Annotated in this window: 200 protein-coding genes, 3 tRNA genes and 1 pseudogene (2 of these 204 running past the window's edge); 99 read left to right on the top strand and 105 right to left on the bottom strand. The window is 66.6% G+C overall.

All coding sequences use genetic code 11. The features are described from left to right. Together ACZK0Z_RS20315 and ACZK0Z_RS20320 are read right to left on the bottom strand one after the other, a co-directional pair. Positions 1-1174 carry the 5' portion of a class I SAM-dependent methyltransferase family protein gene (locus ACZK0Z_RS20315; RefSeq protein WP_197633159.1) on the bottom strand. Its footprint begins 578 nt before the window's first position, so only the first 1174 of its 1752 coding nucleotides appear in the window; its start codon is at positions 1172-1174; its stop codon lies beyond the left edge, outside the window. A 39-nt stretch (positions 1175-1213) separates the two neighbouring features. After that, the gene (locus ACZK0Z_RS20320; RefSeq protein ID WP_049428985.1) at positions 1214-1834 is read right to left on the bottom strand and encodes a CDP-alcohol phosphatidyltransferase family protein; all 621 of its coding nucleotides are present in this window, start codon (positions 1832-1834) and stop codon (positions 1214-1216) included. Between the two features lie 223 nt (positions 1835-2057). On the opposite strand from ACZK0Z_RS20320, the gene purH reads away from it, so the two are divergent. The 3 genes from purH to purD are packed head-to-tail and all read left to right on the top strand — an operon-like array spanning position 2058 to position 5878. Beyond that, on the top strand, positions 2058-3641 hold the full coding sequence (gene purH, locus ACZK0Z_RS20325; protein WP_049428986.1) for a bifunctional phosphoribosylaminoimidazolecarboxamide formyltransferase/IMP cyclohydrolase: 1584 nt from the start codon (positions 2058-2060) through the stop codon (positions 3639-3641). A gap of 16 nt (positions 3642-3657) precedes the next feature. Then, complete coding sequence (locus tag ACZK0Z_RS20330) at positions 3658-4536, top strand: hypothetical protein (protein ID WP_049428987.1); 879 nt, start codon at positions 3658-3660, stop codon at positions 4534-4536. A 58-nt stretch (positions 4537-4594) separates the two neighbouring features. After that, positions 4595-5878: a phosphoribosylamine--glycine ligase gene (gene purD / locus ACZK0Z_RS20335; RefSeq protein WP_049428988.1), complete on the top strand. Its 1284-nt coding sequence runs from the start codon at positions 4595-4597 to the stop codon at positions 5876-5878. Positions 5879-6037: 159 nt separating this feature from the next. Here the strand turns inward: purD and ACZK0Z_RS20340 are convergent, their stop codons facing one another. The 8 genes from ACZK0Z_RS20340 to rhlB form a co-directional block, all read right to left on the bottom strand. Then, a complete protein-coding gene (locus ACZK0Z_RS20340) occupies positions 6038-6370 on the bottom strand; it encodes a helix-turn-helix domain-containing protein (protein ID WP_100443706.1) in 333 nt (110 codons plus the stop codon). Continuing rightward, positions 6354-6737: a type II toxin-antitoxin system RelE/ParE family toxin gene (locus tag ACZK0Z_RS20345; protein ID WP_049429009.1), complete on the bottom strand. Its 384-nt coding sequence runs from the start codon at positions 6735-6737 to the stop codon at positions 6354-6356. The genes ACZK0Z_RS20340 and ACZK0Z_RS20345 overlap by 17 nt, the downstream gene beginning before the upstream one ends. A 176-nt stretch (positions 6738-6913) precedes the next feature. Then, positions 6914-7789, bottom strand: a complete 876-nt coding sequence (gene rpoH / locus ACZK0Z_RS20350; RefSeq protein ID WP_049428989.1) for an RNA polymerase sigma factor RpoH — start codon at positions 7787-7789, stop codon at positions 6914-6916. A gap of 278 nt (positions 7790-8067) precedes the next feature. Beyond that, positions 8068-8781: a uracil-DNA glycosylase gene (ung, locus tag ACZK0Z_RS20355; protein WP_049428990.1), complete on the bottom strand. Its 714-nt coding sequence runs from the start codon at positions 8779-8781 to the stop codon at positions 8068-8070. Further along, positions 8778-9620, bottom strand: a complete 843-nt coding sequence (locus ACZK0Z_RS20360; protein ID WP_049428991.1) for a response regulator — start codon at positions 9618-9620, stop codon at positions 8778-8780. The genes ung and ACZK0Z_RS20360 overlap by 4 nt, the downstream gene beginning before the upstream one ends. 7 nt (positions 9621-9627) lie before the next feature. Next, positions 9628-10575 (bottom strand): permease-like cell division protein FtsX, encoded by a 948-nt coding sequence (gene ftsX, locus ACZK0Z_RS20365; RefSeq protein ID WP_049428992.1) that lies wholly within the window; start codon positions 10573-10575, stop codon positions 9628-9630. Between the two features lie 3 nt (positions 10576-10578). Beyond that, positions 10579-11265: a cell division ATP-binding protein FtsE gene (gene ftsE, locus ACZK0Z_RS20370; RefSeq protein ID WP_049428993.1), complete on the bottom strand. Its 687-nt coding sequence runs from the start codon at positions 11263-11265 to the stop codon at positions 10579-10581. Between the two features lie 169 nt (positions 11266-11434). After that, a complete protein-coding gene (gene rhlB, locus ACZK0Z_RS20375) occupies positions 11435-13159 on the bottom strand; it encodes an ATP-dependent RNA helicase RhlB (protein WP_049428994.1) in 1725 nt (574 codons plus the stop codon). 511 nt (positions 13160-13670) lie between these two features. Here rhlB and trxA point away from each other — a divergent pair. From trxA to ACZK0Z_RS20390, 3 genes are all read left to right on the top strand, one after another. Continuing rightward, the gene (trxA, locus tag ACZK0Z_RS20380; protein WP_005411275.1) at positions 13671-14000 is read left to right on the top strand and encodes a thioredoxin; all 330 of its coding nucleotides are present in this window, start codon (positions 13671-13673) and stop codon (positions 13998-14000) included. A gap of 228 nt (positions 14001-14228) precedes the next feature. Beyond that, positions 14229-15974: a transcription termination factor Rho gene (rho, locus tag ACZK0Z_RS20385; RefSeq protein WP_049428995.1), complete on the top strand. Its 1746-nt coding sequence runs from the start codon at positions 14229-14231 to the stop codon at positions 15972-15974. A 209-nt stretch (positions 15975-16183) separates the two neighbouring features. Beyond that, positions 16184-17758: a sensor domain-containing diguanylate cyclase gene (locus ACZK0Z_RS20390; protein ID WP_049428996.1), complete on the top strand. Its 1575-nt coding sequence runs from the start codon at positions 16184-16186 to the stop codon at positions 17756-17758. Between the two features lie 34 nt (positions 17759-17792). Here the strand turns inward: ACZK0Z_RS20390 and ACZK0Z_RS20395 are convergent, their stop codons facing one another. Both ACZK0Z_RS20395 and aceK read right to left on the bottom strand, forming a co-directional pair. After that, positions 17793-18680, bottom strand: coding sequence for an energy transducer TonB (locus ACZK0Z_RS20395; RefSeq protein ID WP_106551112.1), 888 nt, complete (start codon positions 18678-18680; stop codon positions 17793-17795). Positions 18681-18746: 66 nt separating this feature from the next. Beyond that, positions 18747-20477 (bottom strand): bifunctional isocitrate dehydrogenase kinase/phosphatase, encoded by a 1731-nt coding sequence (aceK, locus tag ACZK0Z_RS20400; protein ID WP_197633160.1) that lies wholly within the window; start codon positions 20475-20477, stop codon positions 18747-18749. Positions 20478-20718: 241 nt separating this feature from the next. On the opposite strand from aceK, the gene ACZK0Z_RS20405 reads away from it, so the two are divergent. Then, entirely contained in the window at positions 20719-21456 is a 738-nt protein-coding gene (locus ACZK0Z_RS20405; RefSeq protein ID WP_336339777.1) for a KilA-N domain-containing protein, read from the top strand. A 117-nt stretch (positions 21457-21573) separates the two neighbouring features. Here ACZK0Z_RS20405 and ACZK0Z_RS20410 read toward each other — a convergent pair whose 3' ends face one another. The 8 genes from ACZK0Z_RS20410 to queF all read right to left on the bottom strand — a co-directional run bounded on the left by ACZK0Z_RS20410 (position 21574) and on the right by queF (position 28666). Beyond that, positions 21574-21933 carry a hypothetical protein gene (locus tag ACZK0Z_RS20410; RefSeq protein ID WP_049424080.1) on the bottom strand — a complete coding sequence of 120 codons (360 nt, stop codon included), beginning with the start codon at positions 21931-21933 and terminating at the stop codon, positions 21574-21576. Positions 21934-21986: 53 nt separating this feature from the next. Then, positions 21987-22403, bottom strand: coding sequence for a roadblock/LC7 domain-containing protein (locus tag ACZK0Z_RS20415; protein ID WP_049429000.1), 417 nt, complete (start codon positions 22401-22403; stop codon positions 21987-21989). Beyond that, complete coding sequence (locus tag ACZK0Z_RS20420) at positions 22396-22944, bottom strand: GTP-binding protein (protein ID WP_049429001.1); 549 nt, start codon at positions 22942-22944, stop codon at positions 22396-22398. Before ACZK0Z_RS20420 ends, ACZK0Z_RS20415 begins: the two co-directional genes overlap by 8 nt. Continuing rightward, positions 22937-23899, bottom strand: coding sequence for a hypothetical protein (locus tag ACZK0Z_RS20425; protein WP_049429002.1), 963 nt, complete (start codon positions 23897-23899; stop codon positions 22937-22939). The genes ACZK0Z_RS20420 and ACZK0Z_RS20425 overlap by 8 nt, the downstream gene beginning before the upstream one ends. A gap of 362 nt (positions 23900-24261) precedes the next feature. After that, positions 24262-26484, bottom strand: coding sequence for an NADP-dependent isocitrate dehydrogenase (locus ACZK0Z_RS20430; protein ID WP_197633162.1), 2223 nt, complete (start codon positions 26482-26484; stop codon positions 24262-24264). A gap of 337 nt (positions 26485-26821) precedes the next feature. Beyond that, positions 26822-27334: a hypothetical protein gene (locus ACZK0Z_RS20435; RefSeq protein ID WP_099555121.1), complete on the bottom strand. Its 513-nt coding sequence runs from the start codon at positions 27332-27334 to the stop codon at positions 26822-26824. Between the two features lie 45 nt (positions 27335-27379). After that, complete coding sequence (locus ACZK0Z_RS20440) at positions 27380-27673, bottom strand: LysM peptidoglycan-binding domain-containing protein (protein ID WP_005411287.1); 294 nt, start codon at positions 27671-27673, stop codon at positions 27380-27382. A 174-nt stretch (positions 27674-27847) separates the two neighbouring features. Further along, positions 27848-28666, bottom strand: coding sequence for an NADPH-dependent 7-cyano-7-deazaguanine reductase QueF (queF, locus tag ACZK0Z_RS20445; RefSeq protein WP_049429005.1), 819 nt, complete (start codon positions 28664-28666; stop codon positions 27848-27850). A gap of 483 nt (positions 28667-29149) precedes the next feature. On the opposite strand from queF, the gene ACZK0Z_RS20450 reads away from it, so the two are divergent. Both ACZK0Z_RS20450 and ACZK0Z_RS20455 read left to right on the top strand, forming a co-directional pair. Next, positions 29150-29443 carry a transposase gene (locus tag ACZK0Z_RS20450; RefSeq protein WP_019338990.1) on the top strand — a complete coding sequence of 98 codons (294 nt, stop codon included), beginning with the start codon at positions 29150-29152 and terminating at the stop codon, positions 29441-29443. After that, positions 29440-30273, top strand: coding sequence for an IS3 family transposase (locus tag ACZK0Z_RS20455; RefSeq protein WP_404830271.1), 834 nt, complete (start codon positions 29440-29442; stop codon positions 30271-30273). The genes ACZK0Z_RS20450 and ACZK0Z_RS20455 overlap by 4 nt, the downstream gene beginning before the upstream one ends. A gap of 151 nt (positions 30274-30424) precedes the next feature. On the opposite strand, the gene ACZK0Z_RS20460 is transcribed toward ACZK0Z_RS20455, so the two are convergent. Then, complete coding sequence (locus ACZK0Z_RS20460) at positions 30425-31744, bottom strand: M20 family metallopeptidase (RefSeq protein ID WP_197633756.1); 1320 nt, start codon at positions 31742-31744, stop codon at positions 30425-30427. A 187-nt stretch (positions 31745-31931) separates the two neighbouring features. Between ACZK0Z_RS20460 and ACZK0Z_RS20465 the strand changes: the two genes are divergently transcribed. The 9 genes from ACZK0Z_RS20465 to ACZK0Z_RS20505 all read left to right on the top strand — a co-directional run bounded on the left by ACZK0Z_RS20465 (position 31932) and on the right by ACZK0Z_RS20505 (position 46196). Further along, positions 31932-33176, top strand: a complete 1245-nt coding sequence (locus ACZK0Z_RS20465; RefSeq protein ID WP_049427327.1) for an efflux RND transporter periplasmic adaptor subunit — start codon at positions 31932-31934, stop codon at positions 33174-33176. 74 nt (positions 33177-33250) lie between these two features. Next, a complete protein-coding gene (locus ACZK0Z_RS20470; RefSeq protein WP_197633757.1) occupies positions 33251-36484 on the top strand; it encodes an efflux RND transporter permease subunit in 3234 nt (1077 codons plus the stop codon). 31 nt (positions 36485-36515) lie between these two features. Next, positions 36516-39638 (top strand): efflux RND transporter permease subunit, encoded by a 3123-nt coding sequence (locus ACZK0Z_RS20475; RefSeq protein ID WP_197633758.1) that lies wholly within the window; start codon positions 36516-36518, stop codon positions 39636-39638. A 152-nt stretch (positions 39639-39790) separates the two neighbouring features. Beyond that, positions 39791-41968, top strand: coding sequence for a YccS family putative transporter (yccS, locus tag ACZK0Z_RS20480; RefSeq protein ID WP_049427333.1), 2178 nt, complete (start codon positions 39791-39793; stop codon positions 41966-41968). A gap of 155 nt (positions 41969-42123) precedes the next feature. After that, the gene (locus ACZK0Z_RS20485) at positions 42124-42918 is read left to right on the top strand and encodes an SDR family NAD(P)-dependent oxidoreductase (protein WP_197620076.1); all 795 of its coding nucleotides are present in this window, start codon (positions 42124-42126) and stop codon (positions 42916-42918) included. Positions 42919-43055: 137 nt separating this feature from the next. Further along, positions 43056-44945, top strand: a complete 1890-nt coding sequence (locus ACZK0Z_RS20490) for an MFS transporter (RefSeq protein ID WP_197633771.1) — start codon at positions 43056-43058, stop codon at positions 44943-44945. A gap of 181 nt (positions 44946-45126) precedes the next feature. Further along, the gene (locus ACZK0Z_RS20495; RefSeq protein ID WP_197633772.1) at positions 45127-45414 is read left to right on the top strand and encodes a CD225/dispanin family protein; all 288 of its coding nucleotides are present in this window, start codon (positions 45127-45129) and stop codon (positions 45412-45414) included. A 34-nt stretch (positions 45415-45448) separates the two neighbouring features. Then, the gene (locus ACZK0Z_RS20500) at positions 45449-45727 is read left to right on the top strand and encodes a CD225/dispanin family protein (RefSeq protein WP_005411298.1); all 279 of its coding nucleotides are present in this window, start codon (positions 45449-45451) and stop codon (positions 45725-45727) included. Positions 45728-45770: 43 nt separating this feature from the next. Then, complete coding sequence (locus ACZK0Z_RS20505; RefSeq protein WP_049427336.1) at positions 45771-46196, top strand: DUF2752 domain-containing protein; 426 nt, start codon at positions 45771-45773, stop codon at positions 46194-46196. A 460-nt stretch (positions 46197-46656) separates the two neighbouring features. On the opposite strand, the gene ampE is transcribed toward ACZK0Z_RS20505, so the two are convergent. The 5 genes from ampE to ACZK0Z_RS20530 all read right to left on the bottom strand — a co-directional run bounded on the left by ampE (position 46657) and on the right by ACZK0Z_RS20530 (position 50340). Then, positions 46657-47544 carry a regulatory signaling modulator protein AmpE gene (gene ampE, locus ACZK0Z_RS20510; protein WP_049426892.1) on the bottom strand — a complete coding sequence of 296 codons (888 nt, stop codon included), beginning with the start codon at positions 47542-47544 and terminating at the stop codon, positions 46657-46659. 134 nt (positions 47545-47678) lie between these two features. Then, positions 47679-48584 carry an NAD(+) diphosphatase gene (gene nudC / locus ACZK0Z_RS20515; RefSeq protein ID WP_197620078.1) on the bottom strand — a complete coding sequence of 302 codons (906 nt, stop codon included), beginning with the start codon at positions 48582-48584 and terminating at the stop codon, positions 47679-47681. A gap of 119 nt (positions 48585-48703) precedes the next feature. Continuing rightward, complete coding sequence (gene erpA, locus ACZK0Z_RS20520) at positions 48704-49096, bottom strand: iron-sulfur cluster insertion protein ErpA (protein WP_005411302.1); 393 nt, start codon at positions 49094-49096, stop codon at positions 48704-48706. A 31-nt stretch (positions 49097-49127) separates the two neighbouring features. Beyond that, a complete protein-coding gene (locus ACZK0Z_RS20525) occupies positions 49128-49592 on the bottom strand; it encodes a bactofilin family protein (protein ID WP_049426888.1) in 465 nt (154 codons plus the stop codon). 4 nt (positions 49593-49596) lie between these two features. After that, entirely contained in the window at positions 49597-50340 is a 744-nt protein-coding gene (locus tag ACZK0Z_RS20530) for a DUF6776 family protein (protein ID WP_005411304.1), read from the bottom strand. A 179-nt stretch (positions 50341-50519) separates the two neighbouring features. Here ACZK0Z_RS20530 and ACZK0Z_RS20535 point away from each other — a divergent pair, with 179 nt between their 5' ends. The 3 genes from ACZK0Z_RS20535 to ACZK0Z_RS20545 are packed head-to-tail and all read left to right on the top strand — an operon-like array spanning position 50520 to position 55304. Then, entirely contained in the window at positions 50520-51137 is a 618-nt protein-coding gene (locus ACZK0Z_RS20535; RefSeq protein WP_111113248.1) for a DUF4126 domain-containing protein, read from the top strand. Between the two features lie 44 nt (positions 51138-51181). Next, a complete protein-coding gene (locus ACZK0Z_RS20540; protein ID WP_049426884.1) occupies positions 51182-53068 on the top strand; it encodes an EAL domain-containing protein in 1887 nt (628 codons plus the stop codon). Position 53069: 1 nt separating this feature from the next. Beyond that, positions 53070-55304 carry a hybrid sensor histidine kinase/response regulator gene (locus ACZK0Z_RS20545; protein WP_049426882.1) on the top strand — a complete coding sequence of 745 codons (2235 nt, stop codon included), beginning with the start codon at positions 53070-53072 and terminating at the stop codon, positions 55302-55304. Between the two features lies 1 nt (position 55305). Here ACZK0Z_RS20545 and bfr read toward each other — a convergent pair whose 3' ends face one another. The 3 genes from bfr to ACZK0Z_RS20560 form a co-directional block, all read right to left on the bottom strand. Further along, positions 55306-55776 carry a bacterioferritin gene (gene bfr / locus ACZK0Z_RS20550; protein ID WP_005419804.1) on the bottom strand — a complete coding sequence of 157 codons (471 nt, stop codon included), beginning with the start codon at positions 55774-55776 and terminating at the stop codon, positions 55306-55308. A gap of 142 nt (positions 55777-55918) precedes the next feature. Next, the gene (locus ACZK0Z_RS20555) at positions 55919-56128 is read right to left on the bottom strand and encodes a (2Fe-2S)-binding protein (protein WP_049426881.1); all 210 of its coding nucleotides are present in this window, start codon (positions 56126-56128) and stop codon (positions 55919-55921) included. A 108-nt stretch (positions 56129-56236) separates the two neighbouring features. Further along, complete coding sequence (locus ACZK0Z_RS20560; RefSeq protein ID WP_180869031.1) at positions 56237-56857, bottom strand: RNA pyrophosphohydrolase; 621 nt, start codon at positions 56855-56857, stop codon at positions 56237-56239. Between the two features lie 121 nt (positions 56858-56978). Between ACZK0Z_RS20560 and ACZK0Z_RS20565 the strand changes: the two genes are divergently transcribed. Then, a tRNA-Met gene (locus tag ACZK0Z_RS20565) sits at positions 56979-57055 on the top strand. A gap of 55 nt (positions 57056-57110) precedes the next feature. After that, positions 57111-57185: transfer RNA gene (locus tag ACZK0Z_RS20570), tRNA-Gln, on the top strand. A gap of 255 nt (positions 57186-57440) precedes the next feature. Here ACZK0Z_RS20570 and rpsI read toward each other — a convergent pair. Next, positions 57441-57833 (bottom strand): 30S ribosomal protein S9, encoded by a 393-nt coding sequence (gene rpsI, locus ACZK0Z_RS20575; protein WP_005411311.1) that lies wholly within the window; start codon positions 57831-57833, stop codon positions 57441-57443. A 2-nt stretch (positions 57834-57835) separates the two neighbouring features. Further along, on the bottom strand, positions 57836-58264 hold the full coding sequence (gene rplM / locus ACZK0Z_RS20580; RefSeq protein WP_005414692.1) for a 50S ribosomal protein L13: 429 nt from the start codon (positions 58262-58264) through the stop codon (positions 57836-57838). 198 nt (positions 58265-58462) lie between these two features. Between rplM and coq7 the strand changes: the two genes are divergently transcribed. Further along, positions 58463-59107 (top strand): 2-polyprenyl-3-methyl-6-methoxy-1,4-benzoquinone monooxygenase, encoded by a 645-nt coding sequence (coq7, locus tag ACZK0Z_RS20585; RefSeq protein WP_197632804.1) that lies wholly within the window; start codon positions 58463-58465, stop codon positions 59105-59107. Positions 59108-59225: 118 nt separating this feature from the next. Here coq7 and ACZK0Z_RS20590 read toward each other — a convergent pair whose 3' ends face one another. Both ACZK0Z_RS20590 and speD read right to left on the bottom strand, forming a co-directional pair. Further along, complete coding sequence (locus tag ACZK0Z_RS20590; protein ID WP_049426876.1) at positions 59226-59546, bottom strand: DMT family transporter; 321 nt, start codon at positions 59544-59546, stop codon at positions 59226-59228. Between the two features lie 168 nt (positions 59547-59714). Then, positions 59715-60509, bottom strand: a complete 795-nt coding sequence (gene speD / locus ACZK0Z_RS20595; RefSeq protein WP_005411315.1) for an adenosylmethionine decarboxylase — start codon at positions 60507-60509, stop codon at positions 59715-59717. A 149-nt stretch (positions 60510-60658) separates the two neighbouring features. On the opposite strand from speD, the gene crp reads away from it, so the two are divergent. Beyond that, the gene (crp, locus tag ACZK0Z_RS20600; RefSeq protein WP_012481435.1) at positions 60659-61348 is read left to right on the top strand and encodes a cAMP-activated global transcriptional regulator CRP; all 690 of its coding nucleotides are present in this window, start codon (positions 60659-60661) and stop codon (positions 61346-61348) included. A gap of 62 nt (positions 61349-61410) precedes the next feature. After that, positions 61411-62172, top strand: coding sequence for a TSUP family transporter (locus tag ACZK0Z_RS20605; protein WP_197632802.1), 762 nt, complete (start codon positions 61411-61413; stop codon positions 62170-62172). 97 nt (positions 62173-62269) lie between these two features. On the opposite strand, the gene ACZK0Z_RS20610 is transcribed toward ACZK0Z_RS20605, so the two are convergent. From ACZK0Z_RS20610 to ACZK0Z_RS20660, 11 genes are all read right to left on the bottom strand, one after another. Next, positions 62270-62986: a haloacid dehalogenase-like hydrolase gene (locus ACZK0Z_RS20610; protein ID WP_197632800.1), complete on the bottom strand. Its 717-nt coding sequence runs from the start codon at positions 62984-62986 to the stop codon at positions 62270-62272. After that, positions 62983-63777, bottom strand: coding sequence for an indole-3-glycerol phosphate synthase TrpC (gene trpC, locus ACZK0Z_RS20615; protein WP_049426871.1), 795 nt, complete (start codon positions 63775-63777; stop codon positions 62983-62985). Before trpC ends, ACZK0Z_RS20610 begins: the two co-directional genes overlap by 4 nt. Positions 63778-63851: 74 nt before the next feature. Next, the gene (trpD, locus tag ACZK0Z_RS20620) at positions 63852-64883 is read right to left on the bottom strand and encodes an anthranilate phosphoribosyltransferase (RefSeq protein WP_197632799.1); all 1032 of its coding nucleotides are present in this window, start codon (positions 64881-64883) and stop codon (positions 63852-63854) included. Between the two features lie 20 nt (positions 64884-64903). After that, positions 64904-65251: a hypothetical protein gene (locus tag ACZK0Z_RS20625; protein ID WP_197632797.1), complete on the bottom strand. Its 348-nt coding sequence runs from the start codon at positions 65249-65251 to the stop codon at positions 64904-64906. Beyond that, positions 65248-65832: a glutamine amidotransferase-related protein gene (locus ACZK0Z_RS20630; protein ID WP_197632795.1), complete on the bottom strand. Its 585-nt coding sequence runs from the start codon at positions 65830-65832 to the stop codon at positions 65248-65250. The genes ACZK0Z_RS20625 and ACZK0Z_RS20630 overlap by 4 nt, the downstream gene beginning before the upstream one ends. Positions 65833-65834: 2 nt before the next feature. Next, a complete protein-coding gene (locus tag ACZK0Z_RS20635; protein WP_049426867.1) occupies positions 65835-66614 on the bottom strand; it encodes an SIMPL domain-containing protein in 780 nt (259 codons plus the stop codon). A gap of 67 nt (positions 66615-66681) precedes the next feature. Continuing rightward, complete coding sequence (gene trpE, locus ACZK0Z_RS20640) at positions 66682-68157, bottom strand: anthranilate synthase component I (RefSeq protein WP_049426866.1); 1476 nt, start codon at positions 68155-68157, stop codon at positions 66682-66684. Between the two features lie 290 nt (positions 68158-68447). Further along, the gene (yegS, locus tag ACZK0Z_RS20645) at positions 68448-69398 is read right to left on the bottom strand and encodes a lipid kinase YegS (protein WP_049426865.1); all 951 of its coding nucleotides are present in this window, start codon (positions 69396-69398) and stop codon (positions 68448-68450) included. A 328-nt stretch (positions 69399-69726) separates the two neighbouring features. Further along, positions 69727-70209, bottom strand: coding sequence for a GNAT family N-acetyltransferase (locus ACZK0Z_RS20650; RefSeq protein WP_132863895.1), 483 nt, complete (start codon positions 70207-70209; stop codon positions 69727-69729). A gap of 12 nt (positions 70210-70221) precedes the next feature. Beyond that, positions 70222-70899, bottom strand: coding sequence for a ribulose-phosphate 3-epimerase (rpe, locus tag ACZK0Z_RS20655; protein ID WP_006474082.1), 678 nt, complete (start codon positions 70897-70899; stop codon positions 70222-70224). A gap of 57 nt (positions 70900-70956) precedes the next feature. Then, complete coding sequence (locus tag ACZK0Z_RS20660; RefSeq protein WP_005411327.1) at positions 70957-71286, bottom strand: J domain-containing protein; 330 nt, start codon at positions 71284-71286, stop codon at positions 70957-70959. Between the two features lie 141 nt (positions 71287-71427). Here ACZK0Z_RS20660 and ACZK0Z_RS20665 point away from each other — a divergent pair, with 141 nt between their 5' ends. The 8 genes from ACZK0Z_RS20665 (at position 71428) to ACZK0Z_RS20700 (ending at position 79473) form a co-directional block, all read left to right on the top strand. Then, positions 71428-72354 (top strand): phosphoribosylaminoimidazolesuccinocarboxamide synthase, encoded by a 927-nt coding sequence (locus tag ACZK0Z_RS20665; RefSeq protein ID WP_029379835.1) that lies wholly within the window; start codon positions 71428-71430, stop codon positions 72352-72354. Between the two features lie 374 nt (positions 72355-72728). Next, positions 72729-73214, top strand: a complete 486-nt coding sequence (locus ACZK0Z_RS20670; RefSeq protein ID WP_021202665.1) for an Mpo1 family 2-hydroxy fatty acid dioxygenase — start codon at positions 72729-72731, stop codon at positions 73212-73214. A gap of 333 nt (positions 73215-73547) precedes the next feature. Continuing rightward, positions 73548-76379, top strand: a complete 2832-nt coding sequence (locus ACZK0Z_RS20675; RefSeq protein WP_100443708.1) for a monovalent cation/H+ antiporter subunit A — start codon at positions 73548-73550, stop codon at positions 76377-76379. Beyond that, positions 76379-76771 (top strand): Na+/H+ antiporter subunit C, encoded by a 393-nt coding sequence (locus ACZK0Z_RS20680; RefSeq protein ID WP_049428077.1) that lies wholly within the window; start codon positions 76379-76381, stop codon positions 76769-76771. The genes ACZK0Z_RS20675 and ACZK0Z_RS20680 overlap by 1 nt, the downstream gene beginning before the upstream one ends. Then, positions 76768-78303, top strand: a complete 1536-nt coding sequence (locus ACZK0Z_RS20685) for a monovalent cation/H+ antiporter subunit D (RefSeq protein ID WP_049428076.1) — start codon at positions 76768-76770, stop codon at positions 78301-78303. The genes ACZK0Z_RS20680 and ACZK0Z_RS20685 overlap by 4 nt, the downstream gene beginning before the upstream one ends. Next, positions 78300-78806, top strand: coding sequence for a Na+/H+ antiporter subunit E (locus ACZK0Z_RS20690; protein WP_049428075.1), 507 nt, complete (start codon positions 78300-78302; stop codon positions 78804-78806). The genes ACZK0Z_RS20685 and ACZK0Z_RS20690 overlap by 4 nt, the downstream gene beginning before the upstream one ends. Further along, a complete protein-coding gene (locus ACZK0Z_RS20695) occupies positions 78803-79087 on the top strand; it encodes a K+/H+ antiporter subunit F (RefSeq protein WP_005411334.1) in 285 nt (94 codons plus the stop codon). Before ACZK0Z_RS20690 ends, ACZK0Z_RS20695 begins: the two co-directional genes overlap by 4 nt. Next, entirely contained in the window at positions 79084-79473 is a 390-nt protein-coding gene (locus ACZK0Z_RS20700) for a Na+/H+ antiporter subunit G (protein WP_049428073.1), read from the top strand. The genes ACZK0Z_RS20695 and ACZK0Z_RS20700 overlap by 4 nt, the downstream gene beginning before the upstream one ends. Positions 79474-79607: 134 nt before the next feature. Here the strand turns inward: ACZK0Z_RS20700 and ACZK0Z_RS20705 are convergent, their stop codons facing one another. Both ACZK0Z_RS20705 and ACZK0Z_RS20710 read right to left on the bottom strand, forming a co-directional pair. After that, entirely contained in the window at positions 79608-80573 is a 966-nt protein-coding gene (locus ACZK0Z_RS20705) for a sodium:calcium antiporter (protein ID WP_197620082.1), read from the bottom strand. Positions 80574-80646: 73 nt separating this feature from the next. After that, the gene (locus tag ACZK0Z_RS20710; RefSeq protein WP_197632794.1) at positions 80647-81279 is read right to left on the bottom strand and encodes a hypothetical protein; all 633 of its coding nucleotides are present in this window, start codon (positions 81277-81279) and stop codon (positions 80647-80649) included. A 125-nt stretch (positions 81280-81404) separates the two neighbouring features. Between ACZK0Z_RS20710 and ACZK0Z_RS20715 the strand changes: the two genes are divergently transcribed. Further along, a complete protein-coding gene (locus ACZK0Z_RS20715) occupies positions 81405-81941 on the top strand; it encodes a hypothetical protein (protein ID WP_197632792.1) in 537 nt (178 codons plus the stop codon). Between the two features lie 125 nt (positions 81942-82066). Here the strand turns inward: ACZK0Z_RS20715 and hmgA are convergent, their stop codons facing one another. Both hmgA and hppD read right to left on the bottom strand, forming a co-directional pair. Continuing rightward, positions 82067-83374 carry a homogentisate 1,2-dioxygenase gene (gene hmgA, locus ACZK0Z_RS20720; protein ID WP_197632790.1) on the bottom strand — a complete coding sequence of 436 codons (1308 nt, stop codon included), beginning with the start codon at positions 83372-83374 and terminating at the stop codon, positions 82067-82069. A gap of 102 nt (positions 83375-83476) precedes the next feature. After that, complete coding sequence (gene hppD, locus ACZK0Z_RS20725; protein ID WP_180849114.1) at positions 83477-84589, bottom strand: 4-hydroxyphenylpyruvate dioxygenase; 1113 nt, start codon at positions 84587-84589, stop codon at positions 83477-83479. Between the two features lie 129 nt (positions 84590-84718). Here hppD and ACZK0Z_RS20730 point away from each other — a divergent pair, with 129 nt between their 5' ends. Beyond that, positions 84719-85213 (top strand): MarR family winged helix-turn-helix transcriptional regulator, encoded by a 495-nt coding sequence (locus ACZK0Z_RS20730; protein ID WP_010482680.1) that lies wholly within the window; start codon positions 84719-84721, stop codon positions 85211-85213. Positions 85214-85332: 119 nt separating this feature from the next. Here ACZK0Z_RS20730 and ACZK0Z_RS20735 read toward each other — a convergent pair whose 3' ends face one another. The 4 genes from ACZK0Z_RS20735 to ACZK0Z_RS20750 form a co-directional block, all read right to left on the bottom strand. Further along, on the bottom strand, positions 85333-86472 hold the full coding sequence (locus ACZK0Z_RS20735) for a hypothetical protein (RefSeq protein ID WP_197632788.1): 1140 nt from the start codon (positions 86470-86472) through the stop codon (positions 85333-85335). Between the two features lie 180 nt (positions 86473-86652). Beyond that, positions 86653-87252 (bottom strand): thioredoxin family protein, encoded by a 600-nt coding sequence (locus ACZK0Z_RS20740; protein ID WP_049428064.1) that lies wholly within the window; start codon positions 87250-87252, stop codon positions 86653-86655. Positions 87253-87271: 19 nt separating this feature from the next. Further along, complete coding sequence (locus ACZK0Z_RS20745; protein WP_049428063.1) at positions 87272-88771, bottom strand: peptide MFS transporter; 1500 nt, start codon at positions 88769-88771, stop codon at positions 87272-87274. 181 nt (positions 88772-88952) lie between these two features. Continuing rightward, positions 88953-89828, bottom strand: a complete 876-nt coding sequence (locus ACZK0Z_RS20750) for a tryptophan 2,3-dioxygenase family protein (protein WP_197632785.1) — start codon at positions 89826-89828, stop codon at positions 88953-88955. Positions 89829-90163: 335 nt separating this feature from the next. Here ACZK0Z_RS20750 and pdhA point away from each other — a divergent pair, with 335 nt between their 5' ends. The 4 genes from pdhA to ACZK0Z_RS20770 are packed head-to-tail and all read left to right on the top strand — an operon-like array spanning position 90164 to position 94055. Then, complete coding sequence (gene pdhA, locus ACZK0Z_RS20755) at positions 90164-91246, top strand: pyruvate dehydrogenase (acetyl-transferring) E1 component subunit alpha (RefSeq protein WP_197632783.1); 1083 nt, start codon at positions 90164-90166, stop codon at positions 91244-91246. Continuing rightward, the gene (locus ACZK0Z_RS20760; protein ID WP_019338598.1) at positions 91239-92306 is read left to right on the top strand and encodes an alpha-ketoacid dehydrogenase subunit beta; all 1068 of its coding nucleotides are present in this window, start codon (positions 91239-91241) and stop codon (positions 92304-92306) included. Before pdhA ends, ACZK0Z_RS20760 begins: the two co-directional genes overlap by 8 nt. Before the next feature lies 1 nt (position 92307). Next, positions 92308-92661, top strand: a complete 354-nt coding sequence (locus ACZK0Z_RS20765; protein ID WP_197632781.1) for an SH3 domain-containing protein — start codon at positions 92308-92310, stop codon at positions 92659-92661. Continuing rightward, positions 92658-94055, top strand: coding sequence for a 2-oxo acid dehydrogenase subunit E2 (locus ACZK0Z_RS20770; protein ID WP_197632779.1), 1398 nt, complete (start codon positions 92658-92660; stop codon positions 94053-94055). The genes ACZK0Z_RS20765 and ACZK0Z_RS20770 overlap by 4 nt, the downstream gene beginning before the upstream one ends. 120 nt (positions 94056-94175) lie before the next feature. On the opposite strand, the gene ACZK0Z_RS20775 is transcribed toward ACZK0Z_RS20770, so the two are convergent. From ACZK0Z_RS20775 to ACZK0Z_RS20785, 3 genes are all read right to left on the bottom strand, one after another. Continuing rightward, positions 94176-94562 (bottom strand): VOC family protein, encoded by a 387-nt coding sequence (locus ACZK0Z_RS20775; RefSeq protein WP_197632778.1) that lies wholly within the window; start codon positions 94560-94562, stop codon positions 94176-94178. Between the two features lie 217 nt (positions 94563-94779). Then, positions 94780-95487 carry a WYL domain-containing protein gene (locus ACZK0Z_RS20780; RefSeq protein WP_197632777.1) on the bottom strand — a complete coding sequence of 236 codons (708 nt, stop codon included), beginning with the start codon at positions 95485-95487 and terminating at the stop codon, positions 94780-94782. Continuing rightward, on the bottom strand, positions 95487-96122 hold the full coding sequence (locus ACZK0Z_RS20785) for a Rossmann-fold NAD(P)-binding domain-containing protein (protein ID WP_197632776.1): 636 nt from the start codon (positions 96120-96122) through the stop codon (positions 95487-95489). The genes ACZK0Z_RS20780 and ACZK0Z_RS20785 overlap by 1 nt, the downstream gene beginning before the upstream one ends. Positions 96123-96227: 105 nt before the next feature. On the opposite strand from ACZK0Z_RS20785, the gene ACZK0Z_RS20790 reads away from it, so the two are divergent. Beyond that, on the top strand, positions 96228-97766 hold the full coding sequence (locus ACZK0Z_RS20790) for a diguanylate cyclase domain-containing protein (protein WP_197632775.1): 1539 nt from the start codon (positions 96228-96230) through the stop codon (positions 97764-97766). A gap of 95 nt (positions 97767-97861) precedes the next feature. Here ACZK0Z_RS20790 and ACZK0Z_RS20795 read toward each other — a convergent pair whose 3' ends face one another. After that, positions 97862-98788 (bottom strand): DUF808 domain-containing protein, encoded by a 927-nt coding sequence (locus ACZK0Z_RS20795; RefSeq protein ID WP_049428046.1) that lies wholly within the window; start codon positions 98786-98788, stop codon positions 97862-97864. A gap of 165 nt (positions 98789-98953) precedes the next feature. Here ACZK0Z_RS20795 and ACZK0Z_RS20800 point away from each other — a divergent pair, with 165 nt between their 5' ends. Together ACZK0Z_RS20800 and ACZK0Z_RS20805 are read left to right on the top strand one after the other, a co-directional pair. Continuing rightward, positions 98954-100645 (top strand): ABC1 kinase family protein, encoded by a 1692-nt coding sequence (locus tag ACZK0Z_RS20800; protein WP_049428045.1) that lies wholly within the window; start codon positions 98954-98956, stop codon positions 100643-100645. Positions 100646-100889: 244 nt separating this feature from the next. Then, positions 100890-102995 carry a phosphoglycerol transferase I gene (locus ACZK0Z_RS20805; RefSeq protein ID WP_197632774.1) on the top strand — a complete coding sequence of 702 codons (2106 nt, stop codon included), beginning with the start codon at positions 100890-100892 and terminating at the stop codon, positions 102993-102995. 531 nt (positions 102996-103526) lie between these two features. On the opposite strand, the gene ACZK0Z_RS20810 is transcribed toward ACZK0Z_RS20805, so the two are convergent. Continuing rightward, the gene (locus ACZK0Z_RS20810) at positions 103527-105956 is read right to left on the bottom strand and encodes a DUF3772 domain-containing protein (protein ID WP_197633356.1); all 2430 of its coding nucleotides are present in this window, start codon (positions 105954-105956) and stop codon (positions 103527-103529) included. A 372-nt stretch (positions 105957-106328) separates the two neighbouring features. Next, positions 106329-106577 (bottom strand): hypothetical protein, encoded by a 249-nt coding sequence (locus ACZK0Z_RS20815; protein ID WP_005414723.1) that lies wholly within the window; start codon positions 106575-106577, stop codon positions 106329-106331. 182 nt (positions 106578-106759) lie between these two features. On the opposite strand from ACZK0Z_RS20815, the gene ACZK0Z_RS20820 reads away from it, so the two are divergent. The 3 genes from ACZK0Z_RS20820 to ACZK0Z_RS20830 all read left to right on the top strand — a co-directional run bounded on the left by ACZK0Z_RS20820 (position 106760) and on the right by ACZK0Z_RS20830 (position 109085). Then, positions 106760-107254 (top strand): lipocalin family protein, encoded by a 495-nt coding sequence (locus ACZK0Z_RS20820; protein ID WP_197633354.1) that lies wholly within the window; start codon positions 106760-106762, stop codon positions 107252-107254. A 13-nt stretch (positions 107255-107267) separates the two neighbouring features. Continuing rightward, on the top strand, positions 107268-108476 hold the full coding sequence (locus ACZK0Z_RS20825; RefSeq protein WP_197633353.1) for an FAD-dependent oxidoreductase: 1209 nt from the start codon (positions 107268-107270) through the stop codon (positions 108474-108476). A 126-nt stretch (positions 108477-108602) separates the two neighbouring features. Continuing rightward, positions 108603-109085 carry a hypothetical protein gene (locus ACZK0Z_RS20830; protein WP_005411364.1) on the top strand — a complete coding sequence of 161 codons (483 nt, stop codon included), beginning with the start codon at positions 108603-108605 and terminating at the stop codon, positions 109083-109085. Positions 109086-109168: 83 nt separating this feature from the next. Here the strand turns inward: ACZK0Z_RS20830 and ACZK0Z_RS20835 are convergent, their stop codons facing one another. Next, a complete protein-coding gene (locus ACZK0Z_RS20835; RefSeq protein WP_043034271.1) occupies positions 109169-109603 on the bottom strand; it encodes a PepSY domain-containing protein in 435 nt (144 codons plus the stop codon). A gap of 151 nt (positions 109604-109754) precedes the next feature. Between ACZK0Z_RS20835 and ACZK0Z_RS20840 the strand changes: the two genes are divergently transcribed. The 3 genes from ACZK0Z_RS20840 to ACZK0Z_RS20850 are packed head-to-tail and all read left to right on the top strand — an operon-like array spanning position 109755 to position 112020. Continuing rightward, positions 109755-110045 carry a PepSY domain-containing protein gene (locus ACZK0Z_RS20840; RefSeq protein ID WP_049432022.1) on the top strand — a complete coding sequence of 97 codons (291 nt, stop codon included), beginning with the start codon at positions 109755-109757 and terminating at the stop codon, positions 110043-110045. Beyond that, positions 110045-110704, top strand: coding sequence for a response regulator transcription factor (locus tag ACZK0Z_RS20845; protein ID WP_049432019.1), 660 nt, complete (start codon positions 110045-110047; stop codon positions 110702-110704). The genes ACZK0Z_RS20840 and ACZK0Z_RS20845 overlap by 1 nt, the downstream gene beginning before the upstream one ends. Next, on the top strand, positions 110701-112020 hold the full coding sequence (locus ACZK0Z_RS20850; RefSeq protein ID WP_197633773.1) for an ATP-binding protein: 1320 nt from the start codon (positions 110701-110703) through the stop codon (positions 112018-112020). The genes ACZK0Z_RS20845 and ACZK0Z_RS20850 overlap by 4 nt, the downstream gene beginning before the upstream one ends. 142 nt (positions 112021-112162) lie before the next feature. Here ACZK0Z_RS20850 and ACZK0Z_RS20855 read toward each other — a convergent pair whose 3' ends face one another. Together ACZK0Z_RS20855 and speA are read right to left on the bottom strand one after the other, a co-directional pair. Beyond that, positions 112163-112483 carry a DUF6122 family protein gene (locus ACZK0Z_RS20855; protein WP_049432014.1) on the bottom strand — a complete coding sequence of 107 codons (321 nt, stop codon included), beginning with the start codon at positions 112481-112483 and terminating at the stop codon, positions 112163-112165. A 43-nt stretch (positions 112484-112526) separates the two neighbouring features. After that, complete coding sequence (gene speA, locus ACZK0Z_RS20860; protein ID WP_197633774.1) at positions 112527-114416, bottom strand: arginine decarboxylase; 1890 nt, start codon at positions 114414-114416, stop codon at positions 112527-112529. 191 nt (positions 114417-114607) lie between these two features. Here speA and speE point away from each other — a divergent pair, with 191 nt between their 5' ends. Next, a complete protein-coding gene (gene speE, locus ACZK0Z_RS20865) occupies positions 114608-115459 on the top strand; it encodes a polyamine aminopropyltransferase (RefSeq protein ID WP_005414731.1) in 852 nt (283 codons plus the stop codon). Between the two features lie 141 nt (positions 115460-115600). On the opposite strand, the gene ACZK0Z_RS20870 is transcribed toward speE, so the two are convergent. After that, positions 115601-116509 (bottom strand): aspartyl/asparaginyl beta-hydroxylase domain-containing protein, encoded by a 909-nt coding sequence (locus ACZK0Z_RS20870; RefSeq protein WP_049432008.1) that lies wholly within the window; start codon positions 116507-116509, stop codon positions 115601-115603. 434 nt (positions 116510-116943) lie between these two features. Here ACZK0Z_RS20870 and ACZK0Z_RS20875 point away from each other — a divergent pair, with 434 nt between their 5' ends. Further along, the gene (locus tag ACZK0Z_RS20875) at positions 116944-117603 is read left to right on the top strand and encodes an RIO1 family regulatory kinase/ATPase domain-containing protein (protein WP_197632397.1); all 660 of its coding nucleotides are present in this window, start codon (positions 116944-116946) and stop codon (positions 117601-117603) included. Positions 117604-117868: 265 nt separating this feature from the next. Here the strand turns inward: ACZK0Z_RS20875 and ACZK0Z_RS20880 are convergent, their stop codons facing one another. Continuing rightward, entirely contained in the window at positions 117869-118207 is a 339-nt protein-coding gene (locus tag ACZK0Z_RS20880; protein ID WP_005411374.1) for a P-II family nitrogen regulator, read from the bottom strand. 155 nt (positions 118208-118362) lie between these two features. Here ACZK0Z_RS20880 and ubiK point away from each other — a divergent pair, with 155 nt between their 5' ends. The 3 genes from ubiK (at position 118363) to ACZK0Z_RS20895 (ending at position 120149) form a co-directional block, all read left to right on the top strand. Beyond that, on the top strand, positions 118363-118614 hold the full coding sequence (ubiK, locus tag ACZK0Z_RS20885) for a ubiquinone biosynthesis accessory factor UbiK (protein ID WP_197620762.1): 252 nt from the start codon (positions 118363-118365) through the stop codon (positions 118612-118614). Between the two features lie 126 nt (positions 118615-118740). Next, entirely contained in the window at positions 118741-119175 is a 435-nt protein-coding gene (arr, locus tag ACZK0Z_RS20890; protein WP_197632396.1) for an NAD(+)--rifampin ADP-ribosyltransferase, read from the top strand. 320 nt (positions 119176-119495) lie between these two features. Continuing rightward, positions 119496-120149, top strand: coding sequence for a hypothetical protein (locus tag ACZK0Z_RS20895; protein ID WP_197632395.1), 654 nt, complete (start codon positions 119496-119498; stop codon positions 120147-120149). Between the two features lie 632 nt (positions 120150-120781). On the opposite strand, the gene ACZK0Z_RS20900 is transcribed toward ACZK0Z_RS20895, so the two are convergent. Further along, complete coding sequence (locus ACZK0Z_RS20900) at positions 120782-121384, bottom strand: DUF998 domain-containing protein (protein ID WP_197632394.1); 603 nt, start codon at positions 121382-121384, stop codon at positions 120782-120784. 647 nt (positions 121385-122031) lie between these two features. On the opposite strand from ACZK0Z_RS20900, the gene ACZK0Z_RS20905 reads away from it, so the two are divergent. From ACZK0Z_RS20905 to ACZK0Z_RS20925, 5 genes and pseudogenes are all read left to right on the top strand, one after another. Next, positions 122032-122388, top strand: coding sequence for a hypothetical protein (locus ACZK0Z_RS20905; protein ID WP_197632393.1), 357 nt, complete (start codon positions 122032-122034; stop codon positions 122386-122388). A 46-nt stretch (positions 122389-122434) separates the two neighbouring features. After that, positions 122435-123031, top strand: a complete 597-nt coding sequence (locus ACZK0Z_RS20910) for a cold-shock protein (RefSeq protein ID WP_197632392.1) — start codon at positions 122435-122437, stop codon at positions 123029-123031. A gap of 100 nt (positions 123032-123131) precedes the next feature. Next, positions 123132-123794, top strand: coding sequence for an imm11 family protein (locus tag ACZK0Z_RS20915; RefSeq protein WP_197632391.1), 663 nt, complete (start codon positions 123132-123134; stop codon positions 123792-123794). 41 nt (positions 123795-123835) lie between these two features. Beyond that, positions 123836-126535 (top strand): XVIPCD domain-containing protein, encoded by a 2700-nt coding sequence (locus ACZK0Z_RS20920; RefSeq protein ID WP_197620746.1) that lies wholly within the window; start codon positions 123836-123838, stop codon positions 126533-126535. Between the two features lie 206 nt (positions 126536-126741). Continuing rightward, positions 126742-127140, top strand: a pseudogene (locus ACZK0Z_RS20925) (magnesium chelatase domain-containing protein); the annotation flags it as partial. Between the two features lie 195 nt (positions 127141-127335). Here the strand turns inward: ACZK0Z_RS20925 and ACZK0Z_RS20930 are convergent. The 3 genes from ACZK0Z_RS20930 to ACZK0Z_RS20940 are packed head-to-tail and all read right to left on the bottom strand — an operon-like array spanning position 127336 to position 134846. After that, positions 127336-128154: a hypothetical protein gene (locus tag ACZK0Z_RS20930; RefSeq protein WP_152906612.1), complete on the bottom strand. Its 819-nt coding sequence runs from the start codon at positions 128152-128154 to the stop codon at positions 127336-127338. A 12-nt stretch (positions 128155-128166) separates the two neighbouring features. Continuing rightward, entirely contained in the window at positions 128167-132183 is a 4017-nt protein-coding gene (locus tag ACZK0Z_RS20935; protein ID WP_459004601.1) for an RHS repeat domain-containing protein, read from the bottom strand. Between the two features lie 14 nt (positions 132184-132197). Then, on the bottom strand, positions 132198-134846 hold the full coding sequence (locus tag ACZK0Z_RS20940) for an RHS repeat domain-containing protein (RefSeq protein ID WP_197632390.1): 2649 nt from the start codon (positions 134844-134846) through the stop codon (positions 132198-132200). 414 nt (positions 134847-135260) lie between these two features. Between ACZK0Z_RS20940 and ACZK0Z_RS20945 the strand changes: the two genes are divergently transcribed. After that, positions 135261-136760 (top strand): YifB family Mg chelatase-like AAA ATPase, encoded by a 1500-nt coding sequence (locus tag ACZK0Z_RS20945; RefSeq protein ID WP_049431972.1) that lies wholly within the window; start codon positions 135261-135263, stop codon positions 136758-136760. A gap of 229 nt (positions 136761-136989) precedes the next feature. Here ACZK0Z_RS20945 and ACZK0Z_RS20950 read toward each other — a convergent pair whose 3' ends face one another. The 3 genes from ACZK0Z_RS20950 to yidA all read right to left on the bottom strand — a co-directional run bounded on the left by ACZK0Z_RS20950 (position 136990) and on the right by yidA (position 141050). Beyond that, positions 136990-137376, bottom strand: a complete 387-nt coding sequence (locus ACZK0Z_RS20950; RefSeq protein ID WP_049431970.1) for a hypothetical protein — start codon at positions 137374-137376, stop codon at positions 136990-136992. Between the two features lie 100 nt (positions 137377-137476). Continuing rightward, positions 137477-139795: a TonB-dependent receptor gene (locus ACZK0Z_RS20955; protein ID WP_049431968.1), complete on the bottom strand. Its 2319-nt coding sequence runs from the start codon at positions 139793-139795 to the stop codon at positions 137477-137479. 421 nt (positions 139796-140216) lie between these two features. Beyond that, entirely contained in the window at positions 140217-141050 is an 834-nt protein-coding gene (gene yidA, locus ACZK0Z_RS20960; RefSeq protein ID WP_197619487.1) for a sugar-phosphatase, read from the bottom strand. 149 nt (positions 141051-141199) lie between these two features. On the opposite strand from yidA, the gene ACZK0Z_RS20965 reads away from it, so the two are divergent. Further along, positions 141200-141862 carry an exopolysaccharide biosynthesis protein gene (locus ACZK0Z_RS20965; protein WP_049431964.1) on the top strand — a complete coding sequence of 221 codons (663 nt, stop codon included), beginning with the start codon at positions 141200-141202 and terminating at the stop codon, positions 141860-141862. Positions 141863-141952: 90 nt separating this feature from the next. Here ACZK0Z_RS20965 and ACZK0Z_RS20970 read toward each other — a convergent pair whose 3' ends face one another. Both ACZK0Z_RS20970 and ACZK0Z_RS20975 read right to left on the bottom strand, forming a co-directional pair. After that, positions 141953-143263 (bottom strand): PQQ-dependent sugar dehydrogenase, encoded by a 1311-nt coding sequence (locus ACZK0Z_RS20970; RefSeq protein ID WP_049431963.1) that lies wholly within the window; start codon positions 143261-143263, stop codon positions 141953-141955. Continuing rightward, positions 143256-143696, bottom strand: a complete 441-nt coding sequence (locus ACZK0Z_RS20975) for a DUF2231 domain-containing protein (protein ID WP_049431961.1) — start codon at positions 143694-143696, stop codon at positions 143256-143258. Before ACZK0Z_RS20975 ends, ACZK0Z_RS20970 begins: the two co-directional genes overlap by 8 nt. Positions 143697-144035: 339 nt before the next feature. Between ACZK0Z_RS20975 and ACZK0Z_RS20980 the strand changes: the two genes are divergently transcribed. Both ACZK0Z_RS20980 and ACZK0Z_RS20985 read left to right on the top strand, forming a co-directional pair. Further along, the gene (locus ACZK0Z_RS20980; protein WP_197632388.1) at positions 144036-145802 is read left to right on the top strand and encodes a S8 family serine peptidase; all 1767 of its coding nucleotides are present in this window, start codon (positions 144036-144038) and stop codon (positions 145800-145802) included. Beyond that, positions 145802-146395, top strand: a complete 594-nt coding sequence (locus ACZK0Z_RS20985) for a S8 family serine peptidase (RefSeq protein ID WP_049431953.1) — start codon at positions 145802-145804, stop codon at positions 146393-146395. Before ACZK0Z_RS20980 ends, ACZK0Z_RS20985 begins: the two co-directional genes overlap by 1 nt. Before the next feature lie 212 nt (positions 146396-146607). Here the strand turns inward: ACZK0Z_RS20985 and ACZK0Z_RS20990 are convergent, their stop codons facing one another. From ACZK0Z_RS20990 to cyoA, 5 genes are all read right to left on the bottom strand, one after another. Continuing rightward, the gene (locus ACZK0Z_RS20990) at positions 146608-147306 is read right to left on the bottom strand and encodes an SCO family protein (protein WP_336339856.1); all 699 of its coding nucleotides are present in this window, start codon (positions 147304-147306) and stop codon (positions 146608-146610) included. Between the two features lie 117 nt (positions 147307-147423). Beyond that, positions 147424-147756, bottom strand: a complete 333-nt coding sequence (cyoD, locus tag ACZK0Z_RS20995) for a cytochrome o ubiquinol oxidase subunit IV (protein ID WP_005411473.1) — start codon at positions 147754-147756, stop codon at positions 147424-147426. A 1-nt stretch (position 147757) separates the two neighbouring features. Next, positions 147758-148393: a cytochrome o ubiquinol oxidase subunit III gene (gene cyoC, locus ACZK0Z_RS21000; RefSeq protein ID WP_197619477.1), complete on the bottom strand. Its 636-nt coding sequence runs from the start codon at positions 148391-148393 to the stop codon at positions 147758-147760. After that, positions 148390-150366, bottom strand: a complete 1977-nt coding sequence (gene cyoB / locus ACZK0Z_RS21005; protein ID WP_197632387.1) for a cytochrome o ubiquinol oxidase subunit I — start codon at positions 150364-150366, stop codon at positions 148390-148392. The genes cyoC and cyoB overlap by 4 nt, the downstream gene beginning before the upstream one ends. A gap of 5 nt (positions 150367-150371) precedes the next feature. Next, positions 150372-151277, bottom strand: coding sequence for a ubiquinol oxidase subunit II (gene cyoA, locus ACZK0Z_RS21010; protein WP_010482114.1), 906 nt, complete (start codon positions 151275-151277; stop codon positions 150372-150374). Between the two features lie 183 nt (positions 151278-151460). Here cyoA and ACZK0Z_RS21015 point away from each other — a divergent pair, with 183 nt between their 5' ends. The 4 genes from ACZK0Z_RS21015 to ACZK0Z_RS21030 are packed head-to-tail and all read left to right on the top strand — an operon-like array spanning position 151461 to position 155333. Then, positions 151461-152876, top strand: a complete 1416-nt coding sequence (locus ACZK0Z_RS21015; protein WP_197632386.1) for an aminotransferase class I/II-fold pyridoxal phosphate-dependent enzyme — start codon at positions 151461-151463, stop codon at positions 152874-152876. Between the two features lie 55 nt (positions 152877-152931). After that, positions 152932-153210 carry a hypothetical protein gene (locus ACZK0Z_RS21020; RefSeq protein WP_238378652.1) on the top strand — a complete coding sequence of 93 codons (279 nt, stop codon included), beginning with the start codon at positions 152932-152934 and terminating at the stop codon, positions 153208-153210. Then, positions 153210-153809 (top strand): DUF6436 domain-containing protein, encoded by a 600-nt coding sequence (locus ACZK0Z_RS21025; RefSeq protein ID WP_049431947.1) that lies wholly within the window; start codon positions 153210-153212, stop codon positions 153807-153809. Before ACZK0Z_RS21020 ends, ACZK0Z_RS21025 begins: the two co-directional genes overlap by 1 nt. A gap of 9 nt (positions 153810-153818) precedes the next feature. Then, a complete protein-coding gene (locus ACZK0Z_RS21030; RefSeq protein ID WP_197632385.1) occupies positions 153819-155333 on the top strand; it encodes an aminotransferase class I/II-fold pyridoxal phosphate-dependent enzyme in 1515 nt (504 codons plus the stop codon). 83 nt (positions 155334-155416) lie between these two features. Here ACZK0Z_RS21030 and ACZK0Z_RS21035 read toward each other — a convergent pair whose 3' ends face one another. The 3 genes from ACZK0Z_RS21035 to ACZK0Z_RS21045 all read right to left on the bottom strand — a co-directional run bounded on the left by ACZK0Z_RS21035 (position 155417) and on the right by ACZK0Z_RS21045 (position 159982). Beyond that, positions 155417-156718, bottom strand: coding sequence for an aminotransferase class V-fold PLP-dependent enzyme (locus ACZK0Z_RS21035; RefSeq protein WP_197632384.1), 1302 nt, complete (start codon positions 156716-156718; stop codon positions 155417-155419). Beyond that, positions 156718-159120, bottom strand: coding sequence for a TonB-dependent receptor plug domain-containing protein (locus ACZK0Z_RS21040; protein ID WP_329860290.1), 2403 nt, complete (start codon positions 159118-159120; stop codon positions 156718-156720). The genes ACZK0Z_RS21035 and ACZK0Z_RS21040 overlap by 1 nt, the downstream gene beginning before the upstream one ends. A gap of 256 nt (positions 159121-159376) precedes the next feature. Beyond that, the gene (locus ACZK0Z_RS21045) at positions 159377-159982 is read right to left on the bottom strand and encodes a hypothetical protein (protein WP_238378653.1); all 606 of its coding nucleotides are present in this window, start codon (positions 159980-159982) and stop codon (positions 159377-159379) included. Between ACZK0Z_RS21045 and ACZK0Z_RS21050 the strand changes: the two genes are divergently transcribed. The 3 genes from ACZK0Z_RS21050 to ACZK0Z_RS21060 are packed head-to-tail and all read left to right on the top strand — an operon-like array spanning position 159951 to position 162597. Beyond that, positions 159951-160778 (top strand): AraC family transcriptional regulator, encoded by an 828-nt coding sequence (locus ACZK0Z_RS21050; RefSeq protein WP_049431936.1) that lies wholly within the window; start codon positions 159951-159953, stop codon positions 160776-160778. The genes ACZK0Z_RS21045 and ACZK0Z_RS21050 overlap by 32 nt on opposite strands. 13 nt (positions 160779-160791) lie before the next feature. Beyond that, a complete protein-coding gene (locus tag ACZK0Z_RS21055) occupies positions 160792-161871 on the top strand; it encodes an alpha/beta hydrolase family protein (RefSeq protein ID WP_197632382.1) in 1080 nt (359 codons plus the stop codon). 54 nt (positions 161872-161925) lie between these two features. Next, positions 161926-162597, top strand: a complete 672-nt coding sequence (locus tag ACZK0Z_RS21060; RefSeq protein WP_049431932.1) for a VOC family protein — start codon at positions 161926-161928, stop codon at positions 162595-162597. Between the two features lies 1 nt (position 162598). On the opposite strand, the gene ACZK0Z_RS21065 is transcribed toward ACZK0Z_RS21060, so the two are convergent. The 3 genes from ACZK0Z_RS21065 to ACZK0Z_RS21075 all read right to left on the bottom strand — a co-directional run bounded on the left by ACZK0Z_RS21065 (position 162599) and on the right by ACZK0Z_RS21075 (position 166423). Next, entirely contained in the window at positions 162599-163999 is a 1401-nt protein-coding gene (locus ACZK0Z_RS21065) for a TPM domain-containing protein (RefSeq protein ID WP_197632398.1), read from the bottom strand. Positions 164000-164001: 2 nt separating this feature from the next. Further along, the gene (locus ACZK0Z_RS21070; RefSeq protein ID WP_197632381.1) at positions 164002-165837 is read right to left on the bottom strand and encodes a M3 family metallopeptidase; all 1836 of its coding nucleotides are present in this window, start codon (positions 165835-165837) and stop codon (positions 164002-164004) included. Between the two features lie 73 nt (positions 165838-165910). Then, positions 165911-166423 carry a hypothetical protein gene (locus ACZK0Z_RS21075; RefSeq protein ID WP_111108649.1) on the bottom strand — a complete coding sequence of 171 codons (513 nt, stop codon included), beginning with the start codon at positions 166421-166423 and terminating at the stop codon, positions 165911-165913. 81 nt (positions 166424-166504) lie between these two features. Here ACZK0Z_RS21075 and ACZK0Z_RS21080 point away from each other — a divergent pair, with 81 nt between their 5' ends. After that, positions 166505-167131 carry a YiiX/YebB-like N1pC/P60 family cysteine hydrolase gene (locus tag ACZK0Z_RS21080; protein WP_111108650.1) on the top strand — a complete coding sequence of 209 codons (627 nt, stop codon included), beginning with the start codon at positions 166505-166507 and terminating at the stop codon, positions 167129-167131. 54 nt (positions 167132-167185) lie between these two features. On the opposite strand, the gene ACZK0Z_RS21085 is transcribed toward ACZK0Z_RS21080, so the two are convergent. The 3 genes from ACZK0Z_RS21085 to ubiA form a co-directional block, all read right to left on the bottom strand. Next, the gene (locus tag ACZK0Z_RS21085) at positions 167186-167344 is read right to left on the bottom strand and encodes a hypothetical protein (RefSeq protein ID WP_014038817.1); all 159 of its coding nucleotides are present in this window, start codon (positions 167342-167344) and stop codon (positions 167186-167188) included. Between the two features lie 274 nt (positions 167345-167618). After that, on the bottom strand, positions 167619-169043 hold the full coding sequence (locus ACZK0Z_RS21090) for a TIGR00366 family protein (protein ID WP_197632380.1): 1425 nt from the start codon (positions 169041-169043) through the stop codon (positions 167619-167621). Between the two features lie 176 nt (positions 169044-169219). After that, the gene (gene ubiA / locus ACZK0Z_RS21095) at positions 169220-170113 is read right to left on the bottom strand and encodes a 4-hydroxybenzoate octaprenyltransferase (RefSeq protein ID WP_197632379.1); all 894 of its coding nucleotides are present in this window, start codon (positions 170111-170113) and stop codon (positions 169220-169222) included. Between the two features lie 149 nt (positions 170114-170262). Here ubiA and ACZK0Z_RS21100 point away from each other — a divergent pair. Both ACZK0Z_RS21100 and ACZK0Z_RS21105 read left to right on the top strand, forming a co-directional pair. Then, positions 170263-170339: transfer RNA gene (locus ACZK0Z_RS21100), tRNA-Arg, on the top strand. A 450-nt stretch (positions 170340-170789) separates the two neighbouring features. Further along, positions 170790-172499 carry a DUF4434 domain-containing protein gene (locus tag ACZK0Z_RS21105; protein WP_049404399.1) on the top strand — a complete coding sequence of 570 codons (1710 nt, stop codon included), beginning with the start codon at positions 170790-170792 and terminating at the stop codon, positions 172497-172499. A gap of 110 nt (positions 172500-172609) precedes the next feature. Here ACZK0Z_RS21105 and ACZK0Z_RS21110 read toward each other — a convergent pair whose 3' ends face one another. From ACZK0Z_RS21110 to ACZK0Z_RS21120, 3 genes are all read right to left on the bottom strand, one after another. Further along, the gene (locus ACZK0Z_RS21110; protein WP_197632378.1) at positions 172610-173965 is read right to left on the bottom strand and encodes a Gfo/Idh/MocA family oxidoreductase; all 1356 of its coding nucleotides are present in this window, start codon (positions 173963-173965) and stop codon (positions 172610-172612) included. Between the two features lie 65 nt (positions 173966-174030). Continuing rightward, positions 174031-177006 (bottom strand): TonB-dependent receptor, encoded by a 2976-nt coding sequence (locus ACZK0Z_RS21115; protein ID WP_005414779.1) that lies wholly within the window; start codon positions 177004-177006, stop codon positions 174031-174033. Positions 177007-177139: 133 nt separating this feature from the next. After that, a complete protein-coding gene (locus tag ACZK0Z_RS21120) occupies positions 177140-180499 on the bottom strand; it encodes a TIM-barrel domain-containing protein (RefSeq protein WP_049431908.1) in 3360 nt (1119 codons plus the stop codon). 322 nt (positions 180500-180821) lie between these two features. On the opposite strand from ACZK0Z_RS21120, the gene ACZK0Z_RS21125 reads away from it, so the two are divergent. The 6 genes from ACZK0Z_RS21125 (at position 180822) to ACZK0Z_RS21150 (ending at position 188165) form a co-directional block, all read left to right on the top strand. Continuing rightward, the gene (locus ACZK0Z_RS21125; protein ID WP_049431904.1) at positions 180822-181988 is read left to right on the top strand and encodes an SIS domain-containing protein; all 1167 of its coding nucleotides are present in this window, start codon (positions 180822-180824) and stop codon (positions 181986-181988) included. Then, positions 181981-182919, top strand: coding sequence for an ROK family protein (locus ACZK0Z_RS21130; protein WP_049431901.1), 939 nt, complete (start codon positions 181981-181983; stop codon positions 182917-182919). The genes ACZK0Z_RS21125 and ACZK0Z_RS21130 overlap by 8 nt, the downstream gene beginning before the upstream one ends. A 17-nt stretch (positions 182920-182936) precedes the next feature. After that, on the top strand, positions 182937-184271 hold the full coding sequence (locus ACZK0Z_RS21135; RefSeq protein ID WP_049431898.1) for a D-tagatose-bisphosphate aldolase, class II, non-catalytic subunit: 1335 nt from the start codon (positions 182937-182939) through the stop codon (positions 184269-184271). A gap of 33 nt (positions 184272-184304) precedes the next feature. After that, positions 184305-185081: a DeoR family transcriptional regulator gene (locus ACZK0Z_RS21140; RefSeq protein ID WP_049432038.1), complete on the top strand. Its 777-nt coding sequence runs from the start codon at positions 184305-184307 to the stop codon at positions 185079-185081. Further along, positions 185078-186193 carry an N-acetylglucosamine-6-phosphate deacetylase gene (gene nagA, locus ACZK0Z_RS21145; RefSeq protein WP_197619449.1) on the top strand — a complete coding sequence of 372 codons (1116 nt, stop codon included), beginning with the start codon at positions 185078-185080 and terminating at the stop codon, positions 186191-186193. Before ACZK0Z_RS21140 ends, nagA begins: the two co-directional genes overlap by 4 nt. Positions 186194-186362: 169 nt before the next feature. Continuing rightward, positions 186363-188165, top strand: coding sequence for an MFS transporter (locus ACZK0Z_RS21150; protein WP_197632377.1), 1803 nt, complete (start codon positions 186363-186365; stop codon positions 188163-188165). Positions 188166-188216: 51 nt separating this feature from the next. Here the strand turns inward: ACZK0Z_RS21150 and ACZK0Z_RS21155 are convergent, their stop codons facing one another. The 5 genes from ACZK0Z_RS21155 to ACZK0Z_RS21175 all read right to left on the bottom strand — a co-directional run bounded on the left by ACZK0Z_RS21155 (position 188217) and on the right by ACZK0Z_RS21175 (position 192812). Continuing rightward, entirely contained in the window at positions 188217-188687 is a 471-nt protein-coding gene (locus ACZK0Z_RS21155; RefSeq protein ID WP_197632376.1) for a SecDF P1 head subdomain-containing protein, read from the bottom strand. Further along, positions 188684-189235 (bottom strand): HdeD family acid-resistance protein, encoded by a 552-nt coding sequence (locus ACZK0Z_RS21160; RefSeq protein ID WP_049431885.1) that lies wholly within the window; start codon positions 189233-189235, stop codon positions 188684-188686. Before ACZK0Z_RS21160 ends, ACZK0Z_RS21155 begins: the two co-directional genes overlap by 4 nt. A gap of 58 nt (positions 189236-189293) precedes the next feature. Further along, a complete protein-coding gene (locus ACZK0Z_RS21165; RefSeq protein WP_197619443.1) occupies positions 189294-189983 on the bottom strand; it encodes a double zinc ribbon domain-containing protein in 690 nt (229 codons plus the stop codon). An 88-nt stretch (positions 189984-190071) separates the two neighbouring features. After that, entirely contained in the window at positions 190072-191241 is a 1170-nt protein-coding gene (locus tag ACZK0Z_RS21170) for an L-dopachrome tautomerase-related protein (protein WP_197632375.1), read from the bottom strand. 227 nt (positions 191242-191468) lie between these two features. Then, positions 191469-192812, bottom strand: a complete 1344-nt coding sequence (locus tag ACZK0Z_RS21175) for a chloride channel protein (RefSeq protein WP_197632374.1) — start codon at positions 192810-192812, stop codon at positions 191469-191471. Between the two features lie 203 nt (positions 192813-193015). On the opposite strand from ACZK0Z_RS21175, the gene bioB reads away from it, so the two are divergent. The 5 genes from bioB (at position 193016) to bioC (ending at position 197853) form a co-directional block, all read left to right on the top strand. Next, on the top strand, positions 193016-194059 hold the full coding sequence (gene bioB / locus ACZK0Z_RS21180) for a biotin synthase BioB (RefSeq protein WP_049431874.1): 1044 nt from the start codon (positions 193016-193018) through the stop codon (positions 194057-194059). A gap of 67 nt (positions 194060-194126) precedes the next feature. Further along, positions 194127-195350: an 8-amino-7-oxononanoate synthase gene (bioF, locus tag ACZK0Z_RS21185; protein WP_197632373.1), complete on the top strand. Its 1224-nt coding sequence runs from the start codon at positions 194127-194129 to the stop codon at positions 195348-195350. Positions 195351-195367: 17 nt separating this feature from the next. Then, positions 195368-196147, top strand: a complete 780-nt coding sequence (bioH, locus tag ACZK0Z_RS21190; RefSeq protein WP_197632372.1) for a pimeloyl-ACP methyl ester esterase BioH — start codon at positions 195368-195370, stop codon at positions 196145-196147. 29 nt (positions 196148-196176) lie between these two features. Next, positions 196177-196956: an SDR family oxidoreductase gene (locus ACZK0Z_RS21195; protein WP_049431869.1), complete on the top strand. Its 780-nt coding sequence runs from the start codon at positions 196177-196179 to the stop codon at positions 196954-196956. Positions 196957-196968: 12 nt separating this feature from the next. Then, positions 196969-197853, top strand: a complete 885-nt coding sequence (gene bioC / locus ACZK0Z_RS21200; RefSeq protein WP_197632371.1) for a malonyl-ACP O-methyltransferase BioC — start codon at positions 196969-196971, stop codon at positions 197851-197853. Positions 197854-198019: 166 nt separating this feature from the next. On the opposite strand, the gene ACZK0Z_RS21205 is transcribed toward bioC, so the two are convergent. Then, entirely contained in the window at positions 198020-198664 is a 645-nt protein-coding gene (locus tag ACZK0Z_RS21205; RefSeq protein WP_049432036.1) for a YdcF family protein, read from the bottom strand. Next, positions 198649-199611 carry a pyridoxal-phosphate dependent enzyme gene (locus tag ACZK0Z_RS21210; protein WP_197619435.1) on the bottom strand — a complete coding sequence of 321 codons (963 nt, stop codon included), beginning with the start codon at positions 199609-199611 and terminating at the stop codon, positions 198649-198651. Before ACZK0Z_RS21210 ends, ACZK0Z_RS21205 begins: the two co-directional genes overlap by 16 nt. Positions 199612-199770: 159 nt before the next feature. On the opposite strand from ACZK0Z_RS21210, the gene ACZK0Z_RS21215 reads away from it, so the two are divergent. Further along, entirely contained in the window at positions 199771-200262 is a 492-nt protein-coding gene (locus ACZK0Z_RS21215; RefSeq protein ID WP_100443712.1) for a hypothetical protein, read from the top strand. Between the two features lie 553 nt (positions 200263-200815). After that, entirely contained in the window at positions 200816-202705 is a 1890-nt protein-coding gene (mnmG, locus tag ACZK0Z_RS21220) for a tRNA uridine-5-carboxymethylaminomethyl(34) synthesis enzyme MnmG (protein WP_197632370.1), read from the top strand. A gap of 155 nt (positions 202706-202860) precedes the next feature. Here the strand turns inward: mnmG and smeC are convergent, their stop codons facing one another. The 3 genes from smeC to smeA are packed head-to-tail and all read right to left on the bottom strand — an operon-like array spanning position 202861 to position 208631. Continuing rightward, entirely contained in the window at positions 202861-204276 is a 1416-nt protein-coding gene (smeC, locus tag ACZK0Z_RS21225; protein ID WP_197632369.1) for a multidrug efflux transporter outer membrane subunit SmeC, read from the bottom strand. Then, positions 204273-207422 (bottom strand): multidrug efflux RND transporter permease subunit SmeB, encoded by a 3150-nt coding sequence (gene smeB / locus ACZK0Z_RS21230; protein WP_197632368.1) that lies wholly within the window; start codon positions 207420-207422, stop codon positions 204273-204275. Before smeB ends, smeC begins: the two co-directional genes overlap by 4 nt. Positions 207423-207434: 12 nt before the next feature. Further along, positions 207435-208631 carry a multidrug efflux RND transporter periplasmic adaptor subunit SmeA gene (smeA, locus tag ACZK0Z_RS21235; RefSeq protein WP_197632367.1) on the bottom strand — a complete coding sequence of 399 codons (1197 nt, stop codon included), beginning with the start codon at positions 208629-208631 and terminating at the stop codon, positions 207435-207437. Positions 208632-208748: 117 nt separating this feature from the next. Between smeA and baeS the strand changes: the two genes are divergently transcribed. From baeS to ACZK0Z_RS21285, 10 genes are all read left to right on the top strand, one after another. Next, the gene (gene baeS, locus ACZK0Z_RS21240; RefSeq protein ID WP_197619426.1) at positions 208749-210152 is read left to right on the top strand and encodes a sensor histidine kinase efflux regulator BaeS; all 1404 of its coding nucleotides are present in this window, start codon (positions 208749-208751) and stop codon (positions 210150-210152) included. Continuing rightward, the gene (locus ACZK0Z_RS21245; RefSeq protein WP_049428943.1) at positions 210149-210838 is read left to right on the top strand and encodes a response regulator; all 690 of its coding nucleotides are present in this window, start codon (positions 210149-210151) and stop codon (positions 210836-210838) included. The genes baeS and ACZK0Z_RS21245 overlap by 4 nt, the downstream gene beginning before the upstream one ends. Before the next feature lie 88 nt (positions 210839-210926). Then, the gene (locus tag ACZK0Z_RS21250) at positions 210927-211748 is read left to right on the top strand and encodes a DNA polymerase beta superfamily protein (RefSeq protein WP_197632366.1); all 822 of its coding nucleotides are present in this window, start codon (positions 210927-210929) and stop codon (positions 211746-211748) included. Between the two features lie 140 nt (positions 211749-211888). Continuing rightward, a complete protein-coding gene (locus ACZK0Z_RS21255; protein WP_197632365.1) occupies positions 211889-212419 on the top strand; it encodes a gamma carbonic anhydrase family protein in 531 nt (176 codons plus the stop codon). Between the two features lie 122 nt (positions 212420-212541). Then, positions 212542-213231, top strand: coding sequence for an RDD family protein (locus tag ACZK0Z_RS21260; protein WP_049428951.1), 690 nt, complete (start codon positions 212542-212544; stop codon positions 213229-213231). Continuing rightward, entirely contained in the window at positions 213228-214220 is a 993-nt protein-coding gene (locus ACZK0Z_RS21265; protein ID WP_197632364.1) for a stage II sporulation protein M, read from the top strand. Before ACZK0Z_RS21260 ends, ACZK0Z_RS21265 begins: the two co-directional genes overlap by 4 nt. Further along, a complete protein-coding gene (locus ACZK0Z_RS21270; RefSeq protein WP_197632363.1) occupies positions 214210-215832 on the top strand; it encodes a DUF4129 domain-containing protein in 1623 nt (540 codons plus the stop codon). Before ACZK0Z_RS21265 ends, ACZK0Z_RS21270 begins: the two co-directional genes overlap by 11 nt. Beyond that, positions 215829-217013, top strand: a complete 1185-nt coding sequence (locus ACZK0Z_RS21275; RefSeq protein WP_197632362.1) for a DUF4350 domain-containing protein — start codon at positions 215829-215831, stop codon at positions 217011-217013. The genes ACZK0Z_RS21270 and ACZK0Z_RS21275 overlap by 4 nt, the downstream gene beginning before the upstream one ends. After that, positions 217010-217996, top strand: coding sequence for an AAA family ATPase (locus tag ACZK0Z_RS21280; protein ID WP_049428946.1), 987 nt, complete (start codon positions 217010-217012; stop codon positions 217994-217996). The genes ACZK0Z_RS21275 and ACZK0Z_RS21280 overlap by 4 nt, the downstream gene beginning before the upstream one ends. Beyond that, entirely contained in the window at positions 217993-219291 is a 1299-nt protein-coding gene (locus tag ACZK0Z_RS21285) for a DUF58 domain-containing protein (protein ID WP_197632361.1), read from the top strand. Before ACZK0Z_RS21280 ends, ACZK0Z_RS21285 begins: the two co-directional genes overlap by 4 nt. A gap of 123 nt (positions 219292-219414) precedes the next feature. On the opposite strand, the gene ACZK0Z_RS21290 is transcribed toward ACZK0Z_RS21285, so the two are convergent. The 3 genes from ACZK0Z_RS21290 to ACZK0Z_RS21300 all read right to left on the bottom strand — a co-directional run bounded on the left by ACZK0Z_RS21290 (position 219415) and on the right by ACZK0Z_RS21300 (position 221793). Beyond that, entirely contained in the window at positions 219415-219738 is a 324-nt protein-coding gene (locus tag ACZK0Z_RS21290) for a hypothetical protein (protein WP_308306918.1), read from the bottom strand. Positions 219739-220034: 296 nt separating this feature from the next. Then, a complete protein-coding gene (locus ACZK0Z_RS21295) occupies positions 220035-221213 on the bottom strand; it encodes a glutathionylspermidine synthase family protein (protein WP_049428949.1) in 1179 nt (392 codons plus the stop codon). Between the two features lie 7 nt (positions 221214-221220). After that, on the bottom strand, positions 221221-221793 hold the full coding sequence (locus ACZK0Z_RS21300) for a DUF1190 domain-containing protein (RefSeq protein WP_005420172.1): 573 nt from the start codon (positions 221791-221793) through the stop codon (positions 221221-221223). Between the two features lie 461 nt (positions 221794-222254). Between ACZK0Z_RS21300 and ilvD the strand changes: the two genes are divergently transcribed. Both ilvD and ACZK0Z_RS21310 read left to right on the top strand, forming a co-directional pair. Continuing rightward, positions 222255-224093 (top strand): dihydroxy-acid dehydratase, encoded by a 1839-nt coding sequence (gene ilvD / locus ACZK0Z_RS21305; RefSeq protein ID WP_197633793.1) that lies wholly within the window; start codon positions 222255-222257, stop codon positions 224091-224093. Positions 224094-224154: 61 nt separating this feature from the next. Further along, on the top strand, positions 224155-224757 hold the full coding sequence (locus ACZK0Z_RS21310) for a hypothetical protein (RefSeq protein ID WP_414489353.1): 603 nt from the start codon (positions 224155-224157) through the stop codon (positions 224755-224757). 69 nt (positions 224758-224826) lie between these two features. Here ACZK0Z_RS21310 and dinG read toward each other — a convergent pair whose 3' ends face one another. From dinG to aroE, 3 genes are all read right to left on the bottom strand, one after another. Further along, a complete protein-coding gene (dinG, locus tag ACZK0Z_RS21315) occupies positions 224827-226929 on the bottom strand; it encodes an ATP-dependent DNA helicase DinG (RefSeq protein ID WP_197632955.1) in 2103 nt (700 codons plus the stop codon). A 167-nt stretch (positions 226930-227096) separates the two neighbouring features. Next, a complete protein-coding gene (locus ACZK0Z_RS21320) occupies positions 227097-227450 on the bottom strand; it encodes a hypothetical protein (RefSeq protein ID WP_049428559.1) in 354 nt (117 codons plus the stop codon). Between the two features lie 3 nt (positions 227451-227453). Beyond that, on the bottom strand, positions 227454-228299 hold the full coding sequence (aroE, locus tag ACZK0Z_RS21325) for a shikimate dehydrogenase (RefSeq protein WP_049428561.1): 846 nt from the start codon (positions 228297-228299) through the stop codon (positions 227454-227456). A gap of 48 nt (positions 228300-228347) precedes the next feature. Between aroE and ACZK0Z_RS21330 the strand changes: the two genes are divergently transcribed. Further along, positions 228348-228490: the 5' portion of a TolB family protein gene (locus ACZK0Z_RS21330; RefSeq protein ID WP_100443714.1), read on the top strand. The gene runs 721 nt beyond the window's last position; only the first 143 of its 864 coding nucleotides appear in the window; it begins with the start codon at positions 228348-228350; its stop codon lies beyond the right edge, outside the window.

Here is a 228490-nt window from a genome sequence, read left to right on the forward strand (position 1 = left end):
GTTCCTGCAGGTGCTGGCCACGGATGCGGATGCCACGCCAGCCGATCGCATCCAGATAGTTGCGGTCGACCATGCGGCCGAACGGACCCTTGCCGCGCGCTTCGTCGCGATAGATGTAGTCCAGCGTGCTGCCGGAATCAAAACCGGTCTGCAGGCCCAGCGCGATGCCTTCGGACAACGTGCCGCCAAAACGCAGGCCGCCACGCACCACGCGCCAGCGCAGGTCCGCGAGGCTGTTGCGTTCCGGCGGCCAGGCCAGGATCTCCGATTCCTCGAAGGTCGGCCCGTGCCGGTGCGCATCGCGCCGTGACAGCTCACGCAGCGGCTCGGCGAAACGTGCCTGGATGAAACTGCGGATGCGCGCCAGCGCCGGTGCGCGGTCGCGCTCGCCCAGCGTGTCGTGGAAGAAGCCCGGCAGGTGCACGCGCTCCTTGACCGGGCTGGACAGGCGCTCGTAGAAGCGGTCCTGCGGGCCACGATGCACGACGAAGTCGGATCCGGACACCAGCAGCTGCACCGGCACGCTGATTGCCTGCGCATCGGCCACGATACGGTCGGCGGCCTCGTACAGGCCCAGCAGTACGCGCACCGAGATCGGGCGGGTGATCAGCGGATCGGTGCGGTAGCTCTCCACGCGCGCCGGGTCATGGGTCAGCCACTGCGGCTTGACGTAGCTGTTGACGAAGAAGTTGCCACGCAGCTTCTGCATCAATGCCAAGCCCGGGCGTGCGAACGGCACGTACAGCTTCACCTTGAACGCCGGCGAGGCCATCACCAGCGCACGCAGGCGCGGTGCGTAATCGTGCACCCACGTGGCAGCAACCACGGCGCCCACGCTCTGCGCGATCACCACCATGTTCTCCACCGCGATGCCGTGTTCGGCGCCGATGTGGGCGATGAAACTGTCCAGGTCACGCACCAGCGCCGGGAAGCCCGGTGCATCGCCACGTGCGCCTGGCGAACGGCCGTTGCCACGCGCATCCCAGGCGAAGAAGGCGGTGTCGGGCAGGTCCAGCTCGTCGACCAGGTGAGTGACGCGGCCGGAGTGCTCGTGGCCGCGGTGCAGCAGCACGATGGCCTTGCTGGCCGGGGCTGCGGTGGTGCCCGGCCAGTACCGGTAGAACAGCGGTACCTGATCGAAGCTGTGGAATTCCCGTTCCTGCGCCTGACGCATGCAATCTCCTGATTGATGTGGCGTGTTGTCTTGGTGTGTCTATCGCCGCGGCGTCGCCGCGGATTCCTTCAGCCCGTGCCGTACGCGATTGATCATCGTCAGCATGCACAGCACTGCCATGGCTGCGGCCACGCCGCTGACCGTCATCGCACCACCCCAGCCGAACGCCAGCAGCAGGCCCAGCACGCCGATCAGGAAGGCGCGGTCGCTCTTCCCCATCGGGCCGTCATAGCGACGGCTGGCCCCGACCATCAGCCCCAGCACGCCGGCGTATTCGCTCAGTGCCGCGGTCCAGGCCAGCAGCCACAGCGCCTCCGGGCGCACGCCGGGTACGCTGAGCAGGCTCAGGTACAGCGCCGCATCGGCGATCACATCGCACACTTCGTTCAGATAGGCGCCCAGCCGCGATTGCTGGCCGAATTCGCGCGCCAGCATGCCGTCCACGGCGTTGAGCGCCATGCGCAGCAGCATCCACAACGGGAGCAGCAGGTACAGCAGGGGCTGGGCAGGCGCGCAGCACCACACGGCCGCGGCCACCAGCAGCGAGACCACGGCGGCGGCCACAGTCACCGTGTTGGCGGTGATGCCGAGGCGGTAGAGCCCGCGCACGGCCGGACGCAACAGGTCCTGGAAACGTCCTTTCAATGCATAGATCGACATGATCCGTACCCGCTGATCCTTGGCAGTGCGGGCACAGCCTACCCCATCGTCGACTGATTCCGACAACCCGTCGCCGGTCCGGGGCTCAGCCCCCTGATCGGGCCGGATCAATGTGCCCAACCCGGTCCTGGGCCGATTGCTGCGGCAAATTACCCCTTCCGGCACCCGCCACCGGCCCCCACCGCCTACAATATCGGCCCCGCTCCGCTGCCGATTCTGTCCCATGACTGCTGATCTGTTGCCCGTCCGCCGGGCCCTCCTCTCCGTTTCCGACAAGACCGGTCTGGTCGAGCTGGCCACTGCGCTGGCGGCACGCGGCGTGGAGCTGCTGTCCACCGGCGGCACTGCCAAGGCGATCCGCGATGCGGGCCTGGCCGTGAAGGACGTGGCCGAGGTCACCGGTTTTCCGGAAATGATGGACGGCCGGGTCAAGACCCTGCACCCGATGGTGCACGGCGGCCTGCTGGGCCGCTCCGGCCTGGATGACGCAGTGATGGCCGAGCACGGCATCGGTGCCATCGACCTGCTGGTGCTGAACCTGTATCCGTTCGAATCGGTCACCGCCAAGGCCGACTGCACCCTGGCCGACGCGGTCGAGAACATCGACATCGGCGGCCCGGCCATGCTGCGTTCGGCAGCCAAGAACTTCGCCCGCGTGGCAGTGGCAACCGATCCGTCGCAGTACGCCGAACTGCTGGCCTCGCTGGACGCCAACGGCGGCCAGCTGACGGCTGCCACCCGCTTCGCGTTCTCGGTGGCCGCGTTCAACCGCGTCGCCCAGTACGATGCGGCGATCAGCAACTACCTGTCGGCGGTCACCGCCACCGACGCCGCCGTGCCGGCACGCGCCGAGTACCCGGCGCAGATGAATTCCACCTTCGTGAAGGTGATGGACCTGCGCTACGGCGAGAACCCGCACCAGAGCGGCGCGTTCTACCGCGACCTGTACCCGGTGCCGGGCACCCTGGCCACCTTCCAGCAGCTGCAGGGCAAGGAACTGAGCTACAACAACCTGGCCGATGCCGATGCGGCGTGGGAATGCGTGCGCCAGTTCGATGCGCCGGCCTGCGTCATCGTCAAGCACGCCAACCCGTGCGGCGTGGCCGTGGGTGCCGGCAACGGCGATGCCTACGAGCTGGCCTACGCCACCGACCCGACCAGCGCCTTCGGCGGCATCATCGCCTTCAACAAGCCGCTGGACGCCGCCACCGCCAAGGTCATCCTGGACCGCCAGTTCGTGGAAGTACTGATCGCCCCGGACTACGAGCCGGCCGCGCTGGAATACGCACAGAAGAAGGCCAACGTGCGCGTGCTGCGCATCCCGCATGGTGATGGCCTGAACAACTTCGACAGCAAGCGCGTGGGCTCGGGCCTGCTGCTGCAGTCGTCGGACAACCGCGGCATGACCCGCGACGAACTGAAGGTGGTCAGCAAGCTGGCACCGACCGACAAGCAGTTCACCGACCTGCTGTTCGCGTGGAAGGTGGCCAAGTTCGTGAAGTCCAACGCGATCGTCTACGCCAAGGACAACCGCACCATCGGTGTCGGCGCCGGCCAGATGAGCCGCGTGTACTCGGCCCGCATCGCCGGCATCAAGGCCGCCGATGCGAACCTGGTGGTCGAGGGTTCGGTGATGGCCTCCGATGCGTTCTTCCCGTTCCGCGACGGCATCGACGCCGCTGCTGCCGCCGGCATCAAGGCGGTGATCCAGCCGGGCGGTTCGATGCGCGATGCCGAAGTGATCGCCGCCGCCGACGAACATGGCCTGGCCATGGTGTTCACCGGCGTGCGCCACTTCCGCCACTGATGCTGGAGCGACACGGATGTCCACAGCTTCAATGAAATCGCTGGCCGTGCTCGCCCTCGCAGGCACGGCCACGCTGGCCGGCTGCAAGCCCGCAGTGGCCCCCCCGCCTGCGCCGGCGTCGGAGGCCGCCACGTCGGCCCCTGCCGAGCCGACGGCGCACGTGAGCCGCACCGCACGACTGCGGGCATTCCTGGTCCAGCGCTATGGCAAGAAGGCCAGGCTCTCCGGTGAATGGCACGGCAGCTGGAACGACGACGGCGAGACCCGCCCGATGGACTGGCACGTCTGCGCCGAGCAACCGGTGGTGAGCGGTGACAGCTGGCAGCAGTTGCTGGCGGTCTGCGGCGCACTGTCCGAAGGCGCACACATCGATGCGGGAATGATCGACTTCTTCGTGCTGCGCCCGAAGGGCGATGGCTTCGAAGTGGCCAGCGAACTGACCGGCGAACGCTTCGGCAGCGGCGGCCAGCCCGGCACGGTCAGCGTCATCCGCGCCGGCAGCGACTTCCATGGCTTCCGTGTCGAGGACGGCTGGTTCGGGCAGGGCTTCTCGCTGCTCTCGCAGTCGCTGATCCTGCCAGGCCCGAACGGCCTGGTCGCCACCGGCAGCGTCCGCAGCCATATCGACAATGACGCCCAGTACGAGTGCGACAACCTGGGTCCCGGCACCGACCCGGACACCGCCGAAGACTGCCGCACCCGCCGCTTCAGCATCGATTTCGCACTGCGTTTCGACGACAGCGATCGCAGCGCGCGCATCTGGCCGCTGCTGATCGAGGAAACCGGCACCACCTGTGGCGGCAAGCAGGTCCGGCAGGAACACCGCTTTACCCTGGACCCGAAGACCTGGGCCTATTCCTTCCCCGAATCGCTGCGACGCGAAGGCTGCGAATGAAGCACCTGCGCCGACGGGGACATCGACCTTCCCTTCCCACGCAATCTGGAATCTCGTGATGAACGTACTTGTCATCGGCTCTGGCGGCCGCGAACACGCCCTGGCATGGAAGCTGGCCCAGTCCTCCCGTGTCACCGAAGTGATCGTGGCGCCCGGCAATGCCGGCACCGCCAGCGAAGACAAGTGCCGCAACGTGGCGGTGAAGGTCACCGACATCGACGGCCTGCTGGCGCTGGCCCAGGCCGAAGGCGTGGCGCTGACCGTGGTCGGCCCGGAAGTACCGCTGGTGGCCGGCGTGGTCGACCGCTTCCGCGCCGCTGGCCTGCGCGTCTTCGGGCCGACCGCCGCAGCCGCGCAGCTGGAGGGCAGCAAGGCCTACGCCAAGGATTTCCTGGCCCGCCACAACATCCCCACCGCGTTCTATGCCGTGCACACCGAGGTGGATGCGGCGTTGGCCTACATTCGCGACAAGGGCGCGCCGATCGTGGTCAAGGCCGATGGCCTGGCCGCCGGCAAGGGCGTGATCGTGGCGATGACCCTGGCCGAAGCCGAGGACGCCGTGCGTGACATGCTGTCGGGCAACGCCTTCGGCGACGCCGGTGCGCGCGTGGTGATCGAGGAATTCCTCGATGGCGAGGAAGCCAGCTTCATTTCGATGGTGGACGGCGTGCATGCGCTGCCGATGGCCACCTCGCAGGACCACAAGCGCGTCGGCGATGGCGACACCGGTCCGAACACCGGCGGCATGGGCGCATACTCGCCGGCCCCGGTGGTCACCCCGGAAGTGCATGCCCGCGTGATGCGCGAGGTGGTGAACCCGACCGTGCAGGGCATGATCGCCGACGGGATCCCGTTCACCGGCTTCCTCTATGCCGGCCTGATGATCGATGCCAACGGCGCGCCGAAGGTGATCGAGTTCAACGTACGCTTCGGCGATCCGGAAACCCAGCCGGTGATGCTGCGCCTGCAGTCGGACCTGGTCGAGCTGGTGGAAGCGGCCATCGACGGCCGTCTGGACCAGGTGCAGGCGCAGTGGGACGCACGGCCGTCGCTGGGCGTGGTGATGGCGGCGAAGCCGTACCCGGAAGCGCCGATCACCGGTGACGTGATTTCCGGCCTGGATGAAGTGCCGGCCACTGCCAAGGTATTCCACGCCGGTACGGCATTGGATGCACAGGGCCAGGTGGTCAGCGCCGGCGGCCGCGTGCTGTGCGTGGCCGCGCTGGGCGACAGCGTGGGTGATGCGCAGGCCAATGCCTACGCCGGCGTGGCCAAGGTGACGTGGGCCAACGAGTTCCACCGCAACGACATCGGCTGGCGCGCGATCGCACGCGAGGGCTGAGGCCGACGCGGCATCAGGGCATCCATGCATCGCGTGGATCCACTGGATCTTGCCGCATCCATGCATGGCGTCGATCATGCGGGGCTTGGGGTAGATCCACGCCATGCGTGGATTGAACACCATGGAAAAGCGAAGGCCCGGCAGAACCGGGCCTTTGCTTTACAGGACTGCTTCGAGGCCCTTCCGTTCAATCAGGTTAAGCAACTTCAGTGACGGTCCGCTGGGCTTCTTTTCGCCCTGCTCCCAGCTGCGTACGGTGGAAACGCTGGTATTGAGAACTCCCGCAAATACCGGCTGACTGAGCTGCAATGACGTACGCAGGGCACGGATCTGGGCACTGCTGTATTCAGGGACCGGCTCAAGGCAAAGCGCTTCGTAGCTGCTCAACCGACGTTTATCAATGAAACCATGCGCGTGCAGACTCACAGCCGCATCATGCACCGCTTCAAGAAGCGCACTTTTCGCACGCCGTCGCTCAGGGGGCTTCGTCATGGCCGATCTCCTGTAGATCCCCGTATTCCACGGCACGATTCAGCTGCGCCGTACTCATTTTCAGGAACTCCGATGCGTACAACTGCAGCGCATCCCGTTCCGCATTCGTGATCGCAGTACGTTCATTCTTCTCGTAGCCGAAAAGGAAGAACCAATGCCCGCCTCGCTGCGTAGCGACGATGATTCGAACGCTCCCACGCTTTCCTCGCCCCGGCAACGCAACGCGCTTCTTGAAGATTCCGCCGCCAAGATCAGCATCCACCAGACCCGCTTCCATTTCACGTACCGACCGGTACAGCGCAGCGTCGGACAGGGTGGTCCTGCGCATGCTGCGATTGAAACTTCGTGTGCGGAAGATGCGTGGCATGATCATACCGTGCCACTGCGTGGTACGGCGTGAACATCAGCATCCAGCACATGACCCGGTCGGCGCAATCACCGCCCTGGCGTCAGAGTAGAGCCACGCCATGCGTGGCCAAGCCCCACAAATGAAGAAGGCCCGGCACTGCTGCCGGGCCTTTCACAATTCCAACGCCCTCCCGCTTACGCGGTGAACAGCGCCTTCATCTTCTTCAGCGCGTTCGCTTCCACCTGGCGGATGCGCTCGGCCGACACGCCGTACTCGTCGGCCAGCTCCTGCAGCGTCACCTTGCTGTCGGCATCCAGCCAGCGGCGGCGGATGATGTCGCGCGAACGGGCATCCAGCTCGGCCAGGCCTTCGCGCAGCAGCTGCATCTGGTTGTCTTCGCTATCGGCACGTTCGTAGGCCATCGACGGATCTTCGTCGTTGGCGACCAGGAACGCGGCCGGCGACGGCGGCGCGTGTTCGTTGTCCTCGTCGGTCGGCGCATCGAAACCGATATCGCGACCGGACAGGCGCGATTCCATTTCCATGACCTCGCGCTCGGACACGTTCAGGTCCTTGGCGACGGCACTGACTTCAGCCGCGTTCATCCAGCCCAGGCGCGTCTTCGACTTGCGCAGGTTGAAGAACAGCTTGCGCTGCGCCTTGGTGGTGGCGACCTTCACGATGCGCCAGTTCTTCAGGATGAACTCGTGCATCTCGGCACGGATCCAGTGCACGGCGAAGGAGACCAGGCGCACACCCATTTCGGGGTCGAAGCGCTTGACCGCCTTCATCAGGCCGATGTTGCCTTCCTGGATCAGGTCACCCAGGGCAAGGCCATAGCCGTTGTAGCCGCGGGCCACGTGCACCACGAAGCGCAGGTGCGAATGCACCAGCTCGCGGGCGGCGTCCAGATCGTTGCCGTCGCGGAAGCGACGGGCCAGGTCCTGTTCGTCATCGACCGACAGCACCGGTATCTGGTGCACGGCACCGATGTAGGCGTCCAGCGAACCGAGCGCACTGGGAATCGGGAGATTGTTTGCCACAAGGGCAGTAGAGGTGTTCTGGCTCATAGGCACCCATCTTAGCAGTCCGGGATTTGGACTGCTAAAGGAGGAAAAAGTTCCAGCATCCTATTGATGCAACACTGGTCCCAAACAGAGCCCTACCGTAGCGCGATTTGATGACAGTGGCGAGCATGCTTTTCGGGATTCACAATCCCTTGGAATTCAAGCAATTACCTACCGGAAACCGGCCGATTCCGGTCAAGCTTAGCTGAACAGGCCGTCCCGGACGCCCATTCAGGGCCGGCAACGTTGCCCGGCGTTCAGCCCCGGACCGGCACCGCCGCTCAGAGCGCCGAACGCGGCGGCAGCGACCAGTCGACCGGGGCCTGGCCGCGGCGCTGCAGGTACTCGTTGGCCATCGAGAAATGCCGGCAACCCAGGAAGCCACGGTGGGCCGACAACGGCGACGGATGCGGCGACTTCAGCACGCGGTGGCGGCGGGTATCGATGACCTTGCCCTTCTGCTGCGCATAGGCGCCCCAGAGCATGAACACCAGGCCTTCGCGTTCGCGGTTGAGCACATCCACCACGTGATCGGTGAAGCCTTCCCAGCCACGGCCCTGGTGGGCGCCGGCCTTGCCCTCTTCCACGGTCAGCACCGCGTTGAGCAGCAGCACGCCACGCTGCGCCCACGGAATCAGGCAGCCATGGTCCGGGCGCGGGAGGCCGAGATCGCTCTCGATCTCCTTGTAGATGTTCAGCAGCGACGGCGGCACCGGTACGCCAGGCGCCACCGAGAAGCTCAGGCCATGGGCCTGGCCTCGGCCGTGGTACGGGTCCTGGCCGAGGATGACCACCTTTACCTGCTCAAACGGCGTGGCGTCGAACGCAGCAAAGATCTGCGGGCCAGGCGGGAACACTGCCGCACCAGCGGCCTTGCGCTGGCGCAGGAAGCTGGACAGCTCGCGCATCTGCGGCTGCAGGAGGTAATCGCCGACATGCTGCTTCCAGCTCGGTTCCAGCTGGATCGTCGGGGTGTCGGCTACTTCATCCATCATCGAATCAGGGGTCCATCGTTCAATCGGGCCAGCCGCAGCTGGAACAACACCTTGGTGACAAGCAGCCGTTCTTCGATCGGCTTGAGCACCAGGTCGTTGGCACCGGACTGCAGCAGCCCGGTCTGGTTGTGCGGGTTGCCGTCGCCGGTCATCACCAGCACCGGCAGGCGGCGCTTGCCGTAGCCAAAGTCCACGCGCACGCGCTGCACCACATCGCGGCCGCTCAGTTCGCCCTTCAGGGTGACGTCGGTCAGCACCAGGTCGATGCGGTGGCGGCTGCGGCCCAGCGACTCGGCAGTGAGCAGCGTGAACGCCTCTTCGGCACTGACCACGTGCAGCACGTTCAACTGCTGACGTTCCAGCATGCGCTTGGTCGCTTCGGCCACCACGCGGCTGTCCTCGATGTAGAGGATGGTGGCGCCGGGAATGGTCTGCGGCTGCACATAGCCGCGGATGAAGGTCGCCAGCGCTTCATGGCCGAGAGACTTGTCGAAATAGTCGGTGACGTACTCGGTAAAGCGGCGCTGCTCCAGGTGCTGCTGGGCGTCGCCGGACACCACGATCACCGGCACATAGGCCTGGCCGGCGGCTTCGCGGACCATCCGCGCCAGGGCCAGTCCGTCGCCGTCACGCAGCGTCAGCGAGGTGGTCACCAGGTCCACCGGGCCCTGCGCCAGCGCCTGCTGCGCGTCCTCGATGCTGTCGCAGCCGATCACGTCCACGCCGGGCAGGTCGCGCTTCAGCACGTCGGCGATCAGCTTGCGCACCAGCTTCGAGCCATCGACCACCATCACCCGCGTCGCGGGCCCTTCAAGGTGCTTCAGCGCTTGCGGTTGCATGCCGGTCTCAGGTGTCGGTCGGGCGCGTCTGGCGCAGGAAGTGGCCGGTCACCAGCCACGCACCCAGCCAGCCCAGCAGCAGCGTGCCGAGCAGGACCAGGCCGCCATGCAGCAGGTCCAGGCCGTGCAGCACGAACGGACTGCCGTAGCTGCGCGAAAGTTCGGCCAGCGGCACGCGCAGCGCGGCACCGGCGGCGCCGATCAAGGCCAGCGCCACTGCACCGGCACCCAGGCCATACCACGCGCCCAGGTACAGGAACGGGCGGCGGATGAAGCCATCACTGGCACCGAGCAGCTGCAGCACGCCGATCTCTTCGCGGCGGGCCTGGATGTCCAGGCGCACGGTGTTGCCGACCACCAGCGCGGCGCCGACGCCGAGCAGCACCGACAGCACCTGCACCAGCCGTGCACCGAACGCCAGCCAGGCATCCAGGCGCTGGCGCCACAGTGCATCGTGCTGCACCAGGTCGGCCTCGGGCAGGCTCTCCAGCGCACGTGCCAGGCGTGCGTCGTCCTTGCCCTGGCCGGGGGTGATCACCAGCAGCGAGGGCAGCGGATTGTCATTGAGTGCGTCGATCGCCTCGCCGAGGCCGGCATCGCGCAGTTCCTGCAGGCCCTGCTCGGGCGTGCGCACGTTCACTTCGGCCACGTCGTCGCGGTCGCGCAGCTGGCCGGCCAGGCGCAGCGCACCGGGGCCATCGACGTTGCCCTTCAGGAACACGTTGATGTCGCGCGACTGCTGCACGCTGCCGGCGAACTGCTTGAGGTTGTCCAGCGCGATCGACAGGCCCAGCGGCAGGGCCAGCGCCAGCGCCATGACCATCACCGTCAGCAGGGTCGCCCACGGCTTGCGGAAGGCACGGCCGAGGCTGAACACCACGCTGTGCGCGTGGTGCTGGAACCAGACGCCCACCCGAGAGGGAGCGGCGGTTTCGCTGTTTTCGTTCTTCGCCATGCGTTACTCCGCCAGGTCCTGCGGCGAGATGTCATCCACCAGCCGGCCATGGTCGAGGATCAGCACGCGCTTGCGCATGCGGCGCAGCAGCGGCAGGTCGTGGCTGACCACCAGCACGCTGGTGCCGCGCGAGGGCAGCTCGGCGAACAGGGCCATGATCTCCGCCGCCAGGGTCGGGTCGAGGTTGCCGGTAGGCTCGTCGGCCACCAGCAGCTTGGGTTCACCGACAATGGCGCGGGCGATGCCGACGCGCTGCTGCTCGCCGGCCGACAGCTGCGAGGGCAGTGCCTTCTCGCGATGGCCCAGGCCCATCCGCTCCAGCACCGAGCGCACGCGCTTGCCGATGTCGCCGCGGCGGGTGCCGCGCAGGATCAGTGGCAGCGCCACGTTCTCGGCGATGGAGCGGTCCATCAGCAGGCGATGGTCCTGATAGACCGCACCGACCGCGCGACGGTGGCGGGGCACGTCGCCGCCGCGCACCTTCAGCAGGTTGCGCTCGTCAAACACGACGGCACCGCGGCTGGGCCGCTCGTCCAGGTGGATCAACTTGAGCAGGGTGCTTTTGCCCGCACCGGAATGGCCGGTGACGAACAGCATCTCGCCCGGCGCAACCTCGAAGCTGACATCGATCAGCGCCTCGTGGCCACCGGCGTACTGTTTGCTGACATTGTCGAAGCGCAGGACACTCATGCCCCGATTATGCAGGAGCGGCGCGACGGCGTGGAGATGGTGGGGCGATTGGTGGCAGCCGCGAGAGCAGCCGAGCGTAGGCTCGGCTCTACAGGGCGGCATGGGGGCTGTAGAGCCGAGCCCATGCTCGGCTCAGTGCGGACCAAGGTCCGCACCCACCCCCGGCCGATCAGCTGCCCGACAGCATCCGGCGGATCTTGCGGCCGATGCGGGTCAGGAACGAATCGCCGGTATCAGCGGCCGTGCGCACCGGCTTGGCCACCACCTGCACCGGGGTGACCGGGCTGGCGCTGTTGCCGGTATTGGCCTGCACGCCCTCGGCACCCTCGACCGGACGGCCGTGGCGACGACGACGGCGCTTGCGCGGCTTGTGCTCGCCGTCCACCGCACCTTCCGGTGCGCCTTCGGCACGCGGCGGGCGCGGCGGACGCGGAGCCTGGGCGGTGGCGCCATCGGCACCGGCGGCCGGCGCGGCAGCGCCCTGCTCGCCTTCCACGCGTGGCTTGCGCGGGCCACGCGAACGGCGTTCGCCGCTGCGCTCACCGTCACGGCCACCACGGCCACCACCGCCGCCGGAACGGCCGCCACTGCGGCCACCGCCTCGACGCTCTTCCTCGGCGGCGCGGGCTTCGCGCGCTTCGCGGAAGATCTGGCCGACGCTTTCGTTGTCCTCGCCTTCCTCGCCTGCCGCCGGGGCCGGGCGTTCCGGGCGCGGCAGCGGCGTCAGCAGTTCCTTGGTGACCGGCTCGGACGGAATCTTCTGCTCGATGTAGGCCTCGATGTCCGGCAGGCCCATGGCGTAGCGCTCGCAGGCGAAGCTGATCGCGTCGCCCTCTTCCCCCAGGCGCGCGGTGCGGCCGATGCGGTGCACGTAGTCTTCGGCATCGAACGGCAGGTCGTAGTTGTAGACGTACTTGATGCCGTCGATGTGCAGGCCGCGGGCGGCCACGTCGGTGGCCACGAGGATTTCCAGCTGGCCCTTCTGGAAGCGGTTGAGCAGGCTCTCACGCTTCTTCTGCGGCACGTCGCCGGACAGCACGCCCACGCGGTAACCGGCCTTTTCCAGCGAACGCGCCACGCGCTCGACGAACACCTTGGTGTTGACGAAGACCATGGTGCGCGCGCCTTCGCTGCGCGACAGCAGGCCCAGCAGCAGCGGGATCTTCTCGTCGTCGGCCGGGAAGTAGATGCGCTGGCGCACGCGGGCGGCGGTGATGGTCTCGGCTTCGACCACCAGCTTCTGCGGCTCGTTCATGTGCTCGTAGGCCAGCTCCAGCACGCGATGGCTGAGGGTGGCGCTGAACAGCAGGGTCTGGCGGGTGGTGCGCTCGGGCATGCGGCGCAGCAGGAAGCGGATGTCCTTGATGAAACCCAGATCGAACATGCGGTCGGCTTCGTCCAGCACGCAGATCTCGCAGGCGTGCAGCGAGACCACCTTGTGCTGCTTGACGTAGTCGATCAGGCGGCCCGGGGTGGCGATGATCACGTCCACGCCCTGCTGCAGCAGTTCGCGCTGCTTGTCGTAATCCACGCCGCCGTAGACCAGGGCGAAGCGCAGGCCCAGGTCGGAACCGAACTTCACCGCATCCTTGTGGATCTGGATGGCCAGTTCGCGGGTCGGGGCGAGGATCAGCGCGCGCGGATCTTCCGGCTTGCGGTCGGCCAGCGCCGGACGCGTCAGCAGGCGGTTCACGACAGCGACCAGGAAGGCCAGGGTCTTGCCGGTGCCGGTCTGGGCCTGGCCGGCAACATCACCGCCGGGCAGCGCGACCGGCAGGGTCAGCGCCTGGATCGGGGTGCAGCGGGTGAATCCGGCTCCTTCAAGGCCGGCCTGCAGGGCCGGATGCAGCTCGAAGGAGGAAAAGGTCAAATCGGTCAGCGGTTTGTCGCTCATGAGTCCGTCTTGGTATGGCCGCCGGCCCGTGGGGCGGCTGGCACTTCATCGTCTAGGGGCACCGTCGCAAACTGCGGCCCCTGCGGCGGGTTGGCAGGCTGGGACCGCTCGGTCCGAACGCCGCACAATGGCCCAGTTTAACGCACTCGGGCCGGCAAACCGGAATGCCCTGTCTCACGAACCGAAGAGACGACCAGTCTTCATCCAGCCACACCGGACTTGAACGACCTGGCCGGGCCCGCTGGTGTCGCCCGCTGCCACCCCCATCTTCGGGAAGACAGTGAAATCCGACACATACCGAGCTTCGAAGCGATCACGATACGCTGGGTTCCAGCCGGCGCCTGTCCCCGCCCTGCGATAGGGGTACACTGCCGGCCGTGAGCGTCCAGGCATCCCGCCGAACGCACCGCGGCAGTGCGCCGCGAGGCAACGACGAGGGTCGCGCCACCGGGCATGGCCCAGTTCACCCACCTCCGGCATGGCCGGGTGCAATCCAAGACGAGAAACCAAGATGAGTGACAAGGTTGTACATGTCGGCGACGCCGACTTTGATAGCGCAGTGCTGAATTCCAAGGAACCGGTGCTGGTCGATTTCTGGGCCGAATGGTGTGGCCCGTGCAAGATGATCGCCCCGGCGCTGGACGAACTGGCCGATGCCTACCAGGGCCGTGCCAAGATCGCCAAGGTCAACGTCGACCACAACCGTGCGCTGGCCGCCAAGTACCACGTGCGTTCGATCCCGTACCTGGTCGTGTTCAAGGACGGCGAGAAGGTCGGCGAGCAGATCGGTGCGGTGGGCAAGGCCCAGCTGGCCGGCCTGCTGGACAAGGCCCTGGCCTGATCCTGCTGTTCCCCGGCAGCCGCCGACCGCGGCTGCCGGCGGGCGCACCGCGCCCATGATGAATGCTGTTCCCGGCAGCCCTTGCATGGCGCCGCAGGCCGATGATAGTGTCGGCACATCCGGCCGCGTTCGCGTGCCGCACCCTCTGGACGCAGTTTCTTCCAGACCCATTCCCAACGTTCGCCGCCCCAGCCGGGCGCTCGCACCTTCAAGCGAGGAATAACGCTCTTGTCCGATAACACTTCCGAAACCGGCAGCGCTGATGCGCCCGCCGAAAAGCGCGTGCGCAAGCCCCGCGTGAGCAAGGCCGCCGCCCCGGCAGCCGCCGAAACCAGCGCCGCTCCGGCGCAGCCGACCCTGCCGCTGGCCGCCGCGCCCGAGGCACCGGCCCCCGCCTCCGCACCGAGCGCACCCGCCGCCGAGGCCCCTGCCAGCAGTGGCGGTGGCGAAGGCGGTGAGGGTCGCGAATCCGGCCAGCCGCGGCAGCAGAACCACCAGGGGGGTGGCCAGAACCAGGGCCAGAACCCGTACAACCAGAACGGCCAGCAGGGCCAGGGGCAAGGCCAGGGCAACCGCCGTGACCGTTTCCGCAACCGCCGCGACCGTGACCGCAACAACAACCGCTTCCGCGACGACGGCCTGCCCAACGACGGCGGCGAGCAGCAGCCCTTCGTGCCGCGCCCGCATGCGAACGTGCCGGAAGGCTTCCCGGTTTATTCGCTGAGCGACCTCAAGCGCATGCCGGCACAGAAGCTGCTGGAAATCGCCGAGCAGCTGCAGATCTCCGAAGGCGTGGCCCGCGCCCGCAAGCAGGACGTGATCTTCGCCCTGCTGAAGGTGCTGACCCGCCATGGTGACGGCGTCGCCGCCGACGGCGTGCTGGAAATCCTGCCGGACGGCTTCGGCTTCCTGCGCGCGGCCGAAGCCAGCTACCTGGCCGGCCCGGACGATACCTACATCTCGCCCAGCCAGATCCGCCGCTTCAACCTGCGCACCGGCGACCACATCTCTGGCCGCATCCGCTTCCCGAAGGACGGCGAGCGCTACTTCGCGCTGAACATCGTCGACACCATCAACGGCGAGCCGATCGAAGCGTCGAAGAACAAGGTGCTGTTCGAGAACCTGACCGCACTGTTCCCGCGCCGCCGCTTCACCCTGGAGCGTGGCAACGGTTCGTCGGAAGACATCACCGGCCGCATCCTCGACCTGATGGCACCGCAGGGCAAGGGCCAGCGCTCGCTCATCGTGTCCCAGCCGAAGGCGGGCAAGACGATGATGATGCAGCAGGTCGCCACCGCCATCACCACCAACCATCCGGACGTGCACCTGATCGTGCTGCTGATCGACGAGCGCCCGGAAGAAGTGACCGAAATGCAGCGCACCGTGCGCGGCGAGGTCATCAGCTCGACCTTCGACGAGCCGGCCGCGCGCCACGTGCAGGTGGCCGAAATGGTCATCGAGCGTGCCAAGCGCCTGGTCGAGCACAAGAAGGACGTGGTGATCCTGCTGGACTCGATCACCCGCCTGGCCCGCGCCTACAACAACGTGGTGCCGAGCTCGGGCAAGGTGCTGACCGGTGGTGTGGACGCCAACGCCCTGCACCGCCCGAAGCGCTTCTTCGGTGCCGCGCGCAACGTGGAAGAAGGCGGCAGCCTGACCATCATCGCCACCGCGCTGGTCGACACCGGCTCGAAGATGGACGAAGTGATCTACGAAGAGTTCAAGGGCACCGGCAACAGCGAAGTGCACCTGAGCCGTCGTATCGCTGAAAAGCGTGTGTTCCCGGCCATCGACATCAACCGTTCGGGCACCCGCCGCGAAGACCTGCTGATCGAACCGGAACTGCTGCAGAAGATCTGGATCCTGCGCAAGCTGCTGCATCCGATGGATGAAATGGCCGCGATGGAATTCCTGCTCGACAAGATGAAGAACACCAAGTCCAACGACGAGTTCTTCGGTTCGATGAAGCGCTGATCCACGGCATTGCATCGAAAAGAACCTGCCGCTCGCTGCGGCAGGTTTTTTTTTGCCTGCAGGGCGACCCACTTCACTTCACCGCCGCCCGGTTTTGGCGATAATCCGCCCGATGCCCTGCCCGGCCCCGAGGGCCTGGCCACCGATTCCCGCTGTCGCCCCTTCCGGAGAACCGGTCGGGTCCAGCCTCCTGCCGGATCCGTCGACGCATGCGAACGCTGTCTCCCCGCCTCAACCTGGGCAAGCTGATCCTCGCCCTGGCCCTGCTCAGTGCCATCATCGCGCTGGCCAACACCCTGCTGGCCAGCTACCGGGTGCAGCGCGACCAGCTGGTCGGCAATACCTTGGAAGCCAACCGCGTCTACGCCACCAAGCTGGCCGAGACCACCCAGAACTTCCTGCTGGCTGCCCAGCAGGAACTGGCCTACGCCGCCACCCGGCTCGGCCAGGGCAATCTCGATCCGGCGCAGGCCCAGGACGAAGCCAGCCGCCTGCAGCTGCAGACCAACAGCTTCAACTCTTCGCTGGTGGTGGATGCCGACGGCCTGGTGATCGCCACCTCGCCGCAGACCCTGCAGCTGCAGGGCGAAGTGCTGCACAGCGTCGGCAACAACGCCGCACTGGCCGCGCGCCAGCCGATGATCAGCGACCCGTACCAGTCGGCCACCGGCAAGCTGCTGGTTTCGCTGTCACACCCGATCTTCGACCGCCAGGGCCGCTATCGCGGCTACGTCAGCGGCACCCTGTACCTGCGCCAGCGCAGCGCGCTGCACACGCTTCTGGGCAAGCACTACTACCGTGATGGTTCCTACCTGTACGTGGTCGACCGTCATGGTCGCCTGCTGTACCACGCCGATGGCAAACGGGTGGGCGACTACGTGGTCGGCAACCCCGCGGTGAAGGCCGTGGTGCGTGGCGAGCGCGGCGCGCAGCAGGTGCGTAACAACCTGGGCGTGTCGATGCTGGCCGGCTACGCGCCGGTGGCGGCCACCGGCTGGGGCATCATCGCCCAGCGCCCGACCGAGGCCACGCTGCAGCCGCTGTCGCGGTTGATGACCGCAGTGATCTGGAACGCGATTCCGCTGGGCCTGCTGTCGCTGCTGATCACCTGGTGGTTCGCCCGTCGCATCTCGATGCCGCTGTGGCAGCTCGCACGCAACGTGCAGGGTGGCGAAGACACCGGCAACGCGATCAACCACGTCAGCGGCATCCGCGCGTGGTACTTCGAGGTCGCCCAGCTGAAGCAGGCGGTACTGCACAGCTTCAATGCGCTGCAGGACCGCATCGGCACGCTCAACCGCGCCAGCCGCACCGATCCACTGACCGGCCTGCTCAACCGCCGTGGCCTGCAGCAGGCGCTGGATGCCCTGCAGGTACAGGGCATCCCGTTCGCGATCCTGGCACTGGACATCGATCGCTTCAAATCGATCAACGACAACCACGGCCATGATGTCGGCGACGCCGCCATCGTCCATATCGCCGACCAGATGCGCCGCTACTCGCGCGACAGCGACATCCTCTGCCGCGCCGGAGGCGAGGAGTTCCTGCTGCTGTTGCCGGGCATCAGCGCCGAGTCAGCGCGACAGGCTGGCGAGCGTCTGCGCCAGCACATTGCCGACCATCCGTTTGAACCGGTCGGCACCATCACCGTCTCGCTGGGCGTGGCCCATTTCCCAAGCTTCCACATCGACGCCGAGCAAGCCCTGCGGCTGGCCGACAAGGCGCTGTACCTGGCCAAGGAGCAGGGCCGCAACCGGGTGGTGGTCTACCCCTACGCCGATTGACGCGGAGCCGGTCTGGCCGGCTCCGCAGTGATCGTCAGCCCTGCTCCAGCGGAGTCAGCAGGCGCAGGCCGCGCTTGGCGCCGTCCACCATGTAGATGCCGCCCTCGGGCAGCAGATCGCCGCCGGCCTGCTCGATCGGGTCCGCCTTGCGCCACGGCACGGTCTGCCGCGGGCCCGGGATGAAGGCACGCCAGCGGCCATAGCGCTCCGCTCCATTGGGATCATCGTTCAGGCCGAAATTCACCGGTATGCGTACCGTCCAGCTGTCGCGGGTGCTGGCTTCGCCGGTGGTCGGCGGGTTGAACGTCCACTTGCGGGCACTGCTGACGGCGGCCCTGGCCAGGATCTCGCGCATCTTGGCAAGGGTGCGCTCGCGTCCGACCACGGTCATGTTCACCTGCTCGGCAACGACATCGGCCACCGTGCCGTCACGCGCGATCCTGACCACCAGCAGCACTTCACCCTGCCCACCGCTCCGATAGACCTCTTCCGGATAACGCGGGGGTGTCATGCGCCCTTGGGTCACCGAATCGGTGGCCTTCTCATCGTACTCGCTGAAATTGACGCTGGTCATGCTGACTTCGTAGCCACCATCGGCCATCGCCTTGCCCCGCAGGCGCACCCGCAATGGCGCACGCGCCGCCACCGCCTTGCCATCGCGCAGGGTGGGTTCGAAGCGCCAGCCTCCGATGGTGCCCTCCACGAAGGACGCGATGCTCGGAGACAGCATCGACTTCTGGTCCAGTACCAGCGAGCTGACCGCGCCCTCGGGCGTGACCTCGATCTGGCCAGAGAGCACCATGCTCATCTCCGCGGTGGCACGCACCGCGCGCGTGGTCTGTGCGCTGGCATCGCCAGCAAGCAGGGGAGCGCCGGCACCGATGGCCAACGCGAGAGCGAGGAACAGGGGGGGACGCATCATTGCCGGATCCTTGGTGATGAGTGCCGAGCGTAGCGCAGTCTTCACATCCGCGACAGTTCGGCCTGGCTACGCCAACCGGTGCGCGCCAGCATAGGGCGGTGTATCCGGATAGTCACCGCGGGCGAAGCGCTCCTGCAGGCCCTGCCACCACGCCGGATCGAACAGATCCCGGTAGTGCTCGCGGACCGCGGCCAGTTCACCCGCCGGCAGGCCCATGAACGGGCCGAAGCGTTCGGGGAACACATCGCGCGACCCCACATGGAACCAGGGTTCGTCAGCCAGTGCTTCCTCCGGTGTGCGCGGCTGTGGCCAGGCGCGGAACACGCAGTCGCTGACCAGGCACAGTTCGTCGTAGTCGTAGAACACGGCCCGGCCGTGCCGCGACACACCGAAGTTCTTCGGCAGCATGTCACCGGGGAAGATGTTGTTGCGTGCCATGTCGGTGATCGCCTGCGCGTAGTCGAGCACCGCTGCACGTACCGCCTCCCCGCCCTGCTCGCGCAGGTACAGGTTCAATGGACGGAAACGGCGCTGCACGTAGCACAGTGCGATCTCCACCTCGTCGCCATCGACGCGCACGCTCTGTGCACACTGCTGCAGCAGTTCGTCCAGCAGTGCAGGAGCGAAGCGGTCGCGCGGGAAGCGCAGGTGGCGATAGGGCTGTGCGTCGAGCAGGCGGCCGACGCGATCGAGGTTGAACACCAGCGCGTACTTCTCTTCCACCTGCTGCCGCGACATCGCCTTGGGCCATGCGAAACGGTCGCGGATCAGCTTGAACACCAGCGGATAGCTGGGCAGGGTGAACACCGCCATCACCATGCCCGGCGTGCCTTCGGCATGCACCAGCCGCTCCTGCAGATGCTCGTTGAAGTGGCGGAAGAAGGTGCGGTAGCGCTCGGTCTTGCCCTGCTTGGCTCGGCCCAGCACGGTGTAGATCTCATCAATGGGCTTGCCCGGCAGCAGGCTGCGCAGGAACACCACTGCATCACCTACCGTGGCCAGGTTGGCCTGGAAATAGCTGCGCGATACGCCGAACAGGTGGGCCACGTCCCGGCGCCGGGTCAGCACCGCATCGGCGCGCAGGCCACGTTCGTCGTTGACCAGCGCGATCACGCACGGCGAGAACCGATGCTCGCCGAACACGCGGCCGACCAGGTAGGCGCGGCGCTCGCGATAGAACACGGTATCGAGCAGCTCGATGCTGCGCACCGGTGTATCACCCCAATGGGCAAGGTCATCCTGCAGGCGCACCGCAATCGCCGCCGCACAGCGCAGCTGATGTACGTAGGGAATATCGAACCGGTAGTCGGCCAGCACCCGCTGCAGCGCCTCCACCGGCCGTGTCGGCGAAACCGCGTAGGTATGCCGCGCGACCGGATGGGTGATGGCATCGGAGGGCTCCACATCGAATGCGATGAACTCCAGCGCCGGATCCACGCCGCGGGTGGCGAACATGCGTCGCGACAACGTGTTGTAGAAGGTCTTGTACAGCTCGGCGTCGATCAGCCCCTGCAGCAGCGCGCTGTACTGCGCATGCACCTGCAGCCATAGCGCACGTTCGCCGATCGCCTCGCCGGCAAGGCGGCGCAGTGCATCCATCTGCTCGGCGACGCACAGGTCGTACAGCGCAATGCGCTCGACCGCATCCTGCCGGGCACCGGCCCAGTCGCGCTGCTCGAAGCGCTGCCGCGCGCGGGCGGTCACGCCTGCGAATCGAGCGTGGTAATCCTCGAAGCCATCGCGGATGGCCACCGCGATGCGCGGTGCCAGCTCGGCAGCAATGTGAGGCTCGGACATGCAGGACTCACCAGGTAGGACCGGCTTCACCATACGCTGGCGTGGGGTGGCTTGTGTAGAGCCGGGCCCATGCCCGGCCCGGTTCACCGCAATCTACCCGAAGCACAGCCGAGCGTCGGCCCGGCTCTGCAGGGGCAGGCCCATTGCGTCCCACGAAAACGCAACGATTCCTACAGACCCCGGTCCACCGCGTTGCCTACCCTTCCAGGCTCACAACGGCACGAGGTGACGCATGCAGCAAATGACCCTGATCCCACGCATGGAGGAAGGCAACGTAATCCCGCAGCGGGTGCGAGACGGCTACATCAGCGCCACCGCGCTGTGCCAGTCCGTGAACAAGCGCTGGTCCGACTACCGGGCACTGAAATCGACGGAGGAGTTCCTGCAGGAGCTCACCCTCCAGACCGGGCTGGCCGAGCACGAACTCATCCACGTGGTCTCCGGCGGAATCCCGACCATGCAGGGCACCTGGATCCATCCCTATCTGGCCATCAACCTGGGCCAGTGGCTGTCCCGCAAGTTCGCGGTGAAGGTGGCGCAGTGGGTGGTGGAATGGCAGCAGGGTCGCGCCAACGCGGTGATGCCCGCGCATATCGAGCGCTACATGCAGAACCGGGCCAGGGTGCCGTACACCCACTTCTCTATGCTCAACGAGCTGACGTTGAACCTGATTGCACCGCTTGAACAGGCTGGCTACACCCTGCCGCAGGCGCTGGTGCCGGACATTTCCGAAGGGCGCCTGTTCTGCAAGTGGCTGAGGGACCAACGGGGTGTCGACACCGATGCACTGCCGACGTATGACCACACCTACCCGGATGGGCGCACGGTGCCGGCCAAGCTGTACCCCAACGAGTTCTACGAGGACTTCCGCCGCCACTTCAATGAAGTATGGCTCCCCGAGAAAGCACCGGCGTACTTTGCAGCGCGCGACAGCAAGGCGCTTTCGTTCGTGGCCGCGCTGCTGCTTCCGGCGAAGTGACTGCGGCTGAAAGCAGCCGAGCATGGCCCGGCTCTACACATGCGAAGCGCAGCCGAGCATGACGTTTCGCTCTCCTGTGGAGCCGAGCCCATGCTCGGCTCCACAGAAGCCGGCGCTTCAGATCGCCAGATCGGCCTCCACGTCCTGCACCTTGCGCCGGGCCAGGGCCAGGTTGGACTTGGTACGGTCGAGCACGATGTAGAAGAACAGCCCCTTCTTCTTCGCCACCGGGCGCATGATGTGGTACGCCTTGCCCAGCGAGATCAGGATGTCCTCGATGCTGTCGTTGAGATTCAGCGATGCGGCGGTCTTCATCTTTGCGCGGATCACTTCGGTGTTGCCGGCGGCGGCCACTTCCATGTCCATGCCGGCACCGGCCTCGCCCAGCAACATGCCGCTTTCGTAGTCGACCAGCGCCACTGCCTGCGCGCCGTCAATGCCCATCAGTGCGTTCAACGATTCATTCAATCCAGCCACGTCGCACCCCTTGTCGATGTTGGTTCGAGCCCCTCGTTCCCCTGCGGCCGGGCTCACGATCCGCCGAGTTCAGCCAGGATCGCCTGGCCACATTCCCTGCTCTGCCACAGCACCTGGCCGATCACGCTGCGCTGGTCGCAGGCCGCCATCAGCAGCAGCGGTGCACGCCCTTCGGCCTGGATCGCCAGCATCAGTACCTTTCCGCCCGCGGCCTCCAGCATCAGTGTCTGCAGATCGCCCAGCACCAGTTCGCGCCCCACCGCTGCGGCCAGCGCCAGCATCGCGCTGGTCATCGCTGCCAGGCGTTCACCACGCCCTTCGGCACCGGCACTGACCAGGGCGAAGCCATCGACACTGGCCAGCACCACCGTGCGTACGCCTTCCACCCGCTGCCGCAGGTCCTGCAGCAGCGGCTGCAGGCGCTCACGCTGGCCGGCATCGGGCAGTACCGCCACCTGCCCGTCAGCCATGCGCGGCCACCAGTGCGTGCGCTTCCATCTCGCCCATCAATACATCCATCAGCAGCAATCCCTGTTCGCGGTCGCGGGCATCCACTGCCAGCAAGGGCAGCGGTTGATCATCGAGGCTGGCGCGTGCAGCCCAGTCATCCAGCGCGGCGTGCGGCGCCTGGTCGAGATGGGTGACGGCCACCACCAGTGCCAATGACGATGCGAACGGCCGCAGCACCTGCAGGTAATCCTCCAGTTCGGCAACCACGCCCGCGCGCCGCGCGTCCAGAAGCAGCACGGCGCCGCGGGCGCCCTGCAGCAGGATCGGCCAGAGGAAATCGAAGCGCTGCTGGCCCGGCGTGCCGTACAGGCGCAGACGCTCGCCATTGGGCAGGTCGATATCGGCATAGTCCAGGGCGACGGTGGTGGACGCCTTGTCGGCACCGACGCGGTCACTGTTGGCCACATCGGTATCGATCACCGCCCCGGCCGCGATGCTGCGCACCAGGGTCGATTTGCCACTGCCCATGCCACCGAGCACCACCACCTTGTGCTCACGCATTGCGCTCGCTCCCGCGCAGGTGCCGCCACAGGCGGGCGAGCAGGCCGTTGTCGGTGCCGGCAGCACCTGCCGACAGCGCTACCGCCGGCGCTGCCTGCAGCTGCGCATAGCCGCACAGGTAGGCGGCATGGATGAAGTCGCGCACGGCAGCGGCTGGCAGCTCGAGCAGCATCGCGCACTCGTCCACCGTGCACGCGCGCTTGAGCAGCAGCGAGCACAGCCGGAAGCCATCGTGGTCATGGCCCAGCACACGGAAGTCGGGCCAGCGCAGCAGCTTCACCGAAGCACCACGCAAGCGCTCGTCCAGCGCCTGCCAATGGCGGCTGCGCTGTGCCCACTGCCACAGCAGGGGCCGCAGCGGCTGCCGCGGCCGATCAGCGGCCAGGGCCTGCAGGCGCGCTGGCGTGAGCGCATCCAGCTGCAGGCGTTCGAAGGCATCGGCCAGGCGTTCGACCAGCGCAGCGGCAGGCTCCTGCAGCAGCACCGCCTGGTCGTGCTCCAGGTCCATCAGCAGTATCGGCTCGCCGGCATCGCAGAGCAGGGCCTGGCCCTGGCGCAACGGCAGCCGCTCGCGCAGGAGGCGGGTGATGGCGTGTGCACCATCGGCCAGGCGGATCGGTGCGGGTGCCTGCATGGCCAGAGGCTCCACTGCCAACTGCATCCCGCGCAGCGCGCGGCCGATGGCTCCGTCATCAAGTACGTCCTGGTGGCCATCGCCGTCGCGCAGCTGGCCCCCCAGATCCTCGATCCAGCACTGCAGTCGCGGTCGTTGCTGGCGCATGCGCAGGGCTGCATTGCGCAGCGCCGGTGTATCGCGGATGACCAGCAGGTCGCAGTCGTCCAGGTCCTGGCTGCGACGGATCTGGCCATCAGGCAGGGCCGAGGCCAGTCGCAGCCGCTGCAGCAGGGCTTGCTCGCCCTGGATGTCGGTTCCCACTACCAGCACGCGTGCCATCGGTGTTCCCCGTGCGACCACCTCCCCGGTGGTCTCGCGTCGCCAAGGCTAGGGCATCGCTGGAGGCAACCGTCGTGATCGATTGCTCAGATTGAAGGCGGCTGCAGAACCGTGCCGATCCATTCTGCGACCGCCATCGTGGGCAAGTTTCATGCCCTCTTGACGGCATTACGCCGGTTGACGGATTTCACGGTTCTGGTCGCTGGGGGATGGGGTCGGAGCCCTCTGCGGGCAGAGGGATCCGACCCCCAAAGCAGATTGGGGTCAGATCCCTTTTGCGCGCAGAAGGGATCTGACCCCGGAGGCAAAAAGAAACCCGCGCCGAGGCGCGGGTTCCGGTGTCACGACCAAGCGGCGATGTATCAGCCGCGCAGCTGCTCCAGCGCGGCGTTGAAGGTCGCGCTCGGGCGCATCGCCTTGCCGGCCTTGGCCACGTCCGGGCGGTAGTAGCCGCCGATGTCCACGGCCTTGCCCTGCACAGCGATCAGCTCTTCAACAATCTTCTGCTCGTTGTCGGTCAGCGCCTTGGCCAGCGGTGCGAAGCGTGCCTTCAGCGCAGCATCTTCGTCCTGCGCGGCCAGCGCCTGGGCCCAGTACAACGCGATGTAGAAATGGCTGCCACGGTTGTCGATGCCACCCAGCTTGCGCGACGGCGACTTGTCGTTGTCCAGGAACTGGCCGTTGGCTTCGTCCAGCGCCTTGGCCAGCACACGGGCGGCAGCGTTGTCGTAGCGGTTGCCCAGGTGTTCCAGCGACGCGGCCAGGGCCAGGAACTCACCCAGCGAATCCCAGCGCAGGTAGTCCTCTTCGACGAACTGCTGCACATGCTTCGGGGCCGAACCACCGGCGCCGGTCTCGAACAGGCCGCCACCGGCCATCAGCGGCACGATCGACAGCATCTTGGCGCTGGTGCCCAGTTCCATGATCGGGAACAGGTCGGTCAGGTAGTCGCGCAGCACGTTGCCGGTCACCGAAATGGTGTCCTCACCCTTGCGGATGCGGTCCAGCGAGAACGCGGTCGCTTCCACCGGCGGCAGGATGCGGATGTCCAGGCCGTTGGTGTCGTGGTCCTTCAGGTACTGCTCGACCTTGGCGATGACCTGTGCGTCGTGGGCACGGGCGGCATCCAGCCAGAACACGGCCGGGGTGCTGCTAAGGCGGGCGCGTTCGACGGCCAGCTTCACCCAGTCCTGGATCGGCGCGTCCTTGGTCTGGCACATGCGCCAGATGTCACCGGCTTCCACGGCGTGTTCGAACACCACGTTGCCGGCATCGTCGGTGACCTTGACCACGCCGTCGGCGGCGATCTGGAAGGTCTTGTCGTGCGAACCGTATTCTTCGGCCTTCTGCGCCATCAGGCCGACGTTCGGCACCGAGCCCATGGTGGCCGGGTCGAAGGCGCCGTGCGCCTTGCAGTCGTCGATGACGGCCTGGTACACGCCAGCGTAGCAGCGGTCCGGAATGACCGCCTTGGTGTCCTGCAGCTTGCCTTCGGCGTTCCACATCTTGCCGGAGTCGCGGATCATCGCCGGCATCGAGGCGTCGACGATCACATCGCTCGGCACGTGCAGGTTGGTGATGCCCTTGTCCGAATTGACCATGGCCACGCCTGGACGCTGTGCGTACTCGGCGGCCAGGTCGGCTTCGATCGCGGCGCGGGTGGCTTCCGGCAGCGACGACAGGCGCGCGGCCAGGTCACCGATGCCGTTGTTGGCGTCGAAACCGGCCTGCTTGAGCACGTCGGCGTGCTTGGCCAGCACGTCCTTGTAGAACTCGTTGACCGCCACGCCGAACATGATCGGGTCGGAGACCTTCATCATGGTCGCCTTCAGGTGCAGCGAGAACAGCACGCCCTGGGCCTTGGCATCGGCGATCTGCTCACCGATGAACGCGGCCAGTGCCTTGCGGCTCATCACCGCGGCATCGACGATCTCGCCGGCCTTGACCGCGGTCTTTTCCTTCAGCACGACGGCGCTGCCGTCCTTGCCGTGGAAGGTGATCTTCAGCGAACCGGCATTGGCCAGGGTGGCCGACTTCTCGCTGCCGTAGAAATCGCCGGCGGCCATGTGCGCGACATGCGACTTCGAATCCGACGCCCAGGCGCCCATGCGATGCGGGTGCTTGCGCGCGTAGTTCTTCACCGACAGCGGTGCGCGGCGGTCGGAGTTGCCTTCACGCAGCACCGGGTTCACTGCACTGCCCTTGACCTTGTCGTAGCGCGCCTTGTAGTCGCGCTGCTGGTCGTCAGCCGGGGTTTCCGGGTAATCCGGCAGCGGGTAACCCTGGTCCTGCAGTTCCTTGATGGCCGCCTTCAGCTGCGGCACCGAAGCGGAGATGTTCGGCAGCTTGATGATGTTGGCGTCCGGGGTGGTCGCCAGCTGGCCCAGCTCGGCCAGGTCGTCGCTGACCTTCTGTGCATCGGACAGCAGTTCCGGGAACTGCGACAGGATGCGGCCGGACAGCGAGATGTCACGGGTTTCCACCACGATGCCGGCAGTGGCGGTGTAGGCGTCGACGATCGGCAGCAGCGACTGGGTGGCCAGGAACGGGGCTTCGTCGGTCAGCGTATAGAGGATCTTGGACATGGGGGACTTGGACTCTGTAGCAATGCTCAGGGGAAGGCCGGCGCCAGCGCCGGGCCACGTGCAACCGTGTCGCTTTCCCCCGTCGCCGTCAGGGTGGGCGCGCGGCGGGGAAACCCCTGCATTGTCGCGTTTTCAGCCGCGCGGGGCAAAGCCGCGCCATACGCGGCGGTACTGCACGGCGGCAACGGTGTGATCCATCCACGCGTGGATGAAACCCAGCCCCAGCATCGGTAGATCCACGCCATGCGTGGATGAAGCCAACCGTCGCCCAATAAAAAAGGACGCAGCCTCGCGGCTGCGTCCATCGTGAGTCCTGCCGGGAGAGAGTCGGCAGGACTTACTTGACCTCGAACTCCTGCGGCGTTCCGGCCGCCTTGCCATCGACCATGACCTCGGCGCGGTACTTGCCGGCCGGCCAGCCCTTTGCATTCTTGAACGTGACGTTGGTGGTCTCCGCGCCGCTGGCATTCAGGGTCGCGGTCTGTTCGCCGGCCACCTGGCCGTCCTGGAAGGTCAGCTTGGCGCCGACATTGACGTTGTTGGCAGCGCCATCGGTCTTGACCGAGACGATGACGTCATCCTTCGGCGAGAACAGTGCAGCTGGGGCGACCGACTTGTCGGCGGCAGCGGTCTTGCCCACGGTGACTGTGGAAACGCTGACCGCAGCAGCTTCCGCCATCGGCGGCGGTGCACCGGTCATCGGCGCCGGCGCTGCCGGCTCGGCTGGAGCCGTGGCAGCCGGAGCGGCGTTGGTGTCGGTCGACTCTTCCTTCTTCTTGCAACCGACCAGGGCGACACTGCCCAGCAGGGCGGCGATCAGGGCGGTCTGGAGCGGGGTGGTCTTGATCATTCGGGGTTCCTCCCAGGGATTGTCGGACGGCGTTCGAACGCCGGCTTACTTCGGCGGCAGCTTCAGGGTCTGGCCCGGGAAAATCTTGTCCGGGTCGTCAAGCACATCTCGGTTGGCTTCGAAGATCTTCTTCCAGGCGTTGGCGTCGCCCAGATGCTGCTTGGCGATCTTCGACAGCGAGTCGCCCTTCTGCACGGTGTAGGTGCCGCCGCTGACGATCTCGGCGGTGCTGTCCACCGAAGCGCTGACGCCGGAGAAGTCCGCCTTCGGCACCTGCTCGGCGGTACTGTCGACGCTGGCGCTGACGCCGGAGAAATCGGCTTTCTTCTCGGTACTCATCCACAACTCCCGTCTGCATGACTACGTGGCTCGCACGTTGCCATGGCGGTTGTTAAACGGGGATGGTGCAGATGTGAAGCCGCCCCGGGGGGCGGCTGAACAATCGAGGCGGAAGGTGGCCGCTGCGCTCGCCGGGCGTGGCCCGGCGCTACCCGTAACCGCCTGCGGCGGCGGTTACTGGCGCAGTTCGCGGTAGGTCGCTGCCGGGGCGACGATGCCGGGGCTGGCGCGCCACGGGTTGATGTCCAGGCCGCCACGGCGGGTGTAGCGGGCTTCCACTTCCAGCCATTGCGGCTGGCAGCGCGCGGACACCTCGCTGAAGATCCGCTCAACGCACTGCTCGTGGAACTCGGCGTGTTCGCGGTAGCTGACCAGATAGCGCAGCAGGCCGGCACGGTCGATCCTCGGCCCGCGGTAACGCAGGCTGACCGTGGCCCAGTCCGGCTGGCCGGTGACCGGGCAGTTGGACTTCAGAAGCGCCGAGACCAGGGTCTCTTCCACCACTTCACCGGCATCGGCCGAGAGGAAGTCGGCCTGCGGCGGGCCGTAGCAGTCGATCTCCAGTTCCAGCCCGTCGATGGATTCACCGAGTGGCGTCTCGCGCAGGCCCGGCAGGCCGAACTCGACCTGGACCGGCGCACCGGCGCAATCCGACAGATCCGCCACGATGCGCGCACGCAGTGCCTCGGCGCTGTCGATGCGGGTGCTGTTGAGGGAATTGAGGTACAGCTTGAACGACTTCGATTCGATCAGCCGTGGCGAGGTGCACGGCACCTGCACGGTGGCCACGGCCACCTGCGGCTTGCCGCGCGGGTCGAGCCAGCTCAGCTCGAAGGCATGCCAGCGGTCGTGGCCGACGAACGGCAGCGCGGCGTCATCGAGACCGATCTCGGCGCGGGCGCCGCTGCGGGGGATGGGAAACAGCAGGCCGGGATCGTACTGCGACGGGTAACTGACCTCGCGACCGAGGCTGGAATCCTGTGGGGTGTTCATGGCGGGCATTGTATCGCGCGGAGGGCGGGCCTTCGGCCGGGCCGGCCAACGGCGGAGCCCCTCCGTGGTGGTTGTGTTGCCGGATGCCGGGGTTGGTCGGGAGGGTGGCTTGGCTGGGGGACGCCGTGAATCCGTCCATGGAGGCTCGGTCGCCGCATCCATGCGGCTCACGCCCCCAGCCAACCCACCCTCCCGGCCACGGACAATTTCCCGCGCCACCACGGGAAAGATCAGAAAATCAAAATCAAAATCAAAAGCCGATCCTTCAGACGTTCATGACGTCCGCCGTGTCGACCAAGGTCGACACCCACCAAAGCAGGATGTCGTTCCGGCAGCCCGCGGGAAACTGTCGAAGGCGGGGTGGGTCCGGTTGAGGGGGTGTCCGCGGCATGGATGCCGCGGCCAAGCCCCCAAGGACGGGTTGTGGTGGTCTAATCAACTTGGACACTCGATAGGATCAATTTCGAGCATCGAGGTAGACCCATGGCAAAACAGATCACTCAGGGCATGAGGGATGAGGCGGTTCGCCTTGTCGTTGTGGAGGGGCAGACAGTCAGGGACGTCTGCCAGCTGATGGATGTCGGCCCGACGGCGCTGAGGCGCTGGATCGAGCAATGGCGGCGAAAGCATGACCCTCAGGCCGAGGCACCGCCGGTGGATGCCCAGGTCAGAATCGCCGAGCTGGAGGCCCAGAATCGCAGGCTCAAGGAGGAGCGCGACCTGCTAAAAAAATCCATCGCCTTCTTCATTCGGGACAGCGATCACCGGAACAGGTGATCCAGGAATTGGGGAAGGTCGCTCCGATCCGGTTGGTGTGTCAGTTGATGGACTATCCCCGTAGCAGCTACTACGCCTGGCTGCACCGGGAGCCCCGGATTGACCGGGCGCTGCTGGCCCAGGTTGATCTGGTTCGTCGCATTCATCAGTCCCATCGGGGGAGCTGTGGCTCTCGCAAGATGGCCAGGGAGCTGACCAACTGCGGCCTACCCATGGGGCGCTACCGCGCCCGGACGCTGATGCGCCGAGCCGGTGTCAGGGCGCGACAGCACCGGCGGCACAAGTACCACAGCCTTGGGCCGCAGGCACTGACGGCGCCCAACGTGTTGGAACGCCAATTCAACCCGGCGGCCCCCAACCAGGTCTGGGCAGGGGATATCACCTACATCCCGACCCAGCAAGGCTGGCTCTATCTGGCCATCGTGGTGGATCTGTTTGCCCGCCGGATCGTGGGCTGGGCTCACTCTCACGAAGGGGATGCCTGGCTGGCCGTCAGAGCCCTGCGCGGGGCGCTGAAACAGCGTCGTCCCAACGGGCGACTACTTTTCCACTCGGATCAAGGTCGGCAGTACACCAGCCATGCCATGGCCGAAATCCTGCGTGACAACGGCATCACCCAGAGCATGAGCCGGAAGGGCAACTGCTGGGACAACGCGGTGGTGGAACGGGTTTTCGCCACCCTCAAAGGGGAATGGCTTTACTCCAAATACCCCACTCGACAGGAGGCGGCAGCAGACATCGAGCAGTTCGTGGACTGGTACAACCACCGTCGGCTACACAGTGCCAACGGCCTTGTGCCACCTGCGCTTTGTGAAGAGCAGGTGGCCTGAACTCCCTTTGGGAGTGTCCAAAAATACTGGACCACCACAGGTTTACGGCGTCCCCCTCAACCGGACCCACCCCGCCATCCCACGGAATGCCCGCTTTTGACGTTGACGTTGATTTAGGCGGGTGCAGGGCTGCAAGCCCTGCCGGCCCCCCTCACCCCGCAGGAGTGCCGGCACCGTGCAGGTAATCCAGGCTCACCTGCAGCAACGCCCGCAGTCCCACATCCAGTGCCTTCTCATCCAGCAGGAACTTCGGCGAATGGTTCGCCGGCGCCGTCGCCGGGTCGATGCCCACGCTGGTCGAACCCACGAAGAAGAACATGCCCGGCACTTCCTTCGCGTACAGCGAGAAATCCTCCGCGCCCATCTGCAGCGGCGGCTCGTACACATTGTCCTTGCCCACCACCGCCTGCAGGCTCGGCAGCATCTTCGCGGTCAGCGCCGGGTCGTTCACCGTGGCCGGGTTGCCTTCCGACTCGTAGATGTCGGTTACCGCCTTGGCACCGTGCGCGGCGGCCGTGTGCTCGGCCACGTTGCGCAGGTCAGCGAAGATCTGCTGGCGCATACCCTCGTCGAAGGTACGAATGGTGCCGACCATTTCCACTTCATCGGGAATGATGTTGTAGCGGATGCCACCGTTGATCGCGCCGAAGGTCAGCACCGCCGGCTGCTTGGACAGGTTGGCGCGGCGGCTGACGATGGTCTGCGCGGTGCCGACCAGATCGGCGGTGGTCACGATCGGGTCAACGCCGTTCCACGGCGCCGACCCGTGCGTCTGGCGACCGATCACCTTGATCCCGAAGCGGTCCGAGGCGGCCATCAGCGGGCCACCGCGCACCGCGATCTGCCCGGCCTGGACACTGGAGAACACGTGCAGCCCGAACACCGCCTCCGGCTTGAAGTCGGCGAACAGGCCTTCCTTCAGCATCAGTGCGGCACCGCCCTCTTCCGGCGGCGGCGCGCCTTCCTCGGCCGGCTGGAAGATGAGCATCACCTGGCCCGGCAGGTCCTTCTTCATCGACACAAGCGCTTCGGCCACGCCCAGCAAGGTGGCGGTGTGTGCGTCATGGCCGCAGGCATGCATCACGCCTACGGTCTGGCCGCGGTACTGGTCGGTGGCCTTGGAGGCGAACGGCAAGCCCGTCTGCTCGGTCACCGGCAGCGCGTCCATGTCCGCACGCAGGGCGATCTTCGGGCCGGGCCTGCCGCCCTCGATGATCGCCACCACGCCGTGGTGGGCAATGCCGGTCTTCGGCTTCAGGCCCATCGCACGCAGGCGCTTGGCGACCTCGGCCGAGGTGCGCGCCTCGCGGTTGGACAACTCCGGATGCTGATGGAAGTCCCGGCGCCATTCGACCACCTTGGCCTGCAGCCGCTGCGCAGCGGCAGTCACTTCCGGGCGCTGCCCGTCCTGGGCGTGAGCAAGGGCCGGCAGGGCCAGCAGCAGGGCGGACAGCAGCAGCGAACGGCGCATCGCAATCTCCACAGCAAGAAGGTTCCAGCTGAATGTAGGGCAACACCGGCGCCACGGGAACCTCCCGCGGGGGATCCGGTCTTAGCGCCCGTCCCATCCGTCATGCAGGAAACGTGATGTGGCACAGGTATGCTTTGCGCATTGCCGCCGGCGTCCCGCCCGGTCCAGCCCTCTCGGAGTCCTCGTAATGTCACGTGTTTGGAAGATCGTGCTGCTGGTCGTGGCGGTTCTGGTGCTGGCCGTGGTTGGCCTGCGCGTCATCGGTGGGGGCAAGGACAAGGCTGGAAAGCCAGCGGCGGGCGCGCGCCAGGGTGGCGAAGACCCGGATGCCGGCCCGGTGCCGGTCACCGTGGTCGAGGCCACGCGCCAGGACGTACCGGTGTATGCCAGCGCGCTGGGCACGGTTACGGCAATGAACACCGTCACCGTCAGCCCGCAGGTCGGTGGCCAGTTGATGAGCCTGAACTTCCGCGAAGGCCAGGAAGTGAAGAAGGGCGACGTGCTGGCAGTGATCGATCCACGCACCGCCCAGGCCAGCTACGACCAGGCGGCGGCGGCCAAGCGCCAGAACGAGGCGCTGCTGGCCACCGCGCGCTCCAACTACCAGCGCTCGAATGCGCCGGAGTATCGCCAGTTCGTCGCCAAGACCGATCTGGATACACAACGAAACCAAGTGGCACAGTACGAGAGCGCAGTCGCGGCGAACGAGGCCAGCATGCGCTCGGCGCAGGTGCAGCTGCAGTACACCAAGGTCACCGCACCGATCACCGGCATCGCCGGCATCCGCGCAGTCGACGCCGGCAACGTGGTCAATGCCGGTACCGCCCTGGTCACGCTGACCCAGGTCCACCCGATCCATGTGCTGTTCAACCTGCCCGAACGCCAGCTCGGCGACGTGCGCCAGGCGCAGGCCGCCGGTGCGGTGCCGGTGGCAGCGCTGGACCGGGCCGATTCGCACGTGCTGTCCGGTGACGGCAAGCTGGACGTGGTCGACAACCTGATCAGTGCCGACAGCGGCACGTTCAAGGCGCGCGCGCTGTTCGACAACACCGACAACGGCCTGTGGCCGGGCCAGTTCGTCAACGTGCGCATGCAGCTGCGCACCATCGGCGGTGGCGTGGTCATTCCGACCCAGGCCGTGCTGCGTGGGCCGGACGGCGAGTACGTCTACGTCGTGCAGGGCGACAACACGGTGAAGATGCAGACCGTGCGCAGTGGCGTGGAAGTGGGCGACAGCCAGGTGCAGATTGCCGAAGGCCTGAAGGGCGGCGAGCGGGTGGTCAGCGAAGGCCAGTTCCGCCTGAAGCCGGGCAGCAAGGTCACCGCGCTGAAGCCGGGCGAAACCCCGGCCGCACCGACCGAGGCCGAGCTGAAAGCGGCCGAGCAGAAGAACGGTGGCGGCGGTGGCCGTCGCGGTGGTGGTCCGCGCTGAGCGCAGGCCACGGTTCTCCCTCGCGCCGGCGGACCTGCCGGCGCCGACATTGAAGTGCCAGCAAGGATCAGTCCGTGGGCTTTTCGACGATCTTCATCCGCCGCCCGATCGCTACCTCGCTGTTGATGGCGGGCCTGTTGCTGCTGGGCATCCTCGGTTACCGCAAGCTGCCGGTGTCGGCGCTGCCGGAAATCGATGCGCCCAGCCTGGTGGTCACCACCCAGTACCCCGGCGCCAACGCCACCACCATGGCCTCGCTGGTCACCACGCCACTGGAGCGCCAGTTCGGACAGATCTCCGGGCTGGAACTGATGACGTCGGACTCGTCGGCCGGGTTGTCGACGATCATCCTGCAGTTCTCGATGGACCGCGACATCGACATCGCCGCGCAGGACGTGCAGGCGGCGATCCGCCAGGCCACCCTGCCCTCGTCGCTGCCCTACCAGCCGGTCTACAACCGGGTGAATCCGGCCGACGCGGCCATCGTCACCCTGAAGCTGACCTCCGACACGCGCCCGCTGCGTGACGTCAACAATTACGCCGACTCGATCCTGGCCCAGCGCCTGTCGCAGGTGCAGGGCGTGGGCCTGGTCTCGATTGCCGGCAACGTACGCCCGGCCGTGCGCATCCAGGTCAATCCGGCGCAGCTGTCGAACATGGGCCTGACCCTGGAGCAGCTGCGCAGCGCGCTCACCCAGGCCAACGTCAATGCGCCGAAGGGCTCGTTGAACGGCAAGACCCAGTCCTACAGCATCGGCACCAACGACCAGCTGGCCAGCGCTGCCGAGTACCGCGACACCATCATCAGCTACAAGAACGGCCGCCCGGTGCGGTTGTCCGACGTGGCCGAGGTGGTCGATGGCGTGGAGAACGACCAGCTGGCGGCCTGGGCCGATGGCAAGCCGGCGGTGCTGCTGGAAGTGCGTCGCCAGCCGGGCGCCAACATCGTGCAGACCGTCGAGCGCATCCGCGCGATCCTGCCGCAGCTGCAGGGCGTGCTGCCGGCCGACGTGCACCTGGAGATCTTCAACGACCGCACCGAGACCATCCGCGCCTCGGTGCATGAAGTGCAGTTCACCCTGATCCTTACCATCGGCCTGGTGGTGGCGGTGATCTTCGTGTTCCTGCGCCGGCTGTGGGCCACGATCATTCCCTCGGTGGCGGTGCCGCTGTCGCTGGCCGGCACCTTCGCGGTGATGGCTTTTGCCGGCATGTCGCTGGACAACCTCTCGCTGATGGCGCTGGTGGTGGCCACAGGCTTCGTGGTCGACGATGCGATCGTGATGATCGAGAACATCGTGCGTTACATCGAGCAGGGCAAGAGTGGCAAGGAAGCGGCCGAGATCGGCGCACGCCAGATCGGCTTCACCGTGCTGTCGCTGACCGTCTCGCTGGTCGCCGTGTTCCTGCCGCTGCTGCTGATGCCCGGCGTCACCGGCCGCCTGTTCCACGAATTCGCCTGGGTGCTGAGCATCGCGGTGGTGCTGTCGATGCTGATCTCGCTGACGCTCACCCCGATGATGTGCGCCTACCTGCTCAAGCCCGACGCCCTGCCCGAGGGCGAGGACGCGCACGAACGCGCAGCGGCGGCCGGCAAGCAGAACCTGTGGACGCGCACGGTCGGCCTGTACGAGCACAGCCTGGACTGGGTGCTGGGCCACCAGCGCCTGACCCTGGCCGTGGCGGGCGGTGCGCTGGTACTGACCGTGCTGCTGTACGTGCTGATTCCCAAGGGGCTGCTGCCCGAACAGGACACCGGCCTGATCACCGGCGTGGTGCAGGCCGACCAGAACATCGCCTTCCCGCAGATGGAACAGCGCACCAAGCAGGTGGCCGAAGCGCTGCGCCAGGACCCGGACGTGACCGGCGTATCGGCCTTCATCGGCGCGGGCAGCATGAACCCCACGCTCAACCAGGGCCAGCTGTCGATCGTGCTGAAGGAGCGCAGCCAGCGCGATGGCCTGGAGGAGATCCTGCCGCGCCTGCAGAAGGCAGTGGCCGGCATTCCGGGCGTGGCCCTGTACCTCAAGCCGGTGCAGGACGTGACCCTGGATACCCGCGTGGCCGCCACCGAGTACCAGTACTCGCTGTCGGACGTGGACAGCGCCGAAGTGGCCAAGCAGGCCACGCGCCTGACCGAGGCGCTGCGCAAGCGCCCGGAGCTTGCCGACGTCGACAACAACCTGTCCAACCAGGGCCGTGCGCTTGAGCTGAACATCGACCGCGACAAGGCAAGCGTGCTGGGCGTGCCGATGCAGACCATCGATGACACGCTCTACGATGCGTTTGGACAGCGCCAGATCTCGACCATCTTCACCGAGCTCAACCAGTACCGCGTGGTGCTGGAAGTGGCACCGGAGTTCCGCACCAGCACGGCGCTGATGGAACAGCTGGCGGTCGCCTCCAACGGTGCCGGCGCACTGACCGGCACCAACGCCACCAGCTTCGGCCAGGTCACCTCGTCGAACTCGTCGACCGCCACCGGCATCGGCGCGCAGAACACCGGCATCACGGTAGGCGCCGGCAACATCATCCCGCTGTCGGCACTGGCCGAAGGCAAGGTCAGCAGTGCGCCGCTGGTGGTCAGCCACCAGCAGCAGCTGCCGGCGGTGACGGTCTCGTTCAACGTGGCGCCGGGGTATTCGCTGTCCGAAGCGGTGCGTGCAATCCAGGAGACCAAGGACAGCCTGGACATGCCGACCCACCTGCATGCCGAGTTCATCGGCAAGGCCGCCGAATTCACCGGCAGCCAGACCGATGTGGTGTGGCTGCTGCTGGCCTCGCTGGTGGTGATCTACATCGTGCTGGGCGTGCTCTACGAGAGCTACATCCACCCGATCACGATCATCTCCACGCTGCCACCGGCCGGTGTCGGCGCGCTGCTGGCGCTGATGCTGTGCGGGCTGAGCCTGTCGGTGGACGGCATCGTGGGCATCGTGCTGCTGATCGGCATCGTCAAGAAGAACGGCATCATGATGGTGGACTTCGCCATCGAGGCGCGACGCGCCGGAGCCAACGCGCACGAGGCGATCCGCCGTGCCTGCCTGCTGCGCTTCCGCCCGATCATGATGACCACCGCTGCGGCCATGCTCGGTGCGCTGCCGCTGGCGCTGGGCACCGGCATCGGCTCGGAACTGCGCCGCCCGCTCGGCATCGCCATCGTCGGCGGCCTGCTGCTGTCCCAGCTGGTCACGCTGTACACCACGCCGGTGATCTACCTGTACATGGAGCGCTTCTCCGAATGGCTTGCCCGCCGCCGCGAACAGCGCGCGCTGCGCAACGGTTCGCTGCAGGAGCCGCAGGCATGATCCTCGCCCCGCTGCTGCGGGGGACCGCACGATGAACCTGTCCGGCCCCTTCATCCGCCGCCCGATCGGCACCGCGCTGCTGGCCATCGGCCTGTTCATGGTCGGCCTGATCTGCTACCTGCGCCTGGGCGTGTCGGCGCTGCCGAACATCGAGATCCCGGTGATCTTCGTGCACGCCAGCCAGTCCGGCGCCGATGCGGCGACCATGGCCTCCACGGTCACCGCGCCGCTGGAACGCCACCTTGGCCAGCTGCCGGGCATCGACCGCATGCGCTCGTCGAGCTCGGAAGGCAGCTCGCTGGTGTTCATGATCTTCCAGAGCGGCCACAACATCGATTCGGCCGCGCTGGACGTACAGACCGCGATCAACTCGGCACAGGCCGACCTGCCCTCGGGCATGGGCTCGCCGATGTACCAGAAGGCGAACCCGAACGACGACCCGGTGATTGCGATCGCGCTGACCTCGCAGACGCAGTCGGCCGACGAGCTGTACAACGTGGCCGATTCGCTGCTGGCGCAGCGCATCCGCCAGATCAGCGGCGTTGCTTCGGTCGACATCGCCGGTGCCTCGACGCCAGCGGTACGCGTGGACGTCAACCTGCGCCTGATGAACGCGCTGGGCCTGACCGCCGATGACCTGCGCAACGCCGTGCGCGCGGCCAACGTGACCTCGCCCACCGGCTTCCTCAGCGATGGCAACACCACCACCGCGATCATTGCCAACGACTCGGTGGCGCGCGCCGCCGACTTCGCCGACCTGGTGGTCAAGACGCAGGGCGATGGCCGGGTGATCCGTCTCAAGGACGTCGCCAATGTCTACGACGGCCAGCAGGACGCCTACCAGGCCGCGTGGTTCGACCACAAACCGGCGGTGGTGATGTACGTGTTCACCCGTGCCGGCGCCAACATCGTGGAGACCGTGGACCGGGTCAAGGCACAGATCCCGACCCTGCGCGACTACCTGCAGCCGGGCACCACGATGACGCCGTACTTCGACCGTACGCCGACCATCCGTTCGTCGCTGCATGAAGTGCAGATCACCCTGCTGATCAGCCTGGCGATGGTGGTGCTGACCATGGCGCTGTTCCTGCGCCGGCTGGCACCGACGCTGATCGCCGCGGTGACCGTGCCGCTGTCGCTGGCCGGTGCCGCGCTGGTGATGTACGTGATGGGCTTCACCCTGAACAACCTGAGCCTGCTGGCGCTGGTGATCGCGATCGGCTTCGTTGTCGACGACGCAATCGTGGTGATCGAGAACATCATGCGCCACCTCGACGAGGGCATGCCGCGCATGCAGGCGGCGCTGACCGGTGCACGCGAGATCGGCTTCACCATCGTCTCGATCACCGCCTCTCTGGTGGCGGTATTCATCCCGCTGCTGTTCGCCAGCGGCATGATGGGCGCGTTCTTCCGCGAGTTCACCGTCACTCTGGTGGCGGCGATCGTGGTTTCGATGATCGTCTCGCTTACGCTCACCCCGGCGCTGTGCAGCCGCTTCCTCAGCGCCCACGATCACGCTGCGCCGCCGTCGCGCTTCGGCCGCTGGCTCGATGCCGGCCACGAACGCATGCTGCGCGTCTACACCGTGTTCCTCGACTTCTCGCTGCGCCACGCGCTGCTGCTGTCGCTGACCCCGCTGATCCTGATCGGCGTCACCGTCTTCCTGTTCGGCGCGGTGAAGAAGGGCGCGTTCCCGCCGCAGGACACCGGCCTGATCTGGGGCCGTGCCAACTCCAGTGCCACCGTGTCCTTCGAGGACATGGTGGCCCGCCAGCGCCGCATCACCGACATGCTGATGGCCGACCCCGCGGTGAAGACCGTGGGCGTGCGCCTGGGCAGTGGCCGCCAGGGCTCCAGCGCACAGTTCAACATCGAGCTGAAGTCGCGCAGCGACGGCCGCCGCGAAACCACCGCGCATGCGCTGGCACGGTTGAGCGCCAAGGCCGACCGTTACCCCGACCTGCAGCTGCGCCTGCGCGCGATCCAGGATCTTCCCAGCAACGATGGCGGCGGTTCCAGCCAGGGCGCGCAGTACCGCATCTCGCTGCAGGGCAACGACCTGGCATCGCTTCAGGAATGGCTGCCAAAGCTGCAGGCGGAATTGAAGAAGAACCCGAAGCTGCGCGACGTCGGCACCGACGTGGACAACGCCGGCCTGCGCCAGAACATCGAGATCGACCGCGCCAAGGCCGCGCGCCTGGGCATCACCGTCGGCGCCATCGATGGCGCGCTGTACGGTGCGTTCGGCCAGCGCCAGATCTCCACCATCTACTCCGACATCAACCAGTACAGCGTGGTGGTCAACGCCCTGCCCTCGCAGACGGCCACACCGGCGGCGCTGGACGAGGTGTACGTGCGTGCGCGCAACGGCGACATGGTGCCGATCACCGCGGTGGCGACCCAGGTACCGGGGCTGGCGCCGTCGCAGATCACCCATGAAAACCAGTACACGACGATGGACCTGAGCTACAACCTGGCGCCGGACGTGAGCATGGGGGAGGCCAAGGCGATCATCGATGCCACGGTGGCCGGCATGCGCATGCCCGGCGACATCCGCCTGGCCGATGACGCCGGTTTCGGCTTCAACTCCGACCCCAGCGACATGCTGATCCTGGTGTTTGCCGCGATCCTGACCGTGTACCTGGTGCTGGGCATGCTCTACGAGAGCCTGATCCACCCGGTCACCATCCTGTCCACGCTGCCGGCGGCGGGCGTGGGTGCGCTGCTGGCGTTGTTCGGCACCAACACCGAGTTGTCGGTGATCTCGATGATCGCGCTGGTGCTGCTGATCGGCATCGTCAAGAAGAACGCGATCATGATGATCGACTTCGCGCTGGTGGCGCAGCGCGAGCATGGGCTGGCGCCGCGCGATGCCGCGCGCGAGGCCAGCATCGTGCGCTTCCGCCCGATCATGATGACCACGATGGTGGCGATCCTGGCGGCGGTGCCGCTGGCGATCGGCCTGGGCGAAGGGTCCGAGCTGCGGCGTCCGCTGGGCATCGCGATGATCGGCGGCCTGCTGTTCTCGCAGAGCCTGACCCTGCTCAGCACGCCGGCGCTGTACGTGATCTTCTCCTGCCTGGCCGAACGCTGGCGGGCACGTCGTGCACGCAAGCGCGAAGCGAAGCTGCTCAAGCGCGCGCAGCGGGCGTAGAAGGGCCCATCCTCGCATGGCGCGGATCGACTGAAACGGTAGCGCCGGGCCATGCCCGGCGGATGCGGATGGTGGGTGCGGACCGACGGTCCGCACTCCATATTTCACGCGCACCCCGCAATAATGGAGCTCGATCCTTCCACCGAGCCTGCATGTCCGCCCGCCAATCCCGCCTCAGCCGCTTGTGGGCCCACGAGAAGGCCAGTTATGGCCTGCGGGTGTTCATCGCCCTGACGGCGGCGCTTGCCGTGTGCTGGCATCTGGACGCGCTCACGGCGCTGCCGGGCGTGTTCCTCGGCATCATCGCCAGTGCCATCGCCGAAACCGACGACAACTGGTGGGGCCGGACAAAGGCGGTACTGCTGTCGCTGCTGTGTTTCTGTATCGCTGCAGCCTCGGTGATCTGGCTGTTCCCGTGGCCGTGGATCTTCATCGGCGCGCTGGCACTGTCCACCTTCTGCCTGACCCTGCTCGGCGCACTCGGCGAGCGCTACGCATCCATCGCCCAAGCCACGGTAACGCTGGCGATCTACACCATGATCGGCCTGGAGCAGCATGGCGCTACCGATCTGCACAGCGCGCTGGACGCCGTCAGCCACCTGCTGGCGGGTGCCGTCTGGTACGGACTGCTGTCGATCCTGTGGACCACGCTGTTCGCCAACCGCCCGGTGCGCGAGCGCGTGGCGCGGCTCTACATCGAACTGGGCCGCTACCTGCAGCTGAAGGCCGCCCTGTTCGAGCCGGTGCGCGAGGCCGACCTGCAACGCCGCCAGCTCGATCTGGCCGAGCAGAACCGGCGCGTGGTCGGCGCGTTGAACGAGGCCAAGACGGCGATCCTGGCCCGCTTCGGCCGCTCCGGCCGGCCCGGGGTGAACTCCGGCCTGTACCTGCGCCTGTACTACATGGCGCAGGATTTCCACGAGCGCGCCAGCTCCTCGCACTACCCGTATGGCGCGCTGGTCGACGCCTTCTTCCACAGCGACGTGCTGTACCGCTGCCAGCGCCTGCTCGACCTGCAGGGCCAGGCCTGCGCGCGGCTGGGCGAGGCGATCCGCCTGCGCCGTCCGTTCGTGTATGGCGAAAGCAACCAGCAGGCCGGGCGCGATCTGGCCGATGCGCTGGCCTACCTGCGCGACCAGCAGCGCCCGCAGTGGCAGCGCCTGCTGGGCTCGCTGGACCTGCTGGTGCACAACCTGCGCAGCATCGAGCGCCGCCTGCTGGACGCCGAACGCTCCGAGGCCAGCCTCGACAATGTCGATACGCGCCTGCGCGACAGCAATCCGCACACCCTGCGCGAGATGGGCGTGCGCCTGCGCCAGCAGCTCACGCCCGGCTCGGTGCTGTTCCGCCATGGCTTGCGCATGGCGCTGGCACTGATCGCCGGTTTCGCGGCCATCCGGCTGTTCAACGCACAGAACGGTTCTTGGGTACTGCTGACCATCGTATTCGTGTGCCGACCCAACTTCGGTGCCACCCGCCAGCGCCTGGCGCAGCGCATCGTCGGCACCGTGGCCGGCCTCGTGCTCACCTGGGCATTGCTGCAGCTGTTCCCGCAGCTGCACGTACAGCTGCTGATCGCGCTGCTGTCGGCGCTGCTGTTCTTCTTCACCCGTACCGATCGCTACCTGGTGGCATCGGCGGCGATCACCGTGATGGCCCTGACCTGCTTCAACCTGATCGGCGATGGCTTCGTGCTGATCGTGCCGCGCATGGTCGATACGCTGCTGGGCTGCGCGATCGCCGCCGCCGCCGCGTTCCTGATCCTGCCCGACTGGCAGGGCCGCCAGCTGCATCGGGTGCTGGCGCGGGTGCTGGATACCGCCGCGCGCTACCTCGATTCGGTGCTGGGCCAGTACCGCAGCGGCATGCGCGATGACCTGGCCTATCGCATCGCCCGCCGCGACATGCACAACGCCGATGCCGCGCTGTCCACCGCGCTGTCGAACATGCTGCGTGAGCCCGGCCACGTGCGCCGCAACCTGGATGCCGGCTTCCACTTCCTGGCCCTGTCCAACACCCTGCTGGGCCACCTCTCGGCGCTTGGCGCGCACCGCGACCAGGTGGACAGCTACGCCAGTGATCCGCTGGCATTGGCGGCCGGTGATCGCGTGCGCAAGGCGCTGCAGCAGCTGGCCACCGCCCTGGCCGCACGCCAGCCAGTCGCCGAAGATGACAACGATGCCGATCGCGCGGTGGCCGCCGAGCTGGAACAGATCGATGAGGCGATGCCGCCGAAGCTGCAGCTGATACGCACGCAGATGGCGCTGGTGCTGCGGTTGCTGCCGAAAGTGCGGGCGGCGGCGAATGAGGCAGTGCGTACGCTCACCTGACAACGTGCCGCCGGGTATGCCCGGCGCTACCGGTGCTGCTTCCACGCGTGGCGTGGATCTACTGTGCCGTGCGCAACAGCGCGTTGCGCCTGGCGCTGCATCCCGATCACGTTCCCGCGCGGATACTGGGTGCTCCCCTGCTCCTGGACGCCCCCATGAAGATCGAACTCGCCGGCCGCACCGCGCTGGTCACCGCATCCACCGCCGGCATCGGCCTGGCGATCGCCCAGGGTCTTGCCGCAGCGGGTGCGCGGGTCATTCTCAATGGCCGCAGCACCGACAGCGTCGAACGCGCCCGCCAGCGCGTGCTCGCCGCCGTTCCGGGTGCCGAGGTGACCGGCGTCGCCGCCGACCTCTCCGATGCAGCCGGCGTCGATACCCTGCTGGCCGGCCTGCCCAAGGTCGACATCCTGGTCAACAACGCCGGCATCTTCGGCCCCGAGGACTTCTTCGAGACCGAAGACGCCACCTGGGAGCGCTACTGGCAGACCAACGTGATGTCCGGCGTGCGCCTGTCGCGGGCGCTGCTGCCGGCGATGGTCGACGCCGGCTGGGGCCGCGTGCTGTTCATCTCCTCCGAATCGGCACGCAACATTCCCGCCGACATGATCCATTACGGGGTCAGCAAGACCGCGCAGCTGTCGCTGTCGCGCGGCCTGGCCAAGCGCGTGGCCGGCAGTGGTGTCACCGTCAATGCGGTGCTGCCCGGCCCGACCCTGTCCGATGGCTTCGCGGCAATGTTCGAAGATGAACGCCAGCGCAGTGGCAAGCCGCTGGAGCAGATCGGCCGCGAATTCGTCATGGCACACCGGCCGTCTTCGGTGATCCAGCGCACTGCCACGGTCGAGGAAGTGGCCAACATGGTGGTGTACCTCGCGTCCCCGCAGGCTTCGGCCACATCCGGTGCGGCACTGCGCGTGGATGGCGGCGTGGTCGACGATATCGTCTGAAGTTCTGCAGGCGTGCGGGCCAACGGTCCGCACCCACCGACATGGGGTCTGGGTAGATCCACGCCATGCGTGGATCTACCCACCGCAGTCCCGACGCACGGGCAGGAATGCTAGGCTGCGCCGGTCAAGGAGGTTCCATGTCCGGTCACAACCAGTTCGCCCTGCTGCGCCAGCGCCGTTTCCTGCCGTTCTTCGTCGTCCAGGCGCTGGGTGCGTTCAACGACAACGTGTACCGGCAGGCGATCATCAGCATGTTGCTGTTCATGGCCGTGCCGGAGGAAGAACTGGGGTTGTACGCCACGCTGGCACCGGCCATCTTCATCCTGCCGTACTTCCTGTTCTCGGCACTGGCCGGGCAGATCGCCGACAAGCTGGAAAAATCGCGGCTGATCGTGATCACCACCACCATGGAGATCGTGATCATGTCGCTGGCTGCTACCGGCTTCCTCACCCAGAGCCTGCCGGTGCTGCTGGTCGCCCTGTTCTGCACTGGCATGCAATCGACCCTGTTCGGCCCGGTGAAGTATTCGGTGCTGCCGTCGGTGCTCAAACCCGAGGAACTGACCGGTGGCAACGGCCTGGTCGAGATGGGCACCTCGATGTCGATCCTGTCCGGCATGATCGTCGGCGGCCTGGTGTTCACCGTAGCCGGCAGTCATGGCACGGTGGTGGCCGCGTGCGCGATCATCGCGCTGGCGATCTGCGGCAACATCGCCGCACGGCTGATTCCCAAGGTCGATGCCGGCGATCCCGACCTGAAGATCAACTGGAACCCCCTGCCGGAATCGCTGGCAGTGCTGCGCATGGCGCGCCAGCAGAAAGCCGTGCGCAACTCGATCCTCGGCGTGTCCTGGTTCTGGTTCGTCGGCACCGTGCTGACCTCGCAGCTGCCGGCCTATGCGGTGACCAACCTCGGCGGCGAGCCGACCCTGTACATCTTCGCGCTGGCCCTGTTCTCGATCGGCACCGGCGTCGGCTCGCTGCTGTGCGAGAAGCTGTCGGCACGCACGGTGGAAATCGGCCTGGTGCCGCTGGGTGCGTTCGGCATGACCGCCTTCCTGCTCGACCTGTACTTCGCCCGCAGCGGCGAGGCGACCGCGCATGGGCTAACCGTCAGCACGTTCCTGCAGCAGCCCGGCAGCATCCGCATCGTCATCGACCTGGTCGGCATCGGCCTGTTCACCGGCATCTTCGTGGTGCCGCTGTTCGCGCTGATCCAGAGCCGCACACCGAAGGCGCAGATGTCGCGCGTGTTCGCCGCGCTGAACATCCAGAATTCCGGCTTCATCGTGGGCGCGGCCCTGCTGTCGCTGGCCGCGCACAAGCTGCTGCACTGGACCATCCCGCAGCAGTTCCTGGCGCTGGCCATCGCCAACGCGCTGGTGGCGATCTACATCTTCACCATCGTCCCCGAATTCCTGATGCGCTTCCTCAGCTGGCTGATGGTGCGCACCCTGTACCGGCTGCGCCCGCACGGCATCGAGGCCAACGTGCCCGACGAAGGCGCCGCGCTGCTGGTCTGCAACCATGTCAGCTACATGGACGCACTGATCCTGTCGGCGACGATCCCGCGCCCGGTGCGCTTCGTCATGTACTACAGGATCTTCAACATTCCGGTGATGCGCTGGATCTTCCGCACCGCCAAGGCGATCCCGATTGCCGGTGCACGCGAGGACCCGGCGCTGATGCAGCGCGCGTTCGATGAGATCGACGCCGCGCTGGCCGAAGGTGAGCTGGTCTGCATCTTCCCGGAAGGCGCACTGACCAAGGATGGCGCGATGGCCCCGTTCAAATCCGGCGTCGAGAAGATCCTCGAACGGCGTCCGGTGCCGGTGGTGCCGATGGCCCTGCGCGGCATGTGGTCGAGCATGTGGAGCCGGCGCGACAGCCGCCTGGGCCGCATGCGGGTGCCGCGCCGTTTCCGCGCCACCGTCGAAGTGGTGGCGGCACCGGCCGTGGATGGCCACACCGCCAACGCCCAAGCGCTGGAGGGCCAGGTGCGGGCCCTGCGCGGCGATCACGCCTGACGGAATCGGCCAGCCTGGCGGGTGGAGTGACCTCTCCACATACGCCAGCGTCCAGTGGCGAACACGGCATGCCGTGCGTGTAAACGCATACATGCAACGCCGGTTGCGGTAGATTACGCACCCACAGGGGGGAGGTTCGGCCGATTCACCAAGGCCGGCCACCAAGGAATGGAGTCTCGCTTTGAATCAACCACCACCGCTCAGCCGTCCGGTCTACATCCCCAACCATCTGGTCTGGGCGATCCTGACGACGCTGTTCTGCTGCCTGCCGTTGGGCGTGGTGTCGATCGTCTATGCCTCCCAGGTCGATGGCCGCCGCGCGGCCGGCGACCTGCCGGGGGCCTACAACGCGTCGCGCAAGGCGGGCTGGTGGGCAGTGGCTTCGGCCGTGGCCCTGCCGGTCCTGTTGCTGTTGTGGTTCGGGCTGTTCGGCGGCTTGGCCGTACTGGGCGCTCTTTCCGACCAATGATTCACCACCACCACCCATCAAGGAGCTTGAACCCATGAATACCGCTACTCCGCAGGTCCCGAACAACCTGGTCTGGGCGATCCTGACCACCCTGTTCTGCTGCCTGCCGGCCGGCATCGTGTCGATCGTCTACGCCGCACAGGTCAACGGCAAGCTGGCCGCTGGCGACATCGCCGGCGCCCAGGACTCCGCCGCCAAGGCCAAGAAGTGGGCCATCTGGTCGGCCATCGCCTGGGCCGTGCTGGTCGTGCTGTACGTGCTGTTCTTCGTTGTGCTCGGCGGCATGGGCGCGATGAGCAACAGCGGCTACTGATACGCCTGGACGGATCCGGCGCCTGCGCCGGATCCGTTGTTGCATGTCCGCGCTTCCCATCCGTTCCCGACTCGCCCGCTGGGCGCCGCTGCTGGTTTCCGCCGGCCTGGCCGCAGGTGCCACGGTGGTGCTGCGCAACGTCAACCCGTATGTCGCCGGCAATCCGCTGCCGAGCTGCCCGCTGTACGCGCTGACCGGCCTGTACTGCCCGGGCTGTGGCAGCACGCGCTGCCTGTATTCCCTGGTCCACTTCGACCTGCCCGGCGCGATGGCGATGAACCCGTTGCTGGTCATCAGCCTGCCGTTCCTGTTGTTGATGCTGCTGAACATCGCCGGCATCCGCCCACGCGTGCTCGACCCGCTGATGCGGGTACTGGCCAATCCCACGTTCTGGCTCTGGGTGCTGCCCGGGTATGCGCTGCTGCGCAACCTGCCGTGGGCACCGTTTACCGCGCTGGCACCGATCTAGGATTCCAGCCAACGGCGCAGCCCCTCGTGGTGGGCGGCGTTTGTCGATCATGGGATTGGCCGGGCGGGATGGGTTTGCGGGGGACGCCGTGAATCCGTCCGTGGAGGCTTGGCCGCGGCATCCATGCCGCGGACACCCCCGCAAACCCATCCCGCCCGGCCACGGACAGTTTCCGTGTGCGCCCACCACGGAAAAGAAAAAGAAGTTCAAAAGCGGATCGCTTCGCTGCGCTCGCTCGGAGCCGAGCATGGCTCGGCTCTACAGAACGTCAGTGCACGGAAAACTGTCGAAGGCGGGGTGGGTCGGATGGCGGGGGTGTGAGCCGCATGGATGCGGCGACCAAGCCTCCATGGACGGATTCACGGCGTCCCCCGCCATCCGACCCACCCCGCCATCCCGCGGTAATCCGGCTGTTGCTCTTGCTTCTGCAGGTGCAGGGCTGCAAGCCCTGCCAAAACACCTACGTCACCCAGCCTGCAATCACCAGCAAGGCAAGGATCGCCAGCCACAGCAGCAGCATCCGCCACACCAAGCTCATCGCATCGCGCAGGTCCGGCAACCGCTGCCACACCGGCAACAGCCCTGCCTCGGTGTAATCGTGCGCGTCTTCGCGCAGTTCGGCATTGACGCTGGCCCGCGCCACCGCACCCAGGAAGCCGATGTTGCCTGCCAGGCGCTCACCGTGCGCCTGGCGCCAGGCCTTCCACGCCGTATCGAAATTGCCCACCAGCGCCATCGAGAACGCCATCAGCTGCGCCACCGGCCACTCGATCCAGCCCAGCAGGCGCTGCGCCAGCGCCAGCGGCTCCACCGGCACGCGTGCGCGCATCGGGCTCTCCGCCATCAGCGCCAGCAGCCGGTAACCCAACGCGCCGGCCGGGCCCAGCAGCAGGAACCAGAACAACACCGCGAACCAGCGCCGCAGTGCGTTGAGCACCGTCGCCTCGACCAGCGACGGAATGTCTTCGCGCAGGCTGCCGCCGGCCGACTGCAGGTTGCGCACTGCGGCCTGTCGCGTCGCTGCATCGTCGGCATCGATGATGGCCTCGATATCGCGGTCCAGGTCACGCGGGCCCCAGCACCAGGCCAGCACCGCCACGCCCAGCAACAGCGACGGCAGGCCGAACAGTACCCCGCGCAGCAGCCAGGCCAGCAGGCCCAGCAGCAGCAGCGGCGGCAGCAGTGCCAGGGCAACGCCCGCCGGCCCCTGCCAGGCCTTTCCACCATGCGCGTCCAGCCAGCCCAACCAGCGCCGGAAGCCGTCGAAACGGCGCAGCGAGGCAGCAGCAGCCGGAGCGACATGGCCCAGGGCCAGTGCGACCAGCACGGCGGCCAGAGTGGTGAACATGGCGGGTCTCCCTACGAAACAGATCGCTCGGCGTCGCTACCTTACCTGCCGCAGCGGCACCCTCAGCGGTGAACCGGACTGTAACCCGTGCCGTGTTCAGGTGGCGGCAATACAGGCGCCCCCACCGGCCTGGCTCAGCCCTTCTGCTGCCGGTACCAGTGCTCGATCAGCCCTCGCGAAATCGAGATCGGCGGTGACAGGCGGATACCCTCGCCATCGTCCTGGTCATCACGTGCCAGCGCGGCACCGACCTCCTCGGCACTGAACCAGCGCGCGTCCTCCAGTTCACCATCCACGATCGGCAGATCGGCGTGCGCCTGCGCGCGGAAGCCAACCATCAGCGCTCCCGGAAATGGCCAGGGTTGCGAACCGAGGTACTGGCAGGCGGTCACCCGCACCTTGCTCTCCTCGTGGACTTCGCGCACCACGGTCTGCTCGAAGGTTTCGCCCGGTTCGACAAAGCCGGCCAGCACCGAGTAGCGACGTGGCGCCCAGTTCGACTGGCGGCCAAGCAGCAGGCGGCCCTGGTTTTCAACCGCCACGATCACAGCGGGGTCGACACGCGGGTAGTGCTCGGTGGAACACTGCGCGCAACGCCCCACGAAGCCGCCGCGGGCAAACGCCACGGCACCACCGCATACACCGCAGAAACGGGTGCGCGAGTGCCAGTAGGACATGCCACGGGCGTAGCTGAAAGCGGTCGCATCAGCCACCGACCACAGCAGGGCGGCCTGGCGCAGGTCGAGGCGACGTGGTGCGGTGACGGTGACGCTGGCGGCTTCAACCGAGAACCACGCTTGTTCCCCGCGCAGGCCGAGGAAGATCGCGGAGCCGGGACCGCCGCCGATGTCGGCGCCGGTCAGTGCCAGCGGCTGGTCGTCATCGCCGGTGAAGGCGCTGCCGTCCTGATCGAGCACCAGAATGCGCGCACCCGGCCACAGGCGCGCCAGTGCATCGGCATCTTCGCGCAGGGCATCGGCGCGCTCCAGCGGTTCGCCCACGAAGGCGAAACCGGAAAGCGGCGAAGGAGTATTGGGCATCCGGCAAGCGTGCCGCCAATCGATGCAGGTGGCAAGCCGCAGGCTTTGCCGAAACCGTCTGCAGGTGTGGAGCTTGCTCCACACACCTTGTCGCGCGGGACGCAGGCCCCGCGCCCTGCCTACATGCTGAAGCTGCTGCCGCAGCCGCAGGTGGTCTTGGCGTTCGGGTTGCGGATCACGAACTGCGCACCGGTCAGGCTCTCGGTGTAGTCCACTTCGGCGCCCATCAGGTACTGCAGGCTCAGCGGGTCGACCAGCAGGGTCACCCCGCTGGTCTGCACCGCCAGGTCGTCCTCGGCACGGTTCTCGTCGAACTCGAACCCGTACTGGAAACCGGAACAGCCGCCGCCTTCGATATACACGCGCAATGCCAGGTCGGGGTTGCCCTCTTCCTGGATCAGGGATTTGACCTTGGCGGCCGCCGACTCGGTGAAGTTCAGCGGGCGCTCCAGCGACTGGTAATCGGGCGCGGCGGCCGGGGTGGCGCCGGGCAGGGAGACTAGCGTGCTCATGGCGTCAGCATGGGGGCGCCGACGATGGCTTTCAAGCCATCGCCTCGGCCAGCTTGCGGCGTGCGGCAGTGTCACCCTTGCCACCATTGGCGTCGTCGCCTTCCGGGGCCGGCAGGGCCGCCATCGGCGCGTTGGCATGGATCAGGCGGCCGTTCAGCTGGGCGCCCGCATTCATCTCCACCACCTGGTAATGAACGTTGCCGTTGACCCGCGCGCTCGGGGTCAGCTCGACCTTCTCGGTGGCATGCACGTCGCCGTCCAGGCGGCCACTGATGACCACCACCTGGGCGCGGATCTCGCCCTCGATCACGCCATGCTCGGCGACCGTCAGGGTCGCGCCGCTGGCGCCTTCGGCGGCGATCACCTTGCCGTGGATGCGGCCTTCCACGTACAGGCCACCACTGAATTCCACATCGCCGCGGATCACCACCTGGTTGCCGATCAGGGCATCCACCACCAGCTGGCCTTCACGGTTGGATTTGCTGCTTCCGAACATCTGCCTACTCCCCTTTGCTGGCCGGCGCACCGGCCTGTTTCCAGTCGAATACCTGGGTGGTACCCCCCGTACCACTCCCCAATGTCACCCGCACGCGTTGCGGGGTGAAGTCAGCCGGCAGCATCACGCTGCCGGTGAGCTGCTGGAAGTACCGGAACGAGTAATCCTGTCCCGGCACCTTGCTGCGCTGGTGCAGATCATCCCAGCTGATCGTGGCCAGCTTGCCGTTCTTCACGCCTTCCACGGTGAAACGCATCTGCCCCTGGCTGATGGCACCACGGTTGAGGTTCTGGGTCAGCACCGCGGTGTACTGCCAGGTGCCGGCCGCTTCCGGGCTGAACTCGATCGAATGGGTGTTCAGGCCCTTGCGCTGGCTGGTCGAACCGACCAGGCGCTCATAGAAGGCGACGTCGGCACGCAGGCCGGCGATTTCCTCATCGCGCTCGGCCAGCGAGGACTGCACCTCGGTATTGGCGGCGCGGCTGATTCGGTCGGAGGCTTCCAGCGTGGCCTGCTTCTGGCGCAGTTCGGTCAGCTGTGCCTGCAGCGTCTCGGCACGCTTCTCGGCGGCCTGCAGGCGCTGGCCCTGCGCATCGCGCGGGGTGGCCATCCAGCAGCCGCCGAGCACCGCCAGCACCAGGCTGAGCAGCCAGATGCCGCCGATCACCAGCAGGCGGCGGCGGTCGGCCGGCGGTTGCGGCGCGCCGGGCAGGCGGACCTGCACGCGCATGGGAGGACGGTTGGTCATGGGTGGATTCCGGGGCATCGCGAGGGCGACGCCGGTACGGCCCCTGTGGCAAACGACGGGCTAGTGTATGACAGGACGGGTGGGTTTCCTGCGCAGCACCCGACCGTGGTCTGTGGCGTTCAGGCACGCCATCGCCGATAGTGTGGCCCCCTGCACAGTTCCGTCACCGGAGCACCGCCATGACCGAAGCCCACCTGTTCGTGATCGGCATCCTGCTGGCCTGGCTGGCCGGCATCCGCGTCTACCTCACCGTGTTCGGCGTCGGCCTGGCCGGCCTGCTCGGCTGGGTCGACCTGCCCCCCGCCCTGCAGGCCACCGAATCGTGGTGGGTGCTGGGCACCTCGGCGGCACTGGCGGTGACCGAATTCTTCGCCGACAAGATCCCCGGCGTGGACTCGGCCTGGGACCTGGTGCAGACCCTGGCACGCGTGCCTGCAGGTGCTTTCCTCGCCGCAGCCACACTGTCGCCGGACGGCCAGCTCGGCACCGGTGCACTCGCCGCCGGTGCCGGTGTTGCGCTGGCCAGCCATGGCTTGAAAGCCGGCACCCGTGCCCTGCTCAACACCTCGCCGGAACCGGCCAGCAACTGGGTCGCCTCCGCCGCCGAGGACACCGTGGTGATCGGTGGCCTGGCCCTGGCCCTGGCACACCCGTGGATCGCGCTGATCGTGGTGCTGGCCTGCAGCCTGGCCGGCGCACTGCTGGTGTGGCTGGTCTGGCGCGCCCTGTGGAAGGGCGTGCGCTGGCTGGCGCGCAGTGCGTCGCCCGACAGTCCACGCCAGCCCGGCACCGGTTGATCGCCGGGCTTGTCGCATAATGGACGCGAACACCAGGAGCACCGATGGCCGCAAACGAATCCCCCGCGGGCGCCCGCCCGGGACGCGCTGAAACCCCTCCGGCCGATCATTGGCAACGCTGGGCGCCAGGCCCGGCGGCCGCGGTCACGGCAGCACCGGCGTCAGCCGCACCGCTGGCGGCCGTCGATACACCCCCTGGGATTGGCAGCGCACCGCCACCGCTGCCCGGCCCATCCCTGCTGGCAGAGGCCGGCAGCAATGACCCCGCACCGCTGCATTCCGATTCGCCCTACCGCGTGCTGATCGTCGAGGATGATCGTGCCCAGGCGCTGTTCGCACAGAGCGTGCTGCACGGCGCCGGCATGCAGGCGATCGTGCACAGCGATGCCGATGACGCGCTGCAGGCGATCAAGGAACATCGCCCCGACCTGATCCTGATGGACCTGCACCTGCCCGGCCTGGACGGAATGCGCCTGACCGCGCTGATCCGCCAGCAGCCCGGCCTGCAGCTGCTGCCCATCGTGTTCCTCAGCGGCGACCCGGACCCGGAACGCCAGTTCGAGGTGCTCGACAGTGGCGCCGACGACTACCTGAGCAAGCCGATCCGCCCGCGCCACCTGATCGCCGCCGTGGCCAACCGCATCCGCCGCGCGCGGGCGCAGGCCGCAACCCTGCCCGGCGTATCCGGCACCCCGGCCACCAGCAATCCGGAAACCGGGCTGCCGACGCGGCATCACGTGCTGCAGCAGCTCAACGCCGCGCTCGCCCACCGCGACCAGGGCGGCGTGCTGTTCGTCGAGATATCCAGCGCACTGGGCCTGCGCGAGCGCTATGGCTATGCCGCCTTCGAGCGCCTGATGGTGCAGGCCGGGCAACGCCTGGCAGAAGCCGGGCACCCGCACTTGCTGGCGCGCCTGAACGACAACAGCTTCCTGCTGCTTGCGCGCAATGTCAGCGAGGACAGCCTGGAAGGCATTGCCGCTGCGCTGCGCGAGCAGTTGTCGGCGCGGGCCTTCGTGATCCGCGATGACGAATCCGTGCACCTGCGCGGCGTGGTCGGCTATGCACCGCTGTCGCCGGGCTTCGACGATGCCAACAGCGCGCTGGAAGCGGTCGAGCGCACCACCCTGCAGGCACGCCTGCTCAGCGCCGGCGTGGCCGGCCACGTGCACCGCGACGTGATCAGCGAGCAGGAACACCTGGCACTGCTGGAAGGCCAGCTTGAACTGGCCTACCAGCCGATCGTCGCCGTCGCCGGCGGCAATACCGCGCAATACCAGCTGCTGCTGCGCCTTCGCCAGGCCGACGGTACGCTGCTGGCGGCAGGCCAGGTGATTCCGGCCGCGGAAGCCGCGGGGCGCATCGCCGATCTCGACCAGCAGGTGATGGACCATGCACTGGGGCTGCTCGACCTGTACCGGCACGCGACGCAACCGCTGAACCTGTTCGTCTCACAGTCACTGCGCACCCTGCAGCGCGATGCCTTCGCCGACTGGCTGCTGGAATCACTGCAGCAGCGCGGCCTGCCCGGCAGTGCGCTGGTGATCGACGTGCGCCTGCCGGATGCGCTGATCCACACCGTGCCGCTGCAGCAGTTCTGCGAACGCATGGCAGGGGCCGGCGTGCGTTTCTGCCTGAGCCAGTTCGAGCCCGGGGGCGAAGCCGATGCGCTGCTGACCCAGCTGCCGTTGTCGTTCGTGCGCATGGCCGCGCGCTTCTCCAGCAGCCATTCCAATCCGGCCACGCGCGAAGAGCTGCGCCGGGCAATCGAGCGGGCACACGCCGCCGGGCAGCAGATCATCGGCCAGCAGATCGAAGATCCACAGGCTGCCGCCGCGATGTGGGTGGGCGGTGTCGACTACATCCAGGGCAACATGGTGCAGTCTGCCGGCAGCGATCTGAACTTCGACTTCCACAACGCGGTGCTCTGACGTGCCGATGTGGGTCGCGCTGCTGGTTGCCCTTGCCGCGGCCTCCATCACGGCGCTGCTGTTGGGCCTGCGCCTGCGCGCGCGCAACCATGCACTGGCCCTCCTGCAGCGTGAGCGCAGCGCGTTGGCCAGCGAACGTGACCAGCTGCGCCGCACCACCGAACGCCAGGGGCAGCTGGAACAGCAGCTGCTGCAGGCCAAGCAGGCCGCAGAGGCGGCCGTGCTGGCCAAGGGTGAGTTCCTGGCCACGATGAGCCACGAGATCCGTACGCCGCTCAACGGCATCCTGCCGATGCTGGAGCTGATCGCACGCGGCCCGCTGGGCGAGGACCAGCGGCAGATGCTGGCCACCGCCTCGGCCAGCTCGCAGCAGCTGCTGCGCATCGTCGACGACATCCTCGACTACTCGCGGCTGGAAGCGCAGGCACTGGAACTGGAGATCACCAGTTTCAACCTGCGTGACCTGCTGGATGGCGTGGTGCAGCTCATGCAGCGCGCCGCCGACGCCAAGGGCCTGTCGCTGGGGCTGCAGCTGGACCCGTCGGTGCGCCTGCCGGTGCGTGGCGACCCGGTACGACTGCGCCAGGTGTTGAGCAACCTGCTGGCCAACGCGATCAAGTTCACCGCACGCGGCCAGGTGCAGCTGCGCGTGCAGCGCCTGGGCGAAGGTGCGGCACAGCACCAGCTGCGCTTTGAGGTCATCGACACCGGCATCGGCATCGACGAGGCACTGCAGGCGCGCCTCTTCCAGTCCTTCAGCCAGGCCGATGCCTCAACGACCCGCATCTACGGTGGCACCGGCCTGGGCCTGGCGATCTGCAAGCGCATCATCGACCTGATGCACGGGCGCATCGGCGTGCAGTCCACGCCCGGCCAGGGCGCCACGTTCTGGTTCGAGATCCCGTTGCTGAAGGTGCCCGGCGACCTGCCGGCCATGGCGCGCACGCCAGACTCGCTGCTGCTGTTCAGCAGCGATGCGATCCTGCAGGCACGCATCGAGCGCATCGCGGCCCATCATGGACTGCCGGTGCACGCCATGGCGCAGTTCGATGCCGTGGTCGAGCGCCTGCGCGCGATACCGAGGCCGGGGCAACCGGCACCAGCCTGGCTGCTGGTCGATGCACGCGCCCGCCGCATCGGTGAAGCGACGCTGCAACAGGCGTTGGCCGAGCGTGGCGAGGACGACGCCCTGCAGGTGCTGTGGCTGCAGGACGATGCCCTTCCAGCGCGCCCGCGCCAGCGGCAGCTACCCGCGCATTTCGACGACGCTGCGCTGCACGCACTGCTGGCGGCACCGGTCGCGCATGCACGCCCTGCCGCGCTGCTGGCCAATGCCGAACCGGGGCAGCCCACGCCCATGCTGCCGCCGTTGCACCTGCGCGTGCTGCTGGTGGAGGACAACACGGTCAACCGCATGGTGGCCGAGCAGCTGCTAGGCGTGTTCCAGTGCGTGGTGCGCAACGCCGCCGATGGCGAGCAGGCATTGGTCGCCCTTCGCGAAGGGGGCGTGGATGTCGTGCTGATGGACTGCCAGATGCCGGTTCTGGACGGCTATGCCGCCACCCGCCGCTGGCGCGCCGAGGAAGTGGAGAACGGGCGCCCACGCCTGCCGATCATCGCGATGACCGCCAATGCCATGGCTGGTGACCGCGAGCGCTGCCTGCAGGCCGGCATGGACGACTACCTGTCCAAGCCGATCGCACGTGCCACCCTGCATGCGCTGCTGCAGCGCTGGGGGGGCGGGAAAGCTGCATCACCGGGACAGCCTTCGGTAGAGCCGAGCCATGCTCGGCTGATGGCCAATAGCAGTCGCGCTCCATCAGCCGAGCATGGCTCGGCTCTACAAGACGATGACAGCCGAGTCGGCTCCAAGCCACAGCCGGTGCTGGACCGCGACGTGCTGGACGAGCTGCACGCGGTGATCGGCGATACCGCCATCCAGATCATCTCGGTATTCCTGGAGGATACGCCGACGATGGTGCAGCAGCTGCAGCAGGCCGCGCAGGCCGGCGACGAGCCCCGCCTGCAGGCCGTCGCGCACAGCCTGAAATCATCCAGCGCGAACGTGGGGGCTTTGTCGCTGTCGGCGGTGGCGCAGCGGATCGAACACGAAGCCCGCAGTGGCAGCCTGCAGCGCCCCGCGGTGGCAGTGGCGCTGCTGGTTGCCGAATTCGCCCGTGCGCGCGTGGCACTGACGGGCTACCTGGCACAGCATCGCGCCGGCCAGGCCGGTTGAGTCACTCTTCCAGCTTGCTCAGCAGGTACTTCGGCTCGCCGATGCGCTCGATCAGGTCGAGCTGGGTCTCCAGCCAGTCGATGTGCTCTTCTTCCGAGTCGAGGATCTTCACGAACAGCTGGCGGCTGACGTAGTCACCCACCGAATCGGAATAGGCCACGGCCTCGCGCAGGGTGACCACGCCGTCGCGTTCCAGCGACAGGTCGCACTGCAGGATCTCGGTCGGGTTCTCGCCGATGCGCAGCTTACCCAGCGCCTGGAAGTTCGGCAGGCCTTCAAGGAACAGGATGCGGTCGGCGAGCATGTCGGCATGCTTCATCTCGTCGATCGATTCCTTGTACTCATGTTCGGCCAGTTCCTTGATGCCCCAGTTCTTCAGCATCTTGGCGTGCAGGAAGTACTGGTTGATCGCGGTCAGCTCGTTGTAGAGGACCTTGTTGAGGAATTCGATGACCTTGGTGTCGCCCTTCATGGGGATGCTCCTGCACGCTGAAAACGCAGGCACTTTAACGCCTTGCGTGCGGTCGTGAAGGAACGCGAATCGTGCGCATTGGCCTGTGCGGCCACGCGTGAAGGATGCGAAAGCGCGGCGTCAATGCGCCGCGAAGAAGCGATCAGGCGACCTGGGCCAGGCCCAATACCGGCAGCGGCAGATCGTGGGTGGCACGCGCCTTGGCCAGCAGGTCGCCGGCCATGTCCAGGCAGGAACCACAGGTAGCGCCGCAACCGGTACGCATGGTCAGTTCGGCCACCGAGGTGACGCCATTGCTGGCGGCTTCGCGGATCTGGTGGTCGGTGACTCCGTTGCAGATGCAGACGTACACAGGCGTGGACCGGGCTGACAGGCCAGAAGCGGCCTGTTGGCTATTCCAATGGAAACGAGAATGGTTGTCAATCAAGGACCTGAACCATTCTCGATACCGTTCAGCCGATCAGCTGACCGGACCGTCGCCTGTGGCCTTTTTCGGCCAGTAGCCCCGTGTCCTCGGGCGCTTGCGTGGGCGGTCATGGCCGGCGGTGTGGCCCGGCATCCAGGCCTCGGCCGCGCTCTTGGGCATGGCGGTGACGCCCTGCCCGGCCACCCCACGCGCCAGTGGCGCCAGATGTCGCAATGCACGTGCATAGACGCCGCGCTTGAACATCACCACATGCTCCACCGGGTACCAGAAGTCCACCCACCGCCAGTGGTCGAACTCGGGCGAGTCGGTGTGGTCCAGCTTCACGTGGGATTCGTCGCCGGTCAGGCGCAGCAGGAACCAGACCTGCTTCTGGCCGATGCAGACCTGCCGCTCGTTGCGGCGGATGGCCCGTGCCGGCAGCTTGTAGCGCAGCCAGCCGGGCGTTGCCCCGAGCACTTCCACATGCTCAGGCAGCAGGCCGGTCTCTTCCTGCAGTTCACGATACATGGCCTCGACAGGCGTCTCGTCGGTATTCATGCCACCCTGCGGGAACTGCCAACCGTCCCGGCGCACGCGTCGTGCCCAGAACACCTGGCCGTCCTGCCGCATCAGCACGATGCCGACGTTCGGTCGATAGCCGTCCGGATCGATCACGATGCGGACTCCTAAGAAAATCTACTGGTCGGGACTATCCCATGCCCTCTGTCGGCCCACAAGCACGACACAAAAGTGTTGACAGGGTCGATACACATCCGCAGAATAGCGGGCTCACCAAGGCTATGTAGCTCAGCCGGTTAGAGCACAGCACTCATAATGCTGGGGTCGGTGGTTCGAGTCCACCCATAGCCACCACACTGAAAATCAAGTTGTTTTTCAGCGTGAAAAGTGAGAAAATAGTTGCACGTTTTGCCCCGTCGCCAAGCGGTAAGGCACCTGACTCTGACTCAGGCATTCGGTGGTTCGAATCCATCCGGGGCAGCCAAATTAAAAGCAAAAGGCCAGATCGAAAGATCTGGCCTTTTGCTTTTAATTTGGTCGCGCATCCCACCGACCAGGAGCAGCCGAGCATCGGCTCGGCTCTACAGAGACACAGGGTCGGATCCTTTTCCGCAGGAAAAGGCCCTGACCCCACCCCCTCCAATGCACACTCCCCCGAAACGACAAAAGCCCGGCTTCGGCCGGGCTTTTGCTTTTCCATCCAGCGGGCTCCCGAAGGAGCCCAGCCAGGCGCGGTAAATCAGCGCTTGGAGAACTGGGTGGCGCGACGGGCCTTGTGCAGACCGACCTTCTTACGCTCGACTTCACGGGCGTCACGGGTCATGAAGCCAGCCTTGCGCAGCTCGGACTTCAGGGTTTCGTCGTACTCGACCAGCGCACGGGCGATGCCCAGACGGATCGCACCGGCCTGGCCGGTGGTGCCGCCGCCAGCGGCGGTGACCAGGATGTCGAAGCTTTCGGTGTTCTTGGTCAGCTCGAGCGGCTGGCGCACGATCATGCGCGCAGTCTCACGACCGAAGAACTCGTCCAGCGGACGGCCATTGACGGTGATGTTGCCCGAACCCTTGCGCAGGAACACGCGAGCGGTGGAGGACTTGCGGCGGCCAGTGCCGTAGTTTTGAGTGATAGCCATGATTAGATATCCAGAACCTGCGGCTGCTGTGCGGCGTGCGGATGCTCAGTGCCAGCGTAGACCTTGAGCTTGCGGTACATCTGGCGACCCAGCGGGCCCTTCGGCAGCATGCCCTTCACGGCGATCTCGATCACGCGCTCCGGGTGACGCTCCAGCGCCTGGGCCAGGGACTCGGTCTTCAGGTTGCCGATGTAGCCGGTGAAACGGTGATACATCTTGTCCTGCAGCTTCTTGCCGGTGACGGCAATCTTTTCTGCATTGATGACGACCAGGTAGTCGCCGGTATCAACGTGGGGGGTGTAGACCGGCTTGTGCTTGCCGCGCAGACGGCGGGCCAGCTCGGTGGCGAGACGGCCCAGGGTCTTGCCCTCGGCGTCGACGAGGTACCAGTCGCGCTGGACGGTCTCGTTCTTGGCAGTGAAAGTGCTCATGAAGAACTCTAGGTTAGGTCGGGCTCATTGCGGCGAAAGGCTCGCCGGAACTCTGCCACGCGTTGTGAAAAGGTGAAGCGTAAGAGGCGGGATTGTACTCATCTTGCCGGGGGCGCGCAACCCGCCCCCTGGGCCGGGTTGGCAGGGGCGCGGGGCCGGGCGAGAATCGAGGGGTCTTCCGCCCCACCCCGTACTGCCATGACCGTGCTCCGCCAGACCACCCCGCTGGACCACCTGCTGACCGAGGCGCAGCGCGCCCTGGACACAGTGTTCGGCAATCCGCCGGCGGCCCGCCCCTACCCGGCCGCGGACACCGACGAGCCCGGCATGGACAGCGCCGAGCGGCGCCACGCCGCGGGCCTGATGCGGATCAACCACGTCGGCGAGGTCTGCGCGCAGGGCCTGTATTTCGGCCAGGCCGCCGTGGCCCGCGACCCGGCCACGCGCGAACACCTGCTGGAAGCGGCGCAGGAAGAAACCGACCACCTGGCCTGGTGCGCCACCCGGCTGGGCGAGCTGGACAGCCGTCCGAGCCTGTTCAACCCGCTGTGGTACGCCGGCAGCTACACCATCGGCACCCTGGCCGGGCTGCGCGGCGACGGCTGGAACCTGGGCTTCGTGGTCGAGACCGAGCGCCAGGTGGAGGCCCATCTGGACGAGCATCTGGTCGACCTGCCGGCCGGCGACCTGCGCAGCCGCGCGGTCATCGCGGTGATGAAGGACGACGAGGCCCGCCATGCGGTCCACGCCGAGCAGGCCGGCGCACGCCGCCTGCCGTTCCCGATTCCGGGGGTGATGGCGGTGGCCTCCAAGGTCATGAAGACCATCGCCTACCGGCTGTAGGGAACCCGCCGGGGTCGGATCCCTTTCCCATCGGGAAAGGGCTCTGCCCCCTTACGGTCCGTGATCCATGATGGGGTCAGAGCCCTTTTCCCGCGGAAAAGGGATCCGACCCCGTCAATCAATTGGGCGAGACCAGCTTCAGGCCGATCACACCGGCCACGATCAGGCCCACGCAGGCCAGGCGGGCCGGTGAGGCGCTGTCGTTGAACAGGTAGATACCCAGCACCGCCACGCCCAGGGCGCCGATGCCGGTCCAGATCGCATAGGCCGTACCGACCGGGATGCTCTTCATCGCCTGGCTCATCAGGTACAGGCTGATCAATGCGGACACCACCGTGGCAACGGTAGGCAGGGGTTTGCTGAAGCCTTCGGAGTACTTCATTCCAAGTGCGAAACCGATCTCGAACAGACCGGCCAGCAACAGATGGATCCAGGGCATGGGTGGGGGCTCCTTACCTTTTTTGAGAAAAACGAAACGGCCCGGTGTTTTCACACCGGGCCGTGGGTCGGTACATCACCGTGGAACTGTAACGCGTGCGGGGCACTGGTTCCACGGGGCGGGTCGTCCCGCCTGGGTGGCGATGCCTGCGGGCATCGCGCATGGGGCTTACTCGGACAGGTTGCGGCCGTGGAACAGCTCTTCGATCTCGCGCTTGAGCAGCGCTTCGATCTTCATGCGTTCCTTGAACGACAGGTTCTTGGCCTTCTCCTCGAACAGGTACTGGTCCAGGTCGAAGTCCTTCAGGTGCATCTTCGTGTGGAAGATGTTTTCCTGGTAGACGTTGACGTCGAACATCTCGTAACGCGACTTGATGTTCTTGGCCAGGAAGTTCTGGATCGAGTTGATCTTGTGGTCGATGAAGTGCTTCTTGCCCTTCACATCGCGGGTGAAGCCACGGACGCGGTAGTCCATGATCACGATGTCCGACTCAAGGCTCTCGATCAGGTAGTTCAGGGCCTTCAGCGGGGAAATGACGCCACAGGTGGCCACGTCGATATCCGCGCGGAACGTCGCGATACCTTCCTGCGGATGGGTTTCCGGGTAGGTGTGGACAGTGATGTGGCTCTTGTCCATGTGCGCGACCACGGCGTCGGAGATCAGCTCCTTGCCGGCCAGCTTCTTGTCGATCACCGGCTCTTCGGAGATCAGGATGGTCACCGAGGCACCCTGCGGGTCGTAGTCCTGGCGGGCCACGTTCAGGATGTTGGCGCCGATGATCTCGGCGACATCGGTCAAGATTTGAGTCAGCCTGTCGGCGTTGTACTCTTCATCGATGTATTCAATGTAACGCTGACGCTCCTCTTCGGTGCGCGCGTAACACACGTCATAGATGTTGAAGCTCAGCGCCTTGGTGAGGTTGTTGAAACCCTGCAGCCTCAGGCGAGGCAACGGCTTGACCACGGCGGTCGATTCCTGTGTAAGAAGGGAAAGGGGGAATTATGGGGCAAACTGCCCCCGGGGGGAACGTGAAGACGCAAGAGTTCTGGCACACTGTTTGCCCTTAACAATTGCGCTGGTTAAGCTCCGCTATCGACCCCGTGAATCCGTTCATGCGCAGAGGGAGCGCCCCTATCGTGTCAACCGTGCGCCTAGCTAGCAGTCCACTGGCCTTGGATATCGCCACCATCGATCGTTTCCTGGCGCACAGCCACCGGCGGCGATATCCCACCCGTACCGACGTCTTCCGACCCGGTGACCCGGCGGGAACCCTGTATTACGTTGTCAGCGGCTCGGTTTCGATCATGGCCGAGGAAGATGATGATCGCGAGCTTGTGCTGGGCTACTTCGGTGCCGGCGAGTTCGTTGGCGAAATGGGCCTGTTCGTCGAATCGGACCGCCGCGAGGTGATCCTGCGGACCCGTACCGCCTGCGAACTGGCCGAAATCAGCTACGAGCGCCTGCACCAGCTGTTCCTCGGCCCGCTGTCCGCCGACGCCCCGCGCCTGCTGTACGCGCTGGGCCAGCAGATCTCCAAGCGCCTGCTCGATACCAGCCGCAAAGCCAGCCGCCTGGCATTCCTTGACGTTACCGATCGAATCGTGCGCACACTGCACGATCTGGCGCAGGAACCGGAAGCGATGAGCCATCCGCAGGGCAGCCAGCTGCGCGTGTCGCGCCAGGAACTGGCCCGCCTGGTCGGCTGCTCGCGCGAAATGGCCGGCCGCGTGCTGAAGAAGCTGCAGACCGACGGCCTGCTGCATGCACGCGGCAAGACCGTGGTGCTGTACGGCACCCGTTGACCGTTGAGCACCCGGTGGGTGCGGACCTTGGTCCGCACTCCTTCGCGCGCTAGGCTCGGTGCATGGGACTGAGCAGCGAATTCTGGTGGTTCATCCTCATCGGCCTCGGCGCACAGCTGGTCGACGGTGCGCTGGGCATGGCCTTCGGCCTGGTGTCCTCGTCGGTGATGCTGAGCATGGGCCTGCCACCGGCGCAGGTCAGCGCCAGCATCCACACCGCGGAAGTGTTCACCACCGGCGCCTCGGGTGTGTCGCACCTCGCCGCCGGGAATGTCGATAAACGCCTGTTCCTGCGCCTGGCCCTGCCCGGCGCGGTGGGCGGCGCGGTGGGCGCCTACGTGCTCACCCAGATCCCGGGCGAGATCATCCGGCCACTGATCTACCTGTACCTGCTGGTGCTGGCGATCATCATCCTGGCTCGCGCGGCCGGACGCTGGATGCCCAAGGGCGAAATCCGCCGGGTACCGGTGCTGGGCTTCTTCGCGGGCCTGCTCGACGCCAGCGGCGGTGGCGGCTGGGGGCCGATCGCCACGTCCACCCTGCTCGCTCGTGGTGGCCAGGCGCGCACCACCATCGGTACGGTCAATGCGGCGGAGTTCGTGGTCACGCTGACGGTGTCGGCGACCTTCCTGCTGTCGATGGGGGTGCAGCACCTGCAGATCGTCGCCGGCCTGCTGATCGGCGGCATGATGGCCGCGCCGGTGGCGGCGATCCTGGTCAAGCGGGTGAAGGAGCGCTGGGTGCTGGTGGCCGTTGGCGTGCTGGTGCTGGGCATCAGCCTGTTCCAGATCGGCCACGCGGTGTACGGGCACCTGTATCGCTGAGGCATTCCCTGTAGAGCCGGGCCATGCTCGGCTGATCGCGCACGGATACCGCAACGAAGAGCAGCCGAGCATGGCTCGGCTCTACAACAGGCTCGGATCAGGCCTTGTCGCCACCACGGTCCACGCAGCCCCAGTTGAGGATGCGGGTGCCGGCCGGCAGCACGCGGCGGAAGAAGTCCACCCGGCCCGGCTTCGGGTTCACCACCACCGGCGCCTTGGCGGCCAGCAGCAGCGGCAGGTCGGCGGTACTGTCGGAGTAGGCGATATCGATATCGCCGTAACCGCGCTCGCGCAGCATGCGCATCTTCTCTTCGTTGTGGCAGTGACGGGTCGGGCCGACGCCACCCAGCCGTGGGCCAACCTCGGTGCCGATCACCGGCACGTCCTGGTGGGCCACGAAGGCCAGGATCGCGCGGGCCAGTTCCGGCGGCGCACCGGTGGCGACCACCACGCGGTCCCCCTTGGCGCGATGCGCCGCAAAGACGTCCAGCGCCTGCGGCAGCAGCTTGGCGCGCATCTGCGCCTCGTTGCGCAGCACGTACGCGTCGATCACCTTGTTGAAATCACGCGCCCGGTGCAGGCCGAAACTGCCGATCCACACGTAAACCGAAATACCCGCTCGACGGGTCGGCAGCATCGCCACCAGCGGCCCGGCGATCGGCGTGACCAGCAGTGCGGCCAGCATGCGCAGCGGGTTGCGCTTGATCAGCGAGGCGAACAGGTGGGTGCCCGAATCGCCGTCGTAGAGGGTGTGGTCGAAGTCGAAGACCACCAGCGGCGCATCCTCGCGCGGCGTTGGATAGTGCGTTGTCATGCCGCGAAGAATAGCTGACGCAGGCCCTCGCCCGGCTCTTCCACGCGCATGAAGGCCTCGCCGACCAGGAACGCGTGGATGCCGGCGTCGCGCATCAGGGCCACGTCCTGCGGGCCGAGGATGCCGCTTTCGGTGACCAGCAGGCGATCACGCGGCACCGCCTTCTGCATGTCCAGGGTGGTCTGCAGCGACACCTCGAAGGTGCGCAGATTGCGGTTGTTGATGCCGATCATCGGCGCCGGCACCTGCAGCGCGCGCTCCAGCTCATCGATGTCATGCACTTCCACCAGCACGTCCATGCCCAGCGAAAGCGCCAGTTCGGACAGGGTGGCCAGCTGGGTGTCGTCCAGCGCGGCGACGATCAGCAGGATGCAGTCGGCGCCAAGCACGCGCGCTTCGTACACCTGGTAGGCGTCGATCACGAAGTCCTTGCGCAGCACCGGCAGCGTGCAGGCCTCGCGGGCCTGCTGCAGGTAGGCGTCGGCGCCCTGGAAGAAATCGACGTCGGTCAGCACCGACAGGCAGCTGGCACCGCCGAATTCGTAGCTGACGGCAATGTCGGCCGGGCGGAAATCCGGGCGGATCACGCCCTTGGACGGGCTGGCCTTCTTCACCTCGGCGATCACCGCCGGGTCGCCGTTGGCCACCGCCGCCTGCAGCGCGCGCACGAAGCCACGGACCGGCGGGGCGCTGGCCAAGGCGGCCTGCAGCTCCTCGAGCGGGCGCTGGGCGCGGCGCTGGGCCACTTCTTCGGCCTTGCGGGCCAGGATCGTCTGCAGGATGTCGCTCATCGTCTTCGGTTCGGTGCGGGGGCGGTGAGGACGGCCATTATCGGCCATCAAGGGGGTCAGGCTGAACCGCGCGCTCAGGCAACCAGCGCGCGGGTGGTCTCGACATACTGCTGCAGGCGCTGGCGGGCGCTGCCGTTGGCAATGGCGGCACGGGCGCGGGCCAGGCCATCACCGATGTCGCTGGCCACGCCGGCAACGTACAGCGCGGCGCCGGCATTCAGCGCGACGATGTCCAGCGCCGGGCCGGGCTCGTTGTCCAGCACGGCGCGCAGCATCTGGATGGACTGCTCCGGGCCGTCCACGCGCAGGTTGCGGCTGGCCGACATGGCGATGCCGAAGTCTTCCGGGTGGATCTCGTACTCGCGCACCTTGCCGTCGCGCAGTTCGCCGACCAGGGTGCCGGCGCCCAGCGAGATCTCGTCCATGTTGTCGCGGCCCCAGACCACCATCGCACGCTCGGTGCCCAGCTCGCGCAGCACGCGCGCCTGGATGCCCACCAGATCGGGATGGAACACGCCCATCAGCACCGATGGCGCGCTGGCCGGGTTGGTCAGCGGGCCGAGGATGTTGAAGATGGTGCGCACGCCCATTTCGCGGCGCACCGGCGCGACAACCTTCATCGACGGATGGTGGATCGGCGCGAACATGAAGCCGATGCCGGTCCGCTCGATGGCCGCGGCCACCTGGTCAGGCTGCAGTTCGATCACCGCGCCCAGCGCTTCCAGCGCATCGGCACTGCCGGACTTGGACGACACGCTGCGGTTGCCATGCTTGGCCACGCGTGCGCCGGCGGCGGCGGCGACGAACATCGAACAGGTGGAGATGTTGAAGGTGTGCGAGCCATCGCCACCGGTGCCGACGATATCAACCAGGTTGGAGGTATCGGCCACCGGCACTGGCCGGGCGAATTCACGCATCACGGTGGCCGCCGCGGCGATTTCGTCCACGGTCTCCTTCTTCACGCGCAGCCCGGTGAGGATCGCGGCGGTCATCATCGGCGAGACATCGCCGCGCATGATCTGCCGCATCAGGTCGACCATTTCGTCGAAGAAGATTTCGCGGTGCTCGATGGTGCGATGCAGGGCTTCCTGGGGGGAGAAGGTCATGCGTAGGTCTCCTTGCTGAATCAAAGACGAGCGATCTCGAGAATTTCCTGCCCCATCAGCACACACCCTCCACCGGAGCGGTAGTACTCCAGACGCATGCGATAGCTTCCCCTGTAGACATAGCCCCACACTTCCAGCACGTCGAAGCGTTGTTTGGAATCGGCGGGATTGACGATGGACGGCAGAGGCAGCGCCGGCCCCTCCACCTCTGCGCGCTCATCTCCATCGGTATGGAAGGCCAGCAACCGCTTGGCCTGCGCTACCGCCTGTGGGGAGCACTGCGTGCTGGAGGGCGTGGTCCCGGCCCAAGCAACATTGGCCAGCAGGCCCAGGCCAGCCAGCAGAAGCACTCTGGTGATCTTCTTCATATCGCTCTCTCCAGGAAGTTCTTCAGCAGGGCGTGGCCGTGTTCGGTGAGGATGGATTCGGGATGGAACTGCACGCCTTCCACCGGGAACTGGCGGTGGCGCAGGCCCATGATCTCTTCGATCGAGCCGTCGTCGTTCTCGGTCCAGGCGGTCACTTCCAGCACATCGGGCAGGCTGTTCTTGTCCACCACCAGCGAGTGGTAGCGGGTGGCCTGATAGCGGTCCGGCAGGCCGGCGAACACGCCCTTGCCTTCATGGCGGATCGGCGAGGTCTTGCCGTGCATGATGTTGCCGGCACGGATCACCGTGCCGCCGTAGACCTGGCCGATGCCCTGGTGGCCCAGGCAGACGCCGAGAATCGGCGTGGTCGGGCCCAGCCGCTGGATCAGTTCCAGCGACACGCCCGCTTCGTTGGGCGTGCACGGGCCGGGCGAGATGACGATGCGCTCGGGCTTCTGCGCGGCGATCTCGTCCACGCTCATCGCATCGTTGCGCACCACCTTGACCTCGGCGCCCAGCGTCTGCAGGTACTGCACGAGGTTGTAGGTGAAGCTGTCGTAGTTGTCGATCATCCACAACATGGTCAGGTTCCGTCGCTTATCAGGAAAATGGCGTATACGTTTTCGGTGTAGGTGATGGGGCCGGCTTCCACCGACTCGCGCAGGCGGGAGCCCGTGCTCTCGATGCTGTTCATCGGTGCCTCGGGCGCGGGCGGCGAAGGCGGCGTCACCAGTTCCCCGCTGCTGGGCCAACTGCCCGCCTGGATGCCATAGGCGAAGTTCGGCGCCACGTCGGAAATGCTGTACAGACCGCGCAGCTGGGTGCCGTAGGCCTTGGCCAGGCCCTGCGCGGACTGGCGGGTCTGGGCCGCCGCCTCGCCCTTGAGTTCGCGACGCAGCGCCACTTCACCCGAATACGTCGGAGCCACGCTGCTGACCTGCACGTTCTCATTGGCCTTCAGCGCCCCCAGCACGTCCTGCATCTGCTGGACGCTGGCGAAGCTGGCGCGCAGTTGGCGTGACACGCGGGTGCCGATGAAGACCTGCCGGTTCTGCTCATAGCGCGTTGCAGGACCAATCCGCAGGTTGTCCGCGCGCACGCTGCCGTCCACCGCCTTGTGCTGCTTGAACAGTGCCAGCACGCGGGCAACGTTGTCCTGCACGCGGCGGCGCGCGGCGTCGGCGTCCATGTCGGTCTCTTCGATGTTCAACTGCAGGCCGAACCGGTCCGGCATCACCACGCGGCGCGCCTCGCCCTTCACCAGCAGGTGCGGCTGCGAGGGAATGGTATTGGCCTGTGCCCACGCAGACGGGGCCACCGTGGCCAGCAGTGACGACCACAGCAATGCGCTCAGCAGCTTCATGCGGTACTCCTTGTCTTGAATGGGAACAGCAGGAGGTGCCGCGGCGCAGGCCACGGCACGGAAAGGCTCACAGGCCCTTGGCGGCCTGGGCGACGGCGCGGAACAGCGCGCGGCCCTTGTTCATCGTCTCGTCCCATTCCTTGTCCGGGTCCGAGTCGTAGACGATGCCGGCACCGGCCTGCACGTACAGGCGGCCATCCTTGATCACCGCGGTGCGGATCGCGATCGCGGTATCGGCATCGCCGTGCCAGCCGATGTAGCCGATGCTGCCTGCGTACACATTGCGCTTGATCGGTTCCAGTTCGCGGATCACTTCCAGCGCGCGGATCTTCGGCGCACCGCTGACCGTACCGGCCGGGAAGGTGGCGCGCAGCACGTCGGCGTAGCTCAGGCCCGGCTGCAGCTGCCCGGTCACTTCGCTGACGATGTGCATGACGTGGCTGTAGCGTTCGATCACGAACTGCTCGCCCACTTCCACGGTGCCGGCCTTCGAGACGCGACCGGCATCGTTGCGGCCGAGGTCGATCAGCATCAGGTGCTCAGCGCGCTCCTTCGGATCGGCCAGCAGCTCGGCTTCCAGCGCCAGGTCCTGCTCGACCGTGGTACCGCGCGGGCGGGTGCCGGCGATCGGGCGCACGGTGACTTCCCCATCCTGCAGGCGCACCAGGATTTCCGGCGAAGAACCGACCACCTGCAGGTCGCCAACATCGAGGAAGTACATATACGGCGACGGATTCAATGCGCGCAGCGCACGGTACACATCCACCGGGCGCGCCTTGAACGGCACGCTCAGGCGCTGGCTCAGCACCACCTGGAAGATGTCACCGGCGCGGATGTATTCCTTGCTGCGCTGGACCGCATCGACGAAGCCTTCGCGGGTGAAACCGGAGACGAAATCGGACTCGTCCAGCACGTCGCTGTTGAGCGGTGCCGGATAGCCCGCACCCGGCGCCCGCAGCTTGGCTGTCAGCGCATCCAGGCGCGCCTGCGCCTGTTCGAAGGCACCGTCGATACGCGGGTCTGCGTGCACGATCAGGTACAGGCGGCCCTTGAGATTGTCGAACACCGCCAGCTCGTTGGAGTCCAGCAGCAGGATGTCCGGGGTGCCCAGCTCATCGCGACCGGCCGGCGATGCCAGGCGCGGTTCGATGTAGCCGATGCACTCGAAACCGAACCAGCCGACCAGACCGCCAGTGAAGCCCGGCAGGCCTTCCAGCTTGGGCACCGAGTGGGCGCTGCGCAGCGCCTCGACTTCGGCGAACGGGTCGGCCACCTCGCGGGTGTCCACCACCTGCCCGTCCTCGCGCACGGTCAGCGTGTGGCCGTGGAAGGCGTACACGCGGCGCGCCGGCAGGCCGATGATCGAGTAACGACCAAAGCGCTCGCCGCCTTCGACGGATTCAAACAGGTAGGTATTGGGGCCGTCGGCGAGCTTCAGATAGACCGAAAGCGGCGTGTCCAGGTCGGACAGCACTTCGCGGACAACGGGAATATGGGTGTGGCCTTCAGCGGCCTGCAGCTGAAACTGAGCGTGCGAGTTCAAGACGACTTTCCTTCCGGGACACAGCGTTATGGGGGCGGACGACGGCAACGGGCCACCATCGCCACCAACGGCGTGCGGAAGAAAGGGTATGCGGGGTCGTCAGGCTGGACACCCCTTGACTGTATCGCAGGATAGGCGGGAGGGGAACCCTGGGAAACTGAACCACGGCAAGCACGGGGCCGGTGATGGGGGCTGTGGCGGCTACCGGCGCGGGAACCAGTAGAGTCGACTGTTAGTCGACTTGCGCGCGAAGCGCGGGGTTTTACGTCGTCGGAACGAAAAGCAGTCGACTAACAGTCGACTCTACCCCCCTGCCCGGCCAGCAACGGGCAACCGGCGGGCAGATGCATGCGCACCCGGCCCGCCACGCAGTCGATGCGGAACCGCTGGGCCTGCACCGGCTCGCCATCCAGATTGAGAGTCAACGAGCGCTGCGATTCGATCTGCAGCCACGGCAGCCGCGCGCGCGTGGCCAGCTGTTCCAGCGCCGCCTGGGTGCCGGACTTCAGCATCTGGCCAAGGGTGGCGGTGACTTCGCCTTCCAGCTCCGGAAGCACCGTCACATCCAGCAGCCCATCATCGATCAGTGCCTGCGGGCACAGCTGCTGGCCGCCACCGGCCTGGCGACCGTTGCCGATGCCCAGGGCGATGAAGTCGCCTTCCCAAGCGAAGTCCGGCCCCGACAGGCGTGCGTTGATCGACTCGATGCGGCCGAGCTTGGCGATGCCGGTGATCACATAGGCCAGCCCGCCCAGCATCTTTTTCAGGCCGGCGTCGGTCTCCACGGTGACCTGCGTGCCGAAGCCACCGCTGGCGAGATTGGCGCACCACCACGGCGTGCCATCGGCGTCCACGCGCAGCAGATCGATGGCACGCGGCGCGGTCTGCCCGATCAACGCGAAGGCCTCCTTCGGTTCGGTGGGAATGCCGGCGGCGGTGGCGAAATCGTTGGCGGTGCCCATCGGGATCAGGGCCAGCGAGGGCAGCGCATCGGCCGGTTCCTCGCGATGCGCCAGTGTTTCCGCGACCGCGCTGAGCGTGCCATCGCCACCAGCAGCAACGATCACATCCACGCCGTGATCAATCGCCTCGGCCACATAGCGTTCGGCGTCGCCGTCCTCCCAGGTCACCCGTACTTCCAGCTGCACACCCTGCCCGCGCCAGTGGCCAACGGCCTCACGCAGGTCATCGTTGCCCGCGGATTTACCGTTGAGGATCAGGCGCCAGCGCGGGGTGGTCATGCGATGCTTCCAGAGTGGGGCCGCACAGGCTATCAATCACGCGTTCGCGGCCAGTGAACGCCACCGCCTGGAAGCAGTAGATCCACGCCAGGCGTGGATGATGGTGAAAGGGAGCCGACGCGGTGCCACAACCGCCATGTCATGCAGATGTCATTGCCGGCCCGGAGAATGGAAGGCCATAGCAGGGACGACGGATGGAGGCAGGATCAGCCTCCCACGCATGCAGCGAGGCCACGCCAGTGATTGGCGTGGCTTTTTTTTCGAGGTCCGCAGGGAGTGCGAACCAAGGTTCGCACCCACCGGGTTAGGTTGGCCCCAACCACACACCTCACCCGTTGGCGAAATCGTGCAGCGCCTGGCCCTGCAACCGGTACACGGTCCACTCGTCCTGCGGCTTCGCACCGGCGGCGGTGTAGAACTCGATGGCCGGGGTATTCCAGTCCAGCACCGACCATTCAAAGCGACCGCAGCCCTCGGCCACGGCCTGGCGCGCGATGTACTTCAGCAGTGCCTTGCCGGCACCAGCGCCGCGCTTTTCCTGGCTGACGTAGAGGTCTTCCAGGTAGATGCCCTTGCGGCCCAGCCAGGTGGAGTAGTTGTAGAAATACACGGCATAGCCGATGGCCTCGCCGTCGGCTTCGCAGATCAACGCGCGTGCGGTCGCATCGGCGCCGAACAGGCTTTCGGCAATACCGATCTCGTCGGTCTGCACCGAATGCTCGGCCTTCTCGTAGATGGCCAGCTCGCGGATGAAATGCAGGATCAGGCCAGCGTCGGCCGCGGTGGCCGGACGGATGTTCAACACGGCCACCGTGCTCATGGTTCAGCCCCTTGCCGCAGCGACGTTCGCGCGCATCTGCGCGATCACGTCCTGGTAGCTGGTCCTGGCGTTGAAGATGGCCGAACCGGCAACGAAGGTGTCGGCGCCGGCGGCAGCGATCTCGCCGATGTTGTCGGCCTTCACGCCGCCGTCGATCTCCAGGCGGATGTCCTTGCCGCTGGCGTCGATCATCTTGCGCACCACGCGCAGCTTGTCCAGCGCCGAGGGGATGAAGGCCTGGCCGCCGAAGCCCGGGTTGACCGACATCAGCAGCACCAGGTCCAGGTCATCCAGCACCCAGTCGAGGATGTCCACCGGCGTGGCCGGATTGAGCACGATGCCCGGCTTGCAGCCCAGCGAGCGGATCAGCTGGATGGTGCGGTGCACGTGGCGGCTCGCCTCCGGGTGGAAGCTGATGTAGGTGGCACCGGCCTCGGCGAAATCCGGGATGATGCGGTCCACCGGCTCGACCATCAGGTGCACGTCGATCGGCGCGGTGACGCCGTGCTTGCGCAGGGCCTGGCAGACCATCGGGCCGATGGTCAGGTTCGGCACGTAGTGGTTGTCCATCACGTCGAAGTGGACCCAGTCGGCGCCGGCGGCGAGGACGTTGTCGACTTCCTCGCCGAGGCGGGCGAAGTTGGCGGACAGGATGGACGGGGCGATGAGGCAGTTGGACATGGCCGGGGCCTTCGGAACGGGGAAAAGGTTCTCCCACCCGCAGGCGGGACTCTGGAATCAGCGCTTGCGCAGGGTCTTGATGCGGTCGTAGGCGGCGTTGATGCGCCGCGACTTCTGCTCGGCCTGCTGCTGCAGCTCGGGGGCGGCGCCGCCCAGTTTGTCGGGGTGGTACTGGGAAATCAGCTTGCGGTAGGCGCGCTCGACCTCGGCATCAGTGGCCTCGGAGGTCAGCCCCAGCTCCCGGTACGGGTTCTCCTTGTTCAGGCGGAACCAGTCCGAGTCAAAGGCGTGGCCGATCAACAGGCCAACCACCGCGCCAAACAGCGGATTGGGCCGGAACAGCAGGGCGCCGGCGATGAATCCGAGCAGTTTTCCGTACCAGCGCATGGCGCTCCGGGGGCGGCCGACGAAATGGATGCTCATTTTACGTCACAGCGGGCCCGGACGGCTTTACACTAGGCCGCCCGCTGGTCAGCGGGCCCGCCGGGTCCGTTGGGCAGCCGTATCGACAACGCCCCAGGAGTGCCCGTGCCAACCACGCTGTTGCAATCCGATCTCCCCGGCCTGCCCTTGCGCCATCGCGGCAAGGTGCGTGATGTGTTCGATATCCCGCGCGAGCGGCTGCCCGCAGGGACCCCGCCGGGCGACTACCTGTTGATGGTCGCCACCGATCGCCTGTCGGCGTTCGACGTGGTGCTGCCCGACCCGATTCCGGGCAAGGGCGAGATGCTCTGCCAGGTGTCCAACTTCTGGTTCGCCAAGACCGCGCACCTGATGCCCAACCACCTGACCGGCATCGACGTGGCCAGCGTTCTGCCCGAAGGCGTGGACCCGGCCCTGTACGCCAAGCGTGCGGTGGTCACCCGCAAGCTGAAGCCGGTGCCGGTGGAAGCGATCGCCCGCGGCTACCTGATCGGCAGCGGCTGGAAGGACTACCAGCGCACCGGCAAGGTCAGCGGTATCGACCTGCCCGACGGCCTGCGCCAGGCCGAGCAGCTGCCGGAGCCGATCTTCACCCCCTCGACCAAGGCCGCCGTCGGCGACCATGACGAGAACATCGATTTCGATGCGATGGTGAAGCAAGTCGGTGCCGACCTGGCCGAGCGCGTGCGCGACGCCACCCTGCGCATCTACAAGTTCGCCGCCGACTACGCGCGCGAGCGCGGCATCATCCTGGCCGATACCAAGTTCGAGTTCGGTACCGACGCCGATGGCCGCCTGTACATCATGGACGAGATGCTGACGCCGGATTCCTCGCGTTACTGGCCGGCCGACGAGTACGAAGTGGGCACCAGCCCGCCGAGCTACGACAAGCAGTTCGTGCGCGATTACCTGGAGACGCTGGACTGGGGCAAGACCGCCCCGGGCCCGACCATCCCGGCCGAGATCATCGAGCGCACCCGCGCCAAGTACGCCGAGGCGCTGCAGCGCCTGGCCGGGATCAGCGTCGACTGATCCGCCTGCGCCCCCGGCCGGAAAGGCTGGGGGCGTTCTGAAGGCGCGGCCGCCGACGGGGTGCATCGGCTGGGATGCGTTCGACTGGGATGAAATCGGCCGCGATACGGTCGACTGGGTAGAGTCGACTGTTAGTCGACTGGGTAGAGTCGACTGTTAGTCGACTATCGCGCGCAGCGCGGGGATTTTCGCCGTCGAAACGAAGAGCAGTCGACTAACAGTCGACTCTACCCGGTCGGTCCCGCCCCATCGGCCCCGCCCGGTCGGCCCCACCCATCGGCCCCACCCCGTCGGTTCGACTCGGTGCGCCCCACCCCGTCGCTCACCATTCGCCGCCCCTCACCGCCTGGCCCCGGCGGGAGTATGCTGGCCGCATGCAGACCTCCACCGAGCTTGCGCGGCCGATCGACCGCTATTTCGCCAGCTACTCCGACGACCACCGCAATGTGATCAACCAGCGCATCCATGTGGTGGCAGTACCGGCGATCCTGTGGTCGGTGGTGGCCCTGCTGTGGTGCCTGCCGCCGCTGATCACCTGGTTCCAGTACGGCATCTGGTCGGCGTTCGCGATGTTCAGCGCCTGGTGCTTCTACAACAAGCTGTCGCGCCCGCTGGGCATCGGCATGCTCATCCAGTTCTTCGTGTTCGGTTGCCTGTGCCGCCTGCTGGAAGCAGAAATCGGCCTGCAGGCCCTGCGCTGGCTGGCGGTAGGCGTGTTCGTGGTGGCCTGGATCGCACAGTTCATCGGCCACAAGTTCGAGGGCCGCAAGCCCAGCTTCCTGACCGACCTGACCTACCTGCTGATCGGCCCGGCGTGGGTGATGGCCAAGTTCTACCGCAAGCTCGACTGGCGCTACTGACACGCCGGCAGCCGACAACGACCGTCGTTTCCTGAACGGGCAGATCCCGTCACCCTCACTCCACGGCGGCCCTGCCAGCCTGCGCCGGTGACCCGCTCCCCACTTCCCGCCCGTCGACGGCAGCCCCTGTGCGACAGGGCCTGCCGTCTCCCTGCGTGGGCGTAGGGTGATCCCCGAGGGCAGCCAGCGAGGGACCGCAGGAACGTGATGCTGCGCCGCAGAAAAAATGAATCAGCGGACGTTACATGCAATTGATCGCTGTTCGATGGGTTTCGGCGACATTTCGCAGCCTGTTATCCTCCCTGACCTGCTCGTGAATCATGGATTCCCTGCATGCTCCCCAGCCTGCCCCTGCTGCTGGCCCTGCCGTTCCTGATGGCAGCGGCTGTTGCGGCCTTCCCCCGTAGTTCGCGCTCGACTGCTGCCTGGCTGGCGGCGCTGGCGCCGTTGGGCGGGCTGGCCATCCTCGGCTGGCTGACCCCGTCCGTACTCGATGACCAGGTGGTCCGCACCCTGGTGCCCTGGCTGCCACAGATCGGCCTGGACTTCACCCTGCGCCTGGACGGGCTGGCCTGGATGTTCGCCGGGCTGGTGCTGGGCATCGGCGCACTGGTGGTGCTGTATGCGCGCTACTACCTGAGCCAGCAGGACAACGCGCACCGCTTCTACTGCTACCTGCTGCTGTTCATGGGCGCCATGCTGGGCATGGTGCTGTCGGGCAACCTGCTGTTGCTGATGATCTTCTGGGAAATGACCAGCATCAGCTCGTTCCTGCTGATCGGCTTCTGGTCGCACCGCCAGGACGCCCGCGAAGGCGCGCGCATGGCGCTGGTGATCACCGGCGGTGGCGGCCTGGCCCTGCTCGGTGGCGTGCTGCTGATCGGCCGCATCGTCGGCAGCTTCGACCTGGACGTGGTGCTGGCCGCCGGCGAGCAGATCCGCGCCAGCGCGCTGTATCCGTATGCCCTGTTCCTGGTGCTGGCCGGCATCTTCACCAAGAGCGCGCAGTTCCCGTTCCACTTCTGGCTGCCGCACGCGATGGCCGCGCCGACTCCGGTCTCGGCCTATCTGCATTCGGCCACCATGGTGAAGGCCGGCGTGTTCCTGCTGGCGCGCCTGCATCCGGCGCTGGCCGGCAGCGACCTGTTCTTCTACACGGTCAGCGGCATCGGCGCGCTGACCCTGTTGATCGGCGCCTGGAACGCGATCTTCCAGCACGACCTGAAGGGCCTGCTGGCCTATTCGACGATCTCGCACCTGGGCCTGATCACCCTGCTGTTCGGCCTGTCCACGCCGATGGCGGTGGTGGCCGGCGTGTTCCACATCCTCAACCACGCCACCTTCAAGGCCTCGCTGTTCATGGCCGCCGGCATCATCGACCACGAGACCGGCACCCGCGACATGCGCAAGCTGGGCGGCCTGCGCAAGCTGATGCCGTTCACCAGCGCGCTGGCGATCATCGCCTCGCTGGCGATGGCCGGCATTCCGCTGCTCAACGGCTTCCTGTCCAAGGAAATGCTGTTCGCCGAGGCGCTGACCGCCGGTGGCGGCCCGGGCGCGATGCGCACCGCGGTGTCGATCGCCGCGCTGCTGGCCGGCGTGTTCGGCGTGGCCTACAGCCTGCGCTTCGTGCACGACACCTTCTTCGGCCCTGGCCCGCACGACCTGGACCGCGTGCCGCACGAGCCGCCGCGCTGGATGAAGGTGCCGGTGGAACTGCTGGTGGTGATCTGCGTGGCGGTAGGCATCGCCCCGGCACTGACCGTGGCGCCGGTGCTGCATGCCGCCGCGGCGTCGATCCTCGGCAATGCCATGCCCGAGTACAGCCTGGCGGTGTGGCACGGCTTCAACCTGCCGCTGGCGATGAGCGCGATCGGCGTGGTCGGCGGCGTGGCGCTGTACTTCGGCCTGCGCAAGCTGATCAACCTGCACGGCGTGGAAACCCGCACCACCGGCCGCAACGTGTTCCATGCGCAGCTGGATGCGATTTCCGCGCTGGCCATGCGCCTGACCAACGGCATCGCCAATGGCAGCCTGCAGCGCATGCTGCTGGGACTGGTGCTGGTGGCGATCGTGGTCGCTGCCGCACCGTTCGTGGCCAACCCGGCCTCGCCGAACTGGACCGCGCCGCAGCCGATCCCGCTGCTGGGCTGGGCGCTGTGGCTGGTGATGATGGCCTGTGCAGTCGCCACCCTGCGCGTCTACAAGCAGCGCCTGCTGGCGGTGCTGCTGGTCGGCGGCGTCGGCCTGATGGTGGCACTGACCTTCGTGTTCCTGTCAGCGCCGGACCTGGCGCTGACCCAGCTGCTGGTGGAGATGGTCACCCTCGTGCTGATGCTGCTGGGCATGAACTACCTGCCCGCGCAGTCCGGGCCGGAGCGACCGCGCTGGCGCAAGCGGCGCGACGCGGTGATCGCGATCATCGCCGGCGCCGGCCTCGGCGCACTGGCCTATTCGGCGATGACCCTGCCGCCGAACACCATGGCCGGCGAACTGCTCGCCCGTGCCCTGCCCGAGGCGTACGGCCAGAACGTGGTCAACGTAATCCTGGTCGACTTCCGCGGCTTCGATACCTTCGGCGAGATCACCGTGTTCGGCATCGCCGCGCTGGTGGTGCACGCGCTGCTGCGACGCACGCGGATGGCCCCGGAGCAGATCATGCCTGGCCCGCCGATCAAGCTGCCGGTACCGGCCGATCTGGCGCAGATCATGTTCCCGCTGACGCTGACCGTGTCGATCTTCCTGTTCCTGCGCGGCCACAACGCGCCCGGTGGTGGATTCATCGCCGGCCTGGTACTGGCGGTGCCGCTGCTGATCCAGTACGTGATCCAGGGCACTGCGTCGGTGGAATCGCGCTTCGGCTTCGACTACATCCGCTGCATCGGCATGGGCCTGCTGATCGCCCTGCTCAGCGGCAGCGCCTCGATGCTGTTCGGCGTACCGTTCCTGACCAGTGGCCACCTGGACCTGCACCTGCCGCTGATCGGTGACGTGCCGCTGGCCAGCGCGATTGGTTTCGACATCGGCGTCTACCTGGTGGTGTTCGGCGGCGCCATGCTGATGCTGTCGATGATGGGCACGATCAAGCCCTCGCGTACCCGTACCGCCCGCAAGGGTGAGATCGACCTGCAACGCCGTTCGGCCCGCACCGGGGAGATGCACTGATGGAACTGGCCCTGGCTACCGCGATCGGCGTGCTGACCGCCATCGGCATCTACCTGCTGCTGCGTGCGCGCAGCTTCGATGTGATCCTCGGCATGACCTTCCTGTCCTACGCCACCAACCTGCTGATCTTTGCCGGTGGCCGCGTGGTGCTGGGCAAGGCGCCGGTGCTGCAGGAAGGCGTGGACAGCCACCTCGGCAACTACACCGACCCGCTGCCGCAGGCGCTGGTGCTGACCGCGATCGTGATCGCGTTTGCGATGACCGCGGTGAGCATCGTGCTGGCCATGCGCAGCCGCAGCGACAACCACAGCGACCACGTGGACGCCCACGAGCCCGACGACGACCTGCAGGATGAGAGCGTGCCGCCGCGCCAGGGCGAGGACCGCGCATGAACCATCTGGTGATCCTGCCGATCCTGATTCCGCTGCTGGGTGCTGCGCTGTCCCTGTTCGTCGAACACCGTCGCTACGGCCCCAGGGTGCAGCGCGCGGTGGCCTGGACTGCGCTGTCGGCGCTGGCGCTGGCGGTGGGCCTGCTGTTTGCCAGCACGGCCAGCGGTGACATCAACGTCTACCTGCTGGGTGACTGGCCGTCGCGGCTGGGCATCGCGCTGGTGGCCGACCGGCTGTCGGCGTGGATGCTGCTGACCACCCTGCTGCTGGCCATTCCCTGCCTGCTGCATGCCTGCTCAGGCTGGGACCGCCGCGCGCCGCACTTCCATGCGCTGTTCCAGTTCCAGCTGGTGGGCCTCAATGGCGCGTTCCTCACCGGCGATATCTTCAACCTGTTCGTGTTCTTCGAGGTGATGCTGATCGCCTCCTACGGCCTGCTGCTCAGCGGTGGCCGCGGCCTGCGCATGCGCATCGGCCTGCACTACGTGGTGTTCAACGTCACCGCCTCGACCCTGTTCCTGATCGCGCTGGGCCTGCTGTACGCCTCGCTGGGCTCGCTGAACATGGCCGAGCTGTCGCAGCGCATCGCCGAGGTGCCGCCGGCGCAGCTGACCCTGGTGAAGGCGACGATGGGCCTGTTGCTGCTGGTGTTCTGCGCCAAGGCTGCGCTGATGCCGCTGTACCTGTGGCTGCCGGAAGCCTATTCGCGCGCACCGGCGGCGGTGGCCGCGCTGTTCGCGATCATGACCAAGGTCGGCCTGTACTCGGTGCTGCGCATCCAGATGCTGTGGTTCGGCGATGACGCGGGCGCGATGGCCGGCTACGGCCGCGACTGGCTGCTGTGGGCCGGCGTGGCAACGCTGGTGCTCGGCGGCCTCGGTGCCTTGGCTGCGACCCGCCTGCGCGTGCTGATCTCGTACCTGGTGATCGTCTCGGCGGCCACGCTGTTCATCGCCTTCTCGGTCGGCACCCCGCAGGTGCTGTCAGCCGGCCTGTATTACCTGCCGCACAGCAGCTTCGTGGCCGCTGCGCTGTTCCTCATTGCCGATCTGATCCGCCGCCGCCGTGGTGGCGCCAGCGATCGCAAGGAGGTGGTGGCACCGATGCCGGGCAAGGAAACGCCGGCGGTGCTGTTCCTGATCGGTGCGGTATCGGTGGCCGGCCTGCCGCCGCTCTCCGGCTTCCTGGCCAAGGCCGCGCTGCTGGCCGGCATGCCGGCGCAGTACACCGGCCCGGTCTGGACCGCGGTGCTGGTCAGCAGCCTGCTGGTGATCATGGGCCTGACCCGCGGCGGTATCCGCCTGTTCTGGCGCGTGCCGCCGGTCGATCCGGAGGCACCGAAGCCGCGCAAGGCACGCCTGCGCCGGGTCGAGTTGTACGCCGCCTGCATCCTGCTGGGCTACGGCATCGGCATGACCCTGGCCGCCGCCCCGCTGATGCGCTACACCGACGCCACCGCTGCACAGCTGCTGCACCCCAGCGAGTACGTGCAGCAGCTGCGCGCGACCACGCCGGAGATCCGCCAGCCATGACCGCCCAGCGCTCCCTGTTCCGCCGCGTCATTCCCTCGCCGATGCTCAGCATCATGGTGGTGGCGTTCTGGCTGCTGATGTCCGACAGCTTCACCCTCGGCCAGATCGTGCTGGGGCTGATATTGGGCGTGGTGGTGCCGCTGTTCGCCGCACGCCTGGACCGCGAGTTCGCCCGCATCGGCACGCTGCGCCCGCTGCCCAAACTGCTGTGCGTGACCCTGTGGGACATCCTGATGTCCAACATCCGCGTCGCCCTGCAGGTGCTCGGCCCGGAGAAGAACATCCATCCGGGCTTCATCTGGCTGCCGCTGGACATCGCCAACATCCACGGCATCGCCGCGCTGACCAGCATGATCACGCTGACCCCGGGCACGGTCTCGGCCGCGCTCAGTGACGACCGCAAGTTCCTGCTGGTGCATGTGCTGCACCTGGAGGACCCACAGGACCTGATCGATACGATCAAGCGCCGTTACGAGGCGCCGTTGATGGAGATCTTCCCATGACCGGTTTTGAAGTCATCCAGACCACCCTGGTGGTGTGCATGCACGTGGTCGGCCTGGCCATGCTGCTGGCCACCTGGCGCCTGCTGCGCGGGCCGACCGTGCCCGACCGCATCCTCGCGCTGGACACCCTGTCGGTGACCGCGATCGCCGAGCTGATGCTGTTCGGCATGTACCTCAACTCGCCGATCTACTTCGAGGCGGCGCTGATCATCGCCATGCTCGGCTTCGGCAGCACCGTGGTGCTGAGCAAGTTCGTGCTGCGCCGGGACATTGTCGAATGATCACCTTCATCCAGATCGCCCTGTCGGTGCTGCTGCTGTTCGGCTGCTTCTTCATCCTGGTCGGCGCACTGGGGCTGGTGAAACTGTCGACGTTCTTCAAGCGCCTGCATGCGCCCACCAAGGCCAGCACGCTGGGCGTGGGCTGCGTGCTGGTGTGTTCGGTCTGCTACCACATCTTCCTCGGCCAGGACCCGCAGCCGCGCGAGCTGCTGATCACCGTGTTCCTGTTCATCACCGCGCCGATCAGCGCACACATGATGGCCAAGGCCGCGCTGTCGCTGCTGATGGAAACCCGCCCCAGCCTGCCCGGCAACGAGCCGGCTGCTGAAGAGCAGCTGCCGCCGCCGGAGCCGGTGCGCGAGGAAGAAGGTTCACAGAGCCGGTAAATCCGGTAGAGGCCGACCTTGGTCGGCGCAGTGTTTTGGCGAGTGCCAACCAAGGTTGGCACCCACCGGATGATCGGTGGTAGGTGCCGACCTTGGTCGGCACGGCACCAACCGCATCCACGCATGGCGTGGATCTACATGGCCGGGGCGCCCACCAGCAGCAGCTCCAGCACGAACCAGCCGACGAAGGCGACCAGCAGGATTGCGCCTTCGCCGCGGCTGACCTTCAGGTCACCGCGCAGCATCGGGTACAGCACCAGCGCGAACGCAAGCAACGCGGGCAGTTCCAGGCGTACGAACGAGGCCGGCAGTGCGAGCGGCTGCAGCACCGCCATCGCGCCGATCACCAGCAGCAGGTTGACAGCGCTGGAACCCAGTACGTGGCCCAGCACCATGTCGCCATGCCCGCGGCGCGCGGCGGCGATGGCGGTGGCCACTTCCGGCAGCGCGGTGCCGATCGCCACCGGCAGCAGGCCGACCAGCAGCGGCGTCCAGCCCAGCGCAGCACCGAAGTCGGCGGCAGCCCCCACCACCAGGCGCGCACCCCAGTACAGCGCCAGCGCCGCGATCAACACCCTCAACACGTTCAACGGCAGGCTGGTGCGGCTCAGCGCGGACTCGGCGATGACCGCCTGCACCTCGGCGTTCTCGCTGCGACCACGGCGCAGCAGCACGACCTGCATGACGATGAAGCCGGCCACCAGCACGCCACCTTCCCAACGCGCCAGGCGGCCATCCAGGCCGAACAGGATCAGCAGCATGCCGGCCGCCAGCAGCGACCACCACAGCACCGTCTGCAGGCGTGCGCGCAGCAGCAGCGGCGCGGCAAGCGCCGCCATGGCCAGGGTCAGGCCGAGGTTGGCGATGCTGCTGCCCACCGCATTGCCCAGCGCCAGTTCCGGCTGGCCCACCGCCAGTGCCCGCGCGTTGACCGCCAGTTCCGGCAACGAGGTGGCTACCCCGAGCAGCAGCAGGCCCGCAGTGAAGGGCGTGGCCCCGAAGCGTTGGGCCAGGCCGGACACGGCCTTGACGATGGAGTCCCCGCCCAGCGCCAGCAGCAGCAGGCCAAGCAGGAACCAGGCAATGGCAATGGCGATCATCGAGCACTCCCCCAGCGGTCGTGGCGCGATTCTACGCTGGGCCCGCGCGCAGGGCTGGGCCGTGGATCAAGGATCAGCCGCAGCCTTCCGCATAATCGACCTGGGGGGTCTTCCCGACCCGCCAGGTACCCACCCGGCCATCGGCACCGAGCGCGAAGTCGATCACCGCCCCGCCCTCCTGCGCCGGGCGAACGCGCAGGTGCTGGGCCTTCTCGTCGTACTTGTCAGGGCCGACATCGGCCCGCTCCGGGTACAGCACCTGCAGCTCACCCAGGGTCATGCCGACCTTGCCGCCGCCTGGTGCGGTGATGGCGGCGCTGCGCACGTCGTAGCGCACCAGCTTGCGGCCTTCGATCATCAGGCGCGGGTCCTCGGCATCCTGCGGGCGCAGGAAGTAACAGCCATCGTTGCCATCGTCAGCCAGCAGCGGTTTGCCGGCGGCATCGGTGCCCAGCCCTTGCAGGGGCTTGCCGAAACCGCTGCGGACTTCGGCAATGCCAGCGCCCAGCTTTACGCCGGCGAAACCATCCAGCCGCGCCGGGCTGTCGGTGCGAGGATCGGCCGGCGACCGGGTCGCCAGATCGGCATCAGCTGTGGCAGCAGCCGGCGTAGCGCCCTTGGCCGGAGCATCAGCAGGTGTCTCAGGCGTGCGGTTGCAAGCGGCAAGTGACAGCAACAACAGACCGGCAATCGGAAGGTGCTTCATCGGTGCGGTTCCCTGGCACGAAGGTAGCTGCACGCTAGCGCAGCACACGTGCAGATGCTGCATTGTCATCGCGGTTTCATCGCCTTCGTTCAGGCTTGGCGAGCACCGACCTGGCCGTCCCTTCCATGCAACCGCGCAAGACCGATCTCGCCCGAACCGCGCTGCAGGCCCACCGCGCGCCGCTGGACATGCGCCAGCGCCGGCTGCTGATCCTGTGCGACGGCCAGCGCACCGTTGCCGACCTGACCGGTCTGCTCGGCCATGAAGCACCGGCGATGGTCATCCAGCTGGTACAGGCGGGGTACCTGAGCACCGGCACGGGCGCCACGACCCCGGCACCGTCGACCGCAGCCGCGGCAACGCCGGTGCCCACGCCGCCGGCAGCCACACCTGCTGCCCCCGCGATCGAACGTCGCCGCTCGCTGGTGGCCGCGCGCATCTACGTGCTGGGCATATTGGAGATGCAGCGCCACCCGCAGGCGGCAGCACTGTTCCGTGACCTGCAGCAGGCGCGTGCGGAAGAAGAGGTGCTGCAGCGGCTGCAGTCAGCGATGCAGATGCTGCCCGGGCTGACCTCGGAGGGCTATTGCCAACGCGTGCGACAGCGCCTGCTGGAGGCGTTGCCGCTGGAGCATTGCGAGGCGTTCGCCGAAGTGGCGTAAGCGCAGGTTCCTGCCCATCCGGGCCGACCAGCGGTCGGCCCCGACCGAAGGCCGCGTTCGGTAGATCCATGCCACGCGTGGATGCGGCCAGGATCCGTGCCAACCAACGGTCGGCACCTACCCACCTAGCGGGACGACCGGAAATTGTTGCGCAGGCCGTTCCAGCACTGCTGGTAATCGCCCTGGCGATGGCCGGCGGCCAGCGCCTGCGCGGTCGGGCGGATCACCCCGCGGGTCTCGAACATGAAGGCCATCGTGTCCTTGATCACATCGGCCTTGGACAGGTCGGCATTGGACGCCTTGTCGAAGGTCGGTGCATCCGGACCGTGGCCGCTCATGCAGTTGTGCAGCGACGCGCCGCCCGGCACGAAGCCTTCGGCTTTGGCGTCGTAGGCACCGTGCACCAAGCCCATGAACTCGCTGGCGATGTTGCGGTGGAACCACGGCGGGCGGAACGTGTTCTGCGCCACCAGCCAGCGCGGCGGGAAGATCGCGAAGTCCATGTTGCTGGTGCCCGGCGTGTCGCTGGGCGAATGCAGCACCAGGAAGATCGACGGGTCCGGGTGGTCGTAGCTGATCGAGCCGATGGTGTTGAAGCGACGCAGGTCGTAGCGGTACGGCGCGTAATTGCCGTGCCAGGCCACCACGTCCAGCGGCGAATGGTCGATCGGCGCACGCCACAGGCGGCCTTCGAACTTGGCGATCAGTTCGAAATCGCCATCCACATCCTCGAACGCCGCATGCGGGGTCTCGAAGTCGCGCGGATTGGCCAGGCCGTTGGAGCCGATCGGGCCCAGGTCGGGCAGCTTCAGCAGCGCGCCGTAGTTCTCGCAGATGTAGCCACGGCTCGGGCCATCGGGCAGCTCCACGCGGAAGCGCACGCCACGCGGAATCACCGCGATCTGCTGCGGTTCGATCTCGATCACGCCCAGCTCGGTCAGCAGGCGCAGCGCGCCCAGCTGCGGCACGATCAGCAGCTCGCCATCGGCGTTGTAAAAGTAGCGGCCGACCATGTCGCGGTTGGCGGCGTAGAGGTGGATGCCAACACCCGCGTGTGCATCGGGCGAGCCGTTGCCGCCCATCGTGTACAGGCCCTCGACGAAGTCGGTCGGCAGTTCCGGCAGCGGCAGCGGGCTCCAGCGCAGCTGGTTCGGCGAGGCCGGCTGTGCGCCGAAATCACACTGCAGCTGCGACTGCGCGAACGGGGTGAACTCGCCATGGGTCACCGCCGGGCGGATCCGGTACAGCCAGCTGCGGCGGTTGCTGCCGCGCGGCGCGGTGAAGGCGGTGCCGGTCAGCTGTTCGGCGTACAGGCCGTGGGCCACCTTCTGCGGTGAGTTCTGCCCGACCGGCAGCGCGCCGGCAATGGCCTCGGTGGCGAATTCGTTGCCGAAGCCGGACTGGTAGCCGCGGGCGGTGATGGCGCTGGACATGGGGGCTCCTGGATACGGCAAAACCGGAACGGAAAGCAGCCGAGCATGGCTCGGCTCTACAGATGGACAGGCGCCGGGACTGGCCCGGCGCTGCTGATGACCTTACAGCACGCCGCGGCGGATCTGGTCGCGCTCGATGCTCTCGAACAGCGCGGTGAAGTTGCCTTCGCCGAAGCCTTCATTGCCCTTGCGCTGGATGATCTCGAAGAAGATCGGGCCGATGCAGTTCTGGGTGAATATCTGCAGCAGCTTGCGCTGGTGGGTTTCCGGATCGGCATCGATCAGGATCTTGTTCTTCGCCAGGCGCGGCACGTCTTCACCGTGGTTCGGCACGCGCTGGTCGATCACGTCGAAGTAGGTCTCCGGCGTGTCGAGGAAATCCACGCCCTGCGCGCGCATGGCTTCGACGGTCTCGTAGATGTTGTCGGTGAAGCAGGCGATGTGCTGGATGCCCTCGCCCTTGTACGCATCCAGGTACTCGTTGATCTGGCTCTTCGGGTCCGACGATTCGTTCAGCGGGATGCGCACGATGCCGTCCGGCGCGGTCATCGCCTTGGACACCAGGCCGGTCTTCAGGCCCTTGATGTCGAAGTAGCGGATCTCGCGGAAGTTGAACAGGCGCTCGTAGTAATCCGACCACTGCTGCATGTTGCCGAAGTACAGGTTGTGGGTCAGGTGGTCGATGAAGGTCAGGCCGAAGCCCACCGGGTGCAGGTCGGCACCGGCGATCGGCTCGTAGTCGCCGTCGTAGATGCTGCCGGCCGCACCGTAGCGGTCGACCAGGTACAGCATGCAATCGCCGATGCCCTTGATGACCGGGGCGCTGACCGCCTTGCTGTCCGGCTTGAAGGCGATGGCTTCGGCGCCGTTGCCCAGCGCGGTCTGGTAGACCTCCTGGCCCGGCTTCTTGAAGCGGATGGCGAAGCCGCAGGCGCATGGACCGTGCTTCTCGGCGAAGTCGGCGGCGAACGAATCGGGGTCTTCATTGACCAGGAAGTTGACGTCGCCCTGGCGATAGACGGTAATCGGACGCTGCTTGTGCTTGAGCACCGCGCTGAAGCCCATCTTCCGGAAGTAGTCGTGCAGCTCCTGGCCACGGCCGGCCGGGGCGGCGAATTCGACGAACTCGAAACCGTCGATGCCCATCGGGTTCTCGAAGGTGGTGACCTGCATGCCGGGGTTGGGGTGCGAGGCGGTCGGGACTGCGGTATTCATGGTGTGGCTCCGAATCGGTACCGCATCGGTACAAACCAGGTGCGGGCAGGTAGGGACCCGGCGAGAATGCAGGGTCTGGACCTACCCCTTATAGTTACACTTGAAACCACCAGCAAGGTGCACCGCAACATGAGCCCCGCCGATCCTGCCTCGACCCGCCTGCGTGCCTCGCACGTCCTGCTCGACCTGGAACAGTTCCTGCCGTACCGGCTGAGCGTGCTGTCCAACCGGGTCAGCGGCAACATCGCCAAGCTGTACGGTGATCGTTACGGTCTGGCGATTCCCGAATGGCGGGTCATCACCATCCTGGCGCTGTACCCCGGCTCCTCGGCCAGCGAGGTCTCCGACCGCACGGCGATGGACAAGGTGGCGGTCAGCCGCGCCGTGGCCCGCCTGCTGGAGCGCGGCTTCATCAAGCGCGAGACCCACGGCGACGATCGCCGCCGCTCGGTGCTGGCGCTGTCGGCGGCTGGCTTCGAGGTGTACGAGACCATCGCACCGATGGTGATCGAGATCACCCGCAAGCTGATGTCGGTGCTGAGCGAGGAGGAGGAGCAGCTGCTGGAGAAGCTGATCCTGCGCCTGGCTGGTGATGGCCTGGAGCGGATGGGCGAAGGGGTGTAACCACGCCGAGCGCGGCGATTGGTAGATCCGCGCCCTGCATGGATGGCGATACGCCGGTGCGGCTTGGGTGGGGTCAGAGCCCTTTCCTACGGAAAGGGATCCGACCCAGGGGCGCGGGGTCAGCTCAGATGCTTGCGCCGTGCGTGGATCCACGGCACGGCCAGCGCCGCGATGGCGCCACCGGCGAAGCCGAGCGAGGCGGCAACTGTGGCCGCTTCGACCGCCCCCGGCAACGCCAGCGCCGCAGCCACCAACAGCAGCGACGGCAGGCCAACGAAGGTGCCCAGGAAGAAGTGCCAGCGCGGCGACCAGGTGTTGAGCTGCAGCAGGCTGACCGGCTGCCAGGCTTCGGAGGCGGCGTCCTCGGCGATCTTCGCCACCGCCTTGGCCAGATCCACTTCGGGCAGCGCGCGCCCCAGGCGTGCGCTGGCCAGCAGTTCGGCCACGGGGTCCACCGGGGGGAAGCTGGGCGGCCACGCCACCGGTGCCGGCACGCCGTAGGCGGTCAGCAGCGGCACGCTCAGCCAGGGCGCCACCAGCGGGCGCATGCGGCGGCGGCCATGCACGCACCAGATCTGTTGCTGGCCATGCGCGGTAACGCTGTACAGCGCCAGCTCGTTGGCAGGCGGATAGCCCAGCATGGTCACCCGCGCTGCCAGGCTGTCCTGGCCCATCGCACGCAGGAAGCCCAGGCGGCTGCGCCCTTCCTGCATCCACGCCAGGCCCAGTGCCCCCACCAGGTAGGCTTCTGCCACGTCCTTGCTGCCAGCGGTGGCGCGCTCATCACTGGCCAGGTACCAGGCCAGCGATTTCGGTTCGGACACATCGTCCAGGCCCCAACGGCTGTCGTCCCCCAACACATGGCGCACCGGCAGGCGCGCGGGCGCGGTCTCACCACGCTCGCCCGGTTGCAGGAACGGCAGCACGCCCTGGATGAAGGTGGACAGCTCGATCGCACGCACGCCGTGGCCCTGCCATTCCGGCGGCAGCAGCCCGGCCAGCTGGCCGTCGGCGGCCAGCGCGTCCAGTCGCGATTTCTGATCGACCAGCTTCTGCACTGCGCCCTTCAGCACCACGTTGTCGGGCAACGCGATCTGCGGCAGGCGGTGGCGTGGCGGCGCCAGTTCAACGGTGTCCGCGCCGGTGCCGGCGTCATCCAGCAGCGCTTCCTGCGGCGGCAGCGTCACGCCCTCGCCTGCTCCGGCCTCGGCCAGCTCACTGGCGGGTTCGGGCAATCGTTCGGCATGGTCGCTGTGCATGGGCGTTCCGGTAAGGGGCATCGACGGGATGTCGACTGAAGTCCTTGCCGGTAGCGGCGAGCGCGTAGCGAAATTGAGATGCTGATTCCGGGAATGTGACCGCACCCACAGTAGATCCACGCCATGCGTGGATGCGACCCGGTATCAGTGCCGAACAACCCTGCCGGCCAGCGGCCGGCACTACCGGTCAGGCGCCCATTGCTTCAGGAAGGCGCTCACCCGCGCAGGCTGGAATGCCTCGCCCCGGCGCAGCTCACCGGTGGCCTGCGAGACCAGCAGGCTTCCATCGGCATCGAGCACCAGCAGGCGTGGATAGTCGCGCTCCATCTCGGGGAACTGGGCGAAGAAGGCGGTGTTGGGCTGCTCGTCACTGGCGTTGACCTTTACCCACACGTAGTGGGCATCGCGGAAGCGGCGCAGGTCGCCGTTGCCTTCCACGATCTCATCCAGCGCATGGCAGCGGTCGCAGGCGGCATTGCCGACCTCCAGCAGGATGCGCTTCTTGCCGCGCTGGGCTTCCACCTTGGCGGTGGCCAGGTCATCGGCGGGGTCGCGGGCCGGGTCGAACTGCGCGCCGAGCCCGGCGATGGCGGCGATGTCCGCCGCCACCGGGGTGTTGCCCGAGGCCACCGGTTCGCTGGGGTCAGCGACCGGTGGCTCGGTGGGTCGGGTATCCAGGGGCTGCGTGGGCTCGGCGGCGGCAGGCGGTTGCGGTTGGGAACAGGCGCCGATCAGCGCCGCACAGACCACCACCACTGCTCCACCGAGCTTCATGCGCATGCCTTCTACCCTCTCATCGTTACTTGACGCCGTGCATCAGCTTGTTGATCAGCGGGGCGATCAGGAACAGCACCACGCCGGAGCCGATCAGGGCCCAGAACCCGAAGGTATACCCCTTCAGGGCCGACTCGACCGTCATGCCGCCTTCACCACTGACCACGCCGGCGAAGATGCCCGACAGGTTGTTGCCGATGCCGGTGGACAGGAACCAGCCGCCCATGCCGAAGCCGACCAGGCGTACCGGGGCCAGCTTGGTCACCATCGACAGGCCGATCGGCGACAGGCACAGCTCACCGACCGACTGGATGACGTAGACCATGAACAGGGTCCAGAACGGGATCTTGCCGTCCACGACCATCTGCGACAGGGCGAACATCAGCAGCGCGAAGGCGGCGCCGTTGAACAGCAGGCCCAGGCCGAACTTGCGCGGGATGGACGGATTGGCGCGGCCCATGGCCACCCAGATCCAGGCGATGATCGGCGCCAGGGTGATGATGGCCACCGAGTTGACCGACTGGAACCACGCGGTCGGGAAGGTCCAGTCACCGAACTGGCGGTTGACGATGTTCTCGGCCAGGAAGGTGAAGGAGCTGCCGGCTTGTTCGAAGAACATCCAGAACATCACGTTGAAGGCGAAGATGATCAGCATGGCGATCACGCGGTCGCGCTGCACCTTGCCCTCGCGGATGCCCTCCACGAGCAGCACCACGGCCAGCGCGGTGAACATCGCGCCCAGGATCCAGGCCAGCGCGGTAGCGCCGGTGGCCAGCAGGAAGTAGGCGATCGGAATGGCGACCACGGCACCGATCAGCACCATGATGATACGGCCGAAACCTTCAGCGCCGGCCGGCGGTGCACCGATGCCCTTCAGGCCGGCACGGCCGATGTAGAACCACACCAGCGAGATCAGCATGCCCACGCCCGAGGCGATGAACACGACCTTGTACGACGGCATTTCCGAGGTACCGAAGACCTTGCGGGCCAGGTACTCGGTCAGCACCGGGGCGATCATCGCGCCGATGTTGATGCCCATGTAGAAGATGGTGAAGCCCGAATCGCGGCGCTCGTCCTTCAGGCCGTACAGCTTGCCGACCATGGTCGAGATGTTCGGCTTGAACATGCCGTTGCCGACGATGATCGTGGCCAGGCCGAGCTTGAAGATGTGCTCCTGCGGCAGCGAGATCATGAACAGGCCGGCGGCCATGATGACCGCGCCGGTCAGGATCGAACGCTGGTAGCCCAGCACCCGGTCGGCCACGTAGCCACCGAAGATCGCCGCGGCGTACACCAGCGCCAGGTAGGCACCGTAGATGCGGCTGGCGTCGCCTTCACCGGCGGCGTTGCCGTTGTAGAACTGGGCGACGATGTACAGCACCAAGGCCCAGCGGATGCCGTAGAACGCAAAGCGCTCCCAGAACTCGGTCATGAACAGCATCCACAGTGGGCGCGGATGGCCCAGCGTGGTCTTGAAGTCCGGCAGGGCCGGCTCTGGGGTGTTCGCAGTGGCGTTTACGCTCATGCGGGTTTCCTGGTTCGGTGGATGACGAGCACGTCCGCTGTGCAGTTGGAGCAACGCGCGAGGATCACCGACTTCTGGCGTTCACGTCAAATACACGCCGTTTGAGGCAGGTGCCGGCCTGCTCGCTGAACTTGCATCTGAAACGATCCAGCCAATGGCCGCGGTCCAAGCTGAATACGGATCAGCCCTGCGCTGACGGGGGCCCGGCCTGCAGGCTGGTGCGCACCTGGAACAGCTCAGGGAAGAAGGTCAGTTCCAGCGCCTTGGCCAGGAAGCCCACCCCGGACGAGCCGCCGGTGCCGCGCTTGAAGCCGATCACCCGCATCACCGTGCGCATGTGGCGGAAGCGCCAGAGCTGGAAGGCGGTCTCCAGGTCCACCAGGTCCTCGCACAGCGAATACTCGCGCCAGTAGCGGTCGGTGTCCTGGTAGATGCGCTCGAAGACCGGCTGCAGTGCGTCGTCGGCCACGTGCGGCTGGGTCCAGTCGTGGTTTTCATACACAGCCGGTACGGCGTGGCCGAAGCGGGCCAGGTACTTCAGGAACTCCTCGTACAGGCTGGGCGCTTCCAGCACGGTGCGCAGCTGCGCCTGGCCCGCGGCGTCGTGCTCGAACACCTGCAGCATCTGCGCGTTCTTGTTGCCCAGCAGGAACTCGATGTAGCGGTACTGCAGCGACTGGAAACCCGACGAAGGGCCCAGCACGTCGCGGAAGCCCATGTACTCGGACGGGGTCAGCGTTTCCAGCACCGACCATTGCTCGGTGAGCTGGCGCAGCACCTGCTTGCTGCGCGCCAGCACCTTGCGGCACTGCCAGACTTCATCGCGCTGCAGGAAGCCGATTGCGGCACGCAGCTCGTGGCCCAGCAGCTTCAGCCACAGCTCCGAGGTCTGGTGCTGGATGATGAAGAGCATCTCGTCGTGGTGCGGCGGGTTGGACAGCGGCAGCTGCGCGCTGAGCAGCTGGTCCAGCCGCAGGTAGCCGCCGTACGTCAGGCGCCCCTGCAGGTCGGTGTGGATGCCGGCTTCGAGATCGCGTTGGTTGTTGTCGACGGACATGGGTGCGGCCAGATCGGGGGCGGCAAGGGTAGCGCGTTGCCGCCATGCTGGCAGCCGCCACGTCCATACCGGGGCGTCCGGTTGGCCGTGGAGCATCGGCCGATGCCGGGCCTGCGCGTGGAACCCCACATGCCGTTGTACTGGCGGTCAGCCAGAGGCGTATTCTGATGCTTTGCAGCAACGACTGAATACGTTGTTGTTATTGGCCCCCCACCCGCCGGCAGGGGTAAAAAGGGGAATCGCCGTGTTGCGGCGCAGGAAGGCTATTCCGTACGCGTTCCTTAACATGGCGATTCATATCATTTGTAACTTCTCTGTCGAAGGTGCAGTACGCAATGACGGTTGCCGCTGAATTCAAGATCGAATACCTGCAGTACCTGGACACGGACGGCAAGCTCGTCCGCGATGACCTGCCCGCGTCGCTGCGCGACCCCAAGGTCCTGGTACCGCTGTTCAAGCAGATGCTGTACGTACGCACGTTCGACAGCAAATCCATCGCGCTGCAGCGCACCGGCAAGCTCGGCACCTATGCCGCCTGCCTGGGCCATGAAGCCGCACACGTGGGCATCGGCGCTGCGATGCAGAAGGACGATGTGTTCGCACCGTCCTACCGCGAGTACGGCGCGATGTTCATGCGTGGCGTGCGACCGCACGACGTGCTGATGTACTGGGGCGGCGACGAGCGCGGCAACGACTACGGCGGCAATGCGGCCAAGGACTTCCCGTTCTGCGTGCCGATCTCCACCCAGTGCCTGCATGCCGCAGGCGCCGCGCTGAAGTTCAAGCTCAACAAGGAACCGCAGATCGCCGTGGCGGTGTGCGGCGACGGCGGCAGCTCCAAGACCGACTTCTACGCAGCACTGAATTCGGCCGGCGCCTACAAGCTGCCGCTGATCCTGTGCATCGTCAACAACGGCTGGGCCATCTCGGTTCCGCGTTCGGCCCAGACCGGTGCCGAGACGCTGGCGCAGAAGGGGCTGGCCGGCGGCCTGCATTGCCTGCAGGTGGACGGCAACGACCTGATCGCGGTGCTGGCCGCCATGGAGCAGGCGCGCGAACGTGCGCTGGCCGGCGACGGGGGCACCGTGCTGGAACTGATGACCTACCGCCTGTCCGACCACACCACCGCCGATGACGCGCGTCGCTACCGCGACGACGCCGAAGTGAAGGATGCCTGGCAGCGCGAGCCGATGCTGCGCCTGCGCAAGTACCTGACCGCCGCCGGCGTGTGGAGCGAAGAAGAAGAAACCGCCTGGATCGCCGAGTGCGGCACGCGCGTGGACGAGGAAGTGAACCTGTACCTCAACACCCCGGTGCAGCCGGTCGAGGCGATGTTCGACTTCCTGTATGCCGATCCGCCGCCGGACCTGCTGGCCCAGCGTGCCCAGGCGATCGCCCTGGAGAAGCGCCATGGATGAGATCAAGAACGGCGCGCCCGGCGCGCACACCAACGCCGCCGACAGCGCTGCTGTCGCGCGCGGAGAAGAGAGCATGACCACCACGCCGATCACCCTCATCGAAGCCATCACCCAGGCGCTGGCCTGGGAGCTGGAGCACGACCCGTCGGTGCTGGTGCTGGGCGAGGACGTGGGCGTCAACGGCGGCGTGTTCCGCGCCACCGCCGGCCTGCAGCAGCGCTTCGGCTCCGAGCGCATCCTCGATACCCCGCTGGATGAAACCACCATCGCCGGCCTGACCATTGGCCTGGCCGCGCAGGGCATGAAGCCGGTGGCCGAAGCCCAGTTCGATGGCTTCATGTACCCGATGGTCGACCATATCGTCTGCCACGCCGCACGCCTGCGTTACCGCACCCGTGGCCGCCTGCACTGCCCGATGGTGCTGCGCGTGCCGTGGGGCGGCGGCATCCGCGCGCCGGAACACCACAGCGAAGCCAACGAGGCGATCTTCACCAACGTGCCGGGCCTGCGCGTGGTGCTGCCGTCCTCGCCGCAGCGTGCGTACGGCCTGCTGCTGGCCGCGATCCGCGAGCCGGATCCGGTGATCTACATGGAGCCCAAGCGCATCTACCGCCAGTACAAGGAGGTGGTCGTCAACGACGGCGAGGCCTTGCCGCTGGACGTCTGCTTCGTGCTGCGCGACGGTACCGACGTGACCCTGGTGACCTGGGGCGCGCAGGTGAAGGAAGCGCTGGAAGCGGCTGACAAGCTGGCCGGCGAAGGCATCAGTGCCGAAGTCATCGACGTGGCCACGCTGCGTCCGCTGGACTTCGCCACCATCGCCGAATCGGTGGCCAAGACCGGCCGCTGCGTGATCGTGCAGGAGGCCCCGAAGACCGCGGGCTTCGGCGCCGAGATCGCCGCGCGCCTGGCCGAGGAATCGATCTACGACCTGCTGGCCCCGGTCGAGCGCGTTACTGGCTACGACACCCACATTCCGCTGTTCCGCCTGGAAATGAAGTACCTGCCGAGCGTTGAGCGGATCGTGGCGGCAGCCAAGCGCGCGGTGGCGGCCGGCTGACATGCGGGCCCGCCTTCTGGGGGCTTACCGCAGCCAGTATCCCAACCCGCTCCGGTTCCACGCCGGCCAGATCGTCGAAGTAGGTGTCCGTGACGAGGAATGGCCGGCGTTTGCCTGGGTACGCACCAACGATGGGCGCGCTGGATGGGCGCCCATCGCCTGGTTGCAGCTGCTGGACGAGGGTCGCGCCGAAGCACTGTGCGACTACGACGCCCGCGAGCTGGATGTGGAAAGCGGCGAGATGGTGAAGCTTCATCACGAACACGGTGGGTGGTGGTGGTCCGAGCGCGCCAATGGCGCGACGGGCTGGCTGCCGGCCCGCGAACTGGAACTGCTGGAAGAGAACTGCAAATGAGCCAGACCAAGAACTTCAACCTGCCCGACCTGGGCGAAGGCCTGCCGGACGCGACCATCGTCGAGTGGTTCGTCAAGGAAGGCGATGTGATCAAGCTGGACGAGCCGCTGGTCTCGATGGAGACCGCCAAGGCCGTGGTGGAAGTGCCTTCGCCGTTCTCCGGCAAGGTGCTGAAGCTGTCCGGCGGTGCCGGCGACATCATCCCGACCGGCTCGGTGCTGGCCAGCTTCGAACTGGACCCGAACCTGCCGCAGCGCGCCGATGGCCAGGACACCGGCCACAGCCATGGTCACGCCGCACCGGCGGGGCCGGCCGCTGCACCGACGCCGCCGCCGCTTCCCGCTGCCGCCGCACCGGTGGCCGCAGAAGAAGCCAAGCCCGCCGCAGCCGAGCGTGATGACGCCGGTACCGTGGTCGGTGCGATGCAGAGCTCCAATGCCGTGCACGCCGAACAGGCGCTGGCCGTCGGTGGCGTCAAGGCCGTGCCGGCGGTGCGTGCGATGGCGCGCAAGCTGGGCGTGGACCTGAGCCGCGTGCCAGCCACCGGCACCGATGGCGCGGTGACCATGGCCGACGTCAAGCAGGCCGCCGCCAATGGCACCGCCAAGCTCGGCGCCGCCCCGGCACCGGTCGCCGCCGCCGCGTATGCCGCACCGGCCCCGGCGCAGGTGTCTGCCCCGGTGCAGAGCGAAGCCCGCACCCCGCTGTCTGCCGCTGGCAAGCCGATGCGCACCCAGCCGCCAGGCGTGGTCGCCAAGGGCCAGCCGGAACCGCTGAAGGGCGTGCGCCGCAACATGGCCCGCGTGATGGCCGACGCGCACAGCAAGGTCGTGCCGACCACGCTGAACGACGACGCCGACATCCACGCCTGGCTGCCGGGCAACGACGTCACCGCGCGCCTGGTGCGTTCGATCGTGGTGGCCGCGCAGAAGGTGCCGGCGATGAACGCCTGGTTCGATGGCGAAGCGCTGACCCGCACCCTGCACGCCCAGGTCGACATCGGCATCGCCGTGGACACCGACGACGGCCTGTTCGTGCCGGCCCTGCGCAATGCCGACATGCTCGACGCACGCGGCATCCGTGAAGGCGTCAATCGCCTGCGCGAGCAGGTCGAATCGCGTTCGATCGCCGCCTCGGAACTGAGCGGCTACACCATCTCGCTGTCCAACTTCGGCATGTTCGCCGGCCGCTACGCGACCCCTGTCGTGGTACCGCCGTGCGTGGCCATCGTCGGTGCCGGCCGTGCCCGCCACCAGATGACTCCGGTGATGGGCGGCGTGGAAGCGCACAAGGTCATCCCGCTGTCGGTCACCTTCGACCACCGTGCAGCCACGGGTGGTGAAGCCGCACGCTTCCTGCGCGCGATGATGGACGACCTGGCGCTGGCCAGCTGATCCAGCTGATCGGTGGGTGCCAACCTTGGTTGGCACATGAGTTGGAGAAACGCCGGGCACTGCCCGGCGTTTTTTTGTGCCGGCATCCATGCATGGCGTGGATCTACCAAATGCCTGCGATCAATCGCGAGCGATCATGCCCTCGGCGCGGCTGTAGACACGCAGGCGGTGCCCGTCAGGATCTGCTCCGACGAAAGTATGGCCGAACTCCAGCGTCACCGGCGCCTGCAGGATCTGCACGCCGAGTGCGTGCCACGCATCGTGCATCTGCTGCACGGCGTCGGGGTTGGCGACGACCATCGCCAGTTCGGCGGCACCGGCCTGCGTGGACACCGGCGGTTGCACGTCGTCGCGCTGCCACAGGCCCAGGGCAGCGCCATCGCCGAGCAGGAACAGGGCAAAGCCGGGCGACTGCTCGACCGGCGGTTTGCCGAGAATGCCGCTGTAGAAAGTGGCGCTGGCGGCGACGTCGCGCACGTACTGCAGCAGGGTGCTGGGCTTGAACATGGGGAAGCTCCGTTGTTGGGAGCGATCATGGTGGTATGGGCCTGCTGACAGATTCTGTCAGCAGATTCGACTGTCGGTGGATTCGTCTGTCGGTAGAGTCGACTGTCAGTCGACTGCTCTTCCTTCAGCGTGCTTGAAACCCCGCGCTGCGCGCGATAGTCGACTAACAGTCGACTCTATCCCGCCGCCCGCTCCCCGCTTCCCGCTGTTGCTGTGGTTATGAGCGATCCAGCCAGTCCGGTGCGATGCCCTGCGCTTTCTGCCAGCGTCGCAGCAGGGTGGCGCGTGGCACCAGGTAGTGATCCTCCAGCACGCGCACCTGACGGATGCGGTCGAGCCTGAAATGCCGGAAGTCCTCGCGACCTTCGCACCATGCCGCCAGCATCGGCACTTCATCGAAGTAACCCAGCGCGAACGGCCAGACGGTGCGCTCGGTACGCTGGCCCTGCGCGTCCTCGTAGCCGAACTTCAGGCGCTGCTGCGAACCGACAGCCTCTCGCACGGCCTGCAGACGAGCCGCGGAAACCTTGGCCGCGGCGCGCGACGGGCCCACGCGCAGACCACTGTCACGCAACGCTTCGCGGCGCGCCGCAGGCAACACATGGGCGATACGCGCCAGGGCGTCACGGGCAGCCTCGGCCAGCGCAGGCTCGGTGCGCGCGGCGACCCAGCGCAGGCCCAGCACCAGCGCGTCGATCTCGGCCGGTGGCAGGGTCATGGGAGGCAAGGTATCGCTCGGCGCCAGCAGGTAGCCGACGCCGGCCTCGCCACGCAGGTCAGCGCCCTGCTCGCGCAGGGTCTCGATATCGCGGTACAGCGTGCGCAGGCTGATCCCCAGCGCGTCGGCGAGGGCCTGCCCGGCCACCGGACGTCGATGACGGCGCAGCAGCTGCAGCAACTGGGTCAGGCGCAGCGCACGTGACATCAGCCGACCAGCGCGCTCGATGCCACCACGTGCTCGCCCGGCTGCGGGGCCAACGCGGCCTCGACCAGCACCTTGGCGATTTTGGTAGCCGGATTGATCCGCCACGCCCGCGGCAACACCGGCCCCAGCGCGCCCAGCACCGTCAGCGCGAAACGCTCACCACGGCGCACCTCGTTGCGCTCGCCCCCGATCAGCCCTGGGCGGACCAGGGTCAACGAATTGAAGCCCAGCGCGCGCAGGTCACGCTCCAGCTCGCCCTTCACCCGGCTGTAGAAGATCGACGACTGCGGATCGGCACCGGCTGCGGAATTCAGCACATAGGCCTGCGCACCCTGCGCCTGCGCCAGGCGGGCGAACGCCAGTGGGTAGTCATGGTCGATGCGATGGAAGGCCTCGCGGCTGCCGGCCTGGGCAATGGTGCTGCCCAGCGCGCAGATGACCGCGTCCACGCGCGCCCACCCCGGTGCAGCCGGCAGCGCGTCGAAGGCCAGCACCGGGTTCTCCAGCTTCCCGTGGGTCAACGCCAGCGGGCGGCGGGTGGGTGCCACCACGGCGCTGCAGCGTGGGTCGTCCAGCAGCCTGGGAAAGGTCAGCCCGCCGACCAGGCCGGTCGCCCCCAGCAACATCACGCGCATCACCACCTCCACTGCGGCATCCTGTCGCCCATCGTAGCCGTTCAAGCCATCGGCAGCCGCGCCGATATGCTGGAACCTGCCCCTGCCAGCCCCAGGATTTGCTCCATGACGGACCAGCCCGACCACCGCCCTGCCCCCGGTACTGCCCTTGGGCCGCCGGCACGCGTGCGTGCGGTGGTGGACGATGGGCTGGGTGACCGCGTGGTGCTGCAGGGCGGCGGTGGCGTGGCCCTGCAGCAACTGTTCGCAGGCGCCGACGCGCCGGAACCGCTGCTGGCGGCGTTCGCCAACGGCATGGCCACCCTGCCCGGCGAGCTGGGCGACATGGGCGACCGCCTGCAGTCGGCGCAGGCCAGCGCCGACTGGCCACGCTACGGCCGCGCGATGCGGCAGCTGATCGACAAGTACATCTGCACCATCGAGCAGCATTCCCCGCACGGGCAGCCGGAAAGCCTGCGCCTGTCCGAGCAGCTGCGGCTGCTGCTGGGTGGGGCGGTGGTAGCCCTGCTGCAGCACGACCCGGACCTGCGTGAGCAGGCACAGGCGCTGGCCATGCGCCTGCGCCAGTGGCAGCCGGGCACGGCACTGGAACCGATCGAACAGGGCGTGCGCGAGCTCGGCCACCAGGTTGGCGTGCGCGCCGAGAGCTGGCAGGAGCAGCAGGCGCTGCTGCTGGAGCTGTTCGCGCTGCTGCTGGAGAACGTGAGCGAGCTGCTGGACGACCGCAGCTGGCTGCAGGGCCAGATCGCCGCAGTACGCCAGCTGCTGGACGGGCCGTTGGAGGCCGAGGCCGTCGAGCGAACCCGCGCCGAGCTGCGCGAAGTGATCTACAAGCAGGGCCTGCTGCGCCAGGGCATCGATGATTCAAAGGCGGCCATGCGCGGGCTGATGGGCGAGTTCATCGAGCGCATGGATGGCATGGCCACCAGCACCGGTGAGTACCACGACCGCATCGGCAGTTACGCGCTGCAGCTGCGCGAGGCGCGCAGCATCGCCGACCTCAACCAGCTGCTGCAGGAGGTGATGCGCGACACCGGCAAGGTGCAGCAGCAGGCTGCACAGGCCCGAGATCACCTGGCCAATGCGCGGCAGGAAGTGGAACGTGCAGAGCAACGCATTGCCGAGCTTGAGCAGGAGCTGCGTGCCGCCGGTGACCTGGCACGCATCGATCCGTTGACCCAGGCACTGAACCGTCGCGGCCTGGACGAACTGCTGCAGCGCGAGCTGGCGCGCGCCGCGCGCAACAACTCACCACTGGGCGTGGCGGTGATCGACCTGGATGATTTCCACCAGACCAACGACGCGCACGGGCACGCGGGTGGCGATGCGCTGCTGCAGCACCTGGTGTCCGTGTGCAAGCTGCTGCTGCGCGCCACCGACGGCATCGCTCGGCTGGGCGGCGACGAATTCGTACTGGTGCTGCCGGAAACCCAGGGCGCCGACAGCATGGCCACCGTGCAGCGCCTGCAGCGTTCGCTGGCACATCGCGTGCTGACCGTGCAGGACCAGCGCGTGCCGGTGCATTTCAGCGCTGGGCTGGCGCAATGGCAGCCCGGCGACGATACCGAGACCCTGCTGCGCCGCGCTGATGACGCGCTGTATGCCGCCAAGCGGCAGGGCAAGAACCGGGTGCAGGCGGGTTGATGATCCAGCGTGCGGACTCTGTAGCGCCCGAGCCCATGCTCGGGCGGCGGCGCGCAGCGCCGTAGAGCAGCCGAGCGTGGGCTCGGCTCTACATATTACTTACCGCGCAGCTTCTGGAACCCGGTCACCGCCGCCAGCACGATGGCGCCGGCGATGATGCCGACCACCATGTTGGCCGCAGCACTGATCAGCCAGCCCCACTGCCCTTCGCCGCCCAATGCCTGCACCGTGTGGTGCAGTGCCGGCACGTTGTGCACGAGGATGCCGCCGCCCACAAGGAACATGGCGATGGTGCCGGCCACTGACAGGAACTTCATCAGCCACGGTGCCGAGGCCACCAGGCCGCGACCAAAGGCGGCCACAGCCCCGCCCTTGCGCGAGAGATACAGGCCGACGTCATCAAGCTTCACGATGCCCGCGACCAGCCCATAGACGAAGACCGTCATCGCCAGTGCAACCACGGCCAGCGTGACCACCTGGTTGGTGAACGGCGCGGTGGCGACCACGCCCAGGGTCAGCACGATGATCTCGGCCGAGAGGATGAAGTCGGTGCGGATCGCGCCCTTCACCTTGTCCTTCTCCCACGCGACCATGTCCACCTGGGTATCGGCCAGCGCCTTGCGCCGCTCGGCCTGGCGCTCGGCATCGTCGTCGGACGAATGCAGGAAGCGATGTGCCAGCTTCTCAACGCCCTCAAAGCACAGGAACGCGCCACCGATCATCATCAGTGGCACGATCAGCGGCACGTTCCAGCCGCGGCTGTGCAGCCAGGCCTCCAGCGCGCTGATCGCCAGAGCCGCCGGCACCAGGATCACCTTGTTGACCAGCGAGCCCTTGGCCACCGCCCACACCACCGGCAGTTCGCGGTTGGCGTTGACCCCGGTGACCTGCTGCGCGTTCAGCGCCAGATCGTCGCCGAGTACACCAGCGGTCTTCTTCGCCGCGACCTTGGTCAGGACCGAGACATCGTCGAGGAGGGTGGCGATATCGTCGAGCAGGGCGAACAGGCTGGCACCGGCCATGGGGCGTCCAAGAAAGGGAATGGGCGGATTCTGACCGATTCGGCGTTGACTGCGGAAGAGATCGGGTTCACCACGTGACGACCCCGGCCCGGCCAGACTGGAGCGTGATCCCGTTTCGCCGGGCATGGCCCGGCGCTACCGGCCGTCGTCTGAAAGGAGTTCCGCTTGAGCAACCCGCCCACCGCCTATGGCAATCCTCCGCTGGTCAAAGGCATGAACCGGCGCAGCCAGATCCTGCGCCTGCTGATGCGCTATCGCCATTCAGGCGTGTTCTCGGGCATGAACCTGGATGCCGCAGGCAATCCGGCCGACGTTCCCGCAGACGGCAACCCGGAACAGTTCGTCAGCGATCTGGAAGCGCTGGGGCCCACCTTCGTCAAGCTGGGCCAGATGTTGTCCACGCGCCCGGACATGGTGCCGGTGGAGTTCGCCACCGCACTGGAACGCATGCAGGAGAAAGTGGCCGAGATCCCGGTCGAACGCATCCACGCGATCGTCGAGCAGGAGCTGGGCGCACCGGTGAACAAGCTGTTTGCCTCGTTCGACCCTGAACCCCTTGGCTGCGCCTCGATCGCGCAGGTGCATCGCGCGGTGCTGCACGATGGACGCCAGGTGGCGGTGAAGGTGCAGAAGCCTGAAGTCGCTGCACAGCTGCGCTCGGACCTGGAGGCGTTGCGCAGCTTCGCGTTGGCCGCCGACCACCTGACCCAGGTCGGCCGCCGCGTGCGCCTGCGCGACTGGCTCAACGAGTTCGCCAAGACCCTGATGCAGGAGCTGGACTACCACGCCGAGGCCGAGAACCTGGCCCGCTTCGGCCGCCACCTAAAGCCGTTCCGCCGCCTGTGGATCCCGCAGCCGCTGTGGGATTACAGCAGCCAGCGCGTGCTGACCATGGAACTGGCCACCGGCGTGCGCGTGGATGCGATTCCCGATGTGCGCCGCACCGAACAGTCGATGGATCCACTGGCGGCGGCGCTGATCCGCGGCTACCTGGACCAGATCTTCGTGCATGGCGAGATTCATGCCGACCCGCATCCGGGCAACCTGCGGGTGATGCCCGATGGCCGGCTGGCGATCTTCGATCTGGGCATGGTCGCGCACATGCCGCCGCGCCTGCGCGAGCGCCTGTTGAAGATCCTGTTCGCCGCCGTCGATGGCCGTGGCGAGGAAGTGGCTGACGACCTGATCAGCATCAGCACGCGTCTGGAGGCGTTCGACGAGGAACGTTACCTGCGTGAGACCGGCCAGTTGATCGCGCGTTACGCCGCCAGCGGCACGTTCTCCGAAGGCCGCGTCGTGCTGGACATGGTGCGCATCGCCACCGCCTGCGGGCTGCGCACACCGCCGGAACTGAGCCTGCTGGGCAAGGCATTGCTCAACCTGGAAACCGTGTGCCGCTTGCTGGCACCCGAGCTGGAAACACGACGCATCGTCGAGCGTCAGCTGCAGCACGTGATGCGCGCGCGACTGAAGAAATCACTGTCCGCAGCCAACATCGCCAGCGAGGCGATGGAGCTGCAGCAGCTGCTGCGCGATGGACCGCGCAAGCTCTCGGACATCATGGCGCTGCTGGCCGAAAACCGCCTGCAGATGAAGGTGACCGGGCTGGAGGAATCGCGGCTGATGGAGAACCTGCAGAAGATCGCCAACCGCGTGGCGGCCGGCATCATCAGCGCGGCGCTGATCATGGCCGCGGCGATGATGATGAAAATCGACACCGGCTGGCACCTGTTAGGCTACCCGCTCATTGCGCTGATTCTGTTGTTCATCGGCGTGGTGCTCGGCCTTGGCATCGTGACCAGTGCACTGCTGTTCGATCGTCGCGCGCGGGCACGCGAAGAGCGCGGGCATCGCTAGCGCATCACAGAAAACACCCGTATTCATGCGGTTTTTAATGCAATCCAACGGCGTCTTTCACGCTCGTTTTACCTTCTGAGCGCGATCCCGCGCGCGTCATTGCAACAAACATTTCAGTCAGGTTCGTGCATGCACTATCGGGTCATCGGCCTGTCACATGCATGTGCTTGCGGCAGCGCCGGTCGGATGGACACGCGTCGGTACGACGTCCATCACCACCACCCCGTCACTGCCGAAGCTGCCTATGCTCTGGATACTGCTGCTGTCGTTGTTGCTGCTGTGCTGGTTGTTCCTCGCGTCCGACAAGTGGGTGTGGTGGAAGGCCAGTGCGTTCTCGCTGCTGCTGCTTGCGCTCAGCGCATGGTGGCTGATCGACAAGCTGTCCGGTGATGGGCTCAACGCCGCCACCCTGTACCACCTGGGCGCCGACATGGAAGGCGCCGGTGTCTCCGATTTCAAGGGCTATATCGCCGGCTTCATCGTGCTGGCGCTGGTCTCGCTGCTGCCGCTGTTCGCCACGCGGGTGAAGCGCTGGCGCCGGCCCGGCCATGGAGGCGCCTGGTTTGCCGGCTTCATCGCAGTGTGGGTGGGCACGATCATGTTCAGCCCGTTGGCCCGCGACGGCCAGCGCCTGTATCAGCAGCTGCGCCCGGTCGATTTCGCCCGCATCGCACCTGAGTACCAGGTGCCGACGCAGCCACTGCAGCGTCCGCGCAACATCGTCTGGATCTATGGCGAAAGCCTGGAACGTACCTACCTGGACGAGGCCGTGTTCCCCGGCCTGATGCCCAACCTCAACCGCCTGGCGTCCGAGTCGCTGGACGTGCGTGGCCTAGCCTCGGCCGAAGGCAGCGGCTGGACCATCGCCGGCCTGGTGTCGTCGATGTGCGGCGTACCGCTGACCACCTCGCAGGGCGACGAGAACAGCATGGACCGCATGGGCAGCTTCCTGCCCAAGGCGGTGTGCCTCGGCGACTACCTGAAGCAGCAGGGCTACACCAACCACTATCTTGGCGGTGCCAACGGCCAGTTCGCCGGCAAGGGCCAGTTCCTGGCCAGCCACGGTTTCGATGAAGTGCATGACCTGGCCTGGTTCAAGCAGCAGAAGAAGATCGGCCGCATCCATTACTCGGCCTGGGGCGTGCACGATGACGTGCTGCTGGACACCGCCTACCAGCGCTTCGAGCAGCTCTCGCGTGCCGGCTCGCCGTTCATGCTGACCACGCTGACCATGGATACCCATCACCCGGCCGGGCACCTGCCGGTGTCGTGCAAGGGCGAGCGCTACCAGAGCCAGTACGGCAACATCGGCCTGCTCAATGCACTCAAGTGCACCGACCGCCTGATCTCGCAGCTGGTCGAGCGCATCCAGGCCAGCCCGTATGGCAAGGACACGTTGATCGTGATCGCTTCCGATCATCTGGCGATGCCCAACGATCTCAGCCATGTGCTGGCCAAGCAGCAGCGCGAAAACCTGCTGCTGTTCCTCGGCGACGGCGTGACGCCTCGCCAGCTGGCGGTGGAAGACGGTTCAACGCTGGACTCCGGCGCCACCCTGCTCAGCCTGCTCGACCCGAACCTGCAGACCATGGGCTTTGGCCGCTCGCTGCTGGATGACAAGCGCGCGCCGAGCGCCAGCGTCGCCGCGCGCCGCGACGGTGGCCGCGACTACCCGCAGTATCTGGCGTTCGCCCGTTCGCTGTGGCTGGGTGAACCGACCCGTGAACTGAAGATCGACGGCGACGACCAGGTGGTGGTCGGCCTGCAGCATGTGCAGCCACCGGTTCTGCTGGAGTACGACAAGGACTGGGGTTTGAAGTCGGTATATCTGGAAAACACCTCACGCCAGTTCGATGATGCCGACCCGGACAATACCCTGGCCTATGTCGATCGCTGTACCGCGTTCGAGGACGGCTCGGCCGATGGCGACTGGTGCGCCCTGCTGGTCAACCGCGACAACGGCATCAAGCTCTACCGTGACAACGACCTGCGTGGCGGCATTGCCGTGGATGCACCGCTGGACGCCTTCCAGGGCCCGCGCCCGAGCGTGCGCCAGGCGCACATGATCACGCAGAAGGGCCGCCGCACCCGCGCCGGCCAGTACATGCTGCAGCTGGTGGCGAGCACGCGCCCGGATCGCGGTTTCTGGATCGAGGCGGTGTCGTCGCAGCGCAAGGTGGTGCTGGCCCAGCAGTGGGTGCAGCCCGATGCCAATGGCAAGATCAACGTATCGTTCGGGCTGGACCACGAAGTGGACGATCTGGAGATCCGCGCGTGGTTGAACCATGCCGAGAAGTTGGCGGTGGATACGTTCGCACTGGTGCCCTCGCGCAGCCGACCACGGGGATAGGGTTCTTTGCAGGGCTGCGCCCTGCCACCCGCCGAAGCAACAGCCGAAACAAGAGCAACAGCAACGGCAACAGCGTGCATTCCGTGGTTGGGCGGGGCGGTGCCGGAGTGCGGGGACGCCGCAAGTACGTCCCTGTAGGCTTGGCAGCCGCATCCATGCGGCTGACACCCCGCACTCCGACACCGCCCCACCTCTGACAGATTTCGTGTGCTGTTGGTGGGTGTCGACCTTGGTCGACACAATCTGTCAGATATCGAAAATCAAAATGGGGTCAGATCCGTTTTCCGGAGGAAAACGGATCTGACCCCAATAGTATTTCCGACAGATCGCGGAAAACTGTCGAAGGCGGGGTGGGTCCGGTTGCGGGAGTGTCCGCGGCATGGATGCCGCGGCCAAGCCCCCAAGGATGGGTTTACGGCGTCTCCCGCAACCGGACCCACCCCGCCAATCCTCGGAATGCCAGCTTTTGCTGTTGCTCTTGCGGTTGACGTTGCTTCGGCGGGTGCAGGGCGCAGCCCTGTAGAACACCCCCTACTCCTGCGGATCGCGGGTGATGTGGATATCGGTCGGGGTCGACAGCGGGATGTTCCGCTCCGCCAGGATCTGCAGCAGGCTGAAGTACAGATCGCTGCGGGTGGCGTAGACCTGCCGCGGGCTGGCCACGTACGCGAAGCTGTTGATGGTGATCTGGCCACCGGCAATGCTGTCGATGTAGACCGTCGGCGCCGGCTGCTTCAGCACGTTGGTGTGCGCGGTGTACGCATCCAGCAGCGCCTGCCGCAGATTGCCGACATCCGTGCTGGGCGGTACCGCGAACTGGATCTGGATGCGGCCCTGGTTGTTGCCCATCGTCATGTTGCGCACGGTCTTGGTGACCAGCTCGGAGTTGGGCACGATCAGCGTCGACTTGTCGCCCACCTGGATCTCGGTCGAGCGCAGGCTGATGCGGCGGATGTCGCCCTCCTGGTCACCCAGCTTCACCCAGTCGCCGATCTTCACCGGGCGCTCGGCCAGCAGGATCAGGCCGGAAACAAAGTTCTGGGTGATCACCTGCAGGCCGAAGCCGATACCCACCGACAGCGCGCTGACCAGCAATGCCAGCTTGCTCAGCTGCAGGCCCATCGCGCTCAGCGCCCAGATCACCGCGATGATGATGCCCACATAGCGGGCAACCGTACTCACCGAATTGCGTGCGCCCAGGTCCAGTTCGGTCTTGGGCAGGTAGGTGTCGGTCAGCCAGCGCTGCACCAGCTGGGTGACCGCCAGGCCGGCCAGCAGCACCAGCACGGCCAGCACGATGCGCACCGGCTCCAGCTTGGTTCCGCCGATATCGAACCCAGAAGTGAACAGCGACGAGAACCGCTCGACCACTGCGCCGATGTTGCCGAATGGCGCCACCAGCGCCAGCAGCGCGATCAGTACGACGATGGTGCGCAGTGCTGCCGACAGCAGCACGCCGGCCTGCTCCAGCCGCGACACGCTCAGGCCAGTGCTGAGCAGGATGGTCTGGCCAACCTTGCTGTCGGCGTTGAGCATCCAGGTGCTCAGGTCATCTACGAACTTGAACAGCAGCGTCGCCGCCAGCACCACGATGCTGCCGCCGATCAGCTGCTGGTTCACGAACTTGGCGAAATTCAGATAGCCCAGCAGCGTGGCGATGATCGCTGCCACCACCGCAATGTTGCCCGCCACGCGCGCCAGCACCAGCCAGCTGCTGCGGCGCACCGGTGTACTCGGGCCCTGCCCGTCCGCCTGCGCTTCCAGCTTGGCTTCGGCCTCGGCGGTCTGCCGGCGGTGCAGGCGCGCCAGCGTCACCAGCATGGCCATGATCAGGCCGAGGTAGGTCAGTGCAATCAGGCCATCCAGCGCCACCGTGGTGACGTCGCTGGTGCGCGTGGCCTGATCGAGGGCGACCAGCACCGCGCTCAGCCAGGCCAGCGCCGCCGCGCCCCAGGCGTACTTGCGCAATTTCAGTGCGGCGGTGTCGTCCAGATTCAACAATCGCCATGAGGGGCGCTTGGGCACCAGCAGGCAGGCGCTGAGCGCCGCGATGAACGCGGCGCGGAAGGTCGCGGTTTCCAACCCGTCGGCCACCACCTGCAGGCGCGGTGCGATCGCATCAACGGCGTCCAGCGCCGCCATCAGCACCACTACGGCATAGCCGGGCAGCAACGTGCCCACCAGCAGCAGCCACATGGCCAGGCCAGACCGGCGCAGGCGGCCATCAGGCGCGCGGTCAGACGCGGCGAACTGCCGCCCCAGGCGGCGCAGCCACAACCGCAGCGGGAACATCATCACCAGCGCGGCCACCAGGCCCAGCAGCGGCGTGCCCCAGCCATTGGCGCCGATGCCAGCGATCAGCGTGTCACGCCCCTGCTCGGCCAGCGGCGCAACGCGTGCGATATCGATCGGCAGGCGCTCGGCCACCTTGCTCCACAGCGCAGGCGACAGCGGCGAGGCCACCTTCTGCCCCAGCTCTTCGGTGCGCTGCGCGGCGCGTTGCTGGTCGATGTCGGTCGCCAGCTGCTGGGCACGCACCGCGCTGGTCTTGGCTTGGGCCACCGATGCGGCCAGTCCGTCGCGCTGCTTGTTGAGGATGCGCCGTTGCGCCGCCAGTTCGGGCGGCTCGGTGGCGCCCTCGGCAGGCGTGCCCAGCTGCGCCAGCTGTTCGTCGAGACGGTCCAGCTGCGGCTGCAGCGACTTCTCCAGCGCCTCGGCGTCACGCCGGGCCTTCGAAGCGTCCTCGGACAGCATGGCCAATGTTTCGATGGCCGCGGCATCACCACGCTTGCGGTCGACTTCCTTCAGCTTCGCATCGATATCCGCCAGCTGCTGCTTCGGCGTGGGGTCCTCATCCTGTGCCAGCACCGGTGCCGACAGCAGGAAGGCAGTGCACAGCAGCAGGACCAGCCAAGGCCCCCGTGCACGGATCGATTGCAGGAAAGAAGACACGCCAGCCACACCGTTTCGCGCGGACCACCGCGCCTGCGCGCGACTATACGGCACAGGCGGTAAAGGCCGGATGGTGGCGCGGAGGACTACACCCGCGTGGATGGGGGCTTCGACGGGGTGATGGCGCTGGGTGGTCGCGACTGGGCGATGACGGCCTGGTGATTGCGGCGGGGTGATCGTGGCCGGGCGAATCGACTGGGTAGACCGACGGGGTAGAGTCGACTGTTAGTCGACTATCGCGCGCAGCGCGGGCTTTGCACAGCTTCCAGCGAAGAGCAGTCGACTAACAGTCGACTCTACCCCGTCGGTTTACCCCGTCGGTTTGCCCGGTCAGTTCACCCAGCCCACGTTTCCGCGCGCCCGCACGCCACTCCGGCGAAATCAGTACTTCAGCCGCAGCTCTTCCACGGCCGGCTGCTGCAGCGCGTACCAGTCCTGGAACTCTTCCTCGGTGATCTCATCGGGCGCATACACCGCCACCGGGTGCCAGTCGTGGTCGGTCGGCAGTGGCTGGCGCGGGCCGGCACGCAGGCTGTAACTGACGCCCTCGTAGTCCACCAGGTCGTCGACCTGCGGCCACTGTTCGCGTGCGAACGCGGATTCACTCTTCAACAGGATCACCTGGTACATCGGCACCTCCACTTCGGTTGGATCAGGAAAACACGGCGCTGGTGGCAGCATACCGCCGCACCGTTGACAACGGGCACGCCGCAGCAGCGACGGAACGTTCTGGACACGGCCATCGCCCCGGCTTCACCCGCCCATGGCAAGGCCATCGGCATCGTGGAGGCCCACCCCTGCCACGACCGCCGATGACCGACCACCCGCCGCTGAAGACCGTCACCGACCTCAAGCTGCCCCGCTACCTGGGCACCTGGTACGAGATCGCACGCCTGCCGATGCGCCACGAACCGGAAGGCTGCACCGACGTGTCGGCGCACTACACCCTGCTCGACAACGGCAACGTCGGCGTCACCAACCGCTGCCGCATGGACGGCGAGGTCGAGGAAGCCACCGGCGAGGCCTGTGCCGTCGACAACGACAGCGCGCGCCTGGAGGTGAGCTTCCTGCCCAAGGGCCTGCGCTGGTTGCCATTCGCCAAGGGCGACTACTGGGTGATCCAGGTCGCCCCGGACTACAGCGTCGCGCTGGTCGGCAGCCCGGACCGCAAGTACCTGTGGCTGCTGGCGCGCGAGCCACGCCTGGACGCGACCGTGCAGGACCATTATCTGGCGACTGCCCGCCTGCAGGGCTTCGATCTGTCCGAACTGATCCACACCCCGCATACCGGTCGCCCGACAGCCTGAGCCGCGCACGCCCATGGACCTCAAGAGTGGCTACCCATGGTGGGCGGTTCGCAACGGCCTGATCCACGCCTTCCCACCGCTGGAAGAGAACCTGCGCTGCGACGTGCTGGTGGTGGGTGGTGGCATCACCGGTGCGCTGATCGCCGACGAACTGGCCGCCCACGGCCACGAGGTGGCGGTCATCGAGCAGCGCGACATCGGTTGGGGCAGTACCGCCGCCAGCACCGCGCTGCTGCAGTACGAGATCGATACCCATCTGCTGGAACTGGCACAGCGTTACGGCCATGACGCCGCCGCACGGGCCTACCTTGCCTGTGCCGAGGCCATTCCGGCGCTGGGCGATGTGGCGCAGGGCCTGAAGGACGTGGATTTCCAGCGGATGGACAGCCTGTACCTGGCCAGCCGCCATCGCGACGTGCCGCGCCTGATGGCCGAAGGCGATGCCCGTCGCGGTATCGGCCTGGATGCCCGCTGGCTTGGCCCCGGGGAACTGCAGGAACGTTTCGACGTTGGGGCCGGCGGCGCCCTGCTGACCCGGCAGGCGGCCCGGGTTGATCCGTATCGGCTGACCTATGCGCTGCTGCAGCGCCTGCGTCGGCGCGGCGGCCATGTGCATGACCGCACCGTACTGCACAGCCTCGATGCTACCGCGCGCGGGGTGACCGCCCGTACCGAAGCCGGTGCCACCATCCGCGCACGCCACGTGGTGCTGGCCATGGGCTATGCCAACCAGCGCTGGCTCAAGCAACGGGTCGCACGCAACCGCAGCAGCTACGCCTTCATCACCGATCCCATCGATGCGGACGTGCTCGGCCGGCTGCGCAACACGATGGTCTGGGAGAGCGCCCGCCCCTACCTGTACCTGCGCGCCACCGGCGACCGTCGCCTGCTGGTGGGCGGGCTGGACGACGCCATCGACATCCCCGCCCGCCGCGACCGGCGCGTTCAGAGCAAGGCCGACCAGCTGATGAAGCAGCTGCTGCGCTGGTTCCCACGGCTGGACCCGGTGCCGGCGTTCTCCTGGGGCGGCACCTTCGCCGAGACCGCTGATGGCCTGCCGTTCTTCGGCCCGCACGAAGAATGGGGACCGCGGGTGCACTTCGCCATGGCCTACGGTGGCAACGGCATCACCTATTCGATGATCGGCGCGCAGCTGCTGCGGGCCCGGATCGAACGGCGCACGCATCCACTGGCGGGGCTGTTCGGGTTCGGGCGGTTGTGACCTGCAGCCAGGCATGGCCTGGCTCTACCCCAATCCGGTACCGACAGGCATCATTCAAGCAGCCCCTGCTAGCGTCGGCCTGTACCGCCGCGTGTTGCGTGGCCACCTGTCCGCTGGAGCGCTGTCATGATCCGCCCCCTGACCCTGCTGCTGTGCCTGGCCCTGCCGGGAACCGTGCTGGCCCAGTCCGCCGCAGGCGCCACCGCGCCGCAGGCGGCCGGCCTGGACCTGACGCTGCCGCAGGCGCCGATGCGCTACCTCAACGACCCAGCCCTGCAGCAGGACCCGCCGGGCACGTACTACGGCGACAAGAGCGGCCCGCGCGTGCACGACGACGCGAAGATCGCCGACGTGACCGACGACAAGGTCAAGGTGTCCGGCAGCTTCACCACCGGCATCGGCTATTCCAAGAATGGCGGCAACAGCCACTACAACGCCGCCACGCTGAACCTGAGCAAGAACTACACCACCGATGAGGGCAAGACCCACGGGGTCAACGTCAACATCCACGTGAGCGAAGGCAAGGGCCCGGGCTTCTTCGGTCCGTATGGCGGCTACTACGGCCGTGGCCCGGGCTACTGGGACTACCCGCCGCCGTTCGGCTGGTAAGCCAGCTCCTGTAGAGCCGAGCCCATGCTCGGCTACGGTTGGCCGCAAAGCCGAGCATGGGCTCGGCTCTACATGGGCCAACGTCAATCCAGCCAGCCATCGCGCTCGCTGTGCAGGATGCGGCCGTCGTAACCGCTCAGGCGCACTTCCACCTTCTGGTTGCGGGCATTGCGCGCTTCCAGCGACCAGGTGGCACCATCGCGTTCCAACGAATGGATCTCGCGCAGGCCATGTGCCTGTGCCCGTGCCAGCACCTGCTCGGTGGTCAGCAGCGCGCGGCCGTTGTGCTCGTCGAAGATCTCGCCGGTCTTCGGGTCCACGTAGACCTCGCTGAAGCGGCCATCGGCGCGGCTCACGTCCGCTTCCCACAGGCTGTCATCACGCTCGATCTCGTGGATCTGGGTGTAACCGGCCTTGCGCAGGGTCTGTTCAACCTGGGCCATGCCCAGCGGTGCGGCCTGAGCGGCCGGTACGATGGCCAGGGCGGCGACGGTGGCGAGGGCAAGCGACTTCAACATGGGGATTCTCCTGTTCGTGTTCATGGCCGGACCATCCCGGCAACGCCACGATGCACGGGGTGGTTAACAGCCCCTTAGCCGGCGCTGTTAGCCCGCTGTTAGTCAGCCGCTGCACACTCACGCCTGTTCCCCCTTCCCTCATGCGCCCGCGATGCTCGCCACCCTGCCCCTGCTGCTGGCCCTGGCCAACACCCCGACCGCCGCTGCGCCCGTGCAGGATCCGGCGCAGCAGGTCGCGCGCCGTGCCGTGCAGCAAGGCCGTTACGTGCCGCTGGAAAGCGTGGTGCGCGATGCACTCAAGCGCTACCCGGGGCAACTGCTGGAAGTGGAGCTGGACGACGGCGTCTACGAAGTGGAGATCCTGCGCGCTGACGGCGTGGTGGTGGAGCTGGACTATGATGCGCGCAGCGGAAAGCTGCTGAAGACGGAGCTGGACGACTGATGCGCATCCTGTTGGCCGAAGACGATGCCGCGCTGGCGCAGCGCCTGGTGCCCCTGCTGGAGCAGGCCGGCTACGTGGTGCATGTGGTTGCCGATGGCCGCCAGGCCGAAGAGATCGGCCAGATCGAAGATCTGCAGGCGGCCATCGTCGACCTGGGCCTGCCCGGCCTGGACGGACTGAGCGTGATCGAGCGCTGGCGTAGCAACGGCCGCGGCTTCCCGGTGCTGGTGCTGACCGCGCGCGGGCGCTGGCACGACAAGCTGGCCGGCTTCGATGCCGGTGCCGACGACTACCTGACCAAACCGTTCCAGGCCGACGAACTGGTGCTGCGCCTGCGCGCCCTGATCCGCCGCAGCCATGGCCACGCCAGCCCGCGCCTGCACTGCGGCCCGCTGCAGCTGGACGTCAACGCCGGCCGCTTCGAACTGGACGGACAGCCGCTGGCACTGAGTCCGCAGGAGTTCCGCCTGCTCAGTTGCTTCATCCATCACAGCGGCCAGGTGATCGGCCGTGACCGCCTGGGTGAACAGGTGTTCGAGGGTGGGCTGGATCCCGACTCCAACGCGCTGGATGTGCTGCTCGGGCGCGTACGCCGCAAGCTCGGCATCGAGCTGATCCAAACCGTACGCGGCCAGGGCTGGCGGCTGGCGCCGCCGTGACGCGGCAGCCCTCGCTGCGACGGCGCCTGCTGCTGGCCGGTGGCGTCGGCCTGCTGCTGATCTCGCTGCTGGCCAGTGCACTGCTGGGGGAACTTTTCAAGCGCAGCGCGCGTGATCGGCTGGACCACGAACTGCAGCAGGACATGCTGACCCTGGTCGCGCAGATGGAAGTTGCCCCCGACGGCCAGTTGCAGCTGCGCCAGGAACCGAACGATGCGCGCTTCCAGCGGGTGTTCTCCGGGGCTTACTGGCAGATCGCCGGTGCCGACGGCCGCGTGCTGCTGCAGTCACGCTCGTTGTGGGATGAAACGCTTCCCGCCACCGCCACTGGCCCGACCCCCCGCAACCTGGCCGGGCCGCTGCAGCAATCGCTGCGCGCACGCGTGCAGCAGGTGCGCCTGCCACGCGCCCGCGAACCGTTCGTGGCGGTGGTCGCCACCGATCGCAGCGCACTGGACGCGGATGTTGCTGCATTCCGCAAGCGCACCGCCATCGCGCTGGGCGTGCTGGTCGCCGCGTGGCTGGCGGTGCTGGCCAGCCAGGTGCACTTCGGCCTGCGCCCGCTGCATCGCCTCGGTGCGCAGCTGGAACGCGTACGGCGCGGTGATGCGCAGCGCATCGAAACGCGCGGATTGGGCGCGGAGGTCGCACCGCTGGGTGAAGAACTCAACGCGCTGCTGGAGCACCAGCAGCGCATGGTCGCGCGGGCACGCACCAGTGCACAGGATCTGGCGCATGCGCTGAAGACTCCGCTGAGCGTATTGGCCGCCGAGGCCGACGGCGACGGTACGCATTGGCGTGCCACCGTGCGCGAGCAGAGTGCGCGCATGCAGGCCAGCGTCGACCGTTACCTTGCTGCCGGACTGGCCGCCGACCATCGCCAACGCACCGACGTGGCGGCCGTCGCGCAGGCGATGTGCCGGCTGATGGCACGCGTGCATGGCGAACGTGGCATTGCGTTCACGGCGGCGGATATCGATCCGGCGTTGCAGTTCGCCGGTGCCAGTGCGGACCTGGAAGAGATGCTGGGCAACCTGCTGGACAACGCCGGGCGCTGGGCGCAACGGCAGGTCACTGTCGAAGCAGAAACCAGCGAAGGGCAGCTACGCATCGAAGTGCGCGATGACGGCCCCGGCCTGGCTGCAGACGCGCTGGAACGGGTCACCCAGCGTGGTGTGCGGCTGGATGAGCGTGAAGGCAGCAGCGGGTTGGGCCTGGCGATCGTGGGCGATATCGCCGCCAGCTACGGCGGGCGGTTGGCGTTGGAGAATGCGCAGCCAGGTTTGCGGGCGACGGTGTGGTTGCCAGCGGGGTGACTCGTTGGCGCTGGAACGCCAAGCGGGTAGAGTCGACTGTTAGTCGACTTTCGCGCGTAGCGCGGGATTTCCCAGCGCCTCAGCAAAGAGCAGTCGACTAACAGTCGACTCTACCGCCTTCGCCGGGCATTTCAGTTCCCCATCAACGGTGATGCATCCACCAGCAGTCAATCGCGTCCAGCACGATGTGGATGATCAAACCGATGCCGAACAACCGCGTTTTCTTCGGCACGCACAGCCCCGCGTAGACGGCGATGGCCGGGGCCGTATGCAGCGGGTGGAAACCGATGCTGCAGCGGTTGGGCGCGTAGATCGGATCGGCCAGCAGGTGGTCCAGGTCGATCACCCAGCCCAGCAGCATCAGCAACCACGCCGAGGCGAAACGCTTGCGCCAGAACAGCCATGCCAGCAGGGCTGGCACGGCGGCATGCAGGAACAGGTGGAAGATCGCGCGCGCGCTCATCGGGGCCGGTAGCGCCGGGACATGCCCGGCGTTCCCGTAATCATCAGACCAGCGGTTCGTCGGACAGGTACGTGTAGCCGGTCAGGCCCGCTTCCAGCGCTTCCGACAGTTCCTGCGCACGTTCCGGCAAAAGATCGGCCGCCGCCACGCGCTGGGCATACGCCGCACGCAGGTCGTCCAGCCTGTAACCCACGTAGTCCAGCATCACGTCGGTGGTGTCGCCACGGCGCTGCTGGGTGATGGCATAACCATCGGCGTCGGCCAGCACTTCCACCGCGTCGGTATCACCGAACAGATTGTGGATGTCGCCCAGGATTTCCTGGTAGGCGCCGACCATGAAGAAACCGATGCGGTAGCTTTCGCCGTGCTTGATCGCGTGCAGCGGCAGCGAGCTGTCCAGACTCTCGTTCTCAACGTAGGTCTTGACCATGCCATCGGAATCGCAGGTCATGTCGGCGATGATGCCGCGACGGTCCGGCGTTTCGTTCAGGCGTTCGATCGGCACGATCGGGAACACCTGGTCGATCGCCCAGGCATCGGGAATCGATTCGAACACGCTGAAGTTGACGAAGTACTTGTCGACCAGGCGCTCGTTCAATTCGTCCAGCGCCGGGCGATGGCTCTTTTCGTCGTAGCTCAGGCGCGCGCGCACGCCGTGGGCGATGGCATAGAACAGGTCGTCGATGCGCGCACGCTGCGGCAGGTCGATCTGGCCCAGCGCGTAGCTGGCCAGGCCTTCGGCGTGGAAATGCTGCGCTTCCTGGAACAGCTCCACCGCCGGGCGCACGTCCAGTTCGTCGTGGATCTCGCGCAGGTGGCGGATCGCCGCCGGCTCGTCGTCGTGCTGGTCCGGCACGCGGCCTTCCTGCGCCTGCTCCACTTCAGAGACATTGGCGATCAGCACCGCGTGGTGTGCGGTCATCGCGCGGCCGCACTCGGTCACGATGCGCGGCGGAGTCAGGCCGTGCTCTTCGCAGGCGCTGGCCAGCGGCTGCACGATGTTGCTGGCATACGAATTCAGGCCGTAGTTGATCGAGCAGAAGCTGCGCGAACGGGTGCCTTCGTAGTCCACGCCCAGGCCACCGCCCACGTCCACGTGGGTGATCTTCGCGCCCAGCTGTGACAGCTCGACGAAATAGCGGGTAGCTTCGCGCATGCCGTTGGCAATGTCGCGCACGTTGGAAATCTGCGAGCCCATGTGGAAGTGCAGCAGGCTCAGGCAGTCGGCGTACTCGGTATCGCGCAGCGACTTCCACAGGTCCAGCAGCTGGCGCGGTGACAGACCGAACTTGGCCTTGTCGCCACCGCTGTTCTGCCACTTGCCGGCGCCCAGCGAGGCCAGGCGCATGCGCACGCCCAGGCCCGGCTTCACGTCCAGCGCCTTGGACTCTTCCAGCACCAGCTTCAGCTCGGACGGCTTCTCGATGACGATGAAGGTCTGCAGGCCCAGCTTGCGACCGATCAGGGCCAGGCGGATGTACTCGCGGTCCTTGTAGCCGTTGCAGACGATCAGGCCACCCGGGCGCGACAGCGCCAGCACGGCCATCAGCTCGGGCTTGCTGCCCGCTTCCAGGCCGAAGCCTTCGCCATGGTGGCTGGCCAGGGTACCGGCCACGCCGCGGGTCTGGTTGACCTTGATCGGGTACACGGCGGTGTAGCCGCCGCTGTACTCCCAGTCCTGCTGGGCCTGGCCGAAGGCCGCCTGCAGCTTGCCCAGGCGCTGGCCGAGGATGTCCGGGAAGCGCACCAGCAGCGGCAGCTTGGCGCCGGCGGCGCGCGCAGCGTCGACCACCTTGGGCAGCGACACCACCGGGCCGTCCGCCCCGGTCGGTCTCACCACCATGTGCCCGGCCTGATCCACGTCGAAGTAACCGTCCGCCCAATGCGGGATCGAGTAGGTCTTGCGGGCTTGGTCGAGGGACCAATCGGTCATTTCAGTCGGCCTTGTTGGCAATAAAAGGGGGGGCATGATAACGCCTATATGCCCACAGGTTCGTTATCATGCGCGCCCGCGCCCGTGACAGGTTTCAACCTGAACGGGCCGATCCGTCCGGATGTGGCATCTGTGCCACGCGGCCCCGCCCGCCAGCCCGGCTCCCCCCCTCCGAACAGGACTGTTTTCCAATGACTGACAGCAACAACTGGTACATCGAACACTTCGAGCGCACCGGCTCGGCCATCGGCTACCGCATCACCGGCAAGCTGGACGAGGTGCAGTCGCCGTTCCAGAAGATCGAGATCTTCCAGACCACCGACTGGGGCAACCTGATGACCATCGACGGGGCCATCATGCTGACCAGCAAGGACAACTTCTTCTACCACGAGATGATCAGCCACCCGGTGCTGTTCACCCACGCCGCGCCCAAGCGCGTGGTGATCATCGGTGGCGGCGACTGCGGCACCCTGCGCGAAGTGCTCAAGCACACCGGCGTGGAAAGCGTGACCCAGTGCGATATCGACGAGCAGGTCACCGTGATGGCGCGCAAGCACTTCCCGGAACTGTGCGACTCCAATGACGACGCCCGCGCCGAGCTGCTGTTCGACGACGGCGTGGCCTACATGGCCAACTGCCCGGCCGGAAGCGTGGACGTGGTGATCGTGGACTCGACCGATCCGGTCGGCCCGGGTGAAGGCCTGTTCAACAAGGCGTTCTACGAGAGCTGCTTCAAGGCCCTGAAGGACGACGGCATCCTGGTGCAGCAGTCCGAGTCGCCGCTGATGCAGCTGGAGCTGATCAACGAGATGCGCGCCGAGATGGGCAAGGCCGGCTTCGGCTCGTTCAAGACCCTGCCGTTCCCGCAGCCGTGCTACCCGACCGGCTGGTGGAGCGTGACCATGGCGCGCAAGGGCGACAGCAGCTTCGACTTCCGCCAGGCCGACTCGGCCGCCAAGACCTTCAACACGCTGTACTACACCGCCGCGCTGCACACCGGCGTGCTGGTGACCCCGCCGTTCGTGCAGGCGGCACTGAAGTAAAAGAAAAACCCGCGCTGGCGACAGCGCGGGTTTCTGCTTTCTGTAGAGCCGAGCCCATGCTCGGCTGCATTTCGCGCAGAAGCAGCCGAGCATGGGCTCGGCTCTACAACATCCCCCGCGCGCGACCCGGCGGCGGTTCGATCACAGCGCCCAGATACCGGCAATCACCGCCACCACCAGGCCCCACTTGATCAGCTGGTAGGCCACCACGCTGCGCTCGCGCAGCGCCTTGGCCTTCAGGCGCACCTTGTACAGGCCACCGAATGCCTTGTTGACGCCACCGGTCGGGTCACCCGGCAGGTTCGGCGAAGCACCGCCGGCCAGCAGCGTGGCCGCCACCGCACGGTTGAACAGGCCCGGCAGGCCGAAACGCAGCGGACGGGCGATGTCGCAGAACAGGATCACGCGATCCTCCTGCGTCTCGTTGTGCGCATGGTGGATGTAGGTCTCGTCAAACATCATCCACTCGCCATCGCGCCAGCTCTTCTTGATGCCGTCCACTTCGATGTAGCAGCCATCGTCGTTGGGCGTGGTCAGGCCCAGGTGCAGGCGCAGCGAACCGGCGAACGGGTCGCGGTGCGGTCGCAGTTCACTGCCCGGCGGCAGCTGCGCGAACATCGCCGCACGCACGTCCGGAATCGACTCGATCAGCGCCACGGTCTTCGGGCACAGCGTCTTCGCCGACGGGTGCGACGGGCCGTACCACTTCAGGTAGAAGCGCTTCCAGCCACGGCGGAAGAACGAGTTGAAACCCGCATCGTTGAAGCTGCTGGAAGCGGCGATCTTCTGTGCATCGCGCAGCGCCAGCGCCTCGTCGCGGATCATCTGCCAGTTCTGGCGCAGCGGTTCCAGCTGCGGGAACTCCTTGCCCGGGTCCAGGAACGGCGTGGTCGGCACCTTCGAGAACATGTACATGACCACGTTGATCGGGGCCATGAAACTGGAGTGGTCCAGCAGCTGGCGCGACCAGCGCGCGCGGACCTTGCCACGGAAGTGGATGTACAGCACGCAGGCCACGAACAGCACTGCCAGTACGATCTTGATAGTCAAAGCACTTTCCTCCAGCCGCGGCCGGATCGGGAAACGGGGGCGATGCACGGCCAGGCGGCCAGCACCGGTGGGGAACGCGGCAGGGGACGGGGACGTGCCATGGAGGGGCGGCCGCCGATGTCGCGAATTAACAGCTTATGGTCGGCAGGCCGTGCGCCGGGGTCAAGCCGGACGTGCGTGGCGTTCAGCGCGGCGCCGATGAATGGGCCAAAAGCGCAACCAACCCCTTGATTCAACTGGGCAAGCCTTATAAGTGAGACGGAATTGTCCGATTCTGCGTGACGAACTGTTCCAGCCACGACCCCGACATTTCTCCGACAAATCGTGGAATAGCGAACTGGCGAGTACTAAAATTAACGAAAACTTAGTAACTCCCTGTAACACCGGTTCGCTTGACGCTTTGCGCCGCCCACCGGGTCGTCCGAGACCCTGATATGTACCTCCCTGCTACGCCCCTCTCCTCCTGCGGCGATGACGCCGCGGCGCCGCTGCTGCTCAAGCGCGGCGAGCGTTTCCTGGCCCCCGATGTCTACCGCACCTGCCTGGACGGGCGCGAGGCGGTCATCAAGGACTATTCCCGTTATCGCGGCACCCCGCTGTCGCCCGTCGCCCGGCTGATGGTCCGCCGCGAGGCGCGCATGCTGCAGCGCCTGGGCGGCTGGAAGCACGCCCCGGCCCTGCTCGGCACCCTCGGTGGCCTGGCACTGGGCATGGAATTCATTCCCGGCCAGACGCTCAGCAGCGCACAGGCCGTGGGCAATGAAGTGTTCGAGCAGCTGCAGCACGCGCTCAGCCGCCTGCACGCCGCCGGCATCACCCACAACGACCTGCATGGCACCAACGTGGTGGTCAGCGGCGGCGTGCCGGTGCTGCTGGACTTCACCTCGGCCTGGCGCGCCCCGCGCTGGCTGCGCCGCAACCCGCTGAGCCGGCAGATGCGCCGCAGCGACATGAAGAACCTGCTGAAGATCCGCCAGCGCGTGACCGGCCAGGCGCCGAGTGCCGCGCAGGCCGCACTGGTGGCCGACCCGGGTTGGGTGGCCGCCGTGCGGCAGGGCTGGAAGCGGTTCTACAAGTGGGCGAAGCGCCGGTAAGCGCTTCGCCTCTGGGGGCGTGACCGATTGCACGATGGGGCTGGGTGCCCCACTGGACTGGATACCCCGGCTGGGCTGGATACCCCGGCTGGGCTGGATACCCCGGCTGGGCTGGATACCCCGGCTGGGTAGAGTCGACTGTTAGTCGACTGCTCATCTTTCCGACGACGTAAAACCCCGCGCTTCGCGCGCAAGTCGACTAACAGTCGACTCTACCTCGTCGCGTCCCGGCATCCCTCTCGGGTGCCGGCAGCCCGCGGCACGCTTACAACGCGTCCGCGTCCAACTCACCGGTACGAATACGCACCACGCTGCCCAGGTCGTACACGAACACCTTGCCGTCACCAATCTTGCCGGTGCCCGCGGCCTTCACGATGGCCTCAACCACGGCCTCCACCTGGTCATCGGTCACCGCCACTTCCAGCTTCACCTTCGGCAGGAAATCGACCACATACTCCGCGCCACGGTACAGCTCGGTATGGCCCTTCTGGCGACCAAAGCCCTTCACTTCCGTCACCGTGATCCCGGTGACCCCACGCTCGGCCAGCGCTTCGCGCACGTCGTCGAGCTTGAACGGCTTGATCACCGCCATGACCATCTTCATCGTCTATCTCCTGTCTTCCGGCGTGGAGGATAGCGCCTGAACGCGGCCCGTGCGAAGCCGTTGCGGCCTGTCCGGGCAATGGGTGCCGGCAGTATCCTTGTGCCCGATCGGCCCGCCCGCGCCGGATGCACGGGCCCACCCCCACGGAGCACCCCATGATCGACCTGAACCAAATCGATGACCTTGCACGTCGCCTCAGCGACCTGGTGCCGCCGGGCCTGCGCGAATCGCGCGAGGAGCTGCAGGCCACCTTCAAGAGCGCGCTGCAGGCCGGCCTGGCCAAGCTCGACCTGGTCACCCGCGAGGAATTCGAAGTGCAGCGCGCCGTGCTGCTGAAGACCCGCGAGAAGCTGGACGCGCTGGAACAGGCCGTACGCGAGCTGGAAGGCCGCGGCGCCGCAGAATGAAAAAAAGAGGCGCACCGCGCCTCCCGTTTACAGATTATTTCCCGGATGGAGCCTTGCAGCAAGGCCCACCGGACGCCCTAGACTCGCCGGCCTGTCGATCCGGCAGCACAGAGAGGGGCAGCAGCGATGACGCAGGACACCGAATGGACACCCGTTTCGCATGACACCTGCGACCAGGTCGCCGGGCCGTTCTATCACGGTACCCGCGCTGACCTCGCGGTGGGCGAACTGCTGAGCGCGGGCTTCAGGTCCAACTATCGCGACAGTGTGGTGATGAACCACATCTACTTCACCACGATTGCCAAGGGCGCCGGGCTGGCTGCGGAGATGGCCCGGGGTGAAGGGCGGCCGCGCGTGTATGTGGTGGAGCCGACCGGGCCGTTTGAGGACGACCCGAACGTGACCAACAAGAAGTTTCCCGGGAATCCGACGCGGTCGTATCGGAGTGCGCAGCCGTTGCGGGTGGTTGGGGAGATTGTGGAGTGGGAGCTCTACGACGCGGAGTTCGTTCGGCAGTTGAAGGCGTTTGTTGCTTCGGGCAGTGGGGAGATCATCAATTGATGGTGGAAGACGCCGACGCTCTGGAGCAGTGCCTTCCGATCGAAACACCCGTGCGGTGTCGCCATTTGGCAGTGTAGTACCGGCAACTCGCCTTTCAGCTATCGCACCGCAACTTCGACCGTCCCACTGACCGGCAATTGCTTACCCATCGAATGGTCATTCAAGAAGAACTCGCATGTCAACACGCCACAATCATGGACCCGCGACTTATCTTTATCGTCCAGCAGCAGAAACACCTGTAGCGACCGGCAACCCTCTATAACACCCCGGAAAATTCAAACGGGATTGGATAGCCGCCATCTAGGCAAGAATAATTATCAATGCAAACTATGATCTCAGGAATTTTGCTACGTAGATATTTTTCGCTGACCCATGCACAGATGGCAGCATTCAACGCGCGGGCTGCGTCAGTCCTGAACCTCGATGGCTCCGAACTTTCGTCAATCGCCATGAGCGCACATGTCTCAGGCTCCGTCATATCAGCCGGTGCGTTCATTGAAGCGACAGCTAACGAAATTGCAGAGAGTGACTCGCGGCCACGCAGGAATGTCGCAGGCATGCCGTCTTCCCTGCTCCGCCTCAATGAAATAATTGAGGATGCTGGTGCAGTTCCCATCGAGCATTCGGATAGCCGATGGCTTGCAGCGCGGACTCTCATTGATCTACGAAACCGACTCATTCACTATCAGCATGACTGGCTGGATAGCGGAACTGAGAACATGGTTGGCCCTGGAAATCTCTATTCGAGCGAACTTTTGGAAAGGCTCAAGGCATCATTCGAGTTCTTGCCGACAAGCGAACACAGGACGCCCCGATTTCTTTCTCCGGATTGTGCAGCGTGGGCGACAACTTCAGCCATTGAGTTCCTCGACGAATTTTATCGCCGCCTTGGAAAAACACCAAATCATGACCATCTGCGGAATAGCATTACTGTCGAGCGGCCATTGGCAGCTGCCATCGAAAAGCAAGTGTGACCGAAAGTGATCGACTCCGACACGATTGCGCATCGAATCAATGGTGGACCTAGAGTGAATTCGTCACTCCCGTCTTTCCGCCTGGATATGGATAGACGAAACGCCGGAAACCAAGGAATGGTTGGACCAAGCATCCAACTCTTCTGCAATTGAGCCACTCAGGAACCATCCGCGGCCGATGCACTGAGCCGAAGCCAGGGCAAGAACCACAAATTCAGACCACGATTGCGCGGCATGACGGGAGCAGGCACTCACCATGAAGCACCCTTGTGATATGGCTCGACGTGGAGATTGCTGACGCCAAGACCAGCTTGCTCAAAAGCTCGCGCCGCCACCTTGAGAGCGGCCTGCTGCGATGTGCAATTGGTGAACAAGCGCCAGTACAACTCCATGAGTCCACAATCTTCCTGAAGGCCCTCTGGGCGCGGTTGCGCTACTTATAGCAGAAGGCGCGCACGACCTTTCCCCTCTTGCCACCCGAGGTGCCAGCACCAAGGAACAGATAGTTGAAGAGCGCCCACGGCTTGAAGAGTGAGCCCCCTGGTATGAACCCCGAGAAGATCACCTTGAGCTGGGGCCGGAGAATCGAGAAGTCCTTGTTCGGTCCTCTATGTTCCTGTGGCGCGCGCCCATCAATGCGCAGGCTCCGCCTTCAGCGCGCTTGAACCCCTTCGCAGCAGGTACAACGCAACCAGAAACGGCCACAGCGAGTTGATAGACGAGAACACGCGCTGGGTCAGCCCCCTGAATCCTTCCGGGTCCGCTCCCATCACGTTCAACCAGAGATAGACAATCCCCGCGACGCTCACCGCAGCAGTCACGGCGTACGCCCTTCGGTTGGCAGACCACGCGCTCAATTCGATGTGCGACATCGCCGGTGCAATGATGTTTGCGATGCCAATGGTGTAGAAGCCGTGCATCGGATGGCCCATGGGCCAGAGACCGTTGGTCAGCATGGAGATGCCAAAGATCATCCAGCAGATCGCGCCCACGGCAATGCGGCGGCCGGACTCTCGCCACACCCCGATGGAGAACGCCACGAAGCCCATACCGGAGCCGATGGCGGCGATTCTGCCGCAAATGCTTGCAAGCGTTGGCGCCTGCAGCAGTTCGCTGGCGTGCTGTGCAAGCGGGTTGTAGCCCGGCGCAAACACGGCGGCAACGCTGGTCCAGAACAGGAACCACGGAAGCGGGACCAGACCCGCAGACAGAAGAAGTCGATTGCGGCGTAACACGTACAGTGATCCTTGTATTGGCCTGCGCCAGTGGGTGAAATCCGTTCAAACGCTACAAGACCGTCCTGCTGCGGGCAGGGCAGCCCCGCGTGACTACAGCTGTAGTCAGATTGCGCGCGGCACTCGGTAGGTTCAATAGGCAAGAAGTCATTTGAACCATCCAGCCGGTGTCGCAGCGGTTCGGTTGCATGAGCGATCACGCATGCTCGATGGGCGAGTGCTGTCGCATTTGCCGCCCCTTACATCTCTGACGGAAGTTTCTGACGACTCCGTTCCAGAAGTGCCGCTGCGCCTAGCACACCAAGGCTCTCGCCCCTTTCCACGCTATGCGACAATGCCAAAAGCGTCTCGGGTTTTGGCGGCATTGACCCCTACCCGTTGGCATTCCGCACAACAGCAGGTAATCGTTACTGCGCCACCGTGCATCGGTGGTCGGGACTCGAAAACCCGGATTGCTAGACGTAAGTTTGCGCTTGCCAGCCGGCACCACCGCGCGTGGTGCCGGCTGGCAATCCGTCTGCCGGCTATGGCGGGCGGGGCGTGGGGGCCTCGTGCCCGCCGGCTTTGTCTAGCAACCGGTTTTCGAGCCACGCCCTGTCCGCCACCTTTATCGGTGGCGGCTTCTGCCTGCATGCACGGAGCCTGCCATGACCACGCCGCACTCCCCTCCCCCGCGCCCGATCCTGCAAGCGCCCTCTGCCGCTCCGACCCTGGATCCCAACAGCCTCATCGCCATCCTGCACGCCATTGGCGCGGGCGCTGCGGCCGACGGCCAGCCCTGGCCCGAGCGGCACCATCTACGCAGCCGGCAGATGGCGTTGTCCGACGCCGACTGCGCGCTCACCGGCCAGCGCATCGTGCAGGAAATCCTGCTGGCGGCCGAACGCACGCGCCAGAACGGCGAGCCCGAGCAGTACGTGGGCGACCGGGTGATGGAGGGGCTAGTGATGGCCGACCTGGCACTTACCGCTTTCATCCACGAGCGGGTTCGGCCACAGGACTGAGGACGCGCTTGTGGACGTGACGTTCTGCTTTTGTGCAGGGTGACGAATGAAGAAGCATGGCCTTGCCGCTGCGACGGTGTGTGCCTCGATCATGGGGGCGGTGTGGGTGGGATGGCCCGAGCCTGCGGGCGATCAGGTGTGGGCCTACCAGAAGCTGCAACCGGTCGATTACCGGTTGCTGCACAGTGATGCGCTGGGCTTCGTTACTGCGAAGGCGCAGGAAGGCTTTGAACTGCGCACGCGCTATGCCGGAACCACGTCCTTCGAGATCCGCTGCAAGGGCGTTCTGGTGCTGGACGTGGAGAACGCGCCCTCGCGCGTGCTGATCCGCATGCCTGCCGATGCCCGCTGGCGGGCGCCGGACATCGAGCGTCTACGTGCCAGCTTCGAGCGGTGGCTGGATCTGCACCAGAGTGAGGGCCGGTTGTTGGTGGAGCGTGCGGAGCCTTCGTGGGTCGAGGCACGGCTTGGGCGCCTTGACAGGTCGGTGCCTGATGACCAGCGATGCACGTTCAAGGACCCAGGCCGCCCTTGGCCGGAACCTCCCTCGTCATTCCGTCCGTCCAGCAGACCATTGCAGGCAGTGGAAGGAATGGCAGCATCATCCTCGGCATTGTTCCGACGTCCCCGAAGAATCGCGTGAATCACGTGCCGCCGGCACCGTTTCGGCGCAACTTGTGGCTGCGCTGAAGCCCCGCTAGCATCGGCTCAACGGCTTTTCCCGTTCTACCCCCGCATCCATGATGGAAGCCCCCGTGACCGAATCGACCGCCACCGAAGTTTCAGCCGAAGCCGCATCTCACAAGGGCGAATTCTTCCTGATTGACGCAGGCTTGCTGAGCAACGGCGGGGTTCCCGGTATAGAGATCGCCAACGAAGAGAAGCTGATCGATCCGGGGATGAATGTCATCTCGCGTCCTGATGGAACGCCAGGCCAGTATCCCGAGCGCCCCCACCTGGTTCATGTACCTGAGAAGGGCGGAATGCCACGCGATCTGGAAGAGCTCGCTGGCATCTGGATCGTGTCGGAGCCGTTGAAGCAGCTGTTTGAGCAGTTGGACGCCGCGGCGTTTGCCTTTGTGGCCTGCGACTTCAGCCTTGCCGACGGCAGCCCCGGCCCTCAGTACTACCTGGGCAATGTGCTGCGCAGGCTCGATGCCCTGGACGAAGCCGCTTCCCGCGTGAGGATCAAGCTCGACCACAACTATCAGACCGGCGAGGACGAGAAACTTTACAGCCTTGTCGGCGGCGCCAGCCTGGTGTTCAAACAGGATGTCGTGGGGGATGCCCATATCTTCCGCCAGGAGCGCATGGGCGCACCGCCCATCTGCGACCGCGTGATGTTTGATGCGTTGAGTGCCACCAGCTTTTCCGGCGTACGGCTGCGCGATGTAGCCGATATTTAAGACGAGCTCTTTCAAACGGATTCTTGAATGAGGTGGTGCGCATGGCCGACACACCGGTTTTTCAGGGACACCATCTGATCGAACAGATTGCGTTCGAGCAAAGCCAGCTACTGAAGTCGCTTGCCAGGAGCGGTCATTTCGCGCTCCACGGACCCAACAACATTCTCAACCTGCCCGCGAACCCTGCGCTGGCGACCAGGTTGAGTATTTCGCCACACTCGGGCGGCCCGTTGAGTGCGTACTCGGATCAACTGAAGTTCGTTCTCGACGACCTCGCGGAAACATCCGATGGCCGAGCCTTGCTGTCGAAGGAGACTCCGCCGGATGTGCGGGCCGCCGCGGCCGAGCGTATGGGTGCCCGCATCCAGAACCTGGAATTCACGCTTCGCGCCGGCATCCTCAACGGCGACCTGGTCACCAACACGCCCGAGAACATGACCCCGGCGGAAGCCAACGCCAAGGTCCGCACCTTCTTCTCTGATCTGGACGGCTACCAGCGCACCCACGCCACGCAGATCGCGGAACTGAAGACGCTCAATCCGTCCGAGTTACGCTGGCGCGGCGTCACCCAGTCCGAGGCCAATGTGAGGTTGGCTCTGGATGCCATCGACGAACCCGGCAACTCCACCCTGAGCGAGCGCTGGGGTGGCCGCGCATCGTTGGGCACCGCCATTCAAGAGGCCAACCAGGGCGGCCGCCTGCCGTTGAGCGAGCAGACCGCCGCCCGGGTACGCACTGCGTTCAACCCGGAGATGCCACTGACCCTCGTGCGCCCTGGCCCGGCAACCACGGCTCCGGAACTGGCTGGCTCTGCTGGGCGAACGGGCGCTGCGGAAGGTGCCGCCGAAGCTGCCACCGGGCGCGGACAGATTACCGGCGCGCGCGTACTCGGTGCCGCTGGCGTCGCCGCTCTGGCCGTGGACTTCGCCATCACCGGCCACCGCGTGGCCGAGTTGCGCAGCGAGGGCAACGACGCCGGCGCAAAATCTGCTGCCACCCACTTCGTGGGGCGTACCGCGGGCGGCTTTGGCGGCGGCTTCCTGTTGGGCGCGGGGTACGGCCTGGTTACCGGCTCGTGGACCGGGCCAGGTGCGCTGGCTACCGGGCTGTTGGGCGGGGTGGCCGGTGGCTTTGCCGGTGAGTACTGGGCCCAGTACCAGGACAAGAAAGCCGTTTACACCCAGGTGGACCGCAACGGCAACGAATGGAGCCGCGATCCGGAAGATGCAAAGGGCACCTGGAGCCGCAGCGTGCGCACGCCGCAGCCCGACGGAAGCTACCGCGAGACCACCATGGTCGCCGGTGGCCGGCTGCTGGATGAACTGAACTACAAAGCCGCCAACGACTCCTATTCACTGGGCATGGCCAACCTGCCCAAGCCGCAGAACCCCTTCAAGCTCGATGCAGGCGGCGAGAGCACGCCGCCGCGCGAGCCGTTTGAAACCAACCGCCACTACGTGCGCAATCCGCACAACGGCGAATGGAACCTCTCCATCCACTCGATGATTGATGGGCGCGTCCCTTTCGACTACACCGTGCCCGTAAGCCCGGAAAAATCCGGCCAACTGGAACGGGAATCGCAGCGCATCATTGCCCAGAACGCCTTGAACACGCCGGAGGCGCTCGCCGCCCGTTACCAGGTGGCGTTCAACCAGTACAACTGGCACGAGTTCGCCACCATTGAGCCGGTACCGGAGGTGATCACCAACGCGCTGACCCAGACGCAGCCCCTGCGCGCTTCCAACGGCGAGAAGTACACGCAGGACGCCAACGGGCAGTGGCAAACGCCGGGTTGGGTGTACGGCACCAACCCGGCCGAGGGCAGCATCATCGAGGAGCTCAATCGTACGCGACAGAGCCAGCAGGCCGGCGTACAGGAGCTGACGTCCATGGCCGACATCGCCCGGGCCAACCCCACGCCAACCGAGTACAGCCTGCGCAGCCAGGTGGTGGACGCCTACCGTAGTGGCGGCATTGTGCACAGTGCCGAAGAGATTGATGACGCCGTAGCCGCCGTTGCACAGGATCACGCACGCGCCGTGCCCGACTTCGGCACGTTCACGCTGCAGGTGCAGAAGGATGGCTCGCTGGCCACACTGGCTGGGAAAGATGACGAGCGCATGCAGATCGTTTGCATCACCACGCCAGAGGAGATTGCTCAGGCACACGTGCAGCGCTCGACTGCCGAACAGCAGCCCGCGGATGCCTTGCCGCGCGCACCAACTTCACCTGAGCCCGCACCGAATGCATCGCCGCCACACACCTCCAGGCCTGCCACGCAGCACGACGCTGACGTAGAACGGCACCACAGCACAGCCCTGCGCCCAGATGGCAGCGGGCTGCTGGAACAGCTGCGCTCATCGGTAGCGATGCTGGATGAGAAGAACAACAAGCCGTGGGACCAGAGCAGCGACCGCCTGCTGGCCAGCGCCTACCGGCTTGCGGCAGACGCCGGGTTCAAGCCCGGCGACAAAGTAGACGCGGCATTGAGTGAAGCCACCGATACCCGTGCTGCGGGCACCACGCTGTTCGTGACACGCTCCGGACCGGGCGCGTCATCGGACCCCGCCGCCAACCGGGCGCAGATGCCAACACAGGACGCCCTGGCGGTCGCACCGGAGCAGCAGTATGCAGCGGCCAACCGGAGCCTCGGCGGCCAGGACCGGGAGCGGTCGCAGCAGCTGGCGCAAGCGCACGAGCGGCAGCAGGAAGAGAGCGGGCCGGGGCCGCGGATGGGTTGATGGCAGCAGTTCTGGCTGATCAACGCCGATCCACTTGATACCGGGCGATCTCCGGCGCTCACGTTGTAGAGACGGGTTTCCGCACAGGAACAAGGCACGCTCCAGGCACCTGTCGGAATCCTCCTAGCTGCGCCACCAGCAAATCCCGATATCCCTGCGCAGAGCACCTGCCGCACGATCAAGCGCCCCTCTGCAGGAAACCACACATGAGCCTGGCGCTGGTCCACAGCCGTGCCCGCGCCGGGGTCGATGCCCCGCTGGTGCGGGTGGAAGTACATCTCTCTGGCGGCCTGCCTGTCACTCAGATCGTGGGCTTGGCCGAAACCAGCGTGCGCGAGTCCCGCGAACGCGTGCGTGCCGCCCTGCTCTGTGCACGCTTCGACTTTCCCCAGCGGCGCATCACGCTCAACCTCGCCCCCGCCGACCTGCCCAAGGAAGGTGGGCGCTACGACCTGGCCATCGCGCTGGGCATTCTGGCGGCCAGCGGCCAGGTCGATCCGCAGTCGCTGCTGCAGTATGAGTTTCTGGGCGAGCTTGGCCTGACCGGTGAACTGCGGCCGGTGGTGGGCGCACTGCCGGCCGCGATTGTGGCGGCCGAGGCCGGCGCAACCTGATGGATTGGACCCAAGACGATGGCGGCAGCCTCCACTCCGGGCACCACAGCGCCAGTGCGGCGGCGCCGGCGGCAAGTGGCAAGTGGCAAGTGGCAAGTGGCAAGTGGAAATCCACCATGCAGACGCGCTTGTCACATTCCTCAATATGACCATGCTCTGAAACACCGCCTAACTGCTCTGCAAAGTCTATCCTGCCGGCGCACAAGGCCAGAGCTCGACACCTCTCAATCCTGCAGCTCTGATGGCGTTCGCTACTGTCGCACTCACAATCATTGCGTTCGCCGACTGATGCTCGACCCCGAAACGCTGCGAACTACGGAAGATCGGCACATCTGGAGGGTTCTTGATTGACGGGAAAAAGCCGCGGTCATGCCATTGGTAGCGTTCCCTGCCGCATTTCTCGCAACGAACTCCATCCAGCTCGCCCATACACAGCGGAACCACAGGCCCAAGATCGAGTTGAACAACCTCATCCAAGAGGCTTCCTTTGGTGTCCTCAACCGGAAGCACTCCGATACCCAGGGGGCGAAGATGTTCTGACCAAACGGAAGTCTGCATGAAGCAAGCTTCCTCTACCCAATTCAGCTTCAGAAAGGCATTCCGCCCCCACTTCAACGTCTTCTTGATCCGGAACGGCGCCACCTGAACTGCGCCTTCGCCACATTTTGGACATCGCGCGCTCAGGTCGTACGCCTGCTCAAGATACAGAAAATCTCTTTCTGGCTGTGGGTAGCCGCTGGCGTGGACAACCTGAAGCGCGCAGTGTGCGGCTTCCGAAATCTCCGCAGCAGTAAACTCCGTGGTCACAGAAGTTGCACCATTCCACGAGCGAATCAAGCTACAAGCTTCACTCCACCCTGGCGCACCTTCCAAAGCAAAGCTCACAGCAATACCACCGACTTCAGGACGAGGATCAGCCGGGGGCTGAACCTTCAAACCTAGAGCACGGAGCTGCAAAGCACGTGCCTCACTCCAAGTGAAAGCAAATCGATACTTGATCTTCATGTCACGATGCTATCAGAGTCCCAAAGATTTAAGGATGGCGGGATGATTGGCATAAATTGACCTTGCGGCGTCCATTATCTGGGCTTGGCTCGGTGGCGGCCTGCCATACGGAAACATCGATCGCCACTGATTGGTAAAGACCTGATGCTCCGTTCTAGTCACCACAACCGAAAGCATTTCACCCTCCTTCACTTGCATAACACCTGCAAACCGCTTCTCAATAAGATGGTGAACTTGTAACCCAGACCCTGTACCTACCATTCTCTTCAGAGAGTTGTAGGATGCAATGCCAAACTCACCCGCACGCGAGAGATTCCCAAAGCCTCTCGCTGCATTGCCCCCACGCAGCACTACCATGATGGAGGCGAGCTTGAGGCCACCAGCAGCCGTTGATCCCGTTGGAGAGTTCATCAACGGAACGACGATCGCCTCCGACACGGCATCGAAATCGGTCAAGCTCCCCTGTCCGATGAAGAAATTCCGTTCAGAAAAGTACTCCTCAATGGCACCCAGGCCTGTAGCCTTGACGGTCTCTGCAGGCGCGGGGGCGTTGGGATCGTGCTGGGGCACTCCGCCAGGTGTCGGCGACGGCGCACCGGTCAGGTTTGCCCCGGCGAACCAGCTGCCATTGCACATATGTGACCCGGTTGCCTGGTCACACGCGCCCGTGGGATCAGAGAATCGGAATGGGTTGTTGCTGGCGTACCGATAGCGATTGAAATTTGGCCCTCCGGAGGTGCTAGCAGCTAACGGATCGGGAGAAATGAACCTCGCCAGTTGTGGGTCGTAGTAGCGCCGCCCCATGTAGACCAGTCCCGTGTCGGGATCCGCAAGATGGCCTGAGTAGCCTGGAATCTTCGCAGCAGGCGCCGCGTCTGCCTCTCCATATGGTGACCAGAAGTGACGCGTCAGCACCTCTCCATTAGCCCTGCTCGTTGCCACAAGCGTATTGAGTGCATCGTGATGAAGATAGGTGAGCGTTGCCCCCGTGGCAGAGCTGGTGCGAATAGCCAGCAGTCTCTTGCCGAGGTAGATGTAGTCGGACGTTTCCCCACCTTGGGTGGATTCGATCAGCTCCCCACCCACGAGATACTGCCAGGAGCGATCCAGATCACTCGCCAAGAAACCAAGTTCACCGCCACCGCGCTCTGGAATGGATACATCCCAGTTGTGGCTACCCGTGATGGGCGCCTGGCCCAAGATGGGTGAATTTTCTGATGTCGGTGCCGACGTTGATGCTGTTGCGTAAGCACGCAGTCCGGCTCCGTCGTAGAAGTATTTCTGTACATCTCCGGCGGAACGGAGCTGGCCACCCATGTCGTAGGTGAACGTCTGGCCGTTACGCACCGCCAGATTGCCTGCCGCGTCGTAGGAGAAGCCAGAGACGCCGTTACCGCTGGGGTCCCGCAGCAGTTCCAGGCGATTGCGGGTGTCGTAATGGAACGTGCGCTCCCGCTTCCCTGGCAATCGCATCAAGACGATGTTGTCCAACGTGTCATAGCCGAACGTGTACTGCCCATTCCCACCAAATGCCGGCGCGCGGGCCTGAATCAATCGATCAAGGCGATCGTAGCCCAAGCTGATCTTCCAGGAGTCGCCGCGTACGGCATCGCTGATCTGGCTGATGTTTCCCGTCGCGTCATAGCTGTAGTTCAGATCGACCATGCCACTGTCAACGATGCGGCTGGTCAACTGTCGCGCATTCTCGGTTACGCCACGTACGATGCCATTGCCGTAGGTCAGCGCGGCGGTTTCACCACTGGGGAAGTAGGCGATGTTGCTGGCGAGTACGGCGCCAGTGCCATCCTGTAGCCGCACGGGCTGGCCCAGAGCATTCAAGGATTGCTGGACGGAGTAGCCATCGGGGTAGTCCGTACGAACATGCTGACCCATGTGGTCATAGCCAAATGCCAGCGTTCGGGCGCTCGCGCTGCCTATGACACGGCTCTGACTGACCACCGACCCGAGAGAGTTGTAGGTACGGGTGGTCACCACTGGCACACGGTCCTGATTGAAGACCCTCTCAGTCTTCAGCTGGCCCGTAGGTGTGTACTCAAGCTGCTGATCACACAGACCATCGGGATAGACCACCGTCTGCAGGCGATTGCTGGCATCGTAGTTGCGTGAAACGCGGCGCGCTGCAATCTGCGGCGCCTCACGGTTGCATTCGGTCAGGCTGGGCAACTCCAGCCCGCTCGCACTCCAGGCAAGATTGCCGGCCGCATCGTAGCCAAACACGGTCGCCCCGGTTTCTGGCTCGATGACCTTGCACAACCGAAGGTTGTCGTCGTAGACGTATCGCCGGGCCACGGTCGGGGCCGGATTGTCTGGATTGACTGGCAAGGTAGGAGCGGCTTTGGCAGTGGCCGCCGCCTGGGCAATTGCATCGCCGGCGACCGAAAGCGTGAATCGATTCGTGCCGGAGCCAATCGGCACCACGATGGAACCGCTCGCTCCGCTGCCGACCACAGAACCGCCATCACGCTTGAGTTCTGCACGGGAGTCCGTGGCCGACCAGGTCAGGGTGACGTTGCAGGTCTGCGCACCAGCTGCAATCTGGCACATCGCAGGGGACACAGACAGAGTGCCACTGGGCGCTGCGGGAACGACGAACGCACCGGAACCATCAATGGTGTTGTTGGGTTGTCCAACGGGAGAAATTCCATGGACATAGATCGGTTGCCCAGCCCGCTGGCGGCGCTGCTCGTTGCTCATTGGAAGCGAGAAGCGATGATTGCCTCCGGCCTTGCAGGACGTAGCTACGGCCGGCTCACTCGCCAAGTCGGCCTTACCGGTCAGGAAGATCGTCCCGCCACTGCCGGCGGCTCCACCGGTGTAGACATGAATGTCGATCGACGAATCAATGCCCGTCGAACACGCCCATCCTCGGATCTGACCGTCGCTGGTGACGCCATCGATATTGCCAATTACCTTGGACGGCGGCCCATTGACGGTGACCTGGACATTGTCACTTTCCCGACCAAACCACTCTTTGCCCTCTTCCAGCAATCGCCATTGGAAGCTGTAGACGCCCGGCAATGAAGGAGCTACCACATCGAATTCAAAGAACGCAGGCAGCTGTGGACTGACTTCATTCGGCATTGGAACCCGCGCCCTGCCCCACCGGACATTATCATTGGGATTCCAGGAACCCAATGCATAGCCCGCAGACGCCGACCACGTGGTATTGCCCGTATTGACGAACTTCAGCTTGACGCGATAGGTCCGCCCGGCCTCCATGCTGGTCGGAACCTCTTGCTCATACATGACGCCGCGATTGAGCCTTCCGGTCGTCTCAAAGGTCTGCTCGCTGCTGGTGCTACCAAAGCGAGCACCATTCCGGTTCATTTGCCATTGGAGCGTTGTCGGCCCGTTCTCACTGGCCGCTACTCCGTTGAACGTAAACGTCGCTGTGCCACCCGGAGCCACGTCATGAGGTACAGCAACCTCGGCAATTCCTAGCTTCGTAGCGCCGGAAACGTAGCGCTCGGCCTGCCCCAGTCGATAGCCTTCCACTGCTCGCCACGTTGTGTTGCCCGTGTTCCGGAAGGTGACGGTACCGCTGAATGGGGTTCCTCTATCGGCCGAGTTAGGCCAGCTTGCAGAGACGTACTCCGCGCCGTCGAAAGGGGTTGGCGGTGCCGCCACCGTGACCGTGATCGTGGGTGAGATTAGTTGTCGGGAAGACTCATTGCCGTTGAAGTTGCGCACGCCAAATGCCTTGTAGACATACTGATACGTGCCCGCCGACAGACCGTTCTCGGTATAGGTCCCGTTCGGAAGTCGGGAGATCACTTGGCCATTGCGCGTGAGCTGTATGTCTTCCAGATACTCCGCTTTGGGGCCGGTACTTGTGACGCCACTTTTGAGCTGCAACTGATAGGTTGCTGGTGCCGTGTAGGAGGTTTGGGCTGGCCCCGTAAGTTCAATCCAAGCGTCAGCGTGTGCCACTTGGCATAGGAAGATGATCATCAGCCCCAGCAGAACCGCCGCGGCCATGCGCAGTTTTTCAGCGTTCACGCTTGCCATCCTTGACATGCCTTTTAGTTGGCGGACTGGGCTACTTCGGTGGTAAGGCCAAAAGCATTTCGTTTGATGCTGACTTTGCTGCCATCGGCACGAATGATCTGCGCAGGCCTCCCGTAGTCCGGGCCTTCAAACGCATCGAATCGGGTGATGGTCTGATGGCCGAGTGGATCCACGACTGTGGTGGTGGCATTGCTGCTGTAGCCAATGGTTGTAATCAGCAGGCCCTGCTCGCTGTCCTGGGACGAAGAGGTCTTCCGCCCCAGCGCGTCGTACTCGGTCCAGGTACCGGTCGCCACCGTGCTATCGCTTGAAGGATAAGAGGTGAACGTCAGGCGACCTTCGCTGTCGTATGCGTTCCTGACCCACCGCTGCGTGCCGGCGACGTTGTTTGCATCGTATTCGCGCACCAGGAGCGGCTGCCAGAGTGCGTCGAGATAGGTTTCCTGGCGCCGTGCCCCTTGGGCGTTATCGACTCGCCAGTGCCCCGGCGAAAGGCCGTACTCATCGGCCGCGACCTGACGGAATGAGATGGTAGTCTTGGCCCACTGGTTCTCATCGACCGGCGGTTGGACTTCGCGCACGCGACCCATCGGATCGTGCAGATAGGAAGTAGTCCTTTGTAGCGCGTCCGTGGTGGAAGTGATCCACCCGTTTCCATCTGCCGACATGCGATTGGTGGTGCCATCGGGATTGATGACCAATCGCGGCACGCCGCGATACCAGTCCTGGATCTGCGTTTCGTTCCCCTTTCCATCGCGCACTGCACTGATCGTGCCATCCGCCGCATAAGTAACACTCTGCAGCAAAGCCCCGGCCCGATAGACGGCATTCGGCTTGGCCATACCGTCATAGGCATACTGTGTGGTGATCTTTCCCGACGCAGCCTCCTTGACACTCAGCACCTGATCCAAGACCCAAGGGCTGGCCGTATCCAGATGCTCTCGTATCTCAGCCTTGGTACCAGAAGGACCGGTATAGCTCACGCGTGCCGGACGGGCCTTGCGATCGAAATCGCTGTAGACCACGCGGTAGGTATCGCCATCTTGAGAGAATGTGCTTTCACTGAGAGCGCTCAGCATGCCCGCCAAGAACTGACCCGCTTGCACCCCGATGGAATGCCCGACCCGCGTACTGAACGGACCGGTCTCGGAACCGAACGTATAGGTGTAGAGCTCGTCACGCTCCACTTGGCCAGCTGCGTCCAGAACCTGCTTTTGCATGAGCTTTCGCTCGTTCAGAGCTGGATTGGCACCGTAGCGCTCGCGAATCTGCGTTCCATCCGGCTTGGTCAGGCTGGACCAGCGGCCGCTTCCCGGCAACTGCAGGTTGTAGCTTCGCGTAGTGACCATCGGAGACAGTCCGGGCCCGGTGATGGTGCGCTTCTTCAAAGACCACGCTTGGTAGTGCGAGGGTGTCAGTCCATTGCAAGGATCGGAGCGAATGAACAACTCCATTTCAAAGTCGAATATGCCTTGCGCACCCGAGGGGGCGACCACCGTCATCTGCGTAGGAGGGGGCTCACTACCGGCCCGTATTTCGCACCCGCCCTCATCGTCGGCTTTACGGATAGGGAAACTGGACTGGAGGCGTCCGCGATGACTGTAAGCCCACGCCGAGCCATCCGGAAGCGTGACCTGGGACAAGCCACCGTCGTTCCCGTCCGTGTCGCCAACATACGAATACCGCCATATGCGCCCATTGGCTTGCACGCTGGTCACCCGACCGTCGCCGTCATAGCTCAGGTCAATCCGGCGACCGTCGCTGGACTGAATGCTAGTGAGTTTGTCTCCGTTGTAACTATAGGACACCCAATTCCCATAACGGTCCTCCACACGCGACGCCAGAAGATAGACCCGCTTACGCCCCACCGAACGATTGGCAGCGCCATCACTGAACTGAGCTGTTGCATAGGGCCTTTCCACACCCCAGTCGAAGAAGTACTTCTTCCCATCCGGGGTGTGCCCAATAAACGCCTCGCCCGGATATCCGTTTCGTGTTGCAGCCAAACAGGTGAACCGTGCTCTCGAAGCCGTCATCCACTTGGGCGCCTCCAAGCCTGGTGCCGTGGCATGGGACGGATCGTCGGCAATCAGAAGCTCCTCGCCATTTCCGCCATGCCACTTCACGTCAATGCCGAAGCCGATATTGGTATAGCCCCAGGTCTCCAATAGGTAGGGCGCCTTATTGACCGAACAACGCTGTGTGGTCTGCGCCCCTGGATCGCCCGTAATCCATCCAGCCCCCTTGGTCCATACGCCCGACATGTGGGGAACGACGATTTCCCAATCGTCAAACAGCGTCAGCCCTTTGGCCTCGCTATAGCGAGATCCTCGGTTGACGGCCTCAACTCCAAAGCGGCGGGCGATGCTGACCGGAAGGTCGAAATTGCCAGGTATGGACACGTCTTCAACGAGGAACTCGGTGCTGCCGTCGAAGCCGGAAGTTCGATCCCCGAATACCTCATCTGCGGATATGGCGGCAAGCGACTGCGCGCTTTTTACCTTCTTCTCATACTCTTGGTAGTTGAAGAGTCCATCCTGGGCTGAGACGTGGAACCCGACTCCCAGCGCAAGTGCCAAGCCAACGATGAGCGAGCAAAGCGGCGAGCCCGGATAAACATTGCAGGGAGCATTTTCCCCCCGCCGGTCCTTGGCAGAAATCATGTCCGTTACATCCTTGGATGAAGGGCGACAAACGACTCAGCTTCCGTTCATGCGGATGATTACTCGAACTGAAGCATCCCCGTCAAGGCCTGATCTTCATGTTCGGACTTCCTCAGTTCAATCAGCAGTCGTCCTGTTGGGTAGCCAGCATGATCGATGCAGTCTGGCGAGTGCCGGATACCGAACGCGCGCGCATCAGCTTCGAGCGTTGGATGAACTCTCAGCGGAAACTGGGACGGTTGCTCTAGGAAGACGCAGAGCCACTGTTGGTCGAGGCGTGCTCTGGGTGCTCTGGCGAGTGTGCACCAGGCGAACACCGGCCAGAATCCTCCTAGCCACTTCACCAGCAATTCCCGATAGCTCCCCGCAGCGCACCTGCCGCACGATCAAGCGCCCCTCTGCAGGAAACCACACATGAGCCTGGCGCTGGTCCACAGCCGTGCCCGCGCCGGGGTCGATGCCCCGCTGGTGCGGGTGGAAGTGCATCTCTCTGGCGGCCTGCCTGTCACTCAGATCGTGGGCTTGGCCGAAACCAGCGTGCGCGAGTCCCGCGAACGCGTGCGTGCCGCCCTGCTCTGTGCACGCTTCGACTTTCCCCAGCGGCGCATCACGCTCAACCTCGCCCCCGCCGACCTGCCCAAGGAAGGTGGGCGCTACGACCTGGCCATCGCGCTGGGCATTCTGGCGGCCAGCGGCCAGGTCGATCCGCAGTCGCTGCTGCAGTATGAGTTTCTGGGCGAGCTTGGCCTGACCGGTGAGCTGCGGCCGGTAGCAGGTGCACTGCCCGCCGCAATTGCCGCCGCCGAGGCTGGGCGCATCCTAGTGGTGCCTCCGGGGAATGCCGCAGAGGCTGCGTTGGCCGAGCACGCCGATGTGCGAGTAGCGCGTACGTTGCTGGAATGCTGCGCCGGACTGGGCAATCCGCGCCTGTTGCCAACCGTGGAGCGCGCAGACACGACACCGTTGCCACTGCCCGATCTGGCCGACGTGCGCGGGCAGGCGCACGCACGGCGCGCGTTGGAAGTGGCCGCAGCGGGTGGGCACCATCTGTTATTGATCGGCAGTCCTGGCTGCGGCAAGACACTTCTGGCCTCGCGTCTGCCCAGTCTGCTGCCGGATACCGAGGAAGTCGAAGCACTGCAGCTGGCCGCCATTGCATCGGTGAGTGGCGAAGGGCTGGACCCAAGACGATGGCGGCAGCGGCCCTTTCGGGCGCCACATCACAGTGCCAGTGCGGCGGCGCTGGTGGGCGGCGGCAACCCGCCCTGCCCCGGCGAAATCTCGCTGGCTCATCACGGCGTGCTGTTCCTGGACGAGCTTCCGGAATGGAACCGCAGTGCGTTGGAGACTCTGCGAGAGCCGCTGGAATCCGGTCACATCCGCATCGCCCGCGCGGCACGCAGCGTGCAGTATCCCGCGCGGTTCCAACTGGTGGCAGCGATGAACCCTTGCCCGTGTGGCTGGGCCGGTGACCGCAGCAACCGTTGCCTGTGCAGCGATGAACGGATCAACCGCTATCGTGCGCGCGTCTCTGGCCCACTGCTGGACCGTATTGACCTGCATATCAGCGTGGCGCGCATGGACGCGGTGGAGCTGCGGGAGAGCACGCCGCTGGGTGAACCGAGTGCTGCAGTACGTGCGCGGGTGGAAGCCGCCCATGCCCGGCAGCAGGCGCGTGGAGGGCTCAATGCGCATCTGCCGCCGGCAGCGCTGCGGGCGTGTACCCTACTGAGCGAGGGCGATCAGGACATGCTTGAACAGGCCATCGAGCGTCTGCAGCTTTCCGCACGGGCGATGCACCGGATTCTGCGCGTGGCGCGCACGATTGCGGATCTGGCGGGTTGCGAGGACATCCAGACCGCGCATCTGGCTGAGGCGATCGGGTACCGGCAGCTGGACCGGGGAAAGCCTTAGAAGCACCCGTTGGAGAGGACGTTGGTAGAGTCGACTGTTAGTCGACTCGCGCGCGAAGCGCAGATTTCCGCGGAGCCGATGAGTAGAGCAGTCGACTAACAGTCGACTCTATCCAGAGAAGGTCATGACAGCGGTTGGGACAATGCCATAGCAGGTCATGGCAGCGGATGGTGCGAGGGCGCCAGGGCGGTTCATGGCAATCCGGCGTCGCCAGGAGCATCCCTGCAAATCAAGCCGCAGTACCCATCCGCCCACGCCTCGCCAGCAGCGCCACCCGACGGCTGACCAGCGCGTGCAGCTCCGCCAGCTCCGACGCCCGGTCAGCCGTCATGTTCCCGCCAAACACCACCCTCGACAACGCCGCCTCGTCGCTGTCGTCCGGGTGCTGCCAACGGTCGCGATACACCTTCTGGCACACAAGCCAGGCCTTCCGCAGCCCACCGCCGGGCAGCGGGCGGACTACGCGTTCGTAGACGTGCCAGAACTGGTACTCGGCACGCAGGTCGATTTCAGGCGCTACGGACAGCGCCTGCCGGGGCCGTCCTGGGCCCCGGATGCCGAACAGCGGGGTTCGCGGGTTGTGCTGTGCCATGCCAACAGGATGACCCATCAACATTGTGGGAACCTTGCGTCGCCGCCAGAAAATCCCTGTTGATTGCGCAAGGGGGGGGTCTTGGCGGGTTTGGGTCAACTATCCACGCATGGCGTGGATCTACCTAGAAGGTTAGCGACGTGCTGAACATCAGCTGCCGGGGCGCACTCCGCTGCAGGGTCTGGTAATCCCCCGAGAACGACGAGCCGGCGATGGTGGCGGTGCCGATGTTGTGGCGGTTGAACAGGTTGCTCACGTCCAGCCGCAGCTCCAGCCCGGGTACTGCACTGTCCGCACCGAAACGATACGCCGCATAGGTATTGACCTGCCAGAACGTGGGCACGCGGATGTCGTTCTCGTAGGTGAAGGGCTGGCGCAGGTAGGAGGTGCTGGTGGCACCAAAGCGCCAGTCGCCGAAGTGGGCGGACAGGTCGCTGACCAGCGAGATCTGTGGGTAGCCCGGCTGGGCATTGCCCTTGATCGGGTACACCGTATCGCCCACCACGAAATCGCTGTCGTAGTACGAACGAGCCACGGCCACGCCCTGGTAGAACTGCAGGTGGTCGGTCAAGTCGGCGGTGATGCCGAGGTCGGCACCGATCACGTGCATCTTCGGCATCAGCCGCACGGTGTTGATCTGCGTGAACTGGGTGCCGATGGCGGCCGACAGCAGGCGGTTGCGGATGTCGTTGTAGAACACATCGCCGGTGATCGTCAGCCGGTCGAAGCGGTGTGATGCGCCCACGGTGAGGTTCCAGTTCTTCTCCGGGCGCAGCGTACCGGCCACGCGGTCGAACTCCTCCTGGTCGGTGATGGTCCATGCCGAGGCGGTGTAACCGATGTTGCCGCGCTGGGCCACGCGGTAGCCGTTCATGGTGTTGGCCAGGTCGATGAACGCATCGGTGGATTCAGTCGGGCTCCAGAACAGCGAGACATGTGGCAGGAAGTTGCTCTTCGCGCGCAGCGTGCCGTTCACCGGACGGTCCTTGGCATCACCGAGGCCGCCACCGCTGGTGCGGAAGTCCACGGCCTTGAAGCCGACACCCAGCTTCAGCGTGTCGTTCAGCACGATGTCGTCCTGCAGGTAGAACTGGCGCGAGCGGGTCACCCAGCTCGATGCGTTGTCGGTCTTGAACGCGGGGCCGTACACGTCGAACGGGCCGGTGGCCTTCAGCGGCGGGCCCTCGCCCAGCAGTGGCTGCTGGTACCACTCGGTCTTGGCCGCGGCCTTGCTCTTCTCCTGCCAGAAACCGGCAGTGAAGGTGTGCGCGCCGGTCTCGAACTGCAGGTTGACCATGCCGCCCAGGCGGTTGAGGCGCGGCGTCTGGACCTGTTCGGAGAACGGTGCGCCGTTGGGCGACGGTACGGTCGGGTCAGTCAGCGTGGCCTGGGTGTGGCTGTTGGCGTTGTACAGCTGCACGTTGCCACGCAGTGCCGGGGTGATCTGGAAGCGGTGGTTGATCGAGGACACGCGGTCGCGGGTGATCTGGCCGGTGTCGTACGGAATCAGTTCGGACAGCTCACCGCAGGTGTAGGCGCCGCAGGACTTGTCTGCGTTCTCCGGCGAGGCCACGTACCAGGCCCACGCGTAATCCGGGTAGAAGATGTCGGCCTTCCAGCCGAGCTTGCGGATCATGTCGAAGGAGATGTTGTTGTAGCCCCAGACCTTGGCCTTGCTGTCGGACAGGAACACGGTGACATCGCCCCAGGCGACGTCCTGCTGCAGCTTCAGGTCGCCGCGCAGGAAGTTCTGCGTGCCTTCGCCCTGGTACTTGTCGGCGGACACGCGCTGCAGGTCGACCAGCACTTTCGGGCCGTGCTCACCGAGCTGGCCGCTCTGCCCGGACACGGTGGTGACCAGCGTGCTGTTGCTGCCCACGCCCTGCTTCACGCGCAGGCTGGGCGTGTCCTGCAGCTCGCGCAGGCGGTATTCTAGGCTGCCGCCGTTGACGCTGCTGGAGAACACGCTGACCGGTGCGCCACCGGGACTGACCGTGATCGCGCCGATGCCATCGGGCACGCCCACGTTCACCACGCTGGTGCCGGTGAGCGAGAGGAAGCCGTTGTCGTTCAGCGGCACGCCCTCGAAGGTGATGCCCATTTCATTCATGCGGAAGCCACGCACGAACAGGCTGGTGGCCGAGATGTCCAGGCCCAGGCCGTCGGTGGCGGTGTAGCTGGCGCCGGGCACCTGCTTGAGCATGGCCAGGCCATTGTTGCCGCTGACCATCGCGTCGAGGTCTTCGGCCTTGATGATGTAGCGGTTCGGGCCAACCACCTGGGTCGGTGCAACGGCGGCGCCGCGCGGTGTGGCGATCACCTGCAGGGCATTCAAGGTGGTGGGCGTGTCGTGCGCGGTCTCGGCCGAGTCGGCGGCATACGCAGGGGCGGCAATGGCCGTGATGATCGCCAGGGCGAGGCGCGTCGTGGGCGGGGTGTTCATGAGCAGATCCAAGGTGCAGGGAGAGTGCGGCGCAGGCGCACGCCCAGCGCGTTGCAGCGCCGGTGTCGGCGCCTGGCTGGCGGTGCGATTGCGTTGAGGGTGTGACGGCGCTGTCCGCGCCGGTCAGTGGCAGAGGAAGACGATCCTCTGCCTCAGAATTCGATGGCGTGATTTCGACGTGCGAAAGTCTTGCATCGCACTGCCGCATCCGCCATTGCACCGTGGTACAGCGCCGATGGCGGTGGGGATGGGTGGGCTATACGTGGGTATAGCCTGGGTCGGCGCTTGCCGATTGCGTGTGCCAACCAAGGTTGGCACCTACCGGGGCCTGCGAAGCATGGTAGAGGCCGACCTTGGTCGGCGCTTACGGTCTGCGTGTGCCAACCAAGGTTGGCACCTACCAGAGCATGGAGACCCGGGGTTACTGCAGCACGAAGCGCTCAATCGCGCGCGCCACGCCTTCATCAGCATTGCTGCTGGTCTCGAACCGCGCCACCGCCTTCACCGCGTCGATGGCATTGCCCATTGCCACGCTGGTACCGGCGTACTGCAGCATGGTCAGGTCGTTCTCCTGGTCACCGATGGCCATCACGTTGGCGCGGTCGATGCCCAGGTGCTCGGCCAGCTTCTGCAGGCTCGGTCCCTTGCCTGCACGGTGGTCGAACACTTCCAGGAAGAACGGTGCGCTCTTCAGCACCGCGAAGCGCTCGGTCAGTTCGCCGGGCAGGCGCGCGATGGCGGCGTCCAGCACCTCGGGCTCGTCGATCATCATCAGCTTGATGAAGGACATCGACGGGTCCATGTCGGCCACGCGGCGGTACGACAGCGGCATCCGCGAAAGATGCGAGTCGGCCACGGTGTAGTAGCTGATGTCCTGGTTGGGTGTGTAGATGCGCTGGCTGTCCAGCGCCTGGAAGTGCACGCCCAGTTCGCGCGCCACCTGCTCGCAGAACAGGAAGTCGGCGAAGCTGAGCGGGTACTCGACCACGGTTTCACGGGTGCCGATACGCTGCACCAGGCCGCCGTTGCAGGCGATGCAGTAGTCATCGTCGCCATCGATGCCGAGTTCGTGCAGGAATGGCGCCAGGCCCGGCACCGGGCGGCCGCTGGTCAGCACGATGTGCACGCCCAGCGCGCGTGCCTGCGCAATCGCCTGCGTGGCCCGGGCGGTGAGCCGATGGGCTGGGTCCAGCAGGGTGCCATCCATGTCGATGGCGACCAGTTCGATGGTCGATTGCCTGCGGCCCATATCCATTGCGTTCAACTCGTGCGGGGCACGCCAGTTTACCCCCTCATGCCCGGTTCACCTCTTTGCCCACGCTGGCCGGGATACTGCAGGAGCCTGTGCGTCCCCCACCGCAGGACGGCCCACTGACCGCCCTTCCCTGGAGAACCTTGCGACGCATGACCTACCGTGCCCCCGAAACCAACGACAGCGCGCCCCTGGCCCAGCAGATCGAGCAGATGATCGACGAGCTGCCCGGCGAACAGGTCAGCGTCGGTACCCTGCTCAGCGCGCTGGGCGATGAAGGCCTGCTGCTGATCGTGATCCTGCTCTCGGCCATCTTCATCATTCCCGTATCGATTCCCGGGCTGAGCACCGTGTTCGGCGCCTCGATCCTGCTGATCGGCCTGAGCCGGGTACGCAACCGCCCGCTGTGGGTGCCGCAGAAACTGGCGCGCCGCGAGATCGCCACCGACAAGCTGAAGGCCAACCTTGGCCGTGCACTGAAGTGGGTGCACCGCATGGAGCGGCTGTCGCGGCCGATGCGCCTGGCGGTGATGGTGCGTTCGAAGAAGATGATGCGCCTGAACAATCTGGCGCTGGTCGTGGCCACCCTGCTGCTGATGGCGCCGGCCGGCCCGATTCCCTTCAGCAACACGCTGCCCGCACTGGCACTGATGTCCTTCGCCATCGGCTTCATCCAGCGCGATGGCGCAGCGGTGGCGGCCGGTTACGCCTTCGTGGTGGCCACGATGGTGTATTTCGGCGTGCTGCTGGGTGGCGTCGGGTTTGCCGCCGAGTCGGTGTTCAGCGGGTTCCGCAGCGGTACTGCGGAACTGTAGAGCCGAGCCCATGCTCGGCTTACGCGCGCACCGCGCGGGTTTCCGTGCACCGAACGAAGAGCAGCCGAGCATGGGCTCGGCTCTACAGAACTACTTCGCCGACACCCGCCACACCACGTCACCCACGTCGTCGGCCACCAGCAGCGCGCCTTCGGCGTCCATCGCCATGCCCACCGGCGCGCCCATCAGGGTCTTCTCGTCCTTCGAGGCGAAGCCGCTGACCACGGTCTGCGGCCGCCCGGTCGGCTTGCCGTCCTTGAACGGTACGTAGACCACTTCGTAGCCGCTCAGCGGCGAGCGGTCCCAGCTGCCGTGCTCGCCGATGAAGGCACCGCCGTGGTACTGCGCCGGCAGCGCCTGGCCGGTGTAGAAAAGCAGGCCCAGCGGTGCCACGTGCGAGCCGATGGCATAGTCCGGCACGATTGCCTTGGCCACCAGGTCCGGCCGCTGCGGCTGCACGCGTTCGTCCACGTGCTGCCCGTAGTAGCTGTAGGGCCAGCCGTAGAAGCCATCTTCCTTCACCGAGGTGAGGTAGTCCGGCACCAGGTCTGCACCGATCTCATCGCGTTCGTTCGCAACTGCCCACAGCTTGCCGGTGCTCGGCTCCCAGTCCAGCCCGGTCGGGTTGCGGATGCCCGACGCAAAGATGCGACTGCCACGGGTGGCCACGTCCACTTCCAGCACCACCGCACGGCGGTATTCGACGGCCAGGCCGTTCTCGGTGATGTTGCTGTTGGAGCCCACACCCACATACAGCTTGCGGCCATCGCGGCTGGCCAGCAGTTCCTTGGTCCAGTGGTGGTTGATGGTGCTGGGCAGATCGGTGAACTCGCGGCCCTTGTCGGACATGCGGGTTTCACCGGGTACGTAGTGGTACTGCATGATGTTGCCGGTGTTGGCCACGTACAGCGTGTCGCCGATCAGCTGGATGCCGAACGGCGAGTGCAGGCCCTCGATGTAGACGTGCTGGGTCCAGGTGTTCGTTCCCGGCGAGCGGCGCAGCAGGGTGACCCGGTTGCCGCCCTTGCCGGCCTTGCCCGAGCGCGCTTTGACCTTGCCGGCAATCCACTGCTTGGGCGTGGTGACCGGTTCTTCGCCGGGGCCGTTGCCTTCCACCACCAGTACATCGCCATTGGGCAGGGTCAGCAGCCGCCTCGGATGCTGCAGGTTGGCGGCGATGCGTTCGATCTTCAGGCCCTCTGCCACCGTGGGGGTCTGTCCATCAGCCCAGCCGACGCCCTTGGGCACCTGCATCGGCGGCATCAGGAAGTTCTTCGGCGCCGGCAGCGGCGGCTTTGCGCCGGACTGGTCGGCGGGATGGTATTCAGCCTTGCCGGCGCAGGCCGACAGGGTGACGGCCAGTGCGAGCGCGGCGACGGTGGGCAGGATGTGCTTAGCCATGACGACCTCCCTGCAGCACCGGCGGCTGCAACGACAGCAGGATCAGGCCCAGGGCGATCAGGGCCACGGTCAACGCCGACAGGATCGTGCCCGGCACCGCCACGGCATAGGCATCGCGGCTGTGCACGAAGGCGTTCCAGATGGCCAGCACCACCGCGACCAGGTTGAGGAAGAAGTCGATGCGGTCGATGCGGGTGGCGGTACCGCTGCGGCGCCAGACCGCGAACAGGTTGATCAGGCGCGGAATGATGGCGATCAGCAGGCCGAAGGTGATCAGCCAGGCGGCCGCCTTGCCCCACATCACCTCGGCGCTGTTGAGATAGATCGCGTCGAAGATCAGCGCGCCGACGAAGAAGCCGAAGGGTATCGGGTTCAACAGGCTGAACAGCGTGGTGCCGAGGCCGCGATGGGCCTGGGCGAGCGGATTGACCATCATCGTGCTCCGACGCGGAAGGGGTGCTCTGGGTTTAGTAGCACAGCGGGATGTGAAGCAGCGCGATGACACCACTTCTGTAGAGCCGAGCCATGCTCGGCTGATCGGACAGGCACATGTACAAAGCAGCCGAGCATGGGCTCGGCTCTACAGAGCTCTATAGAAATGTGCAGTTGTCATTACCCCGCGGAATGAGTGTTTGTGACGCAATTGGCACATCTGCAGATTGGGTGTGTGAAGAGGTAGGGGGTTCTTCGTTGTGTCGCGTTTGGCTCGTTGCGATGGGGCAGTTCCGCCCCGCCGTCCTGCCATGCCGATTCACAACAGAAGGATTCGTGTATGAAGCGACACACGCAACGCAACGCGCCACCGCGCTCCGCGCGCCTGGCCCTCGCCACTGCCCTGGTACTGGGCAGCCTGGCCGCCACCGCCCACGCCCAGCAGGCCGATCCGCTGGCCGGACGGCAGTGGCATCTGCTCAACACCGGGCAGGCCGTACTGGGCGATACCCTGCCGGTGGCCGGCAACGATCTCAACGTGGATGGCCTGTTCCGCAATGGCATCCGTGGCCAGGGCGTCACCATCGCCATCGTCGATGACGGCCTGCAGATCGCCCACCCGGACCTAGCCGCCAACGTCGCGGCAGTCGCGGGCAAGAACTTCGCCAACCAGAGCAACAATCCTTCACCGTCCAATCCGGACCGCGACAATCACGGCACCATGGTCGGCGGCATCGCCGGTGCGGTGGGCGCCAACAACCTGGGCGTGCGCGGCGTTGCCTCGGCGGCCACACTCAAGGGCTTCAATTTCCTGGCATCCAATGCCCAGGGCAATTCGAACTCCAACATCGAGTACTCGTGGTGGGACGGCGCCGAAGTGGCCGACGTGGGGGTCTTCAACAACAGCTGGGGCTCCAGCCCGGGCAACCCCAACCTGCCGCTGGCCTACAGCCAGAACGACATCACCGCCTATGAGCAGGCCATGTCCGGCACCCGTGGCGGGCGCGGTGGCATCTACGTGAAAGCCGCCGGCAACAACCACAACAACGGCGCACGCTCGGATGGCACCGACATCTGCTCGGCAGACACCAAGAACCGCAACACCGGTTGCATTCCAGCCGGCCGCGATCCACGCAACAACCTGTTCAACGTGATCACCGTTGCCGCCGTGCGCGCCGATGGCGTGCGCTCGTCCTACTCGTCCACCGGCTCGGCGCTGTGGGTGTCCGGCTTCGGCGGCGAGAATGGCTGGCAGCGGCAGGTCGTGCCGGGGCAGCTGGCGATCCGCTACGATCCGGCCATTCTCACCACCGACGTCACCGGCTGCGCACAGGGCAGCAACAAGAACACGAGCCTGCGCAATACACTGGACGGCGATCAGTCCGCCATCGACAGCACCTGCAACTACACCGGCAAGATGAACGGTACCTCGGCGGCCACGCCGATGGTGTCGGGCGTGGCGGCACTGCTGCTGGAGACAAATCCGAACCTGTCCTACCGCGATGTGAAGTACATCCTGGCCACCACCGCCACCCGCAATGACCCGAACCGGGCGGCGGTCACGCACTCCGATGGCCGCGTGCTGGTGCCGGGTTGGACGGTGAATGCCGCCGGCCGCGCCTACAGCAACTGGTACGGCTTCGGCGTGGTCAACGCCGCCCGTGCAGTGGAGGTCGCCGAGAACTTCCAGTCGCTGGGTGCACTGGTGGACAGCGGCTGGCGCAACACGACACGCACCGTGGCTATCGGCAACACCTCGGCCACCGCTGCACGCCTGACCTTCCAGCTGGCCAACGGCGCGCGCAACATCGAAAGCGTGCAGCTGGGCTTCCGGGTCAACCACAGCAACACCCGCCAGCTGCAGTTCGTGCTGGTCTCGCCCAGTGGCACGCGCAGCGTGGTGCAGCCGGCATTCACCGCGATCGGCTCTGGCCTCAATGGTGTCCAGCGCAACTTCACCAACTGGGACCTGCTGTCCAGCAATGCCTTCCTGGATGAGAACGCCACGGGCACCTGGACGCTGGAAGTCACCGACCTGGGGCAGGCCGCGAACGCTGCATCGCGTGGCAACCTCGAATTCTTCAAGATCCGCGTTCTGGGGCACTGATGATGAAGACGACCATTCTGTTGAGCACCCTCGCCCTCGCGGCGATGACCACCACCACCTGGGCACAGAGCTCGGGCCAGACACCTGCGGCGAAGACCTTGTCGACCGTAGACACGCAGCAGTTGAAGGCGGAGGCCACCGGCCGTTCGTTCAATGTGGGCGGCGCGCGCTTCCAGCTGGCGCCGTCGGCAACCGTGCAGCAGGCCAGCGGCGGCCAGTTCCGGATCACCACCGGGGCTGATGCCAGCGCGGCGGCCGTCGGCACCCGCAGCAAGCGGTCCACGGATGCATCTACCGGTGTGGCCGCACGTGCGGATGCCGGTGCCAGCAAGTTTGCGGCCGCTGTCTCCAACGATGGTGCGCCAGTGGTGGCGACCTCGCGGGTCAAGGTGTTCTTCACCGATGCGGCCTCGGCCCAGCGTGCGGCCGCCGCCACCGGCGGCACCGTGGTGAAGGTGTCCAAGGCCTCGGGCCGCGCGATTGTGGAGTACCCGTCGGTGAACGCGGCGCTGGATGCGACCACCAAGCTGCTGTCGACCGCCGGCATCAAGGCGGCCGAGCCGGACGTGGTGCAGTGGGAAGAAACCAAGTAAGGCGTTGAGTGGTGCCCCCGGCCGGTTGGCTCTCCTGGCCGGCCGGGGGATTGGTGTGGGAGTGTGCCGACCAACGGTCGGCACCCACCGAGCGGCGAGCATGTAGAGCCGAGCCTATGCTCGGCTGCTGTTTGCAGGGTGCACGGTGAGCCCGGAGCCGAGCATCGGCTCGGCTCTACAGCTGTGCCAACCAAGGTTGGCACACACCAGCGTCAGCGGGCGGCGAGCGTGTCGCTGTGCTTGAGGCTGCAGCTGGCCAGCGCGTCATTGCCTGCCGCCGGATGTGCCGGCTCCAGCAGCAGGCGCTGCACGTCGGAGAACAGCTTGTCCACCGGCATGCCGTAGGGCGCGAACAGGCGCAGGCGGCCCTGGCGGTCGAACACGTAGCCACCGGCGATGTGGCTCATCGTGTACGTGTCCGGCACCTGGCCGGGCTCTTTTTCGTAGAACGCCTTGAAGTCACTGGCCATCGTGGCCAGCTGCGCTTCGTTGCCGACCAGGGCGATCGCCTTGGGATCGAAGGCTTCCACATAGGTGCGCGCCACCTCCGGCGTATCACGCGCCGGGTCGACGCTGACGAACACCACCTGCAGCTGGTCGGCATCCTTGCCCATCAGGTGCTTCACCTGGCTCAGTTCGACCATCGTGGTCGGGCACACATCCGGGCAGCTGGTGAAGCCGAAGAACAGGTAGGTCACCTGCCCCTGCAGGTCCTTCGGGCCGCGCACGGTGCCGTGGCTGTCGGGCATCGACCAGTGCTGGCCGAGCTCTTCGCAGGCGATGTCCTTGGAATAGAAGTCCATGCGCGACTGCGCACTGCAGCCGGCCAGCAGGCCGGCAGCCAGGCCGGCCAGCAGTGGCAGGCGGAAACGGGGAGAGAGCAACGAACGGGCAACAATGGCAAGACGCATCACGGGTACCACCAACGCAGGCGCGGGCGGGGTCTCGGTCAGGCCTGCCCTTGTGGGGAAAAGAAGGCTGAGGTGCCGGGGTGATCGTGCGGTCCGTGCCGATCACCCCGGCCACGGTCAGTTGATCATCATGTGGTAGTGCATGCTCCAGATGATCCACACCGACAGCGCGACGATGATGAACAGGATCACCAGGGTGAACACGAAGCTGGCCAGGTTCCAGCCACCTTCGGACTTGCGGTCCATGTGCAGGAAATAGACCAGCTGCACCAGGATCTGCGCCACCGCGAAGCCGACCAGCAGGAACAGCGTGAGCGGCCGCGACAGCACCGGGTTCATCACCAGCGCGAACGGCACCACGGTCAGCAGCGCGCACAGCACGAAGCCGATCAGGTAGGACTTGGTGGAGCCGTGCGCATTGCCGGCGCGCGAGGTTTCGACGTGGGCCATGTCAGAAGGCTCCGATCAGGTAGACGAAGGTGAAGACGCAGATCCACACCAGGTCCAGGAAGTGCCAGAACAGGCTCAGGCATGACACGCGGGTGATGTTGGTCGGGGTCAGGCCACGGCGGTAGACCTGGTGCATCACCACGGCCATCCAGATCAGGCCACTGGCTACGTGCAGGCCGTGGGTGGCAACCAGGGCAAAGAACGCCGACAGGTAGGCACTGGTGCTCGGGCCGGCACCTTCGTGGATCAGGTGCGAGAACTCGTAGATCTCCATGCCGATGAACGAGGCACCGAGCACGAAGGTCACGCCCAGCCAGCGCAGCACCGCCGATGCATCGTGACGATGCATCGCCAGCACGGCCTGGCCGTAGGTGATGCTGGACACCAGCAGCAGGAAGGTCTCGGCCATCACGAACGGCAGCGAGAACAGGTCCTTGCCGGTGGGGCCGCCGGCGTAGGCGGTGCTGAGCACCGCATACGAGGCGAACAGCGAACCGAACAGCACCAGGTCGGACATGAGGTAGACCCACATGCCGAACACCTTCATGCCGCCCTGCTCGTGGCTGTGGTCGTGCTCGTGGTGGTCCTCGTGCGCCTGCGTGTCGCTGGCCAGCTCGGGGCGGGTCAACAGGTTCATGCGCGTACCTCCTTCAGCTTGGCCAGGTTGGCCGCTTCAGTGCGCGCCACCCCTTCGGAACTGACGTAGTAGTCCACGTCCTCGTCGTAGGACCGCACGATCAGGGTCACGATCATCGCAATGAAGCTGGCCGCGGCCATCCACCAGATGTGCCAGACCAGGGCGAAGCACAGCACCAGGATCCAGATGTTGAGGATCAGCGGCACGCCGGTGTTCTTCGGCATGTGGATCGGCGCGTACTTCTTCGGCGGCGGTGGCAGGCCACGCTTTTTCGCTTCGTGGAAGGCGTCCAGCTCATCAGCCTTGGGCACCACGGCGAAGTTGTAGAACGGCGGCGGCGACGGCGTGGCCCATTCCAGCGTGCGTGCGTTCCACGGGTCGCCGGTCAGGTCCAGGTTGCGCTTGCGGTCGCGCACGCTCACGTAGATCTGCACCAGCATCAGGATGATGCCCGCGAACACGAACAGCGCACCGATGAAGGCGGCGATCAGGTACGGCGTCCACGCCGGGTTGTCGTACTGGTTCATGCGGCGGGTCATGCCCATGAAGCCCAGCATGTACAGCGGCATGAAGGCCAGGTAGAAGCCGATCACCCAGCACGCGAACGACCACTTGCCCAGGCGCTCGTTGAGGGTGAATCCGAACACCTTCGGGAACCAGTAGGCGAAGCCGGCCAGGTAGCCGAACAGCGCGCCGCCGATGATGGTGTTATGGAAGTGCGCGACCAGGAACAGGCTGTTGTGCAGCAGGAAGTCCGCGCCCGGGATGGCCAGCAGCACGCCGGTCATGCCACCGATGGTGAAGGTGACCAGGAAGGCAATGGTCCACAGCATCGGCACGCTGAACTCGACGCGGCCGCCGTACATGGTGAACAGCCAGGTGAAGATCTTCACGCCGGTGGGAATGGCGATGATCATCGTCATGATGCCGAAGAAGGCATTGACGCTGGCACCGGAGCCCATGGTGAAGAAGTGGTGCAGCCAGACGATGAACGACAGGATACCGATCGCCAGCGTGGCGCCGACCATCGACTTGTAGCCGAACAGCTTCTTGCGCGCGAACGTGGCGGTTACTTCGGAGAAGATGCCGAACGCCGGCAGCACCAGGATGTACACCTCCGGATGGCCCCAGGCCCACACCAGGTTCACGTACATCATCGGGTTGCCACCCAACGTGTTGGTGTAGAAGTTGAAGTCCAGGTAGCGGTCCAGGGTGAGCGCACCCAGCGCCACGGTCAGGATCGGGAAGGCGGCGATGATGATCACGCTGGTGACCAGCACGGTCCAGGTGAACACCGGCATCTTCATCAGGGTCATGCCCGGCGCACGCATGCGCAGGATGGTGATGAACAGGTTGACGCCGGTCAGCAAGGTGCCGATGCCGGAGGCCTGCAACGCCCAGATGTAGTAATCGACACCCACGCCTGGACTGAACTCGATGCCCGACAGCGGCGGATAAGCCACCCAGCCGGTCATGGCGAATTCGCCAACGCCCAGCGAGATCATCATCAGCGCGGCACCGACCACGAAGATCCAGAAGCTGAAGGCGTTGAGGAACGGGAACGCCATGTCGCGCGCGCCGATCTGCAGCGGCACGATGATGTTCATCAGGCCGACCACGAACGGGGTGGCCACGAAGAAGATCATGATCACGCCGTGCGCGGTGAAGATCTGGTCGTAGTGCTCGGGCGGCAGGAATCCGTCGCTGCCTGGGCCGGCCGCGGCCAGCTGCGCGCGCATCATCAGTGCATCGGCGAAGCCGCGCACCAGCATGACCAGCGCCACCACCACGTACATGATGCCGATCTTCTTGTGGTCCACGGTGGTGAACCAGTCACGCCACAGCGGGCGCCACAGCTTGAAGTACGTCACCGCGCCAAGCAGCGCGAGGCCACCCAGCACCATGGCCGCCAATGTGACCACGACGATCGGCTCGTGCAGCGGCACGGCCTCCCACGTCAATTTACCCAACATGTTCGTTACTCCTGGGAAACCTGGGCACCGCCGGCAGCGCCCGCCGGGGTGGCGGCAGCGGTGTTTTCACCAACGCCGATGAACTGGTCGATGACCTTCTTGAACAGCAGTGGTTCAACACTGGAGAAGTGCTGCACCGGTGCGTTCTTCGACGGCGCGGCCAGCGCCTTGAACTGCGTGAAGCTGAGCGCGTCCGGCGCGCTGCGCACCTCGGCCACCCAGCGCTCGAAGTCTTCGTTGCTGCTGGCGGTGGCGATGAACTTCATGTTCGAGAAGCCATGCCCGCTGTAGTTGCCGGACATGCCACGGAACTGGCCGGGCTCGTTGGCGATCAGATGCAGCTGCGTGCGCATGCCGGCCATCGCGTAGATCTGCCCACCCAGCTGCGGGATGAAGAAGGTATTCATCGTCGAGTTGGAGGTGATGTTGAATGCCAGCGGGCGGTTGGCAGGGAAGTTGAGCTGGTTGACCGTGGCGATGCCCAGGTCCGGATAGACGAAAACCCACTTCCAGTCGGTGGCGATCACGTCCACGTGCAGCGGTTCGCCAGCCACGTCCAGCGGCTTGTACGGGTCGAGCTCGTGGGTGGACTTCCACACGATCACCGCCAGTACCGCGATGATGATCAGCGGCACGCCCCAGACCACGATTTCCACCTTGGTGGAGTGCGACCAGTCCGGCGTGTATTTCGCTTTGGTGTTGCCGGCGCGGTAGCGCCACGCGAACACGAAGGTCAGCACGATGGCCGGTATCACCACGATCAGCATCAGGCCGATGCAGATCAGGATCAGGTCGCGCTGGGCGAGCCCGACCATGCCCTTCGAATCCAGCAGCACCCAGTCACAGCCCGACAGGCCGACGCAGGCCAGGGCGACCAGCGCCAGGCGGATGCGGTTCCAGCAGATATTCATTGGAGGTCAACCCTGTTGAAGAAGCGCGCTTGACCGGCTCGCCTGCGCGCAGCGCCCGGGCGTGGAGCGGCTACACTGTGGGTACGAGGTCGCCTACAAGCAGGCGAACCACTCCAATCAAGCCCATACAAGATACATCATTGTATGGACTTGTGCATCTGCACGTATGGAAAAATCTGACCGATGACGCCACCTGCCGCCGGCCGCCGCCTGAAACATCCCAATCGCACCTGGGTCCGCCCCTTCCGCGAGGGCGCCGGCCCGCTGTACCTGCAGATTGCCCGGCAGGTGCGGGAGGCAGTGGATGACGGCGTGCTGCGCCCGGGCGACCGGCTGCCGCCGCAGCGCGACCTGGCCCAGCAGGTGGGCGTGGACCTGACCACGGTCACCCGCGCCTTCGCCGAGCTGCGCCAGGCCGGCCTGCTCGATGCGCAGGGGGCCGGCGGCACCTTCATCGCGCTGTCGGCCGGCAACCGCAGCACCTCGGTCGACCTGAGCATGAACATCCCGCCGCTGCTGGGCAGCGCGCCGTTCGCGCAGGGCATGGAGGCCGGTTTCCAGCACGTGGGCCAGCAGCTGGGCCAGGGCGAACTGATGAGCTACCACGTCGGCGCAGGTACCCGCGAGGACCGCGCCGCCGCCGTACAGTGGCTGGCACCGATGCTGGGTACGGTCGGCGCCGACCAGGTAGTGATCTGCCCAGGTGCGCAGACCGCGCTGTGCGCATTGATCCTGGCCCGCACCCAGCCAGGCGAGCTGATCGCCGCCGAGCAGCTGACCTACCCGGGCCTGCTGGCCGCCGCGCGCGTGCTGCAGCGGGGCGTGGTGCCGGTGGCGATGGACGCCGAAGGCATGCTGCCCGAAGCTCTGGAAGAAGCCTGCCAGCTGCGCCGCCCGCGCCTGCTGTATCTGGTGCCGACCATCCAGAACCCCACCACGGCAACGATGTCGGCGCAGCGCCGGCAGGCCCTGCTGGATGTCGCCAAACGCCACGATCTGACCGTGATCGAAGACGATCCCTACTGGTTGCTGGCCGGGGACGCCGCGCCGCCGCTGGCCGCGCATCGCGACGCCGGCTGCCCGGTCTACTACATCTCCACCCTGTCCAAGTGCCTGGCCCCGGGCCTGCGCACCGCCTACCTGGTGGTGCCGGCCGGCGAACCGATGGAACCGGTGCTGGACGCGCTGCGCGCGATCGCCCTGATGCCGACCCAGTCAATGGTGGCGGTAGCTTCGCAGTGGATCCGCAGTGGCCAGGCCCAGGACATGGTGCAGCGCTTCCAGCAGGAGCTGCGCGAGCGCCAGGCCATTGCCGCCCGGTATCTGCCCGCCCGTGCCCAGGCCCATCCGGCCGGCCTGCACGTGTGGCTGCCGTTGCCGCCACGGCTGGACCAATACCGGCTGATCCAGGCCGCCCAGGAACAGGGGCTGGGCATCGCCAGCTCCGACGCCTTCAGCGTGGAGGAGCCGCCACCGGGCAACGCGATCCGCCTGTCGCTGGGCGGCGCGGTCGACCAGGGCGCGCTGGCCGGGGCGCTGGCGAAGCTGAATGAGATCCTGTCTGAAGCGCCCGAGGCCCGGCATAACGCCATCGTCTGAACCGGGTAGATGGCACTCCATCCATACAAGATGATATTTTGTATGCAATGTATGGATGAAGGAACGTGCATCGATGCGCGCCGAGAAACTGAAGTTCCACCTGGTGATGGCGGGGTGCGGTGGCTTTGTGGTGCTGATGCTGGCCGCACTGGCCTGGGTCTGCCTGCAGCCGCAGACCGTGGATGTGCAGGCCGCCGAACGCCACGCCATCGAGCAATGCGTGCAGCGCAGCGAGGATCCGTCACGTAGCGAGATCCAGCGCCGCGCGCAGGCCGATTCCTGCCGCGAGATGCGCAAGCAATATGTGCACAAGTTCGGCCGGGAAGACTCCTGATGGGCGCAGCCGCGCCGCGCCGCCGCTTGCTGCTGCCGACGATGATCGCCCTCGCCTGCCTGTTCATGGCAGGCGTGGCGGCTGCACTGTGGCAGTACTTCGGCTACAGCGCGCAATCCACGTTCACCGAACAGGCCATCGTCTTCGACGACTCGCAACTGCGCCTGCCGGCTGATCTTGCCGGAGATAGCGGCCGCATCCGCGTGGTGCATTTCTGGGACCCGGCATGTGCGGTCTGCAACCGGGAGACCGGTGCACACCTGAGCTACCTGATCAGCATGTACCGCCGCGCCGGCATCGACTTCTACGCGATCCGCCGCCCTGGCACGCAGGGCGAACTGCCCGAGCCGCTGCGCAACAAGGTGATCAACCTGCCGACCATCGATGGCATCGAGCACATCCCGGCCAGCCCTGCGGTGGCGATCTGGGACCGGCAGGGCCATCTGGCCTACGCCGGGCCGTACAGCATCGGCATGGTCTGCAACTCGGCCAACAGCTTCGTCGAACCGCTGCTGGACAGACTGGTGCGCGGTGAAACCGTGCGCCCCAAAGGACTGCTTGCCGTGGGCTGCTACTGCCCGTGGCAGGCCAAGCGCTGAGGACGCGCAATGACATCACTGGCTCTGAGTGGCGCGACCGCCGCAAACAACAACGGCGGTCACCTGTCCGAACCGACCGATGGTTATGGACAGGCTCCCGCCGTTGGAAGCAACGATACGCCCCGACATGCTCCGTACATGCCGCGACCGGATGTCGCAGCGCGCGAGTGGGTGCAGGACGTGCTCGCGCACAGCGGGCCGATCTACCTGCGCATCGTCAACTCACTGGAGCGCACGGTGCGTCGCGGTGGCCTCGCCCCCGGCCAGCGCCTGCCCTCGCAGCGTGCGTTGGCGCAGCAACTGGGCATTGACCTGACCACGGTCACCCGCGCCTTCGATGAAGCACGCAAGCGTGGCCTGATCGAAGCGCGCGGACCGCAGGGCAGCTTCATCGCACCGCCCAAGGCCGGCTTCGACCAGGTGGTGGACCTGAGCATGAACGTGCCGCCGGTGCCTGATGCCGACGCGCTGGCGGAGACGCTGCGCCGTGGTGCCGCCGCCGTGCTTGCGCGCAGCAACGCACCGAACCTGATGACCTATCACCTGGGTGGCGGCAACCCCACTGATCGCCATGCCGCGGCGCGCTGGCTGCAACCGATGCTCGGCACCGTGGATGACAACTGCCTGCTGCTGACCGAGGGCGCGCAGGTGGCGCTGGCCGCGATCCTGGTCAGCCAGGGCCGCGATGGCGATACGATACTGTGCGATGCGCTGGTCTATCCGGGGCTGCTGCAGGCCGCAGCGGCGCTGGGGCGTCGGCTGCTGCCGGTGGACGGCGACGAGCACGGCATGTGCCCTGAAGCGCTGGCGCGGCGGGCACGCGACAGCGGCGCGCGGCTGGTCTATCTCAACCCCACCTGCCAGAACCCGACCGCCCTGACCCTGCCCTTGCAGCGGCGTGAGGCGCTGGTGCAGGTGCTGGAGCGCGAAGGCCTGCTGGCGATCGAGGATGATCCGTACTGGCACCTTGCCGAGGACGCGCCAACACCGCTGGCGACACTGGCGCCGCACCATGTGTTCTACGTGGCAACGCTGTCGAAGGTGATCAGCCCCGGCCTGCGCACCGCGTTCGTGCACTGCCCCAGTGCCGCACACGCCGAAGCGATGACAGCCGCGCTGCGGGCAACACGGTTGATGGGCCATCCGCTGGTGTCGGCGCTGGCCAGCCAGCTGCTGCTGGATGGCTCGGCGCAATCGTTGCTTGCGCAGGTGCGCAGCGAAGCACGCGAGCGCGTGCGCATGGTGCGCTATCTGCTGGCACCGTCGCTGCTGCAGCGTGCCGAGGGCCTGCATGCCTGGTGCCGGATACCGGCGCCGTGGACCGATGCCACCCTGGTGCGTACCGCGCAGCTGCAGGGGCTGGCGATCGCACCGTCATCGGCGTTCTGCCCGCCCGGGGTACAGCATCAGAACGGCGTGCGGCTGTCGCTGGGGCTGGCAGCGGACCGCCGGCAGCTGGAAGGCGCGTTGCGGCGGATTGACCGGCTGCTGTTGTCGGATGCGTTGCCGGCGATTGATCGATAGGCGAAGAGCATCCACGCATGGCGTGGATCTACGGGACCCGCTTCGGTAGATGCCAACCTTGGTTGGCACCTACCAGCGCAGGGTCAGGCCAGGGCAGAGAGGGCCCGCGCCAGCGCATCCATCTGCTCCGGCCGGGTGAACACCGACGGCGTCACCCGTACACAGGCACCCGATTCCAGGCCATCGCGATACGTGGTGAAAATCCGATGTTCATCCAACAGGCGCCTCTGCAGTGCCTGGTTCTGTTCCACCGAGGTGTGGCCGCGCAGACGGAAACTAGCCAATGCACTGGCCAGCGCCGGGTCCGGCGAAGACAGCACTTCGATATGCGCCATCTGCCGCGCAGGTACCGTCCAGCGCTCGCGCAGGTAGCGCAGGCGCGCCTGCTTGTTGGCCACGCCGATGCGTTGGTGCAATGCGATCGCTTGCGGCAGCGCCAGGTATGCCGCGAAGTTGACCGTGCCGGTGTGCACGCGGCTGCCGACACGGCCATCGTCGGTCTCGCCCATGTAGGGATCCAGGTCCGCCACGCGCCCCTTGCGCACGTACAGCGCGCCGACACCGACCGGTGCGCCGATCCACTTGTGCAGGTTGATGCCGACGAAATCAGACTTCAGCTGCGGTACCGCATAGTCGATCTGGCCGAACCCGTGCGCGGCATCGACGATCACATCGATACCACGCACACGTGCACGCTCGGCAATCTCCGCCACCGGCAGCACCAGCCCGTGGCGATGGCTGACCTGGGTCAACAGCACCAGCTTCAGCTGCGGCAATCGCGCGAATGCAGTCTCGTAGGCCTGCACGATCTGTGCGTGGTCGGGCACCGATGGCAGCGCGATGCGCTCGACCTGCACGCCACGACGCTGCTGCAGCCAGCGCATCGCGCCGATCATGCTGTCGTAGTCGATGTCGGCATACAGCACCTGGTCGCCGGGCTGCAGGCGGTTGTAGCCGCCAATCAACGCCAGCATCGCCTCGGTGGCCCCCCGCGTCAGTGCGATCTCATCCGCACCCACACCCAGCAGCTCGGCCACCTGCCGCAGTACCGCCATGTACTGCGCCGGAAACGCGCGGCGCCCATACCAGGCATTGCCACGGTTCACCTCGGCGGTATGGCGCTGATAGCTGGCCAGCGTCTCACGCCCCATCGCGCCCCAGTAGCCGTTCTCCAGATGGTTCACTTCGTCGGTGATGTCGAAGTGGCTGGCCACGGCGGCCCAATGGTTTTCATCGCGGGCCAGTACTTCCGGCGCCACGGTCGTCGCGGGAATCTCCATCGGCGAAGCGTAACGCGCAGTGGCGCTGGCCGGCAGTGAAGGCAGCGCCGCTGCGGCCGGCAGCAATGCACCGGCGCGCAGCAGGGAACGACGACGAGCGTCCATCAGAAGGTCAACCGGTACTGCGCGTACAGGTTGGCACCGTCGGTGTCGTACGGCGCGTTGCGCGAGTAGACCAGGCCACGGCTGGCCTGGAACGTGGCCTCATCCGGGTAGCGATCGAACACATTGTCGGCACCCACGCGCAGGCTGTGGTGCTCGTTGATGCGATACCCCACGGCCAGGTCGAGGAAGCTCATCGCACCGAAGCGCTGGTAGATGTCGCCCACCGCGTTGCCGCTGGAGTCGGTCCAGGCACCGTAGTAGCGCATGCGCGCCATCAGCGACCAGGCACCGATGTCCCAGCTGCCGGTCAGACTGCCCTTGTGCTCGGGCAGGCGGTCCTCGAACAGCACGCGCTGGGTTTCGTTGGTGGCCACCGAGGTGCTGCCGTTGTCCACGCGGGTGCGGTTGTAGTTGTAGGCCAGGGTCAGCGTCATGCGGCCGGCGCCGAGATCGCGCAGGTAGTTGCCGACCACGTCCACGCCGGTGGTGGTGGTATCGAAGTCGTTGGTGAAGTAGTTCACCGAGGTGTAGCCCAGTGGATTGGGCGTACCGGCCGGAATGGCGAAGCTGGCCGACTGGCTGAAGCGATCGGTGAGCTTGATCTGGTAGACGTCCACCGAGCCGGACAGGCCGAGGTCGGTGCGCCAGGTCAGGCCCAGCGAGGCGGTGCGCGATTCTTCAGGCTTCAACGGCTTGGCCCCAAGCAGCTGCGCCAGCGGATCGTTCGGCGACAGGCGGCCACTGGTGAAGATCTGCAGCGTGCGCGTGTCCAGGCCCTGGCTGGTGCTGGTGGTGTTGAGCTGCGCCGGCGTCGGTGCGCGGAAGCCGGTCGACACGGTGCCGCGCAGGGCCACGTCCGGGGTGATCGCAAAGCGCGCCGACAGCTTGCCATCCAGCGTGCTGCCGAAGCTGGAGAAGTCTTCGTAGCGGCTGGCCGCGCCAATGCTCCAGCGCTCGCCCAGCGGCACTTCCATGTCCACGTAGGCGGCCTTGCTGCGCTGGGTCCACTGCCCGGCCTGGCTGGCCGAGAAGCCCGGCGCGCCATTGGAATTGGCCTCCAGGCCCGCGGCCGCGCCCGGGCCCACCGCGTACGAGGCCGGATCACCGGCGCGGACCTGGTAGGTTTCCTGGCGGAACTCGCCACCAAAGGCGACGTTGATCGGCTTGGACAGCGCGGCCACGTCCCACTCGTAGTTGAAGTCGGCGTTGGCGTTCTTCTCGGTCTGGGTCAGGCGGCCGAGGTCGAACGCGGTCGGGCTGGCGGGACCCAGCGAGGCGTTGATCGAATTCTTCAAGCTGTAGTCGATGGCGTTGCGGCCATACGAGGCGCTGACATCCCAGCGCAGCTTGGGCGTGATCTCGCCGCGCAGGCCGCCGACCAGCTGCAGATCGTTCTGGACATTGCCGTACTGCGGGCTGAAGCCCACCGGATACAGCGAGCGCAGGTTCCAGCCGGGGAAAATGGTGGTGGTTCGGTAGGCACCGGTGGTGGTATCCGGGTTTCGCCAGTTGAAATCGCTGACGCCGTCGCTGTGGCTGTACAGGCCGAACGCATACAGCTCCAGTGTGTCGCTGGCGTTGGCCTTCACGTTGAAGCCGACGCGGCGGCTTTCCAGTTCCGGCTGGCCCCAGCGCTGCACCGGGTTGGGTACCGCCAGCTCGGGATGTGCGGCCTGGAACGCGATGGCATCCGGGCGCTGGCGGGTGCGCGAGGTGGCATCGGAATTGGAGGATTCAGCGAACAGCACCAGGCTGCCATAGTCGCCCAGCGACCAGCCGGTGCGCGCACTGAAGTCGCGCGAGGCACCATCGCCCTGCGCATACTGCGAGTAACCGGCGGTGATCTCGGTGCCGGGGCCGTCTTCGAGAATGATGTTGATGACGCCGGCGATGGCATCCGAGCCGTACTGCGCCGAGGCACCATCACGCAGCACCTCGATGCGCTTGATCGCGCTGGTCGGAATCTGCGCCAGGTCGGCGGCCTGCGCGCCACGGTTGCCGAGCAGCGCACTGCGGTGGAAGCGGCGGCCGTTGACCAGCACCAGGGTCTGGTCCGGCGACAGCCCGCGCAGGGTGGCCGGGCGCACGAACACCTGGCCATCGGCCATCGGCAGGCGCTGCACCACGAACGACGGCACCAGCTGCGCCAGCACGTCCTTCAGGTCGGTGGATTCAACGGACGTGATGTCTTCCTTGGTGAACACATCCACCGGCGCCAGCGTTTCGAACTGGGTGCGGTTGGAGGCCCGGGTGCCGGTGACCAGCATCGCATCGAGCTGGGTGGGCACGGCGCGGCTGCCACTGCTGGCATCGACCGCATCGGCCTCCGCTGCGATCGCGCCTCCTGCGCTGGCCATGGAAAGGGCAAGGAGGATGGAACGCGAAAGCTTCGAACGATGCACGGCAGGGCTCCGGGAGGACGCGACAGGGCCAGCACCTGTTCGGAAACAACAGGGCTGGACAAGCCGCGCAGTCTCGGCGCGATCTGTGAAGGAGCCATGACGTCAGTGCGACAGCTTGATGCGGGGTCGCGCATCAATGCGAAAGGCATCCACGCATGGCGTGGATCTACTGGCAGGTCCCGCATGTGCCGACCCAGGCCGGAGTAGTAGATCCACGCCATGCGTGGATGAGCATTGGCGCCTCGCGGCGTGGGGGCTAGTCCGTGGTCTTGCCGCCGAAGCCAAGACGAGCCGGCCGTGCCGTCCGCAGTGGAAAGAACAGCATGCCAATGGACACCATCTGGAACGGTGTGAACAGGAACCAGATGTTGTCGGTGCCGACCGCCAGGAGGTTGAAGTCCAGATCGCCGATCCACTCCAACCGCAGCAACACCGTAACCACTCCTCCGACGGTCGGAACCGGCAGAACGCCGTGACCGGCCAGCATCAACGTCGGTGTCAGCAGCCCGGCCAGGAGCGCGAAGCCGGCGCGGTATACCCAGGCATTGCCCTTCCAGTACGGCGCGCAGCGCCACATCAGCAGTAGCAATGCGAGGGTCAACAGCCAGGGCAACAGCCACTGTGTAACCACCAAGTCCATCATCGGATCGGTTCCACCGGCCTGGCATCCCACGTCGTTGATCGCATCTCCCTGCCCCCCCAATACGTCCATGAAGCACGCATTGTTGCCGGTACGCGGGCAGACGCAAAGCCCCGGCAGCGCAAGAACTGCTAAACGCCGCGCCTGCCGATCCGCTACTGTGCCTGGCATCGGATTCGGGAACGGCAGGATGAGCGCGGCAGGCAAGGCGTTGTGGTACATCGAAACCCATGCGGACCAGCCATTGGCGCTGGCCGATATCGCCGCCGCAGCGGGGCTGTCGCCGTTCCATCTGTCACGCCTGTTCCAGGCCCGCACTGGCACCTCGGTGGTGCGCTATCTGCGGGGACGGCGCCTGACCGCTGCTGCGCAGCGGCTGGCCAACGGCGCCGGTGACATCCTGCAGGTCGCGCTGGGGGCCGGTTATTCCACCCATGCCGCGTTCACCCGTGCCTTCAGCGAGCAGTTCGGGCAGACACCCGAGCGGGTACGCGAACAGGGCACCGATGGCCTGGCGCTGGTACAGGCGATCCGCGTGGACGATGCGCCGGCGCCCTGCGGTGAAGCGCCACGACTGCTCGACACGCCCGCATTCCAGGTAGTGGGCATCGGCATGCGGCATACCCGCGATAGTGGCGGCGCGATACCCGGGCAGTGGGCGCAGCTCAATCGGGAATGGCCGACGCCGGCGCCGATCAGCTTCGGCGTGTGCTGCAACAGTGATGACGATGGCGGCTTCGATTACATTGCCGCACTGCCCGCCAACGCGCTGCCGACCGTGCCGGCGCACTGGCAACGGATGGACGTGCCGGCGCGCCGCTATCTTGTGGCCTGGCACGGCGGGCACATCTCGGCCATCCGCTCGACCTGGTTCTGGCTGCTGGACCATTACCTGCCAGGATCCGGCCTGAGCCTGGCCGAGGCACCGGACCTGGAACGCTACGACAGCCGCTTTGATGAGCACACCGGCAACGGCGGCGTGGAGATCTGGCTGCCAGTCGACGAGCACCCCAACTGACAAGGAATTGAAGATGCGCATGATGGCCGCTGTGCTGGGAATGATCCTCATGGTCTCCACTGCCATCGCCGAGGGCAGCGAGACGCAGGCGGCCGGCGAGCGCCACGGCGCCACCACCGTGGCCAGCGCAGCTGTACGCGATGCGCAGCACCACGATGGGCTGCGCTACACGGTCTGGTACCCAGCGGTGGCCGGCAGCCGGGAAACCGCCCTGACCATCGGCCCGCCCGACGCGCCGCTGTTCGAGGTCGGACGCGCAGCGATGGATGCTCGCGTCGCGGGGGCTCGCCTGCCGACGCTGCTGCTGTCGCACGGTAACGGCGGCAGCGCACGCATGATGGGCTGGTTGGGCACGGCGCTGGCGCGGGACGGCTATCTGGTGATCGCGGTGGATCATCCCGGCAACAACGGTGCCGACGAGATGACGCTGGCCGGCAGCATGCTGAGCTGGCTGCGCGCGGATGACCTGCGCGCTGCGCTGGCCGCCGTGCAGGCCGATCCGATCCTGGGCCCGCATGTCGATCCTGAACGGCTGGGCGTGGTCGGCTTCTCGGCCGGTGGCTACACCGCGCTGCTGGCCGCCGGTGCACGGCCCAGCCTGCAGCGACTGCTGGCCTTTTGCACCGCACACCCGGATGACGGCGTCTGCCAACCGCAACAGGAGGCGGCCACGCACACGATGCAGGCACGCCGGGCCGCTGCGGCTTCACCCGCGCTTGCCCCCTGGATCGCCGAGGCCGACGCACAGCGCACGATTCCCGGCGTGCGTGCCGTGTTCCTGCTGGCACCCGCCATCGTGCAGGCGTTCGCGCCCGCGCAGCTGTCCGCGTTGCGGCAGCCGGTGTCGATCATATTGGGGACCGCAGACGCTGTCGCGCCACCGGAGACCAATGGTGAGGCCGCACAGGCACAGATTCCGCGCGCAACGCTGCAACGCCTGCCGGACGTGGGTCACTACGACTTCCTGGCGGCCTGTACCGCTGTCGGCGGGCAGAGGCTGCCCGGGCTGTGCAACACGTCGGTCCCCAGGGCGAAAACCCACCAGGAAGCGGTGGATGAAGCGGTGCGGTTCTTCGCAGACGCGTTGCGCTAGTGGCCGCCAGGCACGGCCCGGAGCTACAGTGGTCGCGTCCACGGAGGAACGTTCATGCGCCTTTTGCACCTCACCCTGCCGGTCTCCGACGTCGGTGCCGTGGCCAGCTACTTCCACGATGTGCTGCAGCAGCGCGTGGTCGGCAATCATGTGCACATCGGCTGGAGCACGATCGAACTGCAGCCGGCGGGTGATCATCCGGTCGGGGGCGTGCACCTGGCCTTCAACGTACCGGACAACCGCTTCAGCGAGGCGATGACCTGGTTGCGTGAGCGGACGCCGCTGCAACGTAATCCGGCGGGACTGGACTACTTCGCGCTGGAGAGCAGCTGGCAGTCCCAGTCCGTGTACTTCACTGGCCCTGATGGCCTGATCCTGGAACTGATCGGCCGCCGCCGTTTGCCGGCCAGTCTGCATCAGGGCGCCTTCCACGGCAGCGAACTGACCTGCCTGAGCGAGGTCGGCCTGCCCAGTCACGATGTCGATGCCGTGCGCGAACAGTCCAGCCTGCGGTTCGGCCTGCAACCGATCAGCCCGCCTTCGGCGCAGTTCGCGCCGATGGGCGACGACGAAGGCCTGCTGATCGTGGTGGCGGCCGATCGCCGCTGGTTCCCGGAGCAGAAGGACCTCCCCAATGCGCAGGGACTGCAGGTGCGGGTCGGCGAGGTAGCCGGCCCGGGTGTCGTGGAGGACGCTGCACTCGGCTGGCGCGTACAGGCAGCCTGAACTACCAGCTGCCCGATGCACCGCCTCCCCCGCTGCGGCCACCGCCCCCGGACCAGCTGCTGGAACTGCTCGAAGATGAACTCGACGACGAGGTGCTGGATGCGCTGCGGTGGCCACCGGATGAACTGCGGCCGCCGCGTGCCTTCTCACCTGGCAGCATGGTGAAGACCCAAGCGAAGTACAGCACGAGCGTGCCGGCACCCCATCCGATCGTGGCTGCAAGGCGTGCAACCGGATCGGCCCGATCAATGGCCAGCAGTGCGACGATCGCGTAGCCCGCGGTCAGCAGCAAGAGCACTGCGAACCGCACCCCGAAGCTGCTGCGGTCCTTGTGCCAGCGCGCACGGCAGGCCTGTACGAGGAAGAACACCAGCATCGCGGCAATGCCCACGGCCAGGTCCAGCAGCGTGTGCAGGGCGAGGCTGGGCGGCAACTGTCCACGCAGCAGCATCACCACGCAGAAACCCGCACTGACCCCGAGCATGCCCAGCAACACGACGCGCAGGCCTCGGCTGCGGCGCCAGCACCAGCCGAGCAGGCTCGCCACCGGTACGCACAACGCCAAGACGATGCAGATCGCTGCCAGTGCCTGGCGTGGCGCCCACATGGCCGCCGCCAGCAGGCCCGCGGCCACCAAAGCCGTCACCAGCAGCGGGCGGGCCCAGGCCGGCAATGGCTTCGGGCGCGCCTGCGACGTGGTGACCTCGCGCGGCGCCCCACGCCGGCGCTCGCGACGCCTGCATGCGAAGTCGTCCAGCGTCCTGGGCGCCGGCCGCAAGGGCGGTGAGCGCCACAGACCCGCAAGGAAGCCGGCCAGCAGCGTCAGTGCAACCACCGAGTCCGCGCTGCGCCAATCGGCCGGCAGCACGTTGCGCATCGATGGCTCTTCCCATGCCGGCAGGTCCTCGCCATCGATCAGCGCGACCACGATCTTCGTTCCATCCAGCAGGCCCTGGTCAAGGTCGCCATCGCGGAAACGCGGCACGATCGCCTTGTCGATGATGCGGGCGGCATAGGCATCGGGAATCGCGCCCTCCAGGCCGTAACCGGTCTGGATGCGTACACGGCGATCCTGCACGGCCACAAGCAGCAGAACGCCATCGTCAACGTCTTTGCGGCCCAGCTGCCACTGGTCGAACACCTGCTGTGCGTATGCCTCGATGCCCTCGTCGCCAACATGGTCGACCACCAGCACCTGCAGCTGCGAGCCGGTGCGCGCCTGCAACTGAAGTGCCTGCGTGCGAAGTGTGTCGCGGGTATCCGCCGACAGTGCGTTGGCGGTGTCCACCACTGGATCATCCAGTGCCGGTACTGCGGCTGCGGCCATCTCCATCCCCGGCAACAGGCACAGCAGTACCAGCAGCCATGCCGTGGCCCAGGTGCGCGTCGCCCTGCGCGGCATCCTCATGTGCCCTGCCCTGCCTCGATCTGCACATGCAGCGCCTGCAACTGCGCAACCGCTTGGTTGAACACCTGCAGATCGGCCTCCACCATGGCCGGCCAGTCCGGTGCGTGCCCCAGCAGCTGCGCCACCTGCTCGTTCGGCGCGCGATCAAAGCCTTCGCCAAGCACAGCGAGATAGCGCTGGCGGAAACTCTCCGGGTCGCGCTGGTCCTGCACGTAGAGCTGCACCGCCAGCAGTCCCGCATACAGGTAGTTCACCAGATAGTTCGGGTCGTCATACATCAGGCGCTTGCCGATCCAGCTGTTGCGCAGCTGCGGGTAGCGCTCCGGTTGCTGGCCGAAGCGCGCCAGCACCTGGTCGGTCAGTACATCGAGGTCATCGGCGGTACCCAGCGTGTTGTCGGCCACGCCCCGATAGATCGACTGCTCCAGCTGCGCCTCCTCCGATGAAGTGAACAGCTGCAGCACCAGGTCGTCCAGCAGCGACTTCAGGTAGTAGGCCTTTGCACGCGGGTCCTGTGCCTGCTGGTACAGCTGGTCGCGGAAACGCAGCTCGTTGTAGATGGCGAGCGCCTCGGTCAGCCATGGGCTGCCATTGCGCTGCAACGGCGAGGCATGGCCACGCTGCATCCACTCGCCGTGCAGGGCATGGCCGGCTTCATGGGCGATCTCGACATCGCTTTCCAGATCCCCGCTGCGCACACCAACGAACAGCATCGCCGGCGCGCCGGGTGCGTTCAACGGGAATGCATCCTGGCTGCGCTCACCACGTTCGGTGGCCAGGTCCATGCGGTGGTTGGCCGGGTCCAGCAGCGCGCGCAACTCGGCGACGTAGGCCGGCCCCAGATGCTGCATGGCGTCGGCAGCGGTGTCGCGCAGCTGCCCCAGTGACAGCACCGGCGGCGCGTAGCCGGCGTCAGGCACCGTGGTATCCCAGATCTGCGGCGCGTCGATGCCTGATCGCGCGGCGTGGCGCAGCAGCATGTCCTGGTAGGCGCGTCGGTCGCCTGCATGGTGTTCGATCGCCAGCAACGTTGCGTCTACTGTCGATGCATCCAGGCCCATGTGCTGATAGCCACGTGCCGGCGCTGGACCGTCGCCCTGCAGGCGCGAGGCCGCGTCGTTCACCTGCACCAGGCCCAGCAGCACCGAGGCCATCGGTTCGCGGCGCGATTGCAGCCCCTGCCAGTACCCCTTCCATCCCGCCTCGCGCAGCATGCGGTCTGGATGCCGGGCCAGCGCCTGCCTGTCACGCCCCGTATCCCAACGCCGCCCATCGTGCACGACCTGCGGGTACTCGGCCGTGCGCAGGATCTGCCCGCGCAGGCGCGCGAAACTGTCCAGCGCCGGATCAGCCAACGCATCCACCGCCTCATCCAGCGTGGCATTGGCTGGGGCGGCGGCCTCCTTCAATGCGCGCGTGCGTAGGAAGGCATACGGTGCGGACCAGGCCGCGTCCGCAGGTGCCTCGCGCAGCGCGGCGCGACCGGTGCGGGCAATGCGGCTGCACAGCGCCATCACCTGGTCCAGCGCCTGCGCCGGACGATGATCGCGCGCGTTGCGGGCGGCCTGCAGGTGCAGGTAGCTGTGATGGCGCAGGCACTGCGCCTCCATGGCCTCGGCCTGCTGGAAACGTTCCGCGGGTGCGGTGCCCGCAGCATGCTGCAGGGCCTCCAGCTGCCTGCCCAACGCATCACGCGCGGTCTGTTCGGCTGCGGCGCTGGCGAAGTAGGCGCGATCGTCGGCGTGCAGCGGCTGCGCATGCAGACTGGTGAAAGGCACCATCGCCAGCAGTGTGGCAATGGCGGTGGTGGTACGCATCCTGCGAATCTGCATCGGCCTCTCCCTGCCTGGTTCAGACCTCGAGCCTAGCAGCCGCTCCCCTATCCTGCCTGTGCCGAGTGAGGCATCAGATCGACTCATCCTCACGCTTGACCAAGGTCCAGCACGGCGCCTGCGCGAAGGTGTAGGTCTGCTGGTCACTGCTGTCCGGGGTGCGGATCTGCACCTGGCGCTGCCCATCGGCCAGTGTGTTGACCTGCAGCTCGCGGCCCTGCCCGGCCAGTGCGGCGGGATCCGGCATCACCGGCCACTCGACGTCGGCCAGCGCCAGCCGGCTTTCCACCTTGCGTGGTTCCGGCTCGGCCTCGGCATCGATATAGCTGTCCAGCAGCGGGTCGGCGGTGGCCTTTTCCTGCAGCGTGATCTCGTTGCCGAAATGCTTCAGGAAGGCATCGAAGTCCGGGTAGGGGCATTCGCTGCGCGCTGGTGCCGGGGCAGGCGTGACCACTGCGGCCGTGTTGGCCGGCGCCGGCACAGCAGGTGCGGCGGCGGTGGGTGTGGTCTGGGGCGCAGGTGCGCACGCAACCAGCGTCACGCTGCAGGCGAGCATCAGCACGGCAGGGGAACGGTATTGACGCATGGGCTCATCCTGAATCCGGTCCGGTCGCTCCATGCTACCGCGCACCCTACAATTCCGGCATTCCGCCTGTCCGAGATGCCCATGCACCGCCTCCTTCTCCTGTTCGGCCTGCTGCTGCCTGCGCTGTGGCCCGCGCATGCCATGGCCGTCGATGTCCGCGAAGGCGACCTGCTGTTCGTCACTGCCGGCCATAGCGGCCTGAGCGCGGCCATCGACGATGCCACCGGCAAGCAGGGGTCGACCAGCTTCGACCATGTGGCCCTGGTGGCCTCGGCGCCGAAGGGCTGGGAGGTGCTGCACGCGGACGAGAAGGGATCGCGCCGGCAGTCGCTGGCCGAGTTCCAGCAGGAAGCCCAAGCCAAGCAGCGGCAGATCGTGGTCTATCGCCTGCGCGCGCCGCAGCGGGACGCGATCAAGGACGCGGTCGCCAGCGCGCGCACGATGCTGGGCAAGCCCTACAACACGTCGTATGTGTTGAACGAGGACAGCTACTACTGCTCGGACTTCATCGAACGCGCCTTCCGCGCTCATCACGTGTTCGCGCTGCAGCCGATGAACTTCCGTAATCCGCAGACTGGAGAGATCGCCCAGCACTGGGTCGACCTGTACCGTGGGATGGGCATGGACGTGCCGCAGGACCAGCCTGGCACCAATCCCAACGATATGTCGGCGGCACCGGTACTGCAGCGCATCGGCGTGCTGGAATAGGCGAAGCCCCGCACAAGGCGGGGCTTCGCCGGTCACACCGCGTGTGCGGCGAGGTCATTCTTCTTCGTCGTGGCCGCCCTGCTGCTGGTTGCGCTCTTTGCGCTGCTGATCCTGCTGCTGTTGCTGCTGCTGGTCACGGCGTCCCTGCTGCTGATCCTGCTGGTTCTGCTGGCCCGGCTGCTTCTGGTTCGGGTTCTGGTTCTGCTGTGCCATGTCCGTTCTCCGAAAGCCACTCGCGGAATGCGGTGGACGCGGCCATCGTCTGCAGCGATTGGTTAATCACGCGTGGGTGGGCGGCTACATTCGTGTGTACGGCTGTGAATGAACGCGCCCGGCCCCTTGCGGCACAAGCCTCTGAAGGATTCATGTGGGTTCGGCATGTGCTCATGCCGTGGTCAGTGAGACGCGCATTCATGGCATCCGCTGGCGGAAACACGCGCTGAACGAGGCTGGCTCGCCTGCCCGCGCAGGAAAGCCAGCCCTGCATTCAGGGCATCACCGGTGGCACATAGGCCAGCGTCATGCCCAGCAGCCACAGCAGGCCCAGCACCAGCGGAATGTGCACCAGCAGCTGGATGAACGTGAAGCCGACGATGTCACGTGCCTTCAGGCCGAGCACGCCCAGCAGCGGCAGCATCCAGAACGGATTGATCAGGTTCGGCAGCGCTTCGGCGGCGTTGTAGACCTGCACCGCCCAGCCCAGGTGCGCCTTCAGTTCGTTGGCGGCCTGCATCACGTACGGTGCCTCGATGATCCACTTGCCGCCACCGGACGGCACGAAGAAGCCCAGTACCGCCGAATAGACACCCATCACCAGCGCGAAGGTATCGGTGCTGGCCACGTGCACGAACAGGCTCGACAGCCGGTGCGCCAGCGTCTGCCCATCACCGCCAGCAGCATGGGTGAGGATCATCGCGATGCCCCCGTACAGCGGGAACTGGATCAGCACGCCGGTGGTGCTGGGCACCGCCTTGGCCACCGCGTTGAGGAAGCTGCGCGGGCGCCAGTGCAACAACAGGCCCAGCGAAATGAACAGGAAGTTGTAGGTGTTGAGGTTGGCGATGGCGGTGACCACCGGCTTGTTGGCGAACTCGTTGAACAGCCAACCGAACGCCAGCAGCGAAAGCAGCACGGTCAGCAGCGGGCTGTATTCCAGCCACTCGCCCGGGCGCGTGCGGCGCTGCAGCGGCTCCGGCTCGGCCTGCGCGGCGCCCGGGAAATCCTCGGCAGTACGCGCACTGGCGGCGGCCGGCGCGGTCAGCCAGGCGATCAGCAGCGAGACCAGGGTCAGCACCGCGGTCAGTGCGATCGACTGCCACAGGAAAATGGTTTCGGTGAACGGCAGTACGCCGGTGATCTCGACCAGCCCCGGCGGCATGCTGGCGGGGTTGGCCTGCAGCTGCGCGGCCGACGAACTCAGGCCCATCGCCCACACCGCGCCCAGCCCCAGATAGGCCGAAGCACCGGCCGCGCGGTAGTCCATGCGCAGCTCGGTGCGGCGTGCCAGCGCGCGCACCAGCAGGCCGCCGAACACCAGCGAGAAACCCCAGCTGAGCAGCGAGGCGAGCATGCTGACCAGGCCCACGTACACCACCGCACCGCGGCCGGTGCGCGGCACCCGGGCCAGGAAGTCGATGAAGCGCGCGACCACCGGTGCGGTCGCCACGGCGTAGCCACCGATGACCACGAAGGCCATCTGCATGGTGAAGGGGATCAGGCTCCAGAAGCCGTCACCGAAGGCACTGGCGGTGGCCTGCGGAGTCGAACCGAAGCCCATCGCGGCAAGTGCGACGATGACCACGCCGAGCACCGCGAACACGTACGCATCGGGGAACCACTTTTCCGCCCAGGCGGCCGAGCGCAGCGCTGCGCGCGCCATCCAGCCGTCCTGTACTGCTGCCGTCGAGGCCATCGCCTACCCTCCCAGGTTCGATGGCCCGATTCTGGGCGGTAGGGTGCGGGCTGTCTGCCACCTATTGGTCGTAGGTGGCGGAAGGCCCGGCGCTGTGCGCCGCCGCCCGAGCATGGGCTCGGGCGCTACAGAAGCACTGTCAGCTGTAGAGCCGAGCCTACGCTCGGCTGCGCTTCTCAACGCAGCGCCAGGTCCACGGCGATGCCGGCAAACAGCGCGGCGCCCACCCAGTTGTTGTGCAGGAACGCCTTGAAGCACGGACCGCGCTCGCGGGTGCGGCAGATCCAGAACTCGTAGACCACCAGCACCGTGGCCACGGCCACGCCAGCCAGGTAGTAACCGCCCAGCCCGCCGCGCACGCCAACCAGCGCCATGGTGGCCAGGAACAGCGCGTACAGCACGCCCTGGATCACCAGATCGAGGTCGCCGAACAGGATCGCGGTGGAGTGCGAGCCCATCTTCAGGTCGTCCTCGCGGTCGACCATGGCGTACCAGGTGTCGTAGGCGGTGGACCACAGGATGTTGCCGGCATACAGCAGCCAGCCCAGCATCGGCACTTCGCCCTGCACGGCGGCAAACGCCATCGGGATGCCCCAGCCGAACGACATGCCCAGGTAGACCTGCGGCAGGTGGGTGTAGCGCTTCAGGTACGGGTAGCTGGCGGCGAGGAACACGCCGATGAAGCTCAGGCCGATGGTCAGCCCGTTCAGGGTCAGCACCAGGCCGAACGCCACCAGCATCAGTACCGCGAACAGGGCCAGCGCGGCGCGGCCACTGATCGCGCCGGTGGCCAGCGGACGCGCCTTGGTGCGTTCCACATGCGGGTCGAGCCAGCGGTCGGCATAGTCGTTGATGACGCAACCGGCCGAGCGGGTCAGCCACACGCCAGCGGTGAACACGAACAGCGTCCACAGCGGCGGCAGGCCACCGGCGGCCAGCCACAACGCCCACCAGGTGGGCCACAGCAGCAGCAACGTGCCGATCGGGCGATCAGCGCGCATCAGACTCCAGTAATGCCGCCAACGCGGCGTCGCCGGCGACTGCGGCGAAATGAGGGGGGTATCAGCCATGGCGATAGGATACTCCTGCCCCTCCGGCAGGGCTTTGCCCGTGGGGGGAGATTTGTTCGGCGAAACTGGATAGAATGCCCGTCCCGCACCGCCTCATGGCGCTGCGATGCCCGCCCCGGCACTGGCCGGTGGCGCGGCGGTTCTACAACGCGCCCGTAGCTCAGCCGGATAGAGTAGTGGCTTCCGAAGCCATTGGTCGGGGGTTCGAATCCCTCCGGGCGCGCCATTTTTCCTGTCTGGATCAACGCCGCTCACCGTGCCCAGGTGCAACGACGCCCCATCCTGCAGGCAGGCAACCGGATCTTCGACGTCGGCGGTCGGCCCCATAAGCGGGTACGCAAGCCATGCCGGATATGACATCGATCTATGCTCATGCGGTTGCCAGCCAGATCCGGATTGACCACGGGAACATGGTCTCGGATTGGTCCATGCTCTGCTCGATTTAGACGGGACGGCACGCACGGGTCCGACCAGCCTGTGTGGATGCTCATCATCCGAGCGCAGACCAGGCGCTGAAGCCAGAGTACCCGTCGAGCAACCAGGCACGTCGTTGCTGGTCTCCAGCCAGGCCCACAGCGCCATTGACACCTGAGTGCCTGAAACGCAATCTCCGTGACACCCACGCCTCCAGCGCGTGGGTGAGGCTAATCATGGACCGAACGCCAAGGAGAAATTCGTGGACCCGCGATTCTGGCTGATCCTGCTGTTGGCACCCGCAGCCGCTCTGTTTTCGACCCCGTCTCTGGCGTCTGATGCCGTCGGCTACTGCGGAACTCCGTATGACAAGGCTGTCACCACAGAGTACCCAATACGCGGAACATGGATGTACGCCCGGTCGGCCTGTGGGTGGCAGACCTCGCTGCAGGACTTTCATCGGATGGGTGGCACGACAGTACTCAATTTCGGGCCGCATCTTAAGCGTCACACCGATCCTAGTACCGTCGCGATCGGTTGCACGACTGCGGAGGGCACCTCCTGCGTGCAGCAGGCCAGGCAGGAGATCGGGACTGGGCGCATCCGCAACTGGCTGAGCTACGAGTTCAACGAACACTACGGCTCTGCCATCGCGTGCCCCGGAGGATTTGATCGGAAGATCGAAACTGTCGTTGACGGCGTACCCAGAGTGTTCTGGCGCATTGTTCTGCCCCATGACGGGCAGGCAGCCTGTGATTACTCCAGTGGTTCATTCGACGTACTTTTCGTTCAGTACGACGCGAACGCAATCGAGAGCACCACCGCAATGCTCACTGTTGCCGATCACCTCGGCATGGAAGTCTACCTCGGAGCTCCCGCATTCCCCGTCGTCACCGGCCAAGAGTGGCAGATCGATGCAGCCATGCTCTCGTCACACCGCGACTGGGCGCGGCGCGTCTATGCCGACTGGGCAACAAGACATGCTGGACACAGTAGTTTTCGCGGCGCATATCAATCCTATGAGGTGCTGCTGGGAAGCACCTACACTGCGTCCGACACGGAGTACGGCCAGGATGCCGGCCTGTTCCGAAACCTCAACCCAGGCAGAAAATATGCCATCTCACCCTACCTTTTTCTTCTGAAGGACGGTCGCGGCAATACCCAGACCGTCGAGCAGACCGTCAGCGGTTTCAGGCGCTTGGCCACGGCCGGAGTGGACATCATTGCGCCTCAGGATGGGCGCGGTACCGGAAATGCGGCCTACTACTGGCCGGGCCAGGCAACGCAGCTGGTGGGCGCCGTCGACCCCAGGCTTGGTCTTTACCCGCGCGTTGACGCTTCTAGGAGTTTCTCCAGTCAATACGGCGGATCGATACGGGATGTATTCAATGCCCTGGGAGAGGCCAAGAGTGAATTCAACCAAGGGAATCGACGGGTCGAACTGTGGGCCAATATTGAGGCGTTCGAGGAAGACACCGAAAGTCCAGACTACGCAGGTTGCAGCTACATCTCGCTATCGCGAACAACGAAGGAACGGATGGATCGAGCCCTGACATTCGTAGCAGGGCGCGTCGACAAAGTTATTTCCTTCATGTACGACCCGTTGTTCACCTGCACCGATCGCTTCGGTCTTCCGCTCCATCAAGCTATCGCGGCCGATCATGATCGCCCTGTCATAACCGATGCATTTTTCTGGGATGCACCGTCAACCGGCATGGTTGTGAACGGCCACGGCATCGGTGCGGGCACCGAACTTCAGATCACCTGGTACGACTCCAACTGGCAATTGCAGACCCAGCGTCTTTCGCCAGGCTGGATCTATCCAGGTGGCGCCGGCGCAGGGCTTGACTCCATATGGATTCCATTCCAGCGCTCAGATCTTGCTCCCGGCTTCTTCATTTACATCGGTGCGGTTAAAAGTACCCAGTCCGGAACAAAATCCACTACCGAGAACTTCAGCCTCGGATATTGACTGGTTTCGTCGCAGCCGAGCGTGGGCTCGGCTCTACAAGGCGAATGCCCCAGAAACAGCAACGCCGGGCATCGCCCGGCGTTTCCGTCACAACATGGAAGGGGTAAATCTCAGTACTTGCCGTCGAACGCAAAGATCGGCTTGCGCTGCTTCCACGCGCCGGCGGTGAAGTCCGGGAACTCCAGCGTCTGGAAGCTGTTGGCGATCGACTGCTCGCTCAATGGGGTGATCGCGCTCCAGGTCACCGCGTCGTAGATGTCGATCGGCATCGGCGCCTTGGCCTTCAGCGCTTCAACAAATGCATGGATGACGAACCAGTCCATGCCACCATGCCCTGCACTCGCGGCGGTGTCGGCATTCTGCTTCCACAGCGGGTGCTCGTACTCGTCCTGGTACTTCTTGAACTCTTCCCACTGGTGCGGCGGGCTGCGGCCTTCGATGTGGATCGAATGGTTCACATCCATCCACAGGCCCTTGGTGCCCTGCACGCGGAAGCCCATCGAGTACGGGCGCGGCAGCGAAGTGTCGTGCTGCAGCAGGATGGTCTCGCCGTTCTCGCAGGCCAGCGTGGTGGTGACGATGTCGCCCAGCTTGAACTTGACCTTGGTGCTGGGGTGGGTGGTGCCGCCACTCTTGGCCACGGTGTACTCGTGCAGGCCCCGGGCCTTGGTCGCGAATGCATTGATGTGGGTGAAGCGGTTGCCACGGTTGATGCCGGTGTACATCGCGCACGGGCCAATGCCGTGGCTGGGGTACAGTTCGCCATTGCGCTGCACCGAATGCTCGGTGCGCCAGCGTGCTTCGCTCCAGCCCTTGGGACCGAATTCCACGCCACTGTCGTAGGGCTGGTTCGGGTCGCCGGAATTGAACTTCACGCCGCGCAGGTCGTGCTGGTAACCGGCCTGCAGGTGCACCAGTTCGCCAAACAGGCCCTGGCGCACCATCTGCAGCGCGGCCATCACGTCGCGGCGGTAGCAGACGTTCTCCAGCAGCATGTACGGGGTGCCCGTGCTCAGCTGGGTCTTCAGTACATCCCAGTGGTCCTGCAGGGTGATGCCGGCCACCACTTCGCAGCCCACGGCCACGCCGGCCTGCATCGCGGCAATCGCCATCGGCGCGTGGTATTCCCACGGCGTGGCGATGATCACGCCATCGATGCCCTTCTGTTCCATCAGGCGCTTCCAGGCGTTGCTGTCACGGTCCTGGCCGTAGGTCTTCGGTGCCGGCTTGCCGGCCTTGGCCACCATGTCCATGGCGCGGCCGAGCATGATCGGCTCGATGTCGCACAGCGCGACCACCTCGACGTCGTCGCGACGCACCAGCTCCTTCAGCAGCACCAGGCCGCGCATGCCGGTGCCGATCATGGCCAGGCGCACCTTGCGCCCGCGTGCCCATGCCGGGGTCTGCGGCAGCAGGCTGCTGGCGGCGACAGCGGCACTGGCCGCGATGAATTCCCTACGCTTCATGGCAAACATCTCTCCTCTTGGCAGCGTGCCGGCCGCAGCCGGCACGCCAGGTCACGCAAACGGAATTACTTGAAACGGTAGCCGATGGTCACACTGTAACCACGGCCGAAGATGGTTGCGTAGTCACTGGAGTCACCCAGGAAGCTATTCGGATCGTAGAACGGCAGGCGATTGAACAGGTTCTTGACGGTGAAGCTCAGGTTCCATGCATCATCCGGGCGCCAGGTGACGCTCATGTTGGCGGTCCACCACGACGGCGCACCATCACACTTGCTCTTCTGCAGGGCCAGGTAGCCGCCGGTGCAGGTTTCCTTGTTGTTGCTCACTTCATCGACCTGGTCGGTGGCCCACTTGGTGCCGCCCACGTAGTTGACGAACATGCTGGTGGTGACCTGCTTGTAGGTCCAGTCGGCATTGAGCGTGGCACGCAGGCGCGGGTTGTTGTAGTAGCCCACTACGTCGCCGTAGTACCAGCCATTCTCCGCATCCATGTAGAAGCGGTTGCGGTTGGCAATGGTGGCGGCCAGGCCGATGTTCAGGTTGCCCCAGTCACCCAGCGAGAAGCGGCTGCGCGCATCGATGTCGAAACCGTCGATCAGCGTCTTGCCACGGTTCTTGTACTGGCCCACCACGCTGGCCACGTTGCCGGCCGAGTAGCCCGGCAGCACCGACGGGCAGCTCACGCCACTGGCCGGATCGGCACACATCGCCGCCAGCTGGGCCAGGTTGGCACGGTCACTGTCGGTGATCGGCGAGCGCGACATCGAGATGATGTCTTCCATGCGGCGATAGTCCGGCGCGACGATTTCGTTGTTGCGGTAGATGAACCAGTAGTCGGCCGACACCGACAGCCAGCTCGCCGGCTCGTACACGAAGCCGAGGGTGGCGATCTTCGCCTTCTCCGGCTTCAGGTCCTTGTTCGGCTGGGTCATGCGGGCCACGGTGCGGCTGCAGTCGACGTTCAGCATGTTCTTGCCCAGGTCGACATCACCCGGCCGCTGCGACTTCAGCAACAGGTTGGCGATGGCGTTGGTCTCGTTGCAGCGCAGCTCGTCGCGGAAGCCACCCAGCTGCGCGAATACGCCACCATTGCCGGACTCGGCCAGGCTGGGTGCGCGGAAGCCGGTGGAATAGGTACCGCGCAGCATCAGCTGGTCGAACGCCTGGTACTTGAAGCCGATCTTCGGTGCCACATTGGCGCTGAAGTTCGGATACTTGTCCACGCGCACTGCCGCATCCAGTTCCAGCTTGTCGGTGATCGGCGCCACGGTCTCGGCGAACAGCGCGTAGGTGTTGCGCTTGCCGTCGAACCACGAACCACCCTGCTGGGTGATCAGGCCGTTGGCGGCGTCGGCGTTACCCGGTGTATAGAAGGTTTCGCGGCTGGCGTTGAAGCCGAATGCCGCACGCATCTCACCGGCCGGCAGCTGGAACAGCGGGCCTTCGATCTTGCCGTCGAGGGTGTGCAGGCGAGTCCACGACTGGATGTCAAAGGTCGGGAACGCTTCACGGATCAGTGCGGCGTTGGCTTCGCTGATCTCGCCGAACTTGTACGCCGGATGGTCGGAGATGATCACGCGGCCGGTGCCCGGATCGATCGTGTACGGGCCGAAGGCCTTCTCGAAGCCCTTGGTGTTGACGTTGATCGTCTGGTAGGTGGTGGAGTGGGTGCCGGCGCTGGCGAACGCGGTTTCCCAGTTCCAGTCGCCCCGATTGCCACGCGCACCGGCCAGCACGCGGTAGCTCTTGTCGGTATTGCGCTGGCCGAAATAGTTCGGGCCGGCATCCTGCAGCAGGTAGTTCAGGCCGACCACACCGCCCATCATCGCCTTCATCTGCGGGCTGGCGTGGTTGTACTCGTTGTTCGGGCCCAGGAACGGGTACAGGAACTGGTTGACGGTGTTGCCGGTATTGCGCGAGAACCAGCTGGTCGGGTTGCCGGTGGTGGTGCCGTAGGTGCGCGGCGTACCGCCGTTGGCGCGCAGGTCGATGTCGGTGTAGGTCGCCTCGGCGAAGATCTCGGTGCTGTCGCCGACCAGGAAGGTGCCGTTGAGGTAGGCGGTGTTGCGCTCGGACTTGGCACCGGCGTCGATCTCGTTGTTCATCCAGGTTTCCCAGACGCAACGCGGACCGGCCGCTTCACTGGTCAGCACGTTCCTGCAACCCGGCGCAGCTTCCTGCACACGGCGGCCGGTGACCGGATCGAAGGCGAAGTAAGTACCCGGATTGAATTCACCCGGCTTGCTGCCCACGCCCAGGCGCAGGTTGTTGAGGTAGTTCGGATTGTTGACGTAGTACTGGTCGGGCCGCTTGTCGTAGAAATCGCTCAGCGGGATCGCGTCGCGGCGGTACATGTTCACCGCGCCGTAGATGTTGAAGCGGTTCTCGGCCAGGTCACCGAAGCCGGCGGTGATGCTGGCCTGGCGTTCGCCGTAGGAGTCGATGCGCGAAGAGGTGTCGTTGGTGAAGCTGACCTCGGCACCCTGGAAGTTGCGCTTGGTGATCACGTTGATCACGCCGGCCACCGCGTCGGTGCCGTACACCGCCGAGGCGCCGTCGGTCAGCACTTCCATGCGCTCGATGGCCGCAGCCGGAATCGCATCGATGTTGACGAACTGGGTCTGGAAGCCGGCCGGTGCACCGTAGTACGACAGGCGACGACCGTTCAGCAGCACCAGCGTGCCCTGCGCGCCGAGGCCACGCAGGTTGGCCTGCGAGGCACCGTCGGAGCCGGTGAACAGCGAGCGCGCGTCCTGCTGCGCCGGGCGGGCGGCCGGCAGGTTGTCCAGCACCTGCAGCAGCGTGCGCGCACCCATGTTCTGGATGTCCTGCTTGCTGATCACCTGCACCGGCGAGGCGGTTTCAACGTCGGTGCGGCGGATGTTCGAGCCGGTGACCTCGATGCGGGCCAGGTCGGTGGCCTTGTCCTTGCTCTCCTGGGCGAAGGCAGGAACGGCGACCGACAGCAGCACGCCGGCGATGGCCAGCGACAGCGGAGCGATCGAACGACAGGGGGGGCGGTGGTGGCGTGCGGGCAACATCGGGGTTCTCTCCTGGCAGGGGTGCAGCGCAATAAGTGAGCGCGTGGGCGTTCGGCGGGCAAAACGCTCCCGGGCCACGGCCATGAGGGCCGTAGTCGGAATGGGCGGGGGGAGGAGCGGTGTTACGAGGGGGTCATGGGGCGACGATGCTGGCGGAGTCGCCCTCCTGGCCGATCAGCACGGCGTTGGCCCAGTTGGCACAGACCTGGGCGGGTTGGCTGCCCTGCGCACCCAGCGTGCGCAGGCTCAGGGTGGAAAGGCCACGGATGTCCAGCTCCGGCTTGACCACGCCGGGTGCCTTCACCAGGCCGCTGTCGTACAGCAGACGGTTGTCACCCCAGACCTGGAACTGCAGGCCGCCGGCGCTGCGGCACGCGTCGTCAATGCCGAGGTCGGCGCGCAGCAGGTGCCAGCCGCCCTGCAGGCGCAGGTCAATGCGGCTGTTGGCGCCGACGCCCAGGCCACGGCGGAACTGCAGGCCGTTCATGCGCATGCCGGCATCGCCACGGAACGGCTGGTCGGCGCGCACCTGGCTGGCCAGCGCGGCCGGCACCGGCAGCTCGGAGAGATAGCGCTGCCGGGCCGGTCGCTCCGGTTCCTGGTGTTCGAGGATGTGGAAGGTGGACAATGCGATCGGGCCGACGTCGCGCGGCTGCAGCGCATCGAAGGCACGGGCGCTGCCCTGCGCGGCGGTGACCATCGGGTCGGTGCTGCTGGCGCCGTCGCCTTCGGGGTTCTGCACACTCAGCACGCGGAAGCGCAGCAGGCGGCCGGCATGGGCCGGGAAGTCGATGCGCTGCACGCCCTCCTTCAACTGCAGGCGGCCACGTGCGATCGGCTCACCCCACTCGCCATTGCTGTCGCCCAGGTACACCTCGTAGTCACGCACCTGGCCGTGCTTCCAGTTCTTGTCGTTGCGCGGCGCGATGTCGATGCCATCGATCATCTTCCGCTCACCGAACCCGATCACCCACTCATGCGCACCGGTGCGCACGGCCTGGTTGCGCACGCTGCGGAACCAGGTGTTGGGATCATCGTCGAAGGCATTTTCCAGCGCGTGGCCGGGTTCTTCGGCCGGGCGGTTGACCACCAGCAGGCTGTCGGCCGGCAGTTCGCGGCCGAGCACCGGTGCCGCCGGATAGGCATCGTCGGCAGCGGCGGCGGCGACCGCGAAGTCCAGCTGCAGCTGCAGCGGCTGGCGGATGTCCTGGCTGGCGGTCCGCACACGCAGGGTGCCGCGACGCTCGGCAGCATCGAAGTACCAGCCTTCAGCCGCAGCGTTGAACGCAGCGGCATCAGCCAGCGCCGGCAGCACGCGGCCACCGGCCTGCACCGCACGCGGTGCCTGGCGGCTGAGCACACGCAGGCCGTAGCGGCGCTGCGCCAGCTGACCGTTGTAACTGCCCTGCACCGCGTCGATCTGCACCTGCACCGGGCCACTGCCCTGCGCCGGCGCCTGCACGCGGATCCGCTGCGTGCTCGACTCGCCCTGCTGGTAGCGGCGGGTGTTGCCGTCGTCTTCGTACAGCGTGTACTGCGAGTCGCCCTGCGGGTACAGGTCGAACGTCACTTCATCAAGCGGTTTCTCGCCGTCGAACAGCATCGACGGGTACATCGGCAGGATCGCACCGGCACGCACGAATACCGGCAGCGTGGCCAGGTCCACCTGGCGGTCGAGCTGGCGGCCGTCGGCGCCGGCCTGCACGCGGCGGCCATCCCAGTAGTCGATCCAGCCTCCGGCCGGCAGGTGGATGTCGCGACGCCAGCCACGACTGGCGGCCTGGCTGCGGTACACCGGCGCCACCAGCAGGTCGCGGCCGAGCAGGAACTGGTACTTGTAGGTTTCATCCTGCGCGTGCGGGTCGCGCGGGTTGTCCCACATCAGGCCACGCACCGGCGGCGCGCCGGTCTGCGCGGCCTCGTGCACCAGCCCGTACATGTACGGGGTCAGGCGCATCTTCAACTTCAGGTAATCGCGGTTGATGCTGCGATAGGGCTCGTCGTACCACCACGGGTGCTTGCGTGCGTTCGACGACCAGCCGCTCATGCCCATCAGCACCGGGGTGAACGCCTTCCACTGCAGGTCGCGGGTGAAGGTCTCGGCGCTGCCGCCGAAGATCGCATCCACATCACCGCTGGCATAGGCCATGCCGGACAGGCCCGAACCGACCAGGGTCGGCACGTGCCAGCGGATGTAGTCCCAGCTGCTGCTCTGGTCGCCGGTCCAGGCCACAGCGTAGCGCTGGATGCCGGCCCAGCCCATCACCGTCCACAGGAACGGGCGCGAATCGGAATTGTCGAGGATGCCGTTGAACGCCTGGCGGTTGGCGTCCATCGCGAACTGGTAGCCCTTGCCGGTCCAGGCCACGTCCAGCTTCTGCACGCGGCTGCCGGCCTTGCCCACTTCCCAGGCGATCTTGTCGACACCGTTCTCGGTCCACAGGCCGGTGCGGAAACCGTAGCCGGCGAGCCCCTTCACCGTTTCCGGCAGCTGCTTGTAACCGCAGCCGTAACCATCGTTGGGCAGGATCCAGCCACCGGGCATGTCGTGCTCGCGGTACTGCTTGGCCACCGAGTCGATCACATCCGGCGTGGTGCCGGTCGGGCCGTCACTCCAGCCTTCGGGCACGGTGCCGGGCTTCTTGGCATTGTCACCGTCGTTGTAGCAATCGGCATCGCCATAGGACAGCGCCCAGCGCGCCACCATGTTCGGGCGGCCGGTCAGCTGGGTGTAGCGCTCGATCAGCTTGGGCAGGTCGGCGCCGACGAAGTAGTACGCGTCGAAACGGTCTTCGCGGTGCAGCAGCGTGGCCTGGTCGGGCTGGCGCAGGTCGTAGCTGCCATCGCTCCAGGTATTGCGCAGCATGCCCCAGCCCCGGCTGCTCAGCAGCATGGGTGCCGGGCTGGGACGGTCGCCCTCTTCCCAGCCGCCGGAGTAGGACACGTCCAGCTCGCGGCCCTTGAACTGGTAACGGCCGTTCTGCTGGCCGCCACCGAAATAGCCTTCGTCAGCCTGCGAGGACAGCACCTGCACGCTCTGCGCGGCATCCAGGTCCAGCGGCTGCAGTTCCTGCCACAGCGCGGTGGGCTGGCCGTTGTCCAGACGTTCCAGGCGCATGCGCAGCGGCTGCCGCTGCACATGCAGCACCAGCGCATCGGTACGCACGCGGATTTCCTGCGCGTCTTCTTCCAGCTGCGCCTGCACGTTCGTCTTGGGCTGCGGCAGCACGATCGGCGCGGCCTTGTCGCCGGCGCCGGTCAGCTTGCCGTTGCGGCCGGCCTGCACGCGGATGATGTCGGTGGCCGGCAGTTCGATACGGATGCGCGCGCCCTTGTCGGTCTGCAGGTCCCAGCCGCGCACGCCATCGCGGCTGTCGCTGGCGCTGACCGAACGCAGGTTGCCGACCGGCTCGGCCCGGGCCGGCATGGACGCCAGCATCAATGCCGGCAACAGGGCCAGCATCAGCGGCGAGCGACGAACGCAGTTTTCCACGCGGACTCCCAACCCGTTCACCGGGCGTTTCGAAAGCGATTGGGCCGACTCTAGGGCAGCGATTCGAAAGATGTCAACAAATTGAAAGGAAAAAGGAAGATATATTCCATTGAAACGAAAGTTGTTGCGTCGCAATACTTTGTGTAAGCGCTTGCAGCCGCCTGTTAAGCATTGTGCGATACGGCATCCGGCGGATTCTTGCGTTTTCCGACGTGCTCTGGTCAGAGCGAAGCCGTAGTCACATTTTCTTTCTTTTTGCTTTCGCTATTTGACATTTCGAAAGAAAACGCAGATGGTGCGCTGGCCCAACTGGAACCTCCGAATGGACGTCACCCTGCTTTCCGATGTGTCCGCCTGGCAGCGCCTGGGCGGAGCCGATACCGCTACCGAAATCGCCCAGCAGCCTGCGCTGTGGGAATCCCTCGCCCAGGACCTGTCGCGTGCCCGCGACCGCCTGCAGGCCTTCCTCGGCGACAGCCTCAATGACCCGAACCAGCGCGTGCTGTTCACCGGCGCCGGCAGCTCCGGCTTCATCGCTGAAATGGTGGCCGACGCGATCAATGCACAGTGGCCGGCCGAGGTGCGCGTGGTGCACACCACCAGCCTGCTGACCCACCCGGCGCTGTACCTGCAGCGCGACCGCCCGACCCTGCTGGTGTCGTTTGGCCGCAGTGGTTCCAGCCCGGAAAGCGTGGCTGCGGTGGACCGCGTGCGCGCCGATGTGGATGACGCACGCTTCCTCGACATCACCTGCAACGCCGATGGCGAACTCGCCCGCCGCGGCGCCGGCCGCGCAGATACCTGCACCCTGCTGATGCCCTCGGCCAGCTGCGACCGCGCGTTCGCGATGACCAGCAGCCTGACCTGCATGCTGCTGGCTGCGCTGACTGTGTTCGACCGCTCGTCGTGGGATGCCCGCGTGGCACGCCTGAAGCAGGTCGCCGCGCTGGCCCGTGAAGGCCAAGCGCAGTGGGATGCACCGGTGGCAACGCTTGCGCAGGGCCCGTTCAACCGCGTGATCTATCTTGGCAGCGGGCCGCTGGAAGCGCTGGCCCGCGAGTGTGCACTGAAGGTGCTGGAGCTGACCGCCGGCCGCGTGCTGGCACTGGCCAACACGCCGCTGGGCTTCCGCCACGGCCCGAAGTCGACGCTGGACGGCAATACGCTGGTGGTGGTGCTGCGCAGCGTGCAGCCACTGGCGCGCCGCTACGAACAGGACCTGCTGGAAGAACTGCGCCGCGACGGCGTGGCCGGCCAGGTGCTGGCGATCGGCCCGCACTCGGATATCGGCGCCGATGACGAGTACACCCTTGTGGTGCCGCCGCTTCACACTGCATTCGACGACCCCTGGCTGGCGCCGGTGTGGCTGGGCTTCGCGCAGCTGTTCGCATTGCAGCGCTCGGCCGCACTCGGCCTGACCCCGGACAACCCGTTCCCGGACGGCACCGTCAACCGCGTCGTCAAGGGCGTCACCATCCACCATGGCTGAGCTGATCGCCCACGCCTGCTACGGCATCGACATCGGCGGCACCAAGATCGAGCTGGTGGCGTGCGATGCGGCGATGCAGGTCACCTGGCGACGTCGGGTCAGCACGCCGCAGGGCGACTACGACGGTTTCCTGCAGGCGGTGGTGACCCTGGTCGCCGAGGCCGATGCCGCGCTGGGTCGCAGTGATGCGGCCATCGGCATCGCCCTGCCCGGCGTGCGCGATCACCGCAGCGGCCGCCAGCTGAGCGCGAATGTGCCGGCATTGACCGGCCACAGCGTGGCCGCCGACCTGCAGGCACGCCTGCAGCGCCCGCTGCACTTCGGCAACGATCTGCAGTGCTTTGCCCTGTCGGAAGCACACGGCGGTGCCGCCGACGGCTATCCCAGCATGTTCGGCGCCATCCTCGGCACCGGCGCCGGTGGCGGCTTCTGCCTGCAGGGTCGCCTGCTGTCCGGCTTCAACGGCCTGGCCGGCGAATGGGGCCACTGGAGCGTGCCCGGCCACCTGCTGCAGCGCCATGGCCTGCCACTGATCGACTGCGCCTGCGGCCTGCAGGGCTGCGTGGAGCGCTACGTGTCCGGCAGCGGGCTGGCGATGATCGAGCGCCATCTGGGTGGAAGTGCGGTGGATGCCAGCGCGGTGATCGCCCTGGCCGAGGCCGGCGACGCGCGTGCGCGCCAGGCGCTCGACATCCACCGCGATCTGCTTGGCCACAGCCTGGCCGCGCTGGTGCTGGCGCTGGACCCGCACGTGATCGTGCTGGGCGGCGGCCTGTCGCAGTACGCACCGCTGTACCAGCAGCTGCCAACCGCCGTCTCGGCGCATCTGTTCAACGGCGTGCAGGTTCCGCCGATCGTGCCGCCGCGCTTCGGCGATGCCGGTGGCGCCCGTGGTGCCGCCCTGCTCGCCTGCCAACCCTCGTTTTCCTGATTGACCGGAGCCTGACCATGTCCCCGTTGCAGACCCTGCTTGCCTCCCACCGCGCCGGTGCCAACGTCGGCCTGTACAGCGTCTGCTGCAGCAACGAGCAGGTGCTGCGTGCGGCCATGCACGTGGCGCTGGCGCACGGCACCGTGCTGCTGGTCGAGGCCACCTCCAACCAGGTCGACCAGTTCGGCGGCTACACCGGGATGACTCCGCCGCAGTACCGCGATTACGTCAGCACGCTGGCCGATGAGGAAGGTTTCCCGCGCGAGCGGCTGATCCTGGGTGGCGACCACCTCGGCCCGAATGCCTGGCAGAAGCGCCCGGCTGCCGAAGCGATGACCCACGCGCGCGTGCTGATCGAAGCCTACGTCGCCGCCGGTTTCCACAAGATCCACCTCGATTGCAGCATGTCCTGCGCCGATGACCCGGTGCCGCTGCCGGACGCCATCGTCGCAGCGCGTTCGGCCGAGCTGGCTGAAATCGCTGAGCGCACCGCTGCGGATCATGGCCTGCCGCCGCCGGTCTACGTGATCGGTACCGAGGTGCCGATTCCCGGTGGCGAAGCCTCGCTGGCCGAGGGCCTGCAGGTGACCACGCCGGCCGCCGCCGCGCAGACCCTGGCCATCCACCAGCAGGCGTTCGACACGCCGCTGCTGCGCGACGCGTGGCAGCGCGTGATCGCGATGGTCGTGCAGCCGGGCGTGGACTTCGACCACAGCAGCGTGCACGAGTACGACGCGGCCGCTGCCAGCGCGCTGGCTGACTTCCTCGAACAGCAGCCACGCATCGTGTTCGAAGCGCATTCCACCGATTACCAGCGCGAAAGCGGCCTGCACGCGTTGGTGCGCGACCACTTCGCCATCCTCAAGGTCGGCCCGGCGGCGACCTTCGCCTACCGCGAAGCGCTGTTCGCGCTGGCCGCGATCGAGGCCGAACTATTGCCGGCGGCGCAGTGCTCGCGCCTGCCGCAGGTGCTGGATGAAGTGATGGTGGCGCAGCCGAAGTACTGGCAGTCCTACTACCAGGGCGATGAGGCAGCGCTGCGCCTGCTGCGCAGCTATTCCTTCAGCGACCGCTGCCGCTACTACTGGGGCGAGCCCGCGCTGGTGCAGGCGGTGCAGACCCTGTTCGCCAACCTGGAACGGCACGCGCCGCCGCTGGTACTGCTCAGCCAGTACCTGCCGGAGCAGTACCGTGCCGTGCGCGAGGGCACGCTGGCCAACACCCCCACCGCACTGGTGCAGCACCGTATCGGCCTGTGCCTGGGCGAGTACGCCCGTGCGTGCAGCGCCAACCAGGCCGGAACCCGCACGCAGAACGCAGGCTCGGCTGCTGCCGCTGCTGCGAACGGCTAATCTCTACCTTTCCCCGCGACACCGAGAATGGCCATGCGCAACACCCGCTCCCGCCGACAACAGATCCTGCAGCTGCTGATCGAGCACGGCGCGGTGCAGGTGGCCGATCTGGTCGAGCGCTTCGGCGTGTCGGCGGTGACCATCCGTGCCGACCTGACCCACTTCGAATCGCAGGGCCTGGCCAACCGTACCCACGGTGGCGCCACGCTGGTGCGCACGCCGCCGCAGGAACAGGACATCCACGAAAAGGACGCACTGAACCTGCCGCTGAAGGAATCGATCGGTGCGTGTGCCGCGCGCCTGGTGCGGCCCGGCGACAACATCATCATCGACTCCGGCTCGACCACGATGACCCTGGCCCGCCACCTGCGCACGCAGCGCGACGTGACGGTGATGACCAACGGGCTGAACATCGCCTGGGAACTGGCCAACGCGCCGGGCATCAACGTGCTGCTGACTGGTGGCCTGCTGCGCCAGCAGTCGTTGTCGCTGCAGGGCAGCCAGGCCGAAGCCAGCCTCAACTCCTACAGCTTCGACACGCTGTTCCTGGGCGTGGACGGCCTGGACCTGCAGTTCGGCCTGACCACCCATGACGAAGCCGAAGCCCGCCTCAACCATCGCATGGTCGAGCGTGCACGCCGCATCGTGGTGCTGACCGACGCCTCCAAGTTCGGGCGCGTCAGCCTGCACCGCATCGCTCTGCTGGATCAGATCCACACCATCATCACCGATGCCGGCATCGACGACGCCTCCCGCGAGGGACTGCAGCGGCTGGGCATTGAAGTGATCATCGCCGAGCCCGCCGCATGACCGACACCCGCTCCCTGCATGGCCGCATCCTCACCCCGCTGGGCTGGCGGCGTGGCCAGGTCCACTTCGATTCGGACGTGCGCCAGCTGCAGGTGGACGACCACAGCGGTGCCGGCGATCTGCAGCTGCCGGTGATCCTGCCCGGCTTCATCGACCTGCATGTGCATGGCGCCGCCGGCGTGGACCTGATGCAGGGCGGCGACGTGGCACGCACCATCGCCCGTACGCACCTGCGCTTCGGTACCACCACGCTGCTGGCGACCACCATGACCGCCGGGCTGGACGAGATCGAGCACGCGCTGCAGGGCGTGGCCGCGACCATGGCGGCACCCGACGCCGAGGCCGCCTGTATTGCCGGCGTGCATCTGGAGGGGCCGTTCATCAGCCCGCAGCGGCTGGGTGCGCAGCCCAACCGCACCATCGAAGCAACACTGGCGCTGGTGCAGCAGCTGCACGCGCTGGCACCGATCCGGGTGATGACGCTGGCGCCGGAGATCGGCGAGCACACCGCGCTGATTCCCGCGCTTTCGACAATGGGCATCCGCGTGCAGCTCGGTCACAGCGCCGGTACCTACGAAGAAGGTGTTGCTGCGCTGCAGGCCGGCGCCTCCGGCTTCACCCATCTGTTCAACGGCATGACCGGCGTCGATCACTATCGCCCGGGCATTGCGACGGCGGCACTGGCACATGCGCAGTACGCCGAGATCATTCCCGACCTGCAGCACATCCATCCCGGCGTGATCCGCCTGGCCGCGCGCGCGATCCCGCGCCTGTACGCGGTGACCGACGCCACCGCCGCCACCGGCATGCCCGATGGCGAATACGCGCTGGGCGAGCAACGCGTGCACAAGTGCGGCGGCTGCGTGCGCCTGGCGACCGGTTCACTGGCAGGAAGTGCACTGACCATGGACCAGGCGCTGCGCAACCTGGTGCAGGTGGGCCTGGAGCTGGCCGATGCCTCGCAACGCGTTTCCACCTTCCCGGCCGACTACCTGGGCCTGGGCGATCGCGGCCGCATCGCGCCCGACGCCCGCGCCGACCTGGTGGTGCTGGACGCCGAACTGCGCCTGCAGCAGGTCGTGGTCGGTGGCCGCGTGATCGACCTGCACTAGGCGACGCACGTCTGTAGAGCCGAGCCATGCTCGGCTGCTTTTCGCACCGACATCGACGACGTCCGCGCCGCGCTTCGCGCGGCAAGCCGAGCATGGCTCGGCTCTACATGAAGCGCGCAAGCGCCTTGCATCAGCCACGCACCATCCCCGTTATTCCAGGAATACGCCGATGACCGCAGCCGCCGCACCTGCCGTACCCGCTTCCACCGCTCCGCGCTGGCCCGTACGCTACCTGCTCTTCATCGGCGGCCTGGGTGGCCTGCTGTACGGCGTCGACATCGGCATCATCGCCGGCGCCCTGCCCTATCTTGAAGCAACTGCCAGCCACGCCTGGCAGCTCAGCAGCCAGCAGCTCGGCTTCGTGGTGGCGGCGGTGCTGCTGGGCAGCGTGCTGTCCTCGCTGTTCGCCGGCATGGTTGCCGACCTGATCGGCCGCCGCGGTGCGATGCTGCTGGCCGGCCTGCTGTTCACCGCCTCGATTCCGATCATGGCACTGGCCTCCGGCTACACGCCGCTGCTGCTGGGACGCCTGCTGCAGGGCATCAGTGGCGGTTTGATCGGCGTCGTGATTCCGCTGTACCTGGCTGAAGTGCTCAGCCCCGAGCGACGCGGGCGCGGCGCGGCGATGTTCCAGCTGCTGCTGACCGTTGGCCTGGTGCTGGCAGCCCTGATCGGCCTGTACCACGCCCACGCCGTGGATGCCGCCGCCGAAGCCGTGCGTTCGCTGCCGGTCGCGCAGCAGGCGCAGGAACTGTTCACGGTGAAGGACCACGCCTGGCGCACCATCTTCTGGACCTGCCTGGCGCCGGGCCTGCTGTTCTGTGCCGGCATCTTCTGGCTGTCCGAATCACCACGCTGGCTGGTGCGCCGCGGTCGCATCGATGAAGCCCGCCGCAGCCTCCAGCGCGTCCTGCCCGCCGCAGATGTCGAGCCCACGCTGGCCCAGATCCAGGCGCCGGAATCGAGCAGCAGCGAAGGCAAGCGCGATCCGCTGCTCAGCCGCCGCTATGTGGTGCCGTTCCTGCTCGCCTGCGTGGTGCTGGCCTGCACCCAGGCCACCGGCATCAATTCGGTGCTGGCCTACGCGGTGAACATCCTCAACCAGGCCGGCCTGTCCGGTTCAGTGGCCAACGGCGCCGACGTGGCGATCAAGCTGCTCAATGCGGTGATGACCGTGGTCGCGTTGCTGCTGGTCGACCGCAAGGGCCGCAAATTCCTGCTGATGCTGGGCAGCGGCGGTATCTGCGTCGCCCTGCTGGCGGCGGCCACGCTGTTCTTCCAGGCCGAACGCGGTCGCGCCGATGTGCAGCCGCAGCTGCAGGCGGCGGTCAGCGGCGACGGCCTGCAGCTGGTGCTGGATGATGCGCAGTGGCAGCGCCTGAGCAATGGCATCGACAGCCAGGGCCGGCCGATGCAGCTGACCGTGTCCTACGCCTACGGTGATTTCACCAATGTGCGCGCCCTGCGCAGCGACAACCTGGCCGATCGCGAGCTGCGCATCGAGCGCGCTGGCACCGTGCAGCCCGACAGCGTGATTGGTGCGTTCTTCCGCAAACTGCATCTGAACCCGTTCGCCGACCCGGCCAGTGCCGGCCAGGCGCCATTGCGCATCGAACAGGCCCGCATCGGCCCGGTGCCGCCGCCTGCACATGGCTGGGCGGTGGCCGCCTGCATCCTGGTATTCGTCGCGTTCTTCGCGGTCGGCCCCGGCGTATGCGTGTGGCTGGCACTGTCGGAACTGATGCCGAACCGCATCCGTTCCAATGGCATGAGCATCGCACTGCTGATCAACCAGTTTGTATCCACCACCATCGCCGCCATCTTCCTGCCCACGGTGGGCCACTACGGCTACGCCAGCATGTTCGTGTTCTGGGCAGCCTGCACCTTCGTGTTCTTCCTGGTAGCCGCGTTCTGGCTGCCGGAGACCAAGGGCAAGTCACTGGAAGAAATCGAGGCACGGTTCGCCCGGTAGCGGTCGACCTTGGTCGACCTCGCGCGTAACGCGGTGGTGTTGGCGCGCCCGTCACTGACCGGTGATGTGCTTCGCCAACGCCTGTGCCTCGGCAATGCTCGGCAGCCCGCTCAGCATCATCGATTCACCGAACGGGCCTTTCACCGTCGCCACCATCAGCACGCGGCCATCCACACTGATCGCTGCTCGCTGGCCCACCAGTGCTGCCGTGCCATCGTGGATGCGCTGGTGCGCTTCGGGTCGATAGCGGATCTGCAGGCCGGGCTGCTGGCCCTCGTCCAGCACGTAGCGCACATCGGCGATATCGGCGCTGCCGGCAATCGGCGGCTCGCGCAGCGCCAGGGTCTCGCCCTGCCACTGCGCTTGCGTGCCCTTGCCATCCGCATCGACCGCGCTCAGGCGCACATCCACACCGGGGCGCGGTGCATGGCGCTCGACTGTCTGCACTGCGGGCGTTGCACCCGGCGTGCATCCGGCGATGGCCAGTGCCGCGCCCAGCAACAGCGGAAGCGCGGTTCTCACTTCAGCTTCCGCAGCTTGAATGCCACCAGCACCTGCAGCAGGCCGTACAGCAGGCTGCCGATGCCGATCCACAGCGTGGTGACCGCCACGCCGGCATATGGATTGGCCGCAAACAGCAGGCCCAGCACCACCGCCAGCACGCCGCTGAGGATCAGCAACCATTCGCCCTGGATCTGCTTGCGCACGCGGATCGCGAACACGATGCGATAGATGCCGGCCACCAGCAGCCACGCCGCCAGGAACAGCACCAGCACGCTGGCGGTGGCCAGCGGATTGATCACCGCCAGGATGCCGAAGCCCAGCGAGGCGAGGGCGTACAGCGCCAGCCAGCCGCGGGACGCGCCGCTGCCGCCATTGATCAATGCGAACAGACTGATGACGCCCTCGATGATGGCCATCACGCCCAGCGTCCAGGCCAGTGCCATCGCTGCGGACAGCGGCCAGCCGATGGCAACGATGCCGAAACCCAGTGCGACGAGCCCGTACAACAGCAGGATCCACCAGCTGCGCCCAACCGCCGACAACAAGGGAGACAAGGGGGAATTCATGGCCACTCCTCCGATCCGGAACCGGCCTCATCCTAGACCCTGTGGATGAAGAGGGCGATCACGGCGCCCGCGCACAGACCCACACGCGCACCTCCCCAGCGCCGACCAGGCGCAGCGTCTCGGCGACCTCCATCACCGTGCTGCCGGTGGTCATCACGTCATCGACCACGGTCAGCCGCGAGGGCACCGGACCACGAACAGCAAACGCATCGAACAGATTCTCCCTGCGCTGTTCGGCCGTGCGTTCGGACTGCGGTGCGGTATGCCGCCGCCGGTACAGCCCCTGCCAGACGGGCATCGGCAGCAACCGGCACAGTTCGGCGGCCTGGTTGTAGCCGCGCTGGCGCAGGCGCCGCCCATGCAGCGGCACCGGCACCAGCGGCGCGCACGACCAGGGCGGTGGTGCGCGCTGCATCAGCTGGGCAAGCAAGCGCCCGGCCGCCAGATCCTGGTGGAACTTGTAGCGCACCAACAGCTGATCGACGGGGGGAAGGTACAGCAGGCTGGCATGCGTGGCGGCCTGCGGCGGTACCTCGTCGCGGCATGTACCGCAGACGATCAGGGCGTTGTCCGGCAACGGCAGTGCACAGCGCAGGCAGGCACGACCGGCCCAGGGCAGATGGGCCAGGCAGGCGCTGCACAGGTCAAGTTCATCGTGGCCCGGCTCGCCACAGACCAGGCAGCGCAGTGGCAGCAGCACGCGAAGCGCTGCCTGCAGAAGACGAGTGGGCGTGGACAGGGCCGGCATGCGCTACAGCGTGATCGCGCCGCGGCCCCGGGGCCATCAGGCGCACCCCCTTCAACCCGTAGGCATCCTTACCCGTTTACGGGGCACTTCACCGCGTCGGCGCAGGTGCGGCATCCACACGCGTGCGATACACCATGTAGGGCTTCTGCCGGCGATCCACGCCGCCATTGAAGCCGGCCTGTCGATGCAGCTGGTTGGCGGTGAAATACAGATAGCCGTCCGGCCCCATCGACAGCGTATCCGGCCACAGGATGCGCGGGTCGTGCACCACCGTCGTCCACCGCCCCTGCGCGTCGCGGGCATGGATGGCATTGTGCTCGTAGTCGCTGGTATACAGCCGGCCGTTGGCATCCATTTCCATGCCGTCGGACGCTCCCTTGTCGCCGAGGTCGACCACGGCTGCCGCCAGCGTCGCCTCATTCACCGTGGAGTCGCGCAACAAGGCGGTGGGCACGCTGTACAGATGGCGGCTGGACAAGGGCGTATAGAACAGGGTGCCGCCATCGGGCGACAGGGCGATGCCATCGGCGGCCACGGTGAAGGACGCCGACGAACCATCGGTGTTACGCAGTCGCATCTGCTGCCCTTCCACGATCGGCACGAAGGCGGGATCGGCCGAGGTGGACACGTGGCCGACCAGGCGCTTGGACGCGGCGCCAGTGGCGAGGTCGATCACGATGATGCCGCCGATACCGCTCAGCGACGAATCGGTCACGTAGGCCACGCCCTCGCGGCCGACCCGGAAGTCGAAGCGCACATCGTTGACGTAGGTGCGCGCATCGATGACGTCGGCCGGGAACACCAGTGTCCTGGCCACGCTGTCGGTGGCAAGGTCGATCGCCACCAGCTTGGCGCCGCCGGCCTGCGGCGCTGAAAAGCTCGGTGCGGCGGTGTCCAGTACCCAAAGCCGGCCCTGGCCATCGGCCACCACGCTCTGCACGCTGATGAAGTGTGCTGCCGGGTCGGGATCGTCCTTGCGGTTGATGCGCGCATCCGGATAGGGCACGGCGCGGCCGTCGCGCCATTCGGCCACGCTGTAGGCCACCTCATCGCCCCAGCGCGGGAAGTTGACGAAGATGCGCCCGGTTTCAGATACCGCCACGCTGGTGGGCATGGCGCCTTCGAAACGCGCCACCGGTTCGAGGGTGCCGATGCTGCGCTCGCTGGGCAGCAATGGGGTGCCCGCCAACGCCAGCGCGGGGGAACTGGCCAGGGCCAGGACGGCAGCCGCCAGGCTGCGGATACGGCAGTTGATCATGGTCGCGCTCTCGATGCAGGTCCGGGTGCAGCCCCGGCGTGGACGCATCTTCTGCGTCGCGCGTGGCATCGGGTAGACGGTGCAACGCGGAATCAGCTTCACCGCTGGAGTGAAGATGGAGGGCTGATTGATCGCGTTGATTGAAGCAATGATCGCTGTCTATCGGCGCGACCCAGAGGTATTCGTCATTGCGTTGCATGGCCGACGATCACATGCCTTTCGCCGCTTCACAATCGCGCAGGAGGATCCGCAGCAGCTACATCTCCAACCGCTTTCGGCATCATCAACAGCTCCGCCAACCCGCGATAGATCGGTACCCTGCACACCAGCCCGGACACACCACGGGCGATCAGCACCGCCGCCAGGATCGGCAACAGCAGGTCGCCACTGTCGGTCAGCTCCAGCGAGATCACCGCCGACGTCAGGGGGGCCTGGGTAACGCCGGTCAGGTAGGCACACATGCCCAGCAGCACAAAGGCACGTGGGTCCACGCCCGGCATCAGCACTGCCAGGTTGTGGCCGAGTCCCGCGCCGACCGCCAGCGCGGGCGAGAACAGGCCGCCGGGAATGCCCGCCACATACGAGGCCAGATTGGCCAGCAGCTTCATCAACCCGAACTCGTGGCCGACCACCGCCTGGCCCTGCACCAGGCTGCGCGCCTGCTCGTAGCCGGTGCCGAACGCGCCTTCGCCGAAGACCAGGGCGAGCAGTACCACCACCAGACCACAGCCTGCGGCCAACAGCACCGGATGCCGCTGCCGCAGTTGCCCGAGCCAGCGCGGGCGGCCCGCCGCACTGGCCAGCACCGCACGCGCGAACAGGCCTCCCAGCAGGCCCGCCACCACGCCGCACAGCAGGATTGCCAGCCAGCCCTGGCCCAGCGGCAGACGCGCGCTCACATGGCCGAAATAGGTGTAGTTGCCCAACAGACCGAGCGATACCACACCACCGACGATCACCGCGGTCAGCAGGGTGCCTGAGAAGCGATGCTCGAAACGACCGCTGAGCTCCTCGATGGCGAAGACGATGCCGGCCAGCGGCGTGTTGAACGCCGCCGCAATACCGGCAGCGCCACCGGCCAACAGGAAGTGCGAGAGCTCGCGGGGATCCTTGAAGCCGAACCAGCGGCCGAACAGGTACATCAGGCTGGCACCCACGTGCACGGTCGGGCCCTCGCGGCCAACGGACGCGCCACCGAGCAGCGACAACGAGGTCAGCAGCAGCTTGCCGGCTGAGACCGCAGGCGAAAGATTGGTCTTCCGGAATGGCTCATCGGGCTTGTCCAACGCAGCGATGACCTGCGGAATGCCGCTGCCCCGCGTGGGTTTCAGCACGCCGGAGGTCAGCCAGGCCAGCAGCGCGAAGATGCCCGGCGTGAGCAGCAGGGCCCACCACGGCGAGTGCGAGGTGATGCGCTGGAACAGATGGAAGGCCGCATCGCTGGCCTTGGCGAACAGGATCGCCACCAGCGCCACGGCCACGGCACCGCCCCAGAGCGCGGCGCGGCGGCGCCAGGCCTCGCTGAGGACCAGCGCGCTGATGCGGCCGCGGAGACGATGGAGATCGGTCATGGGAAAGAGTCTGCGCGCCAGCACTTCCGTTGGGCAGCGGCCACTTTGGCCGAAGCCCTTGCAGGATGCGGTGAAATGCGGCGTTTCCGCCAAGCTTGATGGGAGTGGCTACCCGTAAACCACAATAACATCATCGCGGTTGACAGCATTCATCAACCCACCCACACTGCCGCCCTCGCTCCATTCGTACCCAAGGTCCCGCCATGGCTGCTGCCATCCGCCACGACTGGCAACACGACGAACTGCAGGCGCTGTTCGATCTGCCGTTCCCAGAGCTGCTGTTTCGCGCCGCAGCGGTCCATCGCGAGCACTTCGACCCGTCGCAGGTGCAGGTGTCCACGCTGCTGTCGGTGAAGACCGGCGGCTGCCCGGAAGACTGCGCGTACTGCCCGCAGGCGCAGCGCTACAGCACCGGGGTGAACGCGCAGAAGCTGATGGAGACCGACGCGGTGCTGGCCAAGGCACGCCAGGCCAAGGCCGCCGGTGCATCGCGCTTCTGCATGGGTGCCGCATGGCGTTCGCCGAAGGATCGAGACATTCCGAAGGTCGCGGCGATGATCGCCGGGGTGAAGGCACTGGGTCTGGAGACCTGCGCCACGCTGGGCATGCTCAGCGGCGAGCAGGCGCGTGCGCTGAAGGACGCCGGCCTGGACTACTACAACCACAACATCGACACCGCGCCGGACTACTACGATTCGATCATCCACACGCGCCAGTACCAAGACCGCCTGGATACGCTGGAACACGTGCGCGATGCCGGCCTGAAGACCTGCTGCGGCGGCATCGTCGGCATGGGCGAGACGCGCGCGCAGCGCGTCGGCCTGCTGCTGGCGCTGGCCACGCTGCCGGCGCATCCGGATTCGGTGCCGATCAACAAGCTGGTGCAGGTGGCGGGTACGCCGCTGCATGGCAGCGCCGAACTGGACCCATTCGAGTTCGTGCGCATGATCGCGGTGGCCCGCATCGCCATGCCGCGCTCGATGGTGCGGCTGTCGGCCGGGCGCGAGGCGATGAGTGACGAACTGCAGGCGCTGTGTTTCCTGGCCGGCGCCAACTCGATCTTCTACGGCGACAAGCTGCTGACCACCGGCAACCCGGAAAGCGAACGCGACCTGGCCCTGTTCGCCCGGCTCGGGCTGCAGCCGATGGCGGTGCAGGTGGATGCCGAAGGCCACGACCACGGCGGCACCGTGCACGCCGATATCAGCGCCGATGCACCCGGCTGCGGCTGCGCTCACGCCGCCTGAGACGGGCCGCAAGCAGGCGCCGCGGCAACGCGCTACCCTAGCCGCCCCGTCGACGCATTCAGCCACCATGGCCCGCCCCGACCTGACCGCCCGCCTCCAAGCCCAGCGCGCTCTGCGCGATGTCCAAGGCCGTCGCCGCCCGCGACGTACGGTCACCCGTCGCGATGGCGTGCGCCTTGAGGTGGACGGCCAGTGGCTGACCGGCTTCTGCAGCAACGATTATCTGGGCCTGGCGCAGCAGTTCAGCGTGGTCAATGCGCTGCAGGACGCCGCTGCGCGCGAAGGTGCCGGTGCCGGTGCCTCGCACCTGGTCTGCGGCCACCACGCGATGCACGACGCCCTCGAACGCGAAGTGGCCGAATGGCTGGGTTACCCGCGTGCATTGCTGTTCGGCAGTGGCTTCGCCGCCAACCTGGCGGTGCAGCAGGCGCTGCTGAGCGAAGAGAACGACGTATGCGTGCAGGACAAGCTCAACCACGCCAGCCTGCTCGATGCGACGCGGCTGGCCGGTGCGCGCCTGCGCCGCTACCCGCACCTGGATGCGGAAGGCGCGATGCGCCAGCTCAAGCACGCGCCCGACGGCGCGGCGATGCTCGCCACCGACGGTGTCTTCAGCATGGATGGCGACATCGCGCCGCTGCGTGCGTTGTCGCTGGTCGCGCGCCTGCAGCAGGCGTTGTTCTACGTCGATGACGCGCATGGCGTGGGCGTGGTGGGTGATGGCCGTGGCGCCGTTGCTGCCGCCGGCCTGGGCGTGGACGACGTACCGCTGCAGCTGGTAACGCTGGGCAAGGCCTTGGGCGGTTCCGGTGCGCTGGTGCTGGGCCGCGACGATCTGATCGAGCACCTGGCCGAAACCGCGCGCCCGTACATCTACACCACCGCCGTGCCACCGGCGATGGCCGCCGCTGCACTCGAGGCGGTGCGCCTGGCGCGCCGGGACAACTGGCGCCGTTCCAAGCTGGCCGACCTGATCGCGCTGTTCCGCAGCGAAGCACGCCGCCACGGGCTGGACCTGATGGCCTCGGAAACGCCGATCCAGCCGCTGCTGTGCGGCGATGACCACAGCGCCATGGCGATGTCCAAGGCGCTGGAACAGGCCGGCTGGCTGGTCGGCGCGATCCGCCCGCCGACGGTGCCGGAAGGCAAGGCGCGCCTGCGCGTTACGCTGTCCGCACTGCATGCGCCGGAACAGGTGCGGGGCCTGGTCGAGGCCATCGCCAACGCGCGGGATCGCCTCGACCTGGCCGTACGCGAAGCCGCCCCGCCGCCGCTGCCCGCTTTTGCCTGAGTTCCGCTTCGTTGCCCATGCATATTGAAGTCACCGGCCGTGGGCCGGACCTGGTGTTGATCCACGGTTGGGCCCTGCAGGGCGGCGTGTTCGCGCCGCTGGTACAGCGGCTGGCGGACCAGTTCACCCTGCATCTGGTCGACCTGCCCGGCCATGGGCACAGCCGCGAGGACACCACGCCGCTGCGCCTGCCGTTCGTGGTCAGCGCCATTGCTGCGGCCACGCCACCGGCGGTGTGGTGCGGCTGGTCGCTGGGCGGCCTGTTTGCGTTGCACGCGGCGGCAACGCTGCCGAAGGTACGCGGCCTGGCAATGATCGCCGCCACGCCGCGTTTCGTGCGTGGCGAGGATTGGCCGCACGCGGTGGAACCGGCAGTGTTCGAGCAGTTCGGGCGCGAGCTGGCCAACGATTTCGGCGGTACCCTGGAGCGCTTCCTGGCGCTGGACGTGATGGGCTCGGCGCACGCCCGCGAGGAGCTGCGCACGCTGCGCCAGCGCCTGGTCGAGCGCGGTGCCCCCACTGAACGCGCCCTGCTGGAAGGCCTGCGCCTGCTCGAAAGCACCGACCTGCGCGGTGCACTGCCAACGCTGGGCAAACCCAGCCTGTGGATCGCCGGCCAGCGCGACCGCCTGGTGTCACCGGTCGCCATGCAGGCCGCTGCGGCGCTGACCCCGGGCGCGCAGTCACTGACCGTCGCCCACGGCGGCCATGCGCCCTTCCTCGGCCATGCCGATGAGGTGGCCGCCGCCCTGCAACACTTCGTTGCCGGCCTGTCACCGGCCGATGGCGGACAATGAGCGCCTACCGAATTCCGCAGGACTGACGCATGGATCTGGGTATCACTGGTCGCTGGGCACTGGTCTGCGGCGCAAGCAAGGGGTTGGGCCTGGGCTGCGCACGTGCACTGGTGCGCGAGGGCGTGAACGTGGTGGTCGTAGCGCGTGGCGAGGCTGCACTGCAGGTCGCTGCCGACGAACTGCGTGCACTGCCCGGTGCCGGTGAGGTACGCGCCGTCGCCGCCGACGTCACCACCGAGGCCGGCCGTACGGCGGCGCTGGCCGCCTGCCCGCAGGTGGACATCCTGGTCAACAACGCCGGTGGCCCACCGCCGGGTGATTTCCGCACCTTCGAGCGCGACGACTGGATTGCCGCACTGGATGCCAACATGCTGGCGCCGATCGCGCTGATTCGCGCCACCGTGGATGCAATGATCGAGCGCGGCTTCGGCCGCATCGTCAACATCACCTCGTCGGCGGTGAAGGCACCGATCGACATCCTGGCACTGTCCAACGGCGCGCGCAGCGGCCTGACCGGTTTCGTCGCCGGCCTGTCGCGCCGCACCGTGGCCCACAACGTCACGATCAACAACCTGCTGCCCGGCCAGTTCGACACCGATCGCCTGCGCGCCAACTTCGCCCACAGTGCGGGCAAGGACGGCGACGCCGCGGAAGTGGCCGAGCGCCGCCGCCAGCAGATTCCCGCCGGCCGCTTCGGCACGCCGGACGAGTTCGGCGCCGCCTGCGCCTTCCTGTGCAGTGCACAGGCCGGTTACCTCACCGGGCAGAACCTGCTGATCGACGGCGGCGCCTACCCCGGTACGTTCTAAGAGACTTTCGCAATGCCGTCCCACTTCGATGCCCGCCATGTCCGTCGCGCATTCGCGCGTGCCGCCACCAGTTACGACGCTGCCGCCGCCCTGCAGCGCGAGGTGCAGTCGCGGCTGATCGAGTCGCTGGACTACCTGGAGGCACGCAAGCCCAAGGTGGTGCTGGACATTGGCGCAGGCACCGGCCACGCCAGTGCGCTGATGAAGAAGCGCTGGCCGAAGGCGCAGGTGATCGCGCTGGACGTGGCGCTGCCGATGCTGGACCAGGCCAAGCGCCAGGCCGGCTGGTGGAAGCCGTTCCAGCGCCTGTGCGGCGATGCCAGTGCGCTGCCGCTGGCCGACAACAGCGTGGACGTGATCTTCAGCAACCTGTGCCTGCAATGGGTGGATGACCTGCCGGCGGTGTTCGCCGGGTTCCGCCGCGTGCTCAAGCCGGGTGGCCTGCTGCTGTGCTCGACGTTCGGCCCGGAAACGCTGATCGAACTCAACGAAGCCTTCGCCGCCGCCGACGACCGCCCGCACGTGAGCCGCTTCGCGCAGATCGCGCAGTTCGGCGATGCACTGATGATGGCTGGCTTCCGCGACCCGGTGCTGGACCGCGATCTGTTCACCCTGACCTACGACGACCTGCCATCGCTGATGCGCGAGCTGCGCGCGATGGGCGCGACCAATGCGCGGGTAGACCGCCGCCATACCCTGACCGGGCGCGGACGTTTCGCTGCCGCCGCGGCCGCGTACGAACCGATGCGTGGCGCCGACGGCAAGCTGCCCAGCAGCTGGGAAGTGATCTACGCCCACGCCTGGGCACCGGACCCCGGTGCGCCGATCCGCGAAGGCGGGCATGACGTGGCCGCGGTGCCGGTGTCGGCAATTCCGATCCGGCGCAAGCAGACCTGATCGATCGATCACGGGTGATGCGCCGACCAAGGTCGGCGACTACCGACTCATGCACGGAATCCGTTCTGGTAGGTGCCGACCTTGGTCGGCACAACGCCTGCGGCATCGCGATCTGGCAGGTTGTGCCGACCAAGGTCGGCACCCACCCAAAGCAGGCGGCAGCCGCTCAGGTATTGGCCGGCGAACTCAGCGGCGGGCGCACCAGATCACGGTGGAAGAAGTAGATCTCCTGCACCAGGAAGCGCCAGCTGGTATGGAAGCTGCGGAAACGCGTGCTGGGTGTGGACGAGGCCAGCGCATCGATGCCCAGCGCCTTGCTCAGGCGCAGCGCGCGCGCCATGTGCAGCGGGTCGCTGACAATGATCACCCGGTGCAGGTTGCGCTGGTCCATCAAGCGTTTGGCTTCCACCAGGTTCTGCACGGTATTGCGCGACGCGGTCTCGATCAGGATCGCGTCATCCGGCACGCCATGCTTCAGCGCGTAGCGCCGCGCCACCTGCGATTCGGAGAAGCGCGCGCCGGTGCCACCATAGCCACCGGTGAAGATCAGCAGCGGCGCGTAGCGTGCTTCATACAGGTCCAGCCCGTGGCGGATGCGCTCCTCGAACACCGGTGACGGCTTGGCGTCATAGGCCGCGGCACCCAGCACGATGATGGCGTCGGCCTTGGCGGCCTGGTCGCGTTCACCGATCCAGACGATCCAGGCGGTCACGCCCAGCAGCCAGATCACCAGCAGCACGAACAGCCGCCACAACCAGCCCAGCAGGCCGGTGCGTTCGCGGTGCCGCCCGCGGCTCACGCCGCCTCCCAGCGCAGGGCTGGCAGGTCGACGTTGCCGCCGGACAGCACCAGGCCCACGCGCAGGCCGGCGAAGCGCTGCGGCTGCGCCAGCACCGCAGCCAGCACGGTGGCCGAAGAGGGTTCCACCACCTGCTTGAGCACCTCCCACAGCAGGCGCATCGCCGCCAGCGTCGCGGCGTCATCGACCACGATCACCTCGGCACCCGCAGCGCGCAGCAACTCGAAATTGGGCGCGCCGATCAGGGTACGCAGGCCATCGCAGATGGTGTCCGGGGTAAACGCGCCCTGGCGCTCGCCGGTGGCCAGCGAGCGCGCGGTGTCATCGGCACCGGCCGGCTCGGCCAGAATCAGCCGCGTGTGCGGACTGGCGTGCTGCAGGGCCAGCGCGGTACCGCTGGCCAGGCCACCGCCGCCCACCGGCACCACCAGCACATCGAACGGGCCGTCGCTGTGCAGCAGTTCCAGGGCCGCAGTGCCCTGCCCGGCCATCACCGCCGGGTCCGTATACGGATGCACCAGGGTCGCGCCGGTATCGGCCTGCACCCTGGCACAGGTGGCCTCGCGGTCGGCGATGGTCGGCGGGCAGCGCCAGAGCGTGGCGCCGTGGCGGGCGATGTTGGCCAGCTTGGCGGCCACCGCCCCTTCCGGCACCACCACATGGCAGGGGATGCCACGGGTGCGTGCGGCCAAGGCCAGCGCGGCGCCGTGGTTGCCGGAGGAATGGGTCACCACGCCAGCACTGGCACGATCAGCATCGAGCGACCACACGGCATTGCAGGCACCGCGGAACTTGAATGCGCCGCCGCGCTGCAGGTGCTCGGCCTTGAACGCCAACTGTGCGCCGGTCATTGCATCGAGCGTGCGCGAGCGCAGCACCGGGGTCACGCTGGCATGCGGGGCGATCCTCGCAGCAGCAAGCAGGACGTCATCGGCGCGGGGCAACAGTGAATCGCTCATGACGCAAGATTAACGTATGCCCCTGCGCTGGCGACCGGGGCACAGGTCATGCCAGCATGCGGGCCTACGCCTCCATTCATCCTGGCCAGCCGAATTAAGGGCCGATTCAATGCCCGCGCACGAAGCTGGCTGCACACCCGTCCTCTGGGGGGACCCACCATGAAAATGCGCCTGTTGCTTGCCGGTGGCCTGTTGCTGGGCCTGACTGGCTGCACCACCTACGACTATGTAGGCGGTGGCCGCGGTGGCGGCTACTACCACGGCGCGCCGTCGGTGGAGTACCGCTACCCGGCCGGCTATCCCTACAACTACGGCTACCCGTACTACGGTGGCTATGGCGGCTATTACGGCGGCTATGGCAACCCGTACTACTCGCGCCCGATCTACCGCCCACCGCACAACCACCGCCCGCCGCCGCGTCCGCCCGGCAACGGTGGCGAGAACCGTCCGCCGCCGCCGCCGCGGCCGTCGTACAACGGCGGTTCCCCGTGGCGGAACATGGATTCGATGCGCCGCCCGCCGCAATCGAACATGCAGCCGCCGGCGCCCGCGCCGCAGGCCCGCCCGGCCCCGGCACCGAGTGCGCCGAGGATGAACGGTTCCCCCTGGCGCAACATGGATCGTGCGACGCAGCGCACAGTTGAGCGCTGAACCGTCTTGCATTTCACACGGTCTAAGCCGCAATCTACGCGGACAGTGACGGCCCGCGTCACAAAGTGACAAAAGCGACACGGGTCGCCGCAAAAAGCTCTACGTCGATATCCGACAGGAACATCTGGATCCCCCCTGTTCCGGCCCTGTCGGATGTCGGCACCTCTGAAGGCAGACGGCCCCGCATTGCGGGGCCGTTTGTTTTGGGGACAGTCCAAGCGCCATTCGCGCAGGCCCGGTTTCAGTAGATCCACGCCATGCGTGGATGAAGCTCTCCCGACAGCCCCAAAAAAACAGGGCCGGACAGTCCCCCGACTGCCGGCCCTCTGCTCCCCCATCGTGCGCCTGTACCGGCCCCTGTTCCAATTCCGGTCACGGGCGCCTTCGGCGCCAGCCACGATGGGTGCTATTGGGTTATCTGCAAAAATCCTGCCAACTTTAGGGCCGATTTCGCCGCCAACGGGCCGGCGCCAGCGTCCGGCCCCCGAATGGCGCTAAAATCGCCACCCCGGCGCCGCCCCCGGCCGCGCCTGCCCCCAGCTGAACAGCCCCCATGAACCCGTCCTTCCATCGTTACGACGTCATCGTCATCGGCGGTGGCCACGCCGGCACCGAAGCCGCGCTGGCCGCAGCCCGTACCGGCGTGCGCACCCTGCTGCTGACCCACAACATCGAAACCGTGGGCGCGATGAGCTGCAACCCGGCCATCGGCGGCATCGGCAAGGGCCATCTGGTCAAGGAAATCGACGCCCTGGGCGGTGCGATGGCGCATGCCGCCGACCGCGCCGGCATCCAGTGGCGCACGCTCAACGCGTCGAAGGGCCCGGCCGTGCGCGCGACCCGCTGCCAGGCCGACCGCAACCTGTACCGCATGGCGATCCGTGCCATCGTCGAAGGCCAGGCCAACCTGACGGTGTTCCAGGCCGCGGTCGATGACCTGGTGATCGAAGGCGACGCCGTGCGCGGGGTCATCACCCAGACCGGGTTGCGCTTCGACGCCGAGGCGGTGGTGCTGACCGCCGGCACCTTCCTGGCCGGCAAGATCCACGTCGGCCCGACCCAGTACGCCGCCGGCCGCATGGGCGACCCGCCGGCCACCACACTGGCCGCGCGCCTGCGCGAGCGTCCGTTCCAGGTCGACCGCCTGAAGACCGGCACGCCGCCGCGCATCGATGGTCGCTCGCTGGACTACAGCGTGATGGACGAGCAGCCCGGCGATACGCCTCGGCCGGTGATGTCCTTCCTCGGCTCGGTGGACGAACATCCGCAGCAGGTCAGCTGCTGGATCACCCATACCACCGAGCAGACCCACCAGATCATCCGCGACGCGCTGCACCGCTCGCCGCTGTACAGCGGCCAGATCGAAGGCATCGGCCCGCGCTACTGCCCGTCCATCGAAGACAAGGTGGTGCGCTTCGCCGAGAAGGCCAGCCACCAGATCTTCGTCGAACCCGAAGGCCTGGGCATCGTCGAGATCTACCCCAACGGCATTTCCACCTCGCTGCCGTTCGACGTGCAGCTGGAGATGGTGCGCAGCATCCGCGGTTTCGGGAACGCGCACATCACCCGCCCCGGCTATGCGATCGAGTACGACTTCTTCGACCCGCGCGGGCTGAAGGCCTCGCTGGAAACCAAGCTGGTCAACGGCCTGTTCTTCGCCGGCCAGATCAACGGCACCACCGGCTATGAAGAAGCCGCCGCGCAGGGCCTGCTGGCCGGCCTCAACGCCGCACGCCAGGTGCGCGGGCTGGACGGCTGGTGCCCGCGCCGCGACGAGGCGTACCTGGGCGTGCTGGTGGATGACCTGATCACCCACGGCACCAACGAGCCGTACCGCATGTTCACCAGCCGCGCCGAGTACCGCCTGCAGCTGCGCGAGGACAACGCCGACCAGCGCCTGACCCCGGCCGGCCGCGAGATGGGCCTGGTGGATGACCGCCGTTGGAGCGCGTTCGAAACCAAGCAGGCTGCGGTTGCCGCCGAGCGCGCGCGACTGGGCGCACTGTGGGCGACCCCGGCCAATGCGCTGGGCCGTGAAGTGCAGGACACGCTGGGCGTGGCGGTCAGCCGCGAAACCAACGTGCTGGACCTGATCAAGCGCCCCGAGCTGGATTACGCGCAGCTGATGCAGGTGCCTTCGCTGGGCCCGGCGGTAGCCGACGGCAAGGTGGCCGAACAGGTGGAGATCGGCGTGAAGTACGCCGGCTACCTGGACCGCCAGCGCGAAGAAATCGAGCGCCAGCAGCGGCATGAGGCCACGCCGATCGCCGAAGCGTTCGACTATGCGACCGTGCGCGGGCTGTCGGCCGAAGCGCTGCAGAAGCTGGAGCGCGTGCGCCCGCAGACCATCGGCCAGGCGCAGCGCATCCCCGGCATGACCCCGGCGGCGATCTCGCTGCTGCTGGTGCACCTGGAGCGCGCGCGCCGCGGCCGTGTGGCGTAAGCGGTCGCACCTGCTTCCGGTGGCTGCCGACCAAGGTCGGCACCTACCAAGGCCTCCCGCCCCGGTAGGTCCACGCCATGCGTGGATGGAGGCCTCCGTGCCGACCGAGGTCGGCACCCACCGGAGCAGAAGACACACCCACCGGAACGAACGCGTTACCGTGCGTCGGCGCCACCGCCCAGCACCTTGAACAAGGTCACCCGGTTGCCCGCTTCCTGCTGCTGCAGCGCGATCAGGTCCTGCTGCGCGGCGTACAGGCTGCGCTGTGCATCCAGCGACTGCAGGTAGCCGTCCAGCCCGGTGCGGTAGCGCGCATCGGCCAGCGTATAGCTGCGCTGGCTGGCGGCGACCAGCGCGCGCTGCGCGTCCATCTGTGCGGTCAGGTGGTCACGCGTGGCCAGCGCATCGGCCACTTCGCTGAAGGCCTGCTGGATCGCCTTCTCGTACTGCGCGACGCCGATGTCCTTGCCGATCTTCGAGGCATCCAGCGATGCCTTCAACGCACCGGCGTGGAAGATCGGCGCGGTGATGCTGGGGGCGAACGACCAGCCGCGGGTGCCGGCCGAGAACAGCGTCGACAACGCGGAGGAGCTGTGGCCGTAGTTGGCGGTCAACGTCAGCGTCGGGAAGAATGCAGCGCGCGCGGCACCGATATCGGCGTTGGCCGCCTGCAGCGCGTGTTCGGCGGACAGCACGTCCGGGCGCTGCAACAACACGCTGGACGGCAGGTTGGCGGGCAGCGGTGCCAGGGCCACGGTGCCGTCCAGCGCCTGTGCGCTGGGCAGCAGTGCCGCGTCCAGCGGTGCACCGACCAGCAGCTGCAGCGCATCGCGATCCTGCGCCTGCTGGGTCTGCAGCTTGGCCAGCGCACCGCGCGCGGCTTCCACGCTGGTCTGCACCTGCGACAGGTCCAGGCCCGAGGCCAGGCCCTGTGCATGGCGGGCCTCGGTGCGCTGCAGGGTCTGCTGCTGGCTGTCCAGCGTCTGCCGGGTGAACGCCAGTGACTGCTCGTCCGCCGCCAGCGCCAGCCACGCCGTCGCCACTTCGGCGACCAGGCTGGTGCGCGCCGCACGCTGGTTCTCGGCACTGGCCAGCCAGTTCTGCAGGGCCTCGTTCTTCAGGCTGCGGATGCGTCCGAACAGATCCAGTTCCCAACTGCTGATACCCACCTGCACGGCATCGGATTCGGTTACCTGGGTGGCCCCGGTTTCACTGTTCGCATCGCTCACGCGCGAGCGGGTGACGCTGCCACTGGCATCCACCGACGGCAGCAGCGCCGCACGCTGGATGCGGTACTGCGCGCGTTCCTTCTCCACCTGCAGCACGGCCACGCGCAGGTCGCGGTTGTTCTGCAGCGCCAGCGCGATCACCTGCTGCAGGCGCGGTTCGAGGAACACCTCGCGCCATGCCGGCATCGCCAGCGCAGGATCAGCCTCGCCGGTGGCCGCATTGCCGAACTGTACCGGCACCGGTGCCCCGGGTCGCTGGTAATGCGGCGCCATGCTCACGCAGCCACCGAGCACGGTGGTCATCGTCGCGGCCGCCAGGGCGCGCAGCAGCATCAGCTTCATGGGCTCACCTCCGGGGCAGTGGCTTCGGTCGCTGCGCGCCCCGGGAACAGGCGGCGCACCAGCAGGTAGAACAACGGCACGAAGAACATGCCCAGCACCATCGAGGCGACCGTGCCGCCGGCCACGCCGGTACCCAGCGATCGGCGCGCGGCTGAACCGGCACCGGTGGCGAACACCAGCGGCAGCACGCCCATCAGGAAGGCCAGCGAGGTCATCACGATCGGCCGCAGCCGCAGGTAGACCGCCTGCAGGATCGCCTCGCGGGTGCTCTTGCCCTGCTGTTCGAGGATGCGCGCGAACTCGACGATCAGAATGCCGTTCTTGGCCGCCAGGCCAATCGTGGTCAACAGGCCGACCTGGAAGTACACGTCGTTGTTGAGGCCACGCAGGTTCATCATCAGCACCGCGCCGAACACGCCCACAGGCACGGCCAGCATCACCGCGAACGGCACCGCCCAGCTTTCATACAGCGCGGCCAGGCACAGGAACACGAACAGCAGCGAGATGGCGTACAGCATCGGTGCCTGGTTGCCCGACAGCTGTTCCTGGTAGGCCATGTCCGACCAGGCGTGGCTGAAGCCCTCCGGCAGCGTATCGGCCAGGCGCGCGATCTCGGCCATCGCCTCACCGGAGCTGACGCCGGGCGCCGGCTGGCCGGTGATCTCCATCGCCGAGATGCCGTTGTAGCGTTGCAGCGCGGCCGGTGCGCTGGACCAGTGCGCGCTGACCAGCGATGACAGCGGCACCATCTGTCCGGCCTGGTTGCGCACGCTCCAGCGCTCGATGTCCTGCGGCTGCATGCGCGCTTCGGCGGTGCCCTGGATGAAGACCTTCTTGATGCGGCCCTTGTAGATGAAGTTGTTGACGAAGTCGCCGCCCAGCGCCGCGTTCAAGGTGTCATTGATGTCCTGTGGATTCACGCCCATCGCCTGCGCCTTGGCGTCGTCCACCTTCACCGCATACACCGGTGCATCTTCCAGGCTGGCATAGCGCACGTTGACCAGCTTCGGATCCTTGGCAGCTTCCTTCAGCAGGGTGTTGCGCGCGGCCACGGCGGCGGCATGGCCGGCACCGCCTTCGTCCTGCAGTTCCAGGGTGAATCCGCCCGCATCACCCAGGCCGAGGATGGCCGGCGGCGAGGTGATGAACACCTGCGCATCGGGCACGCTGGCCATGGCCTTGGTCAACCGCGCGGCGATGGTATCGGCATCATCCTTGCGGTCATCCCAGTCCTTCAGGCGGATGAAGGCCTGGCCGACGTTCTGGCCGCTGCCGGTCACGCTGAAGCCGGCGGTGGCCTGGATCGACAGCACACTGTCGTCTTTCACCGCGGCGGCACTCAGACGATCCATCACCGCGCGGGTCTGCTCCAGGGTGGAGCCGGCCGGCAGCTTCACCAGTGCATTGAGCATGCCCTGGTCCTCGTCGGGCAGGAACGCGCCCGGCAGGTGCCACAGCAGCAGGCCGGTGACCACGCTCAGCACCAGGTAGAACACCACCCCCAGCGTGCGCCGGCCGAGGAAGCCATCCACCCGACGACGCAGGCCGTTGGAGGTGCGCTCGAAACGGTGGTTGAACCAGATGAAGAACTTGCCCAGCAGGCTCGGCTCGCCGCCGTGGTCGCCATGCGGATGGCCGCCCTTGGGAATCTGGTGCAGGATGCTGCCGCACAGCGCCGGGGTGATGGTCATCGCCACCAGCACCGACAGGATCATCGCTGCAGCAATCGTCACCGAGAACTGGCGGTAGATCACGCCGGTGACACCACTGAAGAACGCCATCGGCAGGAACACCGCGGTCAGCACCAGCACGATGCCGACCAGCGCGCCGGTGATCTGGCCCATGGCCTTCAGCGTGGCCGGCTTCGGCGCCAGCCCTTCGAAGGTCATCACCCGTTCCACGTTCTCCACCACCACGATGGCATCGTCCACCAGCAGGCCGATGGCCAATACCAGCGCGAACATGGTCAGCGTGTTGATCGAATAGCCGAACGCGGCCAGCACGCCGAACGTGCCCAGCAGCACCACCGGCACCGCGATGGTCGGGATCAGGGTGGCGCGCCAGTTCTGCAGGAACAGGTACATCACCAGCACCACCAGGATGATCGCCTCGACCAGGGTGATCATCACTTCCTTCAGCGAGATGGTCACGAACGGCGTGGTAGTGAACGCCACGTGGGCGGTGTAGCCATGCGGCCAGTACTTCTGCAGCTGCTGAAGCCGCGCATCGATGGCCTTGGACACGGCGATCGCGTTCGCACCGGCATTGAGTTCAATGCCCAGCGAGGCCGACGGCTTGCCGTTGAAGGTGCTGATGCTGTCGTAGCTCTCCGGGCCCAGGCCGATCGTCGCCACGTCGCCCAGATGCACCACGCTGCCGTTGGCATCGGCCTTCAGCACCACCTGCGCGAACTGTTCGGGCGTGTGCAGGCGGCTGCGCGCGGTCACCGTGGCGTCGAGCTGCTGGCCCTTCAGCGCCGGCTGGCCGCCGAGTTCACCGGCCGAGACGTCGGTGTTCTGTGCCTGCAGCGCGGTCTCGATGTCCGACGGCATCAGCGCGTACTGGCGCATCTTCTCCGGGTCCAGCCAGATGCGCATGGCGTACTCCTGGCCGATCGGCTGGATGTTGCCGACACCACTGACGCGGCTGATCTGGTCATCGATGCGCGCTTCCATGAAGTTGGCGACATCGAAGTTGTCCATGCTGCCGTCTTCGCTGGTGAACGACAGCACCTCGAAGATCGAACCACTGGACTTGGTGATGGTCAGGCCGTTCTGCTGCACCGCCTGCGGCAGCGTGGCCATGGCGGCCTGCAGCTGGTTCTGCACCTGCACCTGCGCGGTGTCCGGGTTGGTGCCGGTGGCGAACACCAGGTTGACCTGCGCCGAGCCGTCGGAGGCGCTGGTGGAGGTCATGTACATCAGGTGGTCCAGGCTCTGCTGGGACTGCTCGATGACCTGGGTGACCGCGTTTTCCACGGTCTGCGACGAGGCGCCGGTGTAGGTGGCGCGAATGGTGATGGTGGGGGGAGCGATCTGCGGGTAGCGGTCCACCGGCAGGATCAGGATCGCGAGCAGGCCGAGCAGGCTGACCGCGATGGCGATCACCCAGGCGAAGATCGGCCGGTCGATGAAGAAACGAACCATGCGCAGCAGGCCTCAGTGCGACTTTTCGTCGGTGTTGCCGTTCGGGTCGACCGCCGGCATCGCCGCCAGCTGCGCCGTGGTGGCCGCCACCGCCTTCACCTGCTGGCCCAGTGATACCGCACTGCCGTTGCTGACGATCACCCGTTCGCCGGCTTTGAGGCCGTCGGTGATCTGCCACTGGTTGCCGACCACCTGGCCGGTGCTGATGCGGCGCTCGACCACGTGGTCCCTGGCATCGAGCAGGCGCAGCAACGGCTCGCCGCGTTCGTTGCGCACCACTGCCTTCTGCGGCACCAGCAGCGCGCGCGCGTCGGTGGCCATCGGCAGCACCGCCTTCAGGTACATGCCGGGCAGCAGCAGGCCGTCCGGGTTCGGGATGACCGCACGCAGCACCACATTGCCGGTGCCCGGATCCACCGCGCTGCCGACGAACTCCAGGGTGCCCTCATGCGCATAGGTGCTGCCGTCCTCCAGCAGCACCTTCACCTGTGCCTTGCCATCGATGGCCTTCACCAGGCCGGCATCGAGCTGCTTGCGCAGCGCCAGCATCTGCGTGCTGGACTGGGTGACATCCAGGTACACCGGGTCCAGCCGCTGGATGGTGGTCAGCGCGGCGTCCTGCCCGGCCGCGACCAGCGCACCCGCGGTCACGCTGGAGGTGCCGATGCGACCGTCGATGGGCGCGGTCACCCGGGTGTAGTCGAGGTTGATGCGGGCGGCCTGCAATGCAGCGCGCGCAGCAATCACATTGGCCTGCGCCTGCTTCAGCGCCGAGGTGGCGTCGTCGGCATCCTGCTTGCTGGCCGCATCCATGTTCACCAGCGCGCGGGTGCGCTCGGCCTTCGGCTGGGCCGACAGCACGGTGGCCTCGGCCTGCGCCAGCTGGCCGCGGGCGGTATCGAAGGCCGCCTGGTATGGCGCCGGATCGACCTGGTACAGCAGCTGCCCTGCCTTGACCTGTTGGCCTTCGGTGAACAACCGCTGGCGGATCAGGCCGCCGATCTGCGGCCGCACCTCGGAGATCTCGAACGGCACGGCGCGGCCGGGCAGGGTCTGCTGTAGTGCCAGCGGCCGCGCGCTGGCCGTGATGACGCCCACTTCGGGCATGGCCGGTGCTTCAGTCCTGCCCGCCGAACAGGCCGCCAGGGCCAGCAGCAGGGGCAGCAGCAGGGGACGCGGGGAACGGGACAGCGGGCGCAGGAGGGACATGGGGGGCGTAGGGGCCTTGCGTAGACCCGTGCACGCTGCCGTGGAACTGTGCAGAGAATATGGAGATTGTGCGACCGGCTCAGCTGGCGCTTGCTTTCGGCGCCGCATGCGCCGCTAATGGCCTCCGCGATGGCGAAGATTCGACTCAAATTCGGCCTGACCGCGAAGACCTTCCTCGCGATCTTCACCGCCTGCCTGCTGGTGCTGGCAGTGAACGGTATTGCCAGCCGCGTGGCCTTCCAGACCGGATTCCTGGACTACCTCAACGACCAGGGCGACCTGCGCATGCAGCGGCTGATGCCCCACCTGCAGCGCGAGTACCGCGAGCACGGTGGCTGGGGACATCTGCACGGTGATGGCGACCGCTGGGCGCGGCTGCTGCGCCCGGACCTGGCCCATGGGCACGAAGGACCGGTGCCGCCGCTGTCCGACCAGACCGGCGTGCCGTCGCGTCTGGGCCTGTTCGATGCACGGCACCGCTTCGTGGCCGGCAACCCCGACGCCACCAGCGATGACGAGCCGCATGCGGTGCAGGTGGACGGGCAGACCGTCGGTTGGCTGGGCATGGTGCCGTTCCAGACCGTCATCGCCACCAACGACCTGAACTTCTACAACACCCAGGTGCGCGCCTGGTGGGTGATCGGCATTTCGCTGCTGCTGGTGACGGTGCTGCTGGCCTGGCTGGTGTCGCGCGCGCTGCGCCAGCGCCTGGCCAAGCTGGCCGCGGCCACCCACCGGTTGGCCGCCGGTGACTACGGCACCCGCATCGAGCGAACCAGCGACGATGAGCTGGACGCACTGGTCAACGACTTCAACCGGATGGCGCAGGCGCTGGACGATACCGAGCGCAACCGCCGCGCCTTCATCGCCGACATCTCGCACGAACTGCGCACGCCACTGGCGGTGGTCCGCGCCGAGCTGGAGGCGATCGAAGATGGCATCCGTCCGCTGGACCGCGCCAACCTGGTGGGCCTGCAGGGCGAGATCCGCCAGCTGGGCAAGCTGATCGACGACCTGCACGACCTGTCGATGACCCAGTCCGGCGGCCTGGCGTACCGCTTCGCGCCACTGGACCTGGCGGCGCTGCTGCGCAGCGAACTCAACGGCATGCGCGTGCGCTTCGCCAATGCAGGCCTGGCGCTGGAAGAAGATCTGCCCGCCACGCCGTTGCAGGTGTCCGGTGACGAACGGCGCCTGCAGCAGGTGCTGGCCAACCTGCTGGAGAATGCACTGCGCTACACCCACGCCGGTGGCCGCGTACTCGTGCAGGCAGCGCACGTGCCTGCCGGCGTGCAGCTGATCGTGGAAGACACCGCGCCGGGCGTGCCTGCCGACAAGTGCGCGCTGCTGTTCGAACGCTTCTACCGCGTGGAAAGTTCGCGCAACCGCGCCAGTGGTGGCAGCGGGCTGGGCCTGGCCATCAGCCACAACATCATCCTCGCCCACCACGGCGTCATCCACGCCGAGCCCTCGCCACTGGGCGGGCTGCGCGTGGTCATCACCCTGCCGGAGCCTGCATGAGCACGTCGCCCGCCATGTGCGCGAAGATCCTGATCGTCGAGGACGAGCCACGCCTGGCCTCGGTACTGCGCGACTACCTGGCCGCTGCCGGCATGGCCAGCGAGTGGGTGGACGACGGTGGCCAGGTGATCGACGCGTTCGCGCGCTACCAGCCCGACCTGGTGCTGCTGGACCTGATGCTGCCGCAGCGCGACGGCGTGGACCTGTGCCGCGAACTGCGCGCCAGCAGCGATGTGCCGGTCATCATGGTCACCGCACGGGTGGAAGAGATCGACCGCCTGCTGGGCCTGGAGATCGGTGCCGACGACTACATCTGCAAGCCGTTCAGTCCGCGCGAAGTGGTCGCTCGGGTAGTGGCGGTGCTGCGCCGCTACCGCCCAGACCCCGGTGCGCGTGCCAACGGCGGCCTGCACATCGACGAGCCGGCCGCACGCGCCACCTGGAACGGCAAGGGCCTGGACCTGACTCCGGTGGAATACCGCCTGCTGCGCACGCTGCTGGCCACGCCAGGCCGGATCTGGGCGCGCGATGAACTGCTCGACCGGCTGTACCTGGACCATCGCGTGGTGGTCGACCGCACCGTCGACAGCCATGTGCGCAACCTGCGCCGCAAGCTGGCCGACGCCGGCATGGAAGGCGAGCCGATCCGTTCGGTGTACGGCATGGGCTACAGCTACGAGCCGTGATCGCGTTCGCCGGGCCATGCCCGGCGGGCGCAGCGTGTTCGATCTGCGCTACAGTCGAGAACGCTCGACATCAACGAATCACGACTGCATGGACGACATCCACCCGATCGCGCCGGACAAGCGCGCCGCCATCCTTTCCACCCTGGCCGAGATCGAACAACGCTACGACGTACGCGTGCTGCTGGCCTGCGAGTCGGGCAGCCGTGGCTGGGGCTTTTCCTCGCCGGACAGCGACTACGACGCGCGCTTCATCTACGTGCATCGCCAGCCGTGGTATCTCAGCGTCAACGAGAGCACCGGTCCCGGCGAAGCGCAGCGCGATGTGATCGAACTACCGATCGACGATGAGCTCGACGTCAGCGGTTGGGACCTGCGCAAGGCAATGCGGCTGGTCTCAAAATCCAATCCGACACTGATCGAATGGCTGCGTTCGCCGATCGTGTACCGGCAGGATGACGCTGCGGTAGCACTGCTGTGGGAAGCGGCCCAACGCTTCTATTCACCCCTGGGCAGCTGGTGGCACTACATGAGCATGGCCAGGACTACGCACAGCCGCCACCTGGGTGAGCCCACCATCAGCACCAAGAAGTACCTGTATGTACTGCGCGCCCTGCTTGCCTGCCAGTGGATCGAGCGCGAGCCCACGCCGCCGCCGATGGCCTTTGAGGATCTGCTGGACCGGTTGCTGCCGGACGGCCCGGTGCGCCACGCCATCGACGCATTGCTGGTGGTCAAGCGCACCAGCGCCGAGGTCAGCGCTCGTCCGCGCATCGCGCTCATCAGCGAGTACATCGACCATGCGATGACCGTTCGCGCCGCGCAGGCCCCGACGCTGCCGGCAGGACAGGGCGACAGCGCGTGGCTGGACGTGCTGTTCCGGCGGATGCTGGCCGAGCACGCACCGGCATGAAGAGCCGCACCCGCGGCTGGTGGTGCCGGCCGCTGGCCGGCAACCGCGCGGCACGCCTGGATTTCCGTGGTTGCCGGCCAGCGGCCGGCACTACCACACGGGTATCATCGTCGCGGATGCCCTGATTTCCGGAGATGCCGATGAACCCGCTGCGCCCCTTTCGCGACAAGATGCCCGTCCTCGGCGAGCGCGTGTACATCGACCCGGCCTGCACCGTCATCGGTGACGTGGAGCTGGCCGACGACGTGTCGGTGTGGCCGGGCACGGTCATCCGCGGCGATGTCAATTACGTGCGCATCGGTGCGCGCACCAACGTGCAGGACGGCACCATCATCCATGTCAGCCACCACAGCCCGTACAACAAGGCCGGTTACCCGACGCTGATCGGCGAGGGCGTGACCGTCGGCCATGGCTGCATCATCCATGCCTGCACCATCGGCGATTACAGCCTGATCGGCATGGGCGCCTGCATCCTCGACGGCGCCCGCGTGGAGCGCCATGGCTTCGTCGGCGCCGGTGCGGTGATCGGCCCCGGCAAGGTGGTGGGCGAAGGCGAGCTGTGGGTCGGCAACCCGGCCCGGCCGGCACGCACGCTGAGTGACAAGGAGATCGAGGCGCTGCATTACTCGGCCGACCACTACGTGCGGCTGAAGGACGAATACCGGGGCTGAGCCCCGACGCTGCCATGCGGCTCTGCTAAAGTCTGGGCCCGACCAGGACCTGTCGAGACCCCCATGCCTGTGGCTGCCTGCCGGAGAGGACTCCGGCGCCCACAACGAAGGCCATCGCGCTGATGGCCGCACCGATGCTCGATACCTACCGTGAGGTGGTGACGCCGGAGGGTGTGCTGCTTCAGTTGCCAGTAGCCGGACCGCTGCCGCGGGCCATGGCCTGGCTGGTCGATCTTGGTGTGCGCATCGCGGCACTGGTGCTGATGGCGATTCCGCTGGCGGTGCTGGACGAATTCGGCTCCGGCCTCAACCTGGTGCTGATGTTCCTGGTCTACTGGGTCTACCCGATCGTGTGCGAGGCGCTGTGGGGCCGCACCCTGGGCAAGCGCGCGCTGGGCCTGCGCGTGCTGTCCCGCGATGGCGCGCCCGTGGGCTGGATGGCGGCGATCACCCGCAACCTGCTGCGTACGGTGGACATGCTGCCGTTCGGCTATGCACTGGGCCTGGTCAGCAGCCTGTTCGATCCGCACGGCCGCCGCCTCGGCGACCTGGTGGCCGGCACCGTGGTGGTGCACGCGCCTGTCCTGTACCTGCCGCCGCCACCTACCATCGACAGCGTGCTGGCCCCGCCGCAGCCGCTGCGGCCGGAGGAACAGGCCGCGCTGATGGCCTTCGCCGAGCGCGCCCCGCGTCTGTCCGCGCCCCGCCAGCAGGAGTTGGCCGGCATCGCCGAACCCCTGACCGGCAGCCTGGGCCAGATCGGTGTGCTGCGCCTGTATGCGATGGCCAACTGGCTGCTGGGGCGGCGATGAAACAGGAACAGTTCGTCGCCCGTTACCAGCAGGAATGGCAGGACCTGGAACAGTGGCTGCTGCTGCGTGCCGGCGCCTCGCGCCGTGCGCGCCGCAAGGCCAGCGGCCTGGCACTGGACGATGCCACCGTCCCGCAACGCTATCGGCGCCTGTGCCAGCAGCTGGCGCTGGCCCGCGAGCGCGGTTACAGCCCACAGCTGGTCCAGCGCCTGCAGCAACTGATGCAGCAGGGCCACAGCGTGCTGTACCGCACACGGCCGACACGCTGGCGCGCCGCTCTGGAATTCCTGGTGGCCGACTTCCCGCTGCTCGTGCGCAGCCAGGCACGCAGCATGTGGGTAGCGCTGGCGATGTTCGCGCTGCCGGCAATCGCCTGCTTCGTGCTTGCACAGGTCTACCCGGACCTGATCCACACGCTGATGGACAACCGCCAGATCGCCGCGATGGAGCGCATGTACGACCCTGCCGCCGAACGACTGGGCCGCGACAGCGGCACCGACTGGATGATGTTCGGCCACTACATCCTCAACAACATCAGCATTGCCCTGCGCACCTTCGCCAGCGGCCTGCTGGCGGGGCTGGGCACGCTGCTGGTGCTGCTGTTCAACGGCGTCACCATCGGGGCGGTGGCCGGCCACCTGCAGCACATCGGGCACGGTGGACCGTTCTGGCGCTTCGTGGTCGGCCACGGCGCCTTCGAGCTGACCGCGATCGTGATCGCCGGCGGTGCCGGCCTGCAGCTGGGCATGAAACTGCTGGCACCGGGCCGGCGCAGCCGCCTGGATGCGCTGGTCGACGGTGGACGCATCGGTGCCCGGCTGTGCCTGGGCGTGGCGTTCATGCTGCTGGTCGCGGCCTTCATCGAAGCGTTCTGGTCGTCGATCGCCGAAGTCCCCGCATGGATCAAGTTCAGCGTCGCCGGAGTGCTCTGGGCCGGCGTGCTGCTGTGGCTGTGGCGTGGCGGGCGTGGAAGCGGCCATGCGCATTGACCGCCTTGACGTGGTGCTGCGTGCACGCAGCGGCTGGGAGGCGATGGAGCTGGGCAGTGCCCTCGCCCGCCGCCATGCGCGCGCCGTGTGGGGCAGCTGGCTGCTGGCCAGTGCTCCGTTGTTCGTGATCTTCAACGCGCTGGGATGGTGGCTGGATGCCTTCGGCTGGGCCTGGCTGGCGATGTGGTGGTGCAAGCCACTGTTCGAGCGTGCGCCGCTGTATGTGCTGTCACGCGGCATCTTCGGCGAACCGGTCAGCACGCTTTCGGCGCTGCGTGCGCAGCGCCACTGGGGCAACTCCGGTTTCTGGGGCTACCTGGGCTGGCGTCGTTTCAGCGTGCTGCGCAGCCTGTGCCTGCCGGTGAACCTGCTGGAAGGCAACGCACCGGGCCAGCGCGGTCCACGCCGCCGTGCGGTGGCGGCCGGCGCCGCAGGTGCGGCGACAGTGCTGACCGTGACCTGCATGGCGTTCGAAGCGGTGCTGGTGTCCGGTGCCATCGGTGCAGTGTTCATGTTCATGCCACTGGACCTGATGTCCGAATCCTGGCGTGCGGCGTGGGACATGATCGGCAAGGACACGCCGGCCTGGGCACGTTTCGGTTTCAATCTGGCCTGCTGGCTGGCCTCGGCGCTGATCGGCCCGTTCTTCGTCGGTGCGGGCTTTGGCCTGTACTTGAACCGGCGTACGCAGATGGAAGCCTGGGACGTCGAAATCGCCCTGCGCCGCCTGCGCGATCGCCTGCTGCCGGCAGCGTCGACGCTGGCCCTGCTGCTGTGCCTGGCACTGCCGCTGGTCTCCGCACCGGTGCACGCCCAGGACGCAGATGCCGAGCCCGGACGCGCCATGGGCAAGCCCAACGACAGCGGCATCGCCTCCGAAGAGGACGACGAGGAACCGACCATCGACCCGGCCAACACGCCAGCCACCATCTTCGGTGGCACGCCGGTGGACACTGCTGGTTTCCGCCAGGCGGTGAATCGCGCCTACGAGGATCCGCTGCAGCGCCCGACCCGCCAGGTCACCCGCTGGAAGCCGATCGAACAGGCCGAGGAAAAAAAGAAGGACGACAAGCAGCTGCAGAGTGACAGCAGCCCCCGGGGCGAACGCAAGGCGCGCAAGGAGGGCATCGCCTGGCTGGCACGGTTGGCCGAGTGGGGCCTGTGGGGCCTGCTGGGCATCCTGCTGCTGGTGCTGCTGCTGACGGCCCGGATGTGGTTGCCCTGGCTGCGCGGCAGCGGCCGGCGCAAGGCCGATGCACCACCGCAGGTGATGGAGGAACAGGTGGAACTGCCCCTGGTGCTGCCGCCGGACGTGGCCACCCAGGCCGGCCTGCTCTGGGACCAGGGGCGCCCACGCCAGGCGCTGGCCCTGCTCTACCGTGCCAGCGTGCGCACCGTGGGCGAGCGCAGCGGCATCGCGCTTCCGCCGGGCGCCACCGAAGCACAATGCCTGCGCGCATCGCGACGCATGCCTGACGCCATCGACCGTGACCTGTTCGCGCGCATCGTTCGCATGTGGCAGTACGCGGCTTACGGTGGCCGCCTGCCCAGCCGCAGCGATTTCGACGCACTGGCCGCAACGCTGCGCCAGCAGTACGGGTGGCAGGCATGAGCCCGCGCCTGTTCTGGTCGTTGCTGCTGGGCGTGCTGGTGCTGTTCGGCGTGCCGCTGACCATCCTCTACCTGCGCACGCATGAGCGCGTGACCGAGACCATCCGGCTGCCACCGCAGGGCGAGGCGGCCTACAACCCGCTGTACGTGCTCGGCCAGGCCCTGCGTGCCGACGGCATCGACGTGCATTCACTGCCCCGGCTGGACCTGCAGCAGATGACGCTGGGGCCGCACGATACGGTGGTGCTGCTGCAGGACAGCAGCGAACTGCCGCCGCCCGTCGCCAATGCCCTGCTGGATTGGGTCGAGGATGGTGGACACCTGCTGGTACGCACGCCGCCACCGGCCGAGGACGACGCCAGCAGCTCGCAGGGTCCGTTGCTGGACCGGCTGGGCGTGGACAGCCTGTTCCAGCGCAGCGACTGCCAGCCTTTCCATGTCGATGATGATCCGGGCCACGTTGAATTCTGCGGTGGCCGCCGCTTTACCCTGGGCTTTGCGGCCAGCGCGCAGGCCGAACGCCGTTGGGGCGGTGATCGCGATCTCGTGTACGCACGCCTGCGCCATGGCCAGGGCAAGGTGAGCGTGCTGGCCGACATGGACTTCATGCGCAGCGAGGTGGATTCACCGGCAGCGCGCCTGGCCTCGGCCGGCGGCAAGGCCAGCGATGGCCTGCACGATGCTTCGCACCGCGACCTGACCCGCTATCTGCTCGACCCGAACTACGGCAAGGGTACGGTCTGGCTGATCTACGCCAGCCGCCCGCCATCGTTGTGGGCACGCATCTTCTACCAGGGCTGGCCACTGTGGGCGCCACTGCTGCTGGCCCTGCTGGGTTGGCTGTGGAGCCGCTCGCAGCGCTTCGGCAGCCTGCAACCGTCGCCGGTGCTGGAACGCCGCTCGCTGCTGGAGCACGTGCGCGCCAGTGGCGAACTGCTGCTGCGTTTCGGCCACGGTATGCGCCTGTACGACGCCGTGCTCGCCCTGTTCCTGCATCGCCTGCGCCTGCGCGCGCCGGTTGCCGCCGCGCTCGATGGCGCACCGCGTGAGCAGGCCATCGCCGCACTGCTGAAGTGGCCACAAAGCCGCGTCGCCAGCGCGCTCACACCGCCTCCGCCGCACGATTCCTCCGCCCTGCGCGAGCGCATCCGCTTGCTGCTCCAGATGAGATCCCTGCTATGACCGAAGTCCCCGAGCTGCCGGCGGCCGCCGATGCCCGCCTGATCGAACGCGTCGATGCCATCCGCGAGGCCGTCGGCCGCGCTTTCATCGGCCAGGCCGACGTGCTGGACCAGATTCTGGTGGCCCTGCTGGCAGGTGGCCACGTGCTGATCGAGGGCGTGCCCGGGCTGGGCAAGACCCTGCTGGTGCGCGCGCTGGCGCAGGCGATGGAGCTGGACTATGGGCGCGTGCAGTTCACCCCCGACCTGATGCCCAGCGACGTCAGCGGGCACGCCGTGTACGACCCGAAGAGCGAGAGCTTCAAGATCCGCCGCGGCCCGGTGTTCACCAACCTGCTGCTGGCCGATGAGATCAACCGCGCGCCGGCCAAGACCCAGTCGGCGCTGCTGGAAGTGATGCAGGAAGGCCAGGTGACCATTGAAGGCAAGGCCTTCACCCTGGCGCCACCGTTCATGGCGCTGGCCACGCAGAACCCGCTGGAACAGGAAGGCACCTACCCGCTGCCGGAAGCGCAGCTGGACCGCTTCCTGCTGAAAGTGCTGATCGACTACCCGCAGCTGGAGGACGAGAAGCGCATGGTGACCGCGATCACCAGCGGCCGCTCCGCCAGCGATTTCGACCTGAGCCAGGTACCGCGCGTGCTCGGTGCCGGTGAACTGGTGGAGCTGCAGCGCGCCACCGCGGCGATCAACGTGGATGACGAAGTGATCGACTACGCGGTGCGGATCGTGGCCGCTACCCGGCAGTGGCCGGGCATCGCAGTCGGTGCCGGCCCGCGTGGCAGCATCGCGCTGGTACGTGCATCGCGCGCACAGGCGGTGCTGGCCGGCCGTGACTTCGTCACCCCCGACGACGTGCGCGACATCGCGCGCCCTGCGCTGCGCCATCGCATCGCGCTGGTCCCGGAGCTGCAGATCGAAGGCCAGGATGCCGACGACGTGCTGGGTGCGCTGCTGGCCAAGGTGGAAGCACCGCGCCGATGAGGCCTGCCCCGCTGCTGCTGGCGCTGTTGCTGGCCTGGGCCGTCCTGGGCGGCCTGGTGCTGGGCGGCCTGCTGCCACGCTGGAGTTGGGCGCTGGCTGCGGTGGCGATTGCCGTGCCGGCGTTGATGGACATGTGGCGGCAGTCACGGCGTCCATCGCCGCAGGTGCAGCGCGAACTGCCCGAAGCGCTGGCCCTGGGTGTGCGCCGCGAGGCCGCGCTGCGCCTGCAGGCGGACGCAGCGATGACGGTGCAGGTGTTCGACCTGGTCCCCGGCGGCTGGCCGCTGGAATCGCTACCGCAGCGCGTGCGCCTGCAGCCCGGCAGCGCCTCCACCCTGCACTACCACCTGCAGCCGCTGCAGCGTGGGCGCTTCCGCTTCGACGGTGTGCATCTGCGCATGCGCTCGCCATGGCGGCTGTGGTGGCAGCAACGCACCCTGCCACCGGCGCTGGACGTACGGGTCTATCCGAACTTCGTGCCGCTCACCCGCTTCGCGCTGTTCAGCGCCGACCAGGCATCGCGCCTGGTGGGTGCGCACGTGAAGCGTCGCCGTGGTGAAGGCACCGACTTCCACCAGATGCGCGAATACCGCGTGGGCGACAGCCTGCGCCAGCTCGACTGGAAGGCCACCGCACGGGCGCGCAAGCTGGTCTCGCGCGAGTACCAGGACGAGAAGAACCAGCAGCTGCTGCTGATGCTCGACAGTGGGCGGCGCATGCTGGCCAGCGAAGGCGGTCTCTCGCATTTCGACCACGCCTTGAACGCCTCGCTGGTGGTGGCGTACCTGGCATTGCGCCAGGGCGATGCCGCCGGCCTGTTCGCTGCCGGTGGCGAGCGCCGCTGGGTGGCGCCGCAGCGTGGCATGGGCACGGTCGAGCACCTGCTGCGTGCCAGCTACGACCTGCAGCCGCGCGCGGTGGCCACCGATTACCTGGCCGCCGCCACCGAGGTGTCGCTGCGCCAGCGCCGGCGCGCACTGGTGATGCTGGTCAGCAACGTGCGCGACGAAGACATCGAGGATCTGCTGGCGGCGGTGCGCCTGCTGCAGAAACGCCATCTGGTGTGCGTGGCCAGCCTGCGCGAGCGCGAGCTGGACGGCGCACTGGAGGGCGACGTGCAGACGCTGGAGGATGCCACCCAGGCCGGTGCCGCCGCACTGTACCTGCAGCAGCGCGCGAAGGCGCACGACGCGCTGCGCAGCGAGAAGGTGATGGTGCTGGACGTGACCGCCGACGCCCTGCCCGGCGCGCTGGTGGAGCGCTACCTGGCAGTGAAGCGCGAAGGGCTGCTGTAGTCCTGCGCTTGACCCAAGCCGAGCATGGGCTCGGCTCTACAGGAATCGGGCTGTCTGTAGAGCCGAGCCCACGCTCGGCTGCCACATCAACCCACGCATGGTGTTGCCGGCCAGTGGCCGGCACTACCCCTGCAGCAATCGCCGCTGCAACCGCTCCACCGCACGCTGCAGCAGCACCCGGTTGCGGGCCAGCTTCATCCACTGCGGCAGGCGCGAGAACATCGAACGATGATGGCCGCTGCCTTCGCGCAGTCTGGCCGCGGCGTAGTCGTGCAATGCCTGCAGATGCTCGGCGTTATACGCCCACAGCAGGCCAGCCGAGGTTTTTTCCACCAACCTCAAAGGCAGGCCGAAGTCCGGGTCGATGGCTTCGTTGCCACGCCAGCGCGACCGGGTGACCTCGACATCGCTGCTGCGCCCACATTGGCTGCAGTCCGCGGACAGCACCCGCAGCGCAGATGTCTCTCGAGCGCGGCGAACTTCAGCGCTTACCCATTTGTGGCCGCAGTAGCCGCAAGGACGGTAGCCGCAGTAGCGCACCGGTCCTACCCAGTCTCCGGAGCCACAGCGGCTGCAACCGCAGCCGCCGTTCAATGCCTGGCTGCAACCCAGGCACCGGAAGCGGCGTGAATCAGGCGTACCTACCACCCAACCCGGCGTGTCACATCGATTGCAACGCACCGCCACCCGGTCTGCATAGCGCAGCAGGGAGTGACCGTCGTCCCGGTGGCGCCCTGCCACCATCAGACGTAGATCCGCGTCGGCGCCTCGTCGACGATCGCGTGCGGCACGAAACGCGCGCTGTCGCGGGTGATCGCGCTGTCGTCCTCGCGGATGCCGATGCCGCAGGCGTGGTCGCCGATCACCCAGCTGCCGATCAGCGGGTAGCCGCCTTCGAAGCGGGTCAGCGGATGCGCGCGCTGGATGATCGCGGGGCCATCGTAGGGGCCGTCGCTGCGCTGGGTGCTGCCATCGGCGAGGTGCATCTCGATGTTGGCGCCCTCGCGTGAGAACAGCGGCTTGCGCACCCAGCCCGAGGCCAGCGTGCTGCCGTCATCGAAGTGCGCTTCCAGCAGGTTCGGATGGCCCACGTTGCGCTGCCACAGCAGCGGCAGGATGCCCTTGTTGCTCAGCACCGCCTTCCACGCCGGTTCCAGCAGCTGCATGCCCGAACCGGGAAGCGCGCGACCGAATTCCTCGGCCATCAGGTCTTCCAGCGGGTACAGCTTGAACAGCGTGCCGATCACCGAATCGTCCAGCGCGGTGAAGCGGCCGTCCTCGGACAGACCGATGTCCTCGACGGCGATGGCCTGGCCATGCAGGCCGGCCTGCGAAGCGCAGTCGCGCAGGTAATCGACGGTGCCACGGTCTTCTTCGGAACTGCCCACCGCGCTGAAGTACAGCGGCGGCGGCAACTGCTTGGCCAGTTCGCCGAAGCGCTCGACGAGCGCTTCGTGGATCGCGTTGAACTGGTCGGCATGCTGCGGCAGGCGGCCGGCATTGCGCTGGTCCTCCAGCCACTGCCACTGGAAGAAGCTGGCCTCGAACAGCGAGGTCGGCGTGTCGTAGTTCAGTTCGTACAGCTTGGCCGGACCGGTACCATCGTAGGCCAGGTCCAGGCGGCCATAGAGGTGTGGCTGACGCTGGCGCCAGCTGTCGGCGATCCAGTCGCGGTAATGCGACGGAATCGCCAGCTGGTCCATCAACCGTTCGCTGCCGATGACATCACCGACCAGGTCCAGCGCCATCTGGTGCAGCTCGGCACTGGGGTCTTCGATGTCCTGTTCGATCTGGCGCAGGGTGAACGCGTAGTACGCGCTTTCATCCCAGTACGGCTGACCATCGATGGTATGGAAACGGAAACCCGCTTCCTCCGCACGAGCCCGCCACTGGGCACGCTCGGCAATCCGGATGCGCTGCATGGACCGGTCAGCCGCCGTAGCTGCCGCTGGTGCTGCGGCGCGCGCTGGTGTTGCCGAAGCCACCACGGCTGGCAGTGACCGCACGGTTCGGCTCGCTGGTGACCGGGGCCAGGCCGGCCTTGCCCGCGCCGATGCCGCTGGCGGTGTTCAGGCCACCGGTGCCACCCGGTGCCGGGCGCGCCCAACCCGCATTCTTGTCCTGGTAGGCCGGCGCCGACGCCGGCGCCTGCGGGGCCAGGCCGCCGCGGTTGCTCAGCATCTGCGACATGAAGAAGCCCATCATCATCGGGCCGATGAACGAGGTACCCGCCGACGTGTGCTGCTGCACGCACTGTTCCGGCTTGTAGTCCTTCTCGCAGGCTTCCTTGCTGGCGTACTTCGGCGCCGCATCGGCGGCCTGCTTCTGCGCTTCGGCGAAGGCATTGCGGCACGACGACGGATCGCCGGTAGCCTCGGTGCAGGCCTCGACCGAGGTGTACAGGCCTTCCTGCACCTTCACCTCCGGCTCCTTCTGGCAGGCGGTGAACAGCAGCGGCGCGGCGCTCATCAGCAGCAACGCGGTGGTGCGGGAACGTTTCATGGCCTCATGCCCTGTCGACGGATCAATGCCCCAATGATGCCAAATCCGGGCCAGCAACCGGAATCGGCAAAGTCCGAAAGATGAACGGACTTTCATTTTCGTCGTTCCCCATCTTCCACGCATGGCATGGATCCATCGTGTCGACCAAGGTCGACACCTACCAGGAGCAGAGCGCCGGCCCCGACAGATCGCAGGAAACTGTCGAAGGCGGGGTGGGTCCGCTGGCGGGGGTGTCCGCGGCATGGATGCCGCGGCCAAGCCCCCAAGGACGGGTTTACGGCGCCCCCCGCCAGCGGACCCACCCCGCCTCCCGCAGGAAGCCCGCCGTTGCTTCGGCTGTTGCTTCGGCAGGTGCCGGGCGCAGCCCGGCCGGACCATCTCCGGTGGTTGCAGCAGCAACCGAAAAAATTGGCCATGATCAGGCGACCCCCACGTCGTACGGCCCGCCCGTTCCGCCAGCCATGCCCGAATATCGTTCCCGCACCTCCACCGCAGGCCGCAACATGGCCGGCGCCCGCGCCCTGTGGCGTGCCACCGGCATGAAGGATGGCGACTTCCACAAGCCGATCATCGCCATCGCCAACTCCTTCACCCAGTTCGTGCCCGGCCACGTACACCTGAAGGACCTCGGCCAGCTGGTCGCGCGCGAGATCGAACAGGTCGGCGGCGTCGCCAAGGAATTCAACACCATCGCCGTGGACGACGGCATCGCGATGGGCCACGACGGCATGCTGTACTCACTGCCCAGCCGCGAGATCATCGCCGACTCGGTCGAATACATGGTCAACGCGCACTGCGCCGACGCACTGGTGTGCATCAGCAACTGCGACAAGATCACGCCCGGCATGCTGATGGCCGCGCTGCGCCTCAACATCCCGGTGGTGTTCGTCTCTGGCGGCCCGATGGAAGCGGGCAAGACCAGACTGTCCGAGCACAAGCTGGACCTGGTCGATGCGATGGTGGTGGCCGCCGATGACAGCGCCTCCGACGAGAAGGTCGCGGCGTTCGAGCGCAGCGCCTGCCCCACCTGCGGCTCCTGCTCGGGCATGTTCACCGCCAACTCGATGAACTGCCTGACCGAAGCACTGGGCCTGTCGCTGCCCGGCAACGGCACCACGCTGGCGACCCATGCCGATCGCGAGGCGCTGTTCCGCCGCGCCGGCCGCCTCATCGTCGAACTCTGCCATCGCTGGTATGGCGGCGAAGACCCGAGCGCGCTGCCGCGCGGCATCGCCACCCAGGCGGCGTTCGCCAACGCGATGGCCCTGGATATCGCCATGGGCGGTTCCACCAACACCATCCTGCATCTGCTGGCCGCGGCGCAGGAGGCAGAGGTGGACTTCGACCTGACCCACATCGACGCGCTGTCGCGGCGCGTGCCGCAGCTGTGCAAGGTGGCGCCGAACACGCCGAAGTACCACGTCGAGGACGTGCATCGCGCTGGCGGCGTGTTCGGCATCCTCGGCGAGCTGGACCGCGCCGGCCTGCTCGATACCTCGGTACCGACCGTGCACAGCACCAGCCTGGCCGACGCGCTGGAACGCTGGGACGTGGTGCGCAGTGACAACGACACCCTGCATACCTTCTTCAAGGCCGGCCCGGCCGGCATTCCCACCCAGGAGGCCTTCAGCCAGGCCACGCGCTGGCCGACGCTGGACATCGACCGCGCCGAAGGCTGCATCCGTTCGCTGCAGCACGCGTATTCGCTGGAAGGCGGCCTGGCCGTGCTGCGCGGCAACCTCGCGCTGGATGGCTGCGTGGTCAAGACCGCAGGCGTGGACGAGTCGATCCACGTGTTCGAAGGCCCCGCGCGCGTCTACGAAAGCCAGGACGCCGCCGTCGCCGGCATCCTCGCCGACGAAGTGCAGCCGGGCGAGGTGGTGGTGATCCGCTACGAAGGCCCGAAGGGCGGCCCCGGCATGCAGGAGATGCTGTACCCGACCAGCTATCTGAAGTCGAAGGGGCTGGGCAAGCAGTGCGCGCTGCTCACCGACGGCCGCTTCTCCGGTGGCACCTCGGGCCTGTCGATCGGCCACGTTTCGCCGGAAGCCGCCAGCGGCGGTGTCATCGGCCTGGTGCAGGATGGCGATCGCATCCGCATCGACATCCCCACCCGCCGCATTGATCTGTTGCTGGATGAGGCCACGCTGGCCCAGCGCCGCGCCGGCGCCGACGCGCGTGGCTGGAAACCGCGCGCACCGCGCCCGCGCAAGGTCACCAGTGCGCTGAAGGCTTACGCGCTGCTCGCCACCAGCGCCGACAAGGGCGCCGTGCGCAATACCGCCCTGCTCGGCGATTGATCCCGATGCGGTAGTGCCGGCCGCTGGCCGGCATCTGGGCGCATCATGTGCAACCCTGTACATGGACGTCACGATGCGCTTCGGCCTGATGCTTTTCTCATGGGTGATCGCCGCACCTGTACTCGCCGGCGAATGCCAGTTCGACAATCGCGCCGAACTGCTGGCGATGCCACCCGATGCATTCAATCAAGGGCCCGGGGAGGGCTGGGACGCACTTGTCGAGCGCGCAGGCTGCCAGTTGGAACTGGCTGACCTGTTCGCCGCATACCGGCGCCAGGCCAAGGCAAGCGGCCACCCAGAGCTGGCCTGGCACGAGTCGCAACTGCGTGCCTACGAGGGGCAACGCGATCCCGCCAGCGCACTGATGCGGTTGACGTACAAGCCTGCCGACGCCGATCCGGAGGGTTGGAACCTCTACGTGGATGCGACCATCGCCTTTCTGGATGACGACCTGCCGACACTACGACGTGCGCGCGCGCGCTTGGCCGCCCTGCCGCTGCCACCCGGTACCACGCTCAGGGAAGGGATGGTCGAGATGCGTAGCGCGCAGGGCCTGCAGCACGTCGCATGGCCACCGCGGCTGAAGGCGGTGGACGACCTGATCCGCTGCATGTACCAGCCCTACGCACTGGCGTCCGACTCATGCCCGCAGTCGCAGGACTGAAAGGCGAAACGACCCTGCTCGCGCGACGGGGTCAGAGCCCTTCCGGCGGAAGGGATCTGACCCCGCTCCTCAGCCGATGGTGCGCTTGAACGGCGGCAGCGCGTCGATGATGCGCTTGCCGTAGCGGCGGGTCAGCAGCCGCGAATCGAGGATGACCACGCGGCCGGTATCGGTGGAGGTGCGGATCAGACGGCCGGCGAACTGGGTCAGCGTGCGCAGGGCGTGCGGAATGGCGATCAGGTTGAACGCATTGAGCCCGCGTCCCTCGAACCATTCGCTGAGCGTGGCGGTCTGCGGGTCGGTCGGCACCGCGAACGGCACCTGGGTGATCACCACCGTGGTGCAGGCCTCACCCGGCAGGTCGAGGCCTTCGCCGAAGGAGTTCAGGCCGAACAGCACCGAGCCCTCGCCCGCCGCGACGCGGCGCAGGTGTTCGTCGATCAACCGGGTCTTGGACATCTCGCCCTGCACCAGCACCTGCTTGCGGCGCGCGGCCGACATCAGGCCGGCTACCTTCTCCATCTTCCAGCGCGAGGTGAACAGCACCATCGAGCCCTTGGCCCAGTCCAGTTCGGTGTCGAGATAGCGCGCCACTTCGCGTGGATGGCCCTCGCGGTCGTCCGGGGTGACCGGGAATTTCGGCACGATCAGCTCGGCCTGGTTGGGCAGGTCGAACGGCGAGGACAGCGAGACCATCTCGGCGTCTTCGGGAATGCCGTTGTCGATCGCCAGTGACTGGAAATCGCCACCACCGGTCAACGTCGCCGAGGTCATCACCACCGAGTCCACTTCATCCCACAGCAGCTTGCGCAGCACGTGCGCGGCCGACACCGGCGAACCGTGCAGCACCAGGTCGCCGTCGCGGGTGGCGGTGACCCAGCGCGCCATCGGCGGCGCACCGTCCTTGTCCTCGCGACGCCAGGCCTGCCACAGGTTGTACTGCTGCTCGATCATCTCCAGCGCCATGCCCAGGTTGCGCTGCAGGCGCTCGCGCGCGGCGTCGTCCGGCTTGCCCTTGGCCACCTGCGCGGTAGCCGCATGCGCCCAGTTGTAGAGACTGCGGGTATCGTCGGCCAGTGCTTCGATCGGCTCGCGCCAGGCCTCGGGCAGGCGACCGTTGGCGGCGCGCCACATCGGCTCCTCGTCGGCCGGCGCCGGCATCCACACCCGCTCGATGTGGTCACGGAACGCGCGCAACTGCTTGGCCACGTTGCTGGCCACTTCGATCGCTTCGTTCGGCAGCAGGTTGCCGAGGCGATCCTTGTCGACCGCGCGGTAGGCACCAGCGATCAGGATCTGCAGGCGGCCGGTGCGCTTGGCCATTTCATCCAGCGCCAGGCTTGCCGCGCCCTGGTCGATCGCCACGCTGCCGATGTGATGGCCTTCGTCCAGCACCAGCAGCATGTCCGACGGCGGCGCGATCAACGGCTGGCCGTTGTCGCTGTCGCCGATCGACAGTGCCGACAGCAGCAGCGCGTGGTTGGTGACCACGATCTGCGCATCACGCACGGTATTGCGCGACCGCAGCACCGCGCATTGCGCCGAGTAGGCGCAGCGGCGCCCGGCGCAGCCCGAGGCCGGCGTGGTGATGCGGCTGCGCAGGCCGGGACTGATGGTTTCCGGGGCGTTGTCGATGTCACCATCCCAGCTGCCGCCGGTGAAGGCATCGGTCAGGCGCTTGGCGATGTCCATCTCGATCGGCGCCAGTGGCCGGTCGAACAGCGGCGCGTCGTCCTCGAACATGCCGCCCTGCGAGCTCTCGCCCTGCGCCTCGGCGGCATTGCGCGTGCACAGGTAGCGGGTACGGCCCTTGGCCAGCGCCACGGTCGCTTCCAGGCCGGTGGCCTTGAGGAAGTTGGGAATGTCGCGCTCGACCAACTGCGACTGCAGCGCCACGGTGCCGGTGCTGATCACCAGCTTCTTCTTGCTGGCCAGCGCGATCGGCACGCCCGCGGTGAGGTAGCCCAGGCTCTTGCCGACGCCGGTCGGCGCCTCGACCACGCCGACGCCGCCACTTTTGGACAGCGCACGCGACACCACGCCGATCATCTGGCTCTGCGAGCGGCGGGTGGAAAAGCCGGGCGTATTGGCCTGCAGCGTCGTGTACGCCTTGCGGATCGCGTCCTTCAAGGAGTCATCGAGCGCGCGCGGAGCGGCGACGGTTTCGGTCACGCCGGGAATTACCGTAGCTGGATCAGGCCGGGCATTGTCGCACGGCCGGCCGCATTCACCGCCGCTGGCACCCTGAACGGGCCAGCGACGACGCGCGCTGGCGGTCACGGTCCGGTGGCCGGACCGTCCCAGGGGCAGATACGCCGGGCATGACCCGGCGCGACCGGTCAGGCGGCCGGGAGCGTACGGGTACGCAGCAGGCGCACCAGCGCCCACACCACCAGCACCACGCCGATGGCCTCGACCATCGCCAGCGCGAAATGCAGCACGCCGAGGATGGCGCTCAGGCTCGACACAGCACTGAAATCACCGCTGCGCACCATCCACATCGGCAGGATGCCCGCCGCCATGCCGCCAAGGCTGGCCAACAGCAACAGCAGCAGGCCGACCAGGGCACCGGTGCGGGTGGCATCGCGCGGTGCGCCGACCACCCAGACCAGGCCCACGCACAGCGCGATCAGCACCGGCAGGCGCACGCCCACCATGCTCAGCACCGTGACCAGCAGGGTTGCGTTGTCCATCGATCAGTCCTCGCCGGCCAGCACGGCCGAGCCTTGGCGCAGCGACTGGTAGACCTCGTCGGTCTGCGGGCGCACACCGTGCCACTGCAGGAAGCTCTCGGCGGCCTGCTCGACCAGCATGCCCAGGCCATCGACCGTATTACGGCACTCCGCGGCGCGCGCCCAGGCCAGGAAGGCGATGGCCGCCTCGCCGTAGTTCAGGTCGACGGCAGTGGTCATCGAGTTGACCAGCGACAGCGGCAGCTTGAACTCGACGTCGCGGTCGCGGCCGGCCGAGGTGGCGTTGACGATCAGTTCGAAGTCGCCCAGCTCGCGCAGGTCTTCCCAGTAGCGGCTGATCGCGCGGCCCGGCTCGCCCATGGCATCGATCAGCTCATCGGCGCGTTCCGGCGTGCGGTTGACCACCACCAGCTCGGTGATGCCGGCATCGAGCAGCGCCGGGGCGACGCTGCGTGCCGAACCACCGGCGCCGATCAGCAGCATGCGGCGGCCGCGCAGGTCCAGGCCATGGCGATCGGTCAGGTCACGCACCAGGCCGATGCCGTCGGTGGTGTCACCGTGCCAACGGTCGCCCTTGCGCAGCAGCGTGTTGACCGAGCCGGCGCGGCGCGCGCGCGCGGTCAGCGTGGTGCACACCGAGAACGCGGCTTCCTTGTGCGGCGAGGTGACGTTGGCGCCGACACCGCCCTCGGCGGCGAAGGCTTCCAGACCGCCCAGGAACGCATCCGGAGCCAGGTCGATCGCGCGGTAGTCGATGCTGATGCCTTCCTGGCGACCGAACACCGCGTGGATCTGCGGCGACTTCGAGTGGGCAACGGGGTGTCCGAAGACGGCGTAACGGTCGGTCATGGAATCCTCAAGCTGGCTAGACTGATGCTCTTTCGTGCACGGACCCGGATGATGCGCATCACCCCGCCCCTGCTGGTGCTTGCCGCCAGTCTACTCTCTGCCCCCGTGGCAATGGCGTTGAACGAGTACGGCATCGAAGGCATGGGCGTGGTCTCGACCCGTGCCGACGAAGGCCGCGCCACGATCAGCGC

It is taken from the genome of Stenotrophomonas sp. 116085_Sma (genome assembly GCF_056479585.1).

Coding starts and splice junctions, on each gene's coding strand:
- ACZK0Z_RS20320 (WP_049428985.1), bottom strand. CDS start 1,834: ATGTCGATCTATGCATTGAAAGGACGTTTCCAGGACCTGTTGCGTCCG.
- purH (WP_049428986.1), top strand. CDS start 2,058: ATGACTGCTGATCTGTTGCCCGTCCGCCGGGCCCTCCTCTCCGTTTCC.
- ACZK0Z_RS20330 (WP_049428987.1), top strand. CDS start 3,658: ATGTCCACAGCTTCAATGAAATCGCTGGCCGTGCTCGCCCTCGCAGGC.
- purD (WP_049428988.1), top strand. CDS start 4,595: ATGAACGTACTTGTCATCGGCTCTGGCGGCCGCGAACACGCCCTGGCA.
- ACZK0Z_RS20340 (WP_100443706.1), bottom strand. CDS start 6,370: ATGACGAAGCCCCCTGAGCGACGGCGTGCGAAAAGTGCGCTTCTTGAA.
- ACZK0Z_RS20345 (WP_049429009.1), bottom strand. CDS start 6,737: ATGCCACGCATCTTCCGCACACGAAGTTTCAATCGCAGCATGCGCAGG.
- rpoH (WP_049428989.1), bottom strand. CDS start 7,789: ATGAGCCAGAACACCTCTACTGCCCTTGTGGCAAACAATCTCCCGATT.
- ung (WP_049428990.1), bottom strand. CDS start 8,781: ATGATGGATGAAGTAGCCGACACCCCGACGATCCAGCTGGAACCGAGC.
- ACZK0Z_RS20360 (WP_049428991.1), bottom strand. CDS start 9,620: ATGCAACCGCAAGCGCTGAAGCACCTTGAAGGGCCCGCGACGCGGGTG.
- ftsX (WP_049428992.1), bottom strand. CDS start 10,575: ATGGCGAAGAACGAAAACAGCGAAACCGCCGCTCCCTCTCGGGTGGGC.
- ftsE (WP_049428993.1), bottom strand. CDS start 11,265: ATGAGTGTCCTGCGCTTCGACAATGTCAGCAAACAGTACGCCGGTGGC.
- rhlB (WP_049428994.1), bottom strand. CDS start 13,159: ATGAGCGACAAACCGCTGACCGATTTGACCTTTTCCTCCTTCGAGCTG.
- trxA (WP_005411275.1), top strand. CDS start 13,671: ATGAGTGACAAGGTTGTACATGTCGGCGACGCCGACTTTGATAGCGCA.
- ACZK0Z_RS20390 (WP_049428996.1), top strand. CDS start 16,184: ATGCGAACGCTGTCTCCCCGCCTCAACCTGGGCAAGCTGATCCTCGCC.
- ACZK0Z_RS20395 (WP_106551112.1), bottom strand. CDS start 18,680: ATGATGCGTCCCCCCCTGTTCCTCGCTCTCGCGTTGGCCATCGGTGCC.
- aceK (WP_197633160.1), bottom strand. CDS start 20,477: ATGTCCGAGCCTCACATTGCTGCCGAGCTGGCACCGCGCATCGCGGTG.
- ACZK0Z_RS20405 (WP_336339777.1), top strand. CDS start 20,719: ATGACCCTGATCCCACGCATGGAGGAAGGCAACGTAATCCCGCAGCGG.
- ACZK0Z_RS20415 (WP_049429000.1), bottom strand. CDS start 22,403: ATGGCTGACGGGCAGGTGGCGGTACTGCCCGATGCCGGCCAGCGTGAG.
- ACZK0Z_RS20420 (WP_049429001.1), bottom strand. CDS start 22,944: ATGCGTGAGCACAAGGTGGTGGTGCTCGGTGGCATGGGCAGTGGCAAA.
- ACZK0Z_RS20425 (WP_049429002.1), bottom strand. CDS start 23,899: ATGGCACGCGTGCTGGTAGTGGGAACCGACATCCAGGGCGAGCAAGCC.
- ACZK0Z_RS20430 (WP_197633162.1), bottom strand. CDS start 26,484: ATGTCCAAGATCCTCTATACGCTGACCGACGAAGCCCCGTTCCTGGCC.
- ACZK0Z_RS20435 (WP_099555121.1), bottom strand. CDS start 27,334: ATGATCAAGACCACCCCGCTCCAGACCGCCCTGATCGCCGCCCTGCTG.
- ACZK0Z_RS20440 (WP_005411287.1), bottom strand. CDS start 27,673: ATGAGTACCGAGAAGAAAGCCGATTTCTCCGGCGTCAGCGCCAGCGTC.
- queF (WP_049429005.1), bottom strand. CDS start 28,666: ATGAACACCCCACAGGATTCCAGCCTCGGTCGCGAGGTCAGTTACCCG.
- ACZK0Z_RS20450 (WP_019338990.1), top strand. CDS start 29,150: ATGGCAAAACAGATCACTCAGGGCATGAGGGATGAGGCGGTTCGCCTT.
- ACZK0Z_RS20460 (WP_197633756.1), bottom strand. CDS start 31,744: ATGCGCCGTTCGCTGCTGCTGTCCGCCCTGCTGCTGGCCCTGCCGGCC.
- ACZK0Z_RS20465 (WP_049427327.1), top strand. CDS start 31,932: ATGTCACGTGTTTGGAAGATCGTGCTGCTGGTCGTGGCGGTTCTGGTG.
- ACZK0Z_RS20475 (WP_197633758.1), top strand. CDS start 36,516: ATGAACCTGTCCGGCCCCTTCATCCGCCGCCCGATCGGCACCGCGCTG.
- yccS (WP_049427333.1), top strand. CDS start 39,791: ATGTCCGCCCGCCAATCCCGCCTCAGCCGCTTGTGGGCCCACGAGAAG.
- ACZK0Z_RS20485 (WP_197620076.1), top strand. CDS start 42,124: ATGAAGATCGAACTCGCCGGCCGCACCGCGCTGGTCACCGCATCCACC.
- ACZK0Z_RS20490 (WP_197633771.1), top strand. CDS start 43,056: ATGTCCGGTCACAACCAGTTCGCCCTGCTGCGCCAGCGCCGTTTCCTG.
- ACZK0Z_RS20500 (WP_005411298.1), top strand. CDS start 45,449: ATGAATACCGCTACTCCGCAGGTCCCGAACAACCTGGTCTGGGCGATC.
- ACZK0Z_RS20505 (WP_049427336.1), top strand. CDS start 45,771: ATGTCCGCGCTTCCCATCCGTTCCCGACTCGCCCGCTGGGCGCCGCTG.
- ampE (WP_049426892.1), bottom strand. CDS start 47,544: ATGTTCACCACTCTGGCCGCCGTGCTGGTCGCACTGGCCCTGGGCCAT.
- nudC (WP_197620078.1), bottom strand. CDS start 48,584: ATGCCCAATACTCCTTCGCCGCTTTCCGGTTTCGCCTTCGTGGGCGAA.
- erpA (WP_005411302.1), bottom strand. CDS start 49,096: ATGAGCACGCTAGTCTCCCTGCCCGGCGCCACCCCGGCCGCCGCGCCC.
- ACZK0Z_RS20525 (WP_049426888.1), bottom strand. CDS start 49,592: ATGTTCGGAAGCAGCAAATCCAACCGTGAAGGCCAGCTGGTGGTGGAT.
- ACZK0Z_RS20530 (WP_005411304.1), bottom strand. CDS start 50,340: ATGACCAACCGTCCTCCCATGCGCGTGCAGGTCCGCCTGCCCGGCGCG.
- ACZK0Z_RS20535 (WP_111113248.1), top strand. CDS start 50,520: ATGACCGAAGCCCACCTGTTCGTGATCGGCATCCTGCTGGCCTGGCTG.
- ACZK0Z_RS20540 (WP_049426884.1), top strand. CDS start 51,182: ATGGCCGCAAACGAATCCCCCGCGGGCGCCCGCCCGGGACGCGCTGAA.
- bfr (WP_005419804.1), bottom strand. CDS start 55,776: ATGAAGGGCGACACCAAGGTCATCGAATTCCTCAACAAGGTCCTCTAC.
- rpsI (WP_005411311.1), bottom strand. CDS start 57,833: ATGGCTATCACTCAAAACTACGGCACTGGCCGCCGCAAGTCCTCCACC.
- rplM (WP_005414692.1), bottom strand. CDS start 58,264: ATGAGCACTTTCACTGCCAAGAACGAGACCGTCCAGCGCGACTGGTAC.
- coq7 (WP_197632804.1), top strand. CDS start 58,463: ATGACCGTGCTCCGCCAGACCACCCCGCTGGACCACCTGCTGACCGAG.
- ACZK0Z_RS20590 (WP_049426876.1), bottom strand. CDS start 59,546: ATGCCCTGGATCCATCTGTTGCTGGCCGGTCTGTTCGAGATCGGTTTC.
- crp (WP_012481435.1), top strand. CDS start 60,659: ATGCGCAGAGGGAGCGCCCCTATCGTGTCAACCGTGCGCCTAGCTAGC.
- ACZK0Z_RS20605 (WP_197632802.1), top strand. CDS start 61,411: ATGGGACTGAGCAGCGAATTCTGGTGGTTCATCCTCATCGGCCTCGGC.
- ACZK0Z_RS20610 (WP_197632800.1), bottom strand. CDS start 62,986: ATGACAACGCACTATCCAACGCCGCGCGAGGATGCGCCGCTGGTGGTC.
- trpC (WP_049426871.1), bottom strand. CDS start 63,777: ATGAGCGACATCCTGCAGACGATCCTGGCCCGCAAGGCCGAAGAAGTG.
- trpD (WP_197632799.1), bottom strand. CDS start 64,883: ATGACCTTCTCCCCCCAGGAAGCCCTGCATCGCACCATCGAGCACCGC.
- ACZK0Z_RS20625 (WP_197632797.1), bottom strand. CDS start 65,251: ATGAAGAAGATCACCAGAGTGCTTCTGCTGGCTGGCCTGGGCCTGCTG.
- ACZK0Z_RS20630 (WP_197632795.1), bottom strand. CDS start 65,832: ATGTTGTGGATGATCGACAACTACGACAGCTTCACCTACAACCTCGTG.
- ACZK0Z_RS20635 (WP_049426867.1), bottom strand. CDS start 66,614: ATGAAGCTGCTGAGCGCATTGCTGTGGTCGTCACTGCTGGCCACGGTG.
- yegS (WP_049426865.1), bottom strand. CDS start 69,398: ATGACCACCCCGCGCTGGCGCCTGATCCTCAACGGTAAATCCGCGGGC.
- rpe (WP_006474082.1), bottom strand. CDS start 70,899: ATGTCCAACTGCCTCATCGCCCCGTCCATCCTGTCCGCCAACTTCGCC.
- ACZK0Z_RS20660 (WP_005411327.1), bottom strand. CDS start 71,286: ATGCGCTGGTACGGAAAACTGCTCGGATTCATCGCCGGCGCCCTGCTG.
- ACZK0Z_RS20670 (WP_021202665.1), top strand. CDS start 72,729: ATGCAGACCTCCACCGAGCTTGCGCGGCCGATCGACCGCTATTTCGCC.
- ACZK0Z_RS20675 (WP_100443708.1), top strand. CDS start 73,548: ATGCTCCCCAGCCTGCCCCTGCTGCTGGCCCTGCCGTTCCTGATGGCA.
- ACZK0Z_RS20680 (WP_049428077.1), top strand. CDS start 76,379: ATGGAACTGGCCCTGGCTACCGCGATCGGCGTGCTGACCGCCATCGGC.
- ACZK0Z_RS20685 (WP_049428076.1), top strand. CDS start 76,768: ATGAACCATCTGGTGATCCTGCCGATCCTGATTCCGCTGCTGGGTGCT.
- ACZK0Z_RS20690 (WP_049428075.1), top strand. CDS start 78,300: ATGACCGCCCAGCGCTCCCTGTTCCGCCGCGTCATTCCCTCGCCGATG.
- ACZK0Z_RS20695 (WP_005411334.1), top strand. CDS start 78,803: ATGACCGGTTTTGAAGTCATCCAGACCACCCTGGTGGTGTGCATGCAC.
- ACZK0Z_RS20700 (WP_049428073.1), top strand. CDS start 79,084: ATGATCACCTTCATCCAGATCGCCCTGTCGGTGCTGCTGCTGTTCGGC.
- ACZK0Z_RS20705 (WP_197620082.1), bottom strand. CDS start 80,573: ATGATCGCCATTGCCATTGCCTGGTTCCTGCTTGGCCTGCTGCTGCTG.
- ACZK0Z_RS20710 (WP_197632794.1), bottom strand. CDS start 81,279: ATGAAGCACCTTCCGATTGCCGGTCTGTTGTTGCTGTCACTTGCCGCT.
- ACZK0Z_RS20715 (WP_197632792.1), top strand. CDS start 81,405: ATGCAACCGCGCAAGACCGATCTCGCCCGAACCGCGCTGCAGGCCCAC.
- hmgA (WP_197632790.1), bottom strand. CDS start 83,374: ATGTCCAGCGCCATCACCGCCCGCGGCTACCAGTCCGGCTTCGGCAAC.
- hppD (WP_180849114.1), bottom strand. CDS start 84,589: ATGAATACCGCAGTCCCGACCGCCTCGCACCCCAACCCCGGCATGCAG.
- ACZK0Z_RS20730 (WP_010482680.1), top strand. CDS start 84,719: ATGAGCCCCGCCGATCCTGCCTCGACCCGCCTGCGTGCCTCGCACGTC.
- ACZK0Z_RS20735 (WP_197632788.1), bottom strand. CDS start 86,472: ATGCACAGCGACCATGCCGAACGATTGCCCGAACCCGCCAGTGAGCTG.
- ACZK0Z_RS20740 (WP_049428064.1), bottom strand. CDS start 87,252: ATGCGCATGAAGCTCGGTGGAGCAGTGGTGGTGGTCTGTGCGGCGCTG.
- ACZK0Z_RS20745 (WP_049428063.1), bottom strand. CDS start 88,771: ATGAGCGTAAACGCCACTGCGAACACCCCAGAGCCGGCCCTGCCGGAC.
- ACZK0Z_RS20750 (WP_197632785.1), bottom strand. CDS start 89,828: ATGTCCGTCGACAACAACCAACGCGATCTCGAAGCCGGCATCCACACC.
- pdhA (WP_197632783.1), top strand. CDS start 90,164: ATGACGGTTGCCGCTGAATTCAAGATCGAATACCTGCAGTACCTGGAC.
- ACZK0Z_RS20760 (WP_019338598.1), top strand. CDS start 91,239: ATGGATGAGATCAAGAACGGCGCGCCCGGCGCGCACACCAACGCCGCC.
- ACZK0Z_RS20765 (WP_197632781.1), top strand. CDS start 92,308: ATGCGGGCCCGCCTTCTGGGGGCTTACCGCAGCCAGTATCCCAACCCG.
- ACZK0Z_RS20770 (WP_197632779.1), top strand. CDS start 92,658: ATGAGCCAGACCAAGAACTTCAACCTGCCCGACCTGGGCGAAGGCCTG.
- ACZK0Z_RS20775 (WP_197632778.1), bottom strand. CDS start 94,562: ATGTTCAAGCCCAGCACCCTGCTGCAGTACGTGCGCGACGTCGCCGCC.
- ACZK0Z_RS20780 (WP_197632777.1), bottom strand. CDS start 95,487: ATGTCACGTGCGCTGCGCCTGACCCAGTTGCTGCAGCTGCTGCGCCGT.
- ACZK0Z_RS20785 (WP_197632776.1), bottom strand. CDS start 96,122: ATGCGCGTGATGTTGCTGGGGGCGACCGGCCTGGTCGGCGGGCTGACC.
- ACZK0Z_RS20790 (WP_197632775.1), top strand. CDS start 96,228: ATGACGGACCAGCCCGACCACCGCCCTGCCCCCGGTACTGCCCTTGGG.
- ACZK0Z_RS20795 (WP_049428046.1), bottom strand. CDS start 98,788: ATGGCCGGTGCCAGCCTGTTCGCCCTGCTCGACGATATCGCCACCCTC.
- ACZK0Z_RS20805 (WP_197632774.1), top strand. CDS start 100,890: ATGCTCTGGATACTGCTGCTGTCGTTGTTGCTGCTGTGCTGGTTGTTC.
- ACZK0Z_RS20815 (WP_005414723.1), bottom strand. CDS start 106,577: ATGTACCAGGTGATCCTGTTGAAGAGTGAATCCGCGTTCGCACGCGAA.
- ACZK0Z_RS20820 (WP_197633354.1), top strand. CDS start 106,760: ATGACCGACCACCCGCCGCTGAAGACCGTCACCGACCTCAAGCTGCCC.
- ACZK0Z_RS20825 (WP_197633353.1), top strand. CDS start 107,268: ATGGACCTCAAGAGTGGCTACCCATGGTGGGCGGTTCGCAACGGCCTG.
- ACZK0Z_RS20830 (WP_005411364.1), top strand. CDS start 108,603: ATGATCCGCCCCCTGACCCTGCTGCTGTGCCTGGCCCTGCCGGGAACC.
- ACZK0Z_RS20835 (WP_043034271.1), bottom strand. CDS start 109,603: ATGTTGAAGTCGCTTGCCCTCGCCACCGTCGCCGCCCTGGCCATCGTA.
- ACZK0Z_RS20840 (WP_049432022.1), top strand. CDS start 109,755: ATGCTCGCCACCCTGCCCCTGCTGCTGGCCCTGGCCAACACCCCGACC.
- ACZK0Z_RS20845 (WP_049432019.1), top strand. CDS start 110,045: ATGCGCATCCTGTTGGCCGAAGACGATGCCGCGCTGGCGCAGCGCCTG.
- ACZK0Z_RS20855 (WP_049432014.1), bottom strand. CDS start 112,483: ATGAGCGCGCGCGCGATCTTCCACCTGTTCCTGCATGCCGCCGTGCCA.
- speA (WP_197633774.1), bottom strand. CDS start 114,416: ATGACCGATTGGTCCCTCGACCAAGCCCGCAAGACCTACTCGATCCCG.
- speE (WP_005414731.1), top strand. CDS start 114,608: ATGACTGACAGCAACAACTGGTACATCGAACACTTCGAGCGCACCGGC.
- ACZK0Z_RS20875 (WP_197632397.1), top strand. CDS start 116,944: ATGTACCTCCCTGCTACGCCCCTCTCCTCCTGCGGCGATGACGCCGCG.
- ACZK0Z_RS20880 (WP_005411374.1), bottom strand. CDS start 118,207: ATGAAGATGGTCATGGCGGTGATCAAGCCGTTCAAGCTCGACGACGTG.
- ubiK (WP_197620762.1), top strand. CDS start 118,363: ATGATCGACCTGAACCAAATCGATGACCTTGCACGTCGCCTCAGCGAC.
- arr (WP_197632396.1), top strand. CDS start 118,741: ATGACGCAGGACACCGAATGGACACCCGTTTCGCATGACACCTGCGAC.
- ACZK0Z_RS20895 (WP_197632395.1), top strand. CDS start 119,496: ATGCAAACTATGATCTCAGGAATTTTGCTACGTAGATATTTTTCGCTG.
- ACZK0Z_RS20905 (WP_197632393.1), top strand. CDS start 122,032: ATGACCACGCCGCACTCCCCTCCCCCGCGCCCGATCCTGCAAGCGCCC.
- ACZK0Z_RS20910 (WP_197632392.1), top strand. CDS start 122,435: ATGAAGAAGCATGGCCTTGCCGCTGCGACGGTGTGTGCCTCGATCATG.
- ACZK0Z_RS20915 (WP_197632391.1), top strand. CDS start 123,132: ATGGAAGCCCCCGTGACCGAATCGACCGCCACCGAAGTTTCAGCCGAA.
- ACZK0Z_RS20920 (WP_197620746.1), top strand. CDS start 123,836: ATGGCCGACACACCGGTTTTTCAGGGACACCATCTGATCGAACAGATT.
- ACZK0Z_RS20930 (WP_152906612.1), bottom strand. CDS start 128,154: ATGAAGATCAAGTATCGATTTGCTTTCACTTGGAGTGAGGCACGTGCT.
- ACZK0Z_RS20935 (WP_459004601.1), bottom strand. CDS start 132,183: ATGGCAAGCGTGAACGCTGAAAAACTGCGCATGGCCGCGGCGGTTCTG.
- ACZK0Z_RS20940 (WP_197632390.1), bottom strand. CDS start 134,846: ATGATTTCTGCCAAGGACCGGCGGGGGGAAAATGCTCCCTGCAATGTT.
- ACZK0Z_RS20945 (WP_049431972.1), top strand. CDS start 135,261: ATGAGCCTGGCGCTGGTCCACAGCCGTGCCCGCGCCGGGGTCGATGCC.
- ACZK0Z_RS20950 (WP_049431970.1), bottom strand. CDS start 137,376: ATGTTGATGGGTCATCCTGTTGGCATGGCACAGCACAACCCGCGAACC.
- ACZK0Z_RS20955 (WP_049431968.1), bottom strand. CDS start 139,795: ATGAACACCCCGCCCACGACGCGCCTCGCCCTGGCGATCATCACGGCC.
- yidA (WP_197619487.1), bottom strand. CDS start 141,050: ATGGATATGGGCCGCAGGCAATCGACCATCGAACTGGTCGCCATCGAC.
- ACZK0Z_RS20965 (WP_049431964.1), top strand. CDS start 141,200: ATGACCTACCGTGCCCCCGAAACCAACGACAGCGCGCCCCTGGCCCAG.
- ACZK0Z_RS20970 (WP_049431963.1), bottom strand. CDS start 143,263: ATGGCTAAGCACATCCTGCCCACCGTCGCCGCGCTCGCACTGGCCGTC.
- ACZK0Z_RS20975 (WP_049431961.1), bottom strand. CDS start 143,696: ATGGTCAATCCGCTCGCCCAGGCCCATCGCGGCCTCGGCACCACGCTG.
- ACZK0Z_RS20980 (WP_197632388.1), top strand. CDS start 144,036: ATGAAGCGACACACGCAACGCAACGCGCCACCGCGCTCCGCGCGCCTG.
- ACZK0Z_RS20985 (WP_049431953.1), top strand. CDS start 145,802: ATGATGAAGACGACCATTCTGTTGAGCACCCTCGCCCTCGCGGCGATG.
- ACZK0Z_RS20990 (WP_336339856.1), bottom strand. CDS start 147,306: ATGCGTCTTGCCATTGTTGCCCGTTCGTTGCTCTCTCCCCGTTTCCGC.
- cyoD (WP_005411473.1), bottom strand. CDS start 147,756: ATGGCCCACGTCGAAACCTCGCGCGCCGGCAATGCGCACGGCTCCACC.
- cyoC (WP_197619477.1), bottom strand. CDS start 148,393: ATGAACCTGTTGACCCGCCCCGAGCTGGCCAGCGACACGCAGGCGCAC.
- cyoB (WP_197632387.1), bottom strand. CDS start 150,366: ATGTTGGGTAAATTGACGTGGGAGGCCGTGCCGCTGCACGAGCCGATC.
- cyoA (WP_010482114.1), bottom strand. CDS start 151,277: ATGAATATCTGCTGGAACCGCATCCGCCTGGCGCTGGTCGCCCTGGCC.
- ACZK0Z_RS21015 (WP_197632386.1), top strand. CDS start 151,461: ATGACGCCACCTGCCGCCGGCCGCCGCCTGAAACATCCCAATCGCACC.
- ACZK0Z_RS21020 (WP_238378652.1), top strand. CDS start 152,932: ATGAAGGAACGTGCATCGATGCGCGCCGAGAAACTGAAGTTCCACCTG.
- ACZK0Z_RS21025 (WP_049431947.1), top strand. CDS start 153,210: ATGGGCGCAGCCGCGCCGCGCCGCCGCTTGCTGCTGCCGACGATGATC.
- ACZK0Z_RS21030 (WP_197632385.1), top strand. CDS start 153,819: ATGACATCACTGGCTCTGAGTGGCGCGACCGCCGCAAACAACAACGGC.
- ACZK0Z_RS21035 (WP_197632384.1), bottom strand. CDS start 156,718: ATGGACGCTCGTCGTCGTTCCCTGCTGCGCGCCGGTGCATTGCTGCCG.
- ACZK0Z_RS21050 (WP_049431936.1), top strand. CDS start 159,951: ATGAGCGCGGCAGGCAAGGCGTTGTGGTACATCGAAACCCATGCGGAC.
- ACZK0Z_RS21045 (WP_238378653.1), bottom strand. CDS start 159,982: ATGTACCACAACGCCTTGCCTGCCGCGCTCATCCTGCCGTTCCCGAAT.
- ACZK0Z_RS21055 (WP_197632382.1), top strand. CDS start 160,792: ATGCGCATGATGGCCGCTGTGCTGGGAATGATCCTCATGGTCTCCACT.
- ACZK0Z_RS21060 (WP_049431932.1), top strand. CDS start 161,926: ATGCGCCTTTTGCACCTCACCCTGCCGGTCTCCGACGTCGGTGCCGTG.
- ACZK0Z_RS21065 (WP_197632398.1), bottom strand. CDS start 163,999: ATGCCGCGCAGGGCGACGCGCACCTGGGCCACGGCATGGCTGCTGGTA.
- ACZK0Z_RS21070 (WP_197632381.1), bottom strand. CDS start 165,837: ATGCAGATTCGCAGGATGCGTACCACCACCGCCATTGCCACACTGCTG.
- ACZK0Z_RS21075 (WP_111108649.1), bottom strand. CDS start 166,423: ATGCGTCAATACCGTTCCCCTGCCGTGCTGATGCTCGCCTGCAGCGTG.
- ACZK0Z_RS21080 (WP_111108650.1), top strand. CDS start 166,505: ATGCACCGCCTCCTTCTCCTGTTCGGCCTGCTGCTGCCTGCGCTGTGG.
- ACZK0Z_RS21085 (WP_014038817.1), bottom strand. CDS start 167,344: ATGGCACAGCAGAACCAGAACCCGAACCAGAAGCAGCCGGGCCAGCAG.
- ACZK0Z_RS21090 (WP_197632380.1), bottom strand. CDS start 169,043: ATGGCCTCGACGGCAGCAGTACAGGACGGCTGGATGGCGCGCGCAGCG.
- ubiA (WP_197632379.1), bottom strand. CDS start 170,113: ATGGCTGATACCCCCCTCATTTCGCCGCAGTCGCCGGCGACGCCGCGT.
- ACZK0Z_RS21110 (WP_197632378.1), bottom strand. CDS start 173,965: ATGAAGCGTAGGGAATTCATCGCGGCCAGTGCCGCTGTCGCCGCCAGC.
- ACZK0Z_RS21115 (WP_005414779.1), bottom strand. CDS start 177,006: ATGTTGCCCGCACGCCACCACCGCCCCCCCTGTCGTTCGATCGCTCCG.
- ACZK0Z_RS21125 (WP_049431904.1), top strand. CDS start 180,822: ATGGACGTCACCCTGCTTTCCGATGTGTCCGCCTGGCAGCGCCTGGGC.
- ACZK0Z_RS21130 (WP_049431901.1), top strand. CDS start 181,981: ATGGCTGAGCTGATCGCCCACGCCTGCTACGGCATCGACATCGGCGGC.
- ACZK0Z_RS21135 (WP_049431898.1), top strand. CDS start 182,937: ATGTCCCCGTTGCAGACCCTGCTTGCCTCCCACCGCGCCGGTGCCAAC.
- ACZK0Z_RS21140 (WP_049432038.1), top strand. CDS start 184,305: ATGCGCAACACCCGCTCCCGCCGACAACAGATCCTGCAGCTGCTGATC.
- nagA (WP_197619449.1), top strand. CDS start 185,078: ATGACCGACACCCGCTCCCTGCATGGCCGCATCCTCACCCCGCTGGGC.
- ACZK0Z_RS21150 (WP_197632377.1), top strand. CDS start 186,363: ATGACCGCAGCCGCCGCACCTGCCGTACCCGCTTCCACCGCTCCGCGC.
- ACZK0Z_RS21160 (WP_049431885.1), bottom strand. CDS start 189,235: ATGAATTCCCCCTTGTCTCCCTTGTTGTCGGCGGTTGGGCGCAGCTGG.
- ACZK0Z_RS21165 (WP_197619443.1), bottom strand. CDS start 189,983: ATGCCGGCCCTGTCCACGCCCACTCGTCTTCTGCAGGCAGCGCTTCGC.
- ACZK0Z_RS21170 (WP_197632375.1), bottom strand. CDS start 191,241: ATGATCAACTGCCGTATCCGCAGCCTGGCGGCTGCCGTCCTGGCCCTG.
- ACZK0Z_RS21175 (WP_197632374.1), bottom strand. CDS start 192,812: ATGACCGATCTCCATCGTCTCCGCGGCCGCATCAGCGCGCTGGTCCTC.
- bioB (WP_049431874.1), top strand. CDS start 193,016: ATGGCTGCTGCCATCCGCCACGACTGGCAACACGACGAACTGCAGGCG.
- bioF (WP_197632373.1), top strand. CDS start 194,127: ATGGCCCGCCCCGACCTGACCGCCCGCCTCCAAGCCCAGCGCGCTCTG.
- bioH (WP_197632372.1), top strand. CDS start 195,368: ATGCATATTGAAGTCACCGGCCGTGGGCCGGACCTGGTGTTGATCCAC.
- ACZK0Z_RS21195 (WP_049431869.1), top strand. CDS start 196,177: ATGGATCTGGGTATCACTGGTCGCTGGGCACTGGTCTGCGGCGCAAGC.
- bioC (WP_197632371.1), top strand. CDS start 196,969: ATGCCGTCCCACTTCGATGCCCGCCATGTCCGTCGCGCATTCGCGCGT.
- ACZK0Z_RS21210 (WP_197619435.1), bottom strand. CDS start 199,611: ATGAGCGATTCACTGTTGCCCCGCGCCGATGACGTCCTGCTTGCTGCT.
- ACZK0Z_RS21215 (WP_100443712.1), top strand. CDS start 199,771: ATGAAAATGCGCCTGTTGCTTGCCGGTGGCCTGTTGCTGGGCCTGACT.
- mnmG (WP_197632370.1), top strand. CDS start 200,816: ATGAACCCGTCCTTCCATCGTTACGACGTCATCGTCATCGGCGGTGGC.
- smeC (WP_197632369.1), bottom strand. CDS start 204,276: ATGAAGCTGATGCTGCTGCGCGCCCTGGCGGCCGCGACGATGACCACC.
- smeB (WP_197632368.1), bottom strand. CDS start 207,422: ATGGTTCGTTTCTTCATCGACCGGCCGATCTTCGCCTGGGTGATCGCC.
- smeA (WP_197632367.1), bottom strand. CDS start 208,631: ATGTCCCTCCTGCGCCCGCTGTCCCGTTCCCCGCGTCCCCTGCTGCTG.
- baeS (WP_197619426.1), top strand. CDS start 208,749: ATGGCCTCCGCGATGGCGAAGATTCGACTCAAATTCGGCCTGACCGCG.
- ACZK0Z_RS21245 (WP_049428943.1), top strand. CDS start 210,149: ATGAGCACGTCGCCCGCCATGTGCGCGAAGATCCTGATCGTCGAGGAC.
- ACZK0Z_RS21250 (WP_197632366.1), top strand. CDS start 210,927: ATGGACGACATCCACCCGATCGCGCCGGACAAGCGCGCCGCCATCCTT.
- ACZK0Z_RS21255 (WP_197632365.1), top strand. CDS start 211,889: ATGAACCCGCTGCGCCCCTTTCGCGACAAGATGCCCGTCCTCGGCGAG.
- ACZK0Z_RS21260 (WP_049428951.1), top strand. CDS start 212,542: ATGGCCGCACCGATGCTCGATACCTACCGTGAGGTGGTGACGCCGGAG.
- ACZK0Z_RS21265 (WP_197632364.1), top strand. CDS start 213,228: ATGAAACAGGAACAGTTCGTCGCCCGTTACCAGCAGGAATGGCAGGAC.
- ACZK0Z_RS21270 (WP_197632363.1), top strand. CDS start 214,210: ATGCGCATTGACCGCCTTGACGTGGTGCTGCGTGCACGCAGCGGCTGG.
- ACZK0Z_RS21275 (WP_197632362.1), top strand. CDS start 215,829: ATGAGCCCGCGCCTGTTCTGGTCGTTGCTGCTGGGCGTGCTGGTGCTG.
- ACZK0Z_RS21280 (WP_049428946.1), top strand. CDS start 217,010: ATGACCGAAGTCCCCGAGCTGCCGGCGGCCGCCGATGCCCGCCTGATC.
- ACZK0Z_RS21285 (WP_197632361.1), top strand. CDS start 217,993: ATGAGGCCTGCCCCGCTGCTGCTGGCGCTGTTGCTGGCCTGGGCCGTC.
- ACZK0Z_RS21295 (WP_049428949.1), bottom strand. CDS start 221,213: ATGCAGCGCATCCGGATTGCCGAGCGTGCCCAGTGGCGGGCTCGTGCG.
- ACZK0Z_RS21300 (WP_005420172.1), bottom strand. CDS start 221,793: ATGAAACGTTCCCGCACCACCGCGTTGCTGCTGATGAGCGCCGCGCCG.
- ilvD (WP_197633793.1), top strand. CDS start 222,255: ATGCCCGAATATCGTTCCCGCACCTCCACCGCAGGCCGCAACATGGCC.
- ACZK0Z_RS21310 (WP_414489353.1), top strand. CDS start 224,155: ATGGACGTCACGATGCGCTTCGGCCTGATGCTTTTCTCATGGGTGATC.
- ACZK0Z_RS21320 (WP_049428559.1), bottom strand. CDS start 227,450: ATGGACAACGCAACCCTGCTGGTCACGGTGCTGAGCATGGTGGGCGTG.
- aroE (WP_049428561.1), bottom strand. CDS start 228,299: ATGACCGACCGTTACGCCGTCTTCGGACACCCCGTTGCCCACTCGAAG.